Here is a 227,281-nt window from a genome sequence, read left to right as displayed (position 1 = left end):
TCTGCCGCATCTTGGTCAGGTGCCGCTCGTCGGCGGGCAGCAGCTGGCCGTTGCGCTCCATGTGATAGAGCTGCTCGCCATCGATCTGGATATGGCCGCCGTCGATCTTCTCCAGCGTCATCAGGATTCGCAGGATCGTCGTCTTGCCCGAGCCGGACGGGCCGATCAGCGCCAGCTTCTCGCCGGGCATGACCTGCATCGACAGGCCGTCCAGTACCTTGAACGAGCCGAAGCTCTTCGAAATGGCGTCGACCTTGATGATGGGTGAGGACAAATGAATTTCCCCTGCTGGAGAAGCCTGTGCCCTTAACGATGCGGAACGCGCCAAATCATGTCAATTGGGAAAATAAAATCATGACAATATTTCCGGCGTGCATGATTTCAGGGCAATTTCCGCTCAGATAGCGAGCAGCAGATGCTCCGGATCGCCAAGCAGCAGCTTGGTGACAACGCCTAAGCCGGCGCGCAGTTCCCCCTCGGTGGTCGAGCCTAGCGAGATGCGCACCGCCGGATGCCAGGGCGCATCCGAGATGCGGAAGGAGGTGCCGGGCGCGATCGCCACGCCTTGCAGGCGGGCCTGGGCGACGAAGCTTTCCTCGGCACGGTCCGCGGGCAGTTGCAACCAGACATGCAGCCCGTCGCGCCTGGCGCGATAACCAACCCCGCCCAGCACCTCGGCTGCGATGTCCTGGCGGCGGCGCAATGCCGCGCGCTGCCAGCGAACGAGTTCCATCGCCGTGCCGTCGGTCACCCATTTGGTGGCGATCTCGGCCACCAGCGGCGTCGCCATCCAGTTCGACACCAGATGCCGGTTGGCCACCGCCGCGACATAACGGTCGGGGGCAGCGAGGTAGCCGATGCGCAGGCCAGGTACCGTGATCTTGGTGAAGGACGTGACATAGAGCGTGCGCTCCGGTGCGAAAGCCGCGACCGGCGGCGGCCGGTCCTCGACCAAGGGACCCAGCACATCGTTCTCGATGATGGCGATGTCGTGCTTGCGCGCGACCGCGGCGATCTCTTCGCGCCGCCGAGCGTCCATCAGCGTCGCCGTCGGGTTGATCACCGACGGTTGCACGAATACCGCGCGAATGTCGGTGAGCCGGCAGACCTCGTCCAACGCCTCCGGGATCAGGCCATTGCCGTCGATCGGCAGGCCTTCCAGGTTGAAGCCGAGATAGCGCGCCAGCGGCACAAGCGTGTGGTGGCCGATGGCCTCAGTGGCGACGGTCGAGCCCGGCGGCGCCACGCTCATCAGCGCTACGGTCATCCCAGCAGTGGCGCCGTTGGTCAGGCTGATGTTCTGCGCGGAGACGTTAAGCCCGCACAGTTTCAGCCATTCGACCGCCACCGCGCGGTGGCGCGGAAACACCATGTTGGGCCGAAACGACAGCGCCGAACTCGATGGCAGGTTTTCGGCCAGCCAGCCCAGCGCCTGCTTCAGCCGCTCCAGATGCATCGGCTCGCAGACCGGCTTCAGGATCGATAGGTCGATGACCTCGCCGAGGCGCTCCGGCAGATAGGGCGGCTCCGGTTCACGGCGCTGCGTCTGGACAAAGCTGCCGCGGCCGATCTCGCCCGAGATGAGGCCGCGCCGGATCAGTTCCTCATAGGCGCGGCTGACGGTCTGCACCGACAGTTTTAAATCGTCGGCCAGCCGGCGATGCGTCGGCAGCCGCGCGCCATTGGCCAGCCGCCCGTCATGAATGGCGCGCGCGAACTGGTCGGCCAGCGATTGATAGGCTGGCCGGCGGAGGAGCGCGGGGTCGGGTTGCCATAATGTCATGACTTATTAGAGATCGAAATCAGTGCAATTGACAATCGAAATAATGCGCCGTCATGGTGATGCCGACAAAAAGCGGACGCCGATGACATCAGCGAAACTCGACGCGATCGACCTCAGGATACTCGACGTCATCCAGCGCGACGGGCGCATCACCAAGCTGGCGCTGGCCGAACAGGTCGGGCTGTCGCCGACGCCGTGCTGGATGCGGTTGCGCAAGCTGGAGAAGGCCGGCATCGTCTCGGGCTATCACGCAAGGATCGCCATGCGCGTCGTGGCGCCGGTCGCAACGGTGCTGATGGAGGTGACGCTGGCCAGCCATCGCCAGGCCGATTTCGACCGCTTCGAACGCGTCATCCGCGACATCCCCGAGATCGTCGCCTGCTGGTCGGTTGGCGGCGGCGTCGACTATGTGGTGAAGGTGATGGCGCGCGACATCGACGCCTATCAGCGGCTGGTCGACGGCTTGCTGGAGCGCGAGATCGGCATCGACCGCTACTTCACCTACATCGTCACCAGGACGGTGAAGGACGAAATCGTGCTACCGATAGCCGACCTGTTGCCGGCGTCGGCATAAGCCCGGAGAGAATGTCTGTCGGGACGGCACAATAGAGAGACTCTCTCTCCTTCAGGGCGTCGAAACAGTCTCTCTGTCTGCATGTGACCGATAGTCTTCCCGCATCGTCCGAACCGGGAGGCCTCGACCATGTCCGCGCATTTTGCCCGCTCGCATCGCCATGAGGCGCTCGACCGCCTCTCCGACCGCCGGCTGCTGCGCGAGCTTGCCTATGTCGATGGGCATTGGACCGCGAGCGAAGCGGCCGAAAGCTTTGAAGTCACCGATCCGGCCACAGGCGCGACGGTCGCGTTTGTCGCCGCGCTCGATGCGCAGCAAACGACAAGGGCAATCGGTGCCGCCGCGCGTGCCTTCCCGACTTGGCGGTCACTGCTGCCGCAGGAGCGGTCCAGAATTCTGCGAAAATGGTTCGAGCTGATTATAGGTGCGAAAGACGATCTCGCTCTGCTGATGACTTTGGAACAGGGCAAGCCGCTGCAGGAATCGCTCGGCGAAATCGACTATGCCGCCTCTTTCGTCGAATGGTATGCCGAAGAGGCAAAGCGCCTCAACGCCGAGAGCGTCACCAGCCATCTGCCGAATGCCGAGATGATGGTGCGGCGCGAGCCGCTCGGTGTCGTCGGCGTCGTCACGCCCTGGAATTTTCCGGCGGCCATGCTGACCCGCAAGGCGGCGGCCGCCCTTGCCGCCGGCTGCACCATCGTCGCGCATCCTTCATCCGAGACGCCGCTGTCGGCGCTGGCACTGGCCGAACTCGGCGAGCGCGCCGGCATCCCCGCCGGTGTCTTCAACGTCATCACCGGAAAGGCTGCAATCATCGTCGGCCGCATGTGCGAAGACCCGCGCGTCCGCGCCATGAGCTTTACCGGCTCGACGGAGATCGGCCGGTTGATCGCCGCCCAGAGTGCTCCGACGATGAAGCGGCTGGTGATGGAGCTTGGCGGCCATGCGCCGCTGATCGTCTTTGCCGATACCGATCTGGACAAGGCGGTGAGCATCGCCATCGATGCCAAATTCGCCACCTCCGGCCAGGACTGCCTCGCCGCCAACCGCATCTACGTCCAGCGCCCCATCTACGATCGCTTCTGCGCCGCTTTTGCCAGGCGTACCGAGGCGCTGCGCACCGGCAACGGCCTTACCGACAAGATCGACATCGGGCCGCTGATGCATGAGCGTGCCGTCGCAAAGGTCGAAGAGCAGGTCGCCGATGCCATCGCTCGTGGCGCGCGCTGTCTCACCGGCGGCAAGCGGCATCAGGCCGGGCCGCTGTTCTACCAGCCGACGCTGCTGGCCGACGTGCCCGACGAAGCGCTGATCATGCGCGAGGAGACCTTTGGGCCGGTCGCCGCCGTCACGCCGTTCGACAGTGAGGACGAAGTGATCGCCCGTGCCAACGCCACAGAATATGGCCTGGTCGCCTATGTCGTTACGGAGAACGGCGCCCGCCAGCAGCGCCTGGGCCGCGCGCTCGACTACGGCATGGTCGCCATCAACCGCGTCAAGATCACCGGAGCGCCGATCCCCTTCGGCGGCGTCAAGCAATCCGGCATCGGGCGCGAAGGCTCGCGCCACGGGCTCGAAGCTTTCACCGATCTCAAATATCTCTGTTTAGATGTGGCTTAGGCCTCACCCGGATTTCTCAAGGAGTCAAAAATGCTCGACCAATCCAACGAACTCAACGCCTGGGATCGCGACCATTTCTTCCATCCTTCGACCCATATGGGCACGCATGCGCGGGGCGAGAGCCCGACCCGCATCATGGCCGGCGGTGAAGGCGTCACCGTCTGGGACAACAATGGCAAGAAGAGCATCGATGCCTTTGCCGGTCTCTATTGCGTCAATGTCGGCTATGGCCGCCAAAAGATCGCGGATGCCATCGCCACCCAGGCGAAGAACCTCGCCTATTACCACGCCTATGTCGGCCACGGCACCGAGGCTTCGATCACACTGGCCAAGATGATCATCGACCGCGCGCCGAAGGGCATGTCGAGGGTCTATTTCGGCCTCTCGGGTTCGGATGCCAACGAGACCAACATCAAGCTGATCTGGTACTACAACAACGTGCTTGGGCGGCCGGAGAAGAAGAAGATCATCTCGCGCTGGCGCGGCTATCACGGTTCGGGCGTGATGACGGGATCACTGACCGGGCTCGACCTGTTCCACAACGCCTTCGACCTGCCGCGCGCGCCGGTCCTCCACACCGAAGCGCCCTACTATTTCCGCCGCGCCGACCGCTCGATGAGCGAGGAGCAGTTCTCGCAGCATTGCGCCGACAGACTGGAAGAGATGATCCTGGCCGAAGGTCCCGAAACCGTCGCCGCCTTCATCGGCGAGCCGATCCTCGGTACTGGCGGCATCGTGCCGCCGCCGGCCGGCTACTGGGAGAAGATCCAGGCGGTGCTGAAGAAGTATGACGTGCTGCTGGTCGCCGACGAGGTGGTGACGGGCTTCGGCCGTCTCGGCACCATGTTCGGCTCCGACCATTACGGCATCAAGCCGGACCTCATCACCATCGCCAAGGGGCTGACCTCGGCCTACGCGCCGCTATCGGGCGTCATCGTTGCCGACAAGATGTGGCAGGTGCTGGTGCAGGGCTCCGACAAGCTCGGTTCGCTCGGCCATGGCTGGACCTATGCCGCGCATCCGATCTGCGTCGCCGCAGGTGTCGCCAATCTCGAACTGATCGACGAACTGGACCTGGTGACGAACGCCGGTGAGACCGGCGCTTATTTCCGCGCCGAACTGACCAAGGCTGTCGGCGGGCACAGACACGTCGGCGACGTGCGCGGCGATGGCATGCTGGCGGCGGTCGAATTTGTCGCCGACAAGGACGACCGGGTGTTCTTCGACGCCTCGCTCAAGATCGGGCCGCAAGTGGCGACAGCACTTGCCGCCAGCGGCGTCATCGGCCGCGCCATGCCGCAGGGCGACATACTAGGCTTCGCGCCGCCGCTCTGCCTGACGCGTGAGGAAGCCGACATCGTCGTTTCGAAAACCGCCGATGCCGTCAACAGCGTGTTTTCCAATCTCTGAGATCGACCCCCATGACCAAGACCCTCCCCGCCACCATGGCCGCCGTGCTGCTCACCGGGCATGGCGGACCGGAAAAGCTCGTCTATCGCAGCGATGTGAAAGTGCCTGTGCCTGCCGCCGGCGAGGTGCTGGTTAAGGTCAGCGCTTGCGGTATGAACAACACCGATGTCTGGGTACGCCAGGGCGCCTATGGCACGGAGGAGGACGCTGCCGCCGTGTCGACGTGGCGGCGGCAAGGCAACACGCTTACCTTCCCGCGCATCCAGGGCACCGACACGGTCGGCACCATCGCTGCCGTCGGCGAAGGCGTTTCCCCGGGCCGTATCGGCGAACGGGTAATGGTCGATTTTTCGATCTACAACCGCGACGACGATTCCCTCGCCGACATCGACTATATGGGCCACGGTCGCGACGGCGGGTACGCCGAGTACCAGACGGTGCCGGGCGAGAATGCGCATGTCGTCGATACTGACATGAGCGACGTCGAACTCGCCACCTTCTGCTGCGCCTACCTCACCGGCGAGCAGATGTTGGAGCGCGCCGGGCTGCAAGCCGGCGAACGCGTGCTGGTCACCGGCGCCTCGGGCGGCGTCGGTTCCGGCATCGTGCAGCTGGCGCGGGCGCGCGGCGCCGTTCCCTACGCTGTCGTCGGCAAGGGCAAGGAGCAGGCGGTGCGCGACATCGGCGCCGAAGCGGTTATTACCCGTGGGGTTGCCGATCTTCCCGCCGCCGTGAATGAAGCCACTGGCGGCCAGCCGATCGATGTGGTCGCCGATCTCGTCGGCGGCGCGATCTTCAACGACCTGCTGCGCATCCTGCGACCTGAAGGCCGTTACACCACCGCCGGCGCGATTGCCGGTCCGGTTGTGCAGCTCGATCTCCGGACCATGTATCTGAAGCAGCTGCAACTGCACGGATCGAGCCAGGGCACGCGCGCCGACTTCCGCCGCATCATTGGATACATCGAAGCGAAGAAAATCCGGCCGCTGGTCGGCGGTGTCTACAAACTGTCCGATTTCCACAAGGCGCAGGCCGACTTCATCGCCAAGGATTTCGTCGGCAAGCTGGTGGTTGTGCCGGACGCCATGTGGAACATCCGCGCATAACGGCTCCCAACGCTCCTACGTCAGAGCGCGTCGTAAACGGCATCAATCAATACCTTGCGGCGTGGATCGACGTCGTCGAAACCCAGCATGCGGTTGGTGACGTAGCCGAATCCGACGCCGGCGCCGGGATCGGCAAACCGAGGGCGCCGCCCCAGCCGCCATCGCAGCGACGCGCGGCTGGCATAGGCGGCGTCCTCGAGCTGAAAGCCGGCGGCGAATTGCCGGCGCTTGAGACATAGCGCGCATGAGGCGAACCGGAATCATCGCAACGAATGCAAGCCACAGGCCGGCAACCAGACCCTGCATCTTGACAGACGAGGCGAAAGCCAAAAGAGTGAAACCGGTTTCACTGGGGACCGCCGGTGCATTTCGATCTGTCCACTCTGCTCCCGCATCTGGGTTTTCTGGCGCGCGGCGCCGAACTCACGGTCGCGGCTTGCGCGCTGTCGCTGGTAGGAAGCGTCGTCATGGGCGCGATGGTGGCGATCGCACGCACCTCCGCCTCGGCACTGCTTCGACGGATCGCCTTCGTCTATGTCGATCTCTTCCGCAATGTGCCGTTCATCGTCCAGCTGTTCTTCTTCTATTACGGCCTGCCCGAGCTCGGCATTTACATCGATGCCTTCACCACCGGCGTCGTGGCGCTTTCGATTGCCGGCGGCGCCTATGCCTCCGACATCATTCGCGCCGGCATCCTCGCCATCGACCAGGGCATCATCGACGCCGCTGAAGTGAGCGGCCTGTCCAGGCGCAAGATCTTCACCCGCATCGTGCTGCCGATTGCGCTGCGCACCTCCGTGCGACCGCTCGGATCCGTGCTCATCAACATGATCCTTACGTCCTCGATCCTCTCGACCATCACTCTCAACGAGCTCACCGGCTCAGCCCAGATCGTCGTCTCGCAGACCTATCGGCCCTTCGAGGTCTATATGGTGCTGCTCTGTGCCTATGCGGCCCTGACCTATCTGGTCTCGCTGGGCGTCACCCTGCTCCACCGCCATCTCAATCGGGACATGATGGAGGCGGTCGACTGATGCGGTTCAGCGACTTCACCTCCTACGACCTGATCCTGCTGGCGCAAGGTCTCGGCACCAACATCGCGCTGTTTCTCGTCACCTCTCTGATCGGACTGCTGATTGGCCTGAGCTGGGCGTTGGTGCGGTTCTACCGTGTGCCGGTTCTGGCCCAGGTCGTCACCTTCCTGTCGGAGCTGTTGAAGAACTCGCCGGTGTTGGTTCAGCTGTTCCTGGCGTTCTTCGGCCTGCCGGCGCTGTTGCATATAAGGGTGACGCCGGTCACCGCAGCGACCATCACTCTGTCGGCGAACACCGCGGCATTCGTCTATGTCATCGCGGTCTCGGCGATCGAGTCGATCGAACGCGAGCAGGTCGAGGCCGCGCGTGTCTTCGGCCTGACCCGGTGGCAGGTCCTGCGCCATATCGTTTCGCCCCAGGCTGCCGCCTTCGCGGTCGGCCCGCTCGTCGCGCTGCTGGTCAACCAGCTTCAGGTGACGTCGCTGATTTCTGTCATCGGCGTCGTCGACCTGACCAAGATTGGCCACATCCTCAACATGCGAACCTTGAAGCCGTTCGTGGTCTGGACCGTCGTCGGGCTGCTCTACTATGGCGCGGCAAAGCTGGTCGCCCTGCTTGGCGAGCGTCTTGAAAACCGCCTGCGGGCGCACAGCGCCTGGCGGGGGCTTTAACATGCTCAAGATCGAAAACGTGCACAAAGCGTTCGGCGAGGTCACTGTGCTGGACGGCGTCGACCTGACGATCGCGCCCGGCGAAGTGGTCTCGATCCTCGGGTCGTCAGGGTCCGGCAAGTCGACATTGATCCGTTGCATCAACGGCCTCGAAAAGCTGAAGTCGGGGCGCATCACGGTCGACGATTTCGATGTCAGCAAGCCGAAGGAGCTGGCCGAGGCGCGCAAGCGCTCAGGCACCGTCTTCCAGCTGTTCAACCTCTATCCGCATATGAGCGCGCTTCAGAACATTACGCTCGCCCCGATCGAGGTGCTGAAGATGCCGCGCCCTGAGGCCGAGGCGCTGGCGCGCAAGCTGCTCGAGTCCGTCGGCCTTGCCGATCGGGCCAACGCCTACCCGGCGCAGTTGTCGGGCGGGCAGCGCCAGCGTGTCGGCATCTGCCGGGCGCTCGCCATGCAGCCGCGCTATCTGCTGCTCGATGAAGTGACCAGTGCGCTCGACCCGGAAATGACGGCCGAGGTGCTGGCCATCCTGGCTAATCTCGCCGCGCAAGGCACGACCATGCTGTTCGTCACCCACGAGATCGAATTCGCGCGCGAGATTTCCAACCGCATCGTCTTCCTCGACAAGGGCAGGCTGGTGGTCGATCTGCCGACGGATCGTTTCTTCGCCGCGGACGGCGGCCGGGCGCAGCCGCGGGTTGCGCAGTTTCTCTCCAGGATGCGCAAGGACTAGGAATGCTGCTGTTAGCCAACAACGAAGCATGGCCGGGATTCGAGACCTCGGTGCAAATGCTGCGCGATGGCGCCGTCAGCCTGGACGCGATGGTTGCCGGCATCGGCATGGTGGAGAAAGAGGTCAAGGTTCGCAGCGTCGGCTATGGCGGCTGGCCGAACATGCTGGGCGAGATGGAGTTCGACGCCGGCGTCATGGATGGCAATACAAGAGAGGTCGGTTCAGTCGGCGCTGTGCCAAGGACCTTGGCGGTCGCTGCCCTGGCGCAGCAGGTGATGAAGCGCCTGCCGCATGTGATGCTGACCGGCGAAGGGGCGCGGCGCTTTGCCAGCGAAATCGGTTTTGCCGAAGACGAAGCCTTGTTCGAGGACTCCAGGCGCGTCTGGTGGGAGCGGCTGCAACAGGAACTCACACCGCAACAGCTGGCGAAATTCCCCAATATCGATCTGGCGCCGCTCAGCCGTACTATAACCGATCCCGAGCGCGTCCGCGACACCACCGTCTTCCTGTCGGCGGATGCGCGGCGCGGCATCCATGCCGCGACTTCGACCTCGGGCTGGGCGTGGAAATATCCGGGCCGGCTCGGCGATTCTCCCATTCCCGGCGCAGGCTTTTACGCCGACAGCCGCTATGGCGCGGCGGCGTGCACCCATACCGGCGAGATGACGATGCGCTGCGCCACCGCACGGACCGTCGTGCTGGCCATGAAGCTTGGCCGATCCTTGTCGGATGCGGTCGCGCTGGCGGTCGAGGAACTGGCTGAACTCGACACCGGCTTCCTGGCCGGAGTGGTCATCCACGCCGTCGACGCCGAGCAGAACCACGAGGTGGTGAATTTCAGATGCGAGGGCGAGGTCCGCTACTGGCTCTGGAAGGATTCCATGTCCGCACCCGAATTGCGGGCGGCAAGACGCGTCACTTGAAAATAAGGAGAGGAACCATGAAAACCGTACTGCGTGCCTTCGCCGCGCTGGCCATCGTGGCCGGTTCGGCATTTCCAGCCCTTGCCGGCATGATTGACGACATCCGCTCACGCGGCACCATTCGCATCGGCGTATCGCTCGGCGGCGAGCCGATCGGCTTTCGCGATGCACAAAACAACCCTGTCGGCTACGATGTCGATGTCGCGACGCTGCTGGCGCAAAAGCTCGGGGTGCCGGTCGAGTTCGTCGACGTCTCGGGCGATGCCCGTATTTCCATGCTGGTGTCGGGACAGATCGATGTCGCGGTCGCAAACACCTCGGCAACGCTCGAGCGGGCCAAGACCGTCAACTTCACCATCCCCTACAACCGGGCCGGGCTGCGCGTCATCGTCCAGAAGGATGCCGGGATAACCGACCTCAAGGGGCTCGCCGGCAAGAAGGTTGTCGTCGGCCGCGGCACCACGGGCGAAACCTTCCTCAAGGCGGCCGTGCCGGAAGCAGAGCTCGTCTATGTCGACCAGTTCGCGCCCGACGGGGTTCTGCAGCTGCAACAGAAGCGCGTCGATGCGGCGATCGAGGATTCCTCGCTGCTCGATTACCTCGCGACCAAGACACCGAGCCTGGTGACGCTGCCTGGCCTCTATTCCAACGATCCGATCGGCATCGCGGTCGCCAAGGGCGATCCCGAATTCGTCCGCTGGCTCGACATGTTCGTGTCCGACTTCATCCAGTCGGGCACCTATGAGACGACCTACAAGAAGTGGTGGGGGCCGGACTCCAACCCGCCGGCGCTCAACCCGCTGTGGTGACACCCACTACCGGTAACCGATCGGCGCACACTCGAGGCGCCGTCGCAACGATCGCCGATGTCGCGCGGCTGGCAGGCGTGTCGCGTGCCGCGGCCAGCCGTGCGCTGTCGAGCGGACCGCGACCGGTCTCGGCGGACAAACGCGAACGTGTCGTGCAGGCCGCCGCGCAGCTCGGCTACAAACCCAATCTCCTGGCGCAAAGCCTGACCACCAAGACCGTCAATCTGGTTGCCGTCGTGGTCAACCACATTCACGACCTTTCAGATCTCGACCTGTTCGACCGGCTGCTCGACGCGATCCAGTCGATCGGCAAGCAGGTCATCCTCATCCGCATCGGCTCGGCGGAAGGGGTCGAGGATTTTCTGCGCAACGGCGTTGCCTATCATGTCGATGCCGCCGTGGTGTTCTCCGACTTTGCCGATGCAGCGACGGTGCGGCGCATGTTTCGCTCGGACCTGGTCATCATGCTGAACGGACTGCATGACGACCAGTCACCCACCGTCATTCCCGATGAAGGCGTCGGCATCGCCGAGGCCGTGGCGGATGCGGCGGCCAAGCGCGCGCGCACGGCCAGCCTGCTGACCGGCCGTTCGTCCTCGCGAGTCGAACAGCTGCGCATCGGCCACTACCTCGGAGCGTTCCGGCATCATGGAATTGAACTGCTGCAGACGGTCCAGGGAGACTATTCCTACGAGTCGGGCTATGCGGCAGCCGCCGGCCTGACGGGACGCGGCTGTCCAGATGCGGTCTTTTGTACGTCCGACGCGATGGCCATGGGTGTTCTGGATGTCTGCCGGGCGGATTTCCCCGACAACCGGCCCAGCCGCTTCCGCCTCTATGGCTTCGACAATGTGTCCCTGACCAATTTCGACGCCTACCCGATATCGTCAATCGGCTACGACAAATCAGACTATGTGGGTCATATCGTCGGGGCCCTCTCCAATCCGCAGGTCTTCATGCCCGGCCAGCCGCCTGTCGTTATATTGACCCGGCTGATTTCGCGCTTGACCGCGTAACTAGCGCCGATGTTGGACTGCTTGTCCGGCGTCGATCTCCCAGAGATCGAACGGCGATCGCGCCGGACAATGTACCAGCGCCTACTGCAATTTCGCCTGCAGCGCGTTGACGTCGTCGGTTGTCATTTCACCGTCCGTCGTCACCTTGCCGTCGACGATCTTCCACAACCGGAACGGGCCGGTGATGTCGCCATATTTGTCGAAGCTGACCGGACCGATGACGCCTTCATAGCGGATCGGCTTGCCATCCTTGATCAGGCCGAGCGCCTTGGCGAATTCATCCTTGCCTGCAAAGATCGGTGTGCCGGCCGGATCGACCGCCTTGTACATGGCATCCTTGATCTTGGCTGGATCCTCGGAGCCGGCAATGGCAATGGCGAGGCCGACAATGGCGCCGGCATCATAGGAACGGTCGGCTGCCGGGTTCGACGGCTCGATACCCGAAAACTCCTTGTAGTTTTTGAGGAAGTAGTCGGTGGAGGCCGTCGGGCTGGTGCCGGAAGAGGTGCCATAAGCATCCTTGAGATAATCGGCGCCGACGGATTCGATGAAGTCCGGGCTGTTCATGCCGTCATTGAGCAGGAATTTCTGCACGCCGCCCTGCGATATCCAGGTGCGGGCGACCGTTGCGCCGTCGACCGGCGTGCTGACGAGGTAGAGTCCGTCCGGCTCGCCTCCCATCGCCGCCGTCACTTCCGAAGCATAGCTCGACTGCTTTTCATTATAGGGCGTGTCGGAGACGATGGTGCCGCCGAGCGCTTTGTAGGCACGCGAGAATTCGGCCACCATGTTGACGCCGAAGTCGTTGTTGACATGGATGATCGACAGTTTCTTGAAGCCCTTGTCGATGGCGTATTTGGCGGCGGCCACGCCTTGCAGCGCATCCGACGTGATGGTGCGGAAGAAGATGCCGTTGGTCTTGCCGTCGCGGCCAAGGGCGGTCAGCGTCGGCGAGGATGAAGCCGGCGACACCTGCACGATCTTGGCCGGCCCGGTGACCGAGGTCAGGATCGGGATTGACACCGAGGAGATGATGCCGCCGATGATCACCGGCACCTTCTTGACCTGTACCAGCTGGGTCGCGGCATCGACCGCGATATTGCCCTGGCTCTGGCTGTCGCGCGTGTCGGTTGCGAGATCGCAGCCGCGTACGCCACCGGCTTCATTGATGTCGCGGAAGGCCATTTCGACGGACTTCGCGCCGGCCTGGCCGTATTCGCCGGCCGGACCGGTGAGCTCCATGACCAGGCCGACGGTGATCTTGCAGTCCGCTGCGTGTGCGGCGCCGGCCATCGTCACGAGAGCCAGTGCTGTGGTGATTTGAAGTATCGTCTTCTTCATTGCCGTTCCCCTTTTCTTGTTTGAACTTTTGCCTGTTCAGCCTTCCGGCGCCTGCAGCCAGGTCTCATGCAGATGCCGCCATTCGACGCCGTTTGGTGCCGATGAACTGGTGGTGAAGACCGCACTGGACTGCCGGCGACTGTGTTTGCCGGCGCGCAGTTGCGCCTCGATGTAGAAGATGACGATCGTGTCCGCGTCCTGCCAACCCGGCCTGATATCCTCGATCGATATGGAAAAACCGTCGTCGCAAGTGGCGCGGCTTGTCCGGACATGATCTACGACCGCGTCGCGATCGAGGATCTGGCCATTCGGCGCCACCATGGTGAGGCCTTCGCCCATGACAGCCTCGAAGCGGCCGAACTCCACAGCGTCGGCTCGCGCGGCGACAAGAAGCGATGCAGGTCGATGATTTCAGCGCTGGCACGCGAAAAAAGGGAAGGCTCTCCGCTCATTTCTTCCCCGCATTGAGGTTGTAATGCATGATCGAGCCGTGGCGGCCATGACGGTTGCGCTCCAGCGTATAGACATCGCCCGCGAGGCCGGTGCCTTGTGCGATGGCGGCAGCAATCCGCGCGCGATCGTCGGCGTCGAGCGCGACGTCCATGATTTTCGTATTGGCCAGCGCATGTGCCTGGTTGCGCGCACCCACAATGACGGCCGCGACCTGCGGCTGCTCGAGCACCCATGCCGAGGCGATGGTGGCGATGTCGACGCCGTGGCGATCGCCGACCGCTTTCAGCGCCTTGAGCAGGGACTGGAACAGCTCCCAGCCGCCGAAGTCGTCGATGATCAGCTTGTATTTGACCAGCGAGCGGTTTTCGAGCGGCGTGGAGGGCTCGGCCACGCCAAGCCATTTGTCGCTGAGGAAGCCGCCCGCCACCGAGCCGTAGCAGAGGAAGCGGACACCGTTCTTAGCGGCAAGGCCCGCAAGGCTGTTTGCCGGCCGCTGGTCGAGCACTGAATATTGCAGTTGCTGGCTGACCAGCGGGATGCCCGCGGAGAGGATTTCGGCTAGCCTCGGCGTATCGAAATTGGTGGTGCCGAGATTGCGCACCTTGCCTTCCAGCCGAAGCTCGTCGAGCCAACCCATCGCCTCGACGTAACGAGGCTGGTCATAATCCCACCAGTGAAACTGCACAAGATCGATCCGCTCCGTCTTCAGCCTGCGAAGCGACTGATTGACGATGCCCCTGATGTAGTCGCGGCTGATGCTTGCCAGTCGTTCGAGGTCCGGCACCAGCTTGGTGTGCACCTTCATCCTGGCCGCAACATCGAGACCGCGATCGCGCGCCAGCCGCAGGCGCGCGGCGCCGATCAGTTCCTCGACGCCGGTGTAGATGTCGGCGCAATCATAGGTCCAGATGCCGGCATCGAAAGTGGCGATGAGGTCGGTCACGGCCTGCCTGCGGTCGATAGCGCCATGGCCGCCGGCCAGCTGCCAGCCGCCGCGGATGACGCGCGAGATCGTATAGCCGGGGCTGAGTTCGACGGTCCTGGCGCTCATCTTTTGTCGGTCTCCTTCGGCAGCGGCACAGCCGTGGTTTGGGCATGGCTGAACCGCCGCTTGGCCAGCCTGACGATCCGCAGCCGGCTGGCGCAATTGGGATCGGGACAGGCGATCTCGGCATCCGAGGTCATCCAGTCATTTGCATGCGTCGGGCGCTGCTTTGCCGCCAGGAGCGGCAACACGGCGGAGATCGAATAAATCGAAAAACCCTGCCCCGCCGGCAGCGACAGCATTTCGCCCTTGAGTTCGAAATAGTCGCCGGCCCTGGCGCCGCAATAGACCGGCTTGCCCTCGGGGATGACCGCTTCGACGCGCAGATCGAAGAGTTCGAAACTGTCGTCGGCCATTCAGGCCTCCACCAGGCTGAAGGTGATGTCACAGGCGCCGTTGCGGCGGATGACGCCGCAGGCGGCGGCAAACTGATCGCGCTCTCCGGCAAGCACTTGCGCGACCACGCTGCCGGCCAGCCAGCCGATCGGGAACAGCAGCCGCGCCCCCTGCCCGTAGTACAGGCCGATATCGAAGATGGCATTGGGATTGCCGCCCCACACGCGTGGCGGCACATAGGACAGCACGATATCGCCGGGCTGCGGCGTCAGCGTTGCATTCTCCGGTGGCAAAGACTGGGCATAGGCCTGGCCGTGGAGATCGGCTGACGGAACCGGGCACGAGATTTCCGGTCCTGTCCACATCGCATGGATGCCTGGGATGATGCGTGGCTGCGCCAGATACGCCAGCAGGAAGGCGGCATTCTCCGGCGCCTTTTCGGGCAATAGCAGCGCCGTCACGGAAAGCTTCGAGCGTGGTTCTGTGATGCTGATGGCGGGCTTGGTCATGTCAATCCTTCGCCGATTGAAGTTTGTCGCGCAAGAAGGCGAAGGGGCGGCTGATGTCGGCCACCAGCGCCTCGCGCGCCGCTTGCGCATCCTGTTTGGCAAGTGCCGCGACAATCCGACGGTGATAGTGGGCGGTATCGACCTCGCCGGCCTCGGAGAAGGCATAGATGGCGACGCGGATGCAGGGTCCAGATTGAAGCCAGAGGCTTTCGATCATCGGGATCAGGACAGCCGAGCCGCAGCAGCGGTAGATCTCAAAATGGAAGCTCTGGTTGAGCGTCGCTTCGCGATCGATATCCTTCTTGTGCTTCAGGGCCCGGATCTCGTCCCACTCGCCCAGCATGGCTTCGATCGACGCGATCTGGCGCGGGCTCATGCGCCTGGCCGCAAGCGCGATCGCTTCGCCTTCGATGAGGGAGCGGGCACGCAGGAGGTCGTCGATGCGCTCCAGCGTGATCGGCGGCACGCGCACCGAGCGGTTGGGCAGCGCCTCCAGCGCCTTTTCCGTGATCAGCCGCCCAAGCGCTTCGCGTACCGGCATGGTCGAGGTGACCAGCGCATCGGCAAGACCGCGGATGGTCAGCACCTGGTTCGGCTCGAAAAGGCCACCGATCAGGGCACGGCGCAGCTCGGAATAGACGCGATCCTGCACGGTCTCGCGGCCGACCGGCGTAAGCTGGGCTGCGATCGTCTCGTTGTTCTTTTCGATGGCAGCCTTCTGCATTACCGGCATTTGCCCCGTTTTCGGCTTGCGAATGAAATTAAAGCCGAATAGCGTGATCAACGCAAGTGTGATCACAAATCAAAAATCAGGAGGCGACAACGATCGTCTTCGGCCAGAGGGTTTGATGAGCGATGCAGCGCAGCGCCAAGGGCAGGAGACCCGTGCGCCGGTTCTGACGGCACGAAACGTCATCAGGCGTTTTGGCGGCCTTGTCGCCGTCGACAATGTCTCGTTTGATGTCAAAGCGGGCGAAATCCTCGGCCTGATCGGACCCAATGGAGCCGGCAAGACGACCATGTTCGACCTGCTCGCCGGCAGCATATTGCCAACCAGCGGCGACATTCTGCTCAATGGCACGCGCGTCTCCGGCGAAGCCGCTCATCTGCGTATCGGCCGTGGTCTTGGACGCACCTTCCAGATCCCACGCCCGCTGCCCAATCTGACGTTGATCGAAAACATCATGCTGGCGGCACAGGGCCAAGCCGGCGAAAAATTGCTCGCCAACTTCGTCACGCCTTGGCGGGTCGCAGCACAAGAAAGGGCTGCCAGGACAAAGGCGCTCGAGCTGCTGGAGTTGGTCACTCTCACCCATCTCGCGCACGAGCCGGCACGCGTGCTTTCCGGCGGCCAGCGCAAGCTGCTCGAACTCGCCCGCGTCATGATGGCCGATCCGGCGATCATCCTGCTCGACGAACCGGCGGCCGGCGTCAACGCGACGCTGCTCGAGATCATCATCGACCGTATCCGCGGCATCAACGCGCGCGGCATCACCTTCCTGCTGATCGAGCACAATATCGACATGGTGACGCGGCTCTGCCACCGCGTGCTGGTCATGGCGAGCGGCCAGTTGCTCAGCGAAGGCACGGCGGAAGAGGTCGCCCGCGACCCGCGCGTCATCGAGGCCTATCTCGGAGGTGCGGCATGAGCGAAACTGTCCTCAACGTCCGCAATCTCGAGGCCGGCTATGAGCTTGGCGTGCCGATCGTGCGCGGCGCCTCGATCACCGTCGGCAAGGGCGAGATCGTCGTCGTGCTCGGCCCCAACGGCGCCGGCAAGTCGAGCTTCATCAAGGCGATCGCCGGCCTTGTCCCGATCACCGGCGGCGCGGTGTTCCTGGACGGCAAGGACATAACCGCCGCGCCCGCCCACACCATGGTCCGGCTCGGCCTCGCCTTCGTACCGCAGACGGAGAACATCTTTCCGCTGATGTCGGTCGAGGACAATCTGAAAGTCGCCTGCGGCATCCTCGAGCGACGCGAAATCCCTGCCCGCATCGAGGAAATGTATGCGGCCTTCCCCGACCTCGTCCGCCAGCGCCGCACCGCCGCCGGCAATCTGTCGGGCGGACAGCGGCAGATGCTCGCCGTCGCACGCGCCCTGATCGTCCATCCCAAGGTGCTGGTACTCGACGAACCGTCGGCCGGCCTGTCGCCGAAATTCGTATCGACGGTGTTCGAGATGCTGGCCGGCATCCGCAGGTCCGGCGTCACCATCCTGCTGGTCGAACAGAACGCCAAGGCAGCGCTTGCCATCGGCGACCGCGCCTATGTGCTGGTCGACGGCAAGGACCGGCACGAGGGCGTTGCTTCCGAACTGTGGAACGATCCTGTCGTCGCCGAACTCTATCTCGGCCAACGCCCGTCCCCCGTCGGCAAGGGAGGCGCGGCATGAGCCTGCAATTTGTCGTCGATGGGCTGCTGACCGGCTCGATGATCGGCCTTGGCGCCATCGGCGTGACGCTGACCTACTCGATCCTGCGCTTCTCGAACTTCGCCCATGGCGACTTCATGGCCTGGGGCACCTATGCGACGCTCGCCGTCGTCAGCGCCATCGGCGCGATCTTCGGCAAGGTGGCGCCCATTGGACCGCTGTCCTTCGGCTGGCCGCTGCTGGTTGCGCTGCTTGTCGGCATGACTTTCACCGCCCTGCTGGCGCTGTTGCTCGACAAGGTGCTGTTTTCGCGGCTGCGCTCGCAGGGGCAAGCCATCATCGTGGTGATGGCGAGCTTCGGCGCCTCGATGGCGCTGCGCAGCCTGCTCGAATTCACCTTCAGCTCACGGCCGACCTATTTCAGCCGCGCGATCCAGATCGCCATGCCGGTCGGCTTCGGCATCCGCATCACGCCCGATCAGATCGCGCTTCTGCTGCTGACGGCCGTGCTGGTGCTCGGCGTGCATCTGTTGATGACACGCACGCAGACCGGCCGCTCCATGCAGGCGCTGAGCCAGAATGCAGCGCTGGCCCGCATCGTCGGTATCGACGTTGCCTCCGTTGTGCGTGTCACCTGGATCATCGGCGGGGCGCTGGCCTGCGTGGCCGGCGTGATGATCGGCATTCTGGTGCAGATCCGCCCGTTCATGGGCTTCGACATGCTGCTGCCGATGTTTGCAGCAGCCATCCTCGGCGGCATCGGCAGCATTCCGGGCGCTGTGCTCGGCGGCTTGATCATCGGTCTTGCCGAAGCCGGTGCGGTGCAGCTGATCGGCGCCGAATGGCGCGCCGCAATCTCCTTCATCATCCTGATGGCGGTGCTGTTCGTTCGGCCGATCGGCCTGTTTGGTGTGAGGGAACGCTGATGGACCTGCTCGGCTACGGCGCCTTCTTCCTGACCACCGCACTGATCTGTTCGCTGGTCACACTGGGGCTCAATCTGCAGTGGGGGCTGACTGGCCTTTTCAATGTCGGCCTTGCCGGATTCGTCGCCATCGGCGCCTATACATCGGCGCTGCTGACGACCCCGGACGATGCCGCGCGCTTCGGCGGCTTCGGTCTGCCGATCCTGGTCGGCTGGGCGGGCGCCATGGTCGTCGGCGGTATCGCCGCAGCACTTACCGGCATGGCCACGCTGCGTCTGCGATCCGACTACCTGGCGATCACCACCTTCGGCGTCGCCGTCGTCGTGCAGCTGGTCGTGCTCAACGCGCAGAAACTCACCGGCGGCCCGTTCGGCATCGGTTTCATCCCGCGCCCGTTCGGCGGCCTTGCCGAAACGCCGCTGCTGTTCAACCTGTCGAACCTCGCCGTCGTTTCGGCTGTGACGCTGATCGCCTATCTCGCTCTGGAGCACCTGTCGCGCAGCCCCTGGGGCCGCGTGCTCAAGGCGCTGCGCGAGGACGAGCGAGCGGCGATTTCGCTGGGCAAGAGCGCGCGCTTCTACCGCGTCCAGGCCTTCGCCGTCGGCGGCGCTATCATGGCGCTGGCCGGCGCTTTGCAGGCGCATTTCACCGGCTTCATCGCGCCCGATAACTATCTGCCGATCCTGACCTTCCAGGTCTGGGTGATGCTGATCGTCGGCGGCTCGGGCAGCAATGCCGGCGCGGTTGCCGGCAGCATCCTGGTCTGGGCGATATGGGCGGGGTCGGGCACGCTGACCAGCGTGCTGTTTGCGCCCGAGCAGCAGGCACGCGCGGCCTCGCTGCAGATCGTCGCCATCGGCGTCATGCTCTGCGTCATCCTGCTGATCCGGCCTAACGGATTGTTCGGCGACCGGCCGCGCCGGCCGAAGCCCGGCAAACAGACAAAGGCGGCGGCCAGCGAGAACGAGGCCGGACCATGAATGCCATGATCCGGCAAGACGTGCATGGCGTTTCACTCTGGCATGCCGTCAGCCGCAACCGCCGCGACCGGGGCACGCTGCAAGGCGGGCTCGACGTCGATCTCGCAATCGTTGGCGGCGGCTTTTCCGGCCTCTCGACGGCATTGCATGCCGCCGAGAAAGGGCTTTCGGTCGCGGTCCTTGAAGCCGAATTCCTTGCCTGGGGTGCGACCGGCCGGAATGCCGGCTTCGTCGTTCCGAACTTCGCCAAGCGGGATCCAGACGACATCATCGCCGAACTCGGACCCGAGCGCGGCGGGCGCCTGGTTGACTTCGCCGCCGGCAGCGCCGACCTGGTCTTCGGGCTGATCAAGCGGCACGGCATCGAATGCGACGCTGTGCAGAATGGTTGGATCCAGCCGGCGCATTCGTCCGCCGCGCTGGAAAAGACGCGATCGCGCGCCGAGCAATGGGCGGCGCGGGGCAGGCCGACCGTTGCGCTCGATGCCATGGCGGTCACGGAGCTCACCGGCATCGACGGCTATGCCGGCGGCTGGATGGACAGATCTGGCGGCGTCCTCAATCCGGTCGAGTATGCGCGCAGCCTGGCCGATGCCGCCGAAAAAGCCGGCGCGCGGATCTTCGAGCAGACGCGCGTCGCTTCCATTGACCGCGCTGCGGATGGCTGGACCTTGACGACCGCATCCGGCGCCGTGCGTGCGGGCAAGGTGGTGATCGCCACCAACGCCTATGGCGGGGCACTGAACCGGACACTGGCGCGGACCTATATCCCGCTGAAAGTCTTCCAGATCGCCACTGCGCCGCTGTCGCGGGCCATACGCGCGCGCCTGCTGCCCGGCGGCCAGGGCGTCGGCGACACCAGGCGCAACCTGTTCACGTGCCGCTTCGATGGCCAGAACCGGCTGATCAGCGGCGGCATGCATGTCGTCGGAGCCGGCGCTGAGACGCGCATGCCGCAAACGATCTGGCGACGGCTCGCCAGGCATCTCGATTTGCCTGACCTGCCGCCGCTTGCCTACAGCTGGACAGGCGTGGCGGCGGTGGTGCCGGATTTCCTGCCGCGCCTCATCGACCTCGGCCCGGGCCTGATCGCCGGCTTCGCCTGCAACGGCCGCGGCATCGCCATGACCACGGTAATGGGCAAAGTGCTGGCGGACTGGGCGAGCGGAACGGACGCCCGATATCTGCCGCTCCCCTTCGCACCGCCAGCGCCGATCCCGCTGCACAACCTCGTGCGCTATGCACCGAATATGCTGCTCCCCTGGAGCATCCTGCGCGACCGGCTGGATTAACAGCCAAGCCAGGTGATCCTCCTGCCGGCGCGCTCACAGCGACCCGAAAAGGACCGCCACACCTTCCGCAATCGATGACCGTGGCGGCCCAGGAGGATATCTTCAGATCCCCTCGCCAGCCAGCCGCATCTACTCCGCAGCCTGAACCCGATTGGCCTGGATGACCGCCCGGATCTCGGACCGGCAGGAGCCGCAATTTGTGCCGGCCTTCAGGGCGCCGCCTATGGCTTCGACTGTCGTGCACCCGGCTGCCACTGCCGCCGCGATCTGGTTGACCCCGACGCTGAAACAGGAGCAGACGGTCGCGCCCGCATCGGGCCGATCGGCGCCGGCGCGACCGGCGACGATCCTGAAGCGTTCGCGCTGGCTGGTGTGAACCTCCTGGAGTTGCTGTGCCGCCCAACCCCGCGAAACCGCCACCGGTCCCGACGCGATAAACAAAGCCCCGGCGAGGTGCTGGTCGTCGAAGGCAGCAATACGATGCTGGCCGGTATCGCGGTCGTGATAAGCGAGCGTATCGGCTACGGGAACATCGAAAAGCGAACCAGCAAAACCAGCCCAGTCGATGTCGTCGTCAGCAAAGGCAAGCTCCACCCGCCAGCCGCCCTTGCATTTGGCCACGGCCCAGTAATCTGCTGCGACCGCCACCGGCTTGCGGCGCACCACGGCGAAGCCGAAGGCTCTCGCGGCGAACTTCTCGATGCGGGCGCCGACATGTTTCAGCGCAGGCTGACCGGAAACCGGATCGGTCAGAGGCGCGGTCAGCGTGTCGAGCCGGCCTTTTGCCGAAAACTGGTCAGTCCAGTGCATCGGCGCAAACACGCTGCCCTGGCGCTGGCGTGCCGTCACCAGCGCGCGCACCAGCACATCGCCGCGCGGGCTGGAGACGCGCACGATGTCGGCGTCGCCAATGCCGTGATGCGTGGCATCCGCCGGGTGGATCTCGACGAAGGGCTCGGCCATGTGCTGGGAGAGACGTGGGCTTTTCCCAGTGCGGGTCATCGTGTGCCAATGGTCGCGAACACGGCCGGTGTTGAGGATCAGCGGATAGTCCGGGCTGGTGCGTGTCTCGACGATGGGACGAATGGCGATGAAGCGGGCCTTGCGGTCGGGATTGTAGAAATTGCCGTTGGCGAAGAAGCGGGTGCTGGAAGGGTCAAGTCCCGCTTGAACACCCCCCTCTGTCCTGCCGGACATCTCCCCCGCAAGGGGGGAGATTGGCAGCTTTGACGCCGGCATATCTTCTGCATCGTTGGTAATTGGCGAAGGCCGAGGCGACGGCTGATCTCCCCCCTTGCGGGGGAGATGGCCGGCAGGCCAGAGGGGGTGGCTGTGCTCGGCGCCGGCCATTGGAAAGGCTCAAGCGCTGCATAGGCCTCCTTATCAACACCAGCATAAGCGCCAATATCAAAATCCCGTGCGCCGTCATTCTCGAACCCGGACAGCGCGGCGTGTCCGGCGAAGATTTCCGCTGGCGACGAATAGGAAAACGCCTCGTCAAACCCCATCCGCTTGCCCACCTCGGCGACGATTAACCAATCCGGCCGCGCCTCACCGGGCACAGCAAGAAAGCTGCGCTGGCGCGAGATGCGGCGCTCTGAATTGGTCACGGTGCCGTCCTTCTCGCCCCATGCGGCGGCGGGCAGCCGCACATGGGCGTGGCGCATGGTGTCCGTGCTCGCCAGCACATCCGAAACCACGACGAACGGGCAAGCCTTGATCGCCGCCTCGACGGCATCGGCATCCGGCATCGAGTCGACCGGGTTGGTGGCCATGATCCACAATGCCTTGATGCGGCCGGCGGCGATCGCCTGAAACATCTCGACCGCCTTCAGACCGGGCTTTGGGGCGACGGCCGGCGCATTCCAGAAACGCTGCACGCGGTCGCGGTGCTCGGGGTTTTCGATCTCCATATGGGCGGCCAGCATATTGGCCATGCCGCCGACCTCGCGGCCGCCCATGGCGTTGGGCTGGCCGGTCACTGAAAACGGTCCTGCCCCAGGTTTGCCGATTCGGCCGGTGGCGAGATGGCAGTTGATGATGGCGTTGACCTTGTCAGTGCCCGAAGACGACTGGTTCACGCCTTGGCTGTAGACCGTCACTGTCTTTGCGGTGGTGGCAAACAGGCTATAGAAGCGGGCAAGCTCCTCTTCGCTCAAGCCGGTGGCGGCGGCAACGCCGGCAAGATCGAGTTTTGAGGCAGCGAAGAGCGCTTGCCCGAAGCCGGTCGTGTGGGCGGTGATGTAAGCGCGGTCGAGTGCGTTGTGCTGGCCGAGCCAGGCGAGCAGACCAGTGAACAAAGCAACGTCGCCATCCGGCGCGATCGCCAGGTGAATGTCGGCGATATCAGCGGTCATGGTGCGGCGCGGGTCGACCAGCACGACCTTCATCTCCGGTCGTTTTTCCCGGGCCGCCGCGATGCGCTGGAAGAGCACGGGATGGCACCAGGCGAGATTGGAGCCGACCAGCACGATCAGGTCGGCGAGCTCGAGATCCTCGTAGGTGCCGGGCACGGTGTCGGAGCCGAAGGCGCGGCGGTGGCCGGCAACCGAGGAGGCCATGCATAGCCGCGAATTGGTGTCGATGTTGGCCGAGCCGATGAAGCCCTTCATCAGCTTGTTGGCGACATAGTAGTCTTCGGTCAGCAACTGGCCGGAGACATAGAAGGCGACGGAGTCAGGACCGTGCTCGGCGATGGTTTGCGAAAAGGTCGAAGCGACGCGGTCGAGCGCCTCGTCCCAGCCGGCACGGCGACCGTGGACTTCGGGGTAGAGCAGCCTGCCGTCGAGGTCGATGGTTTCGGCCAGGGCCGAGCCCTTGGAGCAGAGCCGGCCGAAGTTCGCTGGATGGTCGGGGTCGCCGCGGACGCTGACTTCACCGTCCGCGGTGACTTTCGCCAGCACGCCGCAACCCACCCCGCAATAGGGGCAGGTGGTCCTCACCTCGCGCGCTTCACCCAGTTCCATGCTTCAGGCCGCGCGGCTGGCCAGCGCTTTCAGCGCAATGAACAGGAGCTCGCCTTCGATCCGCACAGGAATGGTGCGCACGGCGCCCTCGTCGGCGCCGAGCGCCTTGCCCGTCTCCAGCGAGATGACCCAATTGTGCAAGGGACAGGTGACGGCGGTGCCGTGGACGATGCCTTGGCTCAGCGGCCCACCTCTGTGCGGGCAATGATCGTCGATGGCGTAGACCTGATCGTCCTGCGTGCGGAAGACGGCGATCTTACCCTCGGGTGTGTCGACGCAGCGCGCGCCACGCCGCGGGATGTCGGAGAGTGAGCCGATCGATATCCAGTCCATTTTGATCACTCCGCCGCCTGCGCAAACCCGACAGAAGCCATTGGCCGGAACTCGTGCTTGTCCTTGCCGGAGACGCGTTCCGACCACGGGTCGACCTGGGCGAATTTCTGGCTGAAGACGAAGCGCTCGTAATAGGCCTTGCGCTTTGCACCGTCGTCCATGATCTGGCGCTTGATCTCGGGGATGCCGATGCGCTTGGCCCATTTGTAGATGCGCTCGAGATAGCGGCCCTGCTCGCGATACATCTGCGTCAGCGCGACGATATGCTCCAGCGCCTCGTCCTCGGTCTTGACCAGGCCAAGCACTTCGGTGCCCTTGATGTCGAGGCCGGCGGCGCCGGCGAAATGGATCTCGTAGCCACTGTCGACACAGATCACGCCGACATCCTTGCAGGTCGCCTCGGCGCAGTTGCGCGGACAGCCCGACACCGCCATCTTAACCTTGGCCGGGGTCCACGAGCCCCACATGAATTTCTCGATGCGAATGCCGAGGCCGGTCGAATCCTGCGTGCCGAAGCGGCACCAGTCGGAGCCGACACAGGTCTTCACCGTGCGCAGGCCCTTGGCGTAAGCATGGCCTGAGACGAAGCCGGCCTGGCCGAGATCGGCCCACACCGCCGGCAGATCCTCCTTGCGGATGCCCAGCATGTCGATGCGCTGGCCGCCGGTGACCTTGACCATCGGTATCTCGAACTTGTCGACGACGTCGGCGATGGCGCGCAGTTCGGCGGCGTTGGTGACGCCGCCCCACATGCGCGGCACCACCGAATAGGTGCCGTCCTTCTGGATGTTGGCGTGGACGCGTTCGTTGATGAAGCGCGACTGATAGTCGTCGGCGTAATCGTTCGGCCAGTCGCAGACGAGGTAGTAGTTGAGCGCCGGCCGACATTTTGCGCAGCCGCAGGAGGTCGTCCATTCCAGCTCCTGCATGACGGCGGGAATGGTCTTCAGGCTCTTGGCGATGATCAGCCGGCGCACCTCGTCATGGCCGAGCGTGGTGCAGCCGCACATCGGTTGCACGGCGGCCGGGTTGTATTTGTCGCCGATGGTCAGCACCATCAGCTTCTCGACCAGCCCGGTGCACGAACCGCAGGAAGCCGATGCCTTGGTGTGGGCGCGCACGTCGTCGAGCGAAGCCAGGCCCTTGGCCGTGATCGCGCCGGTGATCTTGCCCTTGCAAACGCCGTTGCAGCCGCAGATTTCCGCATCATCCGGCAAGGCTGCAACGGCCGCCATAGGGTCCAGCGGGGCACCCCCCTGGTAGGACTGGCCGAAGATGAGCGTGTCGCGCATCTCCGATATGTCGGTCTGCTTCTTCTTGAGGTCGTTGAACCAGGCGCCGTCAGCCGTCTCGCCATAAAGCACGGTGCCGATGATGCGGTCGTCTTTCAGGACAAGGCGCTTGTAGACGCCGGCGGCGGCATCGCGCAGCACGATCTCCTGGCGGTCCTCGCCTTCGGCGAAGTCGCCAAGCGAGAACAGGTCGATGCCGGTGACCTTGAGCTTGGTCGGCGTGTCCATGTGGACGAAGGCCGCTGCCTCGTTGCCGGCCAACTGGTTCGCGGCAACGCGCGCCATCTCGTAGAGCGGCGCGACCAGCCCGTAGACCTGGCCGTAGACCTCGGCGCATTCGCCGAGCGCGTAGATGTCGGGGTCGTTGCTGCGCATGCCGGCATCGACGACAATACCACGATTAACGGCTATGCCGGCCTCCCTGGCCAGCGCCGCATTCGGCCGGATGCCGACCGCCATCACCACCAGCGTTGCCGGGATAATAGTGCCGTCGGCAAGCTCCACCTGCCCGACCTTGCCGTTGCCGGTGATCGCCTGGGTGTTGGCCTTGGTGATGACCTTGATGCCGCGCTGTTCCACCGCTCGCTGCAGGAGATAGCCGGCGGCTGGATCGAGCTGACGCTCCATCAATGTCGGCATGACATGCAGCACGGTGACGTCCATGCCTTGGGCGTTCAAACCTGCTGCCGCCTCCAGCCCGAGCAGGCCGCCGCCGATGACCACGGCCTTGGCGCGCGACTGGGCGGCAAGCATCATGGCCTGAACATCGTCGAGGTCGCGATAGGTCAGCACCCCCGGCAGATCATGGCCGGGCACCGGAATGATAAAGGGCACCGATCCGGTGGCGATGACGAGCTTGTCGTAAGGCTCGGTGACGCCGTGATCGGAGGTGACTGTCTTGGCCGCCCGGTCGATGGCGACGATCTTGTGACCTTTGTAGAGGGTGATGTTATTGGCGATGTACCAGCCGTCGCCGTGGATGATGATTTCCTCATAGGCCTTTTCGCCGGAGAGAACCGGCGACAGCATGATGCGGTCGTAGTTCACCCGCGGCTCGGCGTTGAAAATGGTCACGGTGTAGCGGCCCGGCGCCTGTTCGAGCAGATGCTCCAGCATACGCCCGGGGCCATGCCGTTGCCGATGATGACGAGTTTTTCGGTCATGGCGTTACTCCGCGGCTTCGACGAAGCGGTGGCGTTCATAGAGGAACTTCAGCACCGCTTCGCGGCAGCGCAGGAAGGTGCGGTCGGAAGAGAGTTCGACGCGTCGACGCGGCCGCAGCAGCGGCACCGCAAGCACCTCGCCGATTGTCGCCGCCGGACCGTTGGTCATCATGACGATGCGGTCGGACAACAGCACCGCCTCGTCGACATCGTGGGTGATCATGATCGTCGTCGAGCCGAGCCTGGAATGGATGTCCATAACCGCATCCTGCAGATGGGCGCGCGTCAGCGCGTCGAGTGCCCCGAACGGCTCGTCGAGCAAAAGGATCTTCGGCTCCATGGCAAGCGCCCGGGCAATGCCGACGCGCTGCTTCATGCCGCCCGATATTTCGGCCGGCCGCTTGTCCTTGGCATGGGCCATCTGCACGAGATCGAGATTGCGCATGATCCAGTCATGTCGCTCGGTCCTGCTCTTGGAACGGCCAAAGACTTTCGACACCGCCAGGCTGATGTTTTCGTAGACGGTGAGCCATGGCAGCAGGCTGTGGTTCTGGAACACCACGGCGCGCTCGGGTCCGGGGCTGTCGACCTCCTTGTTTTCAAGCAGCACGGCGCCGGCGGAAACCTTGGTCAGCCCGGCGATCAGATTGAGCAAGGTCGACTTGCCACAGCCGGAATGGCCGATGATGGAGACGAATTCGCCCTTGTCGATGGTCAGCCTGATGTCCTTGAGCACCTCGCTGACCTGACTGCCGCGGGCAAAGGATTTGTCGATATGGTCGAGCTTCAGATAGGCCGTCATCGCCCTCTCCTCACTTTGCCGTTGTGCCGCGGGTGACGAAAGCGCCGACCGCAGCGACCAGGCGGTCGAGGCAGAAGCCGGTGACGCCGATATAGGCGAGCGCGACGATGATGTCGGGCAGCCGCGACGAGTTCCAGGCGTCCCAGATGAAGAAGCCGATGCCGACGCCGCCGGTCAGCATTTCGGCGGCGACGATGGCGAGCCAGGACAGGCCGATGCCGATTCTGAGGCCGGTGAAGATGTAAGGTGCAGCTGCCGGAACCATGATCTTGACGAAAAATTCGAACTGGTTGAGCCGCAGGATGCGCGAGACGTTGCGGTAGTCTTCCGGAATGTTTCGCACGCCGACGGCGGTGTTGATGATGATCGGCCAGATCGAGGTGATGAAGATAACGAACAGCGCCGACGGGCTGGAATCGCGGAAAGCAGCCAGCGACAGCGGCAACCAGGCCAGCGGCGGCACGGTGCGCAGTATCTGGAACACCGGATCGAGGCCACGCATGGCCCAGATCGACTGGCCGACCAGGGCGCCGAGCGCGACGCCGACGATCGCCGCCAGGCCGAAGCCGATGGCGACGCGCTGCAGAGAGATCAGCACCCGCCACGCAAGGCCGATATCCTGCGGGCCGTTGTTGAAGAACGGATGCGCGATCAGGTCATAGGCCTCGTTCCACACCTGGCTGGGCGGCGGCAGGCTGGCGGTCGGCGACGAGCAGGCGATCTGCCACACGACCAGCATGAAGGCGATAACGATGACCGGCGGCACCAGGGCGGTGGCCAGCCTGCCGGCGATCGCGATCGGGTCGAAGCGGCGCCGCGCCCTGGCGGTGAAAGCGATGACCGCGGCAGGCTTCGCGGGGAACGCCTTCACCGTGGTTTCCTCAATGGCTTGGATGGACATGTCTGACAATAACTCCGGGGTCGATGCGGGCGACAACGGCGAAGCGCCGTTGCGCTGGGGCGACAAACGGCGCAACGCGCCGTTTGCGCTGGTCAAGCCGATGCCTTGATCTTCAGGCTGTCGAGATAGGCCGACGGGTTGGCCGGGTCGAAAATCTTGCCGTCGAAGAAGGTCTCGACGCCGCGCGACGACGAGGCCGGAATATCGGCTGCGGCAACGCCGAGATCCTTCGCCGCCTCGCGCCAGATATCCTCGCGATTGACCTGATCGACCAGCGTCTTGATGTCGGTGGTCGGCGCGAATTTTCCCCAACGGATGTTTTCGGCGAGGAACCAGCTGTCGTGGCTCTTGTAGGGATAGGAGACGCCACCCTTCCAGAATTTCATATAGAGGTCAGTGCCGGTGGCCACGCGGCCGTTGCCGTAGTTGATGTCGCCCTTGAGGCGGCCGATAATGTCGGCGACAGGCACGTTCATCCATTGCCGCTTGCCGATGATGGCGGCCATCTCGTCCTTGTTCTCCGTGGCCTCGCACCATTGCTGGGCCTCCATGACGGCCATCACGATCGCCTTGGTGGCGTTCGGGTATTTGTCGATGAATTCGGCGCGCAGGCCGAGCGCCTTTTCGGGATGACCCTTCCACAGTTCGCCGGTGGTAGCGGCGGTGAAACCAACGCCTTGGTGGACGAGCTGTTCGTTCCACGGTTCGCCAACGCAGAACACGTCCATGTTGCCGACTTTCATGTTGGCGACCATCTGCGGCGGCGGCACGACAATGGTCGAGACGTCCTTGTCGGGATCGATGCCGCCGGCGGCTAGCCAGTAACGGAGCCACAAATCATGGGTGCCGCCCGGGAACGTCATGGCGGCCTTGATTTCCTTGCCTGCCGCCTTCTTGGCGGCGAAGGCGTCCTTCAGCTTGGAGGCGTCGAGGCCGACACCGGTGCCGGCGTATTCCTGCGCAACCGAAATGCCCTGGCAGTCGTAGTTGAGCCGCGCCACGATAGCCATCGGCATCGGCTGGTTGTTCTGCGTCACCTTGCCGGTGTGCATGAGATAGGGCAGCGGCGTCAGGATGTGAGCGCCGTCGATGCCGTTGGCTTCTCCGCCGAGCATCAGATTGTCGCGCGTCGCGCCCCAGGAGGCCTGCTTGAGCACCTCGACGTCGGGCATGCCGAACTTGGCGAACAGCCCCTTCTCCTTGGCGATCATCAGCGGCGCCGCGTCGGTCAGCGCGATGAAGCCGAGCTTGGCGCCGGTGACCTCCGGAGCGGTCGTGGCGGCATAGGCGCCCGAGGGGAAGAGCTTGCGGGCCGCCACGAACAGGCCGGCCGTCATGGCGCTGCTGACAAGAAAATCGCGGCGCGTCACATCCTTGAGCGATGTTCCCGTCCCGATCCATTTCCCTATTTTTTCTTTCATCGTGATCTCCGGTTGAACGCGAGGGCTTCGTCGAGTGGCCAAAACAAAAAAGCCGCCGTCCAGGCCTCGCGCGTCCGTACATCCGGGATCGCGTCGTTGACCTGAGCGGCAGCTTTGCCTGTGGCGCCCGCCATTGGACGCCTGTTCCGTGACCCGCGAAGGGCCTGGCTAATTCAAAGCAGGAACCGTGCCAGTTCTGAGTGAAACGAAAAACCCAAATGAAATCAACATTACGCGCCAGACGCCGGCACGCGAGGCGACATCGCAAGCAGGTCAAAGATTGTTCATTACAGCAATCGCACGCACATTTTTTGTGCAATGCACAAGAATGGCGCGAGAATGATCAGGCTTCCGCGCGAGCCGCTTTCTGGCGCGCTATATAGCCGTCGATCTCGTCGGGGTCGAAGGTCTGACCGTCGAAGAAGCCGTCGGGCCCAAGCACCAAGCCTGCCCCGGTCGCACCGACAGCCGTGGCGACCTTAAGCGCGCCCTCGACCTTCGCATTGGCGCCGGGAAGTGCAACGCCAAGCGGCTTTAGCGCCGAGCGGTAGAGGTCCGGACGGTAGCAGTCACGGGCGATAGCAAGGTTTTCCGGCGTGTGCTCGACATGCCCCCAGCGCACCATCTGCGTATAGAACCACAGCGCATGGCTCTTCCACGGAAAGTTCGCCGCCTTGTCGAAGGGCAGGAAGAAGTCGTCGACATCCAGTTCGGCGCCGCCGCCCAGTTCAAGATGGCCGGTCAGGATCGGCATCTGGACAGCTGGTGGCAGGCCCAGGAAGCCAGCTTGAGCCATCACACCAGCCAGTTCGGCGTGGTTGCCCCGATCCTGGCACCAGCGCGCCGAATGATGCAGCGCGCGCAGCAATGCTGCCAGCGCAACCGGGTTCTCCTGCGACCAGGCCTTGCGCACGCCGATCACCTTCTCCGGACTGTTGCGCCACAGCATCGCCTTGACGGTGACGATATGGCCGGTGCCGGCGGCGACCGACGCGCTGTTCCAGGGCTCGCCGACGCAGTAGCCGTCGATCCGCCCGGCGACCAGCGCATCGGCCATGAAGGGCGGTGGCACGATGACGATCTCGATCTCGCGCTCCGGATCGATGCCGCACCCGGCAAGCCAGTAGCGCAGTTCGTAATTATGCCCCGAATGCGGGTGCACCACGGCAAAGCGCAGCGGATCGCCGCCAGCCCCGGCGCGCTCGCGAATGAAGGCACGAAGGGCTGCGCCCGCGCGCGCGGGCTCGAGATCGGGTATGGCGCCGTGTGCCGCCATGCCTTCCCAGACGGCGTTGGAGATGGTGACGCAATTGCCGCCAAGCCCGAGCGAAAACGGCACGATTGTCTCGGAAGCAAGCGGCGTCAGCCCGAGATTGCAGGCGAGCGGCATCGGCCCCAGCATGTGCGCCAGGTGGAAATGGCCGATGGCGATGCGGTCGCGGATGTTGGCCCAGGAGGTCTCGCGGTGCAGTGTGAGATCGATGCCCTCGCGTGCGGCAAATCCAAGCTCACCCGCCGCAACCAGCACGGCACTGTCGAAGAGCGGCATGAAGCCGGCGGTGATCTGGTGCTCGGCGCTCATGCTCATTCGTCCTCCGGCGGCCCGAGCAGCCCGGCGGCAGTCACCAGGCTCTGGGCAATGTCGCCGATCTTGCGGTTCTGGTTCATCGCCGTCTTGCGCAGCAGCGTGTAGGCGGCCTCTTCGGTCAGGCCGCGCGACTTCATCAGGATGCCCTTGGCACGGTCGATCACCTTGCGGCTCTCAAGCTCGCCTCGAACCTCTTCCAGCTCGCGCGCCATGCGCGAGAAAGCGTTGAAGCGGCTGACCGCCATGTCCAGGATCGGCTTGACGCGCTCTTGCCTGAGGCCGTCGACCACATAGGCCGAAACGCCGGCATCGACCGCCGCTTCGATCGATGCCTGGTCCGATCGGTCGACGAACATGGCGATCGGCCGCTTCACCGCACGCGACAGCTGGAACATGTTTTCCAGCATGTCGCGGTTCGGGTTTTCCAGATCGATGACGATGACGTCCGGCTCGATCTCGGCGATGCGCCGCGCAATGCCGGTCACGTCGTGGATGACGGTGACCCGCTCATGGCCGGCCTCGCGCAAACCTGCCTCGATGATCGCGGCGCGGATACGGTTTTCGTCGATGACCAGGACGGCGAGTGAGCTGCGGACCATGCGTGCATTGTGGGCAAGGTCGCAAAATTGTGCAATGCGGCATGGTCACAGGCTCCCGCCGCGGAGCAACCCCCGACCGACAACGACCCGGTCTAGGTGGTCGGGACAAGGAATGCAGCGCAACGCTGGCACTGGTGATGACAGCCTTGCCGGTCGCCTGGTGCCCTACCCAACGGTCTAGGTGCGATGAGACTTGCACCGCAACATCGGCTTGTTAAAGGTGGGGGCAACGACGGACATAGCTGTCCTTGCTCGCCGATCTGACCGGAAGGTTACCGCACGATGCTGCTCATGAATCGACGATTGGGAGCCAGCAAGCTGGCGCGCCCGGCACGGCGTCTCGGAGGCCTGACGACGAAGTTTGCCCTGATTGCCGGGTCGTTCGTCCTTGGGATCGCCCTCCTGCTGGCTGGCCCGGCACAGGCGCAGTCACCGGCCGCCGTCGCGCCCGACAAGGTCAAACAGCTGTTCGAGCTTCTCGACGATCCGTCGGTGAAGGCCTGGGTGGCCGAGCAACGAAATCCGGCCGCTGGATCAACGGAAGCGCCTGCTGCGGCTGGCGCTCCGCCGGCCGACGCCGTGGCCGCACCGGGCCAGATGAATACAATGGCATCCTCGACGCTCGATCGGATCAAGCATCACATCGAGAAAATCGTGCGAACCGTGCCCACACTGCCAGGCCAGTTCGCGCGCGTCCGGGCCCAGACATGGACGATATGTCCAGCAAGGGCCCCGTCAGCATATTGGTGCTGATTGCGATCTTTATCGCTGCCGGCCTGGCGCTCACCTGGGCAATATACAAGCTCACCCGTCCATTTCGTCTTTGGATCATCGCGCAACCCAGAGATACGCCCATCGGGCGGGCCAAGAAGATCGGCGGCCGCACGCTTTATTCCAGCATGATGATCGGCTCGTTCGCGCTGGGCAGCGCCGGTGCGTTCATGCTGTTCGACTGGCCAGCGCTCATCCGCGAGATTGTGCTGACATTTCTGATGGCTGCGGTCTTTACGTGGGCTGTGCGCCTATACGTGATGGCCACGCTCGTCCCTTCTTTCATGGAGGTCGAGCACGCCATCGAGGTTCGTGCCCTGCCGATCACCAACGGAGCTGCTGACCATTGGGCTTATTGGCTGCCCCGGATCGTCGGCGTTTTCGCCTTCTTCGCCGCCGCGTTTGTCCTCTTGCCGGGTCTCGGCATAGACCAGGACGGAATGATGGTCCTGTCGGTGGGCGCCGATTTCATCCTGCTGTTGCTCTTCCTGCTGGCCATTTGGCGTCGGCCAAGAACGCAGCGAGACGGCGCGCGCCACAGCGGTGACACGGCAGTGACATGGTTGTTGACGGCTTACTTCGTCGTTCTGTTCCTCGAACGCATTGCCGGCCTCTACACATTCTTCTGGTTTACCTTCACCGCATTCTTCCTGCCTTTGGCAATTGTGCTGACAGAGCGCGGGGTTAATTTCGTCCTGCGGCCCGGTTCGGAAGATGCCGGCCGGCCGACGATCCCGGCGGTGACGATCGCTGTCATCGATCGCGGTATCCGGATGATTTTCATCCTCGCGGCGGCTTACCTTCTCGCACGCGTACTGGGCCTGGACATGCAATCCATGCGCGGCAGCGATACGACCACCATGCTCATATTGCGCGGCTTGATCAACGTCGTGGTCATTGCCCTTGCTGCCGATTTCGGCTGGTCGATCATCAAAGCCTTGATCGAACGAAAGCTGGGCGTCGCGATACCGCAAGCGGTGGTGAGCGAAGAAGACATCCTCACCCTCGATCCGCATCAGGCGCGGCTGCACACGCTGTTGCCGATCATCCAGAACATTCTGCTAGCAGTGATCATCGTGATGGCGGTGCTGATGATGCTCGCTTCGATCGGCATCCAGATCGGCCCGCTGATCGCCGGCGCCGGCGTCGTCGGCGTCGCCGTGGGTTTTGGCGCGCAAACCATCGTCAAGGACGTGATCTCTGGCGTGTTTTATCTGCTCGACGATGCTTTCCGTGTCGGCGAATACATTTCATCGGGCAGCTACAGGGGTACGGTGGAGAGCTTTTCGCTGCGCTCGGTGAAGCTGCGCCACCATCGTGGTCCGCTGTTCACGATACCTTTCGGCGAACTCGGCGCCGTGCAGAACCAGAGCCGTGACTGGGTCACCGACAAATTCAACATCACCGTTGGCTATGACACCGATATCGACTTTGCTCGCAAACTGATCAAGCGAATTGGCCTGGAACTGGCGGAAGATCCGGAGTTCAAACACTGGGTGATCGAACCGATCAAGATGCAGGGGGTGCAGGAGTTCGGCGAGTACGGCATCGTCTTGAGGGTCAAGGTCACGACCAGACCTGGAGGCGCCTTCAGCATGAAAGGCAGGTTCTTTTTGCGCCTCCGCCAGGCCTTCAAGGAGCAGGGCATCGAGCTCCCATTCCCGACCGTCCACGTCCAGGGGCTGCAAGACCCGCATGGGACAGAGAATGCGCGTTTGGAGGTCACACCTGAATTACGAATGGCCGTCGCCCAGTCGCACACCAATCGGCGCAGAAAAAAAGCCGGCACAACGGAGTAGGACGCTGTGATACCCGCCGGTCGCAACACGGCTTTCCGCGCAAAGCCTGGACCCGCGACACCACGCTAGTCGAGCTGCCGATAGCGACGACCTGATCGCCGCCAACCAGCACCAGCGTGGCGTTCTGAGGCCAAGCTTGACGAAAAGAGCAGATATGCTGGCCTTTCCGCGAGGCTCAGAGCGCAATCCAGGCGGTCTTGAGGTCGACAAATTTCTCCAGCGCATGCAGCGACTTGTCACGGCCGAAACCGGACTGTTTGACGCCGCCAAGCGGCACGGTGATATCGGCTCCGCCATAGGTGTTGACGTGGACGACACCGGCGTTGATGGCGCGCACCATGCGATGGGCCGTGGAAAGATTGGCGGTCCACACCGCCGAGGCAAGTCCGTAGACAGTGGAGTTGGCCAGATGCACCGCCTCCTCCTCGGTCTCGAAGCGCATCACGCCGAGCACCGGTCCGAACACCTCCTCGCGCGCCAACTGCATCTCTTGCGTCACGTTCTCGAAGATCGTCGGCGCCATGTAGCTGCCGCCGGTCTCGGTCAGTATCCGTTCGCCACCGGCGACGAGACGGGCGCCTTCGGCTTGCGCCATGGCGACGAAGCCGAGATTCTTGTCCAGCTGTTCGGCGCTCGATACCGCACCGATATCGCTGGCGAGATCGAGCGGGTCGCCGACCTTGAGCCGCGTGGTTGCCGAGACAAGTTCGTCCATGAAAAGATCATAGACCGACGACTGGACGAGCAGACGCGAGCCCGCCACGCAGACCTGGCCTGAATTGCGAAAGATGCCGTTAGCCGAGACGACCGCCGCCTGCTTCAGGTCCGGAGCGTCGGCAAAGACGATGTTGGGCGACTTGCCGCCAAGCTCGAGGAAGACCCGCTTCAAATTGGAACGGGCGGAGTATTCGAGCAGCCGCCGGCCGACCGGCCCCGATCCGGTAAAGGCGATGGCGTCGACATCCATATGGAGGCCAAGCGCTTCGCCGGCGACAGCACCATGACCGGTAACGACGTTGAACACGCCTTCGGGAAGTCCAGCCTCGCTTGCGAGTTCGGCCAGCCGCAGCAAGGTCAGCGAGGCGATCTCCGGCGGCTTGACGACGACGCTGTTGCCGGTGGCCAGTGCGGGCGCAATCTTCCAGGCACCGATCATCAGCGGGAAGTTCCACGGCACGATGACGCCGACGACACCGAGTGGCTCCCTGTGGATCAGCCCGAGCACATTGTCGGCCGTCGGCGCGATCTCGCCATAGACCTTGTCGATCGCCTCGGCGTAGTAGCGGATGGTGCCGGCCGCCGACAGCGGCTCGGCCTTGTAGGCCATGCCGATCTCGGTGCCGTTGTCGCGCACGCCAAGCACGGCCAGCTCATCGACATGTTTTTCGATCAGCTCGGCAAATTTCGTCAGCACCTTCTTGCGAAAGGCAGGGGCGGCGCGCGACCATGAACCCTTCTCGAATGCTTTTCGCGCCGATCGGACCGCGCGATCGATGTCGGCGGCATTGCCGTCAGCGATGCTGGCAAAAGGGCGGCCGTCGATCGGCGAAATCACCGCCAGCGTCGCGCCGCTCGTCGCTGCGGCCTGTACGCCGTCGATAAACAAGCCCCGCTCGCCGATCTCCGTCTTGCGCAGCGCGTCGATGGCATTCTGGCTGATCATTGGTGGCGGACTCCCAGGGAAACATACAACGTGGTTGGCGCGCGGAATTCCCAGCCGCGAAACACCGGCACCTTGCCTGGCACCAAGCTGAGATCGGGGAAGCGCAGGAGCAGCAGCCTTAACGTAAGGCACATCTGCTCGCGCGCGAAAAACCGGCCCGAACAGAAATGATGACCAAAGCCGAAGGCGGCATGATTGCCTTCCCTGCGGTTGATGTCGAAGCGGTCTGGATCGGCAAAGCGGCTCTCGTCGCGGCTTGCCGAGGAGACAAGTGCAGCGACCGCGGCGCCGGCAGGGATGGTTACGCCGCCAAGCTCGACCGCCTGCGTCGTCTGCCGCGTCTGGGTTCCGATCGGCGCCACCCAGCGCAAGCCTTCATCGACAGCCCTGGGCACAAAGGTCTCGGGATCGGCGAGCACCTGCCGCAATTGTTCGGGATGCGCAAGCAGGCCGGCGAGGATCGAACCGGCACCATGTCCGGGCTCCTGCATGCCGCCAAGCAGAATGACCTTGATGCTCGGCATCAAGAAATCGATCGGCCGCGTCGTGCCTTCCGGCATGCCGTCATGCAGCATATGCGACAGCGCCGAGCCGTCGGGGGCGCGCGCAAGTCTATCCAGAGTCGGCCGGATGGCTGCGCCGACCTCGGCGCTGATCGCGTCGGCGATCTCTTGCCGCTTCGGGTCGTTCTCGAAATTGATGGCGCCCTGCGCAAGGCCATAGAACCAGCGGCGCAGCGTCGGCATGTCGATGTCGGCAAGGCCAAGCGAGCGCGCCAGGCTGAGCGTCGACACCGGCTCGAAATAATCCGCCATCAGCTCGGCGGAGCCTTGTTCGGCGATCCGGTCGAGAAAAGGTTCGGCAATCGACCGTACGAGATCGCCGGCATAGGCGGCGACGGTGCGCGGCCGGTATTTCGGATCGACGCCTTGGCGCAGCTGTCTATGCGTTTCGCCGTCGGTGGTCAGGATGGTCGGCTTGCCGAACGAGCGTTCGACCGGAGACGTACCGACGACGGCGGAGAAGATGTCGGGTGACTTTGCGACGGTCTCGACGTCCTTCCAGCGGGTGACGAACCAGAGATTGACCGCCGGCACGAAAGCGACAGGCGCGCTGCGCCGCAGTTTCGCATAGATCGGATACGGATCGGCTTCCAGCGCCTCAACGGTGATGCTCTCGGCAAAGCTCAACGCCGTTACTCCCTTGCGATGGAAAGGGGCGGCGCCGAACGCGCTACCCCCTTGTCCTTTGTCCTAGTCCTTCAGCGGCACGCCGAGATTTTCGAAGGCAACCGGATCCCGGCTCTTCAACGCACCGGAAAGCAGCAGGCCGACCACCGCGGCAATCAGCACCAACCCCGGCAGCAACGCGCCGAGGAAGCCGCTGGCGCCCGACAGGCCACCGAAATTAATGACGATCAGGTAGATGATGACGACGAAAGCGATGAAGGCCAGCCCAGGCAGGATGGTGGTCTTCAGCGCATTCTCCTGCGTCGACGGGTTGGCGCGGAAGTACATCACCACGGCGAGCGAGGCCACCGCCATCATGACGATGACTCCCAGCGTCGCGACATTGGTCAGCCAGGAAAACAGCGCCAGAACCGGATCGAGGCCGAGCACCGCGAACAGTCCGATGACGATCGCTGCCAACACGCTCTGGATGACGGAAGCAACATGCGGGCTCTGGTGCACTGAATGCGTCACGCCGATCGCTTCAGGCAACAGCTTCTCGCGGCCCGAGACGTAGATGTAGCGGGCAACCGCGTTGTGGAACGCCAGCACGCCGGCAAACAGGCTCGACACGAACAGGATGCCCATGGCGTGCGACAGCATGGTTCCGGCGTAGCGGTCGGACAGGCCGAACAGGAAAGTCGTCGGATCCTGAAGCGCCTGCAGTGCGGGCAACAATTTGTCGACGCCGGCGCCGACCGCCATCAGCCAGGCCGTGACCATGTAGAAGACGCCGATCAGCAACACTGAGAAATAGGTGGCGCGCGGAATGGTCACCTTGGGGTCGCGGGCTTCCTCGGCGTAGATCGTCGTCGCCTCGAAACCAATGAAGGCGGCGAAACAGAACAGGATGGCGATGGCGGGCGAGCCGCTGACGATCTGGCTCCAGCTGAACGGCGCCGCCGAGAGACCACTGTCGCCACCGGTCTTGAGGATGGCGAGGTCTAGCACCAGCACAACGATGTATTCGCACAGCACCAGCACCGTCAGGATCTTGGCCGACAGGTCGACCTGGCGGTAGCCCAACACCGCGACGATGGCGACGGCGATGAAGCTCCACACCCACCAGGGTAGGTCGATGCCCCAGCCGGCGAACAGGCCGGCGGTCGCGGCCCCCAGCAGGCCCATGACCCCGATCTGCATGGCGTTGTAGGACAGGATCGCGATGATTGCGGTTGCGCCGCCGGCAAAACCGCCGAGCCCGCGCGCGGCATAGGCATAGAAGGCGCCGGCATTGCCGACATGGCGCGACATGGCGACGTAGCCGACCGCAAACAGCAGCAGCAACACGGTCACGATAAGATAGGTTCCGGCAAAGCCCGCCCCATTGCCCATAAGCATGCCGAGCGGCGTGCCGCCGGCAACCGCGGTGAGCGGCGCCGCCGCCGAAATCACCATGAAGGTGATAGCGCCGACGCCAAGACTGTTCTTGCGCAGCCTGTTGGCGGGCGCCTGTTCCGAAACTGCTGACATTTGTCCCTCCAGTTTTACGAACCCTGGGTTCGCGGCCGCTCGGCCTGTTCCCTGAATGCCATCGGTTCATTATTTGAACCCGTATTTTGAATATAGACTTGCAAAGAATGCCGATGCCTGTCAAGTTAATTCACACATTAAGTTTCTATCCGAGCGGGAGGCTGGATGGGTACGGTCGGCAAGGCGATTTCACTTCTGGAACTGTTCACGGTAGACGAGCCCGAGTTCGGACTTTCCGATCTCGCGCGGCGGTGTGCGTTCGACAAGGCGACGACGCGGCGGCTGCTGGTGGCGCTTGGCGGCCATGGTTTCGTCGAGCAGGATGCCGGCACGCGGCACTATCGCCTCGGCGCCGGCCTGTCGCGGCTGGCGCGTATCCGCGAAGCCTGCTTCCCGTTCCTGCAAACGGCAATTCCCGTGGCGCAGAATCTGGCGGGTTCGACAACCGAGACGGTGCATCTGTCGGAATTCGGCGTCGACAGACTGATCACCGTCCATGTCGAGCATTCAAGCTGGGCAAACAGGGTGAACATCGATATCGGCCAGCTTCTGCCGCTGCATTCCACCGCGTCCGGCATCGCCTATCTGGCCTTCGCCGACAACGCGACCGTGAAAGCATGCCTGACAGGTTCGCTTGAGGCCTTCACCGATCATACCCTCGTCGAGCCGGCCGCCATTTCAAAGTCGATCGGCGAGGCGCGCGACCGCGGCTATTCGATCTGCGACCAGGGCCATGAGGACGGCGTGATCGGCGTCGCGGCTGCAATCCGCGCCGCCGATGGTCTTGCGCTGGGGACAATTGCGGTGGCAGCCCCGAAGGCCAGGACGACACCGGCTACGATCATGGAACGAGGGCTTGCGGTTGTGACCGCGGCACGGGAGATTTCGATGCGCCTCAATGGCGAAAACCTGCAAACCCTGAGGAGGCAGGCCTGATGTCTGTAAGTATGGCAACGCCCCGCATCCTGGTCATCGGCACGGGCGACACCAAGACCGACGAACTGCTGTTCATGAAAGCGTGCATCGAGGCATCGGGTGGCCGCGCCGTGATGATGGATGTCAGCGTGCTGGGCGACCCCGCCTATAGTCCCGATCACGACAAGCATGCCGTTGCGCGGGCCGCTGGCGTGACGATGGCCGAAATCGTCTCGAGCGGCGATGAAAACACCGCCATGACATTGATGGCCGTCGGCGCCGTTCAGCTGGTGCGCCAGCTTCATGAGCGCGGCGAGATCGACGCCTTCATCGCCATCGGTGGTTCGATGGGAACCGATTTGGCGCTCGATGTCGCGCTGTGCCTGCCGCTCGGCGTGCCGAAATTCGTCGTCTCGACCATCGCCTACTCGCACCTCATTCCGCCCGAGCGTGTCGCGCCCGACCTGATGATGATCCTGTGGGCAGGCGGGCTCTACGGCCTCAACACCATCTGCAAGCTGGTCCTTTCCCAGGCCTGCGGCGCGGTCGTCGGTGCGGCGAAGATCGTGCTTGCATCCCGTGCTTCCGCCACGGCGGTCGGGCCGACCATCGGCATGACTTCGCTGGGCAGCAGTTGCCTGCGCTATATGAAGACGCTGAAGCCGGCGCTGGAGCGGCGCGGCTATGACGTCGCAGTCTTTCACACCACCGGGATGGGCGGCCGGGCCTTCGAATCTATCGCCAGCCAGGACCATTTCTGCGCGGTGTTCGACTTCAGCCTGCAGGAGATCACCAATCATCTTGCCGGTTCGGTCGTCAGCTCCGGCGCCGACCGGCTCGAGAATGCCGGCGCCCGCGGCATTCCGCAGATCGCAGCCCCTGGCGCCGTAGACATGGTCGATTTGCCGACCTGGCAGGCGCTGCCGACAAAGTTCGCGCAGCGGCCATTCCATGCTCATAACAGGTTGATCGGCTCGATCACCGTCGATGCCGCCGACCGCCGTGAAGTCGCCAGGACCATCGCCGCCAAGCTCGGTGCGTCGAAGGGGCGCTCCGCTTTCATCCTGCCCTCCGGCGGCATCCAGGAATGGGATGCGCAGGGCGAGCCGCTGTACGAACCCGAAGCCCTCGCGGCGTTCACCGATGAGATGCGCAAGGCCATTCCCGCCGGCGTCGAGTTCCACGAGATCGACGCCCACATCAACAGCGACGAGTTCGTCGGCAAGGCGCTCGAAATCTTCGACCGCTGGGTCGAGGAAGGCATCATCCCGCGCGGCATGCCGGCCAAGGGAGTGGCTGCGTGAGCGCTGTTCCTGCCCAGGCGCTCGTCCTCGATTTCGGCGGCGTCGTCACCCGGACCCTTTTCGAGACCCATGCCTTGACCGAACAGGCGCTCGGCCTCGCGCCGGGAACGCTGCAATGGCACGGGCCGTTCGACCCGGATTCAGATCCGCTGTGGCGCTCCATGCAGGCCAACGACATCAGCGAGCGCGATTATTGGCGCACCCGCACCAGCGAAGTCGGCCGGCTCGTCGGCGAGGACTGGGAGGCAATGGAGACATTCGTCCAGCGCGCACGCGGAGCCGAGCCGGAAAAGATCGTGCGGCCCGAAGCCGTCCGCGCCATCCGGACCGTGCATGCGGCGGGATTTCGCCTGGCGATCCTGTCCAACGAGCTAGATCTGTTCTATGGCGCCGGCTTCCGTCAGCGGCTGCCGCTGCTCGAGCTGTTCGACACCATCGTCGACGCCACCGATACCCGCATCCTCAAGCCCGATCCGCGCGCCTATGCCTTGGTGACCGAGGCGCTTGGCCTGCCTGCCCGCGCCTGTGTGTTCGTTGACGACCAGCAGCGCAATGTCGATGGCGGCCGTGCCGCCGGCATGCGCACCGTTCATTTCGACGTCGCGCGGCCGGCACTTTCCTATGCCGAGGCCCTCGGCCATTTCGACCTCATCTCCTGAGACATTTGCGGAGCCTTGCGATGCGCGACATCAATTTCCTCACCGAGAAAAACGCCAAGCCGATCTGGCATCCGATGGCACACCCGGCCGAGATGCGGGCCAACCCGCCAAAGGTGATCATGAAAGGCGAAGGCGTGATGGTCACCGACATCGACGGCAACACCGTGCTCGATGCGGTTGGCGGACTGTGGAACGTCAATCTCGGCTACTCCTGCGACCCGATCAAGAAGGCCATCGCCGACCAGCTCAGCGCCCTGCCCTACTATTCCGGGTTTCGCGGCACGTCGACCGGCCCGTCGATCGAGCTCGCTTACGAACTCAGCGAATGGTTCGAACCGGAAGGCATGGTGCGGACCTTCTTCACCTCGGGCGGCTCGGATTCGGTCGAAACCGCACTGCGGCTCGCCCGCCAATACTGGAAGATCCGCGGCCAGGGCGACCGGACAAAATTCCTCGCGCTGAAGAAGGGCTATCACGGCACCCATTTCGGTGGCGCGTCAGTCAACGGCAACGCCAATTTCCGCCGCAACTATGAGCCGCTTATGCCCGGCGTCTTCCACATTCCCGCACCCTGGACCTTCCGCAATCCGTTCGATGAGACCGATCCGGCGCGGCTGGCCAAACTGTGCGCCAAAGCGCTGGAGGATGAGATCGCCTTCCAGGGCGGCGACACTATTGCCGCCTTCATCATGGAGCCGGTTCTCGGCGCCGGCGGCGTCATCGTTCCGCATGACAGCTTCATGCCGCTGGTGCGCGAGATATGCGACCGCCACGAAATCCTGCTGATCGCCGACGAGGTGGTCACGGGCTTCGGTCGCACCGGCGCCTGGTCGGGTTCGCGGCTATCCGGCGTGAAGCCGGATTTCATGACCATCGCCAAGGCGATCACCTCGGGCTATTTCCCGCTCGGCGCCACCTTGATCGGCGCCAAGGTCGCCGACGTCTTCGAGGCCGACAAGACCAGCTTCGGGGCGATCGGTCATGGCTATACCTATTCCGGCCATCCTGTCGGCTGCGCGGCAGGGCTGGCTGCACTTGTCGAGACCAAACGGCTTCGCCTGGACGAGAACGCAGCCGCGCGCGGCATCGAGCTGGCGGCGATGCTGGAGGGGCTAAAAGCCAAGCACGCGATCGTCGGCGACATCAGGTACAAGGGCCTGATGGCTGCGCTAGAGCTGGTCTCCGATCGCACGACGAAAAAGCCGGTGGACAAGAAGACCATGGCCGTGGTTTCGGAAGCCACTTATGACGCCGGCGTCATGCTGCGCGTGTCCGGCAACAACATCATCCTGTCGCCGCCGCTGATCATCGGCGCCGCCGACGTGGCAAAGATCGGCGAGGCCATCGATGCAGGTCTGTCGAGGGCCTGATGGACCCGCTGACGCAATGGAGTTTGGTACGCAATGACCCAATCTGAGAAGAACCCGAGCGAGGAAGCGCTCGTCAAGCGGCGTGCCCGCCTGCTCGGCGCGAAATCGCAATTGTTCTACGACGAGCCCGTGCACCTGGTGCGCGGCGAAGGCGTCTGGCTCTACGATGCCGACGGCCGCAAGTATCTCGATGCCTACAACAACGTCGCCCATGTCGGCCATTGCCACCCGCATGTGGTCGAGGCCTTGTGCCGTCAGGCAAGCCTGCTCAACACCCACACACGCTATCTGCACACCGCAATTCTCGACTATGTCGAGCGGCTGACGGCGACCTTCGATGCAAGCCTCGCCACCGCAATCCTGACCTGTACCGGCAGCGAGGCCAACGACATAGCGCTGCGCATGGCGCAGGCCGCCTCCGGCAATATGGGCATCATCGCCACCGACGCCACCTATCATGGCAACACGGCGGCGGTTTCGCAGCTCAGCACGCGCATGCCTCCGATCCGCGGCCGCGCCCCCCATGTCAGGCTGGTGCCGGCCCCCGACAGCTATCGCCATCCCGATGCGATGGCCAATGGCAAGGCCTTCGGCGACGCCGTGCGTCAAGCGATCGCTTCGCTGGCACAGGACGGCATTGGCCTGTCTGGCATCATCTTGTGTCCGCTGCTCGCCAATGAAGGTTTCCCGGCTCTGCCCACCGGATTTTTCGACGACGCCTTGGGGCCGTGCGCGAAGCCGGTGGTCTGGTCATCGCCGACGAAGTGCAGCCCGGCTTCGGCCGCACCGGCAGCCATTTCTGGGGCCATCAGCGCGCCGGCTTCGTCCCCGACATCGTCACCATGGGCAAGCCGATGGGCAATGGCCATCCGATCGCGGCCGTGGTCACCACCAAGGAGATACTGGCGACCTTCCGCGACGCTTTCCGCTACTTCAACACCTTCGGCGGCAACCCGGTCTCCTGCGCGGTCGCCAATGCCGTCCTCGACGTCATCGAACAGGAAAACCTTGTCGCCAACGCGCAAGACGTCGGCGCTTATGCGCTTGGCCTGCTGCGCCCGCTGGCCGATCGGCATGAGTGCATCGGCGAGGTCAGGGGCGCCGGACTGTTCTTCGGCGCCGAGCTGGTCCACGACCGCGACACGCGCGAACCGGCGCCCGACATTGCCGAGCAGGTCGCCAATCGCATGCGCCATCGCGGCGTGCTGATGGGCAAGACCGGCATCCACGGCAATGTGCTCAAGATCCGCCCGCCCATGCCGTTCTCGCGTGACAATGCCGACTTCCTGATCGGCCTGCTGGACGAGGTGCTGGGCGAAGTCGGCGGAGTGCCGGCGTGAATTCTGTTTCCACCCAATCCGAGCCCGAAACGGCAGCCGATGTCACGGAGCTCGCCAGGCGTGCGCTCGAACATTGGGGCGTCCGCAACTCTGAGCCGGAACTTCTGAAGCACCGCGAGAACGCCGTCTTCCGCGTGCGGCTGCCGGATGGCCAGCCGGCAGCCATGCGCATCCACCGGCTCGGCTACCACACGGACGCCGCGCTGCGTTCGGAACTGCAATGGATGGGCTTCCTGCAATCCGCCGGCGTCGCCACGCCGTCTTGCGTCGCAACACAGGCCGGCGATCCGTTCGTGCTTGTCAGAACGGCCACCTCGGCGCAGCCCCGGCAGGCCGATTGCCTGAGCTGGCTGGAGGGCCGCGCCGTGGGCGCACGCGGCGTGCCACTGGCCCACACGGCCGACCAGTCGATCCAGATCTTCACGGCGATCGGGCGGACCATCGCCCATATGCACAATGTCACTGCCTCGTGGACGCCGCCCGCGGGCTTCGTCCGCCATGCCTGGGACTTCGACGGCTTCTTCGGTGCGAACCCGGTCTGGGGCCGGTTCGAGACCTCGCCCTTTCTCGATGGTCCTCGCCGCGCGCTGGTCTTGCAGGCGCGCGACAAGGCAGTGAAGGCGCTGTCGGAACATGAGCGCAGCGCGTGCAATTTCGGCATCATCCACGCCGATCTGGTGCGCGAAAATGTGCTCATCCATGACAGCGCGGTGCGCATCATCGATTTCGACGATTGCGGCCATGGCTGGCACATGTACGACCTTGCCGTCGCCCTCTATCAGAACCGCGAGGAGGCGATCTACCCGCTGATCGAAACCGCTTTGCTTGACGGCTACCAGCAAGAGCGTGCGCTGATCCCGCAGGACATCGCCGCATTGCCTCTATTCGCCGCGTTGCGTGCCTTCGCCTTTCTTGGCTGGGTGCAAAGCCGCGTCGAAGGCGACATCACCAGGGATGTCGGCTTGCGGATGTCGACCATCGCAGCCGATGTGGTGATTGACTACCTGCGCGGCGAACAGCCCAACTGACGAGCCGATGAGAGCCGTCAGCTCTTGGCGAAATGGATGCTGACCGTTCCCGAGCTGCCGAAGTCGGCGACGATGGTATCGCCGGGCCGCGCCTCGACCGGGCGCACAAACGATCCGGACAGCACCACCTCGCCGGCCGCGATGGACATGCCGTAGCGGGCGAGCCTGTCCGCCAGCCAGGCAATGCCCATCGCCGGATGGTTGAGCACGCCTGCGCCAAGCCCGGTCTCCTCGACCTCCGCATTGCGCGAGACGATGGCGCCGATCCAGCGCATATCGGCTTCATCGGGTCGTTGCGGCCGGCCGCCGACGACAATGCCGGCATTGGCGGCGTTGTCGGAAATCGTATCGAAGAAAGTGCGCGCCTTCTTTGTCTCGGCATTGACGCGTTCGATGCGCGTGTCGAGGATTTCGAGCGCCGGCGTGATATAATCGGTGGCGTTGAGCACGTCGAAGATGGTCACGCCTGGGCCCCTCAGCGGCGCCTTCATGACGAAGGCTATCTCGGCCTCGACGCGCGGCTGGATGAAGCGGCCGACGGGTATCGTCGCGCCGTCGTTGAAGAACATGTCGTCGAACAGCACGCCCGAATCCGGCGTGTCGATGGCGAGCGCATATTGCATCGCCTTCGATGTCAGGCCGATCTTCCAGCCCTTCGGGGTCAGCCCGGCATCGGTCTTGCGTTTCACCAGCGCTGCCTGGACGCGATAGGCATCCTCCATCGTCGCGTCGGGAAAATCGAGGCTGAGCAGACGGATCTGGCGGCGCGAACGCTCGGCTTCGAACAGCCTTGCCGCGGCATCTTCAACTTGCTCGGGGGTCACGATGCTGCCTCGTCGACGACCCCGTTGCGGAGCACGCCGATGCCGTCGGCTTCGACTTCGATCACGTCGCCCGGCTTCAGCCAGATCGGCGGGTCGAAGCGGGCGCCGGCGCCGGTCGGCGTACCGGTGACGATGATATCGCCTGGCACCAGCGTGGTGAAGGTGGAGACATAGGCGATGATCTTGCGGAACGAGAAGATCATCCGGCTGGTGCGGTCCTGCTGGCGCAATTCGCCATTGACGCGGGTGGTCAGCGCGATGTCGGCAATCTGCGCCTCGTCGGTGAACGGCACCAGCCACGGACCGAGCGAGCCGGTGCGGTCGAAATTCTTGCCCTGCGTGACGTTGAACTTGGCGTGCCGTACCCAATCGCGAATGGTGCCTTCGTTGCACAGGGATAGTGCCGCGATATGGTCAAGCGCATCCCTCTCGGCGATGCGTCGTCCACCCTTGCCGATGACGATGACGATCTCGCCCTCATAGTCCAGCTGCGGCGATTCCGGCGGCCGCACCAGCGGCGCGTCGTGGCCGACGAAGGAGCGGGGGAAGCGGATGAACAGCGACGGGTTGGAAGGCGCGGCCTGGCCGTCCTTGTACTCTTCGTTGCGGTCCGGGTAGTTGACGCCGACGCAGATGATCTTTTCCGGCGACGGCAGAGGGATTTCATAAGCGATGGCGCCGACTGGAAAATCGACGGCGTAGGCTTCGGCCTCTTCCGCCAGCCGCCGTAGCACGCCGGCCTCGATCACTTCGCGCAGCGTCGGCCACTGGCTGTGCCGCGCCGACAGGTCGACGACGCCCTTATCTGTGACCGCGCCATAGCGCGTCTTGCCGCCGACGGTGAAGGTGGCGAGCCGCCCAGGTGCAGTCATCCCGGTCTCCGTCAGGTTCGCGTCTGTGGTCACGGTGCGATGATCGGCGACGCCGTCAAATCCGGTTGGCGTGCGGCCGCGCCGGCAAAGGTGCTGCCCTCCTCGAACCAGCTTTTCGGCGCCGGCGCGCCCCACAGCGTCTGGCGCTGCGGGTCCTTGAGGTCCCACTTGATCGGCTCCAGATCCGGATCGACCGTCTGGTAGTCCGAGCAGTAGATCTCGATGCGGTGATTGTCGGGATCGCGAACATAGAGGAAGAAGGCGTTGGAAATGCCGTGCCGGCCTGGGCCGCGCTCGATGTTTGCGAGGTAACCGGTCGTCGCCATCAGGTCGAGCAGGTCGATGATGTTGAGCGGTGTCGGCACCCAGAAGGCGACGTGATGCAGGCGCGGACCCACACCGTTGGTGAAGGCGATGTCGTGGACGCCGCCCTTGCGGTGCGTCCAGGCCGCCCACAGCTTTCCGCTACTGGCATCCTCGGTGTATTCGGTGACGCGGAAGCCAAGCTCGTTGTAGAAGGCGACGGACTCGTCGACATTGGGCGAGAAGCAGTTGAAGTGGTCGATGCGCAGCGGCTTCACGCCCTTGTAGAGCGCATATTTCTGATGAATCGGCGGCAGCCTTTCCATTTGGGCAAAGAACTCGAGCGGAATGCCGTGCGGGTCGCGGGTGCGGAAGGTGCGCGACTGGTACGGTCGCTCGACCCACTCGACCGGCAGGCCTTTTGCCTTGAAGAAATGCTCGGCCTTGTCGAGATCCTCATCCGAAAAAACCTTGAAGCCGAGATCGCGGGCTTCGGCGCTGCCGGCCTTCTTCAGCACGATGCAGTGGTGTCCGCGCTCTTCCAGGGCCCTTAGATAAATGGCGTCCGATGTCTCGTCGGTAACCTGCAGGCCAAGCGTGTCGACATAGAAGGCGCGGGATTTCGCAAGGTCGGTGACCGCCAGTTCGACATGGCTGAGGCGCACGATGTTGAAGGCGGGATAGAGGTTTGGTTTGGGCAGTGGCATGCGATGTCCTCCGGTCAGCCGCCGAGCTTCTGGATCGTGTGCGCTGAAGTGGCGAAGGCGATGTTCTTCGTCTCCATGTAGAAATCGAAGGAATGGTCGCCGCCGTCGCGGCCGATGCCGGAATTCTTGACGCCGCCGAACGGCGTCGGCAAATGCCGCACATTCTCCGAATTGACCCAGATCATGCCGGCGTCCAGCGCATCGGTGAAGCGGAAGGCGCGGGTAACATCCGACGTCCAGAGATAGCCGGTCAGGCCGTATTGGGTGTCGTTGGCCAGCGCCAGCGCTTCGGCCTCGTCCTTGAAGGAAATGGCGGTCAGCACCGGCCCGAAAATCTCTTCCTGGGCAATGCGCATCCTGTTGGTGGCGCCGGTAAACAGCGTCGGGCTGACATAGCAGCCACCGCCCGGACCGGCGAACTTGCCGCCGCCGGCGGCTACCACCGCGCCTTCCGATTTGCCGATCTCGATATAGGACAGCACCTTTTCCTCGTGCACCGGATGGATCAGCGGACCGACCACCGTTTTGGGATCGAGCGGATGGCCAACCTTGATGCGCTTTGCCTTCTCCGCGACCAGATCCGTGAATGTGTCGTAGACCGAGGCTTCGACCAGCAGCCGCGACGATGAGGTGCAGCGTTCGCCGTTGAGCGAGTAGATCATGAACACGGCCGCATCCGCCGCACGTTCGAGATCGGCGTCGGCGAAGACGATCACCGGGTTCTTCCCGCCCAGTTCGAAATGCACGCGCTTCAGCGTATCGGCGCCCTGTTTCATGATCATCGAGCCGGTGCGGCTCTCACCGACAAAACCGATCGCCTTGATGTCAGGGTGCTCGGTCAGCGCCTTGCCGGCGTGCTCGCCGAGGCCGTTGACCAGGTTCCACACGCCTTTCGGCAGGCCGGCCTCCTCGGCGATCTCGACCAGCAGGCGAGCGGTCAGCGGCGAAAATTCGGCCGGCTTGTGGACGACGGTGCAGCCTGCCGCCAGCGCCGGCGCGATCTTCCATGTCGACAGCATGAACGGCGTGTTCCACGGCGTGATGATGCCGACCGGGCCGATCGGCACGCGCGTGGTGATGTTGACCTGGCCTGTCGTGCGCAGCGTCTCGCCGTCGCGCGCTTCCGGCGCGCGGTCGGCGAAGAAGCGGAAATTCTCGGCGCCGCGCAGCGCGGCCTTGGCCATGAATTTCAGCGCCTGGCCGGTGTCCATGCACTCGACGAAGGCGATCTCCTCGGCGCGCGCTTCGATCGCATCGGCTATCTTGTGCAGCAGCTTCTTGCGCCCGTCGCCCGGCATGGCGGCCCAGGCCGGGAACGCCGCCTTTGCCGCCTTGGCGGCGCGGTCGATATCGGCGGCACTGCCACGCGCGACCTTGGCCAGCGGCTTGAGATCGACCGGCGACATGCTCTCGAAGGTCGAGCCATCCACCGCCGGCACCGCTTCGCCGCCGATCTGGTTCAGCACGCCGTCGCGCTTGAAACGGGCCAGATAGGCCTCGGCCTTTTTCAGATTGCCTTCGAGGTCGGACATATCAGCTTCCGTCACTTGCCGCGCAGTCGCGGATGGATTGCGTTTTTCTTCCAGCTCAGTACCGGGTCGATCTCCCTGATCTCCAGGGAAAGAGCGAAATGCGGGGTATCGAACAGGGGGCCAAGGTATTCGCTCACCGCGGCGAAGACCGCCTCCCCGGTTCGTTTCTTGTCCTCGGCGCTGCGCCCGGTTCCAATGCGAAACGACATGTCGAGGAAAGCGTTTTCCGGCAGGCTGTCGGCGATGGCATAGGCTTCCGCACGGAAGGCCCGCACCCGCACCGCGCCGGTTTCAAACAGCCCGGTGCCGAGCACGGTGCGCAACACCAGCGCGCACAATTCGCTCATGTCGACCTTGGCATCGAGGTTGGCCGAATACTCGATGGAAAAGTGAGGCACCGCGTCTCGCCTCCCGGATTGTTGCGCTGCTATAGTTAACGCGTTAATTACATGCAGCATCACTGAAGTCAAGCCTTGCATCCAAGTTGAGGCGACGATACGGGATGGAAAGGTCAGGTTTTGGCGTGCGGTCCCGCCGACCGCCCGCATCATTGGGGACGCTGCTTCTTGCTGCCTGAAAACACCCGTCGTTCTCTGCCGATGGCGCTGCTCCATGCCCGCGAAGTGGTGATGGCGCGGTTTCGCCCTATGCTGGCGGCGCATGACGTGACCGAACAGCAATGGCGTGTGCTGCGCGTTCTGAGCGAGGCCGGCCCTGTCGAGGCGACGGAACTTGCCGATCGCGCTTCGGTGCTGCCGCCCAGCCTGACACGCATCATCAAGACGCTCGAGGGCCGAAAATTCATCACCCGCAACAGGGCGGAAGGCGATGGCCGCCGTGTCGTGCTGACGATCGCCCCGGCGGGCTCCGCCCTTATCGATGCCTTGTCGCCGGAACGCCTCGTCATCTACCGCGACATCGAACAGCGCTTCGGACATGAGAGGCTCGAGCAATTGCTCGATCTGCTGGAGAGCCTGATCGCCGGCGAGAACTGACTGCTCCCGCTCAGCCGCCAAAACTGCCAAGCCGCGTCGGCTGCGTGTAATTGCGGTCGACATAAAGCAGCGCCGAGCCGCCGCTGCCGTGCCTGACGTCGATAACCCGGCCGATCATGACATTATGCGTGCCGACTATGTGCACATCCTCGATCTCGCAATCGAAATTGACGATCGCATCGGACAGCGCCGGCGTGCCTGAGGCCAGCGTTTGCCAGCGCGCCGCCGAATAGCGTGCCTCCATGTCCCTGGTCGCGCCGGCGAACTTGCCGGCCAGGTGCATATGGTCATGCGTCAGCACGTTGACGCAGAAGCGCCGGTTGGCGAGGAACATGGCGGCCTGCGTCGAGCGGCCGTTCATGCACACCAGCAGTGTCGGCGGTTCGTCCGACACACTGCACATGGCGGTGGCGGTGAAGCCGCCGCGCCCGGCCGGACCATCTGTCGTGACGATGTTGACCGGCGCGCAGACCCTTGCCATGGCGTCGCGGAAATCGGCCTTCGAAATCTGCGTGGCCATCTGACATCACCCGGCCGTAGAAGCGAGCGGATTGAGCCAGGTATCTCCCGTCCAGCCGTTCTCGTCATAGTCGGCCATGCAGGTGTCGACCAGTTCTTCCATGGCCTTCAGCCGGCCGCCGCGTTCGGCGCCCTTCAGCACCTGCAGCCGCACCTCTTCCGGCGCACCGGCATAGTTGAGTTCGTAGAGCGCGTGGCGGCCGCCGAACTCGGTGCCGGTCGCGTCCCACAACAGTTTCATGATCTTGATGCGCTCGACATGGCCCATGTCGTTGGAACCGCGCACATATTGCGCGAGGTATTTGTCGATCTCGGGATTGTTGAAGTCGCGCACCGATGACGGCAGGTAGATCAAGCCGGAGGCGATCACCCGGCGCACCGTGTCGATGACGCGCGGGTAGGCTTCCGACATGAAAGTCCGGTAGGCAAGGGCTGCTTCCAGGTTGGGCAGGACAGCGCCATTCGCCCAGGGGATCGGATTATAAGCCATGGCGTTGGAAAAGCTCCAGAACATGTGCCTGAGCGCGATGACCTCGCCCAGCGCCGCCTGGTTGCCTCGGAAGGCATCTCCGCCGGTGGCGCGCAGCGCCTTTGCCAGCAGGCCGGCGAGGAAGTCGAGCTTGACGGCAAAGCGTGTGCAGCCCTGGAAGCAATAGCCATGCATGAAGCCCGAAGCCGGATGGAAGGACAGGATTTTCTGCGCCTCGCGCAGCACCAGCACGTCCTCCCAGGGGATGAAGACATTGTCGAGCACCAGGATGGCATCGTTCTCGTCGAAGCGCGACGACAACGGATAGTCGAACGGAGCCGCCGCCGTGTTGGCCGTCTGCTCATAGGAGACGCGGCAGAACATCTTTACCCCCGGCGCATTCATCGGCACGATGAACATGACCGACAGCGACGGATCTTCGGTGACCGTCGCCGAACTCTGCGCCAGGAAATTGTAGTGGGTCAGCGCCGAGGACGTCGCCACCACCTTGGCGCCGGAGACATAGATGCCGGCGTCGGTCTCCTTGGTGATGTGGACGAAGACATCCTTCACCTGTTCGGCCGGCTTGTGGCGGTCGATCGGCGGGTTGACGATGGCGTGGTTCATGAACAGCACGGCTTCCTGCGCACGCTTGTGCCAGGCGAGCGCATTGTCCTTGAACGGGCCGTACCAGTCGGCATTGGCGCCGAGCGTGTTCATCAGTGCCGCCTTGTAATCGGGCGTGCGGCCCATCCAGCCATAGGACATGCGTGACCACTCGGCGATCGCGGTCTGCTGGGCCGCGAGTTCGCCGGAGGATTTGGCGACGCGGAAATATTTGTGGGTGTAGCCGCCCGAACCGGTATCGGTAGGCGAGGTCAGCGTGCCCTGCCGCTTGGGATCGTGCAGCGCATCATAGAGGCGCGCCAGCGACCGCGCCGAATTGCGCATCGCCGGATGGGTGGTGACATCGGCGATGCGCTCGCCGTTGATGTAGACCTCGCGGCCGTCGCGCAAGCTCTCCAGATACTCGGCCCCGGTGAACGGGCGCCCATTGTCGGCACGAAAGTCTTCCGATCGCATGATGTTCCTCCACTTATGGCATCAACTCTAGCGCTCCTGGCAAGGATCGGTTAGGACGTAACGGCAAAACCGATTGGACTTTTTCCGGCGCCATGAGCCTCAATTCCATTCCTGATTTCTTTGTCTATGGCGAGCCGGTGCGGCCGCTTGATGTCGGCTTCCTGCATGTCGAGACGGTGCTTGCGCGCAGCAACATTCATCTCGGCCAGGTTGCCGCGCACAAGCATCCGCAAATGGGCCAGATCACCTACTGGACCAGCGGATCCGGCACCTACCGCATCGAAGACCAATCCTGGGACTTTTCGGCACCGGCCGTCAGCTTCGTGCCGAGCACCATCGTGCATGGCTTCTCGATCGGGCCCGGCACCGACGCCATCGTCGTTTCGGTCGCCGATGATGCGCTTGCGGCAATAGCCGCTCACAGCCTGCTGCCATTGGACCGGCCGGTCTTTGCCGATAGCCTTCCTCAGCACGTCGCGTGGAAAAGGCTGGCGGCGGTGCTGGAGATGATCGCCGCCGAATATGCCGAGGCGCAGGCCGGCAGTGACAAGACCCTGCCGGCGCTGATCGCCGTCGCGCTCTCGCACATCGCGCGCCTTGGTCCCGAGGTAATGGATGCCACCGGTTCTTCCGATGCTGCATTGGCGCGCGGCTTGCGCCGTCTGGTCGATGCGCATTTCCGCGACAACTGGCCCGTCGACCGCTACGTCGGGGCGCTGGCCACGACACCGCATCTTCTCGACAAGGCCGCCCATACGGTGCTTGGCAGCGGCGTCAAGCGGCTCATGGGCGAGCGACGGTTGCTGGAGGCCAAGCGGTTGCTGCTGTTCACCGTGCGCACCGTCGAGGACATCGCCTACGAAATCGGCTTCGAAGATCCGGCCTATTTCTCACGCTTCTTCCGGGAGCGGGTTGGCCAGGCGCCCGCCGCCTGGCGCCGCGCGCAGCTGGGGCAGAGTTGAAGCTTCCGCGCCGGCCAGGATCAGGCGTTTGGGCCGACACGCCGGCCAGGCACGGCGCCGCCGAGTTGATCCACCTGTTGATGGTGTTGCCGCGCAGCATCACCCCGCACGGCGCGGCGCATCGAGATTGATGTCGCCGCGAAACTTGCTGGTGTTTTTTTCGCTTCCAAACGGTTCGTTATTTGAACCACCAATTTACGTGCTATGAGCGGACTGCAAGGTGGATTGGCTTCCGTCCCATGCGAAGTATCTTGAGGATGCACGATGAGCACAGTCGGCAAAGCGATATCGCTGTTGGAGCAGTTCACGCTCGGCGAACCGGAGATCGGCCTGTCCGAGCTCGCCCGCAAAACCGGCCTCGACAAGGCAACGGCGCGGCGCCTGCTGATGGCGCTGGCCGACCACCGCCTGATCGAACAAGAGCCGGCAAGCCGCCGCTACCGGCTCGGCGCCGGCCTGTCGCGGCTGGCCCGCTTTCGCGACGCGCATTTTCCCTTCGTGCGCGTGGCAGCACCTGTGGTTCGCGAGCTGGCGCTGGAAACCGGCGAGACGGTGCATCTGTCGGAATTCAGCGCCGGCGCACTGCTGACGGTCCATGTCGAGCTCTCGGCAAAGGCCAACCGGGTCAATGTCGATGTCGGCCAGGTGCTGCCCTTGCACGGCACCGCCTCCGGCATCGCCTTTCTCGCCGCTTCGCCTCGGGAAGCGGCCGAGGCCTATGTCGACAAGCCGTTGCCGACCTTCACGCCACACACGGTGACGCAGCCCGAAAGGCTGATGAAGGCGATCCGGCTTGCCGCCAAGCGCGGCTATTCCTCGAGCTCCCAAGGCTATGAAGAAGGCGTGCACAGCATAGCCGCGGCAATCCTCGGCTCCGATGGGCGTCCTCTCGGTGCGCTCGCGGTGGCCTCGCCTGTGTCACGCGCCGATGACAGCATGGCAGCCAGCCAGGGCGAAGCGGTGATCCAGGCGGCGCGGCTGATTTCAGCGCGCCTGGCCGGCGAAGCCTGACATCTCTACCGTCGCAGGGGAGATGATTAGCGGGTTAAGTTCCCAGCGGCGCACCGGCCTTGCCGCGAGACCGGAACGCTTCGTCTGGGACAGGCGGCTGGAGCGCAGCAAGGAAGAATTGTTGTCGCCCGCCCGCGCGTCGCCCACGATCTCGGAAATCGCCTTTGCCTGCGGGTTCAATTCGAGTGCGCATTTTTCGCGCGCGTTCGAGAGCCGGTACGATGTGGCCCGCGGGAGTTGCGCCAGAGGCTGAGGGCGGTGGTGCATTAAGGGGTGGGCCGTTTGCCGGATCTTGGAGAGCGCCGTAGCTCGCCGAAAGCCGGCATCCGGCAGCAAGTTCTACATATTGGCAGCGGTTGGCCGCACGATCACTTCGTTGACGTCGACGCCATCGGGTTGATCAAGCGCAAAACGGATCGCCCGTGCAATGGCGTCCGGTGTGAGCGACTTCTGCCGCCATTCTTTCAGAGCCGTGGCGACCTGAGGATCGCTGATATCGTCGCCCAGTTCGGTTGCGGTCACTCCGGGGGAGATGATCGTGGCGCGGATGTCGTCATGCTCCTGCCGCAGCCCCTCCGTGATTGCCCAGACGGCATATTTCGTGCCGCAATAGACCGCCGCGGTGGGCAGCACGATATGCGCGCCGACCGAGGCGACATTGACGATATGCCCATTCTTCTGGGCGACGAAGCGCGGCAGCACCGCGGCGATCCCGTTCAGCACGCCGCCGATGTTGACATTGATCATGCGAGACCACTCATCGCGCTTCAGCGCGGCAAGCGGCGACAGCGGCATGACGCCGGCATTGTTGACCAGCACATCGATCTGCCCGAATTCGGCATGAGCGGCATCGGCAAAGGCGTCGAAATTCGCCGCGTCAGTCACGTCGGGTTCGCGCCACGCGACGCCTTTGCCTATTTCTGCGGCCAGCGCCTTGAGCCGCTCGGTGCGGCGGGCCCCGATGAACAGTCTGGCGCCGGCACCGGCAAGTTCCCGAACCGTCGCTTCGCCGATGCCGCTGGAGGCGCCGGTGATGAGTACAACCTTGTCTTTAAGTCCCGTCATGATCGTTCCTTTTTCGCTGCGGTGACGGGGAGATAGATGGCGCGAACCGGCAAAGGCCGGTAGCGTGATCGTCCAAAGAGTTTGCACGATCCTCCAAATGAACTCGAAATGCCTTGCAACATTTCGCGCCATGAAGATTTATGCGGCATGGAGAAAATCAATGAACTCGCCGAGCTGATCACCCGCTTTGCGCCGAAATCTGGCATGGCCGGCACTGCGGTGCCGCGGCTGTCGCTCATTCGCGCCAACCAGCCCAGTGCACCCGTGCCTGCGGTCTACGAGGCGTCGCTTTGCATAATCGCCCAAGGATCGAAGCGCGTCTCGCTGGCCGACCAGAGCGTGGTCTATGACGCATCGAGCTACCTGCTCGTCTCGGTCGACCTGCCGCTGGTCGGGCATGTGTTGGAGGCGAGCCCGGCGGCGCCCTACCTCTGTTGCAAGATAGATTTTGATTCCACCGCGCTGGCCGAACTGCTTGTGAAAGAAGGACGTGCATCCCCCAGCAGGGATCTGCCGGTGTTAGCTGCCTATCCAAGTGACCCCGACCTGATTGATGCCGCCTGTCGGCTTGTCAGGCTGCTCGATCGCCCCGAGAGCATCACCGTGCTGGCGCCGCTGATCGAACGCGAAATCCTTTACCGGCTCCTCACCGGACCGCACGGTGACACGCTTCGCCAGATGGCGTCGGTGGACAGCCACCTGAGCCAGGTCAGCCGCGCCATCGCCACGATCCGCAATCATTTCCAGGCACAACTGCGCATCGAAGACATTGCGGCGGCATCAGGCATGAGCGCGTCGTCCCTTCATGCCCATTTCAAGGCGATTACGCGCATGACCCCGCTCGAATACCAGAAGCAGCTGCGCCTGCAGGAGGCGCGAAGGATTATGCTTGCCGGCGGCGCAAACGCAGGCACGGCCGGGTTCGCGGTGGGCTATGACAGCCCTTCGCAGTTCAGCCGAGAATATCGTCGCCTGTTCGGTGCGCCGCCCCGGAAAGATATTCACCGCCTTCAGGCGACACCCAGTTCGGCTGCGGCTTATTGAGTTTTCCGAGCGGCAGGCGCCAGCGATGGCTGGTCAGGAGCCAGCCGCCTCCAGGTGGCGAAGCGTCCGATCATGATCGGTAGAACTCCCGGTACCATTCGACAAAGCGCGGAACCCCTATTTCAATCGGGATTTTGGGCTTGAAGCCGGTCGCCTCCTCGAGCGAGCTGACATTGGCGAAAGTTGCCGGAACGTCGCCTGGCTGAAGTGGCCTGAGGTTGCGGTTTGCCTTGCGTCCCAGCGCGTCTTCGAGCACCTCGATCAATCGGTTCAGTTGAACGGGCGAATTGCCGCCGATGTTGTGAATCCTGAACGGGGCGTTGCTGGTCGCTGGGTCTGGCACGACACTTTTCCACTCAGGATTGGGTGTCGCGGGTTGCTGCATGACGCGGATAATACCTTCGACAATGTCGTCGATATAGGTGAAATCCCGCCGCATGTTGCCATAGTTGAAGACCTCGATCGGTTCGCCGGCGAGGATAGCCTTGGCGAAGATGAACAGCGCCATGTCCGGCCGCCCCCACGGACCATAGACGGTGAAAAAACGCAGCCCGGTGGTCGGCAGTCCAAACAGATGGCTGTATGTGTGCGCCATCAGCTCGTTCGCCTTCTTGCTTGCGGCGTAAAGGCTGAGCGGATGGTCCGCCGGATCGTGCACGGAAAACGGCATGCGGGTGCTGCCGCCATAAATCGAACTCGACGATGCATAGACCAGATGGCCGACCGACGCCTGCCGGCATCCTTCCAGGATGTTGACAAAGCCGCTGAGGTTACTTTCCACATAGGCGTGCGGATTGCTGATCGAATAGCGTACGCCGGCTTGCGCCGCGAGATTGACGACAACCTCCGGCGCGGCCGAAAGGAAGAGCTCCGAAATACGGTCCCGCTCCGTGAGATCGGCATGCTCGAAACAAAAATTCGAAAACGCTTTCAGCCGCTCGAGACGAGCCTGCTTCAGGCTGACGTCATAATACTCGTTCATGGAGTCGAGGCCGATAACCTGGCGTCCTTCGGCAAGCAGCCTCAGGCAAAGATGAAACCCTATGAACCCGGCTGCGCCGGTGATCAGTATCGGCCTGCTTGATGTCACTGCATATCCTAGCGTTAATTTCAGGCGAGCTTTACAAGCTCCAGTATTTTATGTTGTCGGGAACTTCATTGGGCTTGATGGCCGACTTGACATCGAACAGTGTCCCCCCGGCCTGATCATTTGAAAAAGACGCGCTCTTTCGTTGGTGAGATATTGCCTGTGAGGCACCGCCAGAACAAGCGCCTGCAAATCGTTTATCTCATCGAGCGGCAGGATTGTTTCGCCGTGATCACGCCGAGCGGTTTCGACATCGGCAAGGGGATCATGGACTTTGGGGACAATTCCGAACTGCCTTAGTTCCTTGACCATGTCGAAAACGCGGCTGTTGCGCAAATCCGGCACGTCCTCCTTGAATGTCAGCCCGAGAATGCCGACAGAAGCCCCTTTGACGGGCGTGTCAGAACCAATCAGCCGTTTGACAACCTGCTGGGCGACGAAGGCCCCCATGCCGTCATTGATGCGACGTCCGGCGAGGATGATCTGCGGATGGTAACCTTCGGCCTCGGCCTTGGCGGTCAAATAATATGGATCGACGCTGATGCAGTGGCCGCCGACGAACCCCGGTTTGAAGGGAAGGAAGTTCCATTTCGTCGACGCAGCATCAAGAACATCCTGCGTCCGGATATCGAGCCGCTCGAAGATCATTGCCAGTTCGTTCATCAGCGCGATGTTCAGATCGCGCTGGGTGTTCTCGATAACCTTCGCTGCCTCGGCCACCTTGATCGACGGGGCGCGGTAGACGCCGGCATCGATGATACGGCCATAAACGTTCGCGACGCGCTCCAGCGTCTCGTTATTCTCGCCGGAGACGACTTTGACGATCTTTTGCAGCGAGTGTTCTCGATCGCCGGGGTTGGCGCGTTCGGGCGAATAGCCGAGGGCAAAGTCGCGGGGATGTCGCAGGCCGGAAACCTGCTCGATGATCGGCCCACAGAAATCTTCGGTCACACCTGGATAGACTGTCGACTCAAAAACGACGACGGCGCCTTTGCTCACCGCCTCGCCGACGAGTTCGGACGCCAGTTTCAAAGAAGCTAGATCGGGAGCGCGATTTGCGTCGATAGGGGTTGGCACGGCGACGATGAAGAAAGTAGCGCCTTTCAACATCTCCCGGTCGGTGGTCAGCCCTATCGAGGTCTCCTTGAGCGCCGTTGCGTCAACTTCCCCCGTACGATCGACGCCGCCACGCAATTCCCCGATCCGACGCTCGCTGATGTCAAAAGCTATGGTGCCGGGGAAAACCTTCCCAAAGGCAATGGCTACCGGCAGGCCGACATAACCCAGGCCGATAACTGCAATGCGTTCGGACATCCGTGGGGTTCCTCGAGCCACCTGTTGAGCCGACGTGCTTGTATGGCAGGCTGTTGGCCAATTCAACGATGCTCTATCGCGAAGAGGAATGTCTCACGAAAAATGGTCGTTGCCATTTTCATGTTGCCATCCGCCGATGCCATCGATGTTGTGGATAAAATCCAGCAGGACCGGGTTTCGAGCCACTCTCTGCTGCGGATTGGGGTGAACCGTCAGGTTCTGCCGGCCATCTACGCAGCGGCGGCCCTGACGACAGGGCTGATATTCTCTGCTGCCAATCCATAGGCCACTATCGGCCTCAATCGTGCCTTCTGATCAAACCAAATGCCCGGATCGGAATTCGCATCGGCACCGAGCGGATCTGCGAAATTTCAGTTTGGTCCTTGTGCATTGGCTGCGGACACGTCGTATCCTGCGTGTGGCGACCGATATCTGGTCGATCAGCATTTGCCTGGGAGCAGAAATTGGCCAGACTCTATGACAGCCGCAGACGCATTCTCGTTACCGGGGGCGCAGGGTTTATCGGCTCGCATCTTATTGACCGCCTGTTGGAACGAGGCGACGAAATCTTGTGTGTCGACAACCTTTTCACCGGATCAAAGCGCAATATCGACCATTTGGCCAAGCATCCCCGCTTCGAATTCATGCGCCATGACGTGACCTTTCCGCTCTACGTCGAAGTCGATGAGATTTACAACCTGGCGTGTCCGGCCTCGCCTGTTCACTACCAGTACGACCCGGTTCAGACGATCAAGACCGCCGTGCACGGCGCCATCAATGTTCTTGGACTGGCAAAGCGGCTGAAATGCAAAGTCTTTCAGGCCTCCACCAGTGAGGTCTATGGTGACGCGTCTGTGCATCCGCAGCCCGAGAGTTACTGGGGCAATGTAAACCCGATCGGGCCGCGCTCATGCTACGATGAAGGCAAACGCTGCGCCGAAACGCTGTTCTTCGACTATCACCGACAACATGGCTTGTGGGTCAAGGTCGCGCGGATTTTCAATACGTTCGGGCCGCGCATGCACCCGGCAGACGGCAGGGTTGTCTCAAATTTCATCGTGCAGGCGCTTCGTGGTGAACCGATAACCATTTTCGGCGACGGCTCACAGACAAGGTCGTTTTGCTACGTCGACGACCTGGTGAGCGGCATGCTGCGCCTCATGGATACGGGGCCGGAGGTGACCGGTCCAGTAAACATCGGCAATCCAAGGGAAGTAACGATCAGGCGCTTGGCCGAACTGACGACGCGGATGACCGGATCAGGTTCGGATATAATTTACCGCGATCTTCCGCAAGACGATCCGCGGCACCGCCAGCCCGATATCACCCTTGCCAAAAGGCTTGTCGGCTGGGAGCCGACGGTGACTTTGGAAGCCGGGCTGCAACAGACGATCGACTATTTCAAAGCCCTGCTGCCGAAGGTTTCCACAAACTCGCCTTGACCCGGCACCGCAGTGCAACCGTCAAGTCTGACCGATCACCTTCGTGGTAGCGACGCCTTTTGCAGTCGACTCCGGTAGGCTTGAAGTTTTTCGAATTCTAATTATTTTAAGCTTGAAGTTATTTGGCAGAATCCATGGCGCTTCATCCGTCCGAGCCGGGACACCGGCATTGGCGGAGAGCAGAAGGAGGAGGAAGATTTGCCGTCGTTCCGGAATAAAACTCCATGAACACAGCACGATTTTCCGAGAGTGTCACAGGCAAGATCGTCGATGGCGTTCTCATCGTCACGATCGAAAATCCGCCGGTCAACGCGCTGTCCCTCCATGTCAGGGCCGGACTGATGGCTGCGCTTCGGCGTGCGGCGTCGGATGAAGTGTCTGCCGTGGTGCTGACCGCCATTGGGCGCACTTTCATCGGCGGCGCAGATATCAAGGAATTCGGCAAGCCCGCTATCGAGCCCACACTGCCTGAAGTGATCGAAGCTATCGAGAGCTTCGCCAAACCGGTCGTCGCGGCAGTTGGCGGCGCGGCGCTCGGCGGCGGCTGCGAGATTGCGCTGGCCTGCCACTACCGCGTGGCCAGCAAGGCGGCCAGCTTCGGCCTGCCCGAGGTCAAGCTCGGAATCGTGCCCGGGGCCGGCGGAACCCAACGCCTGCCCCGCCTCGTCGGCACGGTCGCCGCAATCGACCTGATCGGCACGGGTCGGGCCGCGAAAGCCGACGAAGCCCTCGCTCTCGGTCTGATCGATACCATTGCAGACGATCTTCCCGAAGGCGCGCTCGATGTCGCCCGCCGTCTCGTTGGCCAACCGCTGTGGCGCACGGGCGCGCTTTCGGTCCCGCGCTCGCAACCTGAGGCCGACGCGGCAGCCGCAAAGAAGGTACTTTCCCGCAACCGAGGGCAGATGGCGCCTGCAGAAGCCGTGAGACTGGTCCAGGCCGCGTCCACGGCCAAACTTGAGGACGGTCTTGCGGACGAACGCGCGACCTTCCTGCGCCTCCGGGATTCTCGCGAAGCGGCAGCGTTGCGCCACGTCTTCTTTGCCGAGAGGCAAGCCAGCAAAGTCGACAGGCTGGAGGGTGTCACGCCTCGCAAGGTCGAGACCGTCGGTATCGTCGGAACCGGCCTGATGGGTGCAGGCATCGCGGTCTCGGCGTTGAATGCCGGCTATCGCGTAATCGGCATCGAGCAGAACGACGACGCCGCGGCAAAAGGATACGAGCGTATCGCCGGGCTTCTCGACAAGTCGGTCCAATCCGGCCGTCTCACCGATCATGCGCGCAGGGAGGCGCTGAGCCGGTTTGAAGCGGCCAGCGAAGCCGACAGGCTGGTGCAGGCCGATCTGGTCATCGAGGCAGTGTTCGACGATCTCGCGGTAAAAACCGAACTCTTCCGGAAGCTCGAACGTATCGTCCGCCCGGACGCCATCCTTGCGACCAACACCAGCTACCTCAACCCCGACGAGATCGCCTCGGCAACCGCCCGGCCCGAACGGATCGTCGGCCTGCATTTTTTCTCCCCGGCCAACGTCATGCGGCTAACCGAAGTGGTGGATTGCGCGGCGACGGCGCCCGATGTGCTCGCCTCGGCGATCGCCTTCGTCAGGAAGCTTGGCAAGCTGCCTGTCGTGTGCGGCGTTACCGAGGGTTTCATCGGCAACCGCATCTATTCGGCCTACCGCCGCGAGGCGGAGTTCATGGTGGAGGATGGCGCAGCACCCGATGAGGTGGATGCCGCGCTGGAGGCCTGGGGCTTCCCGATGGGGATCTTCGCGGTCAACGATATGGCTGGGCTGGAGATAGCCTGGGCGCGGCGCAAGCGACAGGCGGCGATGCGCGATCCGCAAGCACGTTATGTCGAAATCGCCGACCGGCTGTGCGAGGCCGGCCGCTTCGGCCGCAAGACCGGGCGCGGCTGGTACGATTATTCGGACGGCGAACGCCGGAGAGACCCGCAAGTAACGGCGCTGATCGAGGCCGTGCGAGCGGCCAAGGGCATCGTGCCGCGCCGCTTTTCGCCCGATGAGATCGTCACGCGCTTGCTGGCGGCAATGGCCGACGAGGGCAAGGCATTACTCGCCGAAGGCATCGCGGCGCGTGCCTCCGACATCGATCTGGTGATGATAAACGGCTATGGCTTCCCGGCCCACAAGGGCGGGCCGATGTTCCGCGCCGGAGAGGTTTAAGGACCAGCTACGACAGCCTTGCGATGACGGCGCGCAGTGCCTCGCCGAAACGCCTGACCTCGTCGACCGTGTTGTAATGGACCAGCGAGGCGCGGATGGCGCCGCTGTCCATCGACAGGTTGAGACGCTTCATCAGCCGGGGCGCATACATATGGCCGTCGCGGATGCCGATCTGCATGTCAGCCATTTCCTCGACGATCCGCTGCGGCGACAGCTTGCCGATGTTGAAGCAGAATGTCGGCACGCGTTCGTTGATGCGGGCTTCCTCGGCGACGCCGTAGATCGTGGCATTGCATCCCTTGAGCACGGCGAGCATCTCACGCGCCAGGAGCACTTCGTAATCGCGGATGGCGCCCATGCCGGCAACGATGTTGTCGCGCCGCGAGCGGTTGTTGGAGGGCGCCAGATTGCGGCCGATGAGTTCCAGGTACTGCACTGCGGCATCCATGCCTGAGACGTTCTCGTAGATGAAGGTGCCTGCCTCGACCTTGTAAGGCGGCTCGTCGGGGATGAAATCCTCGCGGAAGGTCGGCAGCCGCTTGAGCGTTTCGAAGCGGCCCCACAGAAAGCCCATATGCGGCGAGAAATTTTTGTAGCCGGAGCAGACGAGATAATCACAGTCCCAGGCCTGCACGTCGATCAGCCCGTGCGGTCCGTAATGCACGCAGTCAAGGAACACTTCGGCGCCGGCCGCATGCGCGATCGCGGCCACCGAAGCGACGTCGACGATCGAGCCGATCGAATGCGCGGTCACCGTGCAGGCGACGAGACGGGTGCGATCGGAAACCAGCGGCTTGAGGTCGTCGACATGCAGGTTGCCGTCCTCGCGCATGCGCCACCATTTGAACTTGGCTCCGGCGGGCTCCAGCGCCAGCCACGTGGCGATGTTGGCGTCGTGGTCCATATCGGTGATGACGATCTCGTCGCGCTCTGTGTCCTTGGCCAGCATCTGGCCGATGCCGAGGCTGACCAGGCGAATGAACGAGGTGGCGTTCATGCCGAAGCAGATTTCCGACGGACTGTAGGCGTTGATCAGCAAGGCCACGCTCGTCCGAGCATCCGCAACCGATTGGTCGACCGTGACCGAGCGCCCATAGCGACCACCACGCTGCACATTGTGCGAGACCAGGTGATTGGTCACCGCGTCGAGCACGCTCTGCGGGATCTGCGCGCCGGCGGCGTTGTCCATGAAGATGAAATCACCGGCGCGCTGCAAGGCCGGAAACATGGCGCGGATGGGGTCGACCGGAAAGCCGCCGGCGGCTTGGGAATTGCTCAACTGTATCTCCTGCGAATGGCTTGGGAAGCGGGACGGTTGATGAGGTCAGCGCGTCTTCTCGGTCTTGAAGCGGTCTTCGAGCAGGCTGACGAGGCGGACCATCGGCCAGAGGAAGATGAGATAGACCAAAGCGGCGCCGATCAGCGGCGAGGGATTGGCATAGAGCGACTGCGCGTTGGTCGCTTCCTTCAACAGTTCAGGCAGCGCAACGGTGGAAGCGAGCGACGTGTCCTTGAACATCGAGACGCAATTGCTGGTCATCGGCGGGATGACGACTCGGATCGCCTGCGGCAGCACCACCTTGCGCAAGGTCAAAAGGAAAGGCAGGCCGAGCGCCTGTGCTGCCTCGAATTGGCCTTTCGGAATGCTCTCAATGCCGGAGCGGAACACTTCTGCTGAATAGGCCGACATGATGATGGCGAACGCCGTCACGGCGGAGGCCCAGGACGACAGACGGATGCCGAGGAAGGGCAGCGCATAATAGATCAGGATCAGCACCACCAGCACCGGCAGGGCCCGGAAGATGTCGGTGTAGCCGACCGCCAGCCAGCGCAGCGGCTTCGGCGCATAGAGCCGCAACAGGCTGATCCCCAGGCCAATGGGAATGCCGATGCCGATACTCAAATGCCGAGCAGCAGCGTGTTCAGGAAGCCACGCAACAGCGCCGGCAGGCTGGACATGATCACGTCAGGATTGAAGAAGGTGTCGATCAGCGACATGGGAGCGTTCCCGAACCCCAGAGCAAAGGATGCTCAAGTTAAAACCAATCGACCTTGCCTCCGATGAGGCTATCCGTGCGGCAGCAGGCGCCGGAGCGTGAAATGAATCGTGCCGGCCTGGGAGCCGGCACGATTTAAGTGCATTGCCGGTCAGGCCTTGGGCAGCGGCATTTCCTTGACCGTCGAGGAATCGGCTGGCGCGTCGCTGCCGAACCACTTCTTGTGGATCGCGGCCAGCGTTCCGTCCTTCTTCATCGCGGTCAGCGCGTCGTTCAGCTTGCCGAGCAGCGGATGGTCCTTGCTCATCATCAGGCCGTACTGTTCGCCGGTCTTGATGCGCTGCTTGACCTTGAGGTCCTTCATCTTGGTGAAGGAGTATTCCATGCCCGGAATATCGCTGACGGCGGCGTCCACGCGGCCCGCGCTGAGGTCGAGCAGCAGGTTCTGCTGCGTGTCATAGCCCTTCACGTCGCTGTAGCCGTCAGCCTCCTGATGCGCCTTGACCCAGGTCTCGCCGGTCGAGCCTGAAAGCACGCCGACGATCTTGCCCTTGAGGTCGGCCTCTGTGTTAACAGCGCTATCGGTCTTCGTCGCAATGCCCATGTCGGAGTCATAATAGGGCTGGGTGAAGGACAGCGTTTTCAGTCGCTCCGGCGTGATGGTGATCGAGGAGATCGCGACATCGATGCGGTTGGAACTGACAGCCGCGAACAGCGCCTGGAAGCCGAGGTCGGCAATGTCGGTGGTCATGCCGGCACGCTTGGCCGCTTCGTTGACGATGTCGACTTCAAAGCCCTCGAACGTGCCGCTCTCGTTCTTGTATTCGAAGGGCGGATTGGTCGGGTAGGCGCCGACATTGAGCACATCGGCGGCAAAGGCGGTGGCCGGGCCGGCAGCGATGCCGATCGTGGCGGCGAGAAGAAGCAGGTTGCGACGAGTGAAGCTCATTTTGTGTTCCCTCTGGTTGTGATCGGGCGGGTTTGCTCCCGCACGGTTTGTTGCCGTCCCACCTCCCAGCGGGGCGTCAATTCATGGCGGCGACCATGCGCTCGAGCGCGGTCGCTATCTGGTCGCGTTCACGGCACACGCACATCCGCAGGAAGGCCGCTGCCGAATTTCCAAAGAGGTGGCCGGGAGCCAGCCCGACGCGCGCCGTCTCCAGTATCCTGGCGCAGGCCTGCCGGGCGTCGCTTTCGCCGTCCATGGCAAAGAAGGCATACATGCCTCCGCGCGGTTTCGTCGGCAGGATGATGCCGGGAATCTGGGCCAGCCTGTCATAGGCAAGGTCGAGGCCGGTTTTGATCCGCTGCCTGATCTCCTCGACCAGCGGCTCGCCTTGGCGGATGGCGGCGACAGCGCCTGCCTGGATCGGCGCGGCGGTGCCGCTGTTGATGTACTGCGTCATGGCGCCAAGCTGGTCGGCCACCCCCGACGGATGCGTCAGCCAGCCGATGCGCCAGCCGGTCATCGCCCACGCCTTCGAAAAACTGTTGACCGACAGCACCCGGTCGCCATCCTCGGCGATCTGCAGGATGGAAGGAGCAACATTGCCGTCGAAATAGAGCCGGCCATAGACCTCGTCGGAGATGATCCAGATGCCGGTGCGCCGGCTGAAGTCGAGCAGCGCCTGCATCTCCTCGCGCGACGCGGTCCAGCCGGTCGGGTTGGACGGCGTCGACAGGAAGATCGCGCGTGTGCGCGCATCGCAAGTGGCGAACAGCCGGTCGAGATCGAGATGCCAGTCGCCCTTGAAGTCGAGCGAAAACGGCCTTGGCTCGCCGCCGATCAGATGGATGGCGTTGTGGATGTTGGGCCATTGCGGCGCGACATAGACGACGTTGCTGCCGGTATCGACCAGCAGTTCCAGGGCCAGGTACAGCGCCTGCATGCCGCCGGGCGTGACCGTGGTGCGCGCAATCGGGATCGTCCGGCCGTGAATGCGCGTTTGGTATTCCGACAGCGCCTCGTTCAGTAGGGGGTGCCCACGCATGTTAGGGACGTAGAACGTCTGGCCTTCATCGAAGGCGGCCTTCGCCGCGTCGCGGATGAAAGCGGGCGTCACCATGTCGCCTTCGCCGTACCAGAGCGCGATCACGTCGCCCAGTTCTCGGGCGCGCACGGCAAGGTTGGCAATGTTTTCGGTGTGCAGGTCACGGATCTGGGCACGTACGCCGTCGAAAGCATAACGCGCGCTGGACGATGACTGGGGCAGTATGAACGACAAGGACTGAAACCCCTCCCACCCGGAGCACCGCGACGGACTGCCCGGCAAGCCCCACCGGCACGACAGTCGCCATCGAGTTTGGATGCTATCCAATGTGCTGCGCTTTTCAAGGAAAAAGTTTTAAGCTTAAAAAGTTTTTGCCCGATCCCGCCCGTCTACCGCAGCTCGGCGCGCGCAGCGGTGCAGTTGGCCGCAGCGCCGGCGCCAAGAAACATCGTATCGCTGGCCAGCACGAAGAAGCTCGCGCCGATAGCGGCCCACCGGCTGATCGTCTGTGGGCTGGCGCAAAATATGCCCGATGTCCTGCCATGCGCGACGGTCGCGCGGATGATCCTTGTGATCGCCTCATTGAGCTTGTCCACGCCTTTCGGCCCGATCGCATCGATCGACACGGAGAGATCGCCGGGGCCGACGAAGACCACATCGATGCCGTCGACGGCAGCGATCGCCTCGATATTGGCCAGCCCCTCCGATGTCTCGACCTGGACCGCGACGACCACCCTGTCATTGGCCGCGGCCAGATATTCGGGAATGCGATAGCCATAGCCAGCCGCGCGGCCAGGCCCGACGCCGCGCTCGCCCAGCGGCGGATAGCGCGAGGCTTTCACCGCCGCCTCGGCCTGAGCAGCGGTCGAGACGCGCGGCACGAGCACGCCTTGTGCGCCGCTGTCGAGCGCCGCCTGGATAGCTTCCGGCGCATGACCGGGAACACGCACCATGGCCGGCACGCGATGCACGTCGGCCGCGCGCACCATGGTTTCGATCGTGTCCCGCGCGATCTGAGCATGTTCCCAGTCGACGCAGAGGAAGTCGAGGCCGGCGAGCGCCATCACTTCGACGGCGACGGGATGGGGAATAGCGGCGAACGAGCCGACGAGATTGGTCTTGCCGATGCACTTCTGACGGAACGCGCTCATATCCATCCCCTTTTCCTCTCCAAATTCATATCCGCAATCGGCGGCGAGGCGAAGCTATTTCAGGCTTGAAATATTTTTGCGCGGGCCTAGCGTGTCGGTCTCCCGCCACGAGTTCCCATGATGATCAAAACGCATCCCCTGCACGGCTCGAACAAACTGAAGCTCGGCGTCTTTTCGACCAATGCCGATGGCGGTCTGGCCATCACCGATGTGCCGGAACGCTGGACGGCAAGCTGGCAGGACAATCTGACGGCGGCGCAGATCGCCGACCGCGCCGGGCTGGAATTTATGCTTCCGATCGCGCGCTGGCTTGGCTTTGGCGGCCGCAACAAGGTGCGCGAATGGTCGTTCGAGACCTTCACCTGGGCAGCAGCTCTGGCGGTGGCCACCGAGCAGATCGGCCTGTTCATGACCGTGCATGTGCCGCTGGTGCATCCGCTCTATGCCGCCAAGGCGCTGGCAACTGTCGACCATATCAGCCAGGGCCGCGCCGGCTTGAACATCGTCTGCGGCTGGAACCCGAAGGAATTCGGCATGTTCGGCACGCCTTTGGTCGAGAAGGGCTACGACCAGGCCGCCGAATGGATCGAAATCCTGGAAAAGCTCTACGCCTCGGACCAGCCTCTGGACTATGAAGGCACCTACTATCGCCTCAAGGAGGCGGTGAGCCGGCCGGCGAGCCTGCAGGTTCCACGCCCGGTGACCATGAACGCTGCTTTCGGTGGCCCGGGCCGGGATTTCGCCGCCGCCCGATGCGATTATCTGTTCACGACCTTTTCGGAAATGAGCGATGCCGGCAAGCATGTCGCCGACATCAGCGAGCGGGCCGACAAGGTTGGCCGCAACGTCGGCGTCTACACGGTGGCGCATGTCGTCTGCCGTCCAACCATGGAAGAGGCGCAGGCCTACTACACGCGCTATGCCGTCGATCTGGTCGACCACGATGCGGTCGATGCTCATATGGCAGGCAAGAAGGAGTTCTCGCAGTCGCATGACCCGCATGCCTATGACCGCTACCGGCAGCGTTTCGCCGGCGGCGCCGGCACCTACCCGCTGGTTGGAACGCCGGAGACGATTGCCGCCGAGATGGCGGCAATAGCCGGGCATGGCTACCAGGGCATCGCGCTGTCGTTCGTCAACTACACCCAGGAACTGCCCTATTTCTGCGACCACGTATTTCCGCTGCTGAAGCGGGCGGGGCTGCGCTGCTGATCAATCCGGGAATAACGAATTCGTTAATCCGGAATGACGGCGGTTGCCTGAATTTCGATCTTGGCGCGATCTTCCACCAGCGCCACCACCTGCATGGCGGCCATCGCTGGGAAATGCCGGCCGATCACCTCGCGATAGGCCTCGCCTATACCCTTGAGATTGCCGAGATATTCGGCCTTGTCGGTGAAATACCAAGTCATCGCGGTGATGTGCCGTGGCTCCGCGCCGGCTTCCGCCAGCACGGCGACGATGTTTTGCAGCGTCTGCCGCACCTGGCCGGCGAAATCGTCGGTCTCGAACTGGCACTGCCCGTTCCAGCCGACCTGTCCGCCCACGAAGACGAGCCTGCCGCGCGCAGCAATGCCGTTGGCGTAGCCGACCGGTTTCGCCCAGCCCTCCGGCTGCAGGATCTCGTGCATTTTCAAGCCTCCCCGGTATTCTTAAAGATCAATCTCAAATCAAATACATCGCCGTCAGGCCGCGCCCATCACCTGCCGTGCGATCACCACCTTCTGCACATCGGATGCGCCCTCGTAGATGCGTAGCGCGCGGATCTCGCGATAGAGGCTCTCGACGATATGGCCCTTGCGGACGCCGTCCCCCCCATGCAGCTGCACAGCCTTGTCGATCACCTCTTGCGCCTTGTCGGTGGCGAACAGCTTAGCCATCGCCGCCTCGCGGGTGACACGAGCCGCGCCCATGTCCTTGGTCCAGGCAGCGCGGTAGACCAGCAGCGCTGCGGCATCGATGTCCAGCGCCATGTCGGCGATATGGCCTTGCACCATCTGCAGCTCTGCCATCGGAGCGCCGAAAAGTTTGCGCTCGGCCACCCTGCTGATGCTTTCGTCCAGCGCCCGGCGGGCAAAGCCGAGTGCCGCCGCGCCGACCGTGGAGCGGAACACGTCAAGCACGGACATGGCGATGCGGAAGCCGTCTCCCGGTTTGCCGATCAGCGCCGAGGCCGGCACCCGGACCTGATCGAAGGAAAGCCGCGCCAGCGGATGCGGCGCGATCACTTCAAGGCGCTCGGCAATGCCAAGCCCCTTGGTATCAGCGGGTACGAGAAAGGCGGAAAGTCCCTTGGCACCCGGTGCCTCGGCGGTGCGGGCAAAGACGACGTAGAGATCGGCAATGCCGCCATTGGAAATCCAGGTCTTCTCGCCGCTGAGGATATAGAAGTCGCCATCGCGGCTCGCCATCATTTCGGTGTTGGCGACATCCGACCCGGAGCGTGGCTCCGAAAGCGCGAAGGCGGAAATCGTCTTGCCGGCCCTGGTCTTTGCCAGCCATTGCTGCTGGTCGGGCGTGCCGAACAGGCTGAGCGCGCCGGTGCCGAGCCCCTGCATGGCGAAGGCAAAGTCGGCCAACCCGTCATGGCGCGCCAGCGTCTCGCGGGTGATGCACAAGGTGCGGACATCGAGCGGTCCCGGATTGTCCGTATCGAGCGCCGTCGGCTTCAGCCAGCCGTCGCGGCCAAGTTTCGCCACCAGTTCGCGGCAGGCGGCATCGACGTCATGGTGATCGACGGGCAGGTTCCTGACGCACCATGCTTCCAGCCTTTCGGCCAGTTCGCGGTGGCGATCTTCAAAGAACGGCCAGCTGAGGAAGCTCCTGTCTGCCATCAATTCCCCTCGAACACCGGTTTTTCCTTGGCCACGAAGGCCTTGTAGGCGCGCTCGAAGTCACGCGTCTGCATGCAGATCGCCTGCGCCTGCGCTTCCGCTTCGATTGCCTGGTCGAGGCCCATCGACCATTCCTGGTTGAGCTGCGTCTTGGTGATGCCGTGCGCGAAGGTCGGGCCGGAGACGATGCGCGCCGCCATCTCGAGCGCGTCGGCCTCGAGCACTGCGGCATCGACCAGCCTGTTGTAGAAGCCCCAGCGCTCGCCTTCCGCCGCCGTCATCGTGCGGCCGGTGTAGAGCAATTCGGCGGCACGGCCCTGGCCGATGATGCGCGGCAGGATCGCGCACGCGCCCATATCGCAGCCGGCAAGCCCGACGCGGGTGAACAGGAAAGCGGTCTTGGCCTCCGGCGTGGCGATGCGGATGTCGGCGCTCATGGCGATGATGGCGCCGGCGCCGACCGCGACCCCGTCGACCGCCGCGATGATCGGCTTGCCGCAATTGAGCATCGCCTTGACGAAATCGCCGGTCATGCGGGTGAAGGCGAGCAATTCCTTCATGTCCATCTTGACCAAGGGGCCGATAATGTCGTGGACATCGCCGCCCGAGGAGAAATGGCCGCCATTGGGCAGGAACACCACGGCGTCGACGTCGTCGGCATAGACGAGATCGCGGAACGTGTCGCGCAGTTCCGCATAGCTGTCGAAGGTCAGCGGATTCTTGCGCTCCGGCCGGTCGAGCCGCACCTTGGCGATCCTGTCTTCGACTTCCCAAAGGAAGTGCTTCGGCTTGAGGCCGGCCATCGAACTCATTCGCGTCCCTCCCAGTTGCTGCGGAACGAGGTCAGCATGCCGGTCAGCCGGCGCGCATCCTCCTCGCTGACCTTGGCCAGCAATTCTCCGATCCAACCCTCATGCGCCGCGGCCATTGCGGCAAAAGATTTGGAACCCTCGTCGGTCAGTCGCACCATGGATGTGCGGCGATCGCCATTGCGGCGCGCGCGCGCGACCACCCCTTCCGAAACCAGCCGGTCGACAATGCCGGTGACATTGCCGTTGGATACCAGCAGGAAGCGCGACAGATCGCTCATCAGCATGCCTTCCGGCGCGCGGTAGAGGGCGGCCATGACGTCGAAACGCGGCAGTGTCGTATCGAATTCCTTCTTCAGGCGCTCGCGCAGCTCGGCCTCGATCGTGCGCGAGGCGCGCAGCAGCCTGATCCAGAGACGCAGCCGGTCCTTGCCGGGTCCCGACGGCGCGGGCAATGGGCCGGCTACCATGTTTCGCCTCCTGAGATCGAAATCGCTTGTCCGGTAATCGACGCAGCCGCATCGCCGCACAGCCAGAGCACCGTCGCGGCAACTTCCTGCGGCTGGATGAAACGGCCTTGCGGGTTGGTCGAGGCAAGGCTCGCCCGCGCCTGCTCGACTGAGCGGCCGGTCTTGTCGACGACGCGCTGAATGGAGTCCGCCAGCATGTCGGTCTCTACGAAGCCCGGGCAAACGGCGTTGACGGTCACGCCGGATTTCGCCGTCTCGGCCGCCAGTGCCCGCATCAGCCCGACCACGCCATGCTTGGCCGCCACATAGGGCGCGACATAGGCGTAGCCTTTCAGTCCTGCCGTCGACGCGACGAAGACGATCCGGCCTGTCTTGCGCGCGGCCATCCCGGCCAGCGCCGGCTTCACCGTCAGGAAGGCGCCGGTCAGATTGACGTCGAGCGTCCGCTGCCAGTCGGCAAGCGAGGTCCTGTGCGCCGGCGTGCTGCCGGCCATGCCGGCATTGGCGACGACGATGTCGAACGGGCCGCGCACGGCTTCCGCTTGCGCGTAGAGCGAAATGATCGCCGCCTCGTCAGTGACATCGGCTGACATGGCGTGGATGCGGTCGTTCTCGCCGGCCACCTTGGCAAGCTCGGCGTCGCGCCTCCCGCATATGGTAACCTCTATGCCCGCCTCGGCCAGCACGAGTGCGATGACCCGGCCGACCCCGGAGCCGCCGCCGGTGACCAAAGCATGCTTGCCGGGGATCGCCGAGGCCGTCGTCATACTTTCAACCCCGCCGCCGCATCGCGCTCGGCCAGCCGGTAGATCTGGTCGCGTCCGGGAAGATAGGGATCCGGCCATTTGACCCCACGGTCAGTGAGCGTCACCGCCGCATGCAGCGTCCAGTAGGGATCGGCGAGATGCGGCCGTGCCAGGGCCACCAGGTCGGCGCGGCCGGCCATCAGGATCGAATTGACATGGTCCGGCTCATAGATGTTGCCGACCGCCATCGTCGCCATGCCGACCTCGTTGCGGATGCGGTCCGAGAATGGTGTCTGGAACATGCGGCCATAGACAGGCTTGGCGGCAATCGAGGTCTGGCCTGCCGAGACGTCGCATATGTCGACGCCGGCTTCGTGCAGCATCCGCGCGATCTCCACCGCATCGGCCGGCGTCACACCTTCGATGCCGACCCAATCATTGGCCGAAATGCGCACCGAGATCGGCTTTCGCGTCGGCCAGGCAGCGCGCACCGCATGGAAGATTTCCAGGGGATAGCGCATGCGATTTTCCCGCGAACCGCCATACTCATCCGTGCGCTGGTTGGTGACCGGCGTGATGAAGGACGAAAGCAAATAGCCATGCGCGGCATGGATCTCCAGCATGTCGAAGCCGCAACGATCGGCCATTTCGGTGGACGCCACGAACTGGTCGCGCACCAAATCCATATCGGCGCGGTCCATGGCTTTCGGCACCTGGTTTTGCGGCGACCATGCAATCGCCGAGGCCGCCATGACCGGCCAATTGCCCGAGGCGAGCGGCACGTCGGTGCCTTCCCACCCGACACGGGTCGAGCCCTTGGCCCCGGAATGGCCAATCTGGGCGCAGATTTTCGCCTCGGTCTCGGTGTGGACGAAATCGACCAGCCGCTTCCACGCCACCTCATGTTCGGACGCATAGAAGCCGGGACAACCGGGCGTGATGCGTCCTTCCGGGCTGACGCAGGTCATCTCGATATAGACAAGCCCGGCGCCGCCCTTGGCACGCTCGGCATAGTGGGCGAAATGCCAGTCGGTCGGGCAGCCATCGACTGCCTTGTACTGCGCCATCGGCGAAACGACGATGCGGTTGTTGAGCTGCATGTCGCGCAGTTTGAACGGCGCGAACATCGGTGCCCGGCGCTGCCTGTTGCCGCCTGCCCCTGCCTGGCGCTGGAACCATTCCTCGGCGCTTTCAAGCCATTTGGCATCGCGCAGCCGCAAATTCTCGTGGCTGATGCGTTGCGAGCGGGTCAGCAGCGAATAATTGAACTGCACCGGATCGAGGCCGAGATAGCGCTCGACCTCCTCGAACCACTCCAGCGAATTGCGCGCCGCCGACTGCAGCTTCAGCACCTCGGTGCGGCGCGCATCCTCATACTTGCGGAAGGCGGCGTCGAGGTCCGGTTCGGTTTTGACATATTCGGCCAGCGCCACCGCGCTTTCCAATGCGAGCTTGGTCCCGGAGCCGATCGAGAAATGTGCCGAGGCCGCCGCGTCGCCCATCAGAGCCAGGTTCTTGTAGGACCAGCGTTCGCACAGCACGCGCGGGAAATTGATCCAGGCCGAACCTCTGATGTGATTGGCATTGGTCATCAGCGCGTGGGCGCCGAGATGTTTCTCAAAGATGCGCTCGCAGACGGCGATGGATTCCTGCTGCGACATGGCGCCGAAGCCGAAGGCAGCCCAGGTCTGTTCGCTGCACTCGACAATGAAGGTCGCTGTCTCGCTGTCGAATTGATAGGCGTGCGCCCACACCCAGCCATGCTCGGTCTTCTCGAAGATGAAGGTGAAGGCGTCGTCGAATTTCTGGTTGGTGCCGAGCCAGACGAATTTGCATTTGCGGGTGTCGATGTCGGGCTTGAAGACTTCGACAAAGGTGTTGCGCGCCCTTGAGTTCAGCCCATCGGCGGCGACGACCAGATCATGCGTCTCCATATAGGGCTGAGGGTCGGCGATATCGCTCTCGAACATCAGCCTCACGCCAAGTTCGCGCGCGCGTCGCTGCAGCAGGACCAGAAGCCGCTTGCGGCCGATGCCACAGAAACCGTGGCCCGACGAGACCGTGCGCACGCCGTCATGGATGACGGCGATGTCGTCCCAATAGGCGAAATGCTTCTTGATCCAGACAGCGCTGACCGGGTCATTTTTGGCAAGGTTGTCGAGTGTTTCGGCCGACAGCACGACGCCCCAGCCGAACGTATCGTCGGCGCGGTTGCGCTCGAACACCGTGACCTCGTGGGCGGCGTCCCGCAGCTTCATTGAAATGGCAAAGTAGAGGCCGGCTGGTCCGCCACCGAGAACCGCAACCTTCATCCGTGCGATCTCCTCTTCGCTTGCTGCTTCTCAAGTATCGCGCCGGAGATAAAATATTTCAAGCTTAAAGTTTCATGTTGGAACGATTGCAGGACACGGGTGGCGCGCCTGCAGGTTGGCCCCACAAGCGCGCTCTGGAAATCACTTCTCCGGGTTCTTCGGGCTCCACAGCACAGTCTCGGCACCCTTCTCATAGGCCATCCCATCGGGATAGCTGATCGCCTCCAGTTGCAATCCCCATGGCGCCTGGAAATAGAGGATGGTCTGGCCGGCCGCCGGACCTTCCTTGACCGGCAGCGGCCCCATCCGCGTCTTCACCCCCTTGCCATCGAGATAGGCTTTCGCCGCGGCGACATCATCGACATACAAGGCAATGTGGAAGCCGCCGATATCGCTGTTCTTCGGCGTCAAATCCTTCTGGTCGGGCGCGGTGTATTTGAACAGCTCTATGTTCGATCCATAGCCGCAACGCACCATGGTGACCTGCTCGATGACAGCCTTCGGATCGACGCCCAGAAGGTCCTGCATGAAGGTGCCCTTGTCGTCGGCGAACGGGCCGAACGACATCGCCTTCTTGCAGCCGACGACTTCGGTGAAGAAGTCGACTGCCTGCTTCATGTCGGGCACCGTGATGCCGGTGTGGTCGTGGCCGCGCATGCCGGGGATCGAATCGGCCGAGGCCGCTCCCACCGAGCCGAACAGGATCGCGGCAAGCATCGTGCCGCGGATTGCATGGTTCATGTTACCCTCCGTTCGCGGGCTGATTTTGCCCTCATGCACGTCCGAAGCCCGCTGTTCGGCGTGGTGGGTGAACAGTCCTATGCCGGCGCTTTCGTTGCTGGCCGCAACCAGTCCGCGTCGATCTCAGGCAGTGGGATGGCGGCAAGCAGGTCGCGCGTGTAGGTCTCCCTGGGATTGTCGAACAGCGCATCGGTGGCGCTCGCCTCGACGATCCTGCCCTCGCGCATGACGATCACTTGTTGGCACAGCCGCCGGATGACCGACAGGTCGTGGCTGATGAAGGCGACCGTCAGCCCCATCTCCGCGGCCAGTCTCTCCAAAAGGGTGAGGATCTGCGCCTGCGTCGATACGTCGAGGCCGGAGACGATCTCGTCGGCCAGCACGAATTTCGGCGAAAGCGCCAACGCGCGCGCAATTCCGACGCGCTGGCGCTGCCCGCCCGACAGTTCATGACGATAGCGACTAGCGAAGCTTTGCGGCAGGCCGACGCGATGCAATGCCTCGGCGACGCGTTCCTTGAGCCTGTCGCCAAGCCCATTCTGCTTGAGCGGCGCGGCAATGATGCCGGCGATGGTGCGACGCGGGTTGAGCGACGACATCGGGTCCTGGAAGATCATCTGCAGGTCGCGGCGCAGAGGTCGCAGCTCCGCATCCGGCAGATGGGCGATATCGCGGCCCTCGAAATGGATGCTGCCGACGCTCGGCTCCAGAAGTCTGACAAGCGTGCGGCCGAGCGTCGATTTTCCGGACCCGGATTCACCGACGATGCCGGTCACCAAGCCCCTCGGCAAATCGAAATCCAGGCCTCTCAAAATCTCGGCCAGCGGCGCGCGGCCGATCAGCGGCTTGCGGGTCATGTCGGGCAGCGCCACCTTCAGCCCGCGCACGGAAAACAGCGGCTCAACCATGCGGCCCTCTCCACGCCTGGTCGGAGGCGGCGATCTCCGCAGCGAGTCCTGCCAGCACCGTCTCATCCACCGGCTTCAGCGAGGCAAAGGGATCCGTGTAGCGCGGCGTAGCGGCCATCAATGCCCGCGTATAGGGATGCTCAGGCGCGGCGAAGAGAGCGGCTGTGTCAGCCTCTTCCACCACCTTGCCGGCGTAGAGCACAGACACTTGCTGGCTGATCTTTGCAACGACGCCGAGATCGTGGGTGACGAACAGGATCGCGGTGCCATGCTCGCTTTGCAACTCGGCGATCAGGCGCAGGATCTGCTTTTGCACGGTCACGTCGAGCGCGGTTGTCGGCTCGTCGGCCACGATCAGCCGTGGCTCGGCGGCGAAGGCGGCGGCGATCAGCACACGCTGGCGCATGCCGCCGGACAGCTCGTGCGGATAGCATTTCAGCACCCGGTCGGGATCGCGGATCTGCACCTCATCCAACAATTGCCGGATACGCTTGTCCGCCTTGTCACCGTTCCAGCCGAGAATGCGCACCAGCCGGTCAGTCATCTGCGGACCGATGCGGCGCGACGGGTTGAGCGCAGTCAACGGATCTTGCGGGATCAGCGCCGTGCGAGCGCCGATCAGCGTGCGCCTTGCCTTGGGCTGCAGCCTGCCGAGGTCTTCGCCTTCGAGCTGCATGGCGCCTTCGACGATGCGCACGCTTGACGGCAGCACACCGAGCACCGCCTTGCCGATCATCGTCTTGCCGGCGCCGCTCTCGCCAACAAGAGCACGCACCTCACCCGGCTGCACGGAGAGCGACACCGACCGCAGCACGCGCTGGCCGTTCGGCAGCACGGCGCTCAGATTGGCAATATCCAGGCAAGCGCTCATCGCAGCACCGGATCGAAGCGTGTCTTCAGCGCCTCACCGAACTGGCTGAACGACAGCACGGTGAGGATCAGCGTGACAAGCGGAAACACCAGCACCCACCAGGCCTGATGGATCGACAGCCGGCCCTCGGCGATGATGCCGCCCCAGGTCGGATCGTCGGTCGAGATCGACAGATTGACGAAGGACAGGATGGCCTCGACGATGACGGCGATGCCCATCTCCAGCGACAGCAGTGCCACGATCGACGGCACCACATTGGGCAGCACCTCGCGCAGCATGATGCCGATGCGGCCATAGCCGGCGATGCGGGCGTTCTCGACATAGTCCATGCGCGACTGGCCCATCGCTTCGGCGCGGATCACCCGGCAAAAGCGCGTCCAGTCGATTATGACGATGGCGAGGATGACGGAACTGAGGCCGGTGCCGAGCACCGCGACCAGCAGGATGGCGAACAGCACCGGCGGGAATGCCATCCAGACGTCGACGATGCGTGAAATGATGCGGTCGGCCCAGCCGCCGAAATAGCCGGCGACCAGTCCGAGCGTCGAGCCGACAAGGCAGGCGGCGATCGCCGCCGCGAAAGCGACGATGAAGGCGATACGGCCGCCGAAGATCAGCCGCGAGAGGAGATCGCGGCCGAGGCTGTCGGTGCCCAGCCAATAGCCGGATTCCGCACCACTCATCCAGAATGGCGGCAGCCGCTCCAGCATCAGATCCTGCGCCAGCGGGTCCTGCGGCGCCACCAGCGGCGCGAACATCGCCGCAAGAAGTACCAGCAGCAGCCAGCCGCCGGCCAGCCACAGCCTCGGGCCCAGTCCGCGCCGGGCGATGCGTGCCTCATCCATGGCGCAGCCTCGGATTGAGCAGCGCGTACATCATGTCGACGCCTAGATTGATCAGCACGAACAGCAGCGCGAACACCAGCACGATGCCTTGGATCAGCGGCAGGTCGCGGTTGATGACGGCATCGATCGCCATGTTGCCGAGCCCTTCGTAGGAAAACAGCCGCTCGACGATGACCGTGCCGCCGACAAGGAAGGTGAACTGGACGCCGACGAGAGTCAGTGTCGGCAAGGCAGCGTTCTTCAGCGCCTCGCGCAGGATAACCTGCGTTTCCGAAAACCCCTTCACCCGCGCCAGCACGACATAGTCGAGGTCAAGCACTTCCTTCAGCGACTGTTTCAGCAACTGCGCGATGATTGCCGCCAGCGGCAATGCCAAGGCTACTGCCGGCATCAGCATGTGTTTCAGCAGATCCCAGGTCAGGTCGAAGCGCAGCCGAAGCAAGCTCTCGAAGAAATAGAACTGGGTGACGAAGGGCAGATCGAGCTGCGGCGACACGCGGCCGGAGATATCGAAGATCGGCACCAGCACGCCAAACAAAAGGATCAGCACGAGGCCCCACAGGAAATCGGGAATGGAAAGGGCGGCGCCGCTGGCGATATCGATGCCGGCTTCGACCGCCGTGCCGCGCTCGCGGGCTCCGAGGATCGCCGTCGTGCCGCCGAGCCCAACCGCCATGACGAGCGCGATGATGGCAAGTTCCAGCGTTGCCGGCAAACGATTGAAGACAAGGCTGAGCACATCTTGCCTGAGCGAAATCGAGGTGCCGAAATCGCCCCTGACGACGCCGGACAGCCAGATGAAGAATTGCTGCACGATGGTCTTGTCGAGCCCGTAGAGTGCACGCAGCCGGTCGATGTCGGCATCTGTCGCACCGGGGGGCAGCATCATGGCGATCGGGTCACCAGGCGCGACGCGGATCACGACGAAGACGACGACAGCCACGCCGAACAGCGTGATCAGCATCGTCAGCAGACGGATCAGGAATCGTTGCAGGAGCATTCTGGTGTTGGCCCAGTGCGTTTCTGACGAAGAGCCCCCTCATTCGTCCGCTTCGCGGCCACCTTCTCCCCGAGGGGAGAAGAGGTCACGGACGGCTGAGCTGGTCTCTTCTCCCCAGGGGGGAGAAGGTGGCCCGAAGGGGGCCGGATGAGGGGGCCGCTCAGCGAAGAGTGGCGCCCACAAGCCAATATCAGGCCGGGGTCATCAGCGCCGGCAGCAGCGCGCCGGACACATGCTGCACCACGTTGACGCCCCTGGCATGCACGATAGGTTGCGCATACTGAATCAGCGGCAGCACATAGGCCTGCTCGGCGATATACTTGTCGACAGCCTTCCAGCCGGCGATGCGCTTGGCCTCGTCCTTCTCGCCCCAGAGCGGATTGATCATGTCGATCAGGTCCTGGCTGTCCCACACCGAGTGCGGGCTCGGCCCATACATGGCAAAACCCGTCGACGTCGTCGGGTCGCCGATGGCGTTGCCCCAATTGTAGAAGGCGGCCGGCGCCAGCTTGTCGGCGGCGCGCAGTTCATAGTGCTTGGCGATCTCGTAGACCTCGATCGTCGCCTCGATGCCGACCTTGCGCCACATGCCGACGATCGCCTGGATCATCTCATAATCCTTGGGCTTGAAGCCCTTGGTCGTCTGGATGGTGAACTTGACCGGTTTTTCCGGCGAATAGCCGGAAGCCGCGAGCAGCTCCTTGGCCTTTTCCGGATTGTGCTCGACCTTGATCGAGGCGTCGAAGGCCGTGTACTCCGGGGTCTCCAGCGTAGCGATCGGTTGGCCATAGCCGCGCAGCAGCCGCTTGACCAGAAGCTCCTTGTCCACAGCCATGACGGCGGCCTGGCGGACGTTCTTGTCCAGCATCGCTTCGATGTCGTTGAAGAAGATCATGCCGATGTCGGAAACGGGCTTGCACGAGCCGGCAAGCCCGTCCTTGGCGATCAGCCGGTCATACTCTTCATAGGGGACCTCCAGCGTCACCTGCGAGGAACCGGATTCGATTTCGGCAACGCGGCTCGCCGCATCAGTGACGAACTTGATCGTCACATTCTCGAAGGCCGGCTTGTCGCCCCAATAGTGCGGGTTGGCCTTCAGTCGGAGGAAAGCATTTCGCTCGAATTTTTCCACCATGTAAGGGCCGGTGCCGATCGGCGCCTTCTCGAAACCTTCGGCGCCGACCTTCTCATAATAGGCCTTCGGCAGGATGTAGCCGGTCAGGAACGACATCCATTTAAAGTAGACCGGATCGAACTGCACGACGTCGCCGGTGATCTTGTTGCCGTCGATCTTGAAATTGTTGACGTTCTTCCAGACGAACTGGATCGGATTGCCGGTCTTTTCGTCGCCCGCCCGCTGCAGCGACCAGACCACGTCCTCGGGCGTGAAGGGCGAGCCGTCATGCCAGGTCACGCCTTCGCGCACCGTCATCGTCACCTTGGTGCGATCCTCGTTCCAGCCCCATTCGGTGAGCAGGCCAGGCACAAAGGACAGGTCCGGCTTTTGCGGAATGAACTGGTCGAACACTGACTGGTAGAGGCCCTGGATCGTCGGGTTGACGGCCGAGGGTCCGGTGGTCGGATCCCAGGACGGCAGGTTGACGTTATAGGCGATGGTCAGTTCGCCCGCTGCCTTGGCGATCTGCGGCAGGCCGATTGCGGCCGCACCAAGTGCCGCGGCACTGTATCCCAGCAATTCGCGTCTGTTGATTGTCATGGTCGTTCCCCTTGTTGTTTGTTGTCTTTGCGCGGCACTACCAGTTCATAGCTTCAGGCTTCGTGGGGCAGCAGCGCCTTGCCTCTCGTCGCCTTCATGAAATCTTGCGAGCTACCTCCCGCCAAGCTGTTGCGCGAGCATGAAGCCGGAGGCCGCGCCGGTGCCGGCGCCGGGCCATGTCGCGGCGCCTATGAGATGCAGATTGCCGACCGGCGTGTTCCAGCCGGCATAACCGCGCGCCGGGCGGAACAGGAAATTCTGTGCCAGATGGTGGCTGCCGCAGACCTGGTCGCCGCCGACGAGATTGGGGTTCTCACGCTCGAGGTCGATTGGCGAGAACACTGCACGGCCGAGGATTTTCGGGCGCAGTCCGGGTGCGTATATCTCGATGATGTCGAGCACGCGCTCGGCGTAGGCATCCTTGACCTGATCCCAATGCGCGTGAGCGATCCTGCCTGCCGCATCGCCCAGGATTTCGGCAGGCAGCATGCGCACTTGCACCCACAGCACATGCTTGCCCTGCGGCGCGCGCGACGGATCGATCGCGGTCGGCTGGCCGACGACCAGCACCGGTTCGTCCGGCAGCATGCCCGCCATCGCCTGCTGATAGGTGCGCGACATCGCGTCGAGCGACGGCGACAGATGCACATAAGCGAACTGCCGAAGCTCCGCGCCGGCGCGCCAATCGGGCAGGTCGTCGAGCGCCAGATGGATCATCATCGTGCCCGGCGCGTGCCGAAATTTCTGCATCGCCGTGTCGAAGCCGGCGTCGCCGGAACCGTTGGGTAGCAACCTGCCGCTCAACGCCTTGGGCGCGACGCCGGCAATCACTGCCTTGGTGGCCGTATGTGTCTCACCTGAAGCGAGTCGCACGCCCGATGCCTTGCCGGCAACGGTGATCTCGGCAACTTCCGCCCCGGTGACGATCGTGCCGCCGGCCGACGCCACCATGCCCGACAACGCGCGGATGATGGTGTCGGCGCCACCCTTGCCCAGCACCATGCCGAAGCTCTGGTTGGCCATCGATTCAAGATAGGGGAATACGGCGCCGCCGGCGATGTCGGGGGCGAAGTCGAGATGCATGCCCCAGGTGGCAAGCGTTGCCCGCACATGCGCGGACTCGAAATTTTCCTCCAGCCAGGCGCGAGGCGATGACAACAGCAGCCGTCCCGTATCGAGCGCGCCGGACATGCCTTTCTTGCGCCACAGGTTCCAGGCGGTGCCGGCAAGCGCACGCGCACTCATCGGCGATCCCAGCAGCCGGAACAGGTGCTCGGCTTCACCCGGAAAGGCGGCGACCAGTCTACGCCAGGTCGCGGCATCGGCGGCGGAGAAAGCGGCCATGCGGCCGGTGGTTTTTTCCAGATCGTTGCTGACGCCGAACCAGCGTCCGTCCGGGAAGGCGCTGGCAAAACAGTCGGCGACCGGCGCGAACTCAAGACCCTGTGCTTTCAATTCATTTGCATATTTCCGGTGGAAGGCGGAGCCGGCGAACAGGCTCAGATTCATTGCACCGAAATCGTGCCGGAAGCCGGGAAGCGTGTATTCGTGGGTCTGGACGGCGCCACCGATTGCTGCGCTGCGCTCGAAAATCCCGGTTTTCCAGCCTTTGAGCGCGAGATGCGCGGCGCATGCCAGACTGTTGTGGCCCGCCCCGACGAATATGGCGTCAAACTCGCTCACGCCCCGTTCCCATTTCCTTTATGCTTAAAGATAATTGCAGATGCATATGTTTTCGTCTAGTAGGATATTAAGGGCCGAACGAGCCTTGATCTTCACCATAAAGAGGGAACTTCAGACCATGGACACGCAAAAACTCCTCGGCGAAGTCGCCGGCCAGCTGCTTTCAGGCGCCATCAGGGTGGTCGACCTCTCTGCGCAACTCGGACCCGACACGCCTCTTATCAAGCTGCCGCCGGAGCTTGCCGTCGACACGCCAAAGGTCGAGATCCATAACATCTCCCGTTATGACAAGAACGGCCCGTGGTGGGCATGGAACTGGCTGAAGCTTGGGGAGCATTCGGGCACGCATTTCGATGCGCCGCAGCATTGGATCAGCGGCAAGGATTATCCGGACGGCGCCACCGACACCATTCCGGCGCAGAACTTCGTCGGCCCGGTCAATGTCATCGACTGCTCGAAGGAAGCCGCCGCCGATCACGATTTCCTGCTCACCGTCGACCACATCAAGGCGTGGGAGGCCAAGCATGGCGCCATCAGCCCTGGCGAGTGGGTGGTGATGCGCACCGACTGGTACAAGCGCAATGGTTCGGAGGCTGAGTTCCTCAACGCCAATGAGACCGGCCCGCATACGCCAGGTCCGACGGCCGAAGCCATCCAGTATCTGATCAGCAAGGACATCAAGGGCTGGGGCTCGGAGACGATCGGCACCGATGCCGGCAAGGCCGGCGGCATGGAGCCGCCATTCCCGGCGCACACGCTGATGCACAAGGCCAACCGCTATGGCCTTGCCAGCCTCTGCAACCTCGACCAGTTGCCGCCAAAAGGCGCCATCCTGATCGCCGCACCGCTCAAGATCGAACATGGCACCGGCAGCCCGATCCGCGCGCTGGCGCTGGTGTCGAAAGGCTGAGAAAGCACGCTGAGGTGAGCCAGCCGGATCACATCATCGTTGGCAGCGGCATCAACGCGCTGGTCTGCGCGGCGATGCTTGGCGGCAAGGGCGCGAAGGTGCTCGTCCTCGAGCGCAACGACCGCATCGGCGGCTGCATGCGTACCGAGGAGATCACCGCTCCCGGCTTTATCCATGACGTGATGGCAACCACCTTCGTGCTGTTCATCACCTCGCCGGCTTTTGCGGCGTTGGGCGGCGATCTCGCCAGGCACGGGCTGGAATTCTGCCACACCGGCACGCCAACTGGCGTGCTGCGGCCGGACGGCAGTCATGCAGTGCTCACCACCAACCGCGCCGCCAATGTCGCGGCAATCAATGCGATTGCCGCCGACGATGGCGACCGGCATGCGGACGATGTCAGCGGCATCGAGCGCAATGCCGGCCTGTTGTTCGGCCTGCTCGGCGGCAGCCTGTGGTCCTATCCGACGGCGAAACTGCTGGCCGGCGATGCCTGGCGGCGCAGCCCACGCGGCCTTGCCGCCTTTCTCGGCGAAGCACTGGTGCCGGCGCGCAGCTGGCTGGAAAGCACCTATCGGTCCGAGACAATCCGCGCGCTGTGGGCGCCCTGGGTGCTGCACGCCGGGCTCGGACCGGAAGACGCCTTCTCAGGGCAGATCGCCAAGGTCATTGCCTTCGCGCTGGAAGCGGCCGGGGCGCCGATCGTCAAGGGTGGAGCGAAGACCCTGCTCACCGCCTTCGAAGCTCTGATAAGGGAACGTGGTGGCGACATCCGTACCGTCGCCGATGTCGCCTCGATCGTCCAGAGCGGTGGCCGCGCGACCGGCGTACGGCTCGCCTCGCGCGAAACGATTACAGCAAACAAGAGCGTCATCTGCTCGGTCACGCCGACGCAGCTTTACGGCCGGCTGCTCGGCGCGGATGCTCCCAAAGCCGAGGTCGAGGCGACACAGAAATATCGCTACGGCAAAGGCAATTTCCAGATCCACTATGCGCTGGCCAAGCCGCCGGCATGGCGCGGCGAAGGCCTCGACAAGGTGGCGCTGCTGCACCTGACGCCGGGGCTCGATGGCGTCTCGAAAGCCTGCAACGAGGCGGCGCGCGGGATGCTGCCGGAAGTGCCGACCATCTGCGTCGGCCAGCCGCATGCGCTCGATCCATCGCGCTGCCCGGAAGGCAAGGCGATCCTGTGGCTGCAACTGCCCGAGGCGCCCCGGCACATCAAGGGTGACGCCGCCGGCAAGCTGCAGACGCCGGCTGACGGACAATGGACCGAGGCGCTACGTGAAGCCTACGCCGACCGCGTCGAAACCATTCTCGCCAGCCACATCGATGGCTTCAAGGGCAGCGTGATTGCGCGCCGCGCCTATTCGCCGGCCGATCTGGAAGCGATGAACATCAATCTGGTCGGCGGTGATCCTTATGGCGGGTCCTCGACCCTCGACCAGTCGTTCCTGTGGCGCCCATTCAAGACCAGCCGCAACCACCAGACCGGCATCAAAAACCTCTATCACATCGGCGCGTCCACCCATCCGGGCGCGGGCCTCGGCGGCGGTTCCGGTTTTCTGCTGGCGGGGAGGCTTTGATGGAGCAGAAGGTTCCGGAAAAGCGCCAGCGCATTTCGACGCTTGGCCAGATCGGCCTGCAGCAATTCGCGCCCTATCTGATGAACCGCATCATGGGGCGCTACAACGCCACCTTGCGCGACGATTTCCGCAAGCAGGGCCTGACCATTCCGCAGGTCCGCACGCTCGCCGTGCTGTCGGTCACCGACGGTGTCACCGTCAACGACCTCTCGGTCTACACCGTCATCGAGCAGTCGACCTTGAGCCGCACGCTCGACACGCTGGAAGGGCAAGGCTTCGTGCGGCGCGAGCAAGGCGTCACAGACAGCCGCATCCGCCATGTCTTCCTGACCGATGACGGCCGCGCCGAGTTCGCGCGCGCCTGGCCGGCAATGCATGACGCGTTCGAGGCGATGTTCGACGATGTCGACGACGCCGAATACGCGGCGCTGATCGCCACATTGCAGAAGATGCTGAAGAACATTCGCAAGCACGACATCTAGACGTTAGGCGCCGGCCGCACCGCCGGCAACGGAAGGTTGGAAAAATGGCCGAACGCTCTTTTGCCAAGGAAGTCGAAAAACTCAGGCTCGGCGCCGGCGAGGAATTTGCGGGCGAAGGCATTCTCGCCATCACCAAGGCGCTGCTGCAATGCGGCGTCGGCTATGTCGGCGGATACCAGGGCGCGCCGATCAGCCATCTGATGGACGTGCTGGCCGACGCACAGGAGATTCTGGGCGAACTCGGGGTGCATTTCGAGGCGAGCGCCTCGGAAGCCACCGCCACCGCCATGCTGGCGGCCTCGGTGCATTACCCCATTCGCGGTGCGGCGACCTTCAAGTCGACCGTCGGCACCAATGTCGCGTCCGACGCACTGGCCAACCTCGCCTCCGGCGGCGTCACCGGCGGCGCGCTGATCATCGTCGGCGAGGATTATGGCGAGGGTTCCTCGATCATGCAGGAGCGCAGCCATGCCTTCGCCATGAAAAGCCAGGTCTGGCTGCTCGACCCGCGCCCGAACCTGCCTTCGATCGTCAAGGCGGTGGAGGATGGTTTCGAGCTGTCCGAAGCGTCCAATACGCCGGTGATGCTGCAGGTGCGCATCCGCTGCTGCCACGTCCACGGGCACTTCATAGCCAAGGACAACAAGCGCCCGCCGATGACGGTGGCCGATGCGCTCGACGCGCCGCGCCGCGACACCGGCCGCATCGTGCTGCCGCCCGCCTCCTTCCTGCACGAGAAGGAGAAGGTGCAAAAACGCTGGCCGGCGGCGGTCGATTTCATCGCGAGGAACAAGATCAACGAGTTCTTCGGTTCGGACCATGGCTCGGTCGGCATCGTCATGCAGGGCGGCATGTACAATTCGGTCATCCGCGCCTTGCAGCGGCTCGGCCTTGCCGACACCTATGGCGAGACGGATGTGCCGCTCTACGTTCTCAACGCCGTCTATCCGCTGATTGACGACGAGTTCCTCACCTTCTGCGAAGGCAAGCAGGCGGTGCTCGTGGTCGAGGAGGGCCAGCCCAACTACATCGAGCAAGCCTTTGCCGCCATGCTGCACAAGGCCGGGCGCGGTACCAGGCTGGTCGGCAAGGAGTATCTGCCGATGGCCGGCGAATATACCGGCCAGGTCATGCTCGACGGCATTGGCGCCTTCCTGCGCGCCGAATCCCCGCATCTCTTGCCGGGCGAGGTGCGCGCGCCCAACAAGGTCGGCGACGGCGTCGACACCGCCGACCTGATAAACGTCGTGCCGGGCCGTCCGCCGGGCTTCTGCATCGGTTGCCCGGAGCGGCCGATCTTTGCCGCGACAAAGCTGGTCGAGCAGGAACTCGGGAACCATCACATCGCATCCGACATCGGCTGCCATTTGTTCTCGATCATGCCGCCTTTCGAGCTCGGCGCCACCACCATGGGCTACGGGCTGGGGCCGGCATCGGCATCGGCGTTAAATTCGCCCGACGCCAAACGGCGGTCGATCTCTTTCGTCGGCGATGGCGGCTTCTGGCACAATGGCCTGACCTCCTCGATCGGCAACGCGGTCTTCAACAAGAACGACGGCGTCATCGTCATCGTCGACAATTTTTACTCCGCCGCCACCGGTGGGCAGGACATCCTGTCGTCGCGCGCGGGCAACAAGACCAAGTCGACCAAGCATCCGATCACCGAAGCGGTGAAGGGCATGGGCGTCAAATGGCTGCGCCACATCGACCGCACCTACGATGTCGGCAAGATGCAGGACACGCTGCGCGAGGCGCTGACGACGGAGGAAAAGGGACCAAAGGTCATCGTCGCCTCTTCCGAATGCATGCTCAACCGCCAGCGTCGCGAAAAGCCGCTGGTCGACAAGGCGATCAAGGGAGGGACCCGTGTCGTCAAGCCGAAATTCGGGGTCGACGAGGACATCTGCACCGGCGACCACGCCTGCATGCGGCTGTCCGGCTGCCCGTCGCTGTCGGTGAAATCGCTCGACGATCCGTTGCGTGACGATCCGGTGGCATCGATCGACCAGAGCTGCGTCGGCTGCGGCAATTGCGGCGAGGTGGCGGACGCCGCCGTGCTGTGCCCATCCTTCTACCGCGCCGATGTCGTGCACAATCCGGGCCGCTGGGACCGTTTCCTGGAAAGCGCTCGCCGCGCCGTGATCGGCCTGATGCAGCGCCGCCGCGAGAGCCGCAGGTTGACGTTCGCCGATGCTTGACCAGGCTTCGCCCTTGCGTCCGAAATCCGGTGCCGCCGATACCGAGCCGGTGATCAAACTCGCTTTGCTCGCGGTCGGTGGCCAGGGCGGCGGTGTGCTCGCCGACTGGATCACCGATGTCGCCGAGCGCAATGGTTACGTCGCGCAATCGACCTCCGTCGCCGGCGTCGCCCAGCGCACCGGCGCTACGATCTATTACGTCGAGATGGCCCGCGACACCGGCCGGCTGCCGGTCTTTGCCCTGTCGCCTTCGCAGGGCGACGTCGACATACTGATCGCCGCCGAGCTGATGGAAGCCGGCCGCGCCATCATCAGGGGCTTCGTCACGCCCGATCGCACCACGCTCATTGCTTCTTCGCATCGCATTGCCGCGGTGTCGGAAAAGATCGAGCCGGGTGACGGCCGGGCCTCGTCTTCGAAGGTACACGCGACGGCGGAAGCTGCATCGAAACGCTTCATCGCCTTCGACATGGAAAAGATCGCCGCCGATAATGGCTCGATGATTTCCGCCAGCCTCCTTGGCGCGCTGGCAGGCTCCGACGCATTGCCGTTCAGGCGTGAAAGCTATGAGCAAGCGATCGGCGCCGGCGGCCGGGGCGCGAAAGCCAGCCTCGCTGCCTTCGCCGTTGCCTACGACCGCGCGCGCGGTACGACCGTCCCCGCGCCAGAGCCGGCAGAACCGGCCACGGTCGACCCCGCTCCGGGTGCAGGGCGCGTGAGCGGTCCGCAGAACCTGCTGCAGGGTTGGCAGGCACTGGCTGCCCGCATCGACCTGATGCCCGCGGCGGTGCGCGACATGGCGCTCCGGGCGCTGAGAAAGGTCGTCGACTATCAGGACATCTCCTATGGCGGCGAGTATCTCGACCGGTTGGACAAGGCCGTTGCGCTTGATGATCCCGGCCACGCCCATGCATTGTCCATCGCCGCCGCCAAGCATCTGGCCAACGCGCTGTGCTATGACGACATGATCCGCGTCGCCGATCTCAAGACTCGCTCGACCCGCGACCAGCGCGTGCGCCGCGAGGTCGGCGTCAAGAACGGCTCGATCCTGCAGGTAACCGAGTATTTCCATCCGCGCATCGAGGAGTTCTGCGGCACTTTGCCGGCGGGGTTGGGCAGCTACATTGAGAACCGGCCGAAACTCGCTGCTTTCCTTGATCGTCGCATCAACCATGGCCGGCGCATTCGCACCGACAGCTTTGCCGGCTTTGCGGTCCTCTGGTTCATCGGAGGCCTGCGCCGCTGGCGGCGGCGCCTGTTGCGCCACAAGGTCGAGACGGCGCATCTGGAGCGCTGGTATGCGCTGGCGCTCAGCCACGCGCCTCAGGACTACGCGCTCGCCGTCGAAATCCTGAACTGCCGCCGGCTGATCAAGGGCTACAGCGACACCCACCTCCGCGCCCAGTCCAAATTCGATCGCGTGCTGTCGGCGCTCGATCTGGTCAAGGGCCGCGATGACGCTGCCGACTGGATCAGGCGGTTGCGCGAAGCTGCGCTGAAAGACGAGAAAGGGGACATGCTCGATGGCGCGCTGAAGACGGTGGCATCGTTGTGATCATGGTGTCGGAGGAGGTCGAGCTTAGGCTGGTACCTCTACGCTACTGCCGCCGTTTCCCTACTCCCACTGGATTCGCGGATTGAACACGCCGCTTCAAGCGATCGCAGCTCGGCTTCCACCCGGATTGCGGGAAGCGTTGCCGGCCGACCTGCGGGCGTCAGTCGCGCGATATGGACAGCCCCGAGAGAAGCGGAGCGTACGCGGCGAGCCTGCGGGATACGAACTCGGTGAAGAGCCGCACCCGCTTCGTCTTGCGTGTCTCGCCTTGCGTGAGAAGCCACAGTGTCCCATGCATGGGCACGTCGATCCCCGGCACCCTCACCAGCAGGGGGTCGGCATCTCCGACGAAGCACGGCAGTTTCGTTATCCCAATCCCTTGGTGCGCCGCGATGATCTGCGTCTCGGCGTCAGGTGTCCTGAACGGTACTCCCGTGACGTGAACTTCTCCCTCGCGCGCCCAGTCCGGAATTCCATGATTGTCTATGCCTATCCACCGGATGGGATCAGGCGTGCCCGCACGCCACGCGGCTAGTCGATCGCGAGACATGTAGACGCCGCTGAACAGCTCCGGTCCCTTCAGGCCGTGAAGATTGAGCGGCAGGGTCTTGCGGTCGGCGACAATGCGGATCGCGACGTCGGCCTCTCGGTTGGTCAGATTTGCCAGCTCACCGGACGACAAGATTTCCATCTCGATGTCGCGATGCAAACGCGCGAAGTCGGCGAGATCCGGCATGAGCAGGTGTGTGGCGAGGAACGGTGGAAGCGTCACCCGCAAAAGCCCGCGCGCGCTCTGGTCACGACCGAAGACTCGCGTCTCCAGTTGGTGCGACGACGCTTCCATCTGGGTCGCGAGATCGAGGACCTCCTCGCCCGCAGCCGTCAAGCCGTAGCCGGAAGGCAGCTTTTCGAACATCTGCGCCCGAGGCGTTCCTCGAGCTGAGCGATGCGCCGCAGCACGGTCGAGTGGTTCACACCGAGGTGTGCGGCGGCAGCACGCACCGAGCCTACGCGCGCGGCGGCAAGAAAGTAGCGAACGTCATCCCAGTCGATCATGGTGCATTCCTGCGCAGCGAAGTGCGGCTTGCAAAGCCCATACTAACACGATCAGCCGTAGTTCGTGCGGTCGCCGCGGCGTTCAATCATCTAGCTGGATCGTTTTCGCACCAGCGATGTGCGCGATTGCGCACTCACCGCCCGACTTCGGCGAACCCATCTTGAGGCTCTCGCGGGACTTTCCCGTACAGCCAAAGATACGAGACGGCGAAACGAAGGATGCATGACATGAACAGACTGAATGGAAAGACCGCTGTGATAACTGGCGGCGCTACGGGCATCGGTCGCGCCGCAGCCAAGCGCTTTATCGAGGAGGGCGCCTTCGTCTTCATCTTCGGCCGCCGGCAGGAAGCGCTCAACGCCGCCGTGGCTGACCTTGGGCCTAGTGCCCGCGCGGTTAAGGGCTCGGTCTCGGATGAGGCCGACCTCGACCGACTCTACGCTGCGGTGAAGGCCGAGCGCGGAAGCCTCGATATCGTCTTCGCCAATGCCGGGGCGGGAAGTCTGCTTCCGCTCGGGCAGATCACCGCCAGGCACATTGACGAAACCTTCGACACCAATGTGAAGGGTACGATCTTCACGGTCCAGAAGGCGCTGCCGCTGATGAGCCAGGGCGGTTCGATCATCCTGACCGGCTCGAGCGCCGGCACCACGGGCGCTCCGGGGTTCACTGCCTATAGCGCGAGCAAGGCGGCAGTGCGCAACCTGGCGCGGACCTGGGCGGAGGACCTGAAGGGCACCGGCATCCGGGTAAACGTGTTGTCGCCCGGGGCGACGGCGACCGAACTCGCGAAGGAGGCGTTGGGCGAGGAAGGCCAGAAGGCCTACGGCGCGATGACTCCGCTCCAGCGCATGGCCAATCCGGCGGAGATCGGGGCCGTGGCCGCCTTTCTCGCGTCGCCGGACAGCAGCTTCATGACCGCCAGCGAAGTCGCCGTCGACGGCGGCCTGGCTCAACTCTGACCCCCAGCGCGGTCCGTACCTGGGCCGCGCGCAACGAAAGACAAAGAATTATGAAAAAACTCGAAGGCAAGATCGCAGTCATCACGGGCGGAAGCAGCGGGATCGGATTGGCCACAGCCAAGCGCTTCGTAGAAGAAGGAGCGCACGTCGTGATTACCGGGCGAAGAGAGAAGGAGTTGAAGGAGGCCGCAGCCTTCATCATGAAAAACGTTACGACGGTCGTGGGTGACGTGTCGCTCCTGGAAGATCTGGATCGCCTCTATGCCGTCGTGAAGGTGAAACATGGTCATATCGACATTCTCTTCGCCAACGCCGGCGCGGGGACGATCGCACCGCTCGCCGTCGCTACCGAGGCACATTTTGATCAGACCTTCGATGTGAACGTGAAGGGTCTGTTCTTTACGGTGCAGAAGGCCCTTCCCCTGTTCAAAGACGGCGGTTCGATCATCCTGAATTCTTCAGTGTCGAACGTGTTGGGGCTTCCAGGGTTTAGTACCTACGCCGCGAGCAAGGCGGCTGTACGCAACTTCGCGCGCGCTTGGACACTGGAATTCAAAGACCGCAAAATCCGCGTCAATGCAATGAGTCCGGGACCAATCGAGACGCCGGCCTTGGAGACAACGACTGGCCTTACCCCTGAGCAAGCCGAGCAAGCGGCCGCCCAGTTTGCGTCACAGATCCCAATGGGTCGCAGGGGCAAACCAGAGGAAATCGCGGCTGCCGTAACGTTCCTCGCCTCCGATGAAAGTTCTTTCGTCACCGGCGTGGATCTCGCCGTCGACGGAGGCATGGCGCAAGTCTGACCCCGGCATTAGCACCAGATCGGAGAAGTACTATGAACTATGCAATCGTTGGATTCGGCAATATCGGACGGGCCCTTGCCAAGGCGTTTGCCCGAAACGGCATCGAAGTTTCCGTTGCAACCACACGCGACCCGGAAAGCTTTGCCGCCGATGCGGCCGCGATCGGACCCACCATCATCCCCAAAAAACTGGCGGAAGCCATCAAGGCGGACATCATCTTTTTGGCTGTCCGCTTCGAGGCGCACCCGAATGTTGCGAAGGCGCTCCCCACCTGGCAGGGGAAGACGATCATCGATGTGACCAATGCCTATGGCGTGCCCCCTGAGGAACTGGGAGGACAACCTTCTTCCAAGTTCATCGCGCAGGCCTTCTCTGGCGCAAAACTGGTCAAGGGCTTCAACCATCTGGTCGCCCCGGTGCTTGATCAGGATCCGGCCGTACATGGTGGCCGGAGGGTCGTGTTCCTGGCAAGCGACGATGATGCTGCCGCAACACAGACTGGGGAGCTTGCGGAAAATCTCGGTTTCGCGCCGATCAAGCTTGGCGGGGTGTCGGAAGGTGGCCTGCTGGTCCAGGCGCGCGGAGACAGCTGGGGTCATCTGATCTTCAAGGACTTGGTCAAATTCGACTGACGAGCGCGACGTCCCCACCGGCAAAGAAACCACGCACTCGATCGGAACTCGGATCGGATCAAGCGCGATCCGATCCGAGCAAAATGGAGAAATCACTATGAGCACCGAGAAGAATATCCACTCCTAAGGAGATTTCGATGTACGACCAATCCAAGGTATCCGAGTTAATCCGGTTCGCACGAATCGAGGCGGGCTCCACCGTGATCGACGTCTACCCTGGCGACGGAGACTGGACGCGCCTCTTCTCCGACATCGTCGGATCAGAGGGGCGGGTCTACAGCTTCGTGCCGGCCGAAGTCGCCCACTTCAAGAACGATCCGGTCGGCCTCATGCGGACGCTCGCGAAGGAGCCGGGCCGAGAGAACGTCGAAGCCGCCTCGGCGGATCTCGTCGCGATGCCGGAGGTCACGCCGCCAGCGGATGTCCTATGGCTGCACCTGTTTTACCACGATCTTCACACCGCCCTGGTCCAGAAGAAGGGTGCGACGGCGGCCGACTTCAATCGAGCTGTCTACAAGCGGCTGAAACCCGGTGGGTCCTACGTCATCGTCGACCACGCCGCCGCCGCTGGGTCGGGCACGAGCGACCCGGTCGCTGCATCGGATCGACCCTGCATTCGTCGGCGAGGAGGTGGAGGCGGCCGGCTTCGTACTGGACGCGGAAAGCACCGTGCTGGTGAATAAGGATGACCCGCACTCGATCAAGGTGTTCGATCCCGCGATCAAGGGCGAGACCGATCGCTTCGCGTTCCGGTTCGTGAAACCCTGACAGCTCCCGGGCGCCGACTTTCATGTCGACCTCTCCAATGGGCCAATCAACTCGGGTTGGCACCCGTCAAGCTGGGAAAGGTCAACGAGGATGGCGCGCTGGTGCACGCACGCGATGCGGCAGCGCTTGAAGGCGTCCGAGGTGATGATGGCACAAGGTTCTGGAGCACACCTGCCGCAGGTTCCTGATTTGAACTTGATGAAATGACGGAAGTCGCCGCGCCGTTGAGGGAGCCGGCGCATCTCCTCAGGGATGCGCCGGGACAAACCGTTCAAGAATGGTGGATTTCCGTTCCCAACACCTTCAGGCATTCACGGATGAACGCCGCAAGCGCGGTCCAGCCTTTGGCTGAAACCATGGTCCCATCGACATAGGCGTCGGTGGGAGACAGATCGATATAAGTGCCGCCGGCAAGCGTCACCTCCGGCTCGCAAGCGGCGAGCGCCGCCACCTTCTTGCCGCGCACGACGCCGTCGACCGCGATCAGAATCTGGACGCCATGGCAGATCGTGAAGATCGGCTTTTTTGCCTCGTGGAAATGGCGCACCATCGCTTGTATCCGCTTGTCGGTGCGGATGTATTCGGGGCCACGACCGCCGGCGCAATAGACAGCGTCGTACTGGCTCAGCTGCCTCTCGGCGTCGGCGAAGGTCTTGTTGATCAGCGCATTGTGGCCGGGCTTTTCGGTGTAGGTCTGATCGCCCTCGAAATCGTGCAGCGACGTCTTGATCATGTCTCCGGCGCTTTTGTCGGGGCACACGACATGAACGGTGTGTCCCACCGCTTCCATCGCCTGCTGATAGACGAAGATTTCATACTCCTCGGTGAAATCACCGGTCAGCATCAGGATTTTTTTGGCTGGCATGTCTTTTCCTCTCGGCTTGTTTCAGGGGCGAGGTGCACTGCGCCTCCTTCCCGGTATCGAAATCGGCTCAGAACGGGGAGTAGAATTCGTAGGCGGCAGGCTGGGCGAACAGCGGCGCGCCGCGCTTGAGGGTGCCTCGGGCAAGCAACATCGCCGCTACTCGAACGCAGGCAGGAGCCTGTCCCGCGAATTTTCGATGTGCGCACGCATGGCTTTTTCGGCGGCGTCCGGATCGCCCGCGGCAAAGGCAGCGAGAATAGCCTCGTGCTCGTCGAGCGCCTCTTCGGTCACCCTGGAGTGATACATCAGGCGGAAGATATGGAAGTGGGTATGCTGGTGATTCAGCGTCTCGCGAATGAGTTCGTTCTGGGCGAACTCGACGATCTTGTCGTGGAAGATCGCATCCTGACGGGCGAAGTTCGAATAGCGCAGGCGTTCGTCTTTCCCCACCCGCCGAGCCATGACGCCGGCCGTCTCCTGCAGCGCGGCAAGGCGCTCGCCGTCCATTGTTGCGGTGGCTTTGGCCGCGGCGGCAGGTTCAAGCAATAGACGCAGCTCGTAAAGCTCGTCGAAGCGCCGGCGGGTGATTTGCGGGGCGGCGCGATAGCCGATCAGGTGGGTTTTCAGAACCAGCCCTTCCCCCTCCAGCCTGCCAAGCGCTTCACGAATGGGGGTATGCGAGACGTTGAATTCCTTGACGAGATTGTCGACGGTGATGCGCGATCCCGGAGCAATCCTCAAAGACATGAGCTGCGCGAAGATTGCTTCGTAAACGTCGCCAGCCAGACTGTTGGCGCGCTGAATACGACCGGTCGCACGGGCTTCATTGTCAACCGTCAGGTCCGTGTTCTGCATCGTTTGCCTCTTGACAGAACCACCCACTAACATGATGCTCCGCGAAACTCAATCCTATATCCTATACGATTTTATGAGGATATCGCATGATCATGACCTGCAGCGCCGAGGTCGGCCTCTGGCACGAAGCCAAGCCTGTCGGCTTCCAACCCGTCTTCGCAGGATCTTGTGCATGAGCTTGTTTGCAGCGGCGCGCCTGCCGAGCGAGATTCTGTTCGGCAAAGGCCAGCGCCATGTCCTGCCTGCCATCGCCGCCAAATATGGGCGCCGCGCGTTCGTCTGTACCGATGAGCGCTTCGCGGCGACGTCGCAGTTCGCCGAGATTCTCGCTGGCTTGCACAACGCGGCGATCGAGACGTTGGTCTTCGACCGAACGCTGCCGGATGTGCCGCGCGACAGCGTCGCCGCCTGCATTGCGCAAGCGAAAGATTTCAAGCCCGACATGGTGATCGGCATCGGGGGCGGCAGCTGCCTGGACATGGCCAAATGCGCTGCACTTCTGCTCAGCCATGGCGGCAAGCTCGAGGACTACTATGGCGAGTTCAAGGTACCCGGCCCTACCCTTCCGGTAATCGCAGTGCCGACGACGGCTGGAACAGGCTCCGAGGTGACCCCCGTCGCCGTGATCTCCGACCCGGATCGGACGCTGAAAGTGGGTATCGCCAGTCCGCATCTCATCGCGGCAGTGGCGCTTTGCGATCCGGATCTGACGGTGACCTGTCCACCGTCCTTGACGGCGATCGCCGGCGCCGACGCGCTGACGCACGCAATCGAGGCCTTCACAGCGGCCAAACGCGGCGCCGACCCTCATTTGCCGCAACAGCACGTGTTCATCGGCAAGAGCGCTCTGACCGATCATTTCGCGCTTCTGGCCATCAGGCTGCTCGGCCGCAGTCTGGAAAAGGCATATCGCGACGGATCGGACGAGGATGCGCGCGCCGACGTCATGATGGGAGCGCTGGCCGCCGGTTGCGCCTTCGGTACGGCGGGAACGGCCGCCGCCCATGCGGTGCAGTATCCCGTTGGCGCGCTTACCCACACCCCGCATGGCCTGGGGGTCGCCACCATGCTGCCCTACGTGATGACCTACAATCTGGCCGCAGCAGCCGCGGAGATTGCGGAAATCGGCACTGCTCTCGGCCTTTCCCATCAGGGCGGCGGCGACGCCGATGCCTTGGCGCACGCCACCATCCGTGAGGTGAGCCGGCTGTTTGGCGCCATCGGCATCACACCGACATTGGCCGAACTGGGTCTTCCCGAAGACAAGATCGACTGGACGGCCGAGCAGGCGCTGGGCATCGACCGGTTGATCAAGAACAATCCCCGCCCGTTCGACCTTACCGCGATGCGACAGCTGGTCAGGGCTGCTTATGACGGCGACATGTCCGCCACCACGATGTGATCGACCAGGAGCTCATCCAAAATGAACATCGCCGCAGGCATATCCGACGAGGATCAAGATATGTTCGACTACGCCACGGTCTCGCACGGTCTCTACATTGGCGGACGCTGGCGGCCCTCATCGGAGGGCCGCGTGATCGAAGTGGTCGATCCCTCGACTGAAGCCGTGATCGCTGCGGTTCCCGATGCAACGCTCACTGATGCCGCCGCCGCCGTCGACGCTGCCGCGAAGGCGGCGGCCGGCTGGCGCGAGACCCCGCCACGCAGGCGATCGGAAATCCTGCGACGCTGCTTCGAACTGATGACGGAACGGGCGGAGACGTTGGCCGCGCTGATCTCGCTGGAGAACGGCAAGGCGCTGCGCGATGCGCGCGGCGAAGTCGCCTATGCGGCGGAGTTCTTTCGCTGGAACGCCGAGGAAGCGGTCCGCATCAACGGCGAGTTCGGCCTTGCGCCCTCGGGCGCGAACCGGATCATTGTCGACTACCAGCCCATCGGCATTTGCGTGCTCATCACACCATGGAATTTCCCAGCCGCCATGGCGACACGTAAAATCGCTCCGGCGCTGGCGGCCGGCTGTACGGTGGTCCTGAAGCCCGCCAGCGAGACACCGCTGACGGCCTATGCGCTTGCGGCGCTCTACGAGGAAGCCGGCGTGCCGCCCGGCGTCGTCAACGTCCTGACGACCTCGACCCCCGGACCGGTGACGGCGGCCATGCTGGCCGATCCGCGCGTGCGAAAGCTGTCCTTCACCGGCTCGACCGGCGTCGGGCGCGTGCTGCTGGCCGAAGCCGCAAAGCACGTCATTTCCTGTTCCATGGAGCTTGGCGGCAACGCACCCTTCATCGTCTTCGACGACGCCGACCTGGAAGCAGCCCTCGACGGTGCGATGGTTGCCAAGATGCGCAACGCCGGCGAAGCCTGCACGGCCGCCAACCGGCTTTACGTCCAGGCCGGCATCCATGATGCTTTCGCGGAAGGCTTGACCAAACGCATGGCGGCACTCAACCTGGGCCCGGGCACAGACTCAGACACAGAATGCGGGCCGATGATCACCAGGAAGGCTGTGCACAAGATCGACCGGCTTGTGCAGGACGCCGTTGCCCGCGGCGCCAAAATCCTGTGTGGCGGCGGCGTATCTGAAGGCAGAGGCTTTTTCTATCCGCCAACGGTGCTCAAGGACGTGCCGGCCGACGCCGCCATGCTCCACGAGGAGATATTCGGTCCGGTGGCGCCGATCATGCGCTTCGACAGCGAGGCGGATGTCATCGCCAAAGCCAATGACACCGAATACGGTCTCGCTGCCTACATCTATACGCGCGACCTGGCCTGGGGGATGCGCGTGGCATCGAAGATCGAGTCCGGCATGATCGCGCTCAACCGCGGCCTGATGTCGGATCCGGCGGCGCCTTTCGGAGGTGTCAAGCAGAGCGGGCTGGGCCGCGAAGGTGGCCAGAAGCATGGCGTTGCCGAGTTCATGGAGGCGAAGTACATCGCCGTGACCCTGTGAGCGGACATCCCGCCAAAGATCCGTTTCGCATTCGCGATCATGTGGTCGAGTTCGACGACATCGTCGCCGAGATCGTTCGCAGAAGCGAGGAGACCAGGGCGAACGTTCCCATGGTCGCCGATCTCGCCTACGGGGCTGACGCCACCGAAACCATGGATCTGTTCTTTCCCGAGGGCAAACGGGACCGCCTGCCGGTGCACATGTTCATCCACGGGGGCTATTGGCGCATGTTCTCCAAGCGCGACTATTCCTACGTCGCCGAGACCGTTACGAACGCAGGTGCGATCGCGGTCATTGTCGACTACGCGCTGATGCCTACCGTCCGGATGGCCAGGATCGTCGACCAGGTGCGCCGCGCCAAGCGATGGGTATTTGACAATGTCGCACACCATGGCGGCAATCCCGGCCTGCTGACCGTTAGCGGTCATTCCGCCGGTGCGCATCTGGCAACAATGCTTTTCGACGGTGACGAGCGGCCTTCCGGCATCAAAGCTGCGCTGCTGCTTGGCGGCCTTTACGACCTGAAGCCATTGCAGATGTCGTTCCTTGGCGCCGAGATCGCGATCACCGACGAGGAGGCCCGCCGATTCTCGCCGATCGACCACAGTTTCGATCCATCCGTGGGCGTAGATATCTCGGTCGGCGCCGATGAAACGTCGCCGTTCCACAGCCAGGCCGCACTCTTCACGGACCACCTTGACACACAGGGACTGACTGTTTCGCGCATCACCCTTGGTGGGGCCAATCACATGAGCAGCGTCCGTGACCTTGGCTTGGCTGGTACCGAGGCCGCGTCACTGCTGGCCCGCGTCGTGGCCGCCTGAGACTTCCGCCAGAAGCGCTGCTGGGCGCGACCGTTCTTCGCAGTAGCGTCGCAGCATCGAGGTGCCGACCGCGGTGGCGAATCTTCCGCCACCGGTCCCCATACCGTAAGCCCGCCGGCGATGTCGACGTCGACGTGGTTCATGCTTTCCAGCGTGATTGAGCTTGATAACCGATGTCGGCGATCGCCGTCATGCAGGCAGCCCAGTTGAGTTCTCAAGGCTGGCCGGCCAAAGACGCCCCTCAGGGGAGAGCGGGCCGACGTTCCGCAACACCGGCCCGCAACCTTCAGAATACGATAGCCCGCGGCACCCCGGAGAAGGGAATCTGCGCTCTCACACCAGCATCGACTGCTGGGCGAAGATGCCCGCCATCGCGCCGTGCGATATTGCCAGGGTGACCGATGGCGGCGTGAGGGGGTTGGCGAGGTCGCCCGCGGCGTAGATGCCGGGCATGCTGGTTTCGCGGCGCTCGTCGACCTTGAGGATTACGCCGAGGGGCGTATCGACCGTGGCGAGGCCCAGTGATTCATGCAGGCTTGCGGACGGCTTGTTGCGCGGATGCGCGAACAGGATGTCGACCGCGACCTTGGGGCCGGTATCGAGCTTGACGGTGGCGTTATGCCCCCCGTGATGGGCGATCTCGCTGATCCGGCCGTCGACGACAGGTATGTTGCGGCGCGCCAGACCGGCCCGGATATCGGGCGGAATGTCGTGACCATCAGCGAAGACCGTCAACCTGTCGGTCCAATCGTGGAACAGCCTGACCTGATTCGTCGACTGTGGGCCGGACCAGACGAGGCCCCAATGCTGGCCGGCGACTTCAAAGCCGTCGCAATAGGGGCAGGGCACGATGGACGTGCCCCAACCTTCGGCAAAGCCCGGAACATCAGGCATCTGGTCGGCGACGCCATAGCTCAGGATCAGCCGGCGCGCGCCGAGGCTTCCGCCATCGCCAGTGAGGACGGAGAAATCGTCGATGGCCCCGGAGAGGCTGTCGGCCCGGGCATTGACCAGCTTGATCGTGGGATAGCGCGCCAGCTGCCGCCGCGCCTCGGCCAGGATGTCCAGCGGTGGCTTGTGATCGTGGCCGAGCAGGCCATGCGAGTGGCCGGCGAAGCGGTTGCGCGGCAGGCCGGTATCGAGAACGGTGACCTTACGGCGGGCACGGCCGAGTTGCAGGGCGCCGGCGAGACCGGCAAAGCTGCCGCCGATGATGATGACGTCATCCATGATGGGCTCCGTGTTGTGGATGAGGGGCTGGTTGGACCTGGTTGAAACCTACCCATCGGCTTGCGCATTTCAGAAACTACATGGTATCGTAATCCGAGAATTTGGATACTGTCAAGGACTGGAATTGTCGTGACCGAAAATAGCCAGGGCCGGCGCGGCCGGCCCGCCAACGAGGCGCTTGGCCAAACGATACTCGACGCTGCGTCCGAACTCTTTGTGGAATCGGGTTTTCAAGCGACCACATTGGACAAGGTCGCCCAGCGGGCGAAGATATCCAAGCTCAGCATCTATCGGCATTTCGAGAACAAGGAGGCGCTGTTCAGCGCGGCCATCTCGGCCGGCTGCCATCAGTTGTTTGCGCCACTGGCCCTTCTTGAAGGCGTCGGCGGTCCGGTCGAAGATCAGCTCATGGCGGTGGGATCATCCCTGCTTCGGACGCTGTTGAGATCAGACGTCCGCAGTGTCGAAGCCATGGTCATGGCCGACCAGACGAATCCAAGGTCGTTAAGCAAGCTCCATTTCGAAGCCGGCCCCGCCCATGTCATCGCCCAAATCGAGGTCCTGTTGCGTCAGTTGCACGCGAAGGCGGTTCTGAACGTGCCCGATCCTCTCCGGTCCGCCCGCTTGTTTGCCGCGCTTTTCAAAGGATCCGATCTTTTGATTATCGCACGCTTCGATCAGGCGAGAGCGGCGGACGACAACGAAATCGAATCCTATTGCCGGTCGGCCGTCGCCATGTTCATCGCTGCGCACGGCTAGCACTCTGCCCTGCCCGCTAATCATTGTATTTCTGCGAAATACTCCGCTAGAGCCGCCGTCGCGATGGCGCCCATCCACCTCATGTCGATCGCGTCGGGGTCGGACTGCGCGCCCGCCGGTGAGCGGCATCTCCTACCTGCTCCGGTCACAGCGCTGCTTCGGCCGACCCTGTGCGGGCGAGGAAGAGAATGCCGGTTATGGCCCGCGAGAATCGAGCAGATGGGGTATCAGCCGCCGCGAAGGACACCTGCGGACGGAACCTTCTTTGGTACACTTGAGTACGTCCCTTCGTGGCTCGGGCTCCAGCGGTTCGTGCCCCGACGCGCCTGGGAAGGCCGCTGGTGCCCGCGACAGATCCTTCCAAGGTGCAGGTCTGGAATGGCCCAAAAATTCTCTCGAGCTCCCGGAACATCGGTCCGCCCCTGTGGTTCGACAAGCAGCGGCACAGTCGATCCAACCAGGCATCGGCCCGCTTAGGACAGGCGCGAGGTCCCTACCCACAGATCTTGCGAAAATAGGAGCAAGCTATGCGAGCGTTGGTCTGGCACGGCAAGGAAGACATACGCTGCGATCAGGTTTCGGACCCGGGAATTGAGGATGAACGTGACGCGATCATCAAGGTGACGAGTTGTGCGATATGCGGCTCCGACCTTCACCTCTACCACAACTATGTGCCAGCCATGCTGCCCGGCGACATCATGGGCCACGAGATGATGGGAGAGGTCGTCGAGGTCGGCAAGGGCGTCAACGGCGCTCTGAAGGAGGGAGACCGCATCGTCGTGCCGTTCACCATAATCTGCGGTGAGTGCGACCAGTGCAAGCGACAGAACTTTTCGGTTTGCGAACGCACAAACCGCAAGAAGAATCTCGGTGACAAGGTGTTCGGGCACACCACCGCGGGTCTGTTCGGCTACACTCATTTGACCGGCGGCTATCCCGGGGGACAGGCGGAATACATGCGTGTGCCGTTCGCCGATGCCACGCACGTAAAGGTGCCTGACAGCCTTACCGACGAGCAGGTTCTCTTCCTCGGCGATATTTTTCCTACCGGATGGCAGGCGGCGGCACAGTGCGACATTGAGCCCAACGATACGGTTGCGGTGTGGGGCTGCGGCCCAGTCGGGCAGATGGCCATACGCAGCGCCCTGCTGCTCGGCGCGAAACAGGTGGTGGCGATCGATTGCCTGCCGGAACGGCTTTCCATGGCCGCGGCCGGCGGCGCCATCGCCATCAATTTCGCCGAGGAAAGTGTCGTCGAACGACTGCGGGAACTCACCGGCGGAAAGGGCCCGGAGAAGTGCATCGATTGCGTCGGCATGGAAAGCCACGTCTCGCTGGCCCAGCCCGATACCGTCTACGATCGCGCAAAGCAGTTGATGCTGATGGAAAATGATCGACCGCACGTTTTGCGTGAGATGATCTATGTCTGCCGGCCGGCCGGCGTGATCTCGATCCCCGGCGTCTACAGCGGGCTGGTCGACAAGATTCCGATGGGACAGGCAATGAACAAGGGGCTCACCTTCCGAATGGGGCAGACCCATGTCAACCGTTGGACCGAGGATCTGTTGCGCCGCATCGAAGATGGCCAGATCGACCCATCCTTCGTCATCACCCATACCGTGGGGCTCGAGCAGGGACCCGAGATGTACAAGGTGTTTCGCGACAAGCAGGACAGCTGCATCAAGGTTGTATTGAAACCGTAGGGAAATCGTCATGAACGTGATTGCCAAACTTACCAACATCACCCGATCGCCTGGCGATCCCAAAGTGCTGAAGACTGGGCAGAGTGCGGTCGGGGCATCCGATGGCCTTGCCCGCAAGCTCGGCTGGTTCAGCATCGCGCTTGGCGTCGCCGAGCTGGTTGGCGCCGAGCGGATTGCCGGCGCGCTCGGCATGCGCGGCAAGGAAGATCTGATCCGCGCTTATGGGGCGCGGGAAATAAGCAGCGGCATACTCTCGCTTTCAGTGGACAAGCAAGCTGGGCTGTGGAGCCGGGTGGCCGGCGACGGCCTGGATATCGCGACATTGCTGACAGCGTATCGGCCTGGCAACCCAAAGCGCGATAATGTAGGCCTTGCGCTTGCCATGGTCGCCGGCATCACATTGCTCGACATCATCGCTGCGAAAAGCGTGACCGCGCGCCACTCTCGGAGCGGGACCAAGCCACGCGACTACAGCGATCGAAGCGGCTTTCCCGGAGGCACTGCCGCAGCCCGCGACCGTGCCCGCTCGCAGCGCAGCCAGGAGGCCGGCGCAGCCTGATAGAGATTGCCGAACCCCTGGCGCCATGCGACCTGGACAGGTGGCATCTCGTCAGGCCCTAACGCCAGAGGTGGTAGCTCTCGGCGAGCCGAGTTTGCTGGAACAGAGTGGACCGTCGCGCGGCCGTTCTCGCCGTCTCCTGGGTCACCGCCGCGCATGGGTTGTGTGGCCGGTGCGTTAAAGGCACGAAGCAAGCAGCGATCCGACCGGCGTCGAGCCTTCCATGTCTCTTGCCTTGGCAAGGTTCCGGCGATCCTCAGGCCGAGCCGCGTTCGGGAAGCTCGGTCTCTTCCGCCACCCCTTTCCGCAGGTCTCGGCGCAAGCGTTCCGCTTCGTCGGAATTATTATCGTCGTCTGTCCGCTCGAGTTCGCGATCGATTGTCTCGCGCGACCCCTCTGCCGGATCCTGTTGCGGAGATGTGTTCGGGCCGGTTTCGATCTTGCCGTCGCCGGGAACGGTGCGGTCGCGAGACTTCGTCATCTTCAGCTTCCCTTTCATCTGTCATCTGCCTCGGCATCTCCGATGGCATGAATTTTGGCCGCTTCCTGCCGAACCGGATCGTCGACGCTTTGTTCCGGGAAAGCCCCCGCAGGTTCGTGCTGGTCGGCCCGGGGCATTGGTCGATGCCCATGCCGGGAAGCATCCTATGCCAACGAGGTCGGCGGCAGCCTCATCGATGTCGTTATCAACATGTGGGCTGTTTCGGCCCGGACACGCGAGCACGCCAGGCTCGCGGCGAGTTTTCGAACCGAAGCAGATGCGCAACGTAACAACTGGATGTATACGGAAAAGGCTGCCTCATCCACATCGCGCTTCGGGAGGGCCGGCGGCATGCTCGCCTGGGCGGTCCGGCAGCTGGTAGCGAACTGGTCATAGGCCTTTGCAAAGCCGCGTCGATGAAGCGGGTGCGGTAGCGCTGGTCGGTGTAGCGTCGAGGCATCTGTCAATCGGAGACAAGCGCGACCACTTTTGGGACTTCACTGTTTTTTCCACCGGGACTCGACATCTCACTATCATAGTTGATTGTGGCTGCCGGTGACCCTGCGTAATGGATAGCCATTCCAACTCTCCAACAGGAAAACGGTATGTTGTATCCGGGTCGGTTTTTGGGGCCAAGCGAGATTGAGATGCTCGCCCAGGTTTGTCACACGGTCTGCAAAGAGCGCGCCCTACCTCTTGCTTCGCAGAACGGAGAGCGCATAGCTGCGCATATACTCAGGCTGTTTATGAACGGCTTGATTGAGCAGAATGAACTGCTCGATGCCGAGAGGAACTGGGCTCTTCGGCTTGACCGTTCGGTCCAGCAGACGATGTCACCTACGCGCACATGAGAGGCCGCGGGACCCAGTTTGGTTCTTACAGCCGAACACCCGCCGCTATCTGAGATATGTTGCGGGGTTTTCTTCGCCGCGGAGTGATCCGACACAGTGCGGAAATCATGGCAATCCTGTTCGCAGTGATTCTATTGATACGCGTAATCGCAGTCGCATTCTTGGTCGTCGGAAAGCCGCCAGGGCCAGTTGGGAACAAACCTGACGTTTAAGCGTTTGTAGAGCCCTTCCACCGGGCAACTCACCGAAATGCTTCTTGCCGTGCATGATGCGATGTCGACGGCCGTTTTGGCGGGCAGGAGCGCCAATGCGGAAATAGTAGGCGTGGTCGACCTCACCAACAAAGCTGAGGTCGACATCGGCATCACCAGCTTGGGAAGAGCCATCCAGTTCGTGGCCAACGCCTCGGTGCTTGGATACGACATTCGCGGCGCCATGGTCTTCTATGGCGCGCCCGGTACCCCGAGCCTAAGGGCGAGAGAGTGCGAGCGCTTGTGGGCGCAGTTTGGCGGCGCGCTTCTACAGCCGTAGCTCTATCAGGACGTTCGCCCCGCCCGTTCTTGGTATGAACGCGTACGGAACTGAGGCGCTACCCAGCCGCAGCGGGAATGGCTCAGTGGTAGCTCTAGCTGGCGACCGCACTAAGCAGCTTTTCGGTGATGGGCTTTGAGCGGCTGAGCCAGCGTGAGAACGTTCGGCTGCATATCTGCCGGTGCCTGCTTTCATGTGACTGGGCGAGGCTATTGGGGAGCCGGGTTGACCACTGGCCCTTAGCCGAGGGAAGCACAGTACGGCAACCTCGCTCTTTGCTGGCTAACATCCTTCCGCTCTCAGGGACCGGACCATGCGCACAACAACAGGGTCATACGGTTTCTTTTCGGATTTCCGATAATTCATTGTGAAAAGCGCGGCACGCTGGTTGCAGACCATAATTGCACGGACGTAGCGAATCTCGCCATTCTTGACCCCGGAGTAGCTGGCCCATTTCGGGGCTAGGCGCCGATAGGTCAGTCGCCAACCGGCCTTTTCGTCCTCGATCATGCGATGTTCGATCTCGGCGCGAAAACTTGCTTTGCCCAGTCGCGCGCCCCAAACGACCAGAAACGCGTCTCTTGGGCCCTGAAAAGCCGCGCCCTGCTCCGAATTCTGGGTCAGGACGAAATTCGGAGGAATATCGAAACTAAAGCCAAGCTGTCGGACGCCGAAGGGCTGCCACGCCTCGGCCTGAAGCAACGTGGTCCAAAAGAGAAAAACTGTAAGTCCCAGCAGGAGGCGTCGCATTGCTCTGATTTAGCGCTGGCTAACATGGTGTCCAGACGGACAGAGGTCCGTGACATAAAAAATATGCATCATGGCCGCGCAGCATATGGACGCGGGATTCGCGATTGACGGCGTGCGGTCGAAACGGCTTCCGTCCCACGAAAGGAGAGGACGCAGAGGGAATTGGTGCGTCGGTATGATCGACTGGCAGAAAATTGGCGAGGTCGAATGTCCAACGTTCATTGCCCGCAAAAATGGGCGCCGGTTCCTCTTGTGCCTAGGGAAGAGGAGCCGAATTATTCCCTGGCGAAGACCCTGATCTACCTCAGACGGGGGCATGCCTCAGTAACTTCGCCGTGACCTGATCCCTTCGGGGAACAATCACATCGAGCTCCAGTTTGGCCTTCAAGCGAAAGCACTGATGGAGCATGCCATGAGATTTCCACACAGCACGACGGCCGCGGCCGCCGTTTTCATTGCCCTGACCTCCCCCGCACTCGCCCAGACAAGCGGAACACCATCACCCTCGAAACCTGCACCCGCTCCGGCAACCGAACCGCCGACCGCCGGACAGTTGCCGGATGCGACCGGACAAGCGGATGGACCAACACGCGAAATGATCCGCCAGATGGTTGAGCAAGCTGTCCGTGACCGACTGCAGCAGGATCGCGGTTCCGAAGAGGGTTTCCGCGAGGAAGATAGTCGCAACTATCAAGGCGATCGCAACGAGGATGCTGACCGCCACGATGAAGATGGCGACCGTTGGCAGAACCACGGTGACCGCGATCGTGGACACAGAATGGCTGGACGCTGGCATCATCAGATGATGCGCGGTGCCGGCATGCGACTGATGTTCGGGCTGTTGGACACCGATGGCGACGGATCGGTGTCCGAGGACGAGGTTCAACGCGCGGTGGGCAGGATGTTCAGTAGCGTTGACGAGAATGGTGATGGCAAGATCGATGTGAACGAGATCCAGTCCTTCATGCATGGCTCCAGCATGCATGGCACTGATAGCGAGGACACGCCGTAGCTGTCTTCAAAGGGAATGCCCTCCCTCGGACAAAGCGGGCGCGTGGCGGCCGATCCCGAAGCGGTGTCTCTTGGCTGTTAGGCGCCCGGCCAGCACCCTTTAGGCTTGAGCTATTCCCGCAGTCCCGCGAGACGCCAGCCGTGACAAAAAAGGCTTCGCATTGCTGATCGAGGAACGATCGAAGCCGACCAACGCAAGGTCACTCGGGCGCTCGGTCTTCCAGCAGAACGAAGGATGCGGCGATCAAGTCGTCGCCATTGATACGTCCTTGGCTGTCCTCCAACATAGTTGCAACCTTGTGGAAGGCCATCATTTCACCCGCGTCAATCTGCGCTTCACGCATCTTGGCTGTGAGATCAGCCACGCGATTTCCTAACGAATGTGATTTTGCAGTCTCGCAATTCGACATGATTAGTCATCCTTTGCCTTGGGGTTTCACGCTGCCGAACGCAATGCTTCAGCGGATGTTCCGAATTTGGCCATCAGTCTTATGGGATAGGACTTGCGTCTGATTGCGGTTGGAAGAAGCCCGAACGGCGGAACACGCAGCCGGACGCCGAATTGGAAACCCACCGTCGATCGAAGTCCCTTGTCGCCGGTTGAGATCCCGCCATCTTCACTGTCGAGAGGGTGGCGGGATCGCCTTCCGAGGAGCGAGCGCATATGAGGTAATAGATATTTGGCAGATGTACTCACGGCCATCCTGCTCGCTTCTTTTGTCTGCGCATGTTCATTCTTTTCGGGAAACCCCATCTCTCCAACAACACGCAACAACCGCGTTGCTACCCACGATTGATGCGATGACAACTGCATCAACAAAGCAAAGCCTCTTCGCCTAAGGTGCGATTGCCGCGGGCTTTTTCGACTTGAAGGTCGTCCAACGCGCCCGGTGGTCAGGCCATGGCGTTCAGCGGGAGCCAGGTAGACTCATCGCGAAAATCCCGCAGCGAGGCATGTCGCAAGTCCTCCTCGCCGCGTGCGGATACTGGAATCCGCCTGGCTCGTTGTGACAGGCATGCGAAGATGAGTGTCGGCGCATGGACGCGGAAAAACCCGCCAGCGTGAGCCAGCGGGCCTTGTGATGGGATGGCCCGCGCGTGCGGTCAAGGCTGCGCGGGCCGACCATGATGAATGAGGGGACATCTTGGTCACCGGCACGACCGATGAAGAACGAGCCGGGTGTGACAAAACACCCTTGGAGCGAGGATGTTCCCGTCCGCACAAAAAAGCCCGCCGGCGTGAGCCGGCGGGCAGCCGCTATTTTGCCGTCAAGCGGACAGACCGCTTGCGGCCCACCCACTGCAGCATTTTCCACTTTGAGCCGGAATCATTCTCAACTATGGTTCGCCAGGCTTAAGGCATGGGGGATTGCCGATGGTTTTATCACGCAGGGGTGTCGTGCTCGGCGGTCTGGCGCTGGTCGCGGTCGGTGGAACCAGCAATATTGTTCAAGCCGCGGGGGCAAAATCCTTTTTCGCCGGTACCGCCAGCGATAACGATTTCGTCTATCGCAAGACCAACTTCGCCAAGATCGACAAGAGATGGCATCGCCAGATCGTCAAGTATTTCAGCAGCGAGCCGGTCGGCACCGTCGTGGTCGATACCCGCCACCACTTCCTCTACCTCATCATGGAAAACAAGACTGCCATCCGCTACGGCGTCGGCGTCGGCAAGGAAGGCTTCAAATGGTACGGCCGCGCGACGATCGATCGCCGCGCGCTGTGGCCGCAATGGGTCCCGCCCCCCGAAATGCGTGAGCGCAAACCGGACCTGCCGCCCATGATCGCAGGCGGCGCGTCCAACAATCCGCTCGGGCCGCGCGCGCTCTATCTGTACCGCGACGGCGCCGACATCGGCTACCGCCTGCATGGCACGCTGGAGCCATGGAGCATCGGCACCGACGCTTCCAGCGGCTGCATCCGCATGTTCCCCGAAGACATCATCGACCTCTACCAGCGGTGCCCGATCGGCACCGCGGTGGAGGTCCTGCCGCACATCGCCGACCAGGCGCCCGCTTCCACCACTGTCGAATGATTGGCGCATCATGAACCGCATGATTGAAAACACGCGCCGGCTGCTCGCCGCCGGCCTGCTGGTTGTGGCCACATCCTGCTCGACCAGCAACACGCTGGCCCCGTCGACGCCCGACGTCACCAACGCCGAGATTGCCGGCTTCCAGAACGTGCAGCCGGGCAGCGAGGAGGATTTTATCCTCAATGTCGGCCGCCGCACCTACTTCACGAAAGGTTCGGCCGCGCTCGATTCTGTCGCCAAGGCCACCCTCGACACCCAGATCGCCTGGTTGACAAAGCATCCGCGCTGGCTGCTCAAGCTGCAGGGTTTCGCCGACGATCCCGGCGCAAGCGAAACGGCGCTGTCACAGCAGCGCGCCGATGCGGTGATGGACTACCTCGCCGCCGGCGGCATAGACCGGAACCGCATGTGGGCCAAGGGCTACGGCAAGGACAGGCTGGTCCGCGACTGCCCCGACTCCGCCTGCAGGTCGCAGAACCGCCGCGTTGTGTCTAATTTGCGCGATGAGAGGGACGAGTCGTAGAGGCTGCTGTTTTGCTGGTCGCCAAATCAGTCTCACAACGCGACGGCGGCATGGCTGCAATGCGCCTATCGGGGACATTCACCCAGCGTTTGCCCCTCCCCGAAAGCTGACGCTCCGGTTGAACCCGGAGTGAAATCAGCTTCCCGTCTACCAACCTCCGGTTCAGGGTCTGGTGGGAGGCTTCGGCATCCGCCTCGACCAGTTTGCGGACGTGGCGGTTGTCCGCGATCCTGATCGCGCATGAGCCTCGCCACATGTCGGTGTGCTACCGGGAGTGGGCGCCGTGGAGCTGGCAGGTACGCTCGCTCAAAGCATCGGCCGTCCACCGGTGACCTCGTAGAGTGCGCCGGTGGTGTAGCTCGATCCTTCCGAGGCAAGCAGCACATAGGTCGCTGCAAGCTCTGCCGGTTGCCCGGGACGCTTGAGCGGTGTGTTCTTCCCGAACTCCTTGACCTTCTCAGAGGGCATTGTCGACGGGATCAGCGGCGTCCAAATCGGCCCGGGAGCGACCGCGTTTACCCGAATGCCGCGTTCAGCTACCAGTCCTGCAAGTCCGGCGGTGAAGTTGGCGATCGCTCCTTTGGTAGTGGCGTAGGCAAGCAGTGCCGGCGAGGGACTGGTCGCGTTGATTGAGGATGTGTTGATGATGGTCGAGCCGGGTTCCATGTGCTTCACTGCTTCCTGGGACAGATAGAACATCGCATAGACATTGGTGCGAAAGGTGAGATCCCATTCCTCCGCGCTGATGTCCTCCAGCTTCTCGAACGACGCCTGGTGGGCTGCATTGTTGACGAGGATGTCCAGGCGCCCGCATTCATCGATAGCTCGCTGCACAAGCGACCGCGCGAAGATTTCGTCCGAGATGTCGCCGCGTGCGAGCACCGCCTTGCGCCCCGCTTCCTCGACCAAGCGCGCCGTCTCCTGCGCATCTTCGTCCTCTTCAAGATAGGAGATCATGACGTCGGCGCCTTCGCGTGCAAACGCGATAGCCACCGCCCGGCCGATGCCCGAGTCCGCGCCGGTGATCAGCGCGACGCGATCCATCAGCTTACCGCTGCCGCGATAGCTCTCCTCTCCGTGGTCGGGCCGTGGATCCATCTCGTCGGTGTAGCCGGGCATGTCCTGCTGCTGTTCGGGAAGCGGCGGCCGAGGATATTTCTGCTGGGCATCCTGCATGTCAGCTCCTTTTTGGCTGGAGTTGCGGTTGTGTCGATCCGGTTCCGTGATCGGTCCCTTGGCGGCTTTCGAGCCACCGCCCCATTCCTCGGCCTTGCACGCTTGGTCGCCGCCCATGAGGTCCGGCGAACTGCGATTTGCGGTGCCGCTGTCGGTCTTGTTCAACTCGTGCTCCTTCTTGCGTGTCGTCAGTCTTTCTCGCCGGCGGTAATCATCGACCTCAGCGGCTCTTGCGCCACATTCGCCTCGATTTCCGCGCGTCCGGGAGTGTCCGGTAGCGCCTTGCGGAAATTTTTCGCATAATCCGGTGGCATCTTCGGTGGCATCATCGGTTCGTACGGGTCGACCACGGCCTCGATGACCACCGGACCCTCAGCAGCCAGGGCAGCGTCGAGAACACCTTCCACCTCCTCGGCGCGAGAGACGCTGTAACCAATGCCGCCCATGGCTTCGGCGGCCATGGCGAAGTCGATGGGCTGGAGTTCGCAGGCGAATTGCGGGTTGCCGAGGAACATCATCTGCTCCCAGGCGATCTGATTGAGCATGCCGTTCTTGAGCACGAGCACCTTGAGTGGGACCCGGTACCGAACTGCCGTCGAGAACTCGCCGAGTTGCATCGCGAGACCGCCGTCGCCGACGACCGCGAAGACCGGCCGGCCGGGAAAGGCCAGGCCCGCGGCGATCGCATAGGGCAGTCCGCATGCCATCGAGGCCAGCGCGCCCGAGACGCCGAAGGCCTGCCCGTCACGCAGCTCGATATGGCGGGCCGCCATCTCGGTGTTCTGGCCGGAATCGGCAACCAGGATCGCATCATCGGGCAATCGTTTCCCAAATGCGCGTGTGACCACCTGGGGCTTGAGCGAAGTGGCGGCCTTTTGCTCCGACTGCGCCATCATCTCGCGCCAGCGTCGCATGCCCGCCTGCGCCTTCTCGAGGAAGCTGCGATCATCCTTGCGCTTCAGGCGCTTGTTCAGCAGTCGCAGCGTCACGGCGGCATCGCCGGCAAGGCCGGCCTCAATGGGATAGCGCAGGCCGATGCGCTGCGGGTCGCGCTCGATCTGCACCCCGCGCGCCTGTCCCGGCTTCGGGTAGTATTCGATGTAGGGAAAGGTCGAGCCGACGACGAGCAGCGCGTCACATTCCTCCATGATTTCCTGCGACGGCAGCGTGCCGAGAATCCCGATGCCGCCGGTCGTCAGCGGGTGATCGTCGGGCAAGGCAGCCTTACCGAGCAAGGCCTTTGCGACGGGGGCACCAAGCAGCTCCGCCGTCTCTTCCAACTCGTGCCTGGCACCAAGCGCGCCCCGACCGGCGAGGATCGCGACCTTTGTCGCCCCGTTCAGGATCTCGGCGGCTTTCGCAAGTTGTTCTTCGTCGGGAAGCCTGCTTCCTTCGAACCAACGATCCGGCGTATGCGACGGTTTGTTGCGCTTCGAGCGCTTGGCTTGGTCGAGCGTGTGCTCCTGCACATCGCTGGCGATCGACAGATGCGCAACGCCGCGACGTGCCAGCGCCGACCTGCAGGCGAGACCGGCCAGGCTTTCCATATGCGCCGCGTCGGAGACCTGCGCGTTGAAGACGGCGACATCGCTGAAGACGCGCGTCAAGTCGACATCCTGCTGGGTGAAGGTCTCGATAAGGTCGTGGAACTGCATGCCGGTAATGGCGAGCACCGGCGCTTGGTCGAGCTTGGCATCGTAGAGTCCCGTCAGGAGGTGTGTGCCGCCAGGGCCGGAAGTTGCGAGGCAGACACCGAGCTTGCCTGTCCATTTTGAGTAGGCGCACGCCATGAACGCCGCGGATTCCTCGTGCCGCACCTGAATGAAGCGGATGCGGTCCTGCCGCCCGCGCAGCGCCTCCATGATGCCATTGATGCCGTCGCCCGGCAGGCCAAAGATGATATCGACGTTCCAGTCGATCAGCGTCTCGATGAGGATGTCCGCGGCGGTCGGCATGTCTCAGTCCTTACCGCGATGCGGATCCCGCCGCCTGGCTGCTCTTGTTCGCGGTCTTGTCAGTCTTACGCTCGTCTTTGTTGCCGCCGCGATTGCCGCCATGCAACTGGTCGGAAGATTGAGCGGTCTTGCCGTCTTCCAAATTAGTGGCCATGCGCAAAGCTCCCTTCATCCGGCCTGCCTAACCAGAAAGTCGGTGAGATGTTCCGTGCCCGAAGGCAATGCCGCCTACTCAGGTGCCCAAGGGAAACGTGTCAGGTATTACCCTCGATGAGGCGTGTTCGGCAGTTAGCGGCTGAACAGGCGAGGTGCGATCGAACCAGACGAAGGCATCGAACTGCTGCGAGGCCGAGGATTGCACGTAGTGGCCGAGGCTGCCTGATCGCCAAAAGCGCTCGCGGCAGAGCTGGCCGATGTTCAGGTCGCGTCTTCGCAGGTCCCTATAGCCAGAGCGCAACGCCGCCCGCACCGTCCCCATAGGCGAACTCCTCGCACCCCTCGTCGACGAATTTCCCGCGCGGGATTCCGCCTCAGTGGCGAAAGGACTCGTTCGTCGCGCACACCGCGGCGGGCGATGTGCGCTTCGACCATGCGGTGCCTGGCGTGCCGGTAGTCTGGCATGGCTCCTCGATAGCTTTAAAAAGACGGCAGGCTTAGTCGTCCTGCCTGCGCTTGTGGTGCTCGCTCTCCTGGTTTTCGCCGCGGATCATCTGGCGATCGTCCTTGTCGGTCAATTCCACGCCCTCGTCGCGTAGATTGGCGCCGTCTTGCCGCGCCTCGCGCTCCTGCTTGGATCTCTTCAGCTCATCCTCGGCATTGAAATCGTCGCCGGCATTGCTGGAGTTCTCGCGCTTTTCGATGATGCGCAGCTGCTGCTCGTGGGTCTTCCGGCCGGCCATGGCAAGGTGCCTCCTACTTGTTCGTGCGTCCGGTCTGGTCAGGGTTGATGCCGCCCTGAGGCGTGACGTCGTTCTCGACATCGCCTTCGAACGTATTGTCCCCATCGAGAGCATCGCTCTCGTCGAGCATATCGCCGCCCTTGACCGCGCCCTTCGAGGTGCCGATTCCCGGGTTGTCTCGCAGATCCTTGTCCGTGGGCTGTTTAGTCTTGGGGTGTTGGTTGGTCATGGAATTTCTCAGCGCTGGTTGAGCTTGGACGAAAGACGGTCCTGGCGCTGTCCAACTTCAACGTGGAGAAAATGTTCCGGTGTCAGGTTCGGTGCGCGTAAGCGGCCAGGCGGCCGCCGTCTCGGCTAGCGAAACTCCAGGCATGCCACATTACATCCCATTCCGAGGCGAATTGGCGGGCTAAAGTGAAAATCGAGACGGTCGAAAGCTTGCAAGGAGTGGGTGCTCTGTTCCGGTGGCGATCTCGGTTGCAAGCAGTTCGCCGGCAATCAAGCCAAGTGTTGCGCCGCTGTGGCTGAAGGCGACGTAATACCCCTCGATCTCCCGCAACTGGCCGAAGACCGGCTCGCCGTCTCCGGGGATTGGCTTGGGCCCGACACCGTAGCTCTCCAATTCCAATTTCGGATGACCGTCGAGAACATTCGACGCTTCGTCGAGAAGCCCCTGGATGGTCGATGCTTTTACGCGATAAGTCCCGTCCGGATTGACTACCACCTCTTCTTCCGACCAGGCAGAATCGAGCGCGAGGGCGCCATCAGGCGTCGGCCGGATGGCGACGCGCGGCGTGTTGAGCACGGCGCGTAGAGGCAAGTCGACTGGCTTGGTCCTGACCAGCAGCGCGATTGGTGTCCCATCGGCAATACGCTGACCGGCCACGGCGACCATTCGCGGCACATCCGCACCGGTCGCCAGAAGCACCGCGTTGGCGGCGAAGCTGATCCCGCTGGTGGTGGTGACGCCGGTGGCCCGGCCGTTGGCGACGGTGACGGTAGCGCTTCCGGCCTCGGTGACCACCTGGCCGCCCCGCTCCACGAATTCCGCGATCAATATTTCGATCAGCGACGGCAGGTCGACCCAGCCCTCGCCCGCGTTGAAGATCGCGCCTTGAGGCGTGACAGCGCTTGCGCAGACACCCGGCGTGACCAACCTTATGGCGTCCGCGGACAGATGCTGCGCATCATAGCCGAGACGTTTTTCGTGAGCGAAGACATCGGCGATCTCGTTTGAGGCATCGTCCGCATCCCACGTCAGGCCACCGTCGAAACGCAGCCAGGCGGCATCCGGGCATCGCGCCGACAAACTGCGGTAGCGGTCGATACCGATCATGCGCAGGCGATGATACTCAGCCGAGCGCCTGCGCGCCGAATTGATCCAGGCGAGCGAGCGGCCGGAAGCTCCCTTGGCGAGCGGTCCATCATTGACCAGCACGGTCTCGATGCCGAGCCTTGCAAGATGAACGGCCGAGGAGACGCCAAAAATGCCGCCGCCGACAACAACGACCTTGGAAACCTGATGTGATGCAGCCATGAGATATCTTTCACTGGTGGAGGTTGGTTTGGGCGGCCGTCTTGAAGGGCTCATGCGTGATCAAAGCACTTCGGCAAGGAAGTGCTTCAGACGCGGGCTTTTCGGCGTATCGAAAATCGCGGCAGGCGTGCCGGCCTCGATGATGCGGCCTTCATCCATGAAGACGACCTGATCGGCGACCTTGCGGGCGAAGCCCATTTCATGCGTCACCACGACCATTGTCATGCCGCGCCGGCCGAGATCCGCCATGAGGTTGAGCACACCCTTCACCAGTTCTGGATCGAGTGCGCTCGTTACCTCATCGAACAAGATGACCTCCGGGTCCATCGCCAATGCACGAGCGATTGCCACACGCTGCTGCTGGCCACCGGAAAGGCTCCCTGGACGATGGTGTTTGCGGGTCGCAAGCCCGACGTCGGCAAGGCGCGCCTCGGCGATGCGCTCAGCTTCCTGTACAGGGAGCCCCTTTACCTTGGTCAGCGACAGCATGACGTTTTCGAGCGCGGTGTGGTCGGGAAACAGATTGAACTGCTGGAAAACCATGCCGACACGCCGGCGCAGTTTTTCAGGCTTCATCGCCAGGATGCTCGCACCATCGAGCAACACCTCACCGCCCTTGGGCTCGACCAGGCGGTTGAGGCAGCGCAGCAGGGTCGACTTGCCCGAACCTGATGGGCCGATCACGCATGTGACCGTGCCAGGCTTGACTGCCAGGCTGACGCCTTTGAGAACATCGAGGTCGCCATAGGCCATGTCGAGATCGGTAATGGCGAGACTGCCGCCCTTGAAGCGGGGCAGCGCTGAGCGGGCATCAGAGCCGGCCTCCGAAAGTGCACTGCCGGTGGCGCCCTCCAGTTCGCTCACTTCGGCCAGGCCGCTGATGACGAGGCCGGCCTTTTGCTTTCCGACCCGCAGCGAGTTGTCGATGTAGTTGACCACATGGGTCAACGGCACGGTGATGACGAGATAGAACACGCCGGCCAGAAGCAATGGCGAGAGGTTTCCGGTGACCACTGCCTGGTCCTGACCGACACGGAAGATCTCGCGCTCCGAGGCGAGCAGACCGAGGAAGTAGACAAGGCTTGAATCCTTGACGTTGCCGATGAACTGGTTGACGAGGGCCGGCAAGACGCGGCGGATGCCTTGCGGGATCACGATCAGGCGCATGCCTTGGCCGTAGCTCATGCTGAGCGCCCTGCAGGCCTCCATCTGCCCGCGCTCGACGCTCTGGATGCCCGAGCGGAAGATTTCGCCGATATAGGCGCCGGCGATCAGGCTCAGCGCAAGAATGCCGAGCGGGAAGGGCGAAGGGCCGAAGATTTCACGGCCGATGCGGGCAAAGCCCTGGCCTATCAGCAGGATGGTGACGATCGCCGGCAGCCCACGGAATATATCCGTGTAGACCCGCGCCGGAATGCGCAGCCAGCGCGATTGCGAGATGCCCATGACCGCCAGGATCATGCCGAGGATGACACCCAGCACCGTCGACGCGGCGGCGAGGATCAACGTGTTCTTCAATCCGATGGTGATCATGCTGGGCAGCACGTCCGCCATGGCCTGCCAGTCGAGGAAACTGCGCCGCAGGTTTTCGAGCCAGTTCATTCGCCCCCTTTCGGTTGCGCTATTCACATCGTCCGCATCAAGGACGGCGGCGTAATCCGGCCGCCGGCATGAGAGCCAGCGGCCGGGTACGGTCTACTTCTTGGGAAGATACTGGTCGGGCATCGGCGAGCCGGGGAACCACTTTTCATAAAGCGTTTTCCAGGTGCCGTCCTGCATGGCCGCATGAAGGGCGGTGTTCAGCGCATTGCGGAGCTTGTCGTTGCCCTTGCGCAGGACGAAGCCGGCCGGCGCGTCAAAGGAAGGAATATTGACCGCGATCTTCAGGTTCGGATAGCGAACGCCATAGTCCTTGGCAGCCTCGTAATCGAGGAAGTGGGCATCCACGGTTCCGTTGTTAAGCGCCGAAACGGCGGAGTTGTTGTCGGGGAATTTGACGAGATCGGTTCCGACAAAATTCTTCGCTGCGTAGATTTCCTGGAGCGTGCCTTGTACGACGCCGAGACGTTTGCCCTTGAGCTCGTCCGCCGACGTGATCGCCTTGTCGGCGGTAAGCACGGACAGATAGCCTGCGATATACCCGTCGGAAAAGTCGACGGTCTTCTTGCGTGCTTCCGTCGTGCCGATTGCCGCGACCGCGACATCGAAACGCTCGTTTGCAACCGAAGGCATCAGCGCCGAGAATTCCTGGCCGGTGAAGATCACCTGGTCGGGCTTGAAGCCAAGGCGGCTCGCGACGTTGCGGAACAATTCGATGTCGAAGCCGGTGAACGACCCATCGGCCTGGGTGAAAGCGTAGGGTTTGGCATCGCCCATGGTTCCGACGCTGATGACCTTCGCATCAATGAGGCCATAGGGATTGTCATCCGCGGCGGCCGCTCCTGAAACCAGCCCGGCGCCGACGCACATCGCCATAAGAGCCATTGCGCCGGTTCTGACCGGGCACATCAACGACTTGAGAATTTCTTTCCTGCTCATGTCTTTCTCCACTCTGAAGGTCTGTTCTTCTTGGTATTTCCGTCGAGCCGCCATCTGGCGCGCCGACATGCCCTTGCCGAAATCACGGTCCGTCACGCCTCTCGGCTCCACTCCCTTAAAGAGACCGGTCTCATATTGCGTGAGACCGGTCTCTTTGTTAATCGTTATCGCCACGTTGACCTCCCGTCAACAACTCTTGTAGTCGTCATCCGATGAAAAGAACCGCCCCCAAGACCCCGTCGATAACGGTCAGCGACGTCGCCCGCGCGGCCAATGTTTCGAAAGCGACAGCCGCGCGCGTGCTCGGCGGATACGGCGTCGTCAGCGACATGATCCGCGCGGAAGTCATGGCCGCGGCCAAGGCCTTGGACTATCGTGCGAACGAGCTCGCCCGCAGCATGACGACCGGCCGCTCCGGCATCATCGGCGTGGTTGTCGGCGACATCGAGAACCCGTTCTTCAGCCTCGCGGTACGCGGCATCAGCGACGCGGCAAAGGCAGCCGGGTTCAACGTCATCCTGGCCAATTCCGGCGAGAAGATCGAGGCGGAAAAGGCGGCCGTGAAACTGCTCATCGGCAAACGCGTCGACGGGCTGATCGTCACGCCGTCGGAATCGCGCGACATCGCGCACCTGCGCGATATCCACCGCTCGGGCCGACCGCTTGCCCTGCTGGATAGGGCGCTGGCAGATCTGGATGTCGATACGGTCACGACCGACGATCGCGGCATCGCCATGCTGGCGACCCGCTTTCTAGCCGATGCCGGCCACCGCAACATCGCCTATGTGACCGCGGTCGACGCCGAAGGGCACGAGTACCGCGATCTCGGGCAGATCTACACCTCGTCGGTCCGTGAGCGCATCGACGGTTTCCTCACCGTGTGCCGAGAGGCCGGACTTGATCGGCCAGAACGCTTTGTTCGCCTTGGCGCGACAAGCCCCACCGAAACGCGCAGGGTTGCCGGCGAGATGCTGTTGGCGCCGGATCGGCCGACGGCGATCCTCGCCTCCGACAGCGTCATTGCGCTGGAGATCTTCAAGGTGACCCGCGAGCGCGGCCTGCGGGTTCCCGACGACATTTCGCTCATCACTTTCCATGATGCGGACTGGACGAGCGTCACCACGCCGCCCATCACCGTTATCGACCAGCCCGTCTACGCGCTTGGCAAGAGCGTCGCGGAATTGCTCATCCGGCGATTGAAGGGAGATTCCCGCCCGGCGGAAAGGCTCGTTTTGCCGACCGCCATCATTGCACGCGGATCCGTTGGCCCGCCCTCGGATGGAAAGCCGCAAGTGCGCCAAGCATAGGCCTGACGGCGGTACGGCCCACATGAATACGTTAGAACAAGGTCGACGCACTCCGCTTTAAGAATGTACGTCGATCAACCCAGCAAGCACCCTGATCGCAATGCCGCGTCCACCGTCATCGGGACGGCACGTGCCGGCTCATGGTTTGAAGAGCATGACGATGAGCCAGATGCCCGGCTACTTCTTGCGCCTGCCTGGCTTCAGGGCCGCCAGAAGACTGCTGATCCTGCCGGCCTTGCGGTTGCGGATCTCGGCCTCGTTCTTGCGGCGCACCGCGGCGCGGACAAGCCTGGCGCCGAGATAACGCAAAGGCTCGGGCGGCAGCGACATGCGCCGCTCGATGCCGACCAGACCGCTTTCGCTCCAGCGATCCTTTCGCTCGAGCACCAGGCTCGCCAGAATGCGTCCGGCTATCGGCGTCTGCGCGATGCCGGTGCCGTTGAATCCCATGCCGTAGAAGATATTGGGATAATCGCGCAGGTGGTCGAAGACAGGAACGTGTTCAGGCACGCAGTCGATCGGCCCCGACCAGTCATATTCGATCGCCACACCGCGCAGCGACGGGTAGACCCGATGCAGCTCTCGCATATTGTCGCGGCCGTGCTCCGCGCTGCGGTTGAAGCTGGCGCCGAAATTTCCACTGAAGGCGACGTTGCCGCTGCCACGACCGAAGACCACCCTGCCCCCGATGGTGCGCTGATAGTAGAGCACCTGGGCCTGGGAATCGCAGATCGAGGCACCGTCGCGCCAGCCGATGCTGTCGAGCAGTTCGGGAACGGCGGCAGTGGCAATCACCTCGCTGCCGACCACATAAAGATGCCGCCGCAGTTCCGGCAGCGCGGAAAGCCAGGCGTTGGCGGCAAGCACGATTTTGTCAGCCCGTACCGCGCCATGCGCCGTGCGCACCGTGCATGTCATGCCGGGTTCGATGGCGAGGACCGGGCTGCGCTCATGGATGATGACGCCGCGTGCCAGTGCCAACTTGCGCAATCCGATGGCAAGTTTGGCGGGATGGACCGTGCCGGCAGTGGTCTCGACCACGCCGACATAGGAGGCCGATGAACCGGTGCGGCGTTGAATGTCCTCGGCTGTCAGCGGGCTGAAACGGTTTTCTCCAACAGCCGCCGTCAAGGCCACGGCGGTCTCCCAAGCGCCTTCCTGCGCAATGGAGCTTGCTGTCCACAACCATCCGTCCAGCCTCAGGTCCATGTCTATGGTGCCGTTTTGCTGCAGCGCCTTCAGCTCCGCGATCGATGCCACCGTGTCGGCGCACAGCAGGCGCGCTTCCTCGAGACCGACGACCGCACTGATCTGGTCGATTTCGGCGAACCATGAATGGACCTGACCGCCGTTGCGCCCCGAGGCCCCCGATCCGCACAGATCGGCTTCAAGGATGACCACCCGCGTTTGCGGCGCCAGTTCAAGGATCCGCAGCGCCGTCCACAGACCGGTATAGCCGCCACCGACGATCACCACGTCGGCGCGCTCGTCGCCTCGCAATGGCTCGGTCGCAGGGGCGGCGGTAATGTCCTGCAGCCAAAACGACCGGTCAGATGCAAGCGCGACCGCAGGCTGTCGCAAACGAAGTGTACTCACGCTTGGGCTCCCTGCGCATCGACAATGAAGCTGGCATATTTGGCTCGCAGCCAATCGGGTATCGGACGCGGTCTCTGGGGAAACCCGCCGAGATGGGTGCAGGTCTGTGCCGCCGCGATCGACGCCCTGTGCAATGCCTCCAGGGCGCCAAGGCCGCCGAAATGGAAGCCGGCGAGGAAGGTGGCAATAAAACTGTCGCCGGCGCCACACGTATCCACGACATCGACAAGCGTCGCCGGCGCATGCACGACATTCGTGCCATCGTCGAAGTAGGAGCCGCGTCGACCACAGGTCAAAACCACCTGCCTTGCGCCGGCCGCCCTGAGCGCGCCCAGCGATGGCTCGATGGGAACATCGACATCGTCCGGTCCGGACGCAAACAAAAGCGGGACACCGTCGAGCGGCAGCGCCATATGGGCGGTCGATAGATCGATGCTGAACGGCACATGGTCCGCCACCAATCGTTGAACAAGGTGCTTGTTGGCGTTGGTGCCGAGATGCACCCAGTCGGCCGCGGCGATGACCGCATAATGCGCGGGCACCGGCATGAAGTTTTCGCCCACACCGAAGGATTCGTGCAGGAACTTCCGGTCGCCGGATTCATCGCGCAGCAAGGTGACGGCCGTATCGCCGGGACGCCGTTCGACGTCGTCGGGGGATAGGCCGGCACCTGCCAGCTCGGCAAGCACCACGTCGCCTTCGGGATCGTTCCCGACGGCGCCGAAATAGCGCGCGGCCCAGCCGTTGCGCCGCCATTGCACCGCGACATTCAAGGCGTTGCCGCCCACCGTCATCAAGTTGTTGGTCAAATAGGCATCAAGGCAATTGTCCCCGACCGCGGTAAGCTCCTTCGACATCATGCCGGCACCGTTGCGCGATTGAGGTATGGCGCGATGGCGCCAAGGCAGCGTGTCCAGGCTTTTACCGGATCGAGCGCGTAGGAGCCGTTGCCGAACGGCTCGAAGGTGAATTTTCCGGCATAGCCGAGGCGCGCGAGCTCGCTGACGTAGTGGCCAAGCGGCAGCGTGCCCTCCCCCCACACCAGATGCCCGCCTGGCGTGCCGTCGACCAGATGGACATGCGCCAGCCGCGAGCCGAACAGGTCGATATAGCCGGCCACGGTGTCGCCGGCCGTGGCCATGGCGACAGTGTCGAGCACGACATCGACGTTGCCGGCGCCCACCTCATCCAGCATTTGGCGCAGGCCTGCCGCATCATTGACGATGTTGCTCTCGAACCGCTGCAACGGCTCGAGCAGGCAGCGCACCCCGTTTGCGGCGGCATGCCGGGCGATCTCGCCGATCGCGTCGACCGCGCGGTCCCACGCCGGTTGCCGGGATTGGCTCTCGTAGCCCCGGCCGGGCGTCAGGAAGAGATAGCGGGCGCCAAGCGCCGCGCAGATTTCGGCTGCACGGCAAAACCGCTCGATGCTGTCCTGGCGCAGTGCGGCGTCGCCGGAGGCAATGTTGATTGGATACAACACCTGCTCAGGCGTAAAGCACCAAGCCGACAGCTCGTTGTCGGCGAGTACCCGGCGAACGGATTCGACACGCGCGTCCGTGGCGTGGAACAGGTCCAGATGCTGGGCAATCCCCACAGCTCGATCTCGCGCAGGCCAAAGCCTCGGATCGTCCTGGCGACCTCATCCAAAGGGAAGTGCTGGAAGCTGAAATTGGCTCCGATCAGCTGATGAGCAGCGAGTTGCGGCATGAAGGCTCCTTTCGGGAATTGTTATTTGCCGATGCCTTCGGCCAAGCCACGGATGAAGTAGCGTTGCGCGGCAAAGAACACGATCACGATAGGCAGCGCCGAGATCGTCATGGCCGCGAACACCACGGCATAGTTGGTCCCGTGCGTTGCCATGATCGACGTCAGTCCGACCGGCAGCGTCTGCACATCCGAGCCGCTCGTGAAGATCATGGCGAAGAGATATTCGTTCCAGGCGAACAGGACGTGCAGGATGACGCAGGAAATGATGATCGGCCGGCACAGCGGCAAGGTGATGCGCCAGAAGATCTGACCCTCGCTGGCGCCATCCATCGTCGCCGCCTCGTCGATGTCTTCAGGCAGATCCAGCATGTAGGCGCGGATGAGGAAGGTGGTGAACGGCACACGGAACGCCGTGTAGAGAATGATCAGCGCCCAGTAGGTGTTGTAGAGACCGAGCGCCTGCAACATCTTCACCAGTGGAATGATCGCCACGGTGGGGCTCAGCATCAAGCCGCCCAGAACGATGGCAATAACCAGCGGCTTTGCCGACATCTTGGTGCGGGTCAGGCCGAAGGCCGTCCAGGCGCTGATCAGGACGGTGCATATGGCCGAAGCGACGGTCACCAGCACCGAGACTGTCACGTAGCCACGCACGCCCTGGTTCCATGCCTGCATGTAATTGTTCCACGACCAATGGGTGGGCAGGGCGAAGGGATCGCCGAAGATCTGCGCATTGTCCTTGAAGCCGCTCAGCGCCATCCAGATCAGCGGATAGATGACGACGACACCAAGGCAGACCAGGAACGAATAGAGCAATGTCCTGGCGATGACCGACCACACATTCACGTTCCGGCTGCGACCGGCTGCGACCATCGCACTCATAGCTGCACCCGGCGGCGCTTGGTGTACCAGAGCTGTGCCGCACCTGTGAGCATGGTCAACATGAAGATGACGGCGGCGATCGCCGCGCCATAGCCGAAATTGTCCTCGATGAAGGCCTTCTGGTAGAGCCACGTGCCCAGCACCTGGCTGCTGTTGTTGGGCCCGCCTGCGGTCATCACCATAACCTCGTTGAACACCTGGAACGCGCCCGTGATGGTGATGATGATCATCAACCCCGTCATTTCCCGGGTGAGCGGAAAGGTGATGCTCCACAGGCGGCGAAGCGGACCCGCGCCGTCGATCGTTGCGGCATCGTAGAGGTCGCGCGGGATCTTCTGGATGGCAATGGCGAACAGCAGCGTCGAATAGCCAAAACCCTGCCATTGGCTCATGGCGATGATGGCATAGATGGCGGTGTGCTCATTGCCGAGCCAAGGCATGACGAGCTGGCTCAGTCCAACACGGCTGAGCGCGGCATCCAGCAAGCCGATCTGCGGCTGGTAGATGAAATAAAACAGCAGGCCGGTCACCGTGATCGAGATTGCCGACGGCACGAAATAGACGGCGCGCCACAGCCGGCGCCAGCTTTCGCTTTTCAGGTCCTCGATAATGGCCGCCAGCAGGAACGCGCCGAAGACCTGGAAGATGACGGAGATGAGAGCGTAGAGGCAGTTGTTCCACAGCGCCAGCAGCACGACCGGGTCATGCAGCAGCCGGTCGTAGTTGGCGAGGCCGACATTGGTGACCTCGCCGGTGTAGATGTCCTGGTCGGTGGTGCTGACGATGAAATTGTCGACGATCGGATAATAGACGAACCAGCCGATGAGGATGAGCGCGATCGCCGCCCATCGCAACGACAACAGGTTGGCGAAGCAGGCCCGCCGGCTCTTTGGCCGTTGCGGCCTGGCGACGCCGATGTCGGCGCCGCTGTCCACTGTGTCCGAGGCCCTTGCCATGCTCGCCTGCTTTATTTGGCCGCGGATGCGGCTTTGCGCACCTCGTCCATCACTTGCTCGGGCGTCATCGAGCCGCCCGCCAGCGCCTGCAGGCTGGACAGCCAGACGGCGGCGACGCGCGGTGGGTTGGCCGTATCCAGCCAGGGCATGAGGTATGAGGCGGCGTTGATATCCTTGAGGCCATCGACCACAGCCGCGCTCATGTTCGATTCCGAGGCGCCGCCGATGGTGGCGCTCGGCTGGCCATAGGGTGGCGCAGACAGCACCTGCGCATTTTCCTTCGAAGTCACGAACTTCATGAAATCGATCGCCAGCGGGATGTTCTTCGATGCCGCATTGATCATGTAGCCCTCCGGCGCGCCCTCGATCGACTTGGCGTCACCCTTGGCGCCGGCGGGCACCGGCAGCCGGAAGAATCCGAAATCGGCGGGCTTTAACGCCGACTCCGGCGTGGCGGCCTGATCGAACTCGATGATCTCCTGGTAGTACATGGCCGACTGCGCGTTGGTGAAGGCCTGGAGAGCCGAGGCATAGGATGTGCCGTTGACGCCGGCGCCATCGGTGCAGCGCTCGACAAGCTGGCTGAACTGCTTGAGTGCTGCGATGTATTGGGCGGTGGCCGGATCGAAGTCGCGTTCCAGCGTTCCCTGCGGCACGTTGTAGGCGAGCAGCTGGCCTGCAAAGTGGATTGCCGGCCAGGCCTCCTTGTTGCCGAAGGAGATCGGTGTCACGCCGGATTTGCGGAGGGCGTCGCAGCTGGTCAGCAATTCCTCGAAAGTGCCCGGTGCCTTGAGGCTGAGCTTGGCGAAGATCTGCTTGTTGTAGCCCATGAACTTGGCATCCTGGTAAAGCGGAATGCCATAGAACTTGCCGTTGTATTGGAACGCCTTGACGGCGGCTGGAGACAGCGACTTGCCCCACTCGGTATCGGCAGCAATGACGGGCGTGAGATCAACGGCGCGATTGCCGCGCACGAAATTGCCACCCCAGCTGCCTGTCCAGGAGAAATAGATATCGGGCAGCGAGTTGGAAGCGACCAGCGTCTTGGTCTTGCCCTTCACGCTGTCGTCGCTCTCCTGGATAAGTTCGACCTTCACATCCGGATGGAGCTTCTCATAGGCCTGTGCCAGGTTGACGAAATAGGGCGACAGCTGTTGCAGCCCGAACTTGGTCAGGACCGAAAGCGTGCCGGTGTATTCCACCTTGGCGTTTGGGTCGGCCGTGACAGCCGGCGAAGCGGCGGAACTGCCGCTTATCGACAACCCCAATGATGATACCGCGGCCACCGTGACCGCCACGATTTGCAGCGAACGTTTCATGGATAGCTCCTTCAGAGGTGAGAGGGGATCAATATTCCACGCGTTTGTAGTAGCGACGGGTGGTCAGCGGGTGGTTGCGCAGCACCTCGAGATGGGCGCTCAGCCGCTCGAGCAAGGTGGCGAGCAGAACCGGCGAGATCATGCCGCGGACCTTTGCGGAGATGCCCGGCAACTTGACCGAGGCCGCGTCCAGCGTGCGAACGCGGTCCGTGTAGCGCTTGGCGAAGTTCTCGACCCGGTCGGCCAGGGGCCGAAGGGCATCTTCGCCCTTGAACACGAAAACGCTGACGCCCGGCTCGACCAACTCGAGCGTACCGTGGAAGAAGTCGGCGGCGTGCACCGGGCGGGTGCGAATCCACTGCATCTCTTCGAGGATGCACATGCCGTAATAGTGTGCTTCCGGCCACACCGAGCCGGCGCCGGTGAAGATGTGATAGGTATCGTCCTTGATTGTCTGGGCCAGTTCGGCCGCCCTGTCCTCAAAGGCAGCCTTGGCGTCGGCAAGCAGATCCGGCAGCAGTTTGAGTTCGGCGACAGTGCCATCAAAATCATCATATTCGCCGCGCTCTTCCAGCAGGGCCAGGACGATCAGCAGCGTCTGCAGGTAGAAGGATTCCGACGAGGTGTCGTCTTCGGCGAAGTTCGTGAAATTGTGGTCAGCCTCCCGTGCGATTGGCGTATCCGAATGGCCGGTGAGCGAAATCGTGCGCACACCACGTTTTTTCAGAAAGGCCATGAGCTCGACGCCTTCCTTGGTCGTGCCCGACAAGGACGGGATGACCACCACGGCCTTGCTGTCGAGACCGGCGGGCGGATCGATCACGACCTGCGCCGGATAGGCACCGCTCACCGGGAAGGTGGAACAGCGCTGCGCCAACTCGATCGCGGGCAAGGTTAGAAGCTGCACGCCGCCGGTGCCCATGAAAAACAGCCGCTCGACGCCATCTGCCAGCAGTGTGCGCATCAGTGAGCGAACCTCACCTGCGACGGCGACGGCCCCGCTTTGGATCTTCACGAAGCGGTCCCTATCGAAGTTCAGCATGACGTTTTCCTTGTATTTCGCGTGTGACAGGCCTCTAGCCCGCCTTAGGCGTCGGTGGGCCGTCTAGCTCGTTTTCCGATGTGAGATCGATCTCACAAGCGATAATGGGCACGCAATTTCGCCAATGGCAAGTCCTTTAGACGAAATTCTCCGAAATCGAGGGGTTTGCTCTTTAGCGCACAGCGCGCCGGGCAACCGATCCGCGTACGATCAAGCGGGTCTGAAATCGGGTACGGCGCGGTGCAACCTTTTTGCCGGCAAGCCGCTCCAGCAGATATCTAGCGGCGAGCGGTCCGATCTCGGAGATGGGTTGCGCCACGACCGTTATCTGCGGATCGGTGAACGTGGCGAGGTTGAAGTCATCGAAGCCAACCACCGACACGTCATGCGGAATCGAGAGTCCCATTGAACGCAGGCCAAGAAGCGCGCCTTGCGTCATGAGGCTGTCCACCGTGAACAGTGCGGTGGGGCGATTGCGCCGGCTGAACAGGCGGATCGTGGCTTCGATGGCGTGCTCGACGGTCGAGCGCGATACGCCGATGAGCGCTTCATCGATTGCGATCCCATGCGAGTGGAGCGAGTTTTCGTAGCCAGCCAAGCGTTCCTGTGCCGTAAAGATGCGTGACTCGTCGCGCAGAAGACCGATCCGGTGGTGACCGTTGCCAACCAGATAGTCCACTGCCTCGCGTGCCCCGCCCTCGTTGTCGACGACGACGCTGTCGCATTGCAGGTCCTTTACCACGCGGTCGATGAGCACGATCGGCGCGCCTTCGCGGGCCAGTTGCACAATATGCTGGCTGTCGGTTGCAGACGTTGGGGCAAGGATGAAGCCGCGAATGCTGAGCGAGCGAAGGCTCTCAAGCAGTTCTTTCTCCTGTTCTACATTCTCCTCGCTGCTGGCAATCAGAAGATTGTGGCGGTGCTTGCGCAGTTCCACCTCTATGTCGTGCGCGATTCGGGCGAAGAACGGATTCTGGATATCGCCGGGCACGAAGCCTATGATCGGCAATTGTCCGCTGCGCAGCGCCTGCGCGACGAGGTTGGCCCGATAGCCCAGCCTTTCGGCTGCCTCAACCACGCGGAGCGCCGTCTCGTCGCCAACGTAACCATAGCTGTTGAGCGCCCGGGCGGCCGTGGCGCGCGACACCTTAGCCGCTGCGGCAACGTCCTTTAGTGTGATTCCTTTCTGGGCCACAGGTAACCGTCCTTCTTGGATCTGAACATTGCGTCAGATCATTCTCGGCTCGTCTTGCCGGCATGGTTGTGCGGCATATCGGACGATTCTCAAACTGCGAACATAGCTTTCGCAACTCCTTGCCACCTAATCGAGATACGCGCGCTGTTTGGCTATCTGGAAATTTGATCCACGAATGCACCTACATGTTGTGCAGTCAGTTCATTGCCTTGCACTGCCAGCATACGGCAATGAGTTCACGCCATGATCCAGGCGGCCTCCCTGGCATCGATCATAACACCGATGGAGACGACTAGCCTTGCCGCCAAACTCGTCCAGCGATTGGAGGCGAGCTTTCAAAAAGGTCGAGCCAGACGCTCAAGGCCCGCTGCACGGAGAGCCACAGGCCGGGGGACTCTGAGCAAATTGGGAATCTGAGTCGCTTGCTCTGAACCGTCGGCATCATGCTGCTAACCGGTTTTGATCCTCCGGGGCTCCGCATTGGCAATAGCGACGAAAATGCTGTCGAGCAGACCCTTGTCGCGGAAGGAACTTGCCAAGCAAGGGCACCTCGGCCAAGTACGCAAACAACGCCCGGAGACGAAGGCGCATCCGGCAGCACCCTTTTGAGGCCAGATAGAGACTCAGAAACCCAAAACTTTCATCTTCCCGCTATTGAAACGGAGGACTCGATCGTGGCGCGTGCGCCCGACCATTGCCAACGGTGGGCTCCAAACTGATCGAAACTTCTCGTCGACCTTTGCAAGGTGATTGATCATCGGGGAGACCAAAGCCGAAACACTGGGGTTGGTGTCTCCAGTGACGCTGAACGAAGCTTCAGGGAAAATCCCAAATCTGCCGATTTCCCTGGCGCTGTCATTGCAACGATCGAGACAATCAGGGAGACCGGACCGGAGGCACGAGAGGCCGCGTCCTTCCGTGGGGTCGCTCCTCCAAACCGTTTGACGCAATTTAGAGATGTTGCCTTGACCCCGCACTAGCGTCTACTGCATCTGCTAGTAGGAGCGTCACGAATGGCGAGAAAGTCTGTCCGACGCAAGTCAACGATTTATGACATCGCGGTGGCGGCAAAGTCGTCCCCGACAGCGGTCAGTCTCGTCCTCAATGGCTCGTGGCAACAGCACCGGATCAAGGCGGAAACCGCAGCGACCATCCTCGATTGGGCTGAGCGGCTTGGCTATGCTGTCAACCTCAAGGCACGAGGATTGCGGCTTTCCCGATCCGGGCTCGCTGGAATGATCTTGCCACATTACCGCAATCGCTTCTTCGCCGGATTGGCCGAAGCCTTTGAAGCGGAATCCCGCGTCCACCGCTTATGCCCGATCGTCGTCAGCACCCATCGCAATCCTGATAACGAGTTGAGTGTGACGGAAACCCTGCTGGCCCAGCAGGTGGAATTTCTCTTCCTTGCGGGCGTTCGTGACCCCGATCCGCTGAATGATCTGTGCCGGGCAGCGGGCGTCCGGTGCATCAACATCGATCTGCCAGGCCGCCGGGCTCCCTCAGTTGTTTCTGACAACTACGGGGGCGCCAAGGCGCTCACAGAGATCATTGTTCAGAAATTGAAAGAACGAGGGGGCTCCACCGAAGATCTCTTCTTCTTTGGCGGGGTCAGCGATGATGACGCAACACGTAGCCGTTTGCTGGGTTTTCACGATGCGCTGGCAGCGCATGGGATTGTTACGGGCCCGGGCACGATTGACTGCTGCGGATACGCACCGACCAACGCTGCTCGGTCTCTCGCTGCACGATACGCTCAGCTTGGGCATCTGCCCTCAGGTATGTTCGTCAACGGCGTGACCGCTCTTGAAGGAACATTGCGGTTCACTTCGACGCTAGCCTCAAGTGAGCTTGGACGGGTTGTTGTCGGAAGCTTCGACTGGGATCCATTCGCGGCGCATTTGCCCTTCGATGTGACCATGGTCCGACAGAATGTCGAGGTGATGATTGCTGAAGGATTTTCGCTTCTGGAGAATTATTCGATAGACCACTTTCCGCTGGTGACCGTACCGACCAGCTTTGGGCGAACCGGAGAGCATGACGGCGCCCAAGAAGATTGGGATTCGGCATCCAAATCGAGCATCGACCACTAGCAATTCTTTGTCACGAGACATCGTTGCAGAAGTTCAACTCCGTTCATCAGCACCTCGGATCTGGGTAGCACCGCCTCCACCCAAGGCTCGCGGGGGATCGCATGTCGTTTCTACGGGTGCAGCCTGAGTGCGAAAGGGCGGATCGTTTACATCAATCGAGAAATGTTTTTAGACGCTGGTGGCGTGACCGCCTTGCTAAATCTATTTAGCACCTTGACCGGCCGGCATTCAAAGTCTTTTATGGCGCGTTCTGGGAGGAATGCGGCGCCGAGTGCGTCAATGCCGTAGGGCCCAAAGGGGTGGGCCAAACAAAGCCGACATGGGCAATAGGCAACCCAAAAACTCGTCAATCAGGGAGGAACTAAATGTTAGCAAAAACTATACTCGCGGCAGCGTTCGGCGCAGCCCTTTCGGTCGCCACAATGGATGCTGCACTGGCGAAGGACATCAAGGTTGGAGTCGTCGTGAAGATCGGCGGCATTCCCTGGTTCAATGCCATGGAAACGGGAATAAAGGAAAAGTCGAAAGAGCTTGGCGACGACGGCTTCATGGTCGGGCCGACCAGCGCCGACCCTGCACTTCAGGTCCGCGCGATCGAAGACCTGATAGCTCAGGGCGTCAGCGTAATTGGCGTCGTGCCGAATGATGCAAACGTTCTCGAGCCGGTTCTAAAAAAGGCGCGCGACACGGGCATCAAGGTCATAACCCATGAATCGCCGGACCAGGTGAACGCTGATTGGGACTTCGAAATGGTCTCGGCCGTTGGTTTCGGTGAGGCCCATGCCAAACTATTTGCCGAGAAAATGGGCGGCAAAGGCAAGTACGTCGTGTACGTGGGTTCTCTTACCGTGCCCGCACACAATGCCTGGGCCGATGCTGCAATCGCCTACCTGAAGAAGAACTTTCCCGACATGCAGATGGTTGGCGACAGATATGGCGTCGCCGAGAGCGCCGATGACAGCCGAAAGACGGCTCTGGATGTGCTTGCCGCCAATCCTGACCTCGGCGGCTTCCTGACGTTCGGCAGTCAGGGACCGATCGGCGCCGGACGCGCGATCGAGGAGCAGAAGCTTGGTGACAAGGTGGTTCTTGTCGGTTCATTCTCGCCTAGCCAAGGCAGCGCAATGCTCAAGTCCGGCATTATTGACGGCGGCTACATGTGGAATCCTCTGGAAGCGGGCAAAGTATTCGTAACAATGGCTGATTTTCTGGCGGGCGGCGGTGAAATCACCGACGGCATGACGATCGAAGGTCTGGGTGTCGTTCACCCTGACTTCAAAACCGGCACCATCATCGTGGACGCTGTGCAGCCTATCACGGTCGAAACGGTCGATGGTCTTGCAGCCCTAGGGCTTTAGATGGCGGACCATGGCTGGCGTGCCGGGGTGGCAAATCAATCCCGGCACGCCCCATCCTAGTCATTTCAGAAGGGCCCGCCGTGAACCTCGTCGCGTCTACGACGCAGGACCTCCCATCGGTTCTGTCGTTTAGCAACATAAGCGTCACATTTGGTGGCGTTAGAGCCCTCCAGGATGTCGCCTTCGAGGTTCTCCCGGGTGAAGTGCAATGCATCGCCGGTGAGAACGGCAGCGGCAAGAGCACCCTGATCAAGGTAATCACCGGCGTTTGTCAGCCGCTAGCCGGCGCAAACATGTCGATCGCCGGAAAGTCTGTCGACATCATGTCGCCGGCTGCGGCGCGCAGCGCCGGGGTGGAAGTCATCTGGCAGGACCTCGCACTGTTTCCTGAAATGACAGTCGCGGAAAATATCGGGATCAGAACTGTCCTCGGCAACATGCCTCGGCTCGTCGATCATTCGCGCATTCGCGAGGTGGCGCGAGGGCTGTTGGCGCGGCTTGGCGCCGACCTCGATGTCGACGCGCCTCTGCGTAGCTTTGCAATCGCCCAACGTCAGATCGTCGCCATCGCCCGGGCGCTCGCCGGCGATGCGAAGGTTATTTTCATGGACGAGCCCACATCGTCGCTTACTCAATCGGAAACAGACCGGTTGCTCGCGATCGTTCGAACACTCTCGAATGAAGGCATGGCCATCGTCTTCGTCAGCCATCGCCTTGCGGAAGTTCTGGAGATCTCAAGTCGCGTCACCGTTCTGCGCGACGGTAAGGTCGTTGGGGTGTTCCCGACCGCCGGAATGACCCAATCACGCCTCACCGAACTGATGACCGGCAAGACTTTCGACCAAACCGTGAGCACGAGAAACCTTAGTGGATCACCGGTCGTGTTGAAGATCGACCGATTGACCCGCGCAGGCGACTATGACGACGTTTCGCTGACAATACGGCGCGGTGAAACGCTTGGCCTTACCGGGCTACTCGGCGCCGGTCGCACAGAACTCGCGCTTTCGATTTTCGGCATGCTGCGCCCAGACCGCGGCAGCATCTCACTTAACGGGACGGTTCTTCATCTGAACTCCAACCGCGACGCAATCCGGGCAGGTATTGGCTACCTCTCCGAAGACCGCTTGTCCCTTGGTCTCATACAAGCTCAGTCCATCGCCGACAACGCCGTTATCCCGGTGCTCGACAAGATCCTTGATCGAGGGCTGATCTCCTCGGAGAAGAAGGATGCGCTCGTCAATCATTGGATCGAGGAATTGGCGATAAAAATCGGGCGGCAGACCGATGCGATTTCCACGCTCTCAGGCGGCAACCAGCAAAGGGTGGCCATCGCCAAATGGCTGGCGGTCGGACTGAAACTGATCATTCTTGATTCGCCAACCGTGGGGGTGGACGTTGGCGCGCGGGCCGGCATCTTCGAGATTGTCGCCAAGCTCGCTGCCGAAGGCCTGGCGATTCTGCTGATATCCGATGAAGTGCCGGAGGTCTATTTCAACGCCGATCGCATCCTCCATATGGCCGCGGGCAAGATAGTCGCCGAATACGACCCGCACGCCATCTCGCTCAGCAACCTGGAAGCTGCGGTCTATGCATAGCCGCGGCAAGCTCTTTCGGGCTCATCCCACCGAGACATGGCTCGTTGTGGTTCTTCTCATCATGAGCGCGGGTCTCTCCGTTGCGAGCGACAAATTCTTCACCATTGCCAATCTCTTCAATCTGCTCAACACAAGCTCGACAAATCTGATCTTCGCCGTTGGGCTGCTGGTGGTGTTGATCGCTGGGGGCATCGACATCTCCTTCGCTGTGGCCGCGTCAGTGGTTCAATACGTCGTGGCGCTGGCTCTAGCCCAAATGGGAGGTGGTGATTGGTTCATCGGCCTCACCTTGGCGGCAATTGTCGGGATCGCCCTGGGTGCGGTGAACGCCGGCCTCATCTACTATTTCCAGATCATTTCAATCGTTGTCACCATCGCCACCTTCAATATTTTTTTCGGCCTGCTGATGTTCTTCACGCACGGTGTATCGATCTACAATCTGCCTGCATGGTGGACGCATCGCACTGTGCTTTTCGAGTTCCAACAGGCGAATGGCAATTGGGCCGAGCTAACACTGCCGGTTGCGATCATGGCGGTCTGCGTCGCCGCCACCTGGGGGCTTATCCGGTATACCACCACGGGACGGCAGCTATACGCTTTTGGCGATAACCCGGAGGGCGCCCGTCGCCTCGGTATCAACATTGCGGCGATGCACTTCATTGCCTTCGGCTGGCTTGGTTTGATGGCCGGGATCGCGGGACTTGTGCAGGTGCACTATTCCCAGGAAGTCGTGCCCAACGCATTGGTGGGGCGCGAGCTGGACGTGCTGGCAGCTGTTGTCCTTGGCGGTGCCAGGCTGGGTGGCGGGCGCGGCACCGTGCTCGGTTGCATCCTTGGCGTGTTTCTTGTGTCGGTGACGCAAAACGGGCTGAACCTCCTCGGCATCTCTCCCTATGCTTTCAAGATGATCGTCGGGGCGATCATCTTGATTGCCATCACGCTGTCCAACGCGCCGCTCGGGCATATCCTCGCGGGCTTGCGGCAGAGGATGGGTACATGACGCAGCGCGTGCTCGAAACTGGAGCGCTGCGGCACGGATTCTTGCGCCGTCTTGCCGGCAAGTTGGGCGCCGAGAATATCGGGCTTTTGCTGGCATTGATTTTGGTGATTGGATTCTTCGGGTCCCTCTCGCCGCGGTTCCTGTCCAAAGCTACTTTTGAATCGGTGGCCTTCCAGTTGCCTGAACTTGGACTGCTTACGCTCGCGATGTTGATGCCGATCATCTCGGGCGGCATCAATCTCGCCGTGACGTTCACGGCCAATCTCTGTGGCCTCACGCTCGCCTGGGTTCTTCAGGCCAACGGAGGACCGGACGCAAGCATCTATGCCTTTCTACTCGGTTCCGTTCTTGCGGTCGGCGTTGGCACGGCAAGCGGCTTGGTCATGGGCCCGGTGATAGCCTATACCGGCGCGCACCCCATCCTCGTTTCGCTCTCGGTGATGATTTTCCTGCGCGGCCTTGGCGAGTTTCTGACCCGCGGCGCCGACATTTCGGGCTTTCCTGAATTCATCCAGCCCCTGGGCCACGGCAGCATCGTCGGCATTCCTGTCCCGCTGCTGATACTGCTCGGCGCAGTCATCGTCTGGCATGTCTTGATGACCCGAACCAGGCTTGGTTTTTCAAACTATATGGTCGGCTCCAACATCGAGGCGACGCGCTATTCCGGCATCTCGACGCGACGCGTGATCATTCTGATCTACGCGCTGTCTGGCGCCATGTGTGCGTTGGCCGGCATTATCATGATGGCACGATTCAATTCCGTCCGTGTCGGCCATGGCGAGTCCTATGTGCTGATTACGGTGCTTGCCTGCTTCTTGGGCGGGGTGAATCCGTTTGGCGGCTTCGGCAAGGTCGTTTCGGTCTTCCTAGCCCTCATCGTTTTGCAGTTGCTTTCTTCGGGACTGAATCTCTTGGGCGCCAGCCAGCACCTGGCCACAGCCATTTGGGGCATCATGCTGATCGGCGTCATGATCTTGCGATGGGCTGCCGGGCAGCTCAATTTCATGAGGATAACACGATGAAGGGTTTTGGCGTTCATACGAGCATGTGGACGAGTGGTTGGTCCGTAGAGGGCGCCGAGCACACTGTAGCGGCGGTGAAAAAATACGATCTCGATTTCATTGAAATTTCGCTGGCCGATCCATTTTCTTGCGATGCCGATCACACCCGCAAGCTGCTGGCGGCAAATGGCATGCAGGCGGTGTGCTCGCTAGGGTTGCCCGAATATGCGTGGGCATCGCGCCACCCACAGGAGGCGATTGACTTTCTCAAGGTGGCTATCGACAAGACGGCCGACATCGGAGCCCAGGCGCTGTGCGGCGTAATCTATGGCGGCATCGGCGAGCGTACTGGCGTGCCACCTACCCAGGACGAACTTGATAACATTGCGAAAGTGATGACGTCCGCCGCCGCGCAAGCCAAGTCTCGCGGCGTCGAACTCGGTGTCGAAGCCGTGAACCGTTACGAGAACCACATCATCAACACCGCGGCTCAGGCGGTGGCACTAATCGAGAGAGTCGGCGCCGACAATATGTTCGTGCACCTTGATACCTATCACATGAACATAGAGGAGAAAGGTATGGGCAACGGTATTATCGTCGCCCGCGATTACCTCAAATATATCCACCTCTCCGAGTCTGATCGCGGCACCCCGGGCGAGGGCAATTGCAATTGGGATGAGACGTTCGCGACGCTGGCCGCGATCGGCTTCAAGGGCGGGCTCGCGATGGAGAGCTTCATCAACATGGATCCGCGTCTGGCGTTTGGCCTCAGCGTGTGGCGTCCGGTGGCCGAGAGTGAAGCGGTTGTGATGGGCAACGGTCTGCCGTTCTTGCGCAACAAGGCACGGCAGTACGGGCTGATCGCATAAGTTACATCACCATGCGAGATCAAACTCGGCACATCATGAGCCGACTGCATCGACATTGCGGCGACTGCCTTCGAAGCAGGAGCCGCTCGAGAGGCAATATTGCGGCCTTTTAGATCCCGGCCTTCGGCTGCCCCCCGGGCGCAAGCAGCCAACCGGTCGGCGATCGCAACTGCCGCGAACATCTATTTCACCGGCTCGGGCATCGCAGCCCTACCTTCGGCGGCCGCGAGCCGGCTTCGACCCGCTCACCGAACTCGATGGCGACGCCCTCACCGACCGCGGTCACGGTGCCCGAGAGTTCATGCCCCATGATGCGCGGATAGGCCAGGAAGGGAGCTTGCCTTCAAAAATATGGTAGTCGGTCCCACAGAGTCCGACATGGCTGATGCTGACCAGCGCCCATCCGGCTCCCGGCTGGCCGGGCGGCGCGGCGTGGAGCACCTCCGCCGTTGCGGCAAAGATGCTTATCATGTTAAGGATGGCGCGGCGCTGCCGCAGCGTCACAATCCCGCGACAAGACGGGAACAGTGAGAATGTGGAGGAGACTATGACCGCCCACCACGTGAGCGTCGCCGATGGCGAGGCTTTCCTATCCGCGTCGCGGATGCTGTTCGGCCCGATCACCCAGCGTTTCTCGCGCGGCGAAGCGCCGTCGCTGCCGAAGCTCGTGTCCGTGCATCTCGGCTCCTGCCGGCTCTCCGAGATCAAGGCCAAGTCGCATCTCGTCGTCAGCGACCGCACCTTCTGGCGTAGCTTCGATCCCGATGCGATCAAGATCCTGATGCAGCTCAGCGGCCGCAGCCGATTCGAGCAGAAGGAGGTCGCGGTCGATCTCGGCCCACGCGCTGCGATCATCTATGATCCAATGCGCAGCTATTCGCTGCAAAACCTGTCGGATGTCGACCAACTCATCCTGCAGGTGCCGCGCTCGACTTTCGGCGACGGGACGTTGACGCGTCTCTCGGCGCCGGTGCCGTTGCCTGGCAACGACGATAGCCTCACCCATATCGTTTCCGGTCTGATGCAGATGGCGATCGGCACCGCGCACAAGCTCGACGAGGCCAATTGCCGCCGTGTCGGAGAAAGCCTTATACAACTCGTCAACGGACTCATCCAGGCAAGGCCGACGGCACCGGAGTTCCGCCGCTCGCCGCTGGAAGCGCTGCGTGAACGCATCGTCGCCTATATCGACGCCAACTTGGCGCGTTCAAACCTGTCGGCCGAGGACATAGCCCGCCACATGGGCTGCTCCCGCCGCTATCTGCACCGCGCCTTCGAAGGCGAAGGCACCACACTGGAGCGATTCGTGTGGGATAGGCGGCTGGAGCGCAGCAAGGAGGAGCTGCTGTCGCCCGCCCGCGCCTCAGCCTCCATCTCGGAAGTCGCGTTTGCCTGCGGGTTCAATTCTAGCGCACATTTTTCGCGGGCGTTCAGAAGCAAGTATGATGTTACGCCGAGAGACTTGCGGGAGCGAGTGCGAATGGTGGTGGTGCATTAGGAAGGTGCTGCTAGCCGTACCTTTATCGGACACAGCAAATTGTTTTGCACCCACATACGGGCACATTCTATCTCACCTTCTCGAGGACTCTCACTCCCGACCTGCAGCGCTTACGTCTCAATAGGGCTATACTCAGGCCTCAAGCCGTCCGCGCCCGGCCCGCAAAACTTCGCATCAGCCCCTTCGGCAAGAACAGCATCGCCAAGATGATGGTCAGACCCGAAATCACCGGGTGGTAATCCGGCACCACTATGCGCGCCAGGTCGAACACCGCGTACATGACGAAGGCACCGAGGATCGGGCCGAGCACCGTGCCGGTGCCGCCGACCACCGTCATCATCAGCGGCAAAAGCATCCAGTCAAGGTCAAAGACGGAGTCCGGGCCGACATGGAAGATGTAGTAGGTGTACAGGCTGCCGGCGACGCCGGCGATAAAGGCGCTGCCAGCAAAGGCGGCGACCTTGACCCTTAGCGTGTCAATGCCGTTGGCCGATGCCGCCATCTCGTCGTCGCGAACGGCGACTAGCGCCAGGCCGTAGCGCGAGCGCATCAGCAAGCGGATGGCAAGCGCCGTGCCCACCATCAGGCCGAGCCCGACCAGATAGTGCGGCAAGAGCGTATCGAAGGTGCCGGCGGGCGCCACGACGCCGAAGGCGCCGCCGGTGAAATCACCGCCATTGATGAACATCACCTTGACGATCTCGCCGAAGCCGAGCGTGCCGAGCGCGAAATAGTCGCCGCGCAGCTTTGACAGCAACGGCAGGCCGATGATGATGGCGGCGACGGCCGCGACCAGTCCGCCCAGCATCATCGTCGCCGGGTCGAAATAGTAGATCCGCGGATAAGCGTCATAGAACGAGCCCCAGAGATAATTGCCGCTCCACAGGATGGCGGTGGTGTAGGCGCCGAGCCCGAAGAAGGCATGGTTACCGAGGCTGATCTGGCCGCCGAAGCCGGCAACGAGGTTCCAGCCTTGCGCCATGGTGGCGTAGATGAAAACGAAGAACAGGAGCGAAAAGGCATAAGAATCGATCGCGCCGGGCACGAGCGGCACCAGCGCGAGGGCTGCGACCACAGCAATTGCGATCCCAATCCAGAATTGTTTCGGCAAGGCTTTCTTGATCATGACGCTCAAGCCTTCTTGTAGGGCCGGCTGAACAGGCCTTCCGGCTTGAACATGAGCACCGCCAGGAACACGCCGTAGGCGATGGCGTTGGTCCAGCCGCCCGAGATGAAATACTGCACATAGGCTTCGATCAAACCGAGGATGATGCCGCCGGCAAGTGCGCCCGCGACATTGCCGATCCCGCCCAGCGCCAGCGCCACCAGCGCCTTGAGGCTGAAGATGAAGCCGGCGAACGGATTGAACGGGAATGTCGTCGCCACCGCGACCCCGGCCGCTCCGGCAAGCGCTATGCCGATCGCGAAGGCGATGGCGTTGACGCGGTGCGGGCTGATGCCCATCAGAGTCGCCGCCTCAATGTCCTCGGAGGCCGCGCGCACCGCCTTACCGACCAATGTCTTGCGCAGGAACAGCACCACCAGGCCGGTACCGGCGAGCGCAATCACGAAGCCCATCGAACGGGTGAAGGAGGTGCGCACGCCCAAAATCTCGATGCCGCTCGCCGTGTAGGAGGTGACGATTGCCGCGGTGTTGCCGCCCCAGATAACCGTCATCAGGTTCTGGATCAGGAACATCAGACCGACCGCGATCAAGAGCGAGATGTTGCGGTCCTCCGCTGCCGCCGCGCGGCGAAACAGGCCTTGGTAGACCAGCCAGCCGACAACGAGCCCGACGGGCACGACGATCAGCAGCGACACGAAAGGGTCGATGCCGACGCCGTAGAACAGCGCTCGTACGAAATAGGCGGACAGGATGATCATCGCGCCCTGCGCCAGAAAGATCAGCCGCATGGTGCCGAAGATGAGGCTGAGGCCCACCGCCGCAACGCCGTACATGGCGCCACCCAGCGCGCCGTTGAGCGACAGTTGCAGCAGGATTTCGGGAGGCGGAATGTTCTGCATCATTGCACCTCCAATACGCCCATATAGGCCTTCTGGATTTCGGGATCGGCGATGAGCTCGGCACCGGTGCCTTGCATGGCAAGCTCGCCGGTTTTCAGCACAAAGGCGTAGTCGGCGACCTTCAGTGCCTGATGGATATTCTGCTCGACCAAGAGGATGGTGACGCCCTGCTTGTGCAAGGTCTCGATCAGAGCGAACATCTGCTGCACCACGATCGGGCTCAGCCCCAACGACGGTTCATCGAGAATCAGCAGCGACGGGTCCGACATGGTGGCGCGCGCGATGGCCAGCATCTGCTGCTCGCCGCCGGAGAGCGAACCGGCCTTCTGCCCTGCCCGCTCCTTTAGCCGCGGAAACAGCGTGTAAGCTTTCTCCAGCGACTGCTTGAAGCGCTTCCGAACTTTGGGTTGGAAGGCGCCGAGTTCGAGGTTTTCCAGCACCGTCATCTGCCGGAACAGGCCGCGCCCTTCCGGCACATGCGCGATGCCCATCGTCGCGATCTCCTCCGGCGCCTTGCCGGCCAGCAGCGCGCCAGAGAGGAAGATCTCGCCGCGCTTCGGCTTCAGCAGACCGGAGATGGTCTTCAGCAGCGTCGTCTTTCCCGCGCCGTTGGCGCCGACAATGGCGACGATGCTGCCGGGCTCGACGTGGATCGACACGCCCCACAACGCGCCGACGTCGCCATAGGCGACTTCCACGTTGTTCACTTCAAGCAGCCGGTTCGCCAAGATAGGCCTCTATCACTTTGCGGTTGGCAACGATCTCGCGCGGCGTGCCGTCGGCGATCTTCTCGCCATGGTCCAGCACGATTACCCGGCTGCACACCTTCATGATGGCATCGACCTTGTGCTCTACCCACAGGATCGAGACCCCCTTGTCTGTGCGCACGCGGCGAATGACATCGACCATGCGCTGGATCTCGGTCGGATTCAGCCCCGCCATCGGCTCGTCCAGCAACAGCAGCCCCGGGCGGGAGGCAACGGCTCGCGCGATCTCCAGCAGTCGCCGGTCCGACAGCGTCATGTGTGCAGTGCGGATATCGCGCTTGCCAGTCAGCCCGACCAGTTCAAGGGCCTCCTCGGCGGCTGCCGCCGCATGCTTGACCCGGCCGCCGGAGCCATAGACGGCGCCAACCATGACGTTCTCGAAGGCGGTCATGGTCAGGAACGTGCGCACCAGCTGGAAAGTGCGGGCAATGCCGAGCCGACAGATTCGATGCGGGGCCGTGCCGGTGATGTCCTCGCCACGGAAGCGGATACGGCCCTGGGTTGGGGTGTAGAGCGCGGTAATTACGTTGAACAGTGTCGACTTGCCGGCGCCGTTGGGACCGATCAGGCCGATCAGCTCATTGGGTCCGACGGCGATGTCGATGTTGTTGAGCACGACAAGCCCGCCGAACCGCTTCTGGATTGCCTCGAGGCGAAGCAAGGTTTCGTCAGGCTGCATCGTGTGTTTCCGTTTCTCCAGGGGAAGCTGTCCATGCAATCTGTCGAGGTCAGCGCCGCCCTCGTCGCCCCGCGACCCTTCTCCCCGCGTAGGACGGGGGAGAAGGGGCAGGCGGCAATGTCGGAGCCCGTGCCCTCGCCGCTCAGCGCTTGTCCCAGGCCGGGGCCGGCTTGTAGGTCCAGTTGCCATTAGGGAAGATTAGCTGGTGCTTGCCTTGCCACCATTGCGTGGCAACGCTGGGGATCAGGGCAAAGCCTGTCTGGTCGAATTTGAGATCGCCGACGACGGTGTCCTTGAATTCCTGGTTGAAGATCACGTCATGCAGCGCGGCGGCATCGGTGGTTCCCGCCTTTTCGATCGCCTGCGCCAGCACCTGCGCATTAGCGTAGAAGGCGCCGACTGTGACGGAGTCCTTCTTGAATTCGGCCTCGTAGCGATCTCCGAGTTCCTTGGCGCCTCGATAGGGATAGCTCGACGACCAGAAACCGTCAGTCATGATGTAGTCTGAATCCGCTCCGAGCGCTTCGTGGAACTCGCCCGTCCAGGTGCCCTTCCAGCCATGCAGATAGGGCACGGAGAAGCCGAGCTCCTTCATCTGGCGCAGCAGCGTCACGGTGTCGGCCGGCGAGCCGAACACCAGCATGGCGTCGACGTTGGCGGCCTTGAGCTTGGTGATCAGTGCCGAGTAGTCGGTGGCCCCGATCGCCCAGGGATCGTCCACGGCGAAAGTGTAACCATATTTCTTCGCAGCCGCCTCGAAGGCGCCGCCAAAGCCCTTGCCGTCGGGCGAATCCTCGGTGACAAGAGCCGGGTTCTTCGGCTTCTCATTGGCCGGCAGCTTGTTCCAGATCTCGAACGGCACTTCGGCGCCCGGCCCCGGGTGGAAGAAGAAGAGGGCCGAATATTTGAGCTTCAACGGCTGCCACTCGAACGGGAACGCCGTCGTGATCATGTAGAACTTCTTGTATTTCTCGGCGACGATGGCGCCGGCGATGTTCATCGGCCCGGAATGGGTCGATAGCAGCGCGTCGACCTTCTGCACCTTGATCAGGTTTTCCAGCGCCGAGGCGACCTTGCCTTCCGAGCTTTCGTCGTCGGCGACGACGAGGCGCACCGGCAGCTTCTTGCCGGCCGACATGAGCATGATGCCGCCAGCCTTGTTGATATCGGCCACCGCTTGCTCATAGGCCCATTTCTGCTCCTTGCCGTCGCCGGCCAGCGGCCCGGTCAAGGAGATCGGCGCGCCGATGACGATCTCATCGCCGGCGGCATTCGCGACCCCTGTGACGCCGGCCGCAAGTGCGGTCGCCAGCACCAGGCCCGCCAGAATTGCCTTCAGATTTTTTCCCATTGCATCCTCCCAGGTTGTTTCATCGGCCAGACGCATCGGCGCCCGCCCGCATGCCTCAGACCGTCGCTGCCGCGACCAGTCTGGTGTCGGTGAATTGCTCGAAACTCACGGCTTTACCGTCGTCCATCTCCCAGACATGGACGACGCGCGCGGACATTGGCTTGCCGGTCTTCCTGTAGGTGCCCGAATAGGTGCCGATGCCGACGATTGTGGCGCCGCCATCGACCAGTCTTTCGAGCTTCAGCGCGTAGCCGTCCCACTCCTCGCCGATGCGCTTGAAGACCCCCGCTATGATGGCGTCGGGGCCGACATAGGTGCCGGCATAGGGGAAGCCCGCCATTTCGGTCCAGGCGGTGCGGCTGGTGATCGGCGCCATCATCGCGGCCAAATCCTTGGCATCGGAGCCGGCGTAATGAGCCTTGATAGCTTCGTAGTTCTTGTTCATCGCGTTCTCCCGCACGGTCAGACCGGCGCCTTGCCTTCGTCATAGACGGTTCTGGATTTCTTCTCGATGTGAGCGCCTGCCGGCTTGTTCTCGACCTTGCCCAGGCTGGTCACGCCGAGGAATTTCCCGGTCGAGCGCATGACGTCCCAATTGTAGAAGAACAGCGAGGCGACCGGGATGATGAACTCGCGAAAGCCGAACACATATTGGTTGTCTGCAAACTTCCAGGTGGTCGCGAGGTCGACGTCGCCATGGCCACGCTGGATGCCGACGAGGTTCTGCCAGCCATAACGCTCGGAGCTCAGATAGATGTGCTCGTAGACGTGGTTGGGGCTGTAGGTGTAGTGCGCGGTGAGCCCGACCAGGTCCCGGCTCGGCGCCGGCTTGATACCGGTCGGCGCCTTGCCGGGATCCCCGAGTACGCCGGCCGACCAGGTCTGCGCGACGAGCGGCTCGCCGGGCGCTTCGCCTTCTTCACGCACCCGTTCGCGCACCGACAGCACCCGGCGCGTGCTGGTGTTCACGACGTAGGCCTCATCCTCGGTCGGCCGGGCGGCGAAAGTCATGTTGATGAAGAACACGTTAGCGGCGACTTCGAGCGCCTCGTACCAGTCCGCCCCCGCCTCGCTACCCTCGCTCCACGCCACCGTGTCGGCCGACGTGAAGGCAAGGTCGATTGTGCGCCCGGTGTCCAGCGTGATCTTGAAGGTCTGGCCGCGCAACGCTGACGTCGTCGCCAGCCGGTTGGTGGCGATGCCGGCGGCGAAATCATCGAAATGCTTCCAGTCCGCCGGCCTGTTCTGGTCCTTCATCGCACTCTCCCAATCAATCGACAAAAGCTAATGTCGGCAGGTCGACGACGGTAGCGCCGCCGTCGACGGTCAGGATCGAACCGTTCATCATGGCCGCCTCGCTCGAAGCGACGAAGCAGATAACGTTGGAAACCTCTTCCGGTGTCGCCGGACGGCTGAGCGGCACATCCTTGGTCACCAGACGGTAGGCCTCGTCGGTCGAGCCAAGTCCGTGTTTCTCGACGATCAGCGCCATCTGCTCGTCGGCCATGTCGGTTGAGACCCAGCCCGGGCAGATGATATTGGTGCGCACGCCCTTGCGGCCATAGTCGCGCGCCAACGATTTGCCGAAGCCGATGCAGGCATGCTTCATGGTGACGTAGCCGGCAGCGTCCGGGCCGGCAAACAGCCCGGCGATCGAGGCAACGACGACGATGTTGCCCTTCCGCGCGATCAGGTCCGGCAGGCATTCGCGGGCGCAAACGAAAGCGGTGTCGAGATTGGTGCGCGTCGCCAGGCTCCAGGTTTCGTCGCTCATCGAAATCGTCGGGCCGACACCATGGCCGCCGGCATTGGCGACGAGGATATCGACCGGTCCGATTTTTTCATGCACTTCGGCAAGCGCTGCACGCACCGCCTTCGGATCGGCGGCATCGCCCTGCACCACCAGACCGCCAATATCCCTGGTGACGGCCTCCAGCGGCTCGCGCCGCCGGCCCATCAGCACCACCTTGGCGCCGTCCGCCGCCATGCGCCTTGCGACCGCGGCACCAATGCCGGTGCCGCCGCCGGTGATGAAAGCCGTCTTTCCGGAAAATCGCATGGTTCCATCCCGATTGGTGCTGTGCCGGCTATGCGCCGATCTTCGCTGGGCATAGTGCGGCATCAGCCGTTTCGCGTCTTGTCCAAGCGGGAACTTTGTTTTGACTGAGCGCGCACTTCGCGCCTCGTCCGTTGAAGCCGCGCGACCTCTCGGCCGCGCGGCAGCCGCCACCCCCGCAAGAGCAATTCCAGGAAAGTGTGAAGCGGTTTTCCCGGGGAAAGTGCGTAGCGCTTCCCCTGGGGAATTGCGCCAAACAAAGAAAGCAGCCTATTTCTTCACCGCTTCGAGATCGATGACGATGTCGACATCCGGGCCGAGGCCGAAGCCGGCGGCAGCCTTGGCCATCGGGAAGTCCGCGGTGCTGACTTTTCCCGTGGCGGTGAACGCTGCCTTGGTCAGCGTCGCATCCCACGGCGCCGGCGCCTCATTGACCAGCGTCACGTCGAGCGTGATCTCCTTGGACACACCGCTGATGGTGAGATTGCCCGTGACCTTGCCGGTCTTGTCGCTGACCTTCTCGACCTTGCTGCTCTCGAACGAAATCGCCGGGAATTCGGCGGCGTTGAAGAAGTCCGGGCCTTTCAGGTCGCTGTCGCGCTGGTCATAGGCGGTGTGCACCGAGCCGACGTCGAGCTCGGCCTTTACGCTGCTCTTCGACGGATCGGCCTTGTCCATGACGATGGCGCCCTTCACGGCATCGAACTGGCCATGCGCGATGCCATAGATGCCGTGCTTGATGGTGAAGGTAACCCAGGCGTGCTGGCCATCGATCTCGTAGTTTTCGGCGTGCGCGGCCGATGCGAACGCGCACGTCGAGGCAAAGGCCAGCGCGGCCGTCAGTTTTCCTATTGTCACGTATCTCTCCCCATTGTTGGTTGTCATCTCTTGGCTCAGGAAAAGCCAAGCGCGGCTCCGTGCGGCGCCCGAACGATCGCCGTCAGGATGGCCAGCATCGCCGGGATGGCGATCAGCAGACCGGCAACCAGCGGCCGCAACGGCCTGATGCCGGGAACAAGGCGCCGCAGCGGACCGGGCACCAGGGCAGCCACGATCAGCGGCAAGGGCGAAAGCACCAGCGCGACCGGATTGGCCTTAGGCGCCAGCAGCGCCATCTGGATCAGCACCGTGGCCGCGGCGTAGACGAGGATCATCTCGGCGCCCTTGCTCCAGGCGGCCGCCGTGCCGCCGCGCAGGACCGCGATGTACTGGACGAGGCACCAGCCGCCGGCGAGCGCGGCCAGCGATCCCAGCAACTGCCCGGTGACGATCGACGCGCCAAGCACCGAGATGATGGCGCCGGCCAGGCACATGGCGAGCATGGCCGCGGGTGCCAGGAACGGATCCTCCACCGGCGGGGACGGCAAAGCCTTCAGGGACAGCAGCATCGCGACGCCGACGGTTGCGAGAAGGCCGGTGACGAGGGCTGCGATCATCTGAGGATCGAGCGAACCGCCGGCAAGGCGGCGCCAGCCGAGCCACAACAGCGCCGCCGCAAGGGCCGCGGCGACCAGCACGCCCGGGGTGCTCAACAGGCGCTCGGGCAACAGCCCGATGAGAATAGCGGCAACAGCGAGATAGATCAGCTTCTGGCTGGCGGCGACGGGCGGCACGACCGGCGGGCCAAGCGTGTCCCAGTAGAAGAACAGCAGCAACGCGGCCCAGATTAACGAGAGCGCCAGCGAGGATGCCGGCAGCGCAAATCGTTCCAGCAACGCCATCGCCATGCCGAGCACAAGCGGCAGCGCCGCCGTGGTGACCATCGGATTGCCCAGCAATGCGCTCAATGGCCGACACCCCTCCGGCATCGGCGGCCGTGCAAAACGTGCGGCCCGATGCAGCTCTGATCTTGGCCGGCCAGTCGCGCTGCGTCTTGTCCGAGCGGGAACTTTGTTTTGACTGAGAGCGCACTCGCGCTTCCGGCGGCTTGAAGCCGGCTGGCACGCTCCCTAACCCTCTGCGCACTGTGTCCGTCAGCATCGAGGAGGATGGCATGAACGAGAGAATGGTGCCGCCGATCAGCCCAGCCGCCGCCGCGTTCCTTGCGCGTTCGCACCGGCCCTTCATCAATGGCCGCTTTGTTGACGGCCTTGCCGGTAACGACCTCCCCGTCGACGACTCCGCCTCCGGCGAGATCGTCGCCCACGTTCCCGAGAGCGGCCCCGAACTGGTCGACCAGGCGGTGCGCGCTGCGCGTGCCGCCCTTGAAGGCCCCTGGGCGTCGATGCCGCCGGTCGATCGCCAGAACCTGATGCTGAAACTCGCCGACGCGGTCGAGGCCGACGCCGACCTTCTGGCCGAGATCGAAAGCATCGAGAACGGCAAGTCGCTCGGCGTCGCCCGTATGCTCAGCGCCGGCGGCACCGTCGACTGGCTGCGCTACTATGCCGGCTGGGCGACCAAGATCGAGGGCTCGACCTTCCAGGTGTCCATCCCCGTGCCGCCGGGCGCCAGACACCAGGCGATGACGGTGATGGAGCCGGTCGGCGTCGTCGGCGCCATAGTGCCGTGGAATTTCCCGCTGCTGATCGGAATGTGGAAGATCGCGCCGGCGCTCGCTTGCGGCTGCACCGTGGTGCTGAAGCCGCCGCAGGAAACGCCACTAGGCCTGCTCAGGCTCGCCGAACTGATCGAAGCCGTTGGCTTCCCGCCGGGCGTCGTCAACATCGTCACTGGCAGCGGCAGCGTCACCGGCGAAGCGCTGATCCGCCATCCCGGCATCGACAAGCTGACCTTCACCGGCTCGACGGAAGTCGGCAAACGCGTCGGCCATGCGGCGGTCGACCGTGTCGCCCGCTTCACGCTGGAGCTCGGCTCGAAATCGCCGATGATCCTGCTTGCCGACATGGAGGAAGGCATCGAGCCGCTGGTCGCCGGGCTTGGCATGTTCTTCAACCAGGGCCAGGTCTGCACCTCGGCTTCGCGGCTCTTGATCGAGAAATCGATCTACGACCGCACGCTGGCAAGGCTGGCCGAAATCGCCGACGGCATGACGCTGGGCGCCGGCCGCGATGCCGAAGCGCAAATCAATCCGCTGGTCTCGGCCAAGCACCGGAAAAGCGTCGAGGGCTTCGTCGAACGCGGGCTCGCCGCCGGCGGCGAGCGGGTCAGCGGTGCGCGGCCGGTGCCGGCCAGGGGGCATTACGTGGCACCGACCATCCTGCACAATGTCCGCCCCGACATGGAGATCGTGCGCGAGGAGGTGTTCGGGCCGGTGGTGGCGGCAATGCCAGTCGCCGACCTCGACGAGGCGATCCGCATCGCCAACGACACGCGCTATGGTCTCTCAGCCTCGATCTGGACCCGCGACCTGGGCAAGGCGATGACCGCCATCCACAGCCTAAAGGCCGGCACCGTGTGGGTCAATTCGCACAACACGCTCGACCCCGCCGCACCGTTCGGCGGCTTCAAGCAGTCCGGCATCGGCCGCGAACATGGCCGCGCCGCGATCGAAGGCTATCTCGAGACCAAGACCGTCATCATGCGCTACGCCTGACACGATGAGCGCCGAATACGACTACATCATCGCCGGCGCCGGATCGGCCGGCTGCACGCTGGCCAACCGGCTGGTCGGATCAGGCAAGCGCGTGCTCCTCGTCGAGGCCGGGCCGGCCGACAACACCAGGCTCATCGACATGCCCGCCACCTTCGCCAAGGTGATCGGCACGGCGCGCAGCTGGATCTACGAATCCGAGCCGGAACCGAGCGTCGGCGGACGCCGGCTGCCGGTGCCGCAGGGCCGCACACTGGGCGGCGGCTCTTCGATCAATGCCATGCTCTATGTCAGGGGCCAGCCGCAGGATTATGATGGCTGGCGCGACCTCGGCTGCCCCGGCTGGGGCTGGGACGAGGTGCTGCCGGTGTTCCGGCGGCTTGAGCGCAACGAGCGCCTCGCCGGCGAACGCCACGGCACCGAGGGACCGCTCCCGGTCTCCGATCCGCGCTACCGCCATCCGTTGTCCATGGCCTATGTCAAGGCGGCGCAACAGGCCGGCTTCCGCTACAATGACGACTTCAACGGCGCCGGGCAGGAGGGCGTCGGCTTCTACCAGACGACTACATCGAATGGCGAACGCCAGTCGGCGGCAAAAGTGTTCCTCAAGCCGCTGGCCGGCAATACCAATCTCACCGTCGTCACCGATGCGCTGGTCACCGGCGTGACGCTGGAAAACGGCGCGGCGAGCGGCGTTGCCTACACCACTTCGGATGGCCGGAACCACGCGGCGACGGCAAAGGCCGAGGTGATCCTGACCTCGGGCGCGCTGGCAACGCCGAAATTGATGATGCTGTCGGGACTGGGACCCGCCGAACATCTGGCCGGGCTTGGCATTCCGGTCATCCGCGACATGCCTTCGGTCGGCCGCGACCTGCAGGACCATGTCGCCGCCCCCGTCTATGCGCTGACGCGCCAGCCGATCTCGCTGCTCGGCGAGGACCGTGGCCTGCGGGCGCTGCGCCACGGCATACAGTACATGCTGTTCCGCAGCGGCCTGCTCACCTCCAACGTCGTCGAAAGCGGCGGCTTCTTCGACACCGATGGCGATGGCCGGCCCGACATCCAGTTCCACGTCCTGCCGGTGATGATCGAAAGCGCCGAGCACGGCTCGATCGATCGCCACGGCATGGAGCTCAACCCTTGTGTGCTCAGGCCGAACTCGCGCGGCATGGTCAGGCTGCGGTCGCGCGGCGCGGCCGACCCGATCCGCTTCACCACCGGCTTTCTGACCGATCCCGGCGACCTTGCCCTGCTGCTCGCCGGCATGAAGATCGCCCGCACCATCCTGCGTCAGCCGGCCTTGCAGGCGGTGATCGCGGAGGAGCTGTCGCCGGGCGGGGCCGCCGACCTTTCCGATCAGTCCATAACAGACCACATCCTCGAACACGCCAAGACGGTTTATCACCCCTGCGGCACCTGCCGGATGGGCACCGATGACCAGGCGGTGGTCGACCCGCAATTGCGCGTGCGCGGCGTGCCGCGCCTACGCATCTGCGACGCCTCGATCATGCCGCGTCTCATCAGCGGCAACACCAACGCGCCGGTGATCATGATCGCCGATCGGTGCGCCGATTTCATCCTCGGCAGCGCTTAGCGAGAAACGGGCAGCCCAGAGAAATCCAGGCTGTTTTGAGACGGTGTATCTGTCCAGCGCATGCAGCGACTTTGTCGCGACCGAAACCGGACAGCTTGACGCCGCCGGGCGGCACGGTGATGTCGGCGCCGCCATACATTGCATAGGTCCTATCAAATCGAGACTGGGATAGCGATGCCAAAGCGCTGCTGTTGGCCGCCAGAAAGCTGGTGCGGATACGCCTGGAGAAATTCAGGCGATGCAGGCAGCTTCACCAGACGCAGCAGTTCCAGCAGCATCCATGACGGCGCCGAAGTCGCGCCCGGCTTCCAGATCATCGCTGCGCCGGCCACACGCCCGGCCACTCGGTCTACCTCGCAAACTACGGCAAGGAACAGCGCATGATTTCGGGCGACACGATGTATGTGCCAGCGCTGCTGGCGCCGCATCCGGAGTGGCAAGGCAGCTACGACCAGGACGGGCCGATGGCGATCACCACGCGGCACAAGCTGATCGATCGCGTGATCGCCGACCACATCCGGATCTCGGGCGGGGGCTCTCAGAGAGGTTCCTGCTATTGCTGCTGCAGGCCGGTGATCATGGCAATGATCTCGTTCTTATCGGTCTTCGCGGTCTCGCGAATTCCAATCTGCTTGCCACGCCTGAGAACACAGATGCGGTCGGAGAGCTTGAAGACCTGGTCGAGGCTGTGGCTGATGATCAGGATGCCGACATTGCGCTGCTTCAGCGACTGGACGATAGCCTCCACCCGGGCGGTTTCGGCAACGCCCAGCGCCGCCGTCGGCTCATCCAGCAGGATCAGCTTGCTTGCCCAATGCGTGGCGCGCGCGATCGCAACGCCCTGGCGCTGGCCGCCGGAGAGATCGCGGATAGTGGCGTGGGCGGAGGGGATGCGCACGTCCAGTTCCTTCACCAGTTTCTCGGTCTCGTCGATCATGCGGCGGCGGTCGAGCAAACCGAGGCGGTTCAGCGGCTCGCGGCCGAGGAACATGTTCATGTAGACCGTCTGCTGGTCGGCCAGCGCCAGGTCCTGGTAGACGACCTCGATGCCGTGCGCGCGCCCCATGGTGGCATTCGACATCGTCACCGGTTTTCCTTCGATGACGATGGTGCCGGACGAGGGCGGGTGGACGCCCGAGACGATCTTGACCAGCGTCGACTTTCCGGCGCCGTTGTCGCCGACGAGTGCAACGATCTCGCCCGGGAAAACCTCGAGCGAAAAACTCTCGATCGCGGTGATGCCGCCGAAATTCTTGCGAATGTCGTGCAGCTGAAGGATGGGCGCGCTCACCGTCATGTGTTTCTCCTAGACTGGCCAGGCATAGGGTTCACCGAAGCCGTTCTCGATGGTTTCCACTTTCGGATTGTCCGTCGAAATGCCCGACACGCCGACAATATGGGCGCGGGTGACGAAGGCCTGGCCACGGAAGCCGAACACGGCGCTGTCGCCAGGCTTCGGCGCGTTCGCGCCGGCGGCATCGATCATGGCGTAATAGTCGATCGCAGAGGGCGGCGGCACCTCGACGCTGCGCAGTGCCGAGCCTGCCGTCGTCGGTTCAGCCGAGACGATCGCCTTGACGTCGTAGTCGGGGAAGATCGGATCGATGTAGAAGCCGCCGCCAAGGCAATAGGCCTTGCCGCCGGAGAGATGCGAGACCTCGGTGAGATAGAGCACCGCCGGCAGCTCCGGCAAATCTTCCATGACATGCAGCGCGGTGGTGCCATGTAGTCCATTGCCGGGCTCGCACTGCGTCGCGCCGGCCTCGGCGAGTGCCGCCAGCATGACGCTCGACGTGGTGCCCGGCGCGTTGATCTCAATGTCCTTGCGGCCTGCCTTGGCCAGCGCTTCCGCAGCTTTCGCGAGCGTCGCCAGATTGGGGGTCGGCAGCACTTTTCGCGAAGCATGGTCGAACAGCAGAGCAGGGAAAGTGGTGATGCCGGCGAAACGGCCGCCTTCGACGGCATCCAGCCGGTCGGCGACATCGACAATGTCGGCGGCATTGAAACCGCCTTCATGGCCGCGATAGAAGATATCGCCTTCGGCGGTGATGCGGGCCAGCAGGTCCTGCACATAGCCGGCCGCCTTGGCGCCTGTTGCCGCTTCCCCAGCCTTGGTAGCGTTGAACACGGTCCAGTAGTCCGGCTTGAAGGTTTTCGCCGCAGCCGCCGCTTCGAATTTTGCGACCTGCTGGAGATGGCCGAGATGGCCAAGCTTCATGCCTGCCTTGTGGGTGGCGCGGGCGCAAGCCATGTCGACGGCGACCGCGCGGTCAATGCCGCCGCGCATCACAGCCCGGCAGAACGACGAGGAGCGGCCGACCTGCTTGGTCATGGCGAAGATCTTCAGGCCGTTGCGGTTGGCCTCGCTCTTGAGAACCCGCGCATTGGCCTCAACCGTGTCGAGATCGAGCACATAAGCATTGGCCGGCAGCTTACCTTGCTGGTGCAACCGGATAGCTGATTCGATGAAGGCGGGGTTGCGGCGGCGCAGAATCTCGAGAAACATGGATGGCTTCCTTCAGCGGTTCTTTTCGCGCAGCGACACGGCGACTGCGGTCAGGATGATGAGGCCGCGCACGATCATCTGGTCGGAGACCGACAGGCCCATCAGGATCAGGCCGTTGTTGAGCATGCCCATCATCAACGAGCCGACCAGCGCGCCGACCACGGAGCCCTTGCCGCCATTGAGCAGCGTGCCGCCGACGATGACGGCGGCGATGACCGTCATCAGGTCGGTTTCGCCGAGAGTATATTTCGCCGCCTGCAGGCGACCGGCATAGAGCAAGCCGGCAAGACCGGCGAGCCCGCCGCTGATGGTCAGCACGGCGAGCTTGATCCTGGGCACGCTGATGCCCGATACGCTTGCGGCGCGGGCATTGTCGCCGGTCGCCAGCACATGCGCGCCGAAACGGGTTTCGCGGAACACCAGGTGGCCGATGGCCACGGCAATCACCGACCACCAGACGAGTGAGGGGATACCGAGCAGCGAGCCGGAACCGAAGAAGCCGGTGAACGCTTCGTTGGTCACCGAGATCGAGCGAAGGTCTGTCATCGAACGCGAAACGCCGGCGAACAGGCCGAGCGTCGCCAGCGTCACCAGGAAGGAGGGCAGCCTGACATACGCCACCAGCACGCCGTTGGTGACGCCGATCAGCAGGCCGGCGCCGAGGCCGGCGACTATCCCTGCCGGCATGCCGTACGCGTTGATGGTGACGGCGGCTGCAAGGGCCGCCACCGCCACGATCGAGCCGATCGACAAATCTATTTCGCCGGCCGACATGACGAAGACCAGGCCGATGGCCATGATCGTCACCGGCGTCGTCTGCAACACGATGTTCGATAAGTTCCGCACGGTGAGGAAGCCGCTGTCCCTCAGCACAATGGCGAAGAACAGGAAGATCGCCAGGAAACCGAGGTAGACGACATATTGCTGCAGATTGAAGCGGCTGGCGAAGCTGCTACCGGCGCTGGTGTTGGCACTGGACATTTTATTCCTCCGGTGGTGAGCGCTTCGCCTCGAGCCTATTTCACCGCGTCCGCGATAGCCGCCGGTACGTCCCTGTTGAGGGACTTCCTCCAACCGTCCTTCACCGTGTCCTTGGTGACGGCGATGGAATCTACGGCATAGAATGGTTCGGCCTTCTTGCCGACCAGAGAACCTGCCGAGGCGCGCGCCAGCGTCACGCCAATGCTGTAGGCCTCGTCGGCCACGAGGGCCGCGATGTTGCCGCCCTTGACCATGTCGAGCGCGGCAGGCTCGTTGAGGTCGAGCGTGACAATCTTGGTGTGCGTGTTGCCGGCACCGCGCAAGGCCGAAAGCACGCTTAGCGCCGGTTCGGCCCAGGTCACATAGATGCCGTCCAGGTCCGGATGCTGGGTGATCATCGCCTGGGCGATGTCTTCGCTACGCGCCGGGTCGGCCATGCCGGCCTCGGCCTCGATCTTCATATCGGGATAGTCCTGCTCGATGGTCTTCTTGAAGGCCTGGTCGCGCTGGTTGGTGACGTAGAAGTCGGCATCGTGGAAGATGTAGCCGACCTTACCCTTCTTGCCGAGCGCCTCGGCCATGGCGATGCCGGCCTTGTTGCCCATCTGAAAGAGATCGTCGGAGACGATGGTGACATAGTCCCTGCCCTGCTTGTAGCCGGCCGGGGAATTGTCGACGAAGCCGAGCTTGACGCCGGCCTGGCGTGCCGGATCGTAGACCGAAGCTGCGGTCGCCGGATCGACGGGAAGCGACAGGATGATCGACGGCTTTTTGGCCATCACCGTCTCGATATCGGCCTTCTGTCGCGCGGCGTCGAAACCGGCATCGGTCTGCGCCACCACCTCGATGCCGAGGCGCTTGAATTCGTCATGGGCGCCGGCGTTGACGGCGTTGGTGTATTCGCTCATTTCGTGCCAGACGAGGGCGGCGGTGAACTTGCCGTCCTTGATCTGCTGCTCTTCGGCTGGCGTCAGCGTAAGACTGCTCGCCGGCACCGGCTTTTCACCATTCGGTCCTGTGGTGACGCCTTCAGCGGCGAAGGCGTGCATGGCTAGCAGGCTCGCCACTGTCGTTATGATTACAGATGCTTTGCGCATGTCCCGGTTCCCTTTTTGTTGTGTCGAAGAAAAGCTCCGGTGCGGCGGGCCGCGCCGGAGCGAGAGCCTTACTTGGCCGCGTCGAGCACCGGCTGCGGCGCGTCGCGGTTGAGCGAGTCCTTCCAGCCCTGCGCGACATTCTCCTTGGTGACGGTCAGGGCCGGGGCGACGACGAAGGCCGGTGTCGGCTGGCCAAGCAGCGACTTCATGCCGGAAGCAGCCATGGCGCGGCCGAGTTCATAGGCCTTGTCGGCGACGAGGGCTGCGACATTGCCGCCCTTGACCATGTCGAGCGCGACCGGCTCGGCGAGGTCGAGCGTGACGATCTTGGTCCTGGCGTTGCCGGCGCCGCGTAGCGCCGACAGCACGCCGTCGGCCGGCTCGGCCCAGGTTACGTAGATGCCGTCGAGATCGGGATGTTGCAAAAGCATCGCGTTGGCCAGTTCCTCGGCGCGGGCCGGGTCGGATATGCCCTGTTCGGCGACGATCTTGATGTCGGGATAGACCTTCTCGATGGTGGTCTTGAAGGCTTGGTCGCGCTGGTTGGTGACATAGTAGGCAGCGTCGTGGAAAATGTAGCCGACCTTGCCCTTGCCGCCGATCGCCTTGGCCATCGCGTCCGCAGCCTGCTTGCCCATCTGGAATAGATCGTCAGTCACGATCGAAGCGTAATCGGTGCCCTGCTTGTAGCCCTTGGGCAAGTTGGACAGGAACACCAGCTTGGTGCCGTCCTTGACCGCCTGGCGGAAGGCTTCTGCCGAGGTGACCGGGTCGAGCGGCAGCGCCAAGATGACGTTGGGCTTGGCGGCCAACGCCGTCTCGATGTCGCTGCGCTGGCGGGCGGAGTCGAACTGGGCATCCGTTTTGACCGCAATGGTGATGCCGGCGCGGGCGAATTCGTCGGTGGCGCCGGCGGTTACCGCATTGGTGAAATCGGACGAGGTGTGCCAGAGCAAGGCAGCCTTGTAGCCCTTGTCCTTGAGCGCGGCGATGTCGGCATCGCTTAGGATCACGTCGGCGCTCGGCGTGGCGCTCTCGCCCTGCGGGCCGACCGTCTGTGCGAAAGCTGGGTTGGCGGCAAGCATCAATCCGCCGGCAAAGGCGGCGGCGATCAGTGTCTTCATCGGCATGTCAGTTCTCCCATTTTGCTTCGTTGGTGGTTCAGTCGGCCACGCCGCAATAGCGGGCCATGAAGGCGGCGAAGCCGACTATGCCGGCGAAATATTCCTCGACATCGACGTGCTCCTCGAATGTGTGGCAATTCCTGATGTCGCCGGGCGCGCAATAGACGGCAGGAATACCGAGCTGATTGATGATGAAGGGGGACTCCGACCAGAACGGTGCGCCCTCGATGACGCCGCGTCCGCTCATTGCGCCAGCCATCGCGTCGGACAGCATGGCGACTTCCGCCCGCGTTTCGCCGATCTCGGCAGCGGTGCCGCCCAGCCTGTGGTCGCGGCCGGCGGGGTAGGCGAACTCTACCGAAATATCCGGATCGGCGATCGCGCCGCGCACGGCAGCCTCGATCTCGGCAGCGGCGGTGTCGAGGTCCTCGCCAGGCAACAGCTTGCGGATCAGCGAGAGCGTGCAGCGCTCGGGAACGGCAATGTAGCCGCCGCCGGCAAGCCCGGTGATAAGCAGGAAGCCGCGCCCGACCAGTTTGTGCTCGGCGCGCGCGGCGACCTCATCCGAATGCTTCCAAAGCGCCGTCATCGCGGCATGGCTTGCACGGAGCGCATCCTTGCCGAGTTCTGGCACACCGAAATAGGCGGATTTGCCGGTAATCGAAATATCGGTGATGAAGAAGCCGATCTGCGCCGCATAGACGGCCAGGCGGGTCGGCTCGACATAGACGGTGAAATCGGGTGCTGTGATCTCGCCGGCCTCGATGCGCCCGACGAAGTGCTTGATCCCGGCGGAAATGCCGGTGCCGGGCTGGCCGCTCTCCTCGTCGCCGACGAAAGCGAAGGCGACGTCCCCCTTGAGGCGAATGCCGGCCTTTTCGAGCAGCGCGAGTGCAGCAAGCGAAGCGGTGATGCCGGCCTTGAGGTCGCCTGAGCCGCGGCCCCAGACAGCACCATCAATGATCGGGGCGGCGAACGGATCCTCACGCTCGGTGCCTGCCCAATGCTCGCGCCAGCCGTCGACGTGGACGGTGTCGGTATGGCCGATGAACAGCAGGCGCTTTCCCTGGTCGGCCCCCTTGCGCTCGCCCCAGATGTTGGGCCGCCCAGGAAGGAATTCCGTCCTGGTCAGGCCGCTGAGGTCAAGGTCGCGCATCCTGGCTTCGAGGAAGTCGACGAAGTTGGCTTCGTTGCCGGTGATGCTCTCTCGGCCGATGGCGCGGCGAAACAGCGTTAGTGCGTCGTCACGGTCGAGCGCTGCCTGCAGGCGGGCGGTAATATCGTGAGTCATATCGCGGCCTCCTTCAGCGCGGCGGCCTGGGCAGGCGGCAGCGAAATCCGGCCATCAGGCGCGTCGACGCCGAACAGCGTGTTGTGCAATTGGCCAAGGCCGATTGCCGCCGCGCCGATGAGGGCTGCGCGTGCGCCGAGTTCGCTCGCCTCGACCCTGACCGGATAGGGGAAGCATAGCGGCAGAAGCGCCTGCACCCTGGACAGGATTTCGGGCCGCAACCCAATCGAGCCGCCGAGGATAAACTTTTCTGGATTGGCGATCGCCGCGATTGCCGCAACGCCTTGCGCCAGATGGCGGGCAGTTTCGTCGAGCACGGTGAGCGCGTCCTTGTCGCCAAGCGCGGCATTCTCGAATATTGCCGGCACCGAGACCTGCCTGCCGGTGAGGGCGTGGTAGCGATCGGTCATGGCGTGGGTGGCCACCGCGCGTTCGAATGCGCCGGTGCGCAGTGATTCCTCGGCGAAGGGATCGGCGCCGATCGGCATAAAACCGATCTCGCCGGCGGCGTGCCCAGCACCCCGCACCAGATGGCCGCCCAGCATCAGCCCGCTGCCGATGCCGGTGCCGAGCGCGATGTAGGCGAGATTGTCGATGCCCTGACCTTGGCCGAGCCAGTTCTCGCCAAGCACCGCGAGATTGACGTCGTTCTCGATCATCACCGCGACGCCGAGCGCTTCTTCGAAGGCATCCAGCACATTCATTGTGTCGAAGCCGGCAATGTTCGGCGCCATTAGAATGCGGCCGGTGGCCGGGTCAGGAGCGCCAGGCGCGCCGATGACGGCCAGGCGTATCTTCTTGCGCGCGACGTGCTGTCTGGCCGCGGCATCGAAGGCCAGCGCTGCAATCTGATCGACGACGAACTGGCCGCCGCGCGGATCGGTCGGTGTGGCGGCTTCGGCAAAGATCTGGCAGGCAAGGTCGGTCAGCGCGACCCGCACCTTGGTACCGCCAAGGTCGACGGCGATGATATAGGCTGCGTCGTGGACCAGTTCGTAGGTGACGGCGGTGCGCCCGACATGGCCGCTGGTGCGGCCGGTTTCCTGGACCCAGCCCTCCTGCTCGAGCCCGCGCATGATTTCGGAGATGGTCTGCTTCGACAGGCCCGTCAGCTTGGCGATCGAGGCGCGGGAGATCGGCCCGCCCTGGACGATCGCTTCCATCACGGAGCGCTGTGAGAACTGACGGGATATGCGCGGCAGGTCAGTCACATTGAACTCCGGTTAATTCGTTCTATGACCGAACTTATTATTCGGAACTGGACCTGTCAATGTATGTTCGCGAGCGGCCGTATTTGCGCACGCGAACATTGATCCGGAGGCAGGATTCAGGCGCGTTGCTGCCGTTCGGCAGAAGATAAATGCGGTCAGGGAGTGGCTGGATCAGCTTCTTGAATCAATTGGGCGAACAGCTTCGTAGCGCATTGACAAATAACGATCATGTTAGTCTCTGAGGGTCACTGTTTTCTACAGGAGATCAATACAGCGGATGGTTCGCCGGTCCATATCTCTCGTATTCTCTCGTATGGGTCTGTCGAACCAAGGACGATGAACGAGACTAACTATTGGCTTCGAATATTGGTGATGTACCGCGGGTCTGCCTCCCAGTGAATGGCTCAAATGGGGCCGGCAGCGGAACGTCCGCTTGCAGTTTGCAAACGTGGATAGCTACCATACCGCTTTCACTTGCAAAGGCGCGTTTGACGCCAACTGGTCTGGCCCGAAGCCGACATCTCCGTCCAGCATAGTCCGACCATGTTCGGCGCAAGCTGCTCGCTTGAACCGTGGGATAGAATTCCGCCAATTTCAGGCACGTGGTTGTCAGGCGCCTACCGAACTTGACAAGCAGTCTTGCAGGAACTGCGTCGAGCACTGAACGTTTGACCAAGCGCGGGCATCTCCGCCTTGGCTAAGGACCATCAATGTTCACGTTCATGTTTGCCACCGGCATCGAGAACAGCACCCCCACCATTCGACAAGGCCGGGAGCGCGTCGACGAAATGGAAAAATGCCGCTTCTACGAACGATGGCGCACCGACTTCGAACTGGTCCAGGATCTCGGGGTGCATTTCCTCCGCTACGGACCTCCCATCCACAAAACGTGGCTGGGTGATGGACGTTATGATTGGGCATTCGCCGATGAGACCTTCGCGGACCTGAAGGCGAAAGACATTCTTCCGATCGTCGACCTTTGCCATTTTGGCGTGCCGGACTGGGTTGGCAACTTCCAGAACCCGGACTTTCCGGCACTATTCGAGCACTACGCCAGGTATTTCGCGATGCGCTATCCGTGGATCCAGCTCTTCACCCCAATAAATGAGATGTTCATCTGCGCCACCTTTTCGGCTCGCTGGGGATGGTGGAACGAACAACTGAGCAGCGACACTGCTTTCGTCACCGCCCTCAAGCACATCGTGAAGGCGAACGTGCTTGCCATGCGGGCGATCCTCGAGGTGCGGCCGGACGCCATCTTCATACAGAGCGAATCCTCGGAATACTTCCACGCCGATTCTCCCGAGGCGGTCGGCAGAGCGGAACGGTTCAACAGCGAGCGTTTCCTGTCGCTTGATCTCAACTACGGTCATGACGTCGACGCGCACACCTATCGCTATCTTCTCGAAAACGGGATGACGGCCGAAGAATACAGTTTCTTCCTGGAGAGCCATCTGCGCAGGCATTGCGTGATGGGCACCGACTATTACCAGACCAACGAACATCGGGTTTGGGCAGACGGAACGACGTCCAGGTCCGGCGAGGTGTTTGGCTATGACGAGATCACGCGGCAGTACTTCAACCGCTACCGGCTTCCCGTAATGCATACGGAGACCAACATCAGCGAAGGCCCCAATGGAGACGAGGCCGTCTATTGGCTGTGGAAAGAGTGGGCCAACGTGCTGCGGATCCGCAACGATGGCATCCCCATCGTAGGCTTCACCTGGTACTCGCTGACGGATCAGGTGGACTGGGACAGTGCGCTTCGGGAGAACAACGGACGGATCAATCCGCTCGGCCTCTATGACCTCGACCGAAATCCGAGGGCGGTGGGGCGCGCTTTCAAGGCGCTGATCGCGAACTGGAACAAGCTGCTGGCCACACAAAGTGTCTGCCTTGCTTTGCCGGTCTTTCTTCCCTCACAGCAGGACGATGCCATTGTTCGCGCGCAACAGGATTATGCACGCAGCCTGCTGAGCGTGGATCGGGTCGCTGAAGGCTGGACTGAACCACTTGCTGCTCCCCAGAAAGAGGTCGAACCCGATGCGCCTGGATAACAAGACTGCAATCGTAACCGGTGCTGCAAGCGGGATTGGACTGGCCATCGCCATGCGGTTGGGCACCGAAGGTGCACGGGTGAGCCGACGTGGGTGGAGGCAAGGTCCAGAAGGCGCGCATGCGGTTCGACAAGGGGCGCTCCGGGGAGCCGCTATCACGGTGCTGTCGACTTGCGCTCACGCGTTCGGCAGGTTGGTGATAATCGTCAACAACGCGCCGGCCTGGTAATCTTTAAACCCTTGAGGCTCACTAGCGCGGTCTGGCTGAAGGTGCTGAGCGTCGACCTGCTAGGCGCAATTTATTTCGCCCGAAAGGCATTCGCTCATATGACATCTGGCGGCGTCATCGTAAACGTTTTGAGTGTGCGCGGTCGAGACGAGCTCCGCATGTCAAGCTATACGCCGCGGCAAAGGCCACCCTCCTGTCTCTAACCGAGACCCGACGCAGTTCGCACCTTTGCCGACTGGGCATGAATCCGGACGATTACCGAACCAAATGGAACCTGCCTCGCAATTACCCGATGGTGGCACCCAACTATTCGGGAAGCGTTCCGCATATCGCCTCTAACACCCAGTAGCGGACAGCTCTCGCCTGAGGCGTCAGTCGTCGTTGAAGCGCTCCGGCATCGGATTCGAGGCCAAGGCTGGTGCACAAGGATCATGACATCGAATTCCACTCTTTACAGGAACAAGTGCCTTTCCTCGGGATTAGGATTCGACGCCGCAACGGCGTCGAACCCCAAAGGAGACTCACATGAAACGTAAGATTTTGACAGCTACAGCGATCTCTCTCTGTCTCGCCACCGCGGCCTTGGCGCAGTCGTCGGGAACATCCAGCGGCACGAACGGAACGTCCGGCTCATCGGCCGGGTCCAGTATGAGCTCTACGTCCGGCTCCGGCCAAAGCGGTATCCCGAGCGGCTGGGACAGCAAGCTCTCCGGCTCATTCTTCAGCGACGCCAATTCGGGAAGACTTCTGTCGCAGGATGAGATCCGCAAGAACTGGTCGTCCCTGAGCTCTGAACAGCAGGCACAGGTTCGCTCCGACTGCTCGAGGATGACGGCCAGTAACGGCACTGGCTCTGGCACAATGACCGGCACGTCAGGTAGCTCGGCTTCGACCGGCAGTGATACAACGGCGAGTATCGGCACCGACTCTGGCACAGCCACCGGCACTTCAGGCAGCTCTGGTTCGACCGGCAGTAACACCACGGCCAGCAACAGCACTGGTTCGGGTACAACCACCGGCACGTCGGGATCCTCGAATACAGCTGGCGATACGACCGCCAGCACCAGCACGGGTTCGGGCGCGAACTCGGCTGCTCAAATGGCTTCGATGCAGCAGCTCTGCACTCAGGTTCAAGGGATGTGAGTGAATGCGGCGCTCCGGGCCGGCTTGGCCGGATTAAGAAGAGGCCTTGAAGGCCCGGGCATCGCTTTGGTTTGGTAGCCATTTCGGCGCTGAAGTCGGCCGGAGACCGGGGTCACAACTCGGCGCTTGTCGCGCTGTTTCTCGATCGCCGGCGATCGTCCCTCGACAATAGCGCGCTTCGCGTCGAGACACTTCTCTCGGGCAAGGGTAAGTGAGATTCCGCCCCGCCAATACCTGCCTAGATAGACCGTCTCCTGGCGTCCGTTGAGCCTGTAGTCCAGCCGAACCAGATCGCACCACTGGGCATCGCGCGGACATACATGCCGTCACGGTCTGCAATCTTGTAGATGTTCTCTTTTGGTTCAGGGCTTTAAGGGCGACGTCCGTCAGCATTCCCCGCTACCTCCTGAAAAGTACCGTCAGTACAATTTCGAGGCTCTTCGGCAGAAATTTTGTTTTATCTTCAATTCCTTAAGGCATAAAAAAATACCGTCAGAGCCTCATTGGATCTGACGGTACTTCGAAAAATCTGAGCTACCAATATGCGGAAGGTCCGTCAGCCGGTCCGTCAATCCAATCTCTGCGCACCGATTGTCGCCGAATGGGTTTATATGTGTTGTCAAATAGTTATGGCGTACAATGGCGTGTTTTCGGCGGCGTTTGAGTGGGCCTGAATCACTCCCACTCGATGGTGCCTGGCGGCTTTGACGTCACGTCGTAGACGACGCGGTTGATGCCGCGGACTTCGTTGATGATGCGGGTGGCCGCCGCGCCGAGGAAAGCCATGTCGTAGTGGTAGAAGTCGGCGGTCATGCCGTCGACGGACGTCACGGCGCGCAGGGCGCAGACGAATTCGTAGGTGCGGCCGTCGCCCATCACACCGACGGTCTGCACCGGAAGCAGCACGGCGAAAGCCTGCCAGATGGCGTCGTAGAGGCCGGCCTTGCGGATCTCGTCGAGATAGATGGCGTCGGCCTCGCGCAGGATTTCGAGCTTTTCGCGGGTGATACCGCCGGGGCAGCGGATGGCAAGGCCTGGTCCAGGGAACGGATGGCGGCCAATAAAACTTTCGGGCAGGCCGAGTTCCTTGCCCAGTGCCCTCACCTCGTCCTTGAACAGTTCGCGCAGCGGCTCGACCAGCTGCATGTTCATGCGCGCCGGCAGGCCGCCGACATTGTGGTGCGATTTGATGGTCACCGACGGGCCGCCGGTGAAGGAGACGCTCTCGATGACGTCGGGATAGAGCGTGCCTTGCGCCAGGAAATCGGCGCCGCCGAGTTTCTTGGCCTCTTCCTCGAACACTTCGATGAACAGCCGGCCGATGGTCTTGCGCTTCTTCTCGGGGTCGGACTCGCCTTCCAGCGCCGAGATGAATTTTTCCGACGCGTCGACCAGGATCAGCGGCAGATTGTAGTGCTGGCGGAACATCGCCACCACGCCGGCGGCCTCGTCCTTGCGCATCAGGCCATGGTCGACAAGAATGCAGGTCAGCTGGTCGCCGACCGCTTCGTGGATCAAAAGTGCGGCGACCGATGAATCCACGCCGCCCGACAGCGCGCAGATCACCTTGCCCTTGCCGACCTGTTTGCGAATTGTCTCGACCGCATGCTCGCGATAGGCGCGCATCGTCCAGTCGCCTTCGATGCCGGCGATGTTGTGCACGAAGTTTCTCAGCAGCCTGGCGCCATCCGGCGTATGCACAACTTCCGGGTGGAACATGATGCCGTACATCTTGCGCGCGACGTTGCCGAAGATGGCGAAAGGCGAGCCTTCCGACTTGCCGAAGACTTCGAACCCCTTGGGCAGCGAGATGACGCGGTCGCCATGGCTCATCCACACCTGGTGGCGCTGGCCTGGCGCCCACAGGCCCTCGAACAGCGGGCTGTCCTTTTCGATCTCGACGAAGGCGCGGCCGAATTCGCGATGGTTCGAGCTTTCGGCGACGCCGCCCATCTGCACGCACATGGCCATCTGGCCGTAGCAGATGCCGAGCACCGGCACGCCGGCATCGAAGACGATCTGGGGCGCGCGTGGGCTGCCGATGTCCGATGTCGAGGCGGGACCGCCCGACAGGATCACGGCTTTCGGATTGATGCGCTTGAAGGCAGCTTCGGCCGATTGGAACGGCACGATCTCGGAAAACACGCCAGCCTCGCGGATGCGGCGGGCGATGAGCTGCGTAAACTGGCTGCCGAAATCGACAATCAGGACTGTATCGGGATGATTGGCTGTCGTCATGGCGAGCCTTTAGAGAAAGAAACGAGTCGGCGCAATGGGGTGCGTAGCCCGACTTTCAGAGCGCTGCCGGCTCTTGCCCAGGCTGCTCCTTGTGTAGCGTGCCGGAGCCGATGGCCCGTTCGAGGCGCACGACTGCATCCGCCAGCTTCTCGTCGATGACATGCAGATATTCGGTCCAGTCGCCAACGTGGCGCAGATCGGCTGCGCCGTCTGAAATGCCGCGCAGGCCGATAAGCGGGACATCGAACAACTGGCAGGCGCGCAGGCAGGCGAAGGTTTCCATGTCGACCATGTCGGCGGCGATGGCGTCATAGGCGGCACCGGTGATGATGGCGCCGCCGGTCGACAGGCTGGCTTCTTTAATGCCCGGTATCCTGAATGATAGCGGGAGGGTCACCGGCAGGTCGAGGAACGGCGTCGCGCCTTTTTCGAAGCCTAGCGGCGAAGCGTCGATGTCGCGATAGCTGACCGAGACCGCCTGGTAGATTTGCGTCTGTTCAAGCGTGCGGCTGCCGGCGGAGCCGAGCGAGACGACGAGATCGGGCAACGCCTTCTCGGATTTCAGCCATGACAGTTCGGCGCCGAGCCGCACACCTGCCTCTACCGGGCCGACGCCCGTCATCAGCGGCGTGAACAGTTTTTGCAGATGCGGACCGTACTCGGCCTGCGCCGCCATGACGAAAAGAACGTCCTTGCCGCCAATTCGCGACACTTTGCCGGTCATGAATTCGACTCCCTCGGCTGCGGAACAAAAAGGGCGGTGCTCTCGTCGGCTGCCGGCCCTTCGCTATGGCTCCGGGTCGCTCGAAAAGCCAATTTGGGGGCTTTTCGTCGGTTACACGGACCACTCCTCATCCCGCTATCCCGTCACGGCCAACCACCGTCATCATCGTGCCGGTCATGGTCGCGATCAGCTTGGCCTCGCCATCGGCGGCAAAGGCGTACGCCTGGCCATCGGCGACAATGATGGTGCGGCCGGGTTTGGTCACCGAGCCGCGGAACAGGAAGCGTTCGCCCCGGCCGGGCGCCAGGAGGTTGACCTTGAACTCAATGGTCAGCACACCGGAATTTTCCGGCATCAGCGAAAATGCGGCATAGCCGCAGGCCGAGTCCAGCGCCGTCGAAATCACCCCGGCATGCAGGAAACCGTGCTGCTGGGTCAGTGCCTGGGAATAGGGCATTTCGATCTCGATGATGCCCGGCGTCACAAGCGTCAGTTCGGCGCCGATGGTCGCCATCGCCTGCTGGCGCGCGAACGACGCCCTGACGCGGTCCTCATAATCGGGTGCGGGTACGATCTTTGCTGCCATGGCCATCGCCCTGATTTATCTGCAAAGCTTATCGCAGACGCCTGAACGCCACGCAAATGCTTTTGCTGCACTGCAGCAAAGCACTCAGTTCAACAGGAGCAGCGACGCGTTGAGCAAGGTGGCGAAGGCTACCCACGCGGCATAGGGCGCAAACAGCCAGCCGGAAACCCGGTCGCGGTTCCACACCGTGGCTATGAACAGCGCAATGCTGGCGAGAAGAGCCAGGATCACGACCAGTGCCGGCCCCATCTGTTTGGCGCCGAAGAAAGTCGGCGACCACGCGAAGTTCAGAACAAGCTGGAGGGCCCAGATCTTCATCGCGGCGGCTGCTTGTTCCCGCTCCCATGTCCGCCAGCCGGCCACGGCGATCAGCACATAGAGGAGCGTCCAGGCCGGCGCGAAGACCCAGTTGGGCGGGTTGAAGGGCGGCTTGGCGAGCGAGGCATACCATTCACCCGGCAGCGTCGCATAGCCGATCAACAGGCCGCCGCCGAGCACCAGAAGGAGGAAAAGCAGAAGCGACACATATCTTTGCAAGAATTCTACCCCGTCTGGCGGCCGACGCCGCGCATCTGCAACTGGCGCTATGTCAGCCTGTCAATCGCAGCGTCAATTCGCCCGACGCAGCGCACAGAAATGGAACCCGTCGGTGCCGCTCAGAGCCGGCGACAGCGAGATATCGCTTGTCTTGCCGATCCGGGCGGCCGCTGCGTGACCGGGGAAGCTGGCATCCCAGAGCGCGCGATGATCGACCGGAACGAAGCCCTTGTGCCGTTCGCGAAAGGCGGCGACCTGCTCGCCATTCTCCTCGTCGAACACCGAACAGGTGATGTAGACCAGCAGTCCGCCCGGTTTGACATAGGCATTCGCCGCATCGAGGATCGCCGACTGCTCGCCCTTGCGGGCATCGAGCTGTCTTTGCGTCAGCCGCCATTTGGCGTCTGGACGGCGCCGCCAGGTGCCGCTGCCGGTGCAGGGCGCATCGACCAGCACAATGTCCATGTGGCCTGCGAGGGGGCTGAGCTCAGCCGGCTTGGTGACAACCTGGACGTTGCGGTTTTCCGAACGGCGGATGCGGTCGAAGATCGGCGCCAGCCGCGCCTTTTCGGCATCATGGGCGAAGACCTGACCTTTGTTGGCCATCGCCGCAGATAGCGCCAGCGTCTTGCCGCCGGCGCCGGCGCAGAAATCGAGCACCTGCATCCCGGCTTGCGCGCCGGCAAGGGTTGCAACGATCTGCGAACCCTCGTCCTGAACCTCGAACCAGCCCTTTTGGAAAGCCGGCTCGGCCTGTACGTTGGGGTGCCGGCCGTCGCCGTCGATGGGCGGGATGCGAATGCCTTGCGGCGCAATAGCAGCTGCCTTGGCGCCGGTGTCGGCGAGTTCCGCCAGCACTTTGGCGCGGTCGGACTGCAGCGTGTTGACCCTGATGTCGAGCGGCGGGCGGGTCGCCAAAGCCGCCCCTTCCGCAACCCAGTCTGCGCCAAAGGCTCGTTCGAACAACGGCGCGCACCAGTCGGGTACGTCCGCCCGCACCGCCTCCGGCGCGTCTTCAGGCCGGCGCTCGGCCAGCGCTTGCAACTCGGCGGCGCTGAGCAACGGTGGCGCGAACTTGTCGCCCTCGAGCGCATCGTTGAGCGACTGCGGCGTCTGGCCCCATTCGATGAGCAGCGCGCCGAAGCCGATGGCGCGGGGCGTGTCTTCACCCAAAAGCCAGCCGGCGGAACGTTTGTGGCGCAGCGCGTCGTAGACGATGTTGCCGATCGCCGCGCGGTCGCCGCCGCCCGCAAAGCGATGCGACAGGCCCCAATCTTTCAGCGCATCGGCCACCGGCCGGTGGCGCCGGCCAATGTCGTCCAGCACTTCAATGGCTGCCGCCAGCCGTCCGCCCAGTCGCATTCGTCATTCCATCTATCGAGCACAGTATCTTTCGGCCTGCTCTTAGAGCGTTTCGCGTCGAGATTGAACCCCGCTTGAATTTCGCGGCGACGAGGCCTTCCGCTTGCGGCCGACGATTTTCCCCGCCGGCAAATGTCTGCACGCCGGCGATAACAAATCTCAAATATATGCAAGGTCTCTAATGTTGGTAACTGGCCGCCGTAAGCACGATCTGTGGCGCAATTGCTCTGCTTTCCAAGCTTTTGCGTTGGGAATACTCTTTGCGCCATGATTCGCGGCGCGGAAAAGCGGACCGGCGGATCGATACGAGGAGAGGGCAATGAAAACGTATCTTGCGGAAGTTCTAGGGACATTTCTATTGGTGTTTATCGGCACGGCGTCGGTGGCGACGGGTGGCTTTCTTGCCGACTTGCCGCTGGGCCAGGAAGCCATCGGCCTGGCGTTCGGCATCGGCCTGATTGCGGCGGCTTACGCGGTGGGTCCCATCTCAGGCGCACATCTCAACCCGGCCGTCACGCTCGGCGTCTTCCTTGCCGGCCGGCTGCCGGCCAAGGATGTCATTCCTTACTGGATCGCGCAGATCATCGGCGCCATTCTGGCCTCGCTGGCGCTGTGGATCATCGTCTCCGGCCAGACCGGCGGGCACACCACCGGTTTCGGCGCCAATGGCTGGGACGTGGCGAAATGGGGACGAGTTCGGCCTTCCTGTGGGAGCTGATCGGCACCTTCACCTTCGTCACCGTCATCCTCGGCGTCACCGCCGAGAAGCACTCGACGGCGTTCGCCGGCCTGGTCATCGGCCTGACGCTGGCCGGACTGCACTTCGCAATGATCCCGGTGACCGGCACCTCGCTCAATCCGGCGCGTTCGATCGGCCCGGCGCTGTTTACCGGCGGCGCGGCCCTCAGCCAGCTCTGGCTGTTCATCGTTGCGCCGCTGATCGGCGGCGCAATCGCTGGCGTCGTCGCCAAGGCACGCATCTTCGAAAAGGACTGATTTCGAAGCCTGCGAAAACGAAGGGCGCGGGCCTCGGCCCGCGCCCTTCGTTTGGGAGGTTGTATCAGGCAGCGATGTCGAAACGGTCGGCGTTCATCACCTTGGTCCACGCCTTGACGAAATCGCCAACGAATTTCTGCCCGGCATCCGCCGACCCGTAGACCTCGGCCAGCGCGCGCAGCTGCGCATGCGAGCCGAAGATCAGGTCGGCGCGTGTGGCGGTCCACCTGACTGCCCTGGTCTTGCGGTCGCGTGCTTCATAGACCTCATGCGAGCCCGGCTCGGAGGCCGGATCCCAGATGGTGCTCATCGAGAGCAGGTTGACGAAGAAGTCGTTCGTCAGCGTGCCCGGCCTGTCGGTCAACACACCATGCTTCGAGCCGCCGGTGTTGGCGCCGAGCACGCGCAGGCCACCAACCAGCACCGTCATCTCCGGCGCCGTCAGGTTGAGCAGTTGCGCCCGGTCGACCAGCATGGCTTCGACCGACATCGGCGGTTTGCCCCTGACATAGTTGCGGAAGCCGTCAATTTTCGGCTCGAGCGCCGCAAAGGAATGGACGTCGGTCTGCGCCTGCGAGGCGTCGGTGCGGCCGGGCGTGAAGGGAACCTTCACCGCATTGCCGCCATCCGTTGCGGCTTTCTCGACCGCGGCGACGCCGCCGAGCACGATGAGGTCGGCCAGCGAGACCTTCTTGCCGCCTGCGTTGAACTCGTTCTGGATGGCTTCGAGCTTCGCCAGCACGGTAGCCAGTTCGACAGGCTGGTTGACCTCCCAGTCCTTCTGCGGCGCCAGGCGAATGCGCGCGCCATTGGCGCCGCCGCGCTTGTCGGAGTTGCGGAAGGTCGAGGCCGAGGCCCAGGCGGTCGAGACCAATTGCGAAACGCTGAGGCCCGAAGCCAGGATCTTGGCCTTCAGCAATGCGATATCCTGGTCGCTGACCAGCTCATGGTCGACGGCCGGAACCGGATCCTGCCAGATCAGCTCTTCCTTCGGCACCAGCGGGCCGAGATACCGCACGACCGGCCCCATGTCGCGATGGGTGAGCTTGTACCAGGCACGGGCGAAGGCATCGGCGAACTGCTCCGGATGCTCGTGGAAGCGGCGCGAGATCTTCTCATAGGCCGGGTCGGCCCGCAGCGCGAGGTCGGTGGTCAGCATTGCCGGCGCATGACGCTTCGAGGGATTGTGCGCGTCCGGCACCGTAACCGCGCCAGAGCCGCCCTTCGGCGTCCACTGATGGGCCCCGGCCGGGCTCTTGGTCAGCTCCCATTCGAAGTTGAAGAGATTGTCGAAGAAGTTGTTGCTCCACTTGGTCGGCGTCGTCGTCCAGGTAACTTCGAGGCCGGACGTGATCGCATCGCCGGCAATGCCGGTGGCATGCTTGCTCGACCAGCCGAGGCCCTGCGCCTCGATGCCCGCGCCTTCCGGCTCGGCGCCGACCAGTGTTGCATCACCGGCGCCATGGGTCTTGCCGAAGGTGTGGCCGCCGGCGATCAGCGCCACGGTTTCCTCATCGTTCATTGCCATGCGTCCGAAGGTCTCGCGGATGTCGCGGGCCGAGGCCAGCGGATCCGGCTTGCCGTTCGGCCCTTCCGGGTTGACGTAGATCAGGCCCATCTGCACCGCGCCGAGATGGCCGTGCAACTCACGGTCGCCGGAATAGCGCTTGTCGTCGAGCCACTTGGTTTCCGAACCCCAGTCGACATCCTGCTCGGGCTCCCAGACATCGGCGCGGCCACCGGCGAAGCCAAAGGTCTTGAAGCCCATCGATTCCAGCGCGACGTTGCCGGTGAGAATCAACAGGTCGGCCCAGGAGATCTTGCAGCCGTATTTCTGCTTGACCGGCCACAAAAGCCGGCGCGCCTTGTCGAGATTGGCGTTGTCCGGCCAGCTGTTCAGCGGCGCGAAACGCTGCTGGCCCGCACCGGCGCCACCCCGGCCGTCGCCGATGCGATAGGTGCCGGCGCTGTGCCAGGCCATGCGGATGAACAGCGGCCCGTAATGGCCGAAATCGGCCGGCCACCAATCCTGCGAATCCGTCATCACCTTGTGCAAATCCTCGATCACCGCGTCGAGGTCGAGCGTCTTGAACTCCGCGGCGTAGTCGAAAGCCTCGCCCATCGGGTCCGAAAGGCTCGACTGCTGGTGGAGAACGCCGATGTCGAGCTGGTTCGGCCACCAGTCGCGGTTGGTCCTGGCGGAGGTTCCATGCACGACCGGGCATTTGCCGGCGCTGTTGTCGTCGGTCATCGCGTCCATCTTGGCCTCCGAATTCCTGATTTATGTGTTGTTTTTTCCGGGCCGGCCGGGAGCCGCGCCACTCTGGAATGGTTCCAGACTAAGCCGTCTCTCCGATAAAAACAAATTGCCTTTCCTGTTTATTGCGATAGGTTTTCCTTATGATTGGCTTGACCGTGCGGCAGATGCAATATTTCGAGGCTTTGGCGCAAACGCTGCATTTCGGCCGCGCCGCAAAACTCGCCGGCGTCAGCCAGCCGGCGCTGTCCGCGCAGATCGCCGAGATGGAGCAAAGGCTGAACTGCCGGCTGTTCGAGCGCGGCGGCAAGACGGTGCGGATGACGGAAGAGGCGCAAGCGCTGCTGCCACGCATCGAGCGCATCCTGCGCGATATCAGCGACGTCGAGACGACGGCCCGGCGCGGCCGCCCGGCCATGGAAGGCCGCTTCCGGCTAGGCATCATCCCGACCGTGGCGCCGTATCTTTTGCCGCATGTGCTCCCGGAACTGAAACGGCATTTTCCGTCCCTGCAGCTCGAACTGCGCGAAGCAGTGACGGCATCACTGGTCGAGGACACGGCAACCGGACGGCTCGACGCCTTCATCGCCGCGCTGCCGCTCGAGCAGCCGGGCCTGGTCACCGAGGAACTGTTCGCCGACCGCTTCTTCCTCGCCGTGCCAGCCGGAGATCCAGCCTTCGCCTCGCCACCGGTGCCGCCGGAAAGCCCGGCGCTGGAGCGGTTGATGCTTTTGGAGGAAGGCCACTGCCTGCGCGAACAGGCGCTGGCCCTGTGCGGCAGCGTGCGCCCGGTGGCAATGGCAAGCTATGGCGCCACCAGCCTGACGACGCTCTTGCAGATGGTGGCGCATGGTCTCGGCGTCACGCTCATCCCCGAAATGGCGGCAAGGCCGGCCAGCGCCATGCCGGACCTCAAGATCGTGCCGTTCCAGGAGCCAATGCCGCAACGCACGATCTGCCTCGCCTGGCGCCGCAACAAGGTGCGGCATGATGAATGCGTGGAACTGGCGAAGATCATTCGGGGGTTGGATGCGGCGGTGCTGGGGGTGTGAGTCGTTCGGGTCTTAGATGGCGCCTTGGGAACCCCGAAAAGAAACTCAAATCAGGCGCGTTCGAGAATACCCGCCTTGATGGTTGGTCGCCAGATCGCACCAAAGCCTCAAGGGATAAATACCAGAAATACATACGTAAAAAACACAACGGCATGGACGATTCCGGTCAGGAAGGTCGTCCTTTCGTTGCTAAAGCTTACGCCGCATATGAAAAGCGCTAAAACCAAAAGTACGGCGTCAGCTTCCGGGAGCCCCAGGGTCAACCCTCGTCCCGTAAGCAGGCTGGCTGCTGCGACCGCAGGTATCGTCAAACCAATCGTGGCGCAAGCCGAACCCATTGCGACATTCAGGCCGCGCTGCAGCTCATTGTTGAGTGAAGCGCGAACCGCCGAAATGGCTTCCGGCATCAAAACCAGACCCGCGATCATTGCCCCCACAATGCTGTCAGCCTGGGTCACCTGGTAAGCAACGAGCGCATTTTCAACACTTGCGGCGACCTGCTCGGCGAGCATGACAATTCCGATCAGTCCGATTACCAGGAGCAGAGCGCTGGAAGAGATGCTTTTGTGAGGGGCGGTTCGCGCCGAAAGGTCGTGTGCCAGTCCTTCGATGAAATCGTCCCGGTGCCGGACTGTCTGCGCGAACACAAAGCTTGCATAGAGCAGCACGGAAAGAACGCTTACCAGGCCAAGCTGAGCTGCCGAAAATGTGCCGGGATCGGTGGTCCGCGTGTAGGTCGGCAGGATAAGCGTCATGACGGTCAGTGCGGCCAAAACCGCCAGATATGCGCTGGTCCCTTGCCGGACAATTGCCTGCTTGCGATGCCGCCAGCCGCCAAACGTGAGACACATTCCGACAACGCCGGTGGAGGCAATCATCACTGTCGAGAAGACCGATTCACGTGCAAGCGTGGGGTTGTTCTCTCCATGCAGCATCATGGAAACGATGATCGACACTTCGATTGCCGTCACGGCAAAAGTCAGCACCAATGTGCCGTAAGGCTCCCCCACACGGTGGGCCACCGCCTCGGCGTGATCGAGCACCACGAAAATAGTGATGAACATGATCGCACTCGAGAGCGCTCCGACGAGAATCCTGACGCTCGGCGAACCTTCGTCCACCGATAGCCCGCTGACTCTGACCGCAACGGCCAGTGCCAGCGCGGCCAAAGGCATCGCATAGGAAGTCGCTGATCGTGCGAAACCAGTCATTCAAGCCCCAATGCGTTCGGCGAACCTTGCGGAAGCCTGTCGAGCACCCCAATGTCGTTTCGAAGCCCGGCAGTCCCGTCCCCGGCGTTCAACCCTCAAGCCGTCTTCTGCACCACCAGCCCCAGTTCCTCCACCATCGCTTCCCGCATCAGAAACTTCTGCGGCTTGCCCGTCACCGTCATCGGCAGTTCGGTGCGGAAGCGGATGTAGCGGGGGATTTTGTAGTGGGCGATCTGGCCGGCGCAGAAATTCTTGATCTCCTGCTCGGTGGCGATCTGGTTGGGCTTCAGCACGATCCAGGCGCACAGCTCCTCGCCATATTTGGCGTCGGGAATGCCGAACACCTGCACCTCCTTGACCTTGGGATGGCGGTAGAGGAATTCCTCGACCTCTCTGGGATAGACGTTTTCGCCGCCGCGGATGACCATGTCCTTGACCCGGCCGACAATGTTGCAATAGCCCTCGGCGTCGATGGTGGCGAGATCACCGGTGTGCATCCAGCCGTCGGCGTCGATCGCCTCGCGGGTTTTTTCCGCGTCGTCCCAGTAGCCTTTCATGACGGAATAGCCGCGGGTGCACAGCTCGCCCGGCGCGCCGACGGCGACGGTGGCGCCCTCGGCGTCGATGGCCTTGACCTCGACATGCGGATGGATGCGGCCGACAGTGGAGACGCGTTTTTCCAGCGGATCGTCGACGCTGCTCTGGAACGAGACCGGGCTGGTCTCGGTCATGCCGTAGGCGATGGTCACCTCTTCCATATGCATCAGCGTCACCACCTTCTTCATCACCTCGATCGGGCATGGTGAGCCCGCCATGATGCCGGTGCGCAGGCTGGAGAGATCGAAGCTGGTGAAGTCGGCGTGGTCAAGCATGGCGACGAACATGGTCGGCACGCCGTAGAGGCCGGTGCAGCGTTCCTGCGCCACCGCCTTCAGCGTCGCGCCGGCGTCAAAACCCTCGCCAGGAAACACCATGGTCGCGCCCTTGGTGACGCAGCCCATCGTGCCCATCGACATGCCGAAGCAGTGGTAGAGCGGCACCGGGATGCAGAGCCGGTCGTCGACGGTGAGCTTGGTTGCCGCGGTGACGAAATTGCCGTTGTTGACGATGTTGGTGTGGGTCAGCGTCGCGCCCTTGGGCGCGCCCGTCGTGCCCGAAGTGAACTGGATGTTGATGGCTTCGCCCGGCTTCAACCCTTCGGAGATGCGGTCGAGGCTGTCATGCTCGTCACGGCCGGCCATCGACAGCACGTCGGCGAAATTGAACATGCCGGGCGAGTTGTCATCGCCCATGCGGATGACGATCTTCAGCGCCGGCAATTTCTGCGCCTTGAGCTTGCCGGGGGTGGCCTTGGCGAGCTCAGGCGCCAGCGTCTCGATCATGCCGAGATAGTCGGAGGTCTTGAAACTGGCGGCGGTGACCAGCGCCTTGCAGCCGACCTTGTTGAGGGCATATTCCAGCTCCGTCAGCCGGTAGGCCGGGTTGATGTTGACCAGGATCAGGCCGATGCGAGCGGTGGCGAATTGGGTGACCAGCCATTCCCAGCGGTTGGGCGACCAGATGCCGACACGGTCGCCTTTTTCGAGGCCGAGCGCCAGGAAGCCGGCGGCGAGCGTATCGACCGTGTCCGACAATTCGCTCCAGGTGAAGCGCTTGTCCTGGCCGACGAAGACGGCAGCATCCTGCGTGGCGTATTTGCTGACCGTGCCGGAGAAAAGCTGAGGGATCGTCTTGTCGAGCAGCGGCACCGAACGGTCGCCCGACACATGTGCCCGGCCGTCGAGCGGAGCGATGAAAGCCCTGCCGCGCCCGCGCAGATTGGTGGCGTTCTTGAGCTCGTCGAGATTGATCGCCATCGCCGTTTCCTCCCGGGATATGGCGAGCCTATCAGCCTGATGGGATGGTGGAAAGTAGAGGCGGTTCCCCTCCCCCTCGCGGGGAGGGTGCCTCGCGAAGCGAGGCGGGTGGGACCCTCGGCGAAGTGCTCGACTTCCTTGCTCACGGTCGACCCGGCTTGGGTCGTCTCGCGTCGAGCACTGCCGGAGCGACCCCACCCGTCCATCCGCCTTTGGCGGCTGTCCACCCTCCCTCAAGGGGGAGGGAGCGCGCTCATCTTCGCGGCTATTTCCCGCACTAGCGCCTCATCCGCAGCAGCACGATCTTTCCTGGCAGCCACGAGGCAGGCCTGCGACTTCAGCACAACCCCATCGGCCAGCACCTTGAGATGGTTGGCGCGTAGGGTCGAGCCGGTGGTGGTGATGTCGACGATGACATCGGCAAGGCCTGCCGCCGGCGCGCCTTCGGTGGCGCCGAGGCTTTCGACGATGCGGTAAACCTGGATGCCGTGCTTTTGCGAGAAGAATTGTTGCGTCAGCCGCCAATATTTGGTTGCGATCCTCAGCCGCCTGCCGTGGCGCTGGCGGAAATCGGCGGCGACATCGTCGAGATCGGCCATGGTATCGACGTCGAGCCAGATGGCGGGCACCGCGACCACGACATCGGCATGGCCGAAGCCGAGGCGAGCGACGATTTCGGCGCGCGCCTCCCAGTCGGCGAGGTTTTCGCGCAGCAGATCCTCGCCGGTAATGCCGAGGTCGACCGAACCTTGCCCAATCTCGCCGGCGATTTCGGACGCCGACAGGAACGCCACCTCGATGCCCTCAGTGCCGTCGATGCGGGCGCGGTACTGGCGCTCATCGCCGGGCAGGCTGACGGCAAGCCCGGCCCTGGCCAGTACCTCCACGGCCTGCTCCTTGAGCCGGCCTTTCGATGGGATCGCCAGCGTGATCATTGCGGCTCTCCCCGCAGCGCTTCGATGCGGTCGAGCCAGACAGAGAAGCCGACGCCGGGGATCGGCGTCTTGGCGCCGAGCAGGGTCAGCAGCCGGTCGTAGCGACCGCCGCCGGCCAGCGGCCGCTCGCCACCAAGTGCTGCGATCTCGAAGACGATGCCGGTGTAGTAATCCAGCGGACGGCCGAAGGCAGCGTCGTAGCGGATCGTCTTTGCAGGCAGGCCATGTGCCTCGATGGCTTTGGCGCGGGCGGCGAATTTTTCCAGCGCCGCGCCCAGCGAAAGCCCGGCAGAGGCCGCAAAACTTTCGAGCGCAGCACTCGCGCCGTCGAGCGGCACGTCGATGGCGAGAAAATCCCTGAGCGCCGCAAACGCTTCGTTCGACAACCGCACGCTGCGCAGTTCGGCCTTTTCGATCAGCCGCCGGGCAATGTCGGCGGGCGCGCGTCCGCCGGATGCCAGCAGGCCGGCCTCTTCCATGCCGCCGGCAATGTGGGCGGAAAGCGCTTCGAGATCGCCATCGAGGACAAGGGCCGCGACTTCGCCGTCAAGCTGACCGTTGCGTGGCGGGTTGGCGAGATCGGACAACGCTGCCTGCAGCATCGGCGCCGAACCGAAGGCGCGCGCAAGTCGCATGCGCCAGCCGCGCGGCAGGCCGAGGGCCGCCAGCACCGCCTCGAAGATGGTCTGGTCGCCGAGCGTGATCGCAAGAGGTTGCGCCGGCAGCACCAGCTGCAGCAGCGCATGCGCATCGACCAGCGAACGCGCATCGGCCTCGGCCGTATCGCGGTCACCGAGATCCTCGATGCCGGCCTGAAAGAACTCGTTGCCGCCCTCGCGGCGCTGGCGGAACACTTCGCCGATGTAGGAATAGCGACGCGGCGTGCCCGCCTGCGAGGCGATGTGGTCGAGGCAGACGGGGATGGTGAATTCGGGCCGCAGACACAGCGTCTTGCCGGTCTCGCTTTCGGTGAGAAAGATGCGGCGGCGCAAATCCTCGCCGGCCATGTCGAGGAACGGATCGGCCGGCTGCAGCACGGCGACCTCCACCGCATGGGTGTTGCGGGTGGCGAAGAGCTTGGTGATTTCGGATGCGATGGCGGGGCGGGAGGTCATGGGCGGCGCGAGGCACCCCCCTCTGGCCTGCCGGCCATCTCCCCCTCAAGGGGGGAGATTGGCAGCTTACGGCGCAGCGCCTCTTCTTCACCGGCGGAGATTGGCGAAAGCCTACGCAACATCCAATCTCCCCCCTTGAGGGGGAGATGGCCGGCAGGCCAGAGGGGGGCGTTCAAGCGCCACCCTTCGCACGGTCAGCGGCCTGCGCAGCCAAAATCTTCTTCACCTCGGCGACCAGCTCAGCCTCCGGCACCGTGACCTGTGCCGGTCTTGCGGCGCGCCATTCGGCGTTGTCGGTGATCTCAGCCGACATCCGCGCGCCTTCGATCAGATCCTTGATCTGCAGCTCGCCCTTGGCGCGCTCATCGCCGCCCTGGATAACGGAGACCGGGCTGCCGCGGCGGTCGGCATATTTCAGCTGCGCCTTCATGCCGGCGCCGCCGAGATACATTTCGGAACGGATGCCGGCGGCGCGTAGCTCTGCGACCATCTTCTGGTAGCGGCCAAGGCTATCGGTATCCTTGTCCATGACCAGCACGACGACCGGCGCGATGACATCGGTGGGGTCCAGCTTGCCGAGGTTCTTCAGCGCCGTCATCAGGCGGGAGACGCCGATCGAAAAGCCGGTCGCCGGCACCGGCTCGCCACGGAAGCGCGAGACCAGCCCGTCATAGCGGCCGCCACCGCCGACCGAACCGAAGCGCACGATCTGGCCGTCTTCGTTGGGGATTTCGGCGAGCAATTCGGCTTCGAAGACCGGGCCGGTGTAGTATTCGAGGCCGCGCACGACGGAGCGGTCCATGGCGATGCGATCTTCGCCATATCCGGCCGCCCTGACCAGGGCTTCAATCGTCGCGAGCTCGCCGACGCCTTCTTGGTAAGTCGAGTTCGAGCTCACTATGGAAACCTGGTCGACCTGTGCGTTCCTTGCCGTGGCGAGAAGAAATGCTTCAGCTTGCCCGTCGTCCAAACCAGCGCCCTTGGCGAAGTCGCCCTCGCCTTCCTTGCCGCCATCCCATCGGCCCGGCCCAAGCAGAAGCTTCACGCCTTCCGGCCCGAGCTTGTCCAGCTTGTCGATGGCGCGCAGCACGGTCAGCCGGCGGCCGGCATTGTTGTCACCGCCAAGGCCGATCGCCTCCAGCACGCCATCCAGCACCTTGCGGTTGTTGACCCGGATGACGTAGTCGCCACGCTTGATGCCAAGCGCTTCCATCACGTCGGCCATCATCATGGCCATCTCGGCGTCGGCTGCGACGCCCGGCGTACCGATCGTGTCGGCGTCGAACTGCATGAACTGGCGGAAGCGGCCCGGGCCGGGCTTTTCGTTGCGGAACACCCAGCCGGAGCGGTAGCTGCGATAGGGTTTCGGCAGCTTCTCAAAATTCTCGGCGACGAAACGCGCCGTCGGCGCAGTCAAATCATAGCGCAGCGACAGCCACTGCTCATCATCGTCCTGGAACGAGAAAACGCCTTCGTTCGGCCGGTCCTGGTCGGGCAGGAATTTGCCGAGCGCATCGGTGTACTCGATCAGCGGCTGGTCGGCCGGCTCGAAACCGTAGAGCTCATAGACCGAACGGATCGTCGCCATCATCTTCTCGACGGCGCGGATATCGTCGGCGCTGCGGTCGGCAAAGCCGCGCGGCAGCCGCGCTTTCGTCTTTTCCGATTTGTCGGCCATGGGATGGGTCTTTTCGCTTAGTAATCGATGACTTGTTTGGAGTGGGCGTGTCCTAACCGAAGCGGCTTGGTGCGGCAAGGGTTTGCGCTCTTTCCTTCTCCTTCGAAACGAAACGCACCAAAAGGAAACAATTCCGCCATCGGCGCGGCATCGTGCCGACACAATCAGAGCCGATAAGCGTGCCGACACAAGGGGTTGGGCCAATGACCACGGCGGAACGCAAATTCGATATCAGAGACGACGGCTTGCATGAAGTCCGGCTGCGGCCGGCCGAGAGCCGTGCGCAGGTGACGGCGAGCCCCGGTCCGTTTGAGGTCACTGCCGACGAGCGCAAGGGTTCGACCATGCGCGAGGCGCTGATGACCGGATTGCTGGTGATTTATCCGGCCTTTGCGGCACTGGCGGCGATTGTCGCCGGGCTTTTTCTGACGGGCGCCAGCGGGACGTGAGTTCCTTACCCTCCCCCTTGTGGGGAGGGTCGACGCGTAGCGTCGGGGTGGGGGTGCAGCGCCAAGATACCCCCACCCGCGCCTTCGGCGCGACCTCCCCACAAGGGGGAGGTAGGGGGACAGCGCCCTACTTCGGCCTCTTAAAGGCCTTGCGTTCCTTCTCCACCTGCTCCCGGCACACGCAGCCTTCGAGATGGTCGTTGACCAGACCCATCGCCTGCATGAAGGCGTAGACCGTCGTCGGGCCGACAAAGGTCCAGCCGCGCTTTTTCAACTCCTTCGAAATCCTGATCGAGACCCCTGTCGTCGGGTTGGCGCGTAGATGCGCCATGTCCACCACCGCCGGCCGCTCCTTCGGCCCCGGCTCGAACTTCCAGAACCAGGCGGCCAGCGAGCCGAACTCGTCGACCATTTCGCACGCCCGTTTGGCGTTGTTGATGGTCGAGACGATCTTGCCGCGGTGGCGGATGATGCCGGCATTGGCGACCAGGCGCTCGACATCCTCGTCGGTGAAGGCAGCGACCTTGTCGAAGTCGAAACCGGCGAAGGCCTCGCGGAAATTCTCGCGCTTGCGCAGAATGGTCAGCCAGGACAGGCCGGACTGAAAGCCTTCGAGGCAGATCTTTTCGAACAGCCTGCGGTCGTCGGCGACCGGCCGGCCCCATTCATGGTCGTGGTAGTGCAGATAGTCCGGCAGATTGCCGTGCCAGAAGCAGCGCGTGATCCCGTCGGAGCCGGTAAGCAGTCCGGTGTTGTCTTGCGCCATGGCCAATCCATCCGTTAACGCGCTTTCGCGCTGCATTTACCGCGGCTTTACCAGATTCCTGAACCCGGCGGTAACCACACCAAAAGGTTTACTGACAAAGCGGCATTTTACGCATTCCGATTCATGTTTCGGTTGCCGCTTCGCGCCAAGGATCGCGCAACCGGGGGCAAGTTCCGCCTCCGTCCGTTCGACGATCAAGGTGCGTTCCGATGAAGATCTTTTTGCGTTCCGTGCTCGGCGCCGTGGCCATTCTGGCCGCCGGCGTCACCTCCTCTGCCGCCAACGACCGCTATGCCGACAGGCCGCCGGTGATGGTGAGCCCCGACCTTTCCGCACCCTGGGTGCTGCAGCTTGGCCGCGCGCCCGGCATCGTGCGGCAGAGCCGACAGGTGGTCCAACAGCCGCGCGTTCGCTATGCGCAGCCGGCGCGACCCGATCGGGTGCGCACTGCTTCCGTGCAGGCGCCGGCCAAGCGCGTGGTGATGCGGCCGCAGATCAATCCGCTCTACCTGCCGCAGGAAGTCGCCTATGACGGCCCGCAGAAGCCGGGCACGATCGTCATCGATACGACGCAGAACTTCCTGTTCCTGGTCGAGAAGAACGGCAAGGCGCGGCGCTATGGCGTCGGCACCGGCAAGCCTGGGTTCGAATGGTCTGGCACGCACAAGATCACCAACAAGCGCGTCTGGCCGGACTGGCGCCCGCCAGCGGAGATGATCAAGCGCGAGGCCGCCAAGGGCCGCTACCTCCCGACCTATCTGGCCGGTGGCGAAGAGAACCCGCTCGGCGCCCGCGCGCTCTATCTCGGCACGACGGAATACCGCATCCACGGCACCAACCAGCCATGGACCATCGGCGGCTCGGTGTCTTCCGGCTGTATCCGCATGCGCAACGAGGACGTGGTTGACCTTTACGAGAGGGTCAATGTTGGAACCACCGTGGTCGTGATATAGTCGCCTACCGAATCATCTGGTCCAGAAGGTTAGACCTTCAGGGTCGGGAAGAGTTTACGGGGGACGGGCCGTGTGGGGATGCGGCCAGTCAGGAAAGGGCAGCCTGGGAAACCGCGCTGCCCTTTCTCTTTGCGGCTATAGCTGAGCCAGGCTGCGCCAGAACGTCGCGCCAGGGGGATGACGGTTCGCTTTCACGCTGCCTTGCCGCATTTCCCCTGCTATAGGGACGGCCAAACTCCCCTGCGCCAAACTCGCTGCAAAGGTTCAGCCATGTCTCCGCCAGACGATAGCCGCTATCTCCGGGGCGGCCCGGTCGCCCAGCGCATCATGGCATCCGTGCGCGAGGATGCCGCCATCGCCACCGCCGAAGGTTTTCCGCCCAAGCTGGTGTCGATCACCGTCGGCGATACCGCTGCCGTCGATGTCTATGTGCGCAACCAGCGCGCCAAGGCCGCGCTTGCCGGCATCGGTTTCGAGGAGCGGCGGTTCCCCGCCGACATCAGCGCCGGCGAACTCGAGGCGGCGATCCACGGCCTGAACGCCGACCCGCGCGTCACCGGCATCATCATCCAGCGGCCGGTGCCGGCGCATATCCCGATCAAGACGCTGCAAGCGGCGGTGCATCCACTGAAGGACGTCGAGGGCATGCATCCGGCGTCGATCGGCAATATCGTCTACAACCAGCTCGACCTCGCGCCTTGCACGGCTGCGGCCTCGGTCGAGCTGCTCAAGGAAACCGGCCTCGACCTCAAGGGGCTCGAAGTTGTCGTCGTCGGCCATTCCGAGATCGTCGGCAAGCCGATTGCCTTCCTGCTGATGAGCGAAGGCGCAACGGTGACGGTGTGCCATCACATGACGCGCTCGGTGGCGGCACATGCGCGCCGCGCCGATGCGCTGTTCGTCGCCGTCGGCAAGCCGCGGTTGATCAAGGCCGACATGGTGAAGCCCGGTGCGGCCGTCATCGACATCGGCATCAATTCCGAGATCGGCCCGGACGGCGCGAGCCGCATCGTCGGCGACGTCGACACCGAGAGCGTGAAGGAAGTCGCGTCCTGGATCACGCCGGTGCCCGGCGGCGTCGGTCCGATCACCGTGGCGATCCTGCTGCGCAACACAATGGTAGCGCTCAGCCGCCAGCGCGCGCGCTACCAGGCGACGTATGGCGTGGTGGACCGGCTGGCAGCGGAATAGCTGCTTACTCGGCGGCGACCAGGTTTCCTTCGGAGACGCCCTCCGGCTTCGGACCACCATACGCCCAGTCGAGCAGCTTGATCGTGTGCACCACCGGCAGCTTTGCAGCCGAAGCGATCTGGGTGATGCAGCCGATATTGCCTGTGGCAACGATCTCCGCGCCGGTGGCCTCGATGTTTTTCACCTTTCGGTCGCGCAGCTTCTCCGAAATCTCCGGCTGCAGGATGTTGTAGGTGCCGGCGGAGCCGCAGCACAGATGCCCCTCGCGCGGTTCGCGCACGACGAAGCCCGCCTTGGACAGCAGCTCCTTCGGCTGGCGGGTGATCTTCTGACCGTGCTGCATCGAGCAGGCGGAGTGATAGGCGACGACGGTGCCGGGTTTGCGCACCGGCTCGGGCAGGTCGAGGCTTGCGAGATATTCGGTAATGTCCCTGGCCAGCGCCGAGACCCGCGCGGCCTTGTCGGCATAGGCCGGATCGAGGCGCAGCATGAAGCCGTAATCCTTGATGGTTGTGCCGCAGCCCGATGCGGTGATGACGATGGCGTCGAGCCCGCCCTGGTCGATGGCACGCGTCCACGCATCGACATTCTGCCGTGCCGAGGCAAGGGCTGCTGCCTCGCGGCCCATATGATGGACCAGCGCGCCGCAGCAGGCTTCGCCCTGCGGCACCACGACCTCGACGCCCAGCCGTGTCAGCAATGCAATCGTCGTCTCATTGATGGCGGGGTCGAGTACCGATTGGGCGCAGCCGGTGAGGATGGCGACGCGACCTTTCTTCGTCCCCTTGCCGGCATGGACGCCGGGAGAGGCCATCGGCGAGGCCGCCGGGATCGATGCCGGCGCCAGCTTCAGCATCGCACCCAGCGGCCTCAGCGCCGGCAGCCTTTCGAATAGGCCAATGAATGGCTTGCCCAGTTTCGCCAACTTCAGCGCGGCGCGAAAGCGTGTGGGATAGGGCAGCACCATGGACAGCATGGCGCGGATCAGCCGATCGAGCAGCGGCCGCTTGTAAGTTTCCTCGATATGGGCGCGGGCATGGTCGACCAAGTGCATGTAATTGACGCCCGACGGGCAGGTGGTCATGCAGGCCAGGCAGGACAGGCAGCGGTCGATATGGGTGACGATCTGCTTGTCGGCCGGGCGGCCGTTCTCCAGCATGTCCTTGATGAGATAGATCCGCCCGCGTGGCGAATCCAGCTCGTTGCCCAATGTCACATAGGTCGGGCAAGTGGCGGTGCAGAAGCCGCAATGCACGCATTTGCGCAGGATCTTCTCCGATTCCGCGACATGGGGATCAGCAAGCTGGGCAAGGGAGAAGTTAGTTTGCATTATCTTAGCCTTGGGCCATGCGGCCGGGATTGAGGATGGACTTGGGATCGAACTCGGCCTTGAGCCGCGCCGACAGTGCGGCCAGATGCGGCGCCTGCGGCTCGAACACCGGAACGGCGGCGCGATACGAAGGGGTGGCGCGCACCAGCGTCGCGTGGCCGCCGCGATGCTTTCTGATCAGCCCGCGCAGCAGGGCGGCCTCGGGATCGCCCTCCTCCATGCGCAGCCAGACCAGCCCGCCCTGCCAGTCGTAGAAGGCGCTGACACCGATCTGCATGCGCAGCGTCAGCACCATCTGATGGGCCTGAGACGGCGCCATGGAGACGCGCCAGACCGGCTTTTCGCTACGGTCGGCGAATGGCGTGCAGTCCCTTATGTCACGCCAGAGGGTATGCGATGTCTCACCTGCGATCTCCTGCAGCGGGCCGGCATTTTTCAGCAGGGTCTTCAGCGCCTCAATGCGATAGGCGACCGATGGGCCAAACCCTTCGACGCGCAGCAGCGTTGCAGCGTCAGTGCCTAGACTGCCCCCGGCAACGCGCGCGGCGATGCGTTCGGGCAGATGGGCCGCGCTCGACACTTCGGCGCTGGAGCCGAGCGCCAGCGCCATGGCGGCAGAGGCGGCATCGTCGAGTAGGCCGCGCATGGCAAGCGTCACCTCGGTCTCGGCCGCCGGCAGCACCTTGAAGGTGACATCGGTGAACACGGCCAGCGTGCCCCAGCTGTTGGCCATCAGCTTCGACAGATCGTAGCCGGTGACATTCTTGACGACGCGGCCGCCGGACTTGAAAGCCTCGCCGCGTCCGGCAACCGCATTGATGCCCAGAATATGGTCTCGCGCAGCCCCCGCCTTCAGCCGGCGCGGACCGGACAGGTTCGCCGCGAGCACGCCGCCGATGGTGCCCTTGCCGGGCTCGCCGCCGAGTAAAGGACCGTAATCCATCGGTTCGAAGGCGAGCTGCTGGCCGTTTTCGGCGAGCAGGTTTTCGATCTCGGAAAGCGGCGTGCCGGCCTTGGCCGACAGCACCAACTCGGCCGGCTCGTAGAGGGTGACGCCGGTGAGCTTCGAAAGATCCAGCGTGTGTTCGCTCTGCTGTGGCCGGCCGATGCCGCGCTTGGAGCCGTGGCCGATGATTTCCAAAGGTGACTCTTCCGCCGCCGCCCATTGGACGGTGGAGAGGATCTCGGCCGATGTGGTGGGGGTGAAGGTCGTCATGGCGAAGATGGGTCGAGTTCCTTCGTGCCCCCCTCTGTCCTGCCGGACATCTCCCCCACTTGGGGGGAGATTAGCAGCTTTGGCGACCGCGCCTCTCTAGCAACGTCGAAGATTGGCGAAGGCAGAGATGACTGGTGATCTCCCCCCTTGTGGGGGAGATGTCCGGCAGGACAGAGGGGGGCGCGAAGGATCGCCGACGTGAGACATTCCGCCCCCATCAAAACCTCGGAATATCCGGAAACGCGACCTGCCCGCGATGCACATGCATGCGTCCAAGCTCCGCGCAGCGGCGCAGTTGCGGGAACACTTTTCCCGGGTTGAGCAGATGGTTGGGATCGAAGGCGCATTTGACGCGCATTTGTTGGTCGAGGTCGATCTGGTTGAACATCTCCGGCATCAAATCGCGCTTCTCGACGCCGACGCCGTGCTCGCCGGTCAAGACGCCGCCGACCTTGACGCAGAGCCGCAAGATGTCGGCGCCAAAACTTTCCGCCTTGTCGAGTTCGCCCGGCACGTTGGCGTCATAGAGGATCAGCGGATGCAGATTGCCGTCGCCGGCGTGGAAGACATTGGCGACGCCGAGGCCGTATTTCTCCGACAGTTCGCGCATGCCGGCGAGCACACCCGGCAATTCCTTGCGCGGGATGGTGCCATCCATGCAGTAATAGTCGGGCGAGATGCGGCCGACCGCCGGGAAGGCCGCCTTGCGACCGGCCCAGAAGCTCAGCCGCTCCTGTTCGGATTGCGAGACGCGGCATGTGGTGGAGCCGTTCCTGTAGGCGATCGCTTCGACGAGACCGATCAGGTGATCGACCTCGACGCCCGGCCCGTCGAGTTCGACGATCAGCAGCGCCTCGACATCAAGGGGATAGCCGGCGTGGACGAAATCTTCCGCGGCATGGATCGCCGGCCGGTCCATCATCTCCATGCCGCCAGGGATAATGCCGGCGCCGATGATGTCGGCGACGCATTGGCCGCCCTGCTCGCTGGTCGGAAAGCCGATCAGCAGAGCACGGGCCGTCTCTGGCTTTTTCAGGATGCGCACGGTGACCTCGGTGACGACGCCGAGCAGGCCTTCGGACCCCGTCATGACGCCGAGGAGATCATAGCCTTCCGAGTCCAGATGATTGCCGCCAAGCCGCACCACCTCGCCGTTCATCAGCACCATCTCAATGCCCAGCACATTGTTGGCGGTCAGGCCGTATTTCAGGCAGTGCACGCCGCCGGAATTTTCAGCGACATTGCCGCCGATCGAGCAGGCGATCTGGGAGGATGGATCGGGCGCATAGTAGAAGCCCTCCTGCTCGACGGCGGTGGTGATGCCGAGATTGGTGACGCCGGGCTGAGCGACGACGACGCGATCGGGATAGTCGATGGCAAGGATGCGGTTGAAGCGGCTCATGACCAGCAGCACGGCATCCTCGAGCGGCAACGCGCCGCCGGAGAGCGAGGTGCCGGAGCCGCGCGGCACGACACGGATGTTGCGGTCGTTGCAGTATTTCAGCACCCGCGACACCTGCGCCACCGTTTCCGGCAGCACCACGACCAGCGGCAATTGCCGGTAGGCGGTGAGACCGTCGCTTTCGAAGGCGCGCATTTCGTTGGTGGCGTCGACGACGCCCTCGCCCGGCACGATGATGCGCATATCGGCGACGATCTCTGCGCGCCTTCGCATCGTGGCGTCGTCTGGCTTGGGCATGACAAGGCCGGACATTGGCGGCGTCCTCCGCTTGGCTGGTAAAAATCTTTTACCAGTTACATCCGGATGTTGCAAACACCGCGTCGGGCAAAGAGCGTACTGCCAGCCTTCCGCAGCGGCAATCTGCCGCTATGGATCTTAACCCTCCCCCTTGTGGGAGGGTCGCGAACGCAGTGAGCGGGGTGGGGGTCCGCGCGACGAAAGCTCTTTACGAGCACCCTCACCCCGATCCGCTATGCGGATCGACCCTCCCCACAAGGGGGAGGGTAAAGTGCGCTCCTACTCCCCCGGATGTTTCGCCGGCTCGGAGTGCATCCGCCTGACTCGCCGCACGCCCCACCAGACCAGCACGATGGCGACCGGCACCGCCGCGGCAGTGACGATTTCGGGTGCAAAGGCATGGCCGAAGATCGATGCGCCCTTGGCGAGATAGGAGATCAGGCCGACGACATAGTAGGACACTGCTGCCACCGACAGGCCTTCCACCGTCTGCTGCAACCGCAGTTGCAGCCGGGCGCGGTTGTTCATCGACGCCAGCAGATCGCGGTTCTGCTTCTCGACCTCGACATCGACCCAAGTGCGCAGCAGCGTGGTGGCGCGGGTCAGTTTTCGCGACAGGTTGGCCTGGCGCTCCTCGACCGAACGGCAGGTGCGCATGGCGGGTGCCACCCGCCGCTGCAGGAAGCCGCCCCAAGTGTCGTAGCCGGGCACGGCTTCTTCGTCCAGCGCTTCCAGCCGCTCGACAACGATGCCGTCATAGGCGCGGCTGGCGCCGAAGCGATAGAGGCTGGAGGCGGCATCAGCCTCGAGTTCAGCGGCAAGCTCGGTCAGGTCGGCGAGCAGCGTCTGGCTGTCGCGGGTTTCAGCGACCTTCATTTCCAGCGTGGTCTGCGCCAGCCGGTCCTCGATGCGGCGGGCGCGGCCCGACAGCGTCAGCGCCAGCGGCAGGCCGAGCATGGCAAGCGTGCGATACGTCTCGACGTCGATCAGCCGCTGCGACAGCGCGCCGGTCCGCGCCGGCGTCAGGCCGCGATCAAGCACCAGGATGCGGGTCAGGCCGTCGCCGTCCTGGCGGAAATCGGTGACTATGGCCGCATTGCCGCGCTCGACCAGCGAATAGCAGAGGCTCGTCGGGTCGAAGGCCGCAATCAGCTTCTCGCTTACCGGCGTCCATTTGCGGATCTCCAGCCTTATACCTGAGATCACCGTTCCCGGCGGCGAGAAGCCGTTGCCGAAAGGAGAATCCTCCTGCGCCCTGCTGCTTTCGGCCAGCGGCCCTTCCCACAGATAGGTCGAAAATTCCGTATGCCGCTCCCAGCGCAGCGTGCCCTTGCCCCACTTCATGGCGTGGTGGCGGGCATGACGGTCGGGCGCCGCGATGCCGAGGCGCCGCGACAGTTCGGAGAGCACGGCCATGTCGACGCCGGAGCCGCCCTCGGTCATGAAGGCGAGTTGCACAAGCACGCGCGGCTTCTCGATCAGCGGATGCGGCCGAGCATGGACCTCGCCAAGCGCGCCAGGCCGTCCCTCATGCGCGGGAAAGCCCATCACGCTGCCCTGGGCGCGCGGCTGGAATTCGAGGTTGGACGTCTCGTCCGACACGGTGGTCCCCCTGTTCTCGACCCTTCGTGTGATGGCGTCCTCTAAAGGCAATCCATGAGGCGCGTAAACACCAAAGTCTAGCATCGTAGGTCCTGCCGGCGCGACGCGCAGACCGACCCGATTGGGCAAATTGGATAAATAATTTGACCAGTTGGCGACGCTGGCTTTATCTTGCGCGACGCCGGTTCAATTTCCCAGGCCCCCGTTGAGCGATATTTTCTCCAGGATCGAGCATTCGCGCACCGCCGACGAGGTGGTGCAGCAGATCGAAAGCCTGATCCTTGAAGGCGTGCTGCGCACCGGCGACCGGCTGCCGGGCGAGCGCGAGCTGGCGCGCCAGTTCGACGTGTCGCGGCCGATCCTGCGCGATGCGCTGAAGGCGCTGGAAGGGCGCGGGCTGCTGATCACCAAGGCCGGCGGCGGCACCCATGTCGCCGACGTCATCGGCCAGTTGTTCACCAAGCCGGTGACCGACCTTATCTCGATGCACCGCAAGGCGGTGACCGACTATCTGGAATACCGCCGCGAGATCGAAGGTGTTGCGGCCGAATATGCGGCGCGGCGCGCGACAGCGGACGACATTGCGCTGCTCGACCGCATCATGGCGCGCATGGACGAGGCGCACCGCACCGGCGATTTCGACGACGAGGCGGAAATCGACGTCGAGTTCCACCATGCTGTGTGCGAATGCGCGCACAACATCATCCTCTTGCACACGCTGCGCTCCTGCTACCGGCTGCTGTCTGAAGGCGTGTTCCAGAACCGGCTTCTGGTGTTCAGCGTGCCCGGAGCGCGCGAGGCGCTGCTGGCCCAGCACGGCGCGATCTACAAAGCCGTGAAGGCCGGCGATCCCTCAGCTGCCCGCCAGGCGGCGATGGACCATATCTCATATGTCGAGCGCTCGATGCTCGAGGCCGAACGCAGCGGCGACTGGCAGCGCGTGTCGCGGCTCAGGCTTAAGCAGCGCTCCGACGCCGACGACGGCTTCAAGACGACTGGCTAACGAGGAACCACCATGAGCGACATCCTCACCATTGCCGATCTCAAGGACCTGGCGCGCCGGCGGGTGCCGAAGATGTTCTTCGACTATGCCGATTCCGGCGCCTGGACCGAAAGCACCTACCGCGCCAACGAAGAGGACTTCCAGAAGATAAAATTCCGTCAGCGCGTACTGGTCGACATGAGCAACCGCTCGCTGGAATCGACCATGATCGGCGAGAAAGTGGCGATGCCGGTGGCGCTTGCCCCAACTGGAATGACCGGCATGCAGCATGCCGATGGCGAGATGCTGGCCGCGCAGGCGGCAGAGGAATTCGGCGTGCCGTTCACGCTGTCGACGATGAGCATCTGCTCGATCGAGGATGTCGCGTCGGTGACCAAGAAGCCGTTCTGGTTCCAGCTCTACGTGCTTCGCGACAAGGATTTCGTGCTCGACCTGATCGACAGGGCGAAGGCTGCAAAATGCTCGGCGCTGGTGTTGACGCTCGACCTGCAGATCTTGGGGCAGCGCCACAAGGATGTCCGCAACGGGCTGTCGGCGCCGCCCAAGATGACGCTGGCCAACATTGCCAACATCGCCATGCGGCCACGCTGGCTGATGGGCATTGCCGGCACCAAGCGCCGCACCTTCCGCAACATTGTCGGCCATGCCAAGGGCGTCGGCGACGTCGCTTCGCTGGCATCGTGGACGACGGAGCAGTTCGACCCGCATCTGTCGTGGAAGGATGTCGCCTGGATCAAGGAACGTTGGGGCGGCAAGCTGATCCTGAAAGGCATTCTCGACAAGGAGGACGCGCTGATGGCGGTCGAGACCGGCGCCGACGCCATCATCGTTTCCAACCATGGCGGGCGCCAGCTCGACGGCGCATCGTCGTCAATCATGGCGCTGGAAGAGATCGCCGATGCCGTCGGCGACAGGATCGAGGTGCATATGGACGGCGGCATCCGCTCGGGCCAGGACGTGCTGAAGGCGCTTTGCCTCGGCGCCAAGGGCACCTATATCGGCCGCCCGTTCCTGTACGGATTGGGCGCCATGGGCAAGCAAGGCGTGACCCTGGCGCTGGACATCATCCGCAAGGAGATGGACATCACGCTGGCACTGTGCGGCAAACGGCTGGTGACCGAGATGGGCAAGGACCAGTTGCGGCGATAGGGTCTTGTTCACCGATTAGACCCTAGCCTCGCTGGATCACGGAGACGAAGCCGCCTTGACCGAGACCGGCATCCACTACCTCGACGCGCGCGCACCCGATGGCATGCGCCTCTATGCGATCGGCGACGTGCATGGCCGGCTCGATCTGCTCGCCGCCATGCATCGCCGCATCGAGAGCGAACTCGAATACAAGCCGACCAGCGATTGGCGCGTCATCCACCTCGGCGACTATGTCGACCGCGGACCAGAGTCCAAGGGCGTCATAGACTTCCTGATCGAGGTACAGAAACGCGATCCACGGCATCTGATGCTCGCCGGCAACCACGATATCGGCTTCCTCGATTTTCTCGACGAGCCTGACCCGGAAGGGCTGTTCATCCGCTATGGCGGCGTGCAGACGGCACAATCCTATGGCGTCGACCTAGCGGGACACGCAAGCTGGTTCGGCAAGGCCGAGGCGTTACGGCGGGGACACCAGGCACTGGTCAATGCTGTACCGCAAGCCCATGTCGACTTCCTGCGGTCGCTGCAATTGTCACTGATATCAGGTGATTTCTTCTTCTGCCATGCCGGCGTCAGGCCTGACGTGCCGCTGGAGAGCCAGAGCCCGCAGGATCTGGTCTGGATCCGCGACGTCTTCCACAACCATCCAGGGCTTTACCCGAAGGTGATCGTGCACGGCCACACACCGGTGCCGCAGGCGGAGGTGATGCCGAACCGCGTCAATGTCGACACGCTCGCCTGGCAGTCAGGCATGCTCAGCGCGCTCGCCGTGGACGGCGCGGACAAGCGTATCCTGACTGTGCAGGGAAAAGCGTTTTAGCGAAGCGCGGCGGTGACGCCGTAGCCGTCGACGGCCTGATGGTTGTTGGCTGCATCGGCGGAATAAATGCCGAGACCGCACAAAACGATGGCAGACAGCATGACAAAGGACAGAAGCGCTGCTTTCACGGACGTCATCTCTAGTTGAGCTTCCTGCATCTGGGCACGAGGCGGTTACCAATGGGTTGAAACCGAGAATTCGTCTCAAAGTTTCGACGATTTCGCGCTTGTAGGTCGATTCTGTATCGGCGGTGTGTCGCGCGGATCACACAGAAGGTTCATCGCGGTTGCATTGCCGATGCATAGCGCGCGCCTTGTAGGATGGCGTTCGGCCACAAACCAAGGACGAAAGAAGTTGTCCCCGGCAGATTCCCCGCCGCGTGCCAATTATGCAACGGCCGCGCGTTGGCTGGGTTCAGATCGTCGCCACCCAGGCGCGGGCAATGGCCAAGCCCGCGGCATCAGCCTCGGGGCCGTTGAGAGCCATTTCGCTGTCGAGGCGATCGTGCCAGTCGGGATGGCGATCGGCAATCAGCGGCGCGAAGGACGTGCTCCAGTCCCTCACCATCGGCCGGTCGGCCTCGAAATGGAACTGGAAGCCGTAGACGGCGCGGCCGATTCGGAACGCCTGGTTCTCGGCAATTTCGCTGCCGGCAAGCCGCACCGCATTTGACGGCAGCGCGAAAGTGTCGTCGTGCCATTCGAAGATGGGGAAATCCTGGGGAAGTGCGCCAAGCACCGGATCGGTTCTGGCGTCCGGCGTCAGCGATACCTTGTGCCAGCCGAATTCCGAGGCGCCGCCGATCTGGTTCTCACCGCCGAAAGTGCGGGCAACCAACTGGCTGCCCAGGCAGATACCGAGAACCGAGCGATCCTTGGCGGCGAAATCGCGGGTCAGTTCGAGCAGCGCCGGGAAATACGGGTAGTCATCGTCGGCCAGCGCATTCTGACCGCCGCCAAGCATCACCATGGCATCGTGTCCGGTCGCGTCGTCCGGCAGCGCATCGCCCTTGTAGGGCCGGCGCAGGTCGAGATCGGCGCCGGCTTCGGCGAGCGCGGCACCAACCTGGCCAAGGCCGGTGTTGTCGTAGTTCTGGACCACCAGCACCCGCATCGCAAAACCCTGCTGACATGAAATGACGCGACGAGCGATATCATGTCGCCAGCATTGCAGCCAAGATGCGCATTCGGGAGAGAGCTATGCCACTGCAGAACCGGGTCGATCCGTTCGGCGCCATCCATGCCATATCCGAGCGCGGCCTGTTCACCGGCAATCGCGGCATCATCCACGATCCTGAGACCAAGACGCTGCTGAAAAAGCGTTGGGCCTTGCCGGCCTGGATCATCTGCGTCTGCCAATTCCGCAATGTGCGGCGCGAGCCGATGGGCAGGAATCGGCCGGGCGGCAGGGCCGGCTGGACCGAGTTGTTCTTCCTCGACGAGGTGACGGCGCTGGCCGCCGGGCACCGTCCCTGTTTCTATTGCCGGCGTGAGCGAGCCACGGATTTTGTCGGGCGTTTCGGCAAAGTCTTCGGTGTAAACGAACCGCGCGCGCCAATGGTGGACAAGCGGCTGCACAAGGAGCGGCTGGCTTCGGGCGGCAAGCCACCTGATGTCACCATGGGAGAGCTTGCCGAATTGCCGGACGGAGCGATGATCGCGGATGGCGGCTCGGCCTATGCGCTGCGCGGCGGCAACGCGCTGCCCTGGTCGTTCGCAGGCTATGGCGATGCGGCGGCCTTCGACAGCCTTGCCGGCCGGTCGCTGCGCCTGCTCACACCGGCCACGACCGTTTCGGTGCTGCGGCACGGTTTTGAACCGGTGTGGCATCGTTCCGCCGAGACTTGACGCCAGGCACCGCCTCGCCCATTCCTCGGCGATGCGCGCCAATTACAAGATGCAGCGGCTGTTCGTGCCGGACGACCTCGCGGCAGGCATCGAATTCGATGCCGGCCAGCAGCAGAGCCATTATCTCACGCATGTGCTGCGGCTCGGCGAAGGCGCCGAGATCCTGGTCTTCAACGGCCGCGACGGCGAGTGGTCGGCGGCGATTGCCACCAGGTCGAAAAGGGCGGTGCGGCTGAAGGTGCTGGCCTCGCAGAGACCGCAACCGCCCCTGCCTGACCTGATCTATTGCTTTGCGCCGCTGAAACAGGGCCGGCTCGACTATCTCGTGCAGAAGGCGGTCGAGATGGGCGCCGGCATCCTGCAGCCGGTGATCACCCAGCACACGCAAGTGGCAAAACCCTCCATCGACCGGCTGCGCGCCAATGTCGTCGAGGCGGCCGAGCAATGCGGCATACTGGCGGTGCCGGAAGTGCGCGAGGCCGAGAAATTCGAGCGCCTGCTCTCCGGCTGGGACAAGGAACGCCGGCTTATCTTCTGCGACGAGGATGCCTCGACCAACAACCCGCTGCCGGCATTGCAGGCAATACCTGAGAGGAAGCTGGCGCTGCTGGTCGGGCCGGAAGGCGGCTTTTCCGATGACGAACGCAAGATGCTGCGGGCGCTCCCCTTCGTCACTGCCATCCCGCTCGGACCGCGCATCCTGCGCGCTGACACAGCAGCTGTAGCGGCGCTTGCGGTGATGCAGGCGACGGTCGGAGACTGGTAAGAAGCGTAAAGATCAATTCCTGTTGACCTGTGGCTCAGGATTTTTCGCTTGATCGGCTGCTGACATTTCGTCCATTTAGCGCCGGCGGGCTCCGAGAGCCGCAGAGGGGGCCCCATGGCGCGCGACACAACCGATTTCCGGCCAATCGAAGGCATCGACGAACTGGTCGAGCATCTGGCCGAAGGCAACAAGCCGCGCGACAAGTGGCGCATCGGGACCGAGCACGAGAAGTTCCCCTTCTATGTCGACGGCAACGCGCCGGTGCCCTATGGCGGCGAGCGCGGCATCCGCGCCATCCTCGAAGGCATGCAGCAAAAGCTCGGCTGGGACCCGATCATCGATGACGGCCGCATCATCGGCCTGGTCGAGCCGACCGGCCAGGGCGCGATCTCGCTCGAGCCGGGCGGCCAGTTCGAGCTGTCGGGCGCGCCGCTGGAAACGATCCACCAGACCTGTCGCGAGGGCAATGCGCATCTGGCGCAGGTCCGCGAGATCGCCGAGCCGATGGGCATCCGCTTTCTCGGCCTCGGCGGCAGCCCGAAATGGTCGCTGGCCGAGACGCCGAAAATGCCGAAATCGCGCTACGAAATCATGACCCGCTACATGCCCAAGGTCGGCACCAAGGGTCTCGACATGATGTATCGCACCTGCACCATCCAGGTGAACCTCGACTTCGAAAGCGAAGCCGACATGCGCCGCAAGATGCAGGTGTCGCTGAAGCTGCAGCCACTGTCGACGGCGCTGTTTGCCAACTCGCCCTTCACCGACAGCCGGCCGAACGGGCTGCAGAGCTGGCGCGGCGACATCTGGCGCGACACCGACAACCAGCGCTCGGGCCTGCTCGAATTCTGCTTCTCGCCCGAGTTCGGCTTTGCCGACTATGTCGAATGGGCGCTCGACGTGCCGATGTATTTCGTCATCCGCGACGGCCACTATCACGACATGACGCACATCACCTTCCGCCAGTTCATGGCCGGCGTTGCCCGCAATGAAGTACCGGACGGACTGCCCACCATGGGCGACTGGGCGAACCATCTGTCGACCCTGTTCCCTGACGTCAGGCTGAAGCGCTTCCTCGAAATGCGCGGCGCCGATGGCGGGCCGTGGCGCCGCATCTGCGCGCTGCCGGCCTTCTGGGTCGGGCTGCTCTATGACGAGGCCGCGCTCGACGCCGCAGAGGCGCTGACTTCGAGCTGGACGTATGAAGAAACGCTGGCGATGCGCAATGCGGTGCCGGAACAAGGCATTTCCGCGCCGTTCCGCAACACGACGCTGCGTGAGATCGGCCGCGATGTAATGACCATTTCGCGCCTTGGGCTGAAAAATCGCGGCAGGAAGAACCGCGACGGCTATGACGAGACCTCGTTCCTCAACACGCTGGACGAAGTCGTGGCGCGCGGTACCACCAGTGCCGAGGAAATGCTGTCGGCCTACCACACGCGCTGGGGCGGCTCGATCGAGCCGGTGTTCATGGAATATGCTTATTAGCGTCGCGCCTTGAGCAGCGGCAAAAGCCGCTTCAATCGAACATCGAAACGAACTAGGTTCTCCCTCGAGGATTTCCGGGAGGAGAAACCGATGCCTACCTTGTTCGACATATTGGCGCAGGCGCAGAACGGCAACGGCATGCAGGCGCTTGCCCAGCAGTACGGGCTTTCCATGCAGCAGACGCAGGCGGCTGTCGCCGCTCTGCTGCCGGCCTTCTCGCAAGGGCTGCAACGCAACACCGCCGATCCCTATGGGCTCGGCGCCTTCATCACGGCGATGGCGAGCGGCCAGCACGCCAAATACTTCGAGGACGCGACCAGGGCTTTCTCACCGCAAGGCGTCAATGAGGGCAATGGCATTCTGGGTCATCTGTTCGGCTCGAAGGAGCTGTCGCGCGCGGTGGCCAGCCAGGCCGCGCAGGCGACCGGCGTCAGCCAGCAGATCCTGCAGCAGATGCTGCCGGCCATCGCTTCGATGGTGATGGGCGGATTGTTCAAGCAGACGACAAACCAGTTGACCGGGGGTCAGATGCAGGCCGCCGGTGGCTTCGGCGGCGGCAGCAATCCGCTCGGCGAGATCATCGAACAGATGATGCGGCAGGCGGGCGGCGGGGCACAGCCTGCGCCGCAGCCAGCACCCAATCCTTACGGTGAGAACCCGCTGGGCAAAGTGCTGCAGGACATGTTCGGCGGCGGCGCCCAACAGCCGCAAAGCCAGCCGCAACAGGCGCCCAACCCCTATGGCGACAATCCGCTGGGCAAGGTGCTGCAGGATATGTTCGGCGGTGGCGCGGCACAGCAACCGCAGGGCCGGCCGCAGCAGCCAACACAGCCGCAACAGACGCAGAGCCCTTACGGCGACAACCCGCTGGGCAAGATTTTTGAAGAGATGATGCGGCAAGGCGGTGGTGGCGGCTTCGGCCTGCCCGGTGGGCAGCCGGCGCCGCAGCAGCCGCAAGCACCCCAGCCGCGACAGGCACCGCAGGAGCGCCAGGCGCCGCAACCGCAGGCCAATCCGAGCGGCAGGCCACGCAATCCGTTCGACGATATTTTCGGCAAGATGTTCGAGACCGGCGCCCAGCAGCGCGACGACTATCAGAAGGGTGTGGAAACGATCTTCGACCAGTTCAAGCGGGACATGGACCGGCGGTAGTTGGCGGTAGTTGGGCGCTGACCTTCGCGGCTTCGGAGCAAGGAACGAAGCGACGCGGCGCAGACCGCACGATGACGACGGAGCTTTAAAAGAAAAGCCCGGTCTTGGAGGAGGACCGGGCCAGTGTGCAGGCTGGCCGGCGGGGAACCGGCAGGGAGTGGGGAGCCTGCTATACTCGTTGGTCGTAGCGAGCCTGAGAAAGGTTCACGGCAACCGAAACAATGCGCCCGATATCACGCTATCTGGCGGGCGAGATCTTCGATTGTATCGGCGCGATCGCTCGCAATCGCACGCAGCTTCACGGTCGGATCGGCGCCGAACGGCACATCGATGGCGACATGGAGATCCGCGCGCGTCAGGCCGATATCGGCGAGTTCGGCGTCCGACATCTCGCCGAGGCGATAGAAGGCCCGGCGATTTTTCCAGGCCTGGTAGGCATTGAGAAGGGTGTTGGCCACGCGCGTCGCAACGGCCGGACGCGAGGTGATGCGCGAGGTCTCGGTGGCGAAATCAAACGTGGTCATGTCGGTCTCCTTCAGACTCGAACTGGACAAGACCAGGCGATCGGCGCTGGGGACAGCGGCCGTTCCGGTCTCGATTCACATGCCTTCATGTGGACAATGTGAATTTGCCACGCACCGATTGATTAATCCAACGAATGTTTCTAATCTTTAGCATCAACGCTACTGATGGATTGGACCGATGAAAGCGCCACTCGATCTCGACCAGTTGCAGACCTTCATCTCGATTGCCGATACCGGCAGCTTTACCCGCGCGGCCGAGGAAGTGCTGCGCACGCAATCGGCGGTGTCGATGCAGATGCGCCGGCTGGAAGAGCGGATCGGCAAGCCGCTGTTCGAAAAGGACGGCCGCACCAACAGGCTGACCGAGGAAGGCGACAAGCTGCTCTCCTACGCGCGCCGCCTGCTCTATCTCAACCGCGAAACGCTGGCCGCCTTCGATGACCAGCGGCTCGAAGGCACCATCCGCATCGGCACCCCCGACGACTATGCCGACCGGTTCCTGCCCGAAATCATGGCACGCTTCACACGGTCAAACCCGCGCGTCGAACTGACCGTCATCTGCGAGCCTACGCCAGGCTTGGTCGAGCATATCAAGCGCGGCAATCTCGATCTTGCGCTGGTGACGCACAACGATACGCGCGGCCAGTCGGAAGTGGTGCGGCGCGAGCCGCTGCTATGGGTGACCTCGGCCAACCATGCCACGCACGAACAGGAAGTGCTGCCGATGGCCTTCGGCCGGCCGAACTGCATCTGGCGGCGCGCCGCCGTCGATTTGCTCGACCGGCAAAACCGCGACTATCGAATCCTGTTCACCAGCTTCTCGGCCACCGTCATCACCGCCGCGGTGCTGTCGGGGCTGGCGATCTCGGTGCTGCCGGAATGCGCGCTGCGGCCCGGCATGCGAGTGCTGGGCGAAGCCGACGGTTTTGGCGCCCTGCCCGACTGCCGCATCGGCATCATGCGCGGCCAGACCTCGCGTCCCGAAATCGTCGAAGCTCTGGCCCGGCACATCTCGGAAAGCCTCGACAATATTTCCGTGCCGCTCGGCGAAGAAACGGGAAGCTTCGATTTCGCCTCGCTCGCCTTCGCCAAGATGAAGCGGAGCAAGCCGAACCAGATCCTGCCTGGCTGGTAGGAACGATCAGGCCGACGCTGCCGCCTCCGTCGTTGCGTTGGCCGACGACAGGCCGGGCAGCGCCACCAATTGCGCCGGCTCCAGCGGCGGCGACAAGAGGTAGCCCTGCAGCTGCTGGCAGCCCATGGCGACCAGCAGCGCCTTTTGCACCTCGGTCTCTACGCCCTCGGCGGTGACCTCGACCTTGAGCGCGCCGGCGAGATCGATCAGCGCCTTGACGATGGCGCCCGAATTGCCGTCGCCGTCGAGAAGCCGCACGAAGGAGCGGTCGATCTTGAGCTTGTCGATGGCATGGCGGCGCAGATAGCTCAGCGACGAATAGCCGGTGCCGAAATCGTCGAGCACAATGCCGACGCCCGACTGGCGCAAGGCTGCCAGAGCCGCTCTGGTGGTGTCGTTGTTTTCCAGGAGAACGTTTTCGGTGATTTCGAGCTGCAGGCGCTTCGGCGCCAGTCCGGTTTCGGCGAGGATCGAGGCAACCTCTTCGGCAAAGCCGGCGTCGCGCAATTGCAGCGGCGAGACATTGACGGCGAGCCACGGCAGTTTGGTCTTCACGGCGAAGCGGCAGGCTTCCAGCAGGGCCCATGCGCCGAGCTGCCCGATCATGCCGCGTTCCTCGGCGATGGCGATGAACTGCGCCGCCGGCAGTGCGCCATGGACCTCATGCGCCCAGCGGATCAGCGCCTCGGCGCCGACAATGGTCTTGCCGTCGCTGGCAAAGACCGGCTGGTAGGCGAGCTTGATACCGGTGCCGCCATTCAGCGCGCTGCGCAGCTCGCTCTCGACCTTGCGCTTGCGCAGCAAAAGGTCGTCCATGTCGCCGGCGAAGACCTGGTAGCGGCCACGGCCGTTCTTCTTGGCTTCGTAGAGCGCGATGTCGGCCTTGCGCAGCAGATCGTCTGCGTCGGCATCAGGGCCTGTCGACAAGGCTATGCCGATGCTGGCGCTGATAAAGACCTGATCGTCCATCAGCTTGAACGGCTCCTGCAGTTTCTGCAGCACCCTCTCGGAAATATCCTCGGCGTTCCTTACGTCGCGGACATCGATCAGGATCACCGCGAATTCGTCGCCACCCAGTCTTGCCACCGTGTCGACGTCGCGAACCGTATGCTGAAGCCTGGCCGCCGTCTGGCGCACGAGTTCGTCGCCTGCCGGGTGACCAAGCGTGTCGTTGACATGCTTGAAGCGATCTAGATCGAGATAAAGCAGCGCGACCTTGCTTTCATTGCCGGAGGTAAGCAAGGCACGCCGCAGCCTGTCCTCGAACAGTGCCCGGTTGGGCAGGCCGGTGAGCGTGTCGTGAAAGGCGAGATATTGCGCCTGGGCCTGGCTGGTCTGCAGCGCCGATGACGCACGGCGCAGACGCCGGAGCAGAAAGGCGAGCACGCTCGCCGCAACCAGCGCGGCCAGAGCCAGGGCCGGGCTGGCCTTGCCCACCAGCGTCAGGCCGGGCCGTTCCTGGTCCCAGGCAATATAGCCGAGGATGACACCCTGTTTGTCGATAAGCGGAATGGCAGCCGAGCCAAGCGGCTGAGCCATCGGCAGGAGATGCGCCCCCGCCAGCAGATATTTCTGCGCGATCTTGCCGATCACCGCGTCGTTGATGAACTCTATGGAGACATGCAGATATTCGCTGCCGGATGCCTGGGTGACGCGATCCGAACTCGGCACCAGAGGCATGACGCTGAGTATGGCAGGCTGACCGCCAAGCGAGACCAGATCGTCGGCAACGAATTTTGCGCCGGCCTGGCTTGCGTCCTTGCTCATCATCTGGCGCAACCTGGCGATGGTCGGCCGCAAAGCGGGTTCGTCCTCGCCAAAGACGGCAGGCGACACGACCTTGCCTTCGCGCATGGCGTGGACCGGCCGGTTGGCGTTGTCCAGCACATAGACCCGGTTGTGGCCGTAATACGAGTACATCCAGACGCTGAAATTCTCGGCCATCCAGGTCTGGTTGCCGGCCTTGGCGTTTATAACGGAATCATCCCAGACGGCGACGCTTTCCTGCTCGCGCTTTACCGCGGCGATCTGGTCCTGCAGGCCGTTGGCAAGGAAAACCTTCTCCCGCTCGAGCGAGACCCGGTCGGCCTGCATGGTGGCGTAAAGGCCGAAGCCGACAACGATGGCCAGTGCAAAAACGGCAAGCGTCAGCACCGTCAGGGTGACCTGGAACGTCAACGGGCTGCGTTGTTTGCGGGCGCTCATGCGTCCTCCTTGGCCCAGAGTCAATCAGGCCAGGCTTAAGATCAAGTTATGGAATCTTGACGCGGAGCGACAACAGCCGCTCAATCGGCCGATGAGCGACGCAGAATCCGAATCACGAACCAATGCCACCGAATACACGGTGAGCGAGATTTCCGGCGCGCTGAAGCGTACGGTCGAGGATGTCTTCGGCCATGTGCGGGTGCGCGGCGAAATTTCCGGCTATCGCGGGCCGCACTCTTCCGGCCATGCCTATTTCACCCTGAAGGACGACCGCGCGCGGCTCGATGCCGTGGTCTGGAAAGGCACGATGAGCCGGCTGAAATTCCGCCCCGAAGAGGGGATGGAGGTGATCGCCACCGGCAAACTCACCACCTATCCCGGCAAATCCAACTACCAGATCGTCATCGACAATCTAGAACCCGCCGGCGCCGGGGCGCTGATGGCGCTTTTGGAAGAGCGCAAGCGGCGACTGCAGGCCGAAGGGCTGTTCGATGCCGGCCGCAAGCGGCGGCTGCCCTTCATGCCGCGCACCATCGGCGTCGTCACCTCGCCGACCGGATCGGTCATCCGTGACATCATCCATCGCATCAAGGACCGCTTTCCGCTGCATGTGCTGGTCTGGCCGGTGAGAGTGCAGGGCGAAACGGCGGGGGCGGAAGTGACGGCGGCCGTCAACGGCTTCAACGCGCTGGCCTGGGATGGAGCGATTGCCCAGCCCGACCTTCTGATCGTGGCGCGCGGCGGCGGCAGCCTCGAGGACCTCTGGGGGTTCAACGATGAAGGGCTGGCGCGCGCCGTCGCTGCCTCGCGCATCCCGGTGATTTCGGCCGTCGGCCACGAGACCGACTGGACCTTGATCGATCTCGTCGCCGACATGCGGGCACCGACGCCGACAGGCGCGGCGGAGATCGCGGTGCCGGTGAAAGCGGACCTCGAAGCGACACTAGCCAGTCTTGGCGCACGTCTCAAAGCAGCTACCTTGCGCAATTTCGAACGCAAGCGGCAGGCCTCGCGTGCGGCCGCCCGCGCGCTGCCCTCGCCCGACCAGTTGCTGGCGCTGCCGCGACGGCGGCTGGACGAGGCGGCCAGCCGGCTTAGCCGGGGGCTGATGGTCTCCACCGAAAGAAAGCAAGCTCGGTTCTTCGCCGTGAAGCTCACTCCGGCAACGCTGTCGCGGCGAATTGCCGAGGCGCGACGCACCAACGACCGCAACCTTTTGCGCGCTCAAGGGGCGCTGCGCGCATTGGCGAGAGCCCGGCGCGCGGAGTTGAATCGTGCGGCGGATCAGTTGCCAAAATGTGCGAAAGCATCCCTGCAACGGCACAGGCAGCAACTGGCTTTGCTGCAAGGCCGCATTACGATCGAGCCAACGGCACGGCGGCAAACCGTGCAGAGGGATCTGCTGACAGCTTTGACGAGACGCGGCACGCAAGCGGTACTGCTCAGGCTGGAGCGACTGCGCGGCCGCATCGTCCAATCCGAGAGGCTGATGGCAACGCTGTCGCACAAGGCTGTGCTGGCCCGCGGCTTCGCGCTGGTCAAGGATGCCGACGGCGCGGTGATCAAACTGGCAGTTGATGTGGCGCCGGGCGCTGGCCTGCAGCTGGAGTTCGCCGACGGTATCGTAAATGCAGTCGCGACCGGCGACGCCGAGCGGGTGCAGGCCGTTGCCAAACCAGCGGCCACGCCGCCCGCCAGCAAACCCGCCGCAAAGCCGACGGCCAGCAAACCGAAAGAACCGGGCAATCAGGGCTCGCTTTTTTAGAGGACCGCATGACCGGACATGACCCGCATCTTCAAACGCCGGCGGGCAAGCCGCGCGCCCGTGCTTTCGGCATTGCCTTCGAGGGCACGCCGGGCGGCTTCAACGCCATCACCGATGTGCCCGGCGTATCGGTCGGCTATGCGACGCTGATTTCCGGCGAGGGTCTGCTCGAGGTTGGCACGGGGCCGGTGCGCACCGGCGTCACCGCCATCCTGCCGCGGCCGTTGGCTGAGCTCGCCACGCCGGTGTTTGCCGGTGTCTTCAGCCAGAACGGCAATGGCGAGTTGACGGGGTCGCACATTATCGAGGAAGTCGGCGCCTTCAACCTGCCCGTCACGATCACCAACACGCATTCCTGCGGCGTTACCCGCGACGGCACGCTGCGCTGGATGCAACGCGTGCTGTCGGCGGCGCTCGAAAGCGGCTGGGGCCTGCCGGTTGCGGCGGAGACCTATGATGGTTTCCTCAACGACATCAACGGTCATCACGTCGGCTTCGAACATGTCGAAGCCGCGCTCGACGGTGCCGCCGGTGGAGCGATCGAGGAAGGCAGTGTCGGCGGCGGCACCGGCATGATTGCCTTTGGCTTCAAGGCCGGCTCGGGCACGGCATCGCGCATCGTTGAGTGGCAGGGCATCAGGCATACGGTCGGCGTATTCGTGCAGGCGAATTTCGGCAAGCGGCGCAATTTCACACTGCGCGGCGCCCGCGTCGGGCCCGATCTGGTGGAGCCCGCGATGCGCGAAGGCACGCCGCGTGCCGAAAAGGGCTCGATCATCGCCATCGTCGCCACCGATGCGCCATTTCTGCCGCACCAGATGAAGCGGCTGGCAAAGCGCGTGCCGCTCGGCATCGCCATGACAGGCGACTTCGGCTACCACAGTTCGGGCGACATTTTTCTGGCCTTCACCACCGCCAATCCGCAAGCAGCACTTGCACCGTCGGGACGAACCGCAAACGCGGCTTACATCCCGGACGTCGATATCGATCCGTTCTTCGATGCGGTGGCGCAAGGCGTAGAGGAGGCGATCCTCAATGCAATGGTCGCCAACGAGGATATGAGCGGACGCGACGGCAATTTCGTGCCGGCGCTGCCGAAGGCCTGGCTGAAAGATCGATTTGGATAGAGGACAAGGCCTGGCGGCGCCAGGCCTGTTGCGTCACGGCTTGGCCGCGTTGCTCTGGTCGGCCTCGGCCGCCTCTTCGAGCCGCGATGCGATCAGTTCCTGGATGTCGCCAACTTCTTCCTGGATATCTTCCAGCGGAATGCCGACCTCAGCGGCCTTGGCCGCGCACTCCTTGGCGAGGGTCTCGGCCTGCTTCTCGATCTTTACCGGCGAGTGCTGGCAGTGGACCTTTTCACCGATCCATCCGCGCAAGAACTCGATCGCATGTTCACTCATACTGCTTTTCCCTGGCGGCTATGCCGGTTGGTAACCGTAAACGTCCGCACCCGGTAAAGGATGCATGCTGCCATTCGAACCGAGTCGGCTTCGCCCGGCAAGTTGATCTTGTCGGAGGTCCGAAGAGCCGAATGAAGGGAAGGGTTCAATGAGCACGTTCTGATGGTTGATAGAGTGGTACGTTGGCCGGGATCGGCTTCGGCTCTATGCTGTTGTTCTTACGATCTTTTCCTGCTGTCGACGGCCGATTTGTATCACAATAGGGATCACAACGCGTAACACATTTTCTGCTTCTTCGTGGTACACCGCCACAGCTACACGGTCGAAGCCGCCGCTATATAGTGACATCATTATGCGATGTCGACTCTATCAGCCATCCTGCTTCTTTCCGCCGCGCTGTGTCAAACGTCATCCCCGTCCAGTATGGAGATCGGATGGCCCCGGAGGGCGTATGAAGATGTTGATTTTATTGCGTTTCGTGGGCCAAAATCAGAAAGCTCTCGTCAGCGTCACCCGCTCGACTGCCTCCGCCACACTCAGCGCCTCCGACGTCGATTCCTTGCACGTAAGGCGCGGGCCGGATGAACGACAACATTGGCGCTTTGGCAGCGCGCTCCTCCTAAGGACGATGTCTCGATGCAACAAGCTCTGCCTTTCGCTGCGCCGTCTCCAGCCCGATTGCGATGAAGGCGCGCGCATGCCGGGCCAGTTCCATATTGTCGGCCCACAGATTGCGCCAGATCGCGGTCTTCCGTGACAGGTTCTCGTCGACGATCTTCGACGAGAAGGATTCAAAGCTGAGGTCGTCCCTATAGCCGATTGCGGTCAGCGCATCGAAGATAGCGGCAAAGTCGATATTGCCGGTGCCGAGGAAACCGCGATGGCTCTCGCCGATATGGACATAGCCGATCTTGTCAGCGGCATGACGGATAGCCAGTCCGACATCGGCCTCCTCGATGTTCATGTGGAAGGTATCGAGATGCAGGAAGATGTTGTCGGAGCCGGTGTCCGCGATGAAGGCCAGGCCTTGTGAAGCGGTGTTGAGCAGATTGCTTTCGAAGCGGTTGACGATCTCCAGATTGAGTGTGACGCCGGCGGCCTTGGCCGTCTCCGCAACCTTCGCAAGTGTCCCCGCGCTGCGGTTCCACTGATCGCGCGTCGGCGCCTGCGTCTGCAAGCCGTGGCTGGTACTGAGGATGCCGCCAATCTTCTGGCCGCCGAGATCGCGGGTGAGCGCGATCGTCTCGTTGAGGATCTTGACGCCGCGCGCGGCAACCGCCTTGTCGGCACTCGAAATGTCGCCGTCGGCCGGCAGGCCGATGCTGATCGCGACGCCAAGCTTGAGGTCGGCGATGCGCCTGGCCAGCCCGCCAACGTCGACATTGGCGGGGTCAAGATAGGAGAACTCGATCAGGTCGAAGCCGGCCTCTCTGGTGTTGGCCAGCGTGCGTTCGAGGTCGCCTTGCGCCGAACTCGCCGACCAGACGAAGGAATGAATACCGATGCGCGACATGATCGTCTCCCGTTTCTGGAATTGAGATGCGGCCGGGTTGCCCCGGCCGCATCGGCCTTGGGAGGCTTAGCGGGCTGCGGTCCAGCCCTTGTAGTCTTTCAGGTTCTCGGCCGTGATCAGCTTCGGGTCGAGCAGCACGGTCGGCTCCGCCGGCTTCTTGCCGGCAAGCAGCTCAGCCGCCATCGTCAGCGACTGGCCAGCCATCACGTAGGGATCCTGCGAAGCCGAGGCCTTGATCATCGAGGTGCCGGAAGCGAGTTCCTTCTCGATATCGGGAGCGCCATCCACTGCGGTGAAGATGAACTCCGAGCGATTGAGCTGCTTGGCCGCAAGCTGGGCGCCGATCGCCGTCGGATCGTTGATGGCAAACACCGCATCGATCTTGTCGAAGCGGGTGAGCAGCGACTGGAAGACCTTCAGGCCGCCGTCGCGCGAGCCTTCGGCATTCTGGTCATCGGAGAGGATCTTGATGTCGGGGTGTTTTGCAAGGACGTCTTTGCAGCCCTTCACCCGCTCCAGGATCGACGACGACGCCGGGCCGTTGAGGATAACGTAGTCGCCCTTGCCGCCGGTGTGGTCGACCAGATACTGGCAGGCCTCTTCGCCGGCCTTGACGTTGTTGGTCATCACGGTGACGTCGGCGCCTGGCGCCGAGACGTCGAAGGCGGCAACGACGATGCCCGCTGCTTGCGCCTTCTTCACCGCCGGGCCGATCGCCTTGGCATCGACCGCATTGAGCATGATCACGTCGACCCCGGCGGCGATGAAGGAATCGACCTGAGAGACCTGCTTGTTGAGGTCGTAGTCGGCCGACACTGAGGTTACCTCGACCTTCGGGTTGATCTTCTTGGCCGCGTCCTCGATACCCTTGATGGTCGCGACGAAGAAGGGGTTGCCGAGCAGGCCGACCGAGATGCCGACCTTGTTGAGGTCCTTGGCCGATGCGGGCGCGATGGCGGCAGCCGCGAGTGCGACGCCGCAGAGCAGTTTAGCGATGGTCTTCATTGCTTTCCTCCAATTGCCCCGCGCCTCTCACGGTGCGTTACACAAACCGGTCGTTTACGCCGGCGACCAAGGTCAATCACGTTCTCGCTCCTGCCTGGAGCCTGTAGCGGTCGAGGGCGACTGCCACGATGATGACCAATCCCTTGATGATGTACTGCCAGATGTCCGAGACACCGGCCAAGATAAGCCCGTTGGAGAGCACCGCTATGATCAGGCCACCGATCAGCGTACCCCAGATCGAGCCGACGCCGCCGACGAAGCTGGTGCCGCCGAGAATGACCGCAGCAATGGCGTCGAGTTCGTAAGACTGCCCAAGCTGCAGCCCGTTGGCCGCATAGAGCCGGGCCGCTGACATGGCGCCGCCAAGGCCGGCCAGCAGGCCGGAAACGCCATAGACAAAGAGCAGCACCAGCGGCACCTTGATGCCGGTCAGCCGCGCCGCTTCGGCATTGCCGCCAACGGCATAGATCCAGGTGCCGAGCACGGTGCGCTTGAGCACCAGCCAGGACAGCACCACGACCGACAAGGCGATGATGACCAGCCACGGAATGCCTAACAGCGAACCGTTGCCGATGAAGTCGAACGGCAGGTCCGAGTTGAACACCGTGGTGTCCTGGCCGAGCAGGCGGGCGACGCCGCGCACAGCGGTCAGCGACCCCAGCGTGACGATGAAGGGCGGCAGTCTGATATAGGCGATCAGCAGCCCGTTGATGACGCCGAAGCCGAGGCCGACGAGAATGGCCGCCGGCACGCCCAGCAGTCCCCAATCAGGCACCAGCGACACCATCACCGCCACCATCGCCGAGGCGGCAAGTATCGAGCCGACGGACAGGTCGATCCCGCCGGTCAGGATGACGAAGGTCATGCCCGCTGCCAGCACAATGTTGATCGACGATTGCTGCATGACGATCAGCAAATTGGTCTGGGTGAAGAAGCGCGCGTTCATCAACTGAAAGCCGACCGCCAGCAGGATCAGGATCGGCAGCATACCAAGGGCGGCGAAGGCGGTGCGCAACCGCCGGCTCCTGCCGACAACCTGGCCACTGATCTCGGTCGCCTTGTCGGTCATCCCTTAGCCGCTCCCGTTGCAAGTTCCATGATTGCTTCCTGGCGCAGCGGCTGGTCTTTGGACGCCGTAACCTCGCCGGCAATCGTGCCGTCGCGCATTACCAGCACGCGGTCGGCAACGCCGATCACCTCCGGCAGTTCGCTGGAGATCATCAGGATGGCGATGCCCTTTTTGGCGAGATTGTCGATCAGCCGGTAGATTTCCGACTTCGCTCCGACATCGACGCCGCGCGTCGGTTCATCCAGGATGACCACTTGCGGCTCGGTCTCGAGCAGGCGGGCAAGCAACACTTTCTGCTGGTTGCCGCCCGACAGCGAACCCGCATTAGCCTGTACCGACCTGGTGCGGATGGAGAGATCCGAAACGGCCGTGGCAGCACGTCTCTCGGCGGCTTTGAAATCGCGCAAGCCGCCGGGCCGCGCATCCCTAGCCAGCACGCCCATGCTGATGTTGTCGGATATCGACATGTCGAGAAACAGGCCGAGTTCCTTGCGGTCTTCGGTGAGATAGGCGATGCCGGCATTCAGTGCCTCGCTTGGCGAGCCGATGGTTACTGGCTTGCCGTCGAGTTCCAGCGTGCCGGCGATGCGTCTGTCGGCACCGAAGATCAGTCGCGCGAGTTCGGTGCGGCCCGAGCCGACAAGGCCAGCCAGAGCCAGCACCTCGCCCTTGTACAGTTCGAAGGAGCAGTTCTTCAGGAGATTGCCGTCTGCCATGCCGCGCACCGACAAGGCGACCGCGCGCTTGCTGTCCGGCGGGCGATGATCCTTCCTGTAAAAAGCCGACAGGTCGCGGCCAACCATCATCGAGACGAGGCGCGAGGCGTTCAGCTCGGCGCGCTCGAGTGTGCCGACATAGCCGCTGTCGCGCAGCACGCTGACACGGTCGGCCAACTGGTAGACCTCTTCCATGCGGTGGCTGATGTAGATGATGGCGATGCCTTGCGACTTCAGCGTCGCGATGACCTCGAACAGACGGTCGGTCTCGCGCGAGGTCAGCGAGGTGGTTGGCTCGTCCATGACGATGATGCGCGCGCTGGTCGAAAGCGCGCGGGCGATTTCGACCAGCTGACGCTCGCCGAGCGACAGGCTGGAAACCTGGGCCCGTGCGGAGAAGGACACGCCGAGACGCTTGATGATCTCATTGCTGCGCCGGTAGCATTGGTCGCGGTCGACGATGCCGAAACGCCTCGGCTCATTGCCGAGGAAGATGTTCTGCGCGACCGTCAGGTTGGGCGCCAGCGACAGTTCCTGGTAGATAACCGCAATGCCGTGAGCCCGCGCCTTGATCGGGTCGCCGGTGGCGACCGGCACGCCGTCAATCAGTATCTCGCCGCCGGCATCAGGCCGATAGGCGCCGGACAGCACCTTCATCAAAGTCGACTTGCCGGCACCGTTTTCACCCATCAGCGCATGGACTTCGCCCGCATGGACGGTCAGCGACACGTCCTGCAAGGCGCGGACTGGCCCGAACGTCTTCGAGATGTGCCGCATTTCCAGCACTGGCCGGCGCGTGACTTCGGCCTGAGCAGCGACGATCACCGTGCGCCTCCCGCTGCCGCGCGGGGGATGCCCTGCTCGCCGATGAGGCCACGCCATGTGTCGCGATATCGGGCAAGTCCGGTGAAGCTTGCGGCACGCACGGGCTCCGGCACTTCCGCGGCAAATTCGCGGCCGACGGTCTCGAAGGCCAGCGCCGCCGCCCCGGTGGCGCTGCCCTCCAGTGTGGCCCCTTGCAGGAAGGCCTGGCTGGGACGCAGTTGCGCCACTAGCCCGGCGAGCAGGCCGCCAGCGTTCAGTCCGCCATCGACGATCACGGTGTTATCCGAATGGATCTGGTCGAGGCAGAGGTCGACCATCAGCGCGACGTAGAGCAGCGCCACGGCTGCGCGTTCCTCGGCGCTTGGCATGCGGCCGACCAATTTGCCGGCGCGGCCGGGCATTGGGCCGCCCGGCGCGAAGCTCGGCAGCGCCATGCTGCCGGCGTTGATCACCCGCTGCACTGTCGCCGGCGCGATCGCGCCTTGCCAGCCGTCGCTGATCGTGGCGAATTCGCGCCCGCCCATAAAGCGGATGGTCGGCACAGGGCCGCCGTCGACATCGACATTGACCAGCATGTCGCGCTGGCCATCGAGCGCGTCGAGCAGGCAATCCGGATTAAGCACGACGACCCAGGTGCCGGTCGAGACGACGGTGACCGGGCCAAGCTCCTGCCGGCGATAGGCATGGAGCGCGGCATTGCTGTCATGGACACCATTGTGGATGGCGATCCGCCGCTTCGTATCGCCGAGGCGTTGCTCGCCGACAACCGAGCCCGCCCGCTCGAAAGCGGGCATCCGGTCGCGCCAGCCCTCAATGTCGACCAGCGAACTGAAGTCGCGCTTGCGCGGCGCCCATAAATGCGAGTGGCAGCCGAGATAGGACACTTCCGAGACCGCCCGGCCGCCAAACCGCCAGCTCCAGTATTGTGGATAGCCGAGGATCAATTTCGCGGCCGTGAATGCACCGGGTTGCACCGCCTGTAGCCACAGCATGTGGCGACCGTAGTTGAAGCCGAGCGGCAATCGCGGCGAGAAGGTCTCGGTGAAATCCGGAACGAGGCGATCAATTTGCGCGGCAATATCAGCCGGCGGCTCTTGCTCGTAATCGAGTATCGGATGCGTCAGCGCCGCCTCGTCGACCAGGGCAAAGGTGCAGCCATGGCCCGACACCATCACGCCCTCTACGCCATGGATGTCGGCGGCCTCGCTTACGGCGCGAACCGCCCAATCGTGAAGTGCTGCCTCATCAAGCACGCTGAAGCCATCTTTGCGCATCCAGTTCGGCCGGGTCCGGCGCTCGTCGACGATGCGCCCGTCCTGAGCGAAGACGAACAGCTTCGAATTGGTCTTGCCGAAATCGAGGACGGCCATCTTCACTGGATGGCTCCCGAAGCCGAGGCGACGCGCACCATGACGCCCGCGTCTTCCAGCATGCGCGCGTCGACGTCGGACAGGCCGTCATCGGTCACCAGCGTGCCGATGCGCGACAAGGGCAGCGCGATGTTACGGGCGTGGATCGACAGTTTGCGGCTGTCGGCCAGCACCACGATCTGGTCGGCACACAGGCTGAGATCGGCGATGGAGCGGACCAGCAGCGGGTGCGATTCCAGCACGCCCTCCTGGCCAAGGCCTTGCGCGCCGAGAAAGAACTTCGATGCGTAGAACGGCTCCGCCTGGGTCGGTGAATGGATGATGCCCGGCTCACGATGCAGATCGCCGCCGGCAACGGTCAGGCTGCAATGGCCGTGGTCGCTCAGATAGGCCGCGAGCGGCATCGAATTGGTATAGAGACGGATGCTGCGCTCAGCCAGCTTGACCCCAAGGTGGAAGCAGGTCGAACCGCCATGCACGATGACCGCATCGCCGTCGCGCACCATCGTGGCCGCGAGAGCGGCGATCTGCCGCTTGGCCTCGACCGCGAGGTCGCGGTTCTCGTCATAGGGCCTGGCATAGGCAACACCCGCCTGTGAAGCGCCGTCGAGCGCCGAGATGCCACCATAGACCTTCCGTGCTTCACCGGCCTCGTCGATCTTGTCGATGTCGCGCCGCACCGTCGCCGCCGACACGCCGAGCTGCTCCTGCAGTTCGCGCACCGACGCGAAGGGGCGATCCCGCAGCAACTCGACGATCTGACGCTGGCGGCCGGAGTCGCTCAATCGTTTTCCTCCCAGGAGCCGTTTTTGCCACGGCATTTGACGTAACTTACTCAACATCTTTCCGATTGCAAGAACCTTGATGACATTAGATCACTATTGACGTAAGTCGCTCGCATCTGCGATACACATCAACATCCCACGACGGGTATCCGAAGCTGCGAGGCTGACGGAGCTGATAGAGGAAATGCGCCATGGCGAGCTATGCGGATGCGCAGGAAATGGCTGCTTTGCGGGCGCTTTCGGCCAGCATCGGGCGCAATCCAAATCTGACCCAGGCCGCCGGCGGCAACACCTCGCTGAAAGCCGGCGACACGCTGTGGATCAAGGCTTCCGGCACATGGCTGAAGGATGCGCTCTCCGAAGACATCATGGTCCCGGTGGCGATGGCGCCGCTGCTCAGGGCTGTCGAACAGCGCGACAGCGCCGCCGACCAGCCGCAGATCTTCGCCATCGAGACGCTCAACGCCCGGCGCCTGCGCCCTTCGATTGAAACCACCGTTCACGCGCTGATGCCGCAGCGCGTCGTCCTGCATGTCCATTGCGTCGAAACCATTTCGCTGGCGGTACAGGCCAATTGCGAGGTGGAAGCCGCCAGACGCCTTGATGGTCTCAAATGGGCGTATGTTCCTTATTTCCGGCCAGGCCTGCCGCTTGCCCAGGGTATTGCCGAGCGGCTTCAGGCTGGGGTCGACGTGCTGATCCTTGCCAATCACGGGCTGGTCGTCGCGGCCGATACCGTCGCCGAGGCCGAAGTGCTGCTGCGCCGCGTCACGCTGCTTCTGGCGCGGCCGGCGCGCCAAGTGGCGGAACCGGATGTTGCGGGATTGGCGGCGCTGGCCGGGAAAACCGGTTACAGGCTGCCGGCGGAAATCGAGGCGCACGCCGTCGCCATCGATCCCGAAAGCCGCCGCATGGCGTCCGGGGGCAGCCTCTACCCCGATCACGTCATCTTTCTGGGTCGGGGGTCGGTGGTGGCAAACCCCGGTGAGGATGTGCCGCGCGTCATCGAGCGGTGCGGTGCAAACCCCGTGGCGATCCTGTTTCCCGGGCTGGGCGTGCTGATGCGCGGCGATGCCAGTGCGGGCGCCGACGCCATGCAACGCTGCCTTGCCGACGTGACGGCACGCATCGACATTGCAGCGCGGCTGAACTACCTCACCGCCGCCGAGAACGATGAACTGGTCAACTGGGACGCCGAGAAGTATCGCCAGAAACTCAATGCCGCCAGCCGCTGACACGCCGCTTGCCATAGGCATCGACATCGGCACGTCCGGCGCGCGCGCGGTCGCCATGCGTCCGGATTTTTCCATTGCCGCGCGTTCCGCCGTTTCGCTCGAGTTGTTTGGCCGGAATGCCCGCGACCCTGCAGTGTGGTGGTCAGCGGTCGGCGCAGCGCTGGCGGAACTGCTTTCGGGCATCGACCGAACAGTGGTCCGATCGATCGCTGTTGACGGCACTTCAGGTACGTTGCTGCCGGTCGACGGCGCCGGGCGGCCGCTGGCCGAGCCGTTGATGTACAACGATACGGTCGCCGACAACGCCATTCTGGTCGCGATCGCTCGCGAAGCCCCAGCGACCAGTGCCGCACTTGGGGCAACGTCCGGTCTTGCCAAGGCGCTCTGGTTCCAGCGCACGCCCGGTGTTGCCGCGGTGCTGCATCAGGCGGACTGGATCGCGGGACAATTCTCCGGTCGCTTCGATGTTAGCGACGAGAACAATGCCTTGAAAACCGGTTACGACGCCACGGCCCGCTGCTGGCCGGACTGGATTGCGGCCACCGAAATGCGCATGGAGTTGCTGCCCGGTGTCGCCAGGCCGGGCGATGTCGTCGGCAAGCTCACCGCGGATGCCGCGGATGTGTTCGGCTTACCGCGCGAAATCGCCGTCGTCGCCGGAACGACCGATGGCTGCGCCTCGTTCCTGGCGACAGGTGCCGCGGCAATAGGCGACGGCGTCACCGCGCTGGGGTCGTCGTTGACCGTCAAGATCCTGTCCGACCGGCCTATCTCGGCGCCACGCTTCGGCATCTACAGCCATCGGCTTGGAGATGTCTGGCTGGCGGGCGGCGCATCGAACTCCGGCGGCAAGGTGCTGACACAGCATTTCCCTCTGGCGCGCATCGTCGAGCTGAGCATGGCGATCGACCCGATGACCGAGACCGGCCTCGACTACTATCCTCTTGCCACTGCAGGCGAACGCTTTCCGATCGCCGATCCGGCACTGCCGCCGCGTCTTGTGCCCCGACCGGTGGAGGACGCCGACTATCTGAAAGCCATGTTGGAGGGTATCGCCGCGATCGAGGCGCTCGGTTATGACAGGCTCGCCGAGCTCGGCGCGCCGCGGCTGACGTCGGTCAGAAGCGTCGGCGGCGGTGCGGCGAATGCCGCCTGGACGGCGATCCGGCGGCGCAGACTTGGTGTTGATTTCCTGCCGGCACTTTCGGACGAAGCCGCCGCCGGCACGGCGCGACTGGCGCTGACGGGCGCAAGCGCGGCGGGGCTTCTATGAGCGCGAAAACAGTCGAACACCTCAACGGCGTCAACCAGCTGGCCGAGCGCTATGATGTTTTCCTGCTCGATCAGTTCGGCGTGCTGCATGACGGTGCCAGCCCCTATCCAGGGGCGGTGGAAGCACTGTCGACGCTGAAGCGCGCCGGCAAGACCATTGTGCTGATCTCGAACTCCGGCAAGCGGGCGGGGCCCAACGAGAGCCGGCTGCTAAAGCTCGGCTTCGAACCGGGAAGCTGGGACCATTTTGTTTCTTCCGGCGAGGTCGCGTGGGAGTTCTTCCACGACATGGCGGTATCCGGAAAGCTACTGCCAAACACGAAATGCCTGTTGATAAGCCGCGACGATGACCGCTCGGCGATTGAAGGTCTGCCCTTCGCATTGACCAAGGACGGTGACGATGCCGAGCTGGTGCTGATCTCGGCCAGCGAGGGCGACCGCTACGATCTCGAGCACTATCGCCGGCTTCTTGCGCCGGCTGCGGTGCGGCAGGTGCCATGCTTCTGCACCAACCCTGACAAGATCATGCTGACGGCAGTGGGGCCGCGCTTCGGCGCCGGCCGGCTGGCGGATCTCTACGAGGACCTCGGTGGTAGCGTCACGCGTATCGGCAAGCCTTACCCCGCCATATTCGGCGCCGCGCTAGCGCTGGCAGGCAATCCAGACCGCAGCACTGTGGTCTGCGTCGGCGACAGTGTCGAACACGACATCGCTGGCGGACTTGCTGCCGGCGTGGCCACGGTGCTGGTTCTGTCAGGAATATTGGCGGAGACCCCTGACCTGTTCGATCTGTTCGACACGATGGACGCCTACCCGGATTACACCATGGATCGCTTCAGGTTTCGCTGATTTGAGTCACCTGGCAGCGCTCGCGCGCGAATCCGGCCTCAACGCCTCGTGGCCGACGAGCATTGGCCGGCTGGCTCAAGACCGCCGAACAGCGCCGATCCAGTCGAGCCGCGCGGCTGGAATGAGGCCGTAATTGTAGAAATTGATGCCGTCAACACCGGGCGCCAGCGCCGGCTTCACCTTGGCCGCCAGGATGTCGGGGCGGGCCATTTCCGGATAGAACAGCCGGTAGCCGGCGCCGAGGAATTTGTCCGCGCCCAGTGCCGCACGGCCGGCCGCCATCAGGCTGGCGACATCGCCGGCCTGCATGTCGTAGGCGCACAGGATCGCCCCGTCGCAGACCTTGCCCAGCGCTGCCAGATCGCAACCGCCAAGCCAGCCGTCTTTCAGATCGATAATAACGACCCGCGTCGTGGGATCGGCTACCTCGCGCAGTTCGGCGACCAGGCTGGTCACTGGCTCGAATCGCCACAAGAGATAGGCATGGAGTTCCGGCCATGGGGCAAAGGCGTCGAGCCCGCAGGCGGGAAAATTGGGAAAGCGCCACTCAGGCACCGCACGCTCGCAGGTCTCGACGATCCATTGCCTGGTGAGCTTGCTCGCCGCCTCGGCATCGATGCCGGCTTTTGCCGCACGGGAGACGCAGGACGGACAGAAGCACAGAGACAAAAGAAAATCGTCTTCCAGCGTCAGCCCGACACCGTCCTTCTCGTGATGGTATTCATGGGCAAAGCCCATGAAGGACGGGCTTTCAAGTTCTATGCGGTCCGGCCGGTAGCTGTGCGAGATGTCGGCGATCAGCGCGCGGACATAGGCGCGCGCATCGGGATGGGACGGGCAGAGATTGTAGTAATTGGCATCGCCGAAGGCGTTGCGGGTGACGGCCTGCGGATGCAGCATGCCCAGGCGGGTGTTGTGCAGGCAGACCGTCCAGCACGAAACGCCTAGTCCGCCCGCGTCGCGACGGCGGATGAGCTGACCGAGCACGTCGCCGCCCTCGGTGATCACGTCAGCCACCTTGGGCTGGATGGCTAGACTTCCCCAGCGCGCTGCGGTCGGCTTGAAATAGATGGTGCCGTCCTCAGGGAAATAGGCCTTGCGGCGCGGACTGCGCGGCTGCAGGAAGCGCCCGGCATGATAGGATGTCGCCAGGCTGATCATGTTGAGCCCGGCGCGCTCGACAAGATCACGTTCGACCGTCTCCAGGCCGAGATCCTGGATGTCCCAGGGATAGGTCCACATGGACAGTTGCTGCATGGAATATCCTCTGCCTTTGGCTCAGCCGTCGACCGGCTCTGCGACCTGCATTAGGCAGTCGCCCGCCTCACACATCGTGTGCAGCCGGCGCGACAGCACCAGGCCGCTTTCGGCGAAATGCAGGGCCTCCTCGGCAACATCGAGCCGCTCGAGATCGTGGTACCAGCCGGCCAATTGTCCTGAAGTGACACTGTCGCCGAGCCTGGCGGCGGGCTCGAACCAGCCGCGGCGGGTGGCATAGAGGCCCTGGCTGTGCCTGGACAGGGACAGCAGCCTTGTCGGCGCCGAAGGCTTTTCGCCCGCGCCAAGAACCGGCGCGTCGACCACACCCATTGCTATCATCAGACGGTCGAGCGCGCGGGCCGTGATCGCCATCGAATCGACCGTTGCGGTGCCACCGCCGCCGAACTCACCGCTGACGCCGATGGCGCCGGCGCGGCGCGCTGCGCCCATCGAGGTCGGCGAGGCCTGGCCGTTGTCAGCGATAAAGCCGTAGGGCATGCCGAGCGTGCGCATCAGCTCGACGCCACGCCGGTGGCGCTCGGGATCGGCGTTGCGTTCGACCAGCGCGGTCGGCAGATGCTCCATCGACGTGCCGCCCGAATGGATATCGAAGACGACGTCGTGACGAGGAAACAGCTCCGTCTCAAGGAAATTGGCGAGCCGGCTTGTCGGCGTTCCCGAGGGATCGCCGGGAAACGCCCGGTTGAGATTGCCGCCGTCGAGCGGCGAGCAGCGCTTGGCGGCCATCACCGCAGGGGCGTTGGCCATCGGCATGATGGTGATGCGGCCCTTGATCCGCTTCGGATCGAGCCGGCGCGCCAGTTTTGCCAGCGACAGCTCGCCCTCATATTCGTCGCCGTGATTGCCGGCCATCAAAAGCAGTGACGGGCCGTCGCCATTGCGGATGAGGCAGATCGGCACCTTGACCTGAAAGTAGGGCGAGCGATCGATCGAGAACGGAATGCTTAGATGGCTGAGCGTCTTGCCGTGGCGGTCGAAATCGAGCGTGTGGGCGAGGCCGGTGTGCATGGTCAGACCGCCGCGACGGCGGTGATTTCGATGCGCAGATCAGGGTCGGCAAGCCGCGCCTCGACGCAGGCCCGCGCCGGCAGGCGGGCAGGATCGACCCAGGCATCGTAGATGCTGTTCATGGCCTCGAAATCACCGATCTGCGGCAGGAAGATGTTGACCGCCACCAGCTTCGACTTGCTGCTGCCGGCCTCGACCAGCAGCGCCTCGACTTTGGCCAGCACGTCGCTGGTCTGGCCTTCGATGCCGGCCTTGCGATCGTTGGCCACCTGGCCGGCTATGTGAACGAGGCCGCCATAGACGACTGCCTGCGACATGCGCGAGCCGGACTGAAAATACTTGATCATATCGGATCCTTTCGAGGTTCTCTTTTTGGGGGATCTGGTCAGCCGAACCAGGTGGGGAAAGCGTGGCGGACGTGGCCGGTCGCGTCGACGCCGAAGATCACGCGATAACGGTCGAGGCAGGTGCAGGGATGCGAGATGCCGAATTCGACGACGTCGCCGACGGCGATGTCGTCGCTCGGCGCAATCGACAGGAAGGAATGCTGGTCGTTGAGCTTGACCACCTCGGCGCGCGCCGCCGGCATCGGCAGCGGCTTGCAGGCACGAAAGACGGTGAGCGGCGTTGGAAAGCCCTGGTCGAACGACACGTCGCGCATGCCCATGCCGCAGATGACAAGGCCCGGCTCCGGACGCGACAGCACTTCGGCCCAAAGGCGTAGCGCAGGGCGAAAGGAATGCCGCGCCGAAGCGCTGATGCCGCCTATGGCAAAACCCTTGCGGGTATCGAGGGCGCCGAGCGAACGGTCATAGGTGCCGTGGTCGTGGAAGAAGATGGCGCCGCTGCGCAGCACCAGCGTTGCGTTGCCGTCGCTGGAAACGAGGGGTGCAAGCGCCGCGACCACCTGGTCGAAGAAGGCGGAGCCGCCGGCTGTGACGATCAGCGGTGCGTCGCCGCCGACGCGGGCACGCAGCCGCAGGAACATGTCGGCGGTCATTGCCAGCAGGCCGGATATCACCTCATCGGTGCGACCGGGCTCGGGTTGCGCCGCCGCCCCTTCATAGGTCGCAACGCCGGCGATCAGCAGCCGCCCGCCGGCAGCCGTGATCGCATCGGCGATGGCCTCGGCTTGCGCGGTGGTGCGGGCGCCCGCCCTGCCCGCACCAAGTTCGACCAGCACATGCAAAGGCGGCAGTGCCGCATTGGCGCGCCAAGCCTCGGAAAGCGCGTTCACGGCGTCGACCGAGTCGGCAAAGACATAGAGCTCGGCATCCGGCCAGGCACCAGCAAGCACGGCCAGCCGGTTGGCGCCGCCGGCTCCGCCAACCTCATTGGCGATGATCAGCCGTGTCAAGCCGGCCTTCAGCATCACTGTCGCTTGCCTGATGTCGGCGACCGTCGTGCCCCATGCGCCGGCCTCGACCAGCGACCGGGCAAGGTCGGGCGCCATCGGCGTCTTGGCATGCGGAGCGATCGCGACATTGTGTTCGCGCGCATAGCGCAGGAACAGGTCGCGATTGGCGGAGAAGGCCGCCTCGTCGAGGGTCAGCACCGGAAGCGCCATGCGTCCATCGGCCGGATGCCAGCGCTCGGCCGCGACAAGGCTGCTGTCAAGCCCGGTTGTGCCGGGAGGCACGCCGCGGATGCGGTCGTCGAGCCGAAAATTTTCGTGCACCGAAAGGGCTGGAACCGGTGAGTTTTCAGTCATCCGATGCTAACCCTTTCACCGTCGCAACGAAGCCAGATCGATCGCCGGTCACAGCCTGAGAGAGATACGTGCCAGAACCTTACGCCGGACCGATCATCGACGCCCATCATCATCTTTGGGATCTCAGCCTGGGACGGCATCCCTGGCTCGCCGCCACGGCCGGCGAGCGCGGCGGCCTGGGCGAGCTTGGCCCCTTGCGGCGGAACTATCTGCCTGGGGATTATGCGCGCGATGCCATAGGGCATAAAGTCCTCGCCACCATCCATGTCGAAGCCGGCTGGGCGAGTGGCGACTGCATCGGAGAAACGCGCTGGCTTGAAACACTCGACAAATCGCGCGGCGTCGCCGCTCGCTATGTCGTTCACGTGCCGCTCGCCGATCGCCAGGCGCCGGCGCTGATCGAAGCGCAAGCCGCGTTCGAGCGTGTCGTCGGCGTGCGCGACATATTGAGCTGGGATCCCGACCCTGCCCGCCGTTTTGCGACCCGTGACGGCATCATGGAGGAGCCGGCCTGGCGTGCCGGGCTTGCCTTGCTTGGCCAGCATCGGCTGGCCTTCGACCTGATGGTGTTTCCGAGCCAGCTCGCCGGCGCGGCTCGCCTTGCGGCTGCCTTCCCCGATCAGCAATTCGTGCTCAACCATTGCGGTAGCCCGATCGACCGCGACGCCGATGGCATGCAGGTGTGGCGCGACGGGCTGCGGCTTCTGTCGCAATGCGACAACGTCGCCATCAAAATATCGGATCTGGTCGCCTACGATCATGACTGGACGCTCGACAGCCTGAAGCCCGTCGTCCTGCATTGCATCGATTGTTTCGGCACCGGTCGCGCCATGTTCGGCAGCGACTTTCCGGTCGCCGGCCTGCATGCCTCGTTCGATGACATATATGACGGCTTCAAAACCATCACAGCGGACTTTTCCGCCGACGAGCAGACGGCGCTGTTCTTCGGCAACGCAAGGCGCATCTATCGGCTCGACGATGTGTCATCGGCGCGCCTGCTCCCGGCCTGAGAGCAGCAGCAGGCCGAGGATCAGCGAGCCGAACAGGATGCTGCGCCAGCCGGGCGATGCGTTGACGACGGTGATCAGCGCGGTGATGGTGACCAGCAGGATGGCGCCGGGGATGGTGCCGGCATAGGTGCCGAGCCCGCCGAGGATCGAGGTGCCACCGAGGACCACGGCGGCAATCGAGGCGAGCAGATAGGGATCGCCGATGCCGACATAGCCCTGTCCGTTCATGCCCAACACGAGCACGCCGGCAAGTCCCGAGCAGAAGCCGCTGATGCCGTAGACCGCAAGCGTTGTGGACGTGACCGGAACACCGGACAGCGCCGCGGCAAGCGGGTTGGCGCCCATGGCGAAAATCCGGGCGCCGAGCGATGTCGCATGCATCGTGGTCAGCACGATCACCGAGACGACCACCCACAACAATACGCCAGCGGGAATGCCGGCCGGCCGGCCATTGCCGAGCCAGTGGACCAGCGGGTTCTCGGCGGTCACGGCGCTGCCGCCGGCGATGATGATCAACAGACCCTGCAGGAATGTCGCCATGGCCAATGTCATGATCATCGGGTGGACGCGCAGTAAAGCGACGCCGAGCCCGTTGACCAGGCCGATTGCCGTGGTCAGCACCAGAACGGCAAGAATGGCGGTGATGCCGGTCGGATCCACCTGCCACGACAGCAGCGGCAGGCTGACGGCGCTGACCGTGACGATGGCCGCGACGGAAAGGTCGATGCCGCCGGCGATCACCACAAAAGTCTGGCCCGCGGCAACCAGGCCGATGACGGCGCCGAGCTCCACCAGATAGCGCAGATGGCCATAAGCGCCGAAGCCGCGCGAAACGAAGCTCGCCACGATCCAGACCGCGGCAACGATGGCAACGGTGAGAAACGGCCGGCTGCGCAGGACCGTCAGGGCGCGTTTGCCGCCCGCGCTGTCATTCCATGCTGTCATTGCTGTGCCTTGCGGAATTGCGGGATGGCGACCGCGCCGATGATGATCAGGCCCTGGGCCACATATTGTGCGACCGGCGTGAAGCCGAGGAAGAACATGACGCTGATCATCAGGCTGAGCAGCAGGCTGCCGGCAAGCGCGCCGCGCATCGTGCCCTGGCCGCCGAGGAAGCCGATGCCGCCGAGCACCGCAGCGGCAATCGAGTTCAGGGTAAAGGCGGCGCCGATGACCGGGTCGCCCGAACCGGTCTGTGCGGCGACGAACAAGCCGGCGCCGGTGGAGAGCAGACCGCTGATCGCATAGGCTGCAATGCGCGCGCCGTCGACCGGCACGCCGGAGCGATAGGCGCCGACCGGATTCTCGCCGGCGGCATAGAGGCTCAAGCCAAGCGGCGTGGCGAGATAGAGCTTCCACAGGAGAATGATGACCACCAGCAGCACGAATGCCGCCGGTGTGTTGCCGGCAAGCAGGTCGGACAGCCACGCCGGGATTGCGCCGCCGGGCCGCGGCAGGATCAGCAGGGCGGCGCCGCCGATGATGAAGGACCCGGCAAGCGTCACCACGATCGCCGGCAGGCGAAGCCGTACCACGACGAAGCCGGTCGCCGCCCCGATGCCGAGGCCCGTCAGCGCCACCGCGGCAGTGCCCCCGGCGACGCCCAGCGGCCCGGCCATCGTCGTCGCGGCGATGACCGCGCCCAAGCTGACCGTCGCGCCGATGGCCAGGCTGATGCCGCCGGTGAGCATCAGGATCGCCTGCGCCATGGCGACCAGAGCCAATGGAAACCAGCTCTGCGTGAATTTGGCGAAGCCGGACGCCGTGAACAGACCCGGAAAGAGGACGCCATAGGCGATGAGAAACACCAGGACGACGGCAAACAGGCTGCGCACGCCGACATTGCGACGCAGTTGCACCGGCCAGTAGAGCGCATCGGTCTGCCGGGCGGAGGAAGATGTGTTCATGCCGCAACCTTCCGCTGTTCGGCGCCCATCGCGGCGGAGACGATGGCTTCCTCGCTCAGCGCCCCACGCGCCAGCATGGCGACGATGCGGCCTTCGCGGACGATGGCTACACGGTCGCAAAGGTGCACCAGTTCGGGCGTGTCGGAACTGAGCAGCACGACCGCCTTGCCGGCGGCGGCGAAATTGCGAAGCATCATGTAGATCTCACGTTTTGTTTCGACGTCGACGCCGCGCGTCGGATCGTTGAGCAGAAGCACCAGCGGGTCGTGCGGCATCCATTTCGCCAGCGCCACCTTCTGCTGGTTGCCGCCCGATAGAGCCTGCGCCGCCCGGCCGAGGTGACCCTTGATGCCGAGTTGGGCGGCAAGGCTTTTGGCCGTCTCGCGCTCTGCGCGGCGGCTGCGCAGCTTCAGCGCCGGCAGCCTGGCAAAGGCGGGCAGCATCATGTTGGTGATGATGGGATGGATCAGGTGCAGGCCCTCGCGCTTGCGATCCGCGGGCACATAGGCCAACCCCAGCGCGTTGGCATTCGGCACGCCGCCGGGCAGGCCGGAGGCGCCGTTGACGGTCGCCGATGCCGTTCGTGCCGGAATGGCGCCGTAGAGACCGAGCAGCAGATCTTCCTGCCCTTGCCCGACCAGACCGCCAATGCCAAGCACTTCGCCCGTTTTGATATCCAGATCGACGTCGCGCATCAGGCCGGCCGAAAGATTTCGGACGGAGATAGCGTCGGCAGGCAAACTGGAAGGCTGCCATTGCGGAAAAAGATCACCGGGATCGCGGCCGACCATCAGCCGAACCAACCCGGCGGCGTCGGTGCCTTCCAGGGTGCGGTCGGCCGTGCAGGTGCCGTCCTTCAGCACGGTGACGTGCTGGCATAGCGCCATGACTTCGTTCAGTCGGTGCGAGATGTAGAGAATGGCGATGCCTTCGCCGCGCAACCGCTGCAGCAGATCGGTGAGGATTTTGGTTTCGGTTGCCGATAGCGACGATGTCGGTTCGTCGAGAATGAGCACGCGCGGCCGGCGGTAGAGCGCCTTGGCGATCTCCACCATTTGGCGGCGGCCGAGCGACAGATTCCCGACCGGCGTCGACAGCGGCTCGTGCAGACCGACAAGTTCGCATGCGGCCCTCGCCCGCGCAGCGAGTTCGCGGTAGTCGATCAGGCCGAACCGTTTGGGATAGGCGCCGAGACCAATATTTTCGGCGATGGAAAGACTGGCCGTCAGGCTGAGTTCCTGCTGGACGACGGCGATGCCGGCCTGCCGCGCAACAGCCGGCGTCATGCGTGAGACCGCGCGTCCATCGACCTCGATCGTCCCGCCATCCGGTCTCAAGGCGCCGGACAAAAGGTTGATCAAGGTCGACTTTCCGGCGCCGTTCTCGCCGAGCAGCGCATGCACGCGGCCCGGCTGGAGAGCGATTGAAACGTCGCGCAGGACGGGGTTGCCGAAGAAAGACTTCGACACCCCGCGCGCCGCGAGCAGCGGAGCCATGGTTGTCAACGCTACAACCCTTCAGGCTTATTTCTGAGCCAGCAGCTTCTTGAACAGCTCCTCATCGTAAGGAGAAAAGATGTAGCCGTCAGCCGGGAAGTCCTTGGCCCGGGCGAGGTATTCGTCGATGTTGGAATTGTCGATCACCGGCAGCGGAATCTTGACGAAAGCCGGCACATCCTTGCCTTCCAGCGCCTGAACGGCGGTGTAGGTGGCGAAGGCGCCGAGCCAGTTCGGCTGCATCGTCGCCCAGCTCTTCAAGCCCTTTTCTTTCCAGAGTTCCAAAAACTGCCGGGCGTTCTCACCGGTGATCGGCACCTGTTCACGGCCCTGCTTGTCGAGGGCCAGCACGGCGCCTGCCGACAGAGCGCCGCCGAGCGACAGGATGCCGTCGATCTCGGGGTTGGCGAAGAGCAGGCTGGTGACGGCTTCCTGTGCCGGCGCGACGTTGTAGGGCGTGTTGGTCTCGGCAAGCACCGTCACGTCGGGATGGGCCTTGAGCTCAGCGTCGGCGCCTTTGCGCCTGTCATCGCTGACCGAAACCCCGGCGGGGCCATTGAGGATCAGGATCTTGCCCTTGCCGCCGATGGCGTCGATCAGGAACTTGGCGGCCTGGTCGCCCCATTGCGAAGAATCGGTGTTGACCTTGGCGGTGACCTTGTCGGTGTCGACGAGGCTGTCGAAGTTGATGATGGCGATGCCCTTGGCGCAGGCATCGGCCAGAACGCGTGCCGGTGCGGTCGACGAACCGGCGATCAGGATGATGGCGTCGACATCGGAATCGATCATCGACTGGATCTGCTGGATCTGGACGTTGGCATCGCCCTGAGCGTCGGTGACGACGAGCTTGTCGACCAGTCCCTGCTTCTTCAGGGTCTCGACTTCGGCTTCGATCGTGCCCTGGGTCTGCTTCATCCAGGTCGGCACGGAATAGATGTTGGCCCAGCCGATCGTGTACGGCGCCTTGCGGTCGCCCTTGATGCAGTTGGCGGCGGCATTGGCCTGCGAGGCGACGCCAAAGCTCAGCACGAGACCGAGGCAAAGCGCGCTGGCGGATGCGAAAAACGGTGATTTCATCATGACTGTTCCCTTCAGAGGTTGTGGCCTCGACGTGCAGAACAAGGGCGAGGAAACCCGTTGGTCGCCGGGTCTTGGAAACCGTGTGTCCTCTCGGGATTTGTCTGCGTCAGGCTCGTTAGTTTGTCTGGTATTTCAGACAATGTGTCTGTATATCGGACAAATTGGATGCTAGACCGAGCCTTGACATCTTTCAAGCGCCTTGAGACGAGAACCGAAATGATTTTGGCGGACGGTCATGAGCGACGGCACTAACGATGCGATCGGGAAGGAAGCCGGCGCGGAGCCGCGCAACGGCGAACGACGACGCGGCATTGACCGCGTCATCATGCTGCTCGAGGCTTTGCTGCGGCACCGCGCGCCAATGCGCGTCGGCGACATCGCCAAGATGATCGGCGCGCCGCGTTCGACCACCTACGAGATCGTCAACAGCCTGCTCGACGCCGAAATGCTCGAAAACGTCGGCGGTGAAGGTTACGTCTATTTCGGACGCGCCATGCATCTGTTCGGCTGGGCCTACTCACATCACAACGCCCATTACCGTCGCATCATCGAGACCTTGGATAAGTTGGCCGCCGAGACAGGCGAGACGGTCCAGCTATGCGGCCTGCGTGGCAACAAATACGTCGTTCTGGACTGCCGAGATTCGCCGGGCCCGTTCCGGATCTCAAGCGATGTCGGGGTCGAGGTGCCGATCCCATGGACGGCATCCGGACGGCTGCTCCTCGGCCATATGAACGAGCAAGAGTTGAGGGACTTCATCCCATCTGGCGACTACAAGCTTCCCGACGGCCGCATCATTGCACCAGCCGAATTCTTTGCCGATGTTGCCTTGGCCCACCGGCAGGGTTTCAGCGAGACCACAGCCTTGGCCGACCGTTTCACCTGGTGCATGGCGGCCCCCATCCGTGACGGCCACGGCGCCATCAAAAGGACCTTGTGTCTGGTGTTACCCGTCGACACGCCGGAGCCACGGCGCGACGAACTGCTTGCCTTGCTGCGCGAGCGCGCCCGTGGACTGTCTCTGGCGGGAGGCTGACGATCAGCCGTCGTGCCCTCTGGTTGAAGCCTCTTAAAGGCACATGGATTCCGCTCTTCCCCATTGGTTCCATTTAGGTTCGGGACCTTAGTCCCATAGTCGGTGGATAAGGTCCGAACCAGGGAACACGCAAACCGGAAGCCACATTAGGAGAAGACCGTCGATCAAAGTCCCTTCATCGCCGGTTGAGGATCCCGCCGCTCTTACTGTCGAGAGCGCGGCGGGATCCTTACGCGCGGAGCGAGCACATGAGATTTGTCGAGATTTTCACAGATGTGCTTACGGCCCTGCTTCTCGCTTTATTCGTGTGCGGGATATTCGCTGTTTTCGGAGGCCATCTGGTTCCTCCACGCTACGCAAAGATGGTGTTGCTGCCGGACCTCGATAAGATGACGACTGCATCATCTACACCCAGCTTGCCCGATTCCATCGACTTGCAAGTTCAAAAGCGCCCAGAGGTGCAAAGGTCTGCCGGCGTGACACAGCGCGCAGTCGGTCTGGAGCCGCCAGTGCCATCCAGCAAGCGGTAAGAATCAGCGGAGGTTTTCGTGGCTCCCCAGCTATCAGAGAGCGCCGGCGATTATTGACAGACCCGGCTCTTGAAATTGGCTGAAATCGCCGCTCCACATTTCCGCATCTGTTTGAATTGTGTTTATCAACTAGTGCGAACGCTATGGCGAAGCAGGTTGAGTTGGCGGCGTTCCTGGCTGATCCCCGCCAGTGCTTGATCGCGGCGTGGGATCCTTGTCGAGCTTGGGATTTCGGTCCACCGGTTCGCCATTCACATCGTCGGCCTTGGAGTTTGCAGGGTCCGTTTGGCCAGGATTTGGGCTGTAAGTATCTGGCGAGGGAACCCGGCTGTTTTGCTGTGTCGCCGGTGTCTTAGCCTGCTCGCCATAGATTTCAGCGATCCCCCAGGCAACGAGCGCCAAGACAAGGCCTGCCAAGAGCACGCCAAGGACCGGTCGCCCCAAGCCACCCTGCCTGGCCCGCTTTTCCGGAATGTTTCTGCTCATGATCGCAACCTTGGGCTAAGAGGAGTGGCCCGCGCTCCAGGAGCGAAGACGCGGGCAGTCAAGAGCTCCGGATGTTGGCCATGCGGCGAACAGGGAACTCGCTGCACATACCGAACTCGCTGGCGCTGTTGATGTTCCCACGGAATCCAAACAGCGCGCCGCCGGGAGCCGGACTGGCAATTTGGGTTGGAGTGGCTGGAACGAGCCAGCTCAAGGTCAACGAGCGGCGGTGTGCGTAAGCGGGCATTGCGAGCCAGACTGGAACTTTGCCGAATCTGCCGCGCTGCCGACCATGGCCGACTACAACGAGACCACCAATCCGGTGCTGACTGGTTGCAAGGCCCGCGTTGCCACCAGGGACATCTGTTTGAAGGCTATCTGAAATTTGCTCCTCGTTGTTGGCGATTCCGCCCGATGGAACATCCTGATCCGCTCGCGGTTGGGGAAGCCCGGGCCAGCGGCAGGAGCATCATCATGAACGTCGAACGTAACCCGGCCGAACACAGAGGCGATATTCAGTCTGGGGTGACAGAGGACAAGACGCCGGGATTCGACCCGGCGGCGGCGCCTATGGAAACCGATGCCGAAGCGGCAGACACCGGCGCCGTGCCGGTTCCCGCAGCGACGGGCACGCCGGCTTTCGCTAATCAAGCAAGCTTCGCCAATGCAATGCGGCGGCCGGACGACGAGCGCGCTCCGGCCCCGAGTAAAAACGGCCCGGTGCTGGCCATTGTCGCGCTTGTCGTCGTTGCCGCCGTCGTGTTCGTTGTCGCCGCGATGCTGGCGCGATAGCAGATCCTGCGCTTGCGCCAAACCTCTGCCCTGCGAAGCGATCAGGGATGCGGTCGTGGCAGCAGGCGATCAGCGGTTGGAAAAACAAGCTGCAGGTTGCAGCGGCGCATGGCACGCCGGCCGGCACCCTGGCCGAGCAGCATTGCGGCATGGCCGAACCCGGCTCGGCCGCCAAGGGTTGAGGCCGGATGCTCGTTCGAAGCGGGAACATTTCACATCAAGCCAAGTTCGGCTCATAGAGCTTGTCCTCAAGGAACAGCACATGCAGGCCCTCACATGGCACGGCAAAGGCGACATACGCTGCGAACAGGTGGCCGATCCGACGATCCAGGATGAACGCGACATCGCTGCAGAAAGTCGTGATGCGCCCGCACGGCTGACCGTTCTGCCCCAGTGGCCCGACTTTGTTGTCCGGCCGTCTGCATGCTGAAAAGGCGAGAGTTGAAAATGGCCAAGGACAAACCCGTATCGACAAACCCGGCCGCCACACCTTCGGCCAGATCGCCCGAGGCCGCCGGCCTGCCACATCCCCGTCGCGATGCTGAAGACAGCGATTCCGGCGCCAAGCCGACGGCACCCAAGACCGCTGGCGCCCAGCAAGCGTCCAGATCGCCGCTCGACAGCCGCGTTGCAAATCGCAATGCCGGCCGTCCTCGTCAGGCAGGCACGACGCCTCGGCCGACCGACGAACCGCTGGAGTAAAATGAAACCTAAGCTGCGGCGCGGGTATCCGCACCGCGGTGTGTGTGCAGTCAGGGTCTTCCTGCCCTGCCGACAGCGCATACAGGTCTTGACCTCTCGTGGATCGTCGATCGGCAATCAAGACTTTAGCGGGAAATTCGATGGTACCTTGGCTGGGATCGGCTTCGGCTCTACACGATTGTATTTACTATATTTTTCTTCGTAACGGTGGGCAATTTGTATCACAATAGGTATCGCAACGCGTAACACATTTTCTGCTACTTCATGGTACATAACCACACGCGGTTGAAGCCGGCGCTACGATGCCGCTTCTCGGCGCTTTCATCAATTGATCTGCCAAGTCGCTGGCGGCGATCGGATCGTCTGGCGCCGCAATGGGGAATTGCTCGGCAACCCACCTGTCCAAAAACTTCAGTCCGGGAACACTCAACCCGTCAATCCCGCGTAGTGATGGCATCGAGTATCTTACTACCCACGCAGCTTGGCGTGTCCACGAACCTCCTGGCCACCGGCGCGACGCAATGGCTCCTCGTGTATGAAGGCCTAGTAGGTCGAAACGTTAACTGCCGCCGCAGCCTTAGCACCGTCGTGACGAGGGCAAGGGTGCAGCGAGCAGTCCCATTCCCAAACCAAGGAATCCATCCCATGGCCCGAATTCCGGATCGTACAGCTGGCCGTCGCTGCAACCTGTGTACTCAAGCCCCTGCCCCTTTTTCCCCGTGCAGATCGCTTGCCCAGTACCAGGGGCGAGCGGCTCGCGTACGAGCAGTTACCAAATTCGACACGTCGTTGCTACAATCCCGCGCAAAATCGTCTCAGCCGGTCCATTCCGCTCTCGATCACGGAGTCGGCACCCGAGAACGAGATGCGTATGAAGTTTTTCATATTCGGCCCAAACGCGACGCCCGGGACGATTGCCAGTCGTTCCGTGGAGTACAGACGCTCGACAAACTCAGTGCCGGGTAAACCCGTCGCACTGACGTCGACGAAACAGAACATGCCGCCACCCGGCCGCGCAAATTTCAGCTGGGGAATCTCGGACAAGCTAGCGCACATCAGATCGCGTCTGCGCTTCAGTTCGCTTGAGAAAAACCGCATCTCCTCGTCACCCGCCGCATCGAGAGCCACCGCTGCGGCATCCTGAATAAAGGTCGGCGATCCGAAGAGCATGCATTGCGCAAGATTTTCCAAATGAACTGATGCCGAGACCGGCCCAAGCGTCCATCCTAGTCTCCAGCCAGTCATTGCATGAGACTTGGACAGGCTGTTCACAATTATCGTCCGCTCCGTCATGCCGGGAATGGACGTTACTGAGAGGAACTCGCCGTCGAAGATTGTGCTGCGGTAAACCTCATCACTGATGATCCACAGATTGTGCCGCTCAGCAAATCTCGCAACGGTTTCCAGATCCTGCTTGCCGAACACATATCCGCCGGGATTGTTTGGGGAGTTCAGCAAGATTGCCCGCGTTCGATCTCCGACCACTGCACTGAGAATATCCTCGGACATTTTCTCCCGCGCATTTTGCAGCGATAGTTTGACGGGTCGGGCCACTGCTCCACCGGCGCG

The 227,281-nt window shown here is 63.1% G+C and carries 205 protein-coding genes and 12 pseudogenes (2 of these 217 cut by a window edge); 89 read left to right on the top strand and 128 right to left on the bottom strand.

What is annotated here, in order from left to right:
* Together ehuA and ehuR are read right to left on the bottom strand one after the other, a co-directional pair.
* Window positions 1-274 carry the start of an ectoine/hydroxyectoine ABC transporter ATP-binding protein EhuA gene (ehuA, locus tag NLY44_RS31255; protein ID WP_023682675.1) on the bottom strand. The gene continues 512 nt to the left of window position 1, outside the view, so the window shows 274 of its 786 coding nt (coding positions 1-274); it begins with the start codon at window positions 272-274; its stop codon lies off the left edge, out of view.
* A gap of 123 nt (window positions 275-397) precedes the next feature.
* Window positions 398-1,783, bottom strand: a complete 1,386-nt coding sequence (gene ehuR / locus NLY44_RS31250; protein WP_023804419.1) for a MocR-like ectoine utilization transcription factor EhuR — start codon at window positions 1,781-1,783, stop codon at window positions 398-400.
* An 82-nt stretch (window positions 1,784-1,865) separates the two neighbouring features.
* On the opposite strand from ehuR, the gene NLY44_RS31245 reads away from it, so the two are divergent.
* From NLY44_RS31245 to NLY44_RS31200, 10 genes are all read left to right on the top strand, one after another.
* A complete protein-coding gene (locus tag NLY44_RS31245) occupies window positions 1,866-2,357 on the top strand; it encodes an Lrp/AsnC family transcriptional regulator (protein ID WP_023804420.1) in 492 nt (163 codons plus the stop codon).
* A gap of 129 nt (window positions 2,358-2,486) precedes the next feature.
* Entirely contained in the window at window positions 2,487-3,980 is a 1,494-nt protein-coding gene (locus tag NLY44_RS31240; protein ID WP_023804421.1) for an NAD-dependent succinate-semialdehyde dehydrogenase, read from the top strand.
* A 30-nt stretch (window positions 3,981-4,010) separates the two neighbouring features.
* Window positions 4,011-5,390 carry an aspartate aminotransferase family protein gene (locus NLY44_RS31235; protein ID WP_023686964.1) on the top strand — a complete coding sequence of 460 codons (1,380 nt, stop codon included), beginning with the start codon at window positions 4,011-4,013 and terminating at the stop codon, window positions 5,388-5,390.
* Window positions 5,391-5,401: 11 nt separating this feature from the next.
* On the top strand, window positions 5,402-6,496 hold the full coding sequence (locus tag NLY44_RS31230) for an alcohol dehydrogenase family protein (RefSeq protein ID WP_023804422.1): 1,095 nt from the start codon (window positions 5,402-5,404) through the stop codon (window positions 6,494-6,496).
* A 362-nt stretch (window positions 6,497-6,858) separates the two neighbouring features.
* Window positions 6,859-7,530, top strand: coding sequence for an amino acid ABC transporter permease (locus NLY44_RS31225; protein ID WP_023804424.1), 672 nt, complete (start codon window positions 6,859-6,861; stop codon window positions 7,528-7,530).
* Complete coding sequence (locus NLY44_RS31220; RefSeq protein ID WP_023804425.1) at window positions 7,530-8,201, top strand: amino acid ABC transporter permease; 672 nt, start codon at window positions 7,530-7,532, stop codon at window positions 8,199-8,201. Before NLY44_RS31225 ends, NLY44_RS31220 begins: the two co-directional genes overlap by 1 nt.
* A 1-nt stretch (window position 8,202) precedes the next feature.
* Entirely contained in the window at window positions 8,203-8,937 is a 735-nt protein-coding gene (locus NLY44_RS31215; RefSeq protein WP_023682682.1) for an amino acid ABC transporter ATP-binding protein, read from the top strand.
* A gap of 2 nt (window positions 8,938-8,939) precedes the next feature.
* Window positions 8,940-9,860 carry an isoaspartyl peptidase/L-asparaginase gene (locus NLY44_RS31210; protein ID WP_031201213.1) on the top strand — a complete coding sequence of 307 codons (921 nt, stop codon included), beginning with the start codon at window positions 8,940-8,942 and terminating at the stop codon, window positions 9,858-9,860.
* Between the two features lie 17 nt (window positions 9,861-9,877).
* Window positions 9,878-10,669 carry a transporter substrate-binding domain-containing protein gene (locus NLY44_RS31205; RefSeq protein WP_023695228.1) on the top strand — a complete coding sequence of 264 codons (792 nt, stop codon included), beginning with the start codon at window positions 9,878-9,880 and terminating at the stop codon, window positions 10,667-10,669.
* Window positions 10,663-11,685: a LacI family DNA-binding transcriptional regulator gene (locus NLY44_RS31200; protein WP_023804426.1), complete on the top strand. Its 1,023-nt coding sequence runs from the start codon at window positions 10,663-10,665 to the stop codon at window positions 11,683-11,685. Before NLY44_RS31205 ends, NLY44_RS31200 begins: the two co-directional genes overlap by 7 nt.
* A gap of 81 nt (window positions 11,686-11,766) precedes the next feature.
* Here NLY44_RS31200 and NLY44_RS31195 read toward each other — a convergent pair whose 3' ends face one another.
* The 6 genes from NLY44_RS31195 to NLY44_RS31170 all read right to left on the bottom strand — a co-directional run bounded on the left by NLY44_RS31195 (window position 11,767) and on the right by NLY44_RS31170 (window position 16,093).
* Window positions 11,767-13,026, bottom strand: a complete 1,260-nt coding sequence (locus NLY44_RS31195) for an ABC transporter substrate-binding protein (protein ID WP_023704754.1) — start codon at window positions 13,024-13,026, stop codon at window positions 11,767-11,769.
* A 36-nt stretch (window positions 13,027-13,062) separates the two neighbouring features.
* Window positions 13,063-13,365, bottom strand: coding sequence for a hypothetical protein (locus NLY44_RS31190; RefSeq protein WP_348524308.1), 303 nt, complete (start codon window positions 13,363-13,365; stop codon window positions 13,063-13,065).
* Between the two features lie 109 nt (window positions 13,366-13,474).
* Window positions 13,475-14,530, bottom strand: coding sequence for an aldo/keto reductase (locus NLY44_RS31185; protein ID WP_023804427.1), 1,056 nt, complete (start codon window positions 14,528-14,530; stop codon window positions 13,475-13,477).
* The gene (locus NLY44_RS31180; RefSeq protein WP_023682686.1) at window positions 14,527-14,880 is read right to left on the bottom strand and encodes a TIGR04076 family protein; all 354 of its coding nucleotides are present in this window, start codon (window positions 14,878-14,880) and stop codon (window positions 14,527-14,529) included. Before NLY44_RS31180 ends, NLY44_RS31185 begins: the two co-directional genes overlap by 4 nt.
* Complete coding sequence (locus NLY44_RS31175) at window positions 14,881-15,369, bottom strand: DUF3830 family protein (RefSeq protein ID WP_023714896.1); 489 nt, start codon at window positions 15,367-15,369, stop codon at window positions 14,881-14,883. It abuts the gene before it with no gap.
* A 1-nt stretch (window position 15,370) separates the two neighbouring features.
* On the bottom strand, window positions 15,371-16,093 hold the full coding sequence (locus NLY44_RS31170) for a GntR family transcriptional regulator (protein ID WP_023714897.1): 723 nt from the start codon (window positions 16,091-16,093) through the stop codon (window positions 15,371-15,373).
* Between the two features lie 124 nt (window positions 16,094-16,217).
* On the opposite strand from NLY44_RS31170, the gene NLY44_RS31165 reads away from it, so the two are divergent.
* From NLY44_RS31165 to NLY44_RS31145, 5 genes are read left to right on the top strand one after another with little or no spacing between them, the layout of a single operon-like run.
* Complete coding sequence (locus NLY44_RS31165; RefSeq protein WP_023804428.1) at window positions 16,218-17,018, top strand: ABC transporter ATP-binding protein; 801 nt, start codon at window positions 16,218-16,220, stop codon at window positions 17,016-17,018.
* Window positions 17,015-17,764 carry a branched-chain amino acid ABC transporter ATP-binding protein gene (locus NLY44_RS31160; protein WP_023804429.1) on the top strand — a complete coding sequence of 250 codons (750 nt, stop codon included), beginning with the start codon at window positions 17,015-17,017 and terminating at the stop codon, window positions 17,762-17,764. Before NLY44_RS31165 ends, NLY44_RS31160 begins: the two co-directional genes overlap by 4 nt.
* Complete coding sequence (locus tag NLY44_RS31155; RefSeq protein ID WP_023804430.1) at window positions 17,761-18,669, top strand: branched-chain amino acid ABC transporter permease; 909 nt, start codon at window positions 17,761-17,763, stop codon at window positions 18,667-18,669. Before NLY44_RS31160 ends, NLY44_RS31155 begins: the two co-directional genes overlap by 4 nt.
* Window positions 18,666-19,649 (top strand): branched-chain amino acid ABC transporter permease, encoded by a 984-nt coding sequence (locus NLY44_RS31150; protein WP_023804431.1) that lies wholly within the window; start codon window positions 18,666-18,668, stop codon window positions 19,647-19,649. The genes NLY44_RS31155 and NLY44_RS31150 overlap by 4 nt, the downstream gene beginning before the upstream one ends.
* Window positions 19,646-20,941 (top strand): NAD(P)/FAD-dependent oxidoreductase, encoded by a 1,296-nt coding sequence (locus tag NLY44_RS31145; RefSeq protein WP_023804432.1) that lies wholly within the window; start codon window positions 19,646-19,648, stop codon window positions 20,939-20,941. Before NLY44_RS31150 ends, NLY44_RS31145 begins: the two co-directional genes overlap by 4 nt.
* Window positions 20,942-21,070: 129 nt before the next feature.
* Here the strand turns inward: NLY44_RS31145 and NLY44_RS31140 are convergent, their stop codons facing one another.
* The 9 genes and pseudogenes from NLY44_RS31140 to NLY44_RS31100 all read right to left on the bottom strand — a co-directional run bounded on the left by NLY44_RS31140 (window position 21,071) and on the right by NLY44_RS31100 (window position 32,006).
* Window positions 21,071-21,943 carry a molybdopterin dinucleotide binding domain-containing protein gene (locus tag NLY44_RS31140; protein WP_286457884.1) on the bottom strand — a complete coding sequence of 291 codons (873 nt, stop codon included), beginning with the start codon at window positions 21,941-21,943 and terminating at the stop codon, window positions 21,071-21,073.
* Between the two features lie 38 nt (window positions 21,944-21,981).
* Window positions 21,982-23,907, bottom strand: a complete 1,926-nt coding sequence (locus NLY44_RS31135) for a molybdopterin-dependent oxidoreductase (RefSeq protein ID WP_286456277.1) — start codon at window positions 23,905-23,907, stop codon at window positions 21,982-21,984.
* A gap of 3 nt (window positions 23,908-23,910) precedes the next feature.
* Window positions 23,911-24,240, bottom strand: coding sequence for a nitrite reductase small subunit NirD (nirD, locus tag NLY44_RS31130; RefSeq protein WP_023686954.1), 330 nt, complete (start codon window positions 24,238-24,240; stop codon window positions 23,911-23,913).
* Between the two features lie 5 nt (window positions 24,241-24,245).
* Window positions 24,246-26,695 (bottom strand): annotated as a pseudogene (gene nirB / locus NLY44_RS31125) (nitrite reductase large subunit NirB).
* A 4-nt stretch (window positions 26,696-26,699) separates the two neighbouring features.
* Window positions 26,700-27,497 carry an ABC transporter ATP-binding protein gene (locus tag NLY44_RS31120; protein WP_023751804.1) on the bottom strand — a complete coding sequence of 266 codons (798 nt, stop codon included), beginning with the start codon at window positions 27,495-27,497 and terminating at the stop codon, window positions 26,700-26,702.
* A 10-nt stretch (window positions 27,498-27,507) separates the two neighbouring features.
* On the bottom strand, window positions 27,508-28,398 hold the full coding sequence (ntrB, locus tag NLY44_RS31115) for a nitrate ABC transporter permease (RefSeq protein ID WP_023747991.1): 891 nt from the start codon (window positions 28,396-28,398) through the stop codon (window positions 27,508-27,510).
* A gap of 92 nt (window positions 28,399-28,490) precedes the next feature.
* Window positions 28,491-29,819: a CmpA/NrtA family ABC transporter substrate-binding protein gene (locus NLY44_RS31110; protein ID WP_023704740.1), complete on the bottom strand. Its 1,329-nt coding sequence runs from the start codon at window positions 29,817-29,819 to the stop codon at window positions 28,491-28,493.
* A gap of 343 nt (window positions 29,820-30,162) precedes the next feature.
* On the bottom strand, window positions 30,163-31,401 hold the full coding sequence (locus NLY44_RS31105; RefSeq protein WP_031198949.1) for a CmpA/NrtA family ABC transporter substrate-binding protein: 1,239 nt from the start codon (window positions 31,399-31,401) through the stop codon (window positions 30,163-30,165).
* 2 nt (window positions 31,402-31,403) lie between these two features.
* On the bottom strand, window positions 31,404-32,006 hold the full coding sequence (locus NLY44_RS31100) for an ANTAR domain-containing response regulator (protein WP_023686949.1): 603 nt from the start codon (window positions 32,004-32,006) through the stop codon (window positions 31,404-31,406).
* A gap of 282 nt (window positions 32,007-32,288) precedes the next feature.
* Between NLY44_RS31100 and NLY44_RS31095 the strand changes: the two genes are divergently transcribed.
* Both NLY44_RS31095 and NLY44_RS31090 read left to right on the top strand, forming a co-directional pair.
* Entirely contained in the window at window positions 32,289-32,759 is a 471-nt protein-coding gene (locus NLY44_RS31095; protein WP_032905033.1) for a hypothetical protein, read from the top strand.
* Entirely contained in the window at window positions 32,714-34,576 is a 1,863-nt protein-coding gene (locus tag NLY44_RS31090) for a mechanosensitive ion channel family protein (protein WP_245263683.1), read from the top strand. The genes NLY44_RS31095 and NLY44_RS31090 overlap by 46 nt, the downstream gene beginning before the upstream one ends.
* A 175-nt stretch (window positions 34,577-34,751) precedes the next feature.
* Here NLY44_RS31090 and NLY44_RS31085 read toward each other — a convergent pair whose 3' ends face one another.
* The 3 genes from NLY44_RS31085 to NLY44_RS31075 form a co-directional block, all read right to left on the bottom strand.
* Complete coding sequence (locus tag NLY44_RS31085; protein ID WP_023692260.1) at window positions 34,752-36,239, bottom strand: aldehyde dehydrogenase; 1,488 nt, start codon at window positions 36,237-36,239, stop codon at window positions 34,752-34,754.
* Entirely contained in the window at window positions 36,236-37,429 is a 1,194-nt protein-coding gene (locus NLY44_RS31080; protein ID WP_023804434.1) for a cytochrome P450, read from the bottom strand. Before NLY44_RS31080 ends, NLY44_RS31085 begins: the two co-directional genes overlap by 4 nt.
* Before the next feature lie 63 nt (window positions 37,430-37,492).
* Entirely contained in the window at window positions 37,493-38,941 is a 1,449-nt protein-coding gene (locus tag NLY44_RS31075) for an APC family permease (protein ID WP_023804435.1), read from the bottom strand.
* Window positions 38,942-39,106: 165 nt separating this feature from the next.
* On the opposite strand from NLY44_RS31075, the gene NLY44_RS31070 reads away from it, so the two are divergent.
* The 6 genes and pseudogenes from NLY44_RS31070 to NLY44_RS31045 all read left to right on the top strand — a co-directional run bounded on the left by NLY44_RS31070 (window position 39,107) and on the right by NLY44_RS31045 (window position 45,557).
* Window positions 39,107-39,877 carry an IclR family transcriptional regulator gene (locus NLY44_RS31070; RefSeq protein WP_023804436.1) on the top strand — a complete coding sequence of 257 codons (771 nt, stop codon included), beginning with the start codon at window positions 39,107-39,109 and terminating at the stop codon, window positions 39,875-39,877.
* Complete coding sequence (locus NLY44_RS31065; RefSeq protein ID WP_023804437.1) at window positions 39,877-41,160, top strand: Tm-1-like ATP-binding domain-containing protein; 1,284 nt, start codon at window positions 39,877-39,879, stop codon at window positions 41,158-41,160. Before NLY44_RS31070 ends, NLY44_RS31065 begins: the two co-directional genes overlap by 1 nt.
* Window positions 41,157-41,819, top strand: a complete 663-nt coding sequence (locus NLY44_RS31060) for an HAD family hydrolase (protein WP_023804438.1) — start codon at window positions 41,157-41,159, stop codon at window positions 41,817-41,819. The genes NLY44_RS31065 and NLY44_RS31060 overlap by 4 nt, the downstream gene beginning before the upstream one ends.
* A 20-nt stretch (window positions 41,820-41,839) precedes the next feature.
* Window positions 41,840-43,189 (top strand): aspartate aminotransferase family protein, encoded by a 1,350-nt coding sequence (locus NLY44_RS31055; protein WP_023745655.1) that lies wholly within the window; start codon window positions 41,840-41,842, stop codon window positions 43,187-43,189.
* A gap of 33 nt (window positions 43,190-43,222) precedes the next feature.
* Window positions 43,223-44,529: pseudogene (locus NLY44_RS31050) on the top strand (aminotransferase class III-fold pyridoxal phosphate-dependent enzyme).
* Entirely contained in the window at window positions 44,526-45,557 is a 1,032-nt protein-coding gene (locus tag NLY44_RS31045) for a phosphotransferase enzyme family protein (protein ID WP_023804439.1), read from the top strand. The pseudogene NLY44_RS31050 and the gene NLY44_RS31045 overlap by 4 nt, the downstream one beginning before the upstream one ends.
* Before the next feature lie 17 nt (window positions 45,558-45,574).
* On the opposite strand, the gene hpaH is transcribed toward NLY44_RS31045, so the two are convergent.
* From hpaH to NLY44_RS31020, 5 genes are read right to left on the bottom strand one after another with little or no spacing between them, the layout of a single operon-like run.
* Entirely contained in the window at window positions 45,575-46,384 is an 810-nt protein-coding gene (gene hpaH / locus NLY44_RS31040; RefSeq protein ID WP_023749145.1) for a 2-oxo-hept-4-ene-1,7-dioate hydratase, read from the bottom strand.
* On the bottom strand, window positions 46,378-47,253 hold the full coding sequence (locus NLY44_RS31035) for a fumarylacetoacetate hydrolase family protein (RefSeq protein ID WP_023738348.1): 876 nt from the start codon (window positions 47,251-47,253) through the stop codon (window positions 46,378-46,380). The genes hpaH and NLY44_RS31035 overlap by 7 nt, the downstream gene beginning before the upstream one ends.
* Before the next feature lie 29 nt (window positions 47,254-47,282).
* A complete protein-coding gene (gene hpaD, locus NLY44_RS31030; RefSeq protein ID WP_023682712.1) occupies window positions 47,283-48,263 on the bottom strand; it encodes a 3,4-dihydroxyphenylacetate 2,3-dioxygenase in 981 nt (326 codons plus the stop codon).
* A gap of 14 nt (window positions 48,264-48,277) precedes the next feature.
* On the bottom strand, window positions 48,278-49,795 hold the full coding sequence (gene hpaE, locus NLY44_RS31025) for a 5-carboxymethyl-2-hydroxymuconate semialdehyde dehydrogenase (RefSeq protein WP_023692269.1): 1,518 nt from the start codon (window positions 49,793-49,795) through the stop codon (window positions 48,278-48,280).
* An 11-nt stretch (window positions 49,796-49,806) separates the two neighbouring features.
* Window positions 49,807-50,193, bottom strand: a complete 387-nt coding sequence (locus tag NLY44_RS31020; RefSeq protein WP_023667827.1) for a 5-carboxymethyl-2-hydroxymuconate Delta-isomerase — start codon at window positions 50,191-50,193, stop codon at window positions 49,807-49,809.
* A 201-nt stretch (window positions 50,194-50,394) separates the two neighbouring features.
* On the opposite strand from NLY44_RS31020, the gene hpaR reads away from it, so the two are divergent.
* Window positions 50,395-50,790, top strand: coding sequence for a homoprotocatechuate degradation operon regulator HpaR (hpaR, locus tag NLY44_RS31015; RefSeq protein ID WP_023714916.1), 396 nt, complete (start codon window positions 50,395-50,397; stop codon window positions 50,788-50,790).
* 10 nt (window positions 50,791-50,800) lie between these two features.
* Here hpaR and NLY44_RS31010 read toward each other — a convergent pair whose 3' ends face one another.
* Both NLY44_RS31010 and NLY44_RS31005 read right to left on the bottom strand, forming a co-directional pair.
* Entirely contained in the window at window positions 50,801-51,310 is a 510-nt protein-coding gene (locus NLY44_RS31010; RefSeq protein ID WP_023692271.1) for a flavin reductase, read from the bottom strand.
* Between the two features lie 6 nt (window positions 51,311-51,316).
* Window positions 51,317-52,861 (bottom strand): 4-hydroxyphenylacetate 3-hydroxylase N-terminal domain-containing protein, encoded by a 1,545-nt coding sequence (locus tag NLY44_RS31005; protein ID WP_023804440.1) that lies wholly within the window; start codon window positions 52,859-52,861, stop codon window positions 51,317-51,319.
* 92 nt (window positions 52,862-52,953) lie between these two features.
* Here NLY44_RS31005 and NLY44_RS31000 point away from each other — a divergent pair, with 92 nt between their 5' ends.
* From NLY44_RS31000 to NLY44_RS30990, 3 genes are all read left to right on the top strand, one after another.
* On the top strand, window positions 52,954-53,823 hold the full coding sequence (locus NLY44_RS31000; protein WP_023667823.1) for a helix-turn-helix domain-containing protein: 870 nt from the start codon (window positions 52,954-52,956) through the stop codon (window positions 53,821-53,823).
* Window positions 53,824-54,087: 264 nt separating this feature from the next.
* On the top strand, window positions 54,088-54,834 hold the full coding sequence (locus tag NLY44_RS30995; protein ID WP_023667822.1) for an IclR family transcriptional regulator: 747 nt from the start codon (window positions 54,088-54,090) through the stop codon (window positions 54,832-54,834).
* Window positions 54,835-54,856: 22 nt separating this feature from the next.
* Window positions 54,857-55,087, top strand: a complete 231-nt coding sequence (locus NLY44_RS30990; RefSeq protein WP_023708113.1) for a helix-turn-helix domain-containing protein — start codon at window positions 54,857-54,859, stop codon at window positions 55,085-55,087.
* Window positions 55,088-55,173: 86 nt separating this feature from the next.
* Here the strand turns inward: NLY44_RS30990 and NLY44_RS30985 are convergent, their stop codons facing one another.
* A complete protein-coding gene (locus NLY44_RS30985; protein ID WP_023804441.1) occupies window positions 55,174-55,899 on the bottom strand; it encodes an SDR family oxidoreductase in 726 nt (241 codons plus the stop codon).
* Between the two features lie 147 nt (window positions 55,900-56,046).
* Between NLY44_RS30985 and NLY44_RS30980 the strand changes: the two genes are divergently transcribed.
* Entirely contained in the window at window positions 56,047-56,943 is an 897-nt protein-coding gene (locus tag NLY44_RS30980; RefSeq protein WP_023692278.1) for an AraC family transcriptional regulator, read from the top strand.
* 70 nt (window positions 56,944-57,013) lie between these two features.
* Here NLY44_RS30980 and NLY44_RS30975 read toward each other — a convergent pair whose 3' ends face one another.
* Window positions 57,014-58,033 carry an NAD-dependent epimerase gene (locus NLY44_RS30975; protein ID WP_032905034.1) on the bottom strand — a complete coding sequence of 340 codons (1,020 nt, stop codon included), beginning with the start codon at window positions 58,031-58,033 and terminating at the stop codon, window positions 57,014-57,016.
* A 31-nt stretch (window positions 58,034-58,064) separates the two neighbouring features.
* Window positions 58,065-59,344, bottom strand: a pseudogene (locus NLY44_RS30970) (nucleotide sugar dehydrogenase).
* Between the two features lie 102 nt (window positions 59,345-59,446).
* On the opposite strand from NLY44_RS30970, the gene NLY44_RS30965 reads away from it, so the two are divergent.
* From NLY44_RS30965 to NLY44_RS30955, 3 genes are all read left to right on the top strand, one after another.
* Window positions 59,447-59,629, top strand: a complete 183-nt coding sequence (locus NLY44_RS30965; protein ID WP_023667816.1) for a hypothetical protein — start codon at window positions 59,447-59,449, stop codon at window positions 59,627-59,629.
* Between the two features lie 179 nt (window positions 59,630-59,808).
* Entirely contained in the window at window positions 59,809-60,786 is a 978-nt protein-coding gene (locus NLY44_RS30960) for a UDP-glucuronic acid decarboxylase family protein (protein ID WP_023804443.1), read from the top strand.
* Window positions 60,787-61,010: 224 nt separating this feature from the next.
* A complete protein-coding gene (locus NLY44_RS30955; RefSeq protein ID WP_023804444.1) occupies window positions 61,011-62,972 on the top strand; it encodes a 3-hydroxyacyl-CoA dehydrogenase NAD-binding domain-containing protein in 1,962 nt (653 codons plus the stop codon).
* Between the two features lie 7 nt (window positions 62,973-62,979).
* Here the strand turns inward: NLY44_RS30955 and NLY44_RS30950 are convergent, their stop codons facing one another.
* From NLY44_RS30950 to NLY44_RS30930, 5 genes and pseudogenes are all read right to left on the bottom strand, one after another.
* The gene (locus NLY44_RS30950; protein WP_023804445.1) at window positions 62,980-64,251 is read right to left on the bottom strand and encodes a cysteine desulfurase-like protein; all 1,272 of its coding nucleotides are present in this window, start codon (window positions 64,249-64,251) and stop codon (window positions 62,980-62,982) included.
* Window positions 64,252-64,296: 45 nt separating this feature from the next.
* A pseudogene (locus NLY44_RS30945) lies at window positions 64,297-64,970 on the bottom strand (amino acid ABC transporter permease).
* A 150-nt stretch (window positions 64,971-65,120) separates the two neighbouring features.
* Window positions 65,121-65,918, bottom strand: a complete 798-nt coding sequence (locus NLY44_RS30940; protein ID WP_023682726.1) for an ABC transporter substrate-binding protein — start codon at window positions 65,916-65,918, stop codon at window positions 65,121-65,123.
* 76 nt (window positions 65,919-65,994) lie between these two features.
* Window positions 65,995-67,194 (bottom strand): pyridoxal phosphate-dependent aminotransferase, encoded by a 1,200-nt coding sequence (locus NLY44_RS30935; RefSeq protein WP_023667810.1) that lies wholly within the window; start codon window positions 67,192-67,194, stop codon window positions 65,995-65,997.
* A 155-nt stretch (window positions 67,195-67,349) separates the two neighbouring features.
* Window positions 67,350-68,111 (bottom strand): HpcH/HpaI aldolase family protein, encoded by a 762-nt coding sequence (locus NLY44_RS30930; RefSeq protein WP_023804446.1) that lies wholly within the window; start codon window positions 68,109-68,111, stop codon window positions 67,350-67,352.
* Window positions 68,112-68,231: 120 nt separating this feature from the next.
* Between NLY44_RS30930 and NLY44_RS30925 the strand changes: the two genes are divergently transcribed.
* Entirely contained in the window at window positions 68,232-69,323 is a 1,092-nt protein-coding gene (locus NLY44_RS30925; RefSeq protein WP_286457880.1) for an LLM class flavin-dependent oxidoreductase, read from the top strand.
* Between the two features lie 23 nt (window positions 69,324-69,346).
* Here NLY44_RS30925 and NLY44_RS30920 read toward each other — a convergent pair whose 3' ends face one another.
* From NLY44_RS30920 to NLY44_RS30860, 13 genes are all read right to left on the bottom strand, one after another.
* Window positions 69,347-69,742 (bottom strand): RidA family protein, encoded by a 396-nt coding sequence (locus tag NLY44_RS30920; RefSeq protein WP_023667806.1) that lies wholly within the window; start codon window positions 69,740-69,742, stop codon window positions 69,347-69,349.
* Between the two features lie 54 nt (window positions 69,743-69,796).
* Window positions 69,797-70,945 (bottom strand): acyl-CoA dehydrogenase family protein, encoded by a 1,149-nt coding sequence (locus NLY44_RS30915; RefSeq protein WP_023729161.1) that lies wholly within the window; start codon window positions 70,943-70,945, stop codon window positions 69,797-69,799.
* Window positions 70,945-71,757, bottom strand: a complete 813-nt coding sequence (locus NLY44_RS30910; RefSeq protein WP_023804447.1) for an enoyl-CoA hydratase family protein — start codon at window positions 71,755-71,757, stop codon at window positions 70,945-70,947. The genes NLY44_RS30915 and NLY44_RS30910 overlap by 1 nt, the downstream gene beginning before the upstream one ends.
* Window positions 71,754-72,224: a MarR family winged helix-turn-helix transcriptional regulator gene (locus NLY44_RS30905; RefSeq protein WP_023667803.1), complete on the bottom strand. Its 471-nt coding sequence runs from the start codon at window positions 72,222-72,224 to the stop codon at window positions 71,754-71,756. The genes NLY44_RS30910 and NLY44_RS30905 overlap by 4 nt, the downstream gene beginning before the upstream one ends.
* Window positions 72,218-72,991 (bottom strand): SDR family NAD(P)-dependent oxidoreductase, encoded by a 774-nt coding sequence (locus NLY44_RS30900; RefSeq protein ID WP_023804448.1) that lies wholly within the window; start codon window positions 72,989-72,991, stop codon window positions 72,218-72,220. Before NLY44_RS30900 ends, NLY44_RS30905 begins: the two co-directional genes overlap by 7 nt.
* Window positions 72,988-75,282: a bifunctional salicylyl-CoA 5-hydroxylase/oxidoreductase gene (locus NLY44_RS30895; protein ID WP_023804449.1), complete on the bottom strand. Its 2,295-nt coding sequence runs from the start codon at window positions 75,280-75,282 to the stop codon at window positions 72,988-72,990. Before NLY44_RS30895 ends, NLY44_RS30900 begins: the two co-directional genes overlap by 4 nt.
* Window positions 75,283-75,423: 141 nt before the next feature.
* Window positions 75,424-76,023 (bottom strand): VOC family protein, encoded by a 600-nt coding sequence (locus tag NLY44_RS30890; protein WP_023804450.1) that lies wholly within the window; start codon window positions 76,021-76,023, stop codon window positions 75,424-75,426.
* A gap of 77 nt (window positions 76,024-76,100) precedes the next feature.
* On the bottom strand, window positions 76,101-76,931 hold the full coding sequence (locus NLY44_RS30885; RefSeq protein WP_023695187.1) for an ATP-binding cassette domain-containing protein: 831 nt from the start codon (window positions 76,929-76,931) through the stop codon (window positions 76,101-76,103).
* Window positions 76,924-77,802 carry an ABC transporter ATP-binding protein gene (locus NLY44_RS30880; RefSeq protein WP_023804451.1) on the bottom strand — a complete coding sequence of 293 codons (879 nt, stop codon included), beginning with the start codon at window positions 77,800-77,802 and terminating at the stop codon, window positions 76,924-76,926. The genes NLY44_RS30885 and NLY44_RS30880 overlap by 8 nt, the downstream gene beginning before the upstream one ends.
* On the bottom strand, window positions 77,799-78,647 hold the full coding sequence (locus NLY44_RS30875; protein ID WP_023726252.1) for an ABC transporter permease: 849 nt from the start codon (window positions 78,645-78,647) through the stop codon (window positions 77,799-77,801). Before NLY44_RS30875 ends, NLY44_RS30880 begins: the two co-directional genes overlap by 4 nt.
* On the bottom strand, window positions 78,640-79,647 hold the full coding sequence (locus tag NLY44_RS30870) for an ABC transporter permease (RefSeq protein ID WP_023740549.1): 1,008 nt from the start codon (window positions 79,645-79,647) through the stop codon (window positions 78,640-78,642). Before NLY44_RS30870 ends, NLY44_RS30875 begins: the two co-directional genes overlap by 8 nt.
* Window positions 79,648-79,837: 190 nt before the next feature.
* Window positions 79,838-81,364, bottom strand: a complete 1,527-nt coding sequence (locus tag NLY44_RS30865; protein ID WP_023804452.1) for an ABC transporter substrate-binding protein — start codon at window positions 81,362-81,364, stop codon at window positions 79,838-79,840.
* A gap of 111 nt (window positions 81,365-81,475) precedes the next feature.
* Entirely contained in the window at window positions 81,476-83,047 is a 1,572-nt protein-coding gene (locus NLY44_RS30860) for a phytoene desaturase family protein (RefSeq protein WP_023804453.1), read from the bottom strand.
* Window positions 83,048-83,165: 118 nt separating this feature from the next.
* On the opposite strand from NLY44_RS30860, the gene NLY44_RS30855 reads away from it, so the two are divergent.
* The 5 genes from NLY44_RS30855 to NLY44_RS30835 are packed head-to-tail and all read left to right on the top strand — an operon-like array spanning window position 83,166 to window position 89,778.
* Window positions 83,166-83,957: a cyclase family protein gene (locus NLY44_RS30855; RefSeq protein WP_023682742.1), complete on the top strand. Its 792-nt coding sequence runs from the start codon at window positions 83,166-83,168 to the stop codon at window positions 83,955-83,957.
* A 14-nt stretch (window positions 83,958-83,971) separates the two neighbouring features.
* The gene (locus tag NLY44_RS30850; protein WP_023804454.1) at window positions 83,972-85,543 is read left to right on the top strand and encodes a phytoene desaturase family protein; all 1,572 of its coding nucleotides are present in this window, start codon (window positions 83,972-83,974) and stop codon (window positions 85,541-85,543) included.
* A complete protein-coding gene (locus tag NLY44_RS30845) occupies window positions 85,543-86,025 on the top strand; it encodes a MarR family winged helix-turn-helix transcriptional regulator (RefSeq protein WP_023686909.1) in 483 nt (160 codons plus the stop codon). The genes NLY44_RS30850 and NLY44_RS30845 overlap by 1 nt, the downstream gene beginning before the upstream one ends.
* Before the next feature lie 44 nt (window positions 86,026-86,069).
* Window positions 86,070-88,223, top strand: coding sequence for a thiamine pyrophosphate-dependent enzyme (locus NLY44_RS30840; RefSeq protein WP_023804455.1), 2,154 nt, complete (start codon window positions 86,070-86,072; stop codon window positions 88,221-88,223).
* On the top strand, window positions 88,216-89,778 hold the full coding sequence (locus NLY44_RS30835) for an indolepyruvate oxidoreductase subunit beta family protein (RefSeq protein WP_023704701.1): 1,563 nt from the start codon (window positions 88,216-88,218) through the stop codon (window positions 89,776-89,778). The genes NLY44_RS30840 and NLY44_RS30835 overlap by 8 nt, the downstream gene beginning before the upstream one ends.
* A gap of 160 nt (window positions 89,779-89,938) precedes the next feature.
* Here the strand turns inward: NLY44_RS30835 and NLY44_RS30830 are convergent.
* Window positions 89,939-90,834, bottom strand: a pseudogene (locus tag NLY44_RS30830) (LysR family transcriptional regulator).
* Window positions 90,835-91,062: 228 nt separating this feature from the next.
* Here NLY44_RS30830 and NLY44_RS30825 point away from each other — a divergent pair.
* From NLY44_RS30825 to NLY44_RS30810, 4 genes and pseudogenes are all read left to right on the top strand, one after another.
* Complete coding sequence (locus NLY44_RS30825) at window positions 91,063-91,797, top strand: SDR family NAD(P)-dependent oxidoreductase (protein WP_023751778.1); 735 nt, start codon at window positions 91,063-91,065, stop codon at window positions 91,795-91,797.
* A gap of 50 nt (window positions 91,798-91,847) precedes the next feature.
* On the top strand, window positions 91,848-92,600 hold the full coding sequence (locus NLY44_RS30820; protein ID WP_023667786.1) for an SDR family NAD(P)-dependent oxidoreductase: 753 nt from the start codon (window positions 91,848-91,850) through the stop codon (window positions 92,598-92,600).
* Between the two features lie 32 nt (window positions 92,601-92,632).
* Complete coding sequence (locus tag NLY44_RS30815) at window positions 92,633-93,232, top strand: NADPH-dependent F420 reductase (protein ID WP_023695174.1); 600 nt, start codon at window positions 92,633-92,635, stop codon at window positions 93,230-93,232.
* A 137-nt stretch (window positions 93,233-93,369) separates the two neighbouring features.
* Window positions 93,370-94,000: pseudogene (locus NLY44_RS30810) on the top strand (class I SAM-dependent methyltransferase).
* 271 nt (window positions 94,001-94,271) lie between these two features.
* Here the strand turns inward: NLY44_RS30810 and NLY44_RS30805 are convergent.
* On the bottom strand, window positions 94,272-94,865 hold the full coding sequence (locus tag NLY44_RS30805) for a DJ-1/PfpI family protein (RefSeq protein ID WP_023686902.1): 594 nt from the start codon (window positions 94,863-94,865) through the stop codon (window positions 94,272-94,274).
* A gap of 156 nt (window positions 94,866-95,021) precedes the next feature.
* Window positions 95,022-95,720, bottom strand: a complete 699-nt coding sequence (locus tag NLY44_RS30800) for a GntR family transcriptional regulator (RefSeq protein WP_023704694.1) — start codon at window positions 95,718-95,720, stop codon at window positions 95,022-95,024.
* A gap of 172 nt (window positions 95,721-95,892) precedes the next feature.
* Between NLY44_RS30800 and NLY44_RS30795 the strand changes: the two genes are divergently transcribed.
* The 3 genes from NLY44_RS30795 to NLY44_RS30785 are packed head-to-tail and all read left to right on the top strand — an operon-like array spanning window position 95,893 to window position 99,455.
* Entirely contained in the window at window positions 95,893-97,122 is a 1,230-nt protein-coding gene (locus NLY44_RS30795; RefSeq protein ID WP_023804457.1) for an iron-containing alcohol dehydrogenase, read from the top strand.
* Between the two features lie 60 nt (window positions 97,123-97,182).
* Complete coding sequence (locus NLY44_RS30790; RefSeq protein WP_245261818.1) at window positions 97,183-98,631, top strand: NAD-dependent succinate-semialdehyde dehydrogenase; 1,449 nt, start codon at window positions 97,183-97,185, stop codon at window positions 98,629-98,631.
* Between the two features lie 41 nt (window positions 98,632-98,672).
* The gene (locus tag NLY44_RS30785; RefSeq protein ID WP_245263684.1) at window positions 98,673-99,455 is read left to right on the top strand and encodes an alpha/beta hydrolase; all 783 of its coding nucleotides are present in this window, start codon (window positions 98,673-98,675) and stop codon (window positions 99,453-99,455) included.
* 333 nt (window positions 99,456-99,788) lie between these two features.
* On the opposite strand, the gene NLY44_RS30780 is transcribed toward NLY44_RS30785, so the two are convergent.
* Window positions 99,789-100,685 carry an NAD(P)/FAD-dependent oxidoreductase gene (locus tag NLY44_RS30780; protein WP_023804459.1) on the bottom strand — a complete coding sequence of 299 codons (897 nt, stop codon included), beginning with the start codon at window positions 100,683-100,685 and terminating at the stop codon, window positions 99,789-99,791.
* A 129-nt stretch (window positions 100,686-100,814) separates the two neighbouring features.
* Between NLY44_RS30780 and NLY44_RS30775 the strand changes: the two genes are divergently transcribed.
* The 3 genes from NLY44_RS30775 to NLY44_RS30765 all read left to right on the top strand — a co-directional run bounded on the left by NLY44_RS30775 (window position 100,815) and on the right by NLY44_RS30765 (window position 103,706).
* On the top strand, window positions 100,815-101,444 hold the full coding sequence (locus NLY44_RS30775; RefSeq protein ID WP_023804460.1) for a TetR/AcrR family transcriptional regulator: 630 nt from the start codon (window positions 100,815-100,817) through the stop codon (window positions 101,442-101,444).
* A 527-nt stretch (window positions 101,445-101,971) separates the two neighbouring features.
* Window positions 101,972-103,147: a zinc-dependent alcohol dehydrogenase gene (locus tag NLY44_RS30770; protein WP_023667775.1), complete on the top strand. Its 1,176-nt coding sequence runs from the start codon at window positions 101,972-101,974 to the stop codon at window positions 103,145-103,147.
* A 10-nt stretch (window positions 103,148-103,157) separates the two neighbouring features.
* A complete protein-coding gene (locus NLY44_RS30765) occupies window positions 103,158-103,706 on the top strand; it encodes a hypothetical protein (protein WP_023667774.1) in 549 nt (182 codons plus the stop codon).
* 256 nt (window positions 103,707-103,962) lie between these two features.
* Here NLY44_RS30765 and NLY44_RS30760 read toward each other — a convergent pair whose 3' ends face one another.
* Complete coding sequence (locus NLY44_RS30760; protein ID WP_155922421.1) at window positions 103,963-104,187, bottom strand: hypothetical protein; 225 nt, start codon at window positions 104,185-104,187, stop codon at window positions 103,963-103,965.
* Window positions 104,188-105,311: 1,124 nt separating this feature from the next.
* Here NLY44_RS30760 and NLY44_RS30755 point away from each other — a divergent pair.
* Window positions 105,312-105,569, top strand: a complete 258-nt coding sequence (locus NLY44_RS30755) for a hypothetical protein (RefSeq protein ID WP_245260390.1) — start codon at window positions 105,312-105,314, stop codon at window positions 105,567-105,569.
* A gap of 282 nt (window positions 105,570-105,851) precedes the next feature.
* On the opposite strand, the gene NLY44_RS30750 is transcribed toward NLY44_RS30755, so the two are convergent.
* Window positions 105,852-106,319 (bottom strand): hypothetical protein, encoded by a 468-nt coding sequence (locus tag NLY44_RS30750; RefSeq protein ID WP_023667769.1) that lies wholly within the window; start codon window positions 106,317-106,319, stop codon window positions 105,852-105,854.
* Between the two features lie 400 nt (window positions 106,320-106,719).
* Between NLY44_RS30750 and NLY44_RS30745 the strand changes: the two genes are divergently transcribed.
* The gene (locus NLY44_RS30745) at window positions 106,720-107,331 is read left to right on the top strand and encodes an EF-hand domain-containing protein (protein WP_245263685.1); all 612 of its coding nucleotides are present in this window, start codon (window positions 106,720-106,722) and stop codon (window positions 107,329-107,331) included.
* 199 nt (window positions 107,332-107,530) lie between these two features.
* Here NLY44_RS30745 and NLY44_RS30740 read toward each other — a convergent pair whose 3' ends face one another.
* Window positions 107,531-107,695: a hypothetical protein gene (locus NLY44_RS30740; RefSeq protein ID WP_023667766.1), complete on the bottom strand. Its 165-nt coding sequence runs from the start codon at window positions 107,693-107,695 to the stop codon at window positions 107,531-107,533.
* 1,010 nt (window positions 107,696-108,705) lie between these two features.
* On the opposite strand from NLY44_RS30740, the gene NLY44_RS30735 reads away from it, so the two are divergent.
* Together NLY44_RS30735 and NLY44_RS30730 are read left to right on the top strand one after the other, a co-directional pair.
* The gene (locus NLY44_RS30735; RefSeq protein ID WP_023682764.1) at window positions 108,706-109,365 is read left to right on the top strand and encodes a L,D-transpeptidase; all 660 of its coding nucleotides are present in this window, start codon (window positions 108,706-108,708) and stop codon (window positions 109,363-109,365) included.
* Window positions 109,366-109,375: 10 nt separating this feature from the next.
* Window positions 109,376-109,888: an OmpA family protein gene (locus NLY44_RS30730; RefSeq protein ID WP_023667764.1), complete on the top strand. Its 513-nt coding sequence runs from the start codon at window positions 109,376-109,378 to the stop codon at window positions 109,886-109,888.
* A 306-nt stretch (window positions 109,889-110,194) separates the two neighbouring features.
* On the opposite strand, the gene NLY44_RS30725 is transcribed toward NLY44_RS30730, so the two are convergent.
* The 8 genes from NLY44_RS30725 to NLY44_RS30690 form a co-directional block, all read right to left on the bottom strand.
* On the bottom strand, window positions 110,195-111,064 hold the full coding sequence (locus NLY44_RS30725) for an SDR family oxidoreductase (RefSeq protein WP_023692305.1): 870 nt from the start codon (window positions 111,062-111,064) through the stop codon (window positions 110,195-110,197).
* A gap of 188 nt (window positions 111,065-111,252) precedes the next feature.
* The gene (locus NLY44_RS30720; RefSeq protein ID WP_023695158.1) at window positions 111,253-113,019 is read right to left on the bottom strand and encodes a thiamine pyrophosphate-dependent enzyme; all 1,767 of its coding nucleotides are present in this window, start codon (window positions 113,017-113,019) and stop codon (window positions 111,253-111,255) included.
* A 10-nt stretch (window positions 113,020-113,029) separates the two neighbouring features.
* On the bottom strand, window positions 113,030-113,191 hold the full coding sequence (locus NLY44_RS30715) for a hypothetical protein (protein ID WP_156940963.1): 162 nt from the start codon (window positions 113,189-113,191) through the stop codon (window positions 113,030-113,032).
* Window positions 113,192-113,672: 481 nt separating this feature from the next.
* Window positions 113,673-113,918: a hypothetical protein gene (locus NLY44_RS30710; RefSeq protein ID WP_023686880.1), complete on the bottom strand. Its 246-nt coding sequence runs from the start codon at window positions 113,916-113,918 to the stop codon at window positions 113,673-113,675.
* Window positions 113,919-113,931: 13 nt separating this feature from the next.
* Window positions 113,932-114,147: a hypothetical protein gene (locus NLY44_RS30705; protein ID WP_023686879.1), complete on the bottom strand. Its 216-nt coding sequence runs from the start codon at window positions 114,145-114,147 to the stop codon at window positions 113,932-113,934.
* A gap of 180 nt (window positions 114,148-114,327) precedes the next feature.
* On the bottom strand, window positions 114,328-115,455 hold the full coding sequence (locus NLY44_RS30700) for an NAD(P)/FAD-dependent oxidoreductase (protein ID WP_023695155.1): 1,128 nt from the start codon (window positions 115,453-115,455) through the stop codon (window positions 114,328-114,330).
* 60 nt (window positions 115,456-115,515) lie between these two features.
* A complete protein-coding gene (locus NLY44_RS30695; protein WP_023695154.1) occupies window positions 115,516-117,057 on the bottom strand; it encodes an amino acid ABC transporter permease/ATP-binding protein in 1,542 nt (513 codons plus the stop codon).
* A 93-nt stretch (window positions 117,058-117,150) separates the two neighbouring features.
* A complete protein-coding gene (locus NLY44_RS30690; protein WP_023804463.1) occupies window positions 117,151-117,993 on the bottom strand; it encodes an ABC transporter substrate-binding protein in 843 nt (280 codons plus the stop codon).
* 212 nt (window positions 117,994-118,205) lie between these two features.
* On the opposite strand from NLY44_RS30690, the gene NLY44_RS30685 reads away from it, so the two are divergent.
* The gene (locus tag NLY44_RS30685) at window positions 118,206-119,300 is read left to right on the top strand and encodes a LacI family DNA-binding transcriptional regulator (RefSeq protein ID WP_023804464.1); all 1,095 of its coding nucleotides are present in this window, start codon (window positions 118,206-118,208) and stop codon (window positions 119,298-119,300) included.
* 177 nt (window positions 119,301-119,477) lie between these two features.
* Here the strand turns inward: NLY44_RS30685 and NLY44_RS30680 are convergent, their stop codons facing one another.
* The 8 genes from NLY44_RS30680 to NLY44_RS30645 form a co-directional block, all read right to left on the bottom strand.
* Window positions 119,478-120,896, bottom strand: coding sequence for an NAD(P)/FAD-dependent oxidoreductase (locus NLY44_RS30680; RefSeq protein ID WP_023804465.1), 1,419 nt, complete (start codon window positions 120,894-120,896; stop codon window positions 119,478-119,480).
* Window positions 120,893-121,756, bottom strand: a complete 864-nt coding sequence (locus tag NLY44_RS30675; protein ID WP_023804466.1) for a PfkB family carbohydrate kinase — start codon at window positions 121,754-121,756, stop codon at window positions 120,893-120,895. Before NLY44_RS30675 ends, NLY44_RS30680 begins: the two co-directional genes overlap by 4 nt.
* A complete protein-coding gene (locus tag NLY44_RS30670) occupies window positions 121,753-122,493 on the bottom strand; it encodes a sugar phosphate isomerase/epimerase family protein (RefSeq protein ID WP_286456254.1) in 741 nt (246 codons plus the stop codon). Before NLY44_RS30670 ends, NLY44_RS30675 begins: the two co-directional genes overlap by 4 nt.
* A gap of 134 nt (window positions 122,494-122,627) precedes the next feature.
* Window positions 122,628-123,488, bottom strand: a complete 861-nt coding sequence (locus NLY44_RS30665; protein WP_023710091.1) for a carbohydrate ABC transporter permease — start codon at window positions 123,486-123,488, stop codon at window positions 122,628-122,630.
* Window positions 123,485-124,444, bottom strand: a complete 960-nt coding sequence (locus NLY44_RS30660; protein WP_023804468.1) for a carbohydrate ABC transporter permease — start codon at window positions 124,442-124,444, stop codon at window positions 123,485-123,487. Before NLY44_RS30660 ends, NLY44_RS30665 begins: the two co-directional genes overlap by 4 nt.
* Window positions 124,445-124,455: 11 nt before the next feature.
* The gene (locus NLY44_RS30655; RefSeq protein WP_023804469.1) at window positions 124,456-125,763 is read right to left on the bottom strand and encodes an ABC transporter substrate-binding protein; all 1,308 of its coding nucleotides are present in this window, start codon (window positions 125,761-125,763) and stop codon (window positions 124,456-124,458) included.
* Window positions 125,764-125,791: 28 nt separating this feature from the next.
* On the bottom strand, window positions 125,792-126,805 hold the full coding sequence (locus NLY44_RS30650; RefSeq protein ID WP_023729125.1) for an SIS domain-containing protein: 1,014 nt from the start codon (window positions 126,803-126,805) through the stop codon (window positions 125,792-125,794).
* Between the two features lie 172 nt (window positions 126,806-126,977).
* A complete protein-coding gene (locus tag NLY44_RS30645; RefSeq protein WP_023667745.1) occupies window positions 126,978-128,000 on the bottom strand; it encodes a LacI family DNA-binding transcriptional regulator in 1,023 nt (340 codons plus the stop codon).
* A 1,013-nt stretch (window positions 128,001-129,013) separates the two neighbouring features.
* Between NLY44_RS30645 and NLY44_RS30640 the strand changes: the two genes are divergently transcribed.
* The 6 genes from NLY44_RS30640 to NLY44_RS30615 all read left to right on the top strand — a co-directional run bounded on the left by NLY44_RS30640 (window position 129,014) and on the right by NLY44_RS30615 (window position 135,916).
* Window positions 129,014-130,093, top strand: a complete 1,080-nt coding sequence (locus NLY44_RS30640; RefSeq protein WP_023692318.1) for a substrate-binding domain-containing protein — start codon at window positions 129,014-129,016, stop codon at window positions 130,091-130,093.
* Window positions 130,094-130,458: 365 nt separating this feature from the next.
* Window positions 130,459-131,451, top strand: a complete 993-nt coding sequence (locus NLY44_RS30635) for a substrate-binding domain-containing protein (RefSeq protein WP_023735711.1) — start codon at window positions 130,459-130,461, stop codon at window positions 131,449-131,451.
* Window positions 131,452-131,531: 80 nt separating this feature from the next.
* Window positions 131,532-133,046, top strand: a complete 1,515-nt coding sequence (locus tag NLY44_RS30630; RefSeq protein WP_023804470.1) for a sugar ABC transporter ATP-binding protein — start codon at window positions 131,532-131,534, stop codon at window positions 133,044-133,046.
* On the top strand, window positions 133,039-134,046 hold the full coding sequence (locus tag NLY44_RS30625; RefSeq protein ID WP_023804471.1) for an ABC transporter permease: 1,008 nt from the start codon (window positions 133,039-133,041) through the stop codon (window positions 134,044-134,046). The genes NLY44_RS30630 and NLY44_RS30625 overlap by 8 nt, the downstream gene beginning before the upstream one ends.
* Window positions 134,043-135,068 (top strand): ABC transporter permease, encoded by a 1,026-nt coding sequence (locus tag NLY44_RS30620; RefSeq protein ID WP_023804472.1) that lies wholly within the window; start codon window positions 134,043-134,045, stop codon window positions 135,066-135,068. The genes NLY44_RS30625 and NLY44_RS30620 overlap by 4 nt, the downstream gene beginning before the upstream one ends.
* The gene (locus NLY44_RS30615; protein WP_023804473.1) at window positions 135,065-135,916 is read left to right on the top strand and encodes a sugar phosphate isomerase/epimerase family protein; all 852 of its coding nucleotides are present in this window, start codon (window positions 135,065-135,067) and stop codon (window positions 135,914-135,916) included. The genes NLY44_RS30620 and NLY44_RS30615 overlap by 4 nt, the downstream gene beginning before the upstream one ends.
* Before the next feature lie 238 nt (window positions 135,917-136,154).
* Here the strand turns inward: NLY44_RS30615 and NLY44_RS30610 are convergent.
* Window positions 136,155-136,387, bottom strand: a pseudogene (locus NLY44_RS30610) (alcohol dehydrogenase catalytic domain-containing protein); the annotation flags it as partial.
* A gap of 76 nt (window positions 136,388-136,463) precedes the next feature.
* Here NLY44_RS30610 and NLY44_RS30605 point away from each other — a divergent pair.
* Window positions 136,464-137,414: a helix-turn-helix domain-containing protein gene (locus tag NLY44_RS30605; protein ID WP_023686862.1), complete on the top strand. Its 951-nt coding sequence runs from the start codon at window positions 136,464-136,466 to the stop codon at window positions 137,412-137,414.
* Between the two features lie 139 nt (window positions 137,415-137,553).
* Here the strand turns inward: NLY44_RS30605 and NLY44_RS30600 are convergent, their stop codons facing one another.
* From NLY44_RS30600 to NLY44_RS30555, 10 genes are all read right to left on the bottom strand, one after another.
* Window positions 137,554-138,540: a branched-chain amino acid ABC transporter permease gene (locus NLY44_RS30600; RefSeq protein ID WP_023686861.1), complete on the bottom strand. Its 987-nt coding sequence runs from the start codon at window positions 138,538-138,540 to the stop codon at window positions 137,554-137,556.
* A 5-nt stretch (window positions 138,541-138,545) separates the two neighbouring features.
* A complete protein-coding gene (locus NLY44_RS30595) occupies window positions 138,546-139,442 on the bottom strand; it encodes a branched-chain amino acid ABC transporter permease (RefSeq protein ID WP_023686860.1) in 897 nt (298 codons plus the stop codon).
* On the bottom strand, window positions 139,439-140,146 hold the full coding sequence (locus NLY44_RS30590; RefSeq protein WP_245260223.1) for an ABC transporter ATP-binding protein: 708 nt from the start codon (window positions 140,144-140,146) through the stop codon (window positions 139,439-139,441). The genes NLY44_RS30595 and NLY44_RS30590 overlap by 4 nt, the downstream gene beginning before the upstream one ends.
* 1 nt (window position 140,147) lies before the next feature.
* A complete protein-coding gene (locus NLY44_RS30585) occupies window positions 140,148-140,885 on the bottom strand; it encodes an ABC transporter ATP-binding protein (RefSeq protein WP_031201219.1) in 738 nt (245 codons plus the stop codon).
* Window positions 140,886-141,027: 142 nt separating this feature from the next.
* On the bottom strand, window positions 141,028-142,236 hold the full coding sequence (locus NLY44_RS30580; RefSeq protein WP_031202447.1) for an amino acid ABC transporter substrate-binding protein: 1,209 nt from the start codon (window positions 142,234-142,236) through the stop codon (window positions 141,028-141,030).
* A 55-nt stretch (window positions 142,237-142,291) separates the two neighbouring features.
* Window positions 142,292-142,681: a nuclear transport factor 2 family protein gene (locus tag NLY44_RS30575; RefSeq protein ID WP_023686856.1), complete on the bottom strand. Its 390-nt coding sequence runs from the start codon at window positions 142,679-142,681 to the stop codon at window positions 142,292-142,294.
* Window positions 142,682-142,698: 17 nt separating this feature from the next.
* Window positions 142,699-143,493 carry a MoaF C-terminal domain-containing protein gene (locus tag NLY44_RS30570; protein WP_023686855.1) on the bottom strand — a complete coding sequence of 265 codons (795 nt, stop codon included), beginning with the start codon at window positions 143,491-143,493 and terminating at the stop codon, window positions 142,699-142,701.
* 13 nt (window positions 143,494-143,506) lie between these two features.
* Entirely contained in the window at window positions 143,507-144,295 is a 789-nt protein-coding gene (locus tag NLY44_RS30565; RefSeq protein ID WP_023804476.1) for an SDR family NAD(P)-dependent oxidoreductase, read from the bottom strand.
* Window positions 144,296-144,562: 267 nt separating this feature from the next.
* Window positions 144,563-145,150, bottom strand: a complete 588-nt coding sequence (locus tag NLY44_RS30560; RefSeq protein ID WP_023686853.1) for a YceI family protein — start codon at window positions 145,148-145,150, stop codon at window positions 144,563-144,565.
* Window positions 145,151-145,185: 35 nt separating this feature from the next.
* Window positions 145,186-146,079: a hypothetical protein gene (locus NLY44_RS30555; protein WP_023804477.1), complete on the bottom strand. Its 894-nt coding sequence runs from the start codon at window positions 146,077-146,079 to the stop codon at window positions 145,186-145,188.
* Between the two features lie 206 nt (window positions 146,080-146,285).
* Here NLY44_RS30555 and NLY44_RS30550 point away from each other — a divergent pair, with 206 nt between their 5' ends.
* Both NLY44_RS30550 and NLY44_RS30545 read left to right on the top strand, forming a co-directional pair.
* Window positions 146,286-147,788 carry an aldehyde dehydrogenase family protein gene (locus tag NLY44_RS30550; protein WP_156935968.1) on the top strand — a complete coding sequence of 501 codons (1,503 nt, stop codon included), beginning with the start codon at window positions 146,286-146,288 and terminating at the stop codon, window positions 147,786-147,788.
* 4 nt (window positions 147,789-147,792) lie between these two features.
* Complete coding sequence (locus NLY44_RS30545; RefSeq protein ID WP_023686850.1) at window positions 147,793-149,382, top strand: GMC family oxidoreductase; 1,590 nt, start codon at window positions 147,793-147,795, stop codon at window positions 149,380-149,382.
* Between the two features lie 152 nt (window positions 149,383-149,534).
* Here NLY44_RS30545 and NLY44_RS30540 read toward each other — a convergent pair whose 3' ends face one another.
* Complete coding sequence (locus NLY44_RS30540) at window positions 149,535-149,699, bottom strand: hypothetical protein (protein WP_280790939.1); 165 nt, start codon at window positions 149,697-149,699, stop codon at window positions 149,535-149,537.
* Between NLY44_RS30540 and NLY44_RS30535 the strand changes: the two are divergent.
* Window positions 149,659-149,912: pseudogene (locus NLY44_RS30535) on the top strand (MBL fold metallo-hydrolase); the annotation flags it as partial. The gene NLY44_RS30540 and the pseudogene NLY44_RS30535 overlap by 41 nt on opposite strands.
* Before the next feature lie 23 nt (window positions 149,913-149,935).
* On the opposite strand, the gene NLY44_RS30530 reads toward NLY44_RS30535, so the two are convergent.
* The 7 genes from NLY44_RS30530 to NLY44_RS30500 all read right to left on the bottom strand — a co-directional run bounded on the left by NLY44_RS30530 (window position 149,936) and on the right by NLY44_RS30500 (window position 157,592).
* Complete coding sequence (locus NLY44_RS30530) at window positions 149,936-150,679, bottom strand: ATP-binding cassette domain-containing protein (RefSeq protein ID WP_023686849.1); 744 nt, start codon at window positions 150,677-150,679, stop codon at window positions 149,936-149,938.
* 9 nt (window positions 150,680-150,688) lie between these two features.
* On the bottom strand, window positions 150,689-151,888 hold the full coding sequence (locus tag NLY44_RS30525; protein WP_023804480.1) for an alanine racemase: 1,200 nt from the start codon (window positions 151,886-151,888) through the stop codon (window positions 150,689-150,691).
* Between the two features lie 12 nt (window positions 151,889-151,900).
* The gene (locus NLY44_RS30520; RefSeq protein ID WP_023804481.1) at window positions 151,901-152,869 is read right to left on the bottom strand and encodes an ABC transporter permease; all 969 of its coding nucleotides are present in this window, start codon (window positions 152,867-152,869) and stop codon (window positions 151,901-151,903) included.
* 35 nt (window positions 152,870-152,904) lie between these two features.
* Window positions 152,905-153,966 (bottom strand): substrate-binding domain-containing protein, encoded by a 1,062-nt coding sequence (locus tag NLY44_RS30515; protein WP_023681811.1) that lies wholly within the window; start codon window positions 153,964-153,966, stop codon window positions 152,905-152,907.
* Between the two features lie 68 nt (window positions 153,967-154,034).
* A complete protein-coding gene (locus NLY44_RS30510) occupies window positions 154,035-155,096 on the bottom strand; it encodes a substrate-binding domain-containing protein (protein WP_023667731.1) in 1,062 nt (353 codons plus the stop codon).
* A 31-nt stretch (window positions 155,097-155,127) separates the two neighbouring features.
* Window positions 155,128-156,381, bottom strand: coding sequence for a M20 family metallopeptidase (locus NLY44_RS30505; protein ID WP_023729112.1), 1,254 nt, complete (start codon window positions 156,379-156,381; stop codon window positions 155,128-155,130).
* Entirely contained in the window at window positions 156,378-157,592 is a 1,215-nt protein-coding gene (locus tag NLY44_RS30500; protein ID WP_023732327.1) for an ROK family transcriptional regulator, read from the bottom strand. Before NLY44_RS30500 ends, NLY44_RS30505 begins: the two co-directional genes overlap by 4 nt.
* 710 nt (window positions 157,593-158,302) lie before the next feature.
* On the opposite strand from NLY44_RS30500, the gene NLY44_RS30495 reads away from it, so the two are divergent.
* Genes NLY44_RS30495 through NLY44_RS33280 form a run of 3 tightly spaced genes read left to right on the top strand, consistent with a single transcriptional unit; the run spans window position 158,303 to window position 160,227 of the window.
* Window positions 158,303-159,649, top strand: coding sequence for a family 1 glycosylhydrolase (locus NLY44_RS30495; RefSeq protein ID WP_023804482.1), 1,347 nt, complete (start codon window positions 158,303-158,305; stop codon window positions 159,647-159,649).
* Window positions 159,636-159,878, top strand: a complete 243-nt coding sequence (locus NLY44_RS30490) for an SDR family NAD(P)-dependent oxidoreductase (protein ID WP_156940965.1) — start codon at window positions 159,636-159,638, stop codon at window positions 159,876-159,878. The genes NLY44_RS30495 and NLY44_RS30490 overlap by 14 nt, the downstream gene beginning before the upstream one ends.
* 31 nt (window positions 159,879-159,909) lie before the next feature.
* Window positions 159,910-160,227, top strand: coding sequence for a MucR family transcriptional regulator (locus NLY44_RS33280; RefSeq protein ID WP_460221787.1), 318 nt, complete (start codon window positions 159,910-159,912; stop codon window positions 160,225-160,227).
* A gap of 172 nt (window positions 160,228-160,399) precedes the next feature.
* Here NLY44_RS33280 and NLY44_RS30480 read toward each other — a convergent pair whose 3' ends face one another.
* The 7 genes and pseudogenes from NLY44_RS30480 to NLY44_RS30450 form a co-directional block, all read right to left on the bottom strand.
* Window positions 160,400-160,948 carry a hypothetical protein gene (locus NLY44_RS30480; protein ID WP_023804483.1) on the bottom strand — a complete coding sequence of 183 codons (549 nt, stop codon included), beginning with the start codon at window positions 160,946-160,948 and terminating at the stop codon, window positions 160,400-160,402.
* A gap of 189 nt (window positions 160,949-161,137) precedes the next feature.
* Window positions 161,138-161,414: pseudogene (locus NLY44_RS30475) on the bottom strand (Arm DNA-binding domain-containing protein); the annotation flags it as partial.
* A gap of 282 nt (window positions 161,415-161,696) precedes the next feature.
* On the bottom strand, window positions 161,697-163,259 hold the full coding sequence (gene guaA, locus NLY44_RS30470; protein WP_023732330.1) for a glutamine-hydrolyzing GMP synthase: 1,563 nt from the start codon (window positions 163,257-163,259) through the stop codon (window positions 161,697-161,699).
* Between the two features lie 55 nt (window positions 163,260-163,314).
* Window positions 163,315-163,983: a 5'-methylthioadenosine/S-adenosylhomocysteine nucleosidase gene (locus NLY44_RS30465; protein WP_023804484.1), complete on the bottom strand. Its 669-nt coding sequence runs from the start codon at window positions 163,981-163,983 to the stop codon at window positions 163,315-163,317.
* A 127-nt stretch (window positions 163,984-164,110) separates the two neighbouring features.
* Window positions 164,111-164,569: a PaaI family thioesterase gene (locus tag NLY44_RS30460; RefSeq protein ID WP_023701303.1), complete on the bottom strand. Its 459-nt coding sequence runs from the start codon at window positions 164,567-164,569 to the stop codon at window positions 164,111-164,113.
* 84 nt (window positions 164,570-164,653) lie between these two features.
* Window positions 164,654-165,106 (bottom strand): TspO/MBR family protein, encoded by a 453-nt coding sequence (locus NLY44_RS30455; protein ID WP_023804485.1) that lies wholly within the window; start codon window positions 165,104-165,106, stop codon window positions 164,654-164,656.
* Between the two features lie 72 nt (window positions 165,107-165,178).
* A complete protein-coding gene (locus NLY44_RS30450; protein WP_023704462.1) occupies window positions 165,179-166,468 on the bottom strand; it encodes an RsmB/NOP family class I SAM-dependent RNA methyltransferase in 1,290 nt (429 codons plus the stop codon).
* A 319-nt stretch (window positions 166,469-166,787) separates the two neighbouring features.
* Between NLY44_RS30450 and NLY44_RS33140 the strand changes: the two are divergent.
* Window positions 166,788-167,464 (top strand): annotated as a pseudogene (locus NLY44_RS33140) (MIP family channel protein).
* 64 nt (window positions 167,465-167,528) lie between these two features.
* Here NLY44_RS33140 and katG read toward each other — a convergent pair.
* The gene (gene katG / locus NLY44_RS30435; protein WP_023804486.1) at window positions 167,529-169,724 is read right to left on the bottom strand and encodes a catalase/peroxidase HPI; all 2,196 of its coding nucleotides are present in this window, start codon (window positions 169,722-169,724) and stop codon (window positions 167,529-167,531) included.
* 140 nt (window positions 169,725-169,864) lie between these two features.
* Here katG and NLY44_RS30430 point away from each other — a divergent pair, with 140 nt between their 5' ends.
* Entirely contained in the window at window positions 169,865-170,773 is a 909-nt protein-coding gene (locus NLY44_RS30430; RefSeq protein WP_023667719.1) for a hydrogen peroxide-inducible genes activator, read from the top strand.
* A gap of 107 nt (window positions 170,774-170,880) precedes the next feature.
* On the opposite strand, the gene NLY44_RS30425 is transcribed toward NLY44_RS30430, so the two are convergent.
* The 5 genes from NLY44_RS30425 to hisS all read right to left on the bottom strand — a co-directional run bounded on the left by NLY44_RS30425 (window position 170,881) and on the right by hisS (window position 177,568).
* Window positions 170,881-171,984 carry a calcium:cation antiporter gene (locus NLY44_RS30425; protein ID WP_023704465.1) on the bottom strand — a complete coding sequence of 368 codons (1,104 nt, stop codon included), beginning with the start codon at window positions 171,982-171,984 and terminating at the stop codon, window positions 170,881-170,883.
* Window positions 171,985-172,079: 95 nt separating this feature from the next.
* Window positions 172,080-173,840 (bottom strand): AMP-binding protein, encoded by a 1,761-nt coding sequence (locus NLY44_RS30420; protein WP_023692338.1) that lies wholly within the window; start codon window positions 173,838-173,840, stop codon window positions 172,080-172,082.
* 233 nt (window positions 173,841-174,073) lie between these two features.
* Entirely contained in the window at window positions 174,074-174,775 is a 702-nt protein-coding gene (hisG, locus tag NLY44_RS30415; RefSeq protein WP_023692339.1) for an ATP phosphoribosyltransferase, read from the bottom strand.
* Window positions 174,772-175,890: an ATP phosphoribosyltransferase regulatory subunit gene (locus NLY44_RS30410; protein WP_023804487.1), complete on the bottom strand. Its 1,119-nt coding sequence runs from the start codon at window positions 175,888-175,890 to the stop codon at window positions 174,772-174,774. Before NLY44_RS30410 ends, hisG begins: the two co-directional genes overlap by 4 nt.
* A gap of 172 nt (window positions 175,891-176,062) precedes the next feature.
* Window positions 176,063-177,568 (bottom strand): histidine--tRNA ligase, encoded by a 1,506-nt coding sequence (gene hisS / locus NLY44_RS30405; RefSeq protein WP_286456228.1) that lies wholly within the window; start codon window positions 177,566-177,568, stop codon window positions 176,063-176,065.
* 203 nt (window positions 177,569-177,771) lie between these two features.
* Here hisS and NLY44_RS30400 point away from each other — a divergent pair, with 203 nt between their 5' ends.
* Window positions 177,772-178,017 (top strand): hypothetical protein, encoded by a 246-nt coding sequence (locus NLY44_RS30400; RefSeq protein WP_023692341.1) that lies wholly within the window; start codon window positions 177,772-177,774, stop codon window positions 178,015-178,017.
* A 127-nt stretch (window positions 178,018-178,144) separates the two neighbouring features.
* Here the strand turns inward: NLY44_RS30400 and NLY44_RS30395 are convergent, their stop codons facing one another.
* The gene (locus NLY44_RS30395; protein ID WP_023670545.1) at window positions 178,145-178,783 is read right to left on the bottom strand and encodes a DNA-3-methyladenine glycosylase I; all 639 of its coding nucleotides are present in this window, start codon (window positions 178,781-178,783) and stop codon (window positions 178,145-178,147) included.
* A 209-nt stretch (window positions 178,784-178,992) separates the two neighbouring features.
* Between NLY44_RS30395 and NLY44_RS30390 the strand changes: the two genes are divergently transcribed.
* Both NLY44_RS30390 and NLY44_RS30385 read left to right on the top strand, forming a co-directional pair.
* Entirely contained in the window at window positions 178,993-179,736 is a 744-nt protein-coding gene (locus NLY44_RS30390; RefSeq protein WP_023692344.1) for a L,D-transpeptidase, read from the top strand.
* A 270-nt stretch (window positions 179,737-180,006) separates the two neighbouring features.
* A complete protein-coding gene (locus NLY44_RS30385; RefSeq protein WP_023804489.1) occupies window positions 180,007-180,927 on the top strand; it encodes a bifunctional 5,10-methylenetetrahydrofolate dehydrogenase/5,10-methenyltetrahydrofolate cyclohydrolase in 921 nt (306 codons plus the stop codon).
* Between the two features lie 4 nt (window positions 180,928-180,931).
* Here the strand turns inward: NLY44_RS30385 and glcF are convergent, their stop codons facing one another.
* From glcF to NLY44_RS30365, 4 genes are all read right to left on the bottom strand, one after another.
* Entirely contained in the window at window positions 180,932-182,257 is a 1,326-nt protein-coding gene (gene glcF, locus NLY44_RS30380) for a glycolate oxidase subunit GlcF (RefSeq protein WP_023804490.1), read from the bottom strand.
* A gap of 4 nt (window positions 182,258-182,261) precedes the next feature.
* On the bottom strand, window positions 182,262-183,473 hold the full coding sequence (gene glcE, locus NLY44_RS30375; RefSeq protein ID WP_023804491.1) for a glycolate oxidase subunit GlcE: 1,212 nt from the start codon (window positions 183,471-183,473) through the stop codon (window positions 182,262-182,264).
* 217 nt (window positions 183,474-183,690) lie between these two features.
* Window positions 183,691-185,187, bottom strand: a complete 1,497-nt coding sequence (locus tag NLY44_RS30370) for an FAD-linked oxidase C-terminal domain-containing protein (protein WP_023686828.1) — start codon at window positions 185,185-185,187, stop codon at window positions 183,691-183,693.
* A gap of 264 nt (window positions 185,188-185,451) precedes the next feature.
* Entirely contained in the window at window positions 185,452-186,774 is a 1,323-nt protein-coding gene (locus NLY44_RS30365; RefSeq protein ID WP_023695103.1) for a DUF3422 family protein, read from the bottom strand.
* Between the two features lie 205 nt (window positions 186,775-186,979).
* Here NLY44_RS30365 and NLY44_RS30360 point away from each other — a divergent pair, with 205 nt between their 5' ends.
* From NLY44_RS30360 to NLY44_RS30350, 3 genes are read left to right on the top strand one after another with little or no spacing between them, the layout of a single operon-like run.
* Window positions 186,980-187,777: an FCD domain-containing protein gene (locus NLY44_RS30360; protein WP_023695102.1), complete on the top strand. Its 798-nt coding sequence runs from the start codon at window positions 186,980-186,982 to the stop codon at window positions 187,775-187,777.
* Between the two features lie 12 nt (window positions 187,778-187,789).
* Complete coding sequence (locus tag NLY44_RS30355; protein WP_023727716.1) at window positions 187,790-188,926, top strand: alpha-hydroxy acid oxidase; 1,137 nt, start codon at window positions 187,790-187,792, stop codon at window positions 188,924-188,926.
* A gap of 55 nt (window positions 188,927-188,981) precedes the next feature.
* Entirely contained in the window at window positions 188,982-189,749 is a 768-nt protein-coding gene (locus tag NLY44_RS30350; protein ID WP_023804492.1) for a metallophosphoesterase family protein, read from the top strand.
* Here NLY44_RS30350 and NLY44_RS30345 read toward each other — a convergent pair.
* Together NLY44_RS30345 and NLY44_RS30340 are read right to left on the bottom strand one after the other, a co-directional pair.
* Window positions 189,746-189,886 (bottom strand): hypothetical protein, encoded by a 141-nt coding sequence (locus NLY44_RS30345; RefSeq protein WP_006206855.1) that lies wholly within the window; start codon window positions 189,884-189,886, stop codon window positions 189,746-189,748. The genes NLY44_RS30350 and NLY44_RS30345 overlap by 4 nt on opposite strands.
* 277 nt (window positions 189,887-190,163) lie before the next feature.
* On the bottom strand, window positions 190,164-190,862 hold the full coding sequence (locus tag NLY44_RS30340; protein ID WP_023692350.1) for a type 1 glutamine amidotransferase: 699 nt from the start codon (window positions 190,860-190,862) through the stop codon (window positions 190,164-190,166).
* An 86-nt stretch (window positions 190,863-190,948) separates the two neighbouring features.
* On the opposite strand from NLY44_RS30340, the gene NLY44_RS30335 reads away from it, so the two are divergent.
* The 4 genes from NLY44_RS30335 to NLY44_RS30320 all read left to right on the top strand — a co-directional run bounded on the left by NLY44_RS30335 (window position 190,949) and on the right by NLY44_RS30320 (window position 195,002).
* Window positions 190,949-191,596: a hypothetical protein gene (locus tag NLY44_RS30335; RefSeq protein WP_023692351.1), complete on the top strand. Its 648-nt coding sequence runs from the start codon at window positions 190,949-190,951 to the stop codon at window positions 191,594-191,596.
* Window positions 191,597-191,627: 31 nt separating this feature from the next.
* Complete coding sequence (locus NLY44_RS30330) at window positions 191,628-192,362, top strand: 16S rRNA (uracil(1498)-N(3))-methyltransferase (RefSeq protein ID WP_023715634.1); 735 nt, start codon at window positions 191,628-191,630, stop codon at window positions 192,360-192,362.
* A gap of 114 nt (window positions 192,363-192,476) precedes the next feature.
* Window positions 192,477-193,850 carry a glutamate--cysteine ligase gene (locus tag NLY44_RS30325; RefSeq protein WP_023670558.1) on the top strand — a complete coding sequence of 458 codons (1,374 nt, stop codon included), beginning with the start codon at window positions 192,477-192,479 and terminating at the stop codon, window positions 193,848-193,850.
* Between the two features lie 90 nt (window positions 193,851-193,940).
* A complete protein-coding gene (locus NLY44_RS30320) occupies window positions 193,941-195,002 on the top strand; it encodes a DUF937 domain-containing protein (RefSeq protein ID WP_023804493.1) in 1,062 nt (353 codons plus the stop codon).
* A gap of 233 nt (window positions 195,003-195,235) precedes the next feature.
* Here the strand turns inward: NLY44_RS30320 and NLY44_RS30315 are convergent, their stop codons facing one another.
* Complete coding sequence (locus NLY44_RS30315; protein ID WP_023670560.1) at window positions 195,236-195,526, bottom strand: DUF1127 domain-containing protein; 291 nt, start codon at window positions 195,524-195,526, stop codon at window positions 195,236-195,238.
* Window positions 195,527-195,704: 178 nt separating this feature from the next.
* Here NLY44_RS30315 and NLY44_RS30310 point away from each other — a divergent pair, with 178 nt between their 5' ends.
* On the top strand, window positions 195,705-196,661 hold the full coding sequence (locus tag NLY44_RS30310; protein WP_023804494.1) for a LysR substrate-binding domain-containing protein: 957 nt from the start codon (window positions 195,705-195,707) through the stop codon (window positions 196,659-196,661).
* Window positions 196,662-196,667: 6 nt separating this feature from the next.
* Here NLY44_RS30310 and NLY44_RS30305 read toward each other — a convergent pair whose 3' ends face one another.
* Window positions 196,668-198,866, bottom strand: coding sequence for a bifunctional diguanylate cyclase/phosphodiesterase (locus tag NLY44_RS30305; protein ID WP_023723354.1), 2,199 nt, complete (start codon window positions 198,864-198,866; stop codon window positions 196,668-196,670).
* 91 nt (window positions 198,867-198,957) lie between these two features.
* On the opposite strand from NLY44_RS30305, the gene xseA reads away from it, so the two are divergent.
* Window positions 198,958-200,631 (top strand): exodeoxyribonuclease VII large subunit, encoded by a 1,674-nt coding sequence (gene xseA, locus NLY44_RS30300; protein ID WP_023686817.1) that lies wholly within the window; start codon window positions 198,958-198,960, stop codon window positions 200,629-200,631.
* An 8-nt stretch (window positions 200,632-200,639) separates the two neighbouring features.
* Window positions 200,640-201,758 carry a DmpA family aminopeptidase gene (locus NLY44_RS30295; protein ID WP_023804495.1) on the top strand — a complete coding sequence of 373 codons (1,119 nt, stop codon included), beginning with the start codon at window positions 200,640-200,642 and terminating at the stop codon, window positions 201,756-201,758.
* A gap of 33 nt (window positions 201,759-201,791) precedes the next feature.
* Here NLY44_RS30295 and NLY44_RS30290 read toward each other — a convergent pair whose 3' ends face one another.
* The 7 genes from NLY44_RS30290 to NLY44_RS30260 all read right to left on the bottom strand — a co-directional run bounded on the left by NLY44_RS30290 (window position 201,792) and on the right by NLY44_RS30260 (window position 209,317).
* The gene (locus tag NLY44_RS30290; RefSeq protein WP_023670565.1) at window positions 201,792-202,034 is read right to left on the bottom strand and encodes a DUF768 domain-containing protein; all 243 of its coding nucleotides are present in this window, start codon (window positions 202,032-202,034) and stop codon (window positions 201,792-201,794) included.
* Window positions 202,035-202,653: 619 nt separating this feature from the next.
* Entirely contained in the window at window positions 202,654-203,547 is an 894-nt protein-coding gene (locus NLY44_RS30285; protein WP_023686814.1) for a sugar phosphate isomerase/epimerase family protein, read from the bottom strand.
* Window positions 203,548-203,613: 66 nt separating this feature from the next.
* Window positions 203,614-204,552, bottom strand: coding sequence for an ABC transporter substrate-binding protein (locus tag NLY44_RS30280; RefSeq protein WP_023670567.1), 939 nt, complete (start codon window positions 204,550-204,552; stop codon window positions 203,614-203,616).
* Window positions 204,553-204,628: 76 nt separating this feature from the next.
* Window positions 204,629-205,621 carry an ABC transporter permease subunit gene (locus NLY44_RS30275; protein WP_023686813.1) on the bottom strand — a complete coding sequence of 331 codons (993 nt, stop codon included), beginning with the start codon at window positions 205,619-205,621 and terminating at the stop codon, window positions 204,629-204,631.
* A complete protein-coding gene (locus tag NLY44_RS30270; RefSeq protein WP_050587408.1) occupies window positions 205,618-207,114 on the bottom strand; it encodes a sugar ABC transporter ATP-binding protein in 1,497 nt (498 codons plus the stop codon). Before NLY44_RS30270 ends, NLY44_RS30275 begins: the two co-directional genes overlap by 4 nt.
* Window positions 207,115-207,158: 44 nt before the next feature.
* The gene (locus tag NLY44_RS30265) at window positions 207,159-208,538 is read right to left on the bottom strand and encodes an FGGY-family carbohydrate kinase (RefSeq protein WP_023686811.1); all 1,380 of its coding nucleotides are present in this window, start codon (window positions 208,536-208,538) and stop codon (window positions 207,159-207,161) included.
* Window positions 208,535-209,317, bottom strand: coding sequence for a DeoR/GlpR family DNA-binding transcription regulator (locus NLY44_RS30260; RefSeq protein ID WP_023686810.1), 783 nt, complete (start codon window positions 209,315-209,317; stop codon window positions 208,535-208,537). The genes NLY44_RS30265 and NLY44_RS30260 overlap by 4 nt, the downstream gene beginning before the upstream one ends.
* Before the next feature lie 191 nt (window positions 209,318-209,508).
* Here NLY44_RS30260 and NLY44_RS30255 point away from each other — a divergent pair, with 191 nt between their 5' ends.
* Genes NLY44_RS30255 through NLY44_RS30245 form a run of 3 tightly spaced genes read left to right on the top strand, consistent with a single transcriptional unit; the run spans window position 209,509 to window position 212,673 of the window.
* Window positions 209,509-210,552 carry a class II aldolase/adducin family protein gene (locus NLY44_RS30255; protein ID WP_023804496.1) on the top strand — a complete coding sequence of 348 codons (1,044 nt, stop codon included), beginning with the start codon at window positions 209,509-209,511 and terminating at the stop codon, window positions 210,550-210,552.
* Window positions 210,536-211,825 (top strand): FGGY-family carbohydrate kinase, encoded by a 1,290-nt coding sequence (locus tag NLY44_RS30250; protein ID WP_031201226.1) that lies wholly within the window; start codon window positions 210,536-210,538, stop codon window positions 211,823-211,825. The genes NLY44_RS30255 and NLY44_RS30250 overlap by 17 nt, the downstream gene beginning before the upstream one ends.
* On the top strand, window positions 211,822-212,673 hold the full coding sequence (locus NLY44_RS30245) for a TIGR01459 family HAD-type hydrolase (protein ID WP_023804498.1): 852 nt from the start codon (window positions 211,822-211,824) through the stop codon (window positions 212,671-212,673). Before NLY44_RS30250 ends, NLY44_RS30245 begins: the two co-directional genes overlap by 4 nt.
* A gap of 75 nt (window positions 212,674-212,748) precedes the next feature.
* On the opposite strand, the gene NLY44_RS30240 is transcribed toward NLY44_RS30245, so the two are convergent.
* From NLY44_RS30240 to NLY44_RS30225, 4 genes are read right to left on the bottom strand one after another with little or no spacing between them, the layout of a single operon-like run.
* Window positions 212,749-213,930 carry a hypothetical protein gene (locus NLY44_RS30240; protein ID WP_031201229.1) on the bottom strand — a complete coding sequence of 394 codons (1,182 nt, stop codon included), beginning with the start codon at window positions 213,928-213,930 and terminating at the stop codon, window positions 212,749-212,751.
* 21 nt (window positions 213,931-213,951) lie between these two features.
* On the bottom strand, window positions 213,952-214,962 hold the full coding sequence (locus NLY44_RS30235; protein WP_023804500.1) for a succinylglutamate desuccinylase/aspartoacylase family protein: 1,011 nt from the start codon (window positions 214,960-214,962) through the stop codon (window positions 213,952-213,954).
* Between the two features lie 2 nt (window positions 214,963-214,964).
* Complete coding sequence (locus NLY44_RS30230; RefSeq protein ID WP_023804501.1) at window positions 214,965-215,309, bottom strand: RidA family protein; 345 nt, start codon at window positions 215,307-215,309, stop codon at window positions 214,965-214,967.
* Between the two features lie 38 nt (window positions 215,310-215,347).
* The gene (locus NLY44_RS30225; RefSeq protein WP_031201232.1) at window positions 215,348-216,673 is read right to left on the bottom strand and encodes an alanine racemase; all 1,326 of its coding nucleotides are present in this window, start codon (window positions 216,671-216,673) and stop codon (window positions 215,348-215,350) included.
* Between the two features lie 68 nt (window positions 216,674-216,741).
* On the opposite strand from NLY44_RS30225, the gene NLY44_RS30220 reads away from it, so the two are divergent.
* On the top strand, window positions 216,742-217,683 hold the full coding sequence (locus tag NLY44_RS30220; protein ID WP_023804503.1) for an amidohydrolase family protein: 942 nt from the start codon (window positions 216,742-216,744) through the stop codon (window positions 217,681-217,683).
* Here the strand turns inward: NLY44_RS30220 and NLY44_RS30215 are convergent.
* Genes NLY44_RS30215 through NLY44_RS30200 form a run of 4 tightly spaced genes read right to left on the bottom strand, consistent with a single transcriptional unit; the run spans window position 217,657 to window position 222,166 of the window.
* Window positions 217,657-218,628, bottom strand: coding sequence for an ABC transporter permease (locus NLY44_RS30215; RefSeq protein ID WP_023748645.1), 972 nt, complete (start codon window positions 218,626-218,628; stop codon window positions 217,657-217,659). The two genes, NLY44_RS30220 and NLY44_RS30215, sit on opposite strands and share 27 nt — an antisense overlap.
* Window positions 218,625-219,590, bottom strand: coding sequence for an ABC transporter permease (locus NLY44_RS30210; RefSeq protein WP_023804504.1), 966 nt, complete (start codon window positions 219,588-219,590; stop codon window positions 218,625-218,627). Before NLY44_RS30210 ends, NLY44_RS30215 begins: the two co-directional genes overlap by 4 nt.
* Window positions 219,587-221,086 (bottom strand): sugar ABC transporter ATP-binding protein, encoded by a 1,500-nt coding sequence (locus NLY44_RS30205; RefSeq protein WP_198028928.1) that lies wholly within the window; start codon window positions 221,084-221,086, stop codon window positions 219,587-219,589. The genes NLY44_RS30210 and NLY44_RS30205 overlap by 4 nt, the downstream gene beginning before the upstream one ends.
* Window positions 221,087-221,113: 27 nt before the next feature.
* A complete protein-coding gene (locus NLY44_RS30200; RefSeq protein ID WP_023748647.1) occupies window positions 221,114-222,166 on the bottom strand; it encodes an ABC transporter substrate-binding protein in 1,053 nt (350 codons plus the stop codon).
* Between the two features lie 235 nt (window positions 222,167-222,401).
* Here NLY44_RS30200 and NLY44_RS30195 point away from each other — a divergent pair, with 235 nt between their 5' ends.
* The 5 genes and pseudogenes from NLY44_RS30195 (at window position 222,402) to NLY44_RS30175 (ending at window position 225,712) form a co-directional block, all read left to right on the top strand.
* Complete coding sequence (locus NLY44_RS30195) at window positions 222,402-223,202, top strand: IclR family transcriptional regulator (protein WP_023732358.1); 801 nt, start codon at window positions 222,402-222,404, stop codon at window positions 223,200-223,202.
* Between the two features lie 1,430 nt (window positions 223,203-224,632).
* The gene (locus tag NLY44_RS30190) at window positions 224,633-225,010 is read left to right on the top strand and encodes a hypothetical protein (RefSeq protein ID WP_460221692.1); all 378 of its coding nucleotides are present in this window, start codon (window positions 224,633-224,635) and stop codon (window positions 225,008-225,010) included.
* A 68-nt stretch (window positions 225,011-225,078) separates the two neighbouring features.
* Window positions 225,079-225,192, top strand: a pseudogene (locus NLY44_RS30185) (SDR family NAD(P)-dependent oxidoreductase); the annotation flags it as partial.
* 80 nt (window positions 225,193-225,272) lie between these two features.
* A pseudogene (locus NLY44_RS30180) lies at window positions 225,273-225,353 on the top strand (alcohol dehydrogenase catalytic domain-containing protein); the annotation flags it as partial.
* Between the two features lie 104 nt (window positions 225,354-225,457).
* Entirely contained in the window at window positions 225,458-225,712 is a 255-nt protein-coding gene (locus NLY44_RS30175) for a hypothetical protein (RefSeq protein WP_031202443.1), read from the top strand.
* Window positions 225,713-226,504: 792 nt separating this feature from the next.
* On the opposite strand, the gene NLY44_RS30170 is transcribed toward NLY44_RS30175, so the two are convergent.
* A protein-coding gene (locus NLY44_RS30170) for a pyridoxal phosphate-dependent aminotransferase (protein ID WP_198025437.1) crosses the window boundary here: on the bottom strand, window positions 226,505-227,281 show its 3' portion. Its footprint extends 438 nt past the window's final position; only the last 777 of its 1,215 coding nucleotides appear in the window; its start codon lies beyond the right edge, outside the window; it ends in the stop codon at window positions 226,505-226,507.

It is taken from the genome of Mesorhizobium sp. C089B (assembly GCF_030323125.1).
In the GTDB taxonomy this organism is placed as follows: Bacteria; Pseudomonadota; Alphaproteobacteria; order Rhizobiales; family Rhizobiaceae; genus Mesorhizobium.
Note: the sequence above shows the minus strand (reverse complement) of the source record. Positions and strands in the feature narration are given on the sequence as shown.

What these genes read in the sequence shown, in the direction of transcription:
- NLY44_RS30570 (WP_023686855.1), bottom strand. Translation starts at nt 143,493, where the DNA reads ATGAAGGACCAGAACAGGCCGGCGGACTGGAAGCATTTCGATGATTTC.
- NLY44_RS30510 (WP_023667731.1), bottom strand. Translation starts at nt 155,096, where the DNA reads ATGCCGATGAAGACACTGATCGCCGCCGCCTTTGCCGGCGGATTGATG.
- NLY44_RS30315 (WP_023670560.1), bottom strand. Translation starts at nt 195,526, where the DNA reads ATGACCACGTTTGATTTCGCCACCGAGACCTCGCGCATCACCTCGCGT.
- NLY44_RS30520 (WP_023804481.1), bottom strand. Translation starts at nt 152,869, where the DNA reads ATGTCCAGTGCCAACACCAGCGCCGGTAGCAGCTTCGCCAGCCGCTTC.
- NLY44_RS30940 (WP_023682726.1), bottom strand. Translation starts at nt 65,918, where the DNA reads ATGAGCTTCACTCGTCGCAACCTGCTTCTTCTCGCCGCCACGATCGGC.
- NLY44_RS30595 (WP_023686860.1), bottom strand. Translation starts at nt 139,442, where the DNA reads ATGATGCAGAACATTCCGCCTCCCGAAATCCTGCTGCAACTGTCGCTC.
- NLY44_RS30505 (WP_023729112.1), bottom strand. Translation starts at nt 156,381, where the DNA reads ATGACTCACGATATTACCGCCCGCCTGCAGGCAGCGCTCGACCGTGAC.
- NLY44_RS30580 (WP_031202447.1), bottom strand. Translation starts at nt 142,236, where the DNA reads ATGGGAAAAAATCTGAAGGCAATTCTGGCGGGCCTGGTGCTGGCGACC.
- NLY44_RS30620 (WP_023804472.1), top strand. Translation starts at nt 134,043, where the DNA reads ATGACGCAGCGCGTGCTCGAAACTGGAGCGCTGCGGCACGGATTCTTG.
- NLY44_RS30855 (WP_023682742.1), top strand. Translation starts at nt 83,166, where the DNA reads ATGGACACGCAAAAACTCCTCGGCGAAGTCGCCGGCCAGCTGCTTTCA.
- NLY44_RS30805 (WP_023686902.1), bottom strand. Translation starts at nt 94,865, where the DNA reads ATGCCAGCCAAAAAAATCCTGATGCTGACCGGTGATTTCACCGAGGAG.
- NLY44_RS30625 (WP_023804471.1), top strand. Translation starts at nt 133,039, where the DNA reads ATGCATAGCCGCGGCAAGCTCTTTCGGGCTCATCCCACCGAGACATGG.
- NLY44_RS30665 (WP_023710091.1), bottom strand. Translation starts at nt 123,488, where the DNA reads ATGAGTGCGATGGTCGCAGCCGGTCGCAGCCGGAACGTGAATGTGTGG.
- NLY44_RS30285 (WP_023686814.1), bottom strand. Translation starts at nt 203,547, where the DNA reads ATGTCGCGCATCGGTATTCATTCCTTCGTCTGGTCGGCGAGTTCGGCG.
- NLY44_RS30290 (WP_023670565.1), bottom strand. Translation starts at nt 202,034, where the DNA reads ATGAGTGAACATGCGATCGAGTTCTTGCGCGGATGGATCGGTGAAAAG.
- NLY44_RS30965 (WP_023667816.1), top strand. Translation starts at nt 59,447, where the DNA reads ATGGTCGTTGCCATTTTCATGTTGCCATCCGCCGATGCCATCGATGTT.
- NLY44_RS30735 (WP_023682764.1), top strand. Translation starts at nt 108,706, where the DNA reads ATGGTTTTATCACGCAGGGGTGTCGTGCTCGGCGGTCTGGCGCTGGTC.
- NLY44_RS30575 (WP_023686856.1), bottom strand. Translation starts at nt 142,681, where the DNA reads ATGAACAAGAACTACGAAGCTATCAAGGCTCATTACGCCGGCTCCGAT.
- NLY44_RS30450 (WP_023704462.1), bottom strand. Translation starts at nt 166,468, where the DNA reads ATGCGACTGGGCGGACGGCTGGCGGCAGCCATTGAAGTGCTGGACGAC.
- NLY44_RS30515 (WP_023681811.1), bottom strand. Translation starts at nt 153,966, where the DNA reads ATGCGCAAAGCATCTGTAATCATAACGACAGTGGCGAGCCTGCTAGCC.
- NLY44_RS30795 (WP_023804457.1), top strand. Translation starts at nt 95,893, where the DNA reads ATGAGCTTGTTTGCAGCGGCGCGCCTGCCGAGCGAGATTCTGTTCGGC.
- NLY44_RS30605 (WP_023686862.1), top strand. Translation starts at nt 136,464, where the DNA reads ATGACCGCCCACCACGTGAGCGTCGCCGATGGCGAGGCTTTCCTATCC.
- NLY44_RS30840 (WP_023804455.1), top strand. Translation starts at nt 86,070, where the DNA reads ATGGCCGAACGCTCTTTTGCCAAGGAAGTCGAAAAACTCAGGCTCGGC.
- NLY44_RS31215 (WP_023682682.1), top strand. Translation starts at nt 8,203, where the DNA reads ATGCTCAAGATCGAAAACGTGCACAAAGCGTTCGGCGAGGTCACTGTG.
- NLY44_RS30895 (WP_023804449.1), bottom strand. Translation starts at nt 75,282, where the DNA reads ATGAAGGTTGCGGTTCTCGGTGGCGGACCAGCCGGCCTCTACTTTGCC.
- NLY44_RS30730 (WP_023667764.1), top strand. Translation starts at nt 109,376, where the DNA reads ATGAACCGCATGATTGAAAACACGCGCCGGCTGCTCGCCGCCGGCCTG.
- NLY44_RS30705 (WP_023686879.1), bottom strand. Translation starts at nt 114,147, where the DNA reads ATGACCAACCAACACCCCAAGACTAAACAGCCCACGGACAAGGATCTG.
- katG (WP_023804486.1), bottom strand. Translation starts at nt 169,724, where the DNA reads ATGGACGCGATGACCGACGACAACAGCGCCGGCAAATGCCCGGTCGTG.
- NLY44_RS30215 (WP_023748645.1), bottom strand. Translation starts at nt 218,628, where the DNA reads ATGACAGCATGGAATGACAGCGCGGGCGGCAAACGCGCCCTGACGGTC.
- NLY44_RS30235 (WP_023804500.1), bottom strand. Translation starts at nt 214,962, where the DNA reads ATGCACACCGGCCTCGCCCACACGCTCGATTTCGACCGCCACGGCAAG.
- NLY44_RS31170 (WP_023714897.1), bottom strand. Translation starts at nt 16,093, where the DNA reads ATGCAGAAGGCTGCCATCGAAAAGAACAACGAGACGATCGCAGCCCAG.
- NLY44_RS30370 (WP_023686828.1), bottom strand. Translation starts at nt 185,187, where the DNA reads ATGTCCGGCCTTGTCATGCCCAAGCCAGACGACGCCACGATGCGAAGG.
- NLY44_RS30650 (WP_023729125.1), bottom strand. Translation starts at nt 126,805, where the DNA reads ATGCTGAACTTCGATAGGGACCGCTTCGTGAAGATCCAAAGCGGGGCC.
- NLY44_RS30910 (WP_023804447.1), bottom strand. Translation starts at nt 71,757, where the DNA reads ATGAGTTCGATGGCCGGCCTCAAGCCGAAGCACTTCCTTTGGGAAGTC.
- NLY44_RS30525 (WP_023804480.1), bottom strand. Translation starts at nt 151,888, where the DNA reads ATGTTTCTCGAGATTCTGCGCCGCCGCAACCCCGCCTTCATCGAATCA.
- glcF (WP_023804490.1), bottom strand. Translation starts at nt 182,257, where the DNA reads ATGCAAACTAACTTCTCCCTTGCCCAGCTTGCTGATCCCCATGTCGCG.
- NLY44_RS31095 (WP_032905033.1), top strand. Translation starts at nt 32,289, where the DNA reads ATGCTGCTCATGAATCGACGATTGGGAGCCAGCAAGCTGGCGCGCCCG.
- NLY44_RS30660 (WP_023804468.1), bottom strand. Translation starts at nt 124,444, where the DNA reads ATGGCAAGGGCCTCGGACACAGTGGACAGCGGCGCCGACATCGGCGTC.
- NLY44_RS31145 (WP_023804432.1), top strand. Translation starts at nt 19,646, where the DNA reads ATGAATGCCATGATCCGGCAAGACGTGCATGGCGTTTCACTCTGGCAT.
- NLY44_RS30250 (WP_031201226.1), top strand. Translation starts at nt 210,536, where the DNA reads ATGCCGCCAGCCGCTGACACGCCGCTTGCCATAGGCATCGACATCGGC.
- NLY44_RS31190 (WP_348524308.1), bottom strand. Translation starts at nt 13,365, where the DNA reads ATGGGCGAAGGCCTCACCATGGTGGCGCCGAATGGCCAGATCCTCGAT.
- xseA (WP_023686817.1), top strand. Translation starts at nt 198,958, where the DNA reads ATGAGCGACGCAGAATCCGAATCACGAACCAATGCCACCGAATACACG.
- NLY44_RS30495 (WP_023804482.1), top strand. Translation starts at nt 158,303, where the DNA reads ATGTTCACGTTCATGTTTGCCACCGGCATCGAGAACAGCACCCCCACC.
- NLY44_RS31010 (WP_023692271.1), bottom strand. Translation starts at nt 51,310, where the DNA reads ATGGCCACGCAGATTTCGAAGGCCGATTTCCGCGACGCCATGGCAAGG.
- NLY44_RS30690 (WP_023804463.1), bottom strand. Translation starts at nt 117,993, where the DNA reads ATGAGCAGGAAAGAAATTCTCAAGTCGTTGATGTGCCCGGTCAGAACC.
- NLY44_RS30305 (WP_023723354.1), bottom strand. Translation starts at nt 198,866, where the DNA reads ATGAGCGCCCGCAAACAACGCAGCCCGTTGACGTTCCAGGTCACCCTG.
- NLY44_RS30465 (WP_023804484.1), bottom strand. Translation starts at nt 163,983, where the DNA reads ATGACCGGCAAAGTGTCGCGAATTGGCGGCAAGGACGTTCTTTTCGTC.
- NLY44_RS30345 (WP_006206855.1), bottom strand. Translation starts at nt 189,886, where the DNA reads ATGACGTCCGTGAAAGCAGCGCTTCTGTCCTTTGTCATGCTGTCTGCC.
- NLY44_RS31155 (WP_023804430.1), top strand. Translation starts at nt 17,761, where the DNA reads ATGAGCCTGCAATTTGTCGTCGATGGGCTGCTGACCGGCTCGATGATC.
- NLY44_RS30175 (WP_031202443.1), top strand. Translation starts at nt 225,458, where the DNA reads ATGGCCAAGGACAAACCCGTATCGACAAACCCGGCCGCCACACCTTCG.
- NLY44_RS30930 (WP_023804446.1), bottom strand. Translation starts at nt 68,111, where the DNA reads ATGAGCGCGTTCCGTCAGAAGTGCATCGGCAAGACCAATCTCGTCGGC.
- NLY44_RS31065 (WP_023804437.1), top strand. Translation starts at nt 39,877, where the DNA reads ATGTCTGTAAGTATGGCAACGCCCCGCATCCTGGTCATCGGCACGGGC.
- NLY44_RS30225 (WP_031201232.1), bottom strand. Translation starts at nt 216,673, where the DNA reads ATGACTGAAAACTCACCGGTTCCAGCCCTTTCGGTGCACGAAAATTTT.
- hisG (WP_023692339.1), bottom strand. Translation starts at nt 174,775, where the DNA reads ATGATCACGCTGGCGATCCCATCGAAAGGCCGGCTCAAGGAGCAGGCC.
- NLY44_RS30745 (WP_245263685.1), top strand. Translation starts at nt 106,720, where the DNA reads ATGGAGCATGCCATGAGATTTCCACACAGCACGACGGCCGCGGCCGCC.
- NLY44_RS30905 (WP_023667803.1), bottom strand. Translation starts at nt 72,224, where the DNA reads ATGGTAGCCGGCCCATTGCCCGCGCCGTCGGGACCCGGCAAGGACCGG.
- NLY44_RS30675 (WP_023804466.1), bottom strand. Translation starts at nt 121,756, where the DNA reads ATGATGTCGAAGGAGCTTACCGCGGTCGGGGACAATTGCCTTGATGCC.
- NLY44_RS30720 (WP_023695158.1), bottom strand. Translation starts at nt 113,019, where the DNA reads ATGCCGACCGCCGCGGACATCCTCATCGAGACGCTGATCGACTGGAAC.
- NLY44_RS30865 (WP_023804452.1), bottom strand. Translation starts at nt 81,364, where the DNA reads ATGACAATCAACAGACGCGAATTGCTGGGATACAGTGCCGCGGCACTT.
- guaA (WP_023732330.1), bottom strand. Translation starts at nt 163,259, where the DNA reads ATGACGACAGCCAATCATCCCGATACAGTCCTGATTGTCGATTTCGGC.
- NLY44_RS30200 (WP_023748647.1), bottom strand. Translation starts at nt 222,166, where the DNA reads ATGATGAAATCACCGTTTTTCGCATCCGCCAGCGCGCTTTGCCTCGGT.
- NLY44_RS30800 (WP_023704694.1), bottom strand. Translation starts at nt 95,720, where the DNA reads ATGCAGAACACGGACCTGACGGTTGACAATGAAGCCCGTGCGACCGGT.
- hpaD (WP_023682712.1), bottom strand. Translation starts at nt 48,263, where the DNA reads ATGCCACTGCCCAAACCAAACCTCTATCCCGCCTTCAACATCGTGCGC.
- NLY44_RS30885 (WP_023695187.1), bottom strand. Translation starts at nt 76,931, where the DNA reads ATGGTTGAGCCGCTGTTTTCCGTGCGCGGGCTGAAGGTGGCGCTGCCC.
- NLY44_RS30870 (WP_023740549.1), bottom strand. Translation starts at nt 79,647, where the DNA reads ATGCTCCTGCAACGATTCCTGATCCGTCTGCTGACGATGCTGATCACG.
- NLY44_RS31235 (WP_023686964.1), top strand. Translation starts at nt 4,011, where the DNA reads ATGCTCGACCAATCCAACGAACTCAACGCCTGGGATCGCGACCATTTC.
- NLY44_RS30585 (WP_031201219.1), bottom strand. Translation starts at nt 140,885, where the DNA reads ATGCAGCCTGACGAAACCTTGCTTCGCCTCGAGGCAATCCAGAAGCGG.
- NLY44_RS30710 (WP_023686880.1), bottom strand. Translation starts at nt 113,918, where the DNA reads ATGGCCGGCCGGAAGACCCACGAGCAGCAGCTGCGCATCATCGAAAAG.
- NLY44_RS30385 (WP_023804489.1), top strand. Translation starts at nt 180,007, where the DNA reads ATGTCTCCGCCAGACGATAGCCGCTATCTCCGGGGCGGCCCGGTCGCC.
- NLY44_RS30700 (WP_023695155.1), bottom strand. Translation starts at nt 115,455, where the DNA reads ATGGCTGCATCACATCAGGTTTCCAAGGTCGTTGTTGTCGGCGGCGGC.
- NLY44_RS30295 (WP_023804495.1), top strand. Translation starts at nt 200,640, where the DNA reads ATGACCGGACATGACCCGCATCTTCAAACGCCGGCGGGCAAGCCGCGC.
- NLY44_RS30815 (WP_023695174.1), top strand. Translation starts at nt 92,633, where the DNA reads ATGAACTATGCAATCGTTGGATTCGGCAATATCGGACGGGCCCTTGCC.
- NLY44_RS31000 (WP_023667823.1), top strand. Translation starts at nt 52,954, where the DNA reads ATGAGCCTCAATTCCATTCCTGATTTCTTTGTCTATGGCGAGCCGGTG.
- NLY44_RS30330 (WP_023715634.1), top strand. Translation starts at nt 191,628, where the DNA reads ATGCGCGCCAATTACAAGATGCAGCGGCTGTTCGTGCCGGACGACCTC.
- glcE (WP_023804491.1), bottom strand. Translation starts at nt 183,473, where the DNA reads ATGACGACCTTCACCCCCACCACATCGGCCGAGATCCTCTCCACCGTC.
- NLY44_RS30400 (WP_023692341.1), top strand. Translation starts at nt 177,772, where the DNA reads ATGACCACGGCGGAACGCAAATTCGATATCAGAGACGACGGCTTGCAT.
- ntrB (WP_023747991.1), bottom strand. Translation starts at nt 28,398, where the DNA reads ATGTCCATCCAAGCCATTGAGGAAACCACGGTGAAGGCGTTCCCCGCG.
- NLY44_RS31180 (WP_023682686.1), bottom strand. Translation starts at nt 14,880, where the DNA reads ATGGCCGACGACAGTTTCGAACTCTTCGATCTGCGCGTCGAAGCGGTC.
- NLY44_RS30335 (WP_023692351.1), top strand. Translation starts at nt 190,949, where the DNA reads ATGCCACTGCAGAACCGGGTCGATCCGTTCGGCGCCATCCATGCCATA.
- NLY44_RS30725 (WP_023692305.1), bottom strand. Translation starts at nt 111,064, where the DNA reads ATGCAGGATGCCCAGCAGAAATATCCTCGGCCGCCGCTTCCCGAACAG.
- NLY44_RS31105 (WP_031198949.1), bottom strand. Translation starts at nt 31,401, where the DNA reads ATGAGCGCCGAGCACCAGATCACCGCCGGCTTCATGCCGCTCTTCGAC.
- NLY44_RS30310 (WP_023804494.1), top strand. Translation starts at nt 195,705, where the DNA reads ATGAAAGCGCCACTCGATCTCGACCAGTTGCAGACCTTCATCTCGATT.
- NLY44_RS31245 (WP_023804420.1), top strand. Translation starts at nt 1,866, where the DNA reads ATGACATCAGCGAAACTCGACGCGATCGACCTCAGGATACTCGACGTC.
- NLY44_RS31205 (WP_023695228.1), top strand. Translation starts at nt 9,878, where the DNA reads ATGAAAACCGTACTGCGTGCCTTCGCCGCGCTGGCCATCGTGGCCGGT.
- NLY44_RS30325 (WP_023670558.1), top strand. Translation starts at nt 192,477, where the DNA reads ATGGCGCGCGACACAACCGATTTCCGGCCAATCGAAGGCATCGACGAA.
- NLY44_RS31140 (WP_286457884.1), bottom strand. Translation starts at nt 21,943, where the DNA reads ATGACCCGCACTGGGAAAAGCCCACGTCTCTCCCAGCACATGGCCGAG.
- NLY44_RS30765 (WP_023667774.1), top strand. Translation starts at nt 103,158, where the DNA reads ATGAACGTGATTGCCAAACTTACCAACATCACCCGATCGCCTGGCGAT.
- NLY44_RS31185 (WP_023804427.1), bottom strand. Translation starts at nt 14,530, where the DNA reads ATGAGCGCCAGGACCGTCGAACTCAGCCCCGGCTATACGATCTCGCGC.
- NLY44_RS30790 (WP_245261818.1), top strand. Translation starts at nt 97,183, where the DNA reads ATGTTCGACTACGCCACGGTCTCGCACGGTCTCTACATTGGCGGACGC.
- NLY44_RS31055 (WP_023745655.1), top strand. Translation starts at nt 41,840, where the DNA reads ATGCGCGACATCAATTTCCTCACCGAGAAAAACGCCAAGCCGATCTGG.
- NLY44_RS31075 (WP_023804435.1), bottom strand. Translation starts at nt 38,941, where the DNA reads ATGTCAGCAGTTTCGGAACAGGCGCCCGCCAACAGGCTGCGCAAGAAC.
- NLY44_RS30770 (WP_023667775.1), top strand. Translation starts at nt 101,972, where the DNA reads ATGCGAGCGTTGGTCTGGCACGGCAAGGAAGACATACGCTGCGATCAG.
- NLY44_RS30655 (WP_023804469.1), bottom strand. Translation starts at nt 125,763, where the DNA reads ATGAAACGTTCGCTGCAAATCGTGGCGGTCACGGTGGCCGCGGTATCA.
- NLY44_RS30565 (WP_023804476.1), bottom strand. Translation starts at nt 144,295, where the DNA reads ATGCGATTTTCCGGAAAGACGGCTTTCATCACCGGCGGCGGCACCGGC.
- NLY44_RS30390 (WP_023692344.1), top strand. Translation starts at nt 178,993, where the DNA reads ATGAAGATCTTTTTGCGTTCCGTGCTCGGCGCCGTGGCCATTCTGGCC.
- NLY44_RS31120 (WP_023751804.1), bottom strand. Translation starts at nt 27,497, where the DNA reads ATGACGGCCTATCTGAAGCTCGACCATATCGACAAATCCTTTGCCCGC.
- NLY44_RS31230 (WP_023804422.1), top strand. Translation starts at nt 5,402, where the DNA reads ATGACCAAGACCCTCCCCGCCACCATGGCCGCCGTGCTGCTCACCGGG.
- hpaE (WP_023692269.1), bottom strand. Translation starts at nt 49,795, where the DNA reads ATGTCCGACCTCGAAGGCAATCTGAAAAAGGCCGAGGCCTATCTGGCC.
- NLY44_RS30980 (WP_023692278.1), top strand. Translation starts at nt 56,047, where the DNA reads ATGGAGAAAATCAATGAACTCGCCGAGCTGATCACCCGCTTTGCGCCG.
- NLY44_RS30245 (WP_023804498.1), top strand. Translation starts at nt 211,822, where the DNA reads ATGAGCGCGAAAACAGTCGAACACCTCAACGGCGTCAACCAGCTGGCC.
- NLY44_RS31070 (WP_023804436.1), top strand. Translation starts at nt 39,107, where the DNA reads ATGGGTACGGTCGGCAAGGCGATTTCACTTCTGGAACTGTTCACGGTA.
- NLY44_RS30240 (WP_031201229.1), bottom strand. Translation starts at nt 213,930, where the DNA reads ATGCAGCAACTGTCCATGTGGACCTATCCCTGGGACATCCAGGATCTC.
- NLY44_RS30875 (WP_023726252.1), bottom strand. Translation starts at nt 78,647, where the DNA reads ATGGATGAGGCACGCATCGCCCGGCGCGGACTGGGCCCGAGGCTGTGG.
- NLY44_RS30430 (WP_023667719.1), top strand. Translation starts at nt 169,865, where the DNA reads ATGATTGGCTTGACCGTGCGGCAGATGCAATATTTCGAGGCTTTGGCG.
- NLY44_RS30205 (WP_198028928.1), bottom strand. Translation starts at nt 221,086, where the DNA reads ATGGCTCCGCTGCTCGCGGCGCGCGGGGTGTCGAAGTCTTTCTTCGGC.
- hisS (WP_286456228.1), bottom strand. Translation starts at nt 177,568, where the DNA reads ATGGCCGACAAATCGGAAAAGACGAAAGCGCGGCTGCCGCGCGGCTTT.
- NLY44_RS30425 (WP_023704465.1), bottom strand. Translation starts at nt 171,984, where the DNA reads ATGACTGGTTTCGCACGATCAGCGACTTCCTATGCGATGCCTTTGGCC.
- NLY44_RS30755 (WP_245260390.1), top strand. Translation starts at nt 105,312, where the DNA reads ATGTCGACGGCCGTTTTGGCGGGCAGGAGCGCCAATGCGGAAATAGTA.
- NLY44_RS31160 (WP_023804429.1), top strand. Translation starts at nt 17,015, where the DNA reads ATGAGCGAAACTGTCCTCAACGTCCGCAATCTCGAGGCCGGCTATGAG.
- NLY44_RS31165 (WP_023804428.1), top strand. Translation starts at nt 16,218, where the DNA reads ATGAGCGATGCAGCGCAGCGCCAAGGGCAGGAGACCCGTGCGCCGGTT.
- NLY44_RS30255 (WP_023804496.1), top strand. Translation starts at nt 209,509, where the DNA reads ATGGCGAGCTATGCGGATGCGCAGGAAATGGCTGCTTTGCGGGCGCTT.
- NLY44_RS30915 (WP_023729161.1), bottom strand. Translation starts at nt 70,945, where the DNA reads ATGGCAGACAGGAGCTTCCTCAGCTGGCCGTTCTTTGAAGATCGCCAC.
- NLY44_RS30990 (WP_023708113.1), top strand. Translation starts at nt 54,857, where the DNA reads ATGATTAGCGGGTTAAGTTCCCAGCGGCGCACCGGCCTTGCCGCGAGA.
- NLY44_RS30925 (WP_286457880.1), top strand. Translation starts at nt 68,232, where the DNA reads ATGATCAAAACGCATCCCCTGCACGGCTCGAACAAACTGAAGCTCGGC.
- NLY44_RS30820 (WP_023667786.1), top strand. Translation starts at nt 91,848, where the DNA reads ATGAAAAAACTCGAAGGCAAGATCGCAGTCATCACGGGCGGAAGCAGC.
- NLY44_RS31110 (WP_023704740.1), bottom strand. Translation starts at nt 29,819, where the DNA reads ATGAAAGAAAAAATAGGGAAATGGATCGGGACGGGAACATCGCTCAAG.
- NLY44_RS30845 (WP_023686909.1), top strand. Translation starts at nt 85,543, where the DNA reads ATGGAGCAGAAGGTTCCGGAAAAGCGCCAGCGCATTTCGACGCTTGGC.
- hpaR (WP_023714916.1), top strand. Translation starts at nt 50,395, where the DNA reads ATGGCGCTGCTCCATGCCCGCGAAGTGGTGATGGCGCGGTTTCGCCCT.
- NLY44_RS30715 (WP_156940963.1), bottom strand. Translation starts at nt 113,191, where the DNA reads ATGAAGGGAGCTTTGCGCATGGCCACTAATTTGGAAGACGGCAAGACC.
- NLY44_RS30615 (WP_023804473.1), top strand. Translation starts at nt 135,065, where the DNA reads ATGAAGGGTTTTGGCGTTCATACGAGCATGTGGACGAGTGGTTGGTCC.
- NLY44_RS30760 (WP_155922421.1), bottom strand. Translation starts at nt 104,187, where the DNA reads ATGACGAAGTCTCGCGACCGCACCGTTCCCGGCGACGGCAAGATCGAA.
- NLY44_RS30490 (WP_156940965.1), top strand. Translation starts at nt 159,636, where the DNA reads ATGCGCCTGGATAACAAGACTGCAATCGTAACCGGTGCTGCAAGCGGG.
- NLY44_RS30685 (WP_023804464.1), top strand. Translation starts at nt 118,206, where the DNA reads ATGAAAAGAACCGCCCCCAAGACCCCGTCGATAACGGTCAGCGACGTC.
- NLY44_RS30340 (WP_023692350.1), bottom strand. Translation starts at nt 190,862, where the DNA reads ATGCGGGTGCTGGTGGTCCAGAACTACGACAACACCGGCCTTGGCCAG.
- NLY44_RS30230 (WP_023804501.1), bottom strand. Translation starts at nt 215,309, where the DNA reads ATGATCAAGTATTTTCAGTCCGGCTCGCGCATGTCGCAGGCAGTCGTC.
- NLY44_RS31195 (WP_023704754.1), bottom strand. Translation starts at nt 13,026, where the DNA reads ATGAAGAAGACGATACTTCAAATCACCACAGCACTGGCTCTCGTGACG.
- NLY44_RS31035 (WP_023738348.1), bottom strand. Translation starts at nt 47,253, where the DNA reads ATGACTGCACCTGGGCGGCTCGCCACCTTCACCGTCGGCGGCAAGACG.
- NLY44_RS30635 (WP_023735711.1), top strand. Translation starts at nt 130,459, where the DNA reads ATGTTAGCAAAAACTATACTCGCGGCAGCGTTCGGCGCAGCCCTTTCG.
- NLY44_RS30780 (WP_023804459.1), bottom strand. Translation starts at nt 100,685, where the DNA reads ATGGATGACGTCATCATCATCGGCGGCAGCTTTGCCGGTCTCGCCGGC.
- NLY44_RS30880 (WP_023804451.1), bottom strand. Translation starts at nt 77,802, where the DNA reads ATGAGCGCTTGCCTGGATATTGCCAATCTGAGCGCCGTGCTGCCGAAC.
- NLY44_RS30985 (WP_023804441.1), bottom strand. Translation starts at nt 55,899, where the DNA reads ATGACGGGACTTAAAGACAAGGTTGTACTCATCACCGGCGCCTCCAGC.
- NLY44_RS31005 (WP_023804440.1), bottom strand. Translation starts at nt 52,861, where the DNA reads ATGCGATCGGAAGACTTTCGTGCCGACAATGGGCGCCCGTTCACCGGG.
- NLY44_RS31090 (WP_245263683.1), top strand. Translation starts at nt 32,714, where the DNA reads ATGGACGATATGTCCAGCAAGGGCCCCGTCAGCATATTGGTGCTGATT.
- NLY44_RS30540 (WP_280790939.1), bottom strand. Translation starts at nt 149,699, where the DNA reads ATGATCTGGAAGCCGGGCGCGACTTCGGCGCCGTCATGGATGCTGCTG.
- NLY44_RS31210 (WP_031201213.1), top strand. Translation starts at nt 8,940, where the DNA reads ATGCTGCTGTTAGCCAACAACGAAGCATGGCCGGGATTCGAGACCTCG.
- NLY44_RS30280 (WP_023670567.1), bottom strand. Translation starts at nt 204,552, where the DNA reads ATGAAGACCATCGCTAAACTGCTCTGCGGCGTCGCACTCGCGGCTGCC.
- NLY44_RS30190 (WP_460221692.1), top strand. Translation starts at nt 224,633, where the DNA reads ATGGAACATCCTGATCCGCTCGCGGTTGGGGAAGCCCGGGCCAGCGGC.
- NLY44_RS31100 (WP_023686949.1), bottom strand. Translation starts at nt 32,006, where the DNA reads ATGGTCCGCAGCTCACTCGCCGTCCTGGTCATCGACGAAAACCGTATC.
- NLY44_RS31085 (WP_023692260.1), bottom strand. Translation starts at nt 36,239, where the DNA reads ATGATCAGCCAGAATGCCATCGACGCGCTGCGCAAGACGGAGATCGGC.
- NLY44_RS30955 (WP_023804444.1), top strand. Translation starts at nt 61,011, where the DNA reads ATGAACACAGCACGATTTTCCGAGAGTGTCACAGGCAAGATCGTCGAT.
- NLY44_RS30420 (WP_023692338.1), bottom strand. Translation starts at nt 173,840, where the DNA reads ATGGCGATCAATCTCGACGAGCTCAAGAACGCCACCAATCTGCGCGGG.
- NLY44_RS30550 (WP_156935968.1), top strand. Translation starts at nt 146,286, where the DNA reads ATGAACGAGAGAATGGTGCCGCCGATCAGCCCAGCCGCCGCCGCGTTC.
- NLY44_RS30750 (WP_023667769.1), bottom strand. Translation starts at nt 106,319, where the DNA reads ATGCGACGCCTCCTGCTGGGACTTACAGTTTTTCTCTTTTGGACCACG.
- NLY44_RS30395 (WP_023670545.1), bottom strand. Translation starts at nt 178,783, where the DNA reads ATGGCGCAAGACAACACCGGACTGCTTACCGGCTCCGACGGGATCACG.
- NLY44_RS31240 (WP_023804421.1), top strand. Translation starts at nt 2,487, where the DNA reads ATGTCCGCGCATTTTGCCCGCTCGCATCGCCATGAGGCGCTCGACCGC.
- NLY44_RS30320 (WP_023804493.1), top strand. Translation starts at nt 193,941, where the DNA reads ATGCCTACCTTGTTCGACATATTGGCGCAGGCGCAGAACGGCAACGGC.
- NLY44_RS30890 (WP_023804450.1), bottom strand. Translation starts at nt 76,023, where the DNA reads ATGAACCATGCAATCCGCGGCACGATGCTTGCCGCGATCCTGTTCGGC.
- NLY44_RS30995 (WP_023667822.1), top strand. Translation starts at nt 54,088, where the DNA reads ATGAGCACAGTCGGCAAAGCGATATCGCTGTTGGAGCAGTTCACGCTC.
- NLY44_RS30695 (WP_023695154.1), bottom strand. Translation starts at nt 117,057, where the DNA reads ATGAACTGGCTCGAAAACCTGCGGCGCAGTTTCCTCGACTGGCAGGCC.
- NLY44_RS30275 (WP_023686813.1), bottom strand. Translation starts at nt 205,621, where the DNA reads ATGACCGACAAGGCGACCGAGATCAGTGGCCAGGTTGTCGGCAGGAGC.
- NLY44_RS30920 (WP_023667806.1), bottom strand. Translation starts at nt 69,742, where the DNA reads ATGCACGAGATCCTGCAGCCGGAGGGCTGGGCGAAACCGGTCGGCTAC.
- NLY44_RS30825 (WP_023751778.1), top strand. Translation starts at nt 91,063, where the DNA reads ATGAACAGACTGAATGGAAAGACCGCTGTGATAACTGGCGGCGCTACG.
- NLY44_RS30270 (WP_050587408.1), bottom strand. Translation starts at nt 207,114, where the DNA reads ATGCGGCACATCTCGAAGACGTTCGGGCCAGTCCGCGCCTTGCAGGAC.
- NLY44_RS30640 (WP_023692318.1), top strand. Translation starts at nt 129,014, where the DNA reads ATGGCGAGAAAGTCTGTCCGACGCAAGTCAACGATTTATGACATCGCG.
- NLY44_RS30355 (WP_023727716.1), top strand. Translation starts at nt 187,790, where the DNA reads ATGAGCGACATCCTCACCATTGCCGATCTCAAGGACCTGGCGCGCCGG.
- NLY44_RS31135 (WP_286456277.1), bottom strand. Translation starts at nt 23,907, where the DNA reads ATGGAACTGGGTGAAGCGCGCGAGGTGAGGACCACCTGCCCCTATTGC.
- NLY44_RS30600 (WP_023686861.1), bottom strand. Translation starts at nt 138,540, where the DNA reads ATGATCAAGAAAGCCTTGCCGAAACAATTCTGGATTGGGATCGCAATT.
- NLY44_RS30460 (WP_023701303.1), bottom strand. Translation starts at nt 164,569, where the DNA reads ATGGCAGCAAAGATCGTACCCGCACCCGATTATGAGGACCGCGTCAGG.
- NLY44_RS31175 (WP_023714896.1), bottom strand. Translation starts at nt 15,369, where the DNA reads ATGACCAAGCCCGCCATCAGCATCACAGAACCACGCTCGAAGCTTTCC.
- NLY44_RS30195 (WP_023732358.1), top strand. Translation starts at nt 222,402, where the DNA reads ATGAGCGACGGCACTAACGATGCGATCGGGAAGGAAGCCGGCGCGGAG.
- NLY44_RS30545 (WP_023686850.1), top strand. Translation starts at nt 147,793, where the DNA reads ATGAGCGCCGAATACGACTACATCATCGCCGGCGCCGGATCGGCCGGC.
- nirD (WP_023686954.1), bottom strand. Translation starts at nt 24,240, where the DNA reads ATGGACTGGATATCGATCGGCTCACTCTCCGACATCCCGCGGCGTGGC.
- NLY44_RS30410 (WP_023804487.1), bottom strand. Translation starts at nt 175,890, where the DNA reads ATGACCTCCCGCCCCGCCATCGCATCCGAAATCACCAAGCTCTTCGCC.
- NLY44_RS31220 (WP_023804425.1), top strand. Translation starts at nt 7,530, where the DNA reads ATGCGGTTCAGCGACTTCACCTCCTACGACCTGATCCTGCTGGCGCAA.
- NLY44_RS30530 (WP_023686849.1), bottom strand. Translation starts at nt 150,679, where the DNA reads ATGACGGTGAGCGCGCCCATCCTTCAGCTGCACGACATTCGCAAGAAT.
- NLY44_RS30900 (WP_023804448.1), bottom strand. Translation starts at nt 72,991, where the DNA reads ATGACGACGGCCTCGGCGATCCCCGGCAAGCATGCTTTGGTCACCGGC.
- NLY44_RS30835 (WP_023704701.1), top strand. Translation starts at nt 88,216, where the DNA reads ATGCTTGACCAGGCTTCGCCCTTGCGTCCGAAATCCGGTGCCGCCGAT.
- NLY44_RS30210 (WP_023804504.1), bottom strand. Translation starts at nt 219,590, where the DNA reads ATGAACACATCTTCCTCCGCCCGGCAGACCGATGCGCTCTACTGGCCG.
- ehuR (WP_023804419.1), bottom strand. Translation starts at nt 1,783, where the DNA reads ATGACATTATGGCAACCCGACCCCGCGCTCCTCCGCCGGCCAGCCTAT.